The sequence below is a fragment of the Hydrocarboniphaga sp. FW305-C-57 genome, from assembly GCF_058783045.1.
In genome coordinates, this window is the sequence record NZ_JBYSYG010000005.1 from 1 (window position 1) to 226,726 (window position 226,726).

Here is a 226,726-nt window from a genome sequence, read left to right on the forward strand (position 1 = left end):
TTCCTTTTATTGAGAGCAGGCATCGTTTGTCCTGGCCCGTAGCGGCAGTGCGGTTTTTCTACAGACTCGTTGGGCCTAGGAGAAACATGAGCTTCATCAGAAAGCTATTTGGCTCATCTGAGGCCGGGCCGACACTCCTGATCAAAAGGAGCGGGGCAAGCGTAAGGCTGCCCGGTAATTGGCAGGAGTCCGCTCCCAGTTCCGAGTTCGTTGTTTACGAGGCAAGCGGCCAAGGCAGGCAGTGCATACTTTCAATGCACCCGCTGCGCGGCGGACTGTCTACCGAGCAAAGACAGGAAGGCTTCGTCCGGCTCTACGAAATTAGAGTTAAAGCTGAAGGTCAACTCGGTGGCGGCGGCACAATCATCGATCACACGTCGTCATTCGACGAGCCCCTGTGGTCGGTCAGATATATTCGGGTTCATCCCAATGCAGATCGCCATGCTCTCTGCCACATCATCGCCGATAGCTCGGCGATGGCCGTTCTGTATTACGAGGCGCTGAGCATGTCGCTGTCGTCGTTCCGTCAAGAGGCCGAGAAAATCAGTAGGAGTTTCATTCTTGGCAAGCCCAACTAGTGCTTCAAGACCGACGTCCCTGCCTCCGCTTGCTGCGGCACGGCCGCGGCTTAAGCTGGTGTTGGGCACTTGGAGAAGTGACTTGAAGTGTTCGCAATGTGGCAAAGAGCATGCTCCGGAGGACATCGAGCTGTTCTTTAAACGTCCCGATGAGATCGCGTGTATGGAACGCGAACTGAGAGACAGAGAGGTCAAAGAAAATGACGATCTCTGCATGATTTCAGAGTCTCGGTTCTTCATTCGGGGAGTTCTGCCGTTGCCAGTCAATGACTGGGGGCGTTCGTACAATATCGGTCTGTGGGTCGAAGTTGAGGAGCAGGCGTTTGGTCGTGTCTGCCGGCTCTGGTCTGATCCGAACCAGCAACAAGAACCTCCATTCCCCGTCTCAATTGCCAATTCGATCCGAGGGATGCCCAACTCACTTGGTCTGCCGGCTGAGTTAAGGCTTACTGGCCCAACCTCGCGGCCTAGCATTCACGTTGTAGAGAAGTCCCACCCGCTCTTCTCGCAGCAGGCTGAGGGTATTTCAGCCCATCAGGCCTATGACTACACGCGTCTCAAGTAAGGCGTGCCCAACTATCGCTTCAAGCCGACGCGCTGAAGCACGCGGCTTAAGCTAGGTGTTGGGCGGCATGATCAAATTTCCCTCAGCGACCAGCGCAGCACTTACCGGGCTCTTTGTCACCCCGTTGCTATTCATCGGGATGAACTACATCAAGCTGCATAAGCTGGGAAACGCTGCCTTTCTCGTATGGGCTGCGCTCACCTTCTTTTTCCTTGTGGCCGTATCGGTTACAGACTTCTCGTATTGGAAGCGGAGGGTCAAAGAGCAACGAAGTATCTTCCGCCCCATGGCGTCGCAAGAAGATTTCAAGCAGTTTTATGTGCCCGCATGGGGCCGCATGTTCGTTTGGTTTGTGGCTTCGATCATATCGGTTGGCGTTATGGCCTTATTGGGCTTGGTGTAGTCATGCCCAACCAGCGCTTCAAGCCGACGGCCACGCTTCTGGGCATATGTCTGTTCGGAAGCCCTCGCTGTGGCGTGGCCGCGCGTGAACCTCGGTGTTGGGCAGAAGGAAATTCATGCATATTCTCTCCGCGTTGAACATGTTGATCTGGTCCGGAATCGTCTGTTTGGGCTATAGCGTGCTCAGCGGCTCAGATCGGTTGAATGCAGACAAGCTTGGTTATTACGTACATACGCCCTTCTTCTTCCTGGCTGCTGTAGTGGGCATCTACGTTTTGTATCGTTTTCAGCGTTTCACTGGTCTGCTTGTGTTGGCGCAGACCGTGCTGCTGATATCAGTCGTTCCGTACATGTTTTTCTACACTGGCGGCATCTAGTGCAAGTCACGGCGTTCGCTTGGGCCCAACTAGTCGCTCCACGCGACGGCTTCGCCGCGCGTGAGCTAGGGTGTTGGACCCCATGATCGCAAAGAGCCACAAGGCCATTTTGCTCGCTGCTGCTCTGTGGTTCCTGGTCGCGTCCACCTTCATTGCACACATGTCTGGTTTGCTTCAACTAGCAACCATGCTGGCGTCTTTTCCTTATATAGCCGCCGTCATATACAGCGTGGTTGAAGCGGTTCGTGGCTGGCGCACTTACAAGGCTCGCGCACTTATTCCGGTCAGCGCATGCGTTCTAGCGTGGTTTGGCTCAGGCGCCGTCGGTAAGTTTGTTCAAGACCAGCTATTCATGCACAACCTGCCCCGGTATCAAGCTATTGTCAGTTCGGTGAATGTTGCATCGTTGCCGGTCGCGGCAAAAGCTGAACCGATAGAGCTGAGCTCCGAAAATCAAAAGCTAGTTTATTTCGCGCTTGCCGAGCGCACCCAAGATGGTGCACTGCTAGTTGAGCTTCTCACAGAGGGCGGTTTCCCCGTAAAGCATTGCGGCTATGTATTCTCGTCATCAGGTGCACTGCCATCCGACGCGTTCATAGGTAAACGTTGGCCATACGTTCGAAAGGTTCAGTCAAAATGGTTTCGAGTAGCAGACTGAGGCCCAACCAGGAGCTCAACGCGACGGCCCTTAAACGGGCCGCGCGTTAGCTCCGGTGTTGGGCGACAGGAGGCAATCATTAACAACACAGCCGCCTTCGCAGAGTTGGCCAGGGCGTTCTGCGCCTGGGCTGAAGGGCTGTCTGCGTCCCGCGAAGCGGAGGCGAAAACCGCACGGATGCATCTAGCACGCGTCTATGCGTCGGCAGTTGATCTTCCCCTCCCTGACAGACCATACAAGGCCGCGCACGCCACCACGGACGCCGAGTGGCGGGCAATGTTCAAGCGGTTCGGGGCTCTCCCCATTAACTACTACTCAGAGTGTGTAGACCCGTTAGTTATCCCACCGAACGAATCAGCAGGCATCGGTGATCTTGCGGACGATCTAGCGGATATATGGCAAGACCTGAGGGGCGGCCTAGCGCTATACGACGCAGGGCATATCGGTGCCGCCGCCTCCGAATGGCGAGCGGCCTTCGACCTACACTGGGGCAATCATGCTGCTCAAGCCATATATGTTCTGCAACGCTGGATCGGGAGCCAGTGACCATGTTGCCCAACAAGGCGTTCAACGCGACGACTACGCCTTCGGCGTAGCCGCGCGTTAACTTGGGTGTTCGGCATCTAAGGGGACTTCATGAAATTGGTTTGTATTGCAGTGTATGTCCTGGGCGTGCTCGCATGTGCATCGGCCACTGCTCAAGATCTGGATGAAGCCACACGGGCTGCGCTACAGCAGGCAGCAGATCAGTGCAGGGCCTCTCCACAGCAAACAATCTCCTTTCGCTTGGTTTATGTCCAAGGAAAGCCAGCGAGCGAGCCGGCAACTCCGGAGGAAGAAGAAAAGATGAGAGAGGTGCTGAAGGTGAGCGACCTCAAGAGCTATCGGCCAAATCATCAAGCAACGTACTTGGCTACTCTCGCCATGCTTAGAACAAGAAGCGCGCTCTCATTCTCGGTCACACCTCAAGGTGATGCGGCGTCACAATCGAGTGTGCGCGCATGTCTCTCAAAGCTTGCAACTGATGCGGGTGCAGGAGCCGGTGCGGTTTTTGAGCCACGATGAAGCAACATAACTTCGAAGCGGTGCCCAACAAGGGGTTCCACGCGACGCCCCGGCCTCCGCGGCTTCGCCACTCCACCCGGGGCGCGTGAACCGGGGCGTTGGGCAGCATGACCTACCAATTCTCAGGGTTTATAACAAACGAGGTTCTTCCCGAGCCAAGTGGTCTTCCACAGGGTGCAAGTTGGCGTCGCATTAATGCTCCGTTCAAGGGGGTGGCGTGCGGCTTCCTCAGTTCATCGGCGAGAGCCCAGAGGTAGCAGAAGTAAACCACTGGGCAATGCTGCTGGGTTTCAACAGCGCTTCGAGGTGGGGCTATCTCACTTACGGCTACTGGGGCGGCGAAATTGAGCACGTGTATGGCGTGGCTTCCGATATCGGTGCCATCAATGATTCGGAGACGCGAGATGAATGAATTGTTCGAAGTGGTTTTGGTCGCTGGGGAGGATGTAGAAAGCACCTGGACGAAATTGCGGAATAGACCCGGCGTTGTCCCCATACTTTTAGGGGATCGTTCCGCGGTGGACGCTGTTGTGCAGCTAGTGAGCAACAGTTCGGAATCGTTTGAAACCATAAAAGCGGCTGGACTTGGCCTTGATGTCACTCGTTGGATCCATGAACAGATCGAAGCTGATCCTGAGCGTTTTGAAGTTGAAGATGGGGAACTTGGCGAGGTCCAGCCAACTCCCTGTTTCACCCCGGCACTCGATATCCGCACAGGGCGACCTATTGAACAGGTTTGCTTTGGCTTGATACCAGTCGAAGCTCCGTGGCTCGTTCCAGCCTTCCTCAAATTCGGAGGCTGGAATGATTGCCCAGAGGCGTCGGTGCAACTCGCATTCTTCCGTCGATGGTTCGATCTATATGGCGCCGAAGTCGTGTCGGTTGCCGGAGATGTCATTGAGTTTCGAGTTTCCAGACCTCCTTCGACCGTAGAAGCTGCGCGGCGGTTAGCAATGGAGCAGTACGTGTACTGCACTGACATTGTGGATCAGGGTGTTGGGACACTCGGAAACCTGACGGCTTCTTTGATTGACAGCCCAAATTGGTTCTTCTGGTGGGACTAAGGCCCAACAAGTGCATCCAGCCGACGTATTTGCTTTCGCTTCGCTGCGGAAAGTCCGCGGCTGATGCTCGGCGTTGGGCACGACTATGAAATGGCTCTTCTTTTTTTTGCTGATGTTAGTGGTGATGGCTTTCGGCGCTAAATTTTGGCTTCGGCAAGCGTGGCTTGAACGAGAGCGGCCTGAGTACCTGCAAGTAGCCAAGGCGGTGCAAGACATTCGAATGCTTACAGTCGCTCTAGAGCGTTTTCATAGTGCCAATGGACGCGCTCTGGTAACACTTGATCAATTGGTGCCGAAGGTGATCTCAAAGTTACCGAAAGACCCTTGGGGGCACGATTACATCTATGACGTTTCAAGACCCAACGGCACGCAGGTGTATAGCTTGGGTGCAGATGGAACTATAGGCGGGGTTGGAGAGTGTACTGACTTCACTGCACAGACCAAGCTTGAAATGGTCAATAGGCGGATCAGGCTGCACACTTGCAGTGCCCAACCAAATGCTCCAGGCGACGTATCGGACGATGCTTCGCGTCGCCCGATATTTTCCTGAACTTAGGTGTTGGATCTCAAGCGATGACCCCGCTCAAACTTCCATTGCGATTGCCTCTCTGGGAACTCGGATCGTTTCGGTCGTCCCGAGAACAAATGCAAGATTTTCTTGGAGGGCCGCATTACACGGAAACTGATAGCGCGCGCACATTCGGTGGAGACGAAGACGTTTGGGGTTTTTCTCTTCCCTCAGGCCAGCGAGTGCTGATCACGTTTCAAGTGCCTTATGGCACTGCCGTTATAAGTGCAGATCCGCCTGCAATCGCCCCAATCTTGGCCGCGCTCGGCGTCTCGTCCAGCAAGCTCGATTTCGCCGAACTAAGCCAGCCGATTCCACTGTCATGATCGATAGGTCCAACCATCGCTTCCAGCTGACGTCCCGGCCTACGCGGCTGCGCCGCTGCGACCGAGCCGCGGCTGAAGCGCGGTGTTAGGCCTGAAAGACATGCCGCTTCTTGAGCTAGCGCTGCTTTCTTCCGTCGCCGTATTCGTGCATGTCTCCGCGTTGGCCCTCTTTGCGGCAGTAGCCGGAGTTCCAGTCCGAGAGATCAGATACGGCGTGGGCCCCGTGCTCGTAAGGTTCGGCCGGTATCGGGTGTCGCTCTTGCCGTTGGGTGGCTCGGTGAGAATGAAAGACTCACGGAGCGAAGCCACGACTGGAGAAGCAATACGAGATGCCTACGACCATCAACCACGATGGAAGCAAGCAGTAATTCCATTATGTGGCGCGTTAACTTTGCTTGCGCTCTCCTTGGCTTTACTAGGCTCGGAAGCAGTGGAAGCATTCAAGCGCGCTTTCGGTCAGGTCTTCGTTGGCGTGCTATCTCCACTGTCGGAGGCCCAAGCTCTGTTGGCGGGGTTCTTCTCATACTTGAATGAGAGGTCCGTCCTTGATTCCCTCGGCCTATTTTTTGCCAAAATGGCAGCCCTGAATTTATTGCCGGTTCCGATGCTTAACGGTGGCGATGCACTTCTCGCTCTCTTGGGCATGAATTCAGCATCGGAACGCGCAAACGCGATACTTCGTCAGATAGCAATTTGGCCAATGCTTTTGGTCTGGTGCAGTTGGCTCGTCGCAGGAGCGGTTTATGCATTTAGCTAGCCGGCCTAACAATTCCTTCAAGCGGACGTGATGGTTCCTACGCTTTAGTGGACACCCTGAACTAACCCTTCAGGAGTGCTCTAGATGGCATCACCAGGCCCAAGAACAACGTATCGGTACAGACGCGAATTCAAAGCAACCTCGAACATGTGAAAGATCCTCGTGGAATCGAGCCAATTACAAGTAGAGTTTTCACCGCAATGACGTCGATCCGTTTTTCGAGACGTTTAAAACTGGAGTTGGGTCACTTCTGACAAGTGCTGACCTTGGGTTGCGTACTCACTCGGGGTCAGCTTACCGAGCGCGCCGTGTGGCCGATGATGATTGTAGTCGTGCCGCCAGGCTTCGATGACTTGCCTGGCGTGATCAATCGTCACGAATTCGAAGACGTTCAGGCACTCGTCCCTCAGACGTCCGTTGAAACTTTCGATGAAAGCGTTCTCTGTGGGCTTTCCGGGCCGGATAAAGTCTAGTTGGGCGCTAGAAAAATGCTTTCACTAGAGCAGGCGCGCGAGATTGCAGCTAACACTGTATGCGGTCGCCCTGAGTGGCTTCCGCCAGAAGATGATTTGGTCATCTTCGATAGCAGCACAATTGAAAAGCCATGGGGTTGGGTGTTCTTTTGGGGTTCACGCATGTGGCAGGAGACCCAAGACATCAAATACGCACTCGCAGGTAACGCTCCACTGCTTGTGGAGAAGCAATCCGGCAGGGTTCTAGTCTTGGGCACCGCTCGGACTCCTGAGCATTACATCGAGCGGTACGAGAAAACCGGGAATCCTAATGGTTGAGCCAATCGCGCCCAACAAGGGGTTCCACGCGACGTCCCGGCCTCCGCGGCTTCGCCGCTCCGTCCGGGTCGCGCGTGAACCCGGGCGTTGGACCCCGCGTCGATACGACCATTCGTCCAGTGCTTTCGAGGTGAATTCCGTTCCGTGATCGACGGTGATCGCCTTAGGCAGCGGATGGTGCAAAGACAGGATTTCCAAGGCGTCAACGACACTTTGTCCGGTCAGTGAGAAATCGACCTCTAGTAAAACACTCTCGCGACTCCACTGATCGATCACCGTCAGTACCCGAAACTTACGTCCAGACGACAGCTGATCATGGACAAAGTCCATGCTCCAGTTCTGATTTCGATGCCGAGCGGGTGGAACTGCACCACGATGCAGGCTTAACCGCTTACGGCGGCGATTGCGCATTCTGAGTTGCAAGCCTTCCGGCAGTACAGCCGGTAGACGCGCTTCTTGCCATCCGACCATCCTTCCCGTCGCAACATGACCCAGATCCGGATGCAGCCGAATCGCGGCCTAGCTTGCGCCATCTCGCGAATTCTTTGGCGCAACGCTGATGCGTCGCGCGCATGAGGTGCGTAATACCAGGTCGAAGTCCGAATGCCAGCCAGTTCGCAAGATCGCCGGCAGCTCACCTGAAAGCGCTCATGAATCCAATGAGCCAGCTCCTTGCACCGAGCTGGCTTCAGACCTTTTTTCTGATCACCTCCTGCAGAATCTGCTTGTCCAAAGTCAGATCTGCGACCAGTCGTTTCAATCGAGCATTTTCATCCTGCATCTGGCGCAGTTGCCGCAACTCCGCCACGCCCAGGCTCGCGTACTTCTTTTTCCAGATGTAGTACGTCGCTTCTGCTATGCCCAGCTGTCGACAGACGTCCGACACCGGCGTTCCCGATTCGGCTCGCCGCAGCGCGTAAGTGATCTGCTCTTCCGTGAATCTCGACTTCTTCATCGCTTCTCCAGTGCCCTGCAAGGGCATAGAAGCGACCTTACCTCTAGTTTTCAACCACAACGAAATTTCGGGGTGACGTCAAATTGCACTGGCGCCGCGCGACCGACACGCGAGTGCGAGAATTTCGACAGTCACCTCAAGCTACCTATCTTTGTTCGGCAACCAGATTTCGGCAGTTGCCGTGCAGAGAACGACACCTTTCTGATTGGCCATCTTCTGCCGGACCTGGATCAAGTGGCGCCCATGTCCATCAACGAACTTGTCGACCACTTCGGCGGTCTGGATCGTGATGTCACCTGCGAGCGCCGGGCCCCGATAGTTCGCGGCTGAATGCACAACCATGCCGTGCTCCCCGGCCCAGCCAGCGAGATAGTCCGTCACCCAGGCGCCCATGGAAGCGCCGTATCCGTACGCTCTCGGCATGCCGATCTTGCGAGCCCATTTGGGAAACAGGTGGCCGCGTGAGGGGCCGTAATAGGCGCCATCGGTGAGCGTCGGGTTGATCAGCTGCATGTCCGGATCGTTTTCATATCCGGCCATCTCTGCGGTAAAGCCCATCGCCAGAAGATCCATTTTTCTGAAGTTCAGCGCACCCCAGGTGTTCATCAGATAAGCCCGCCATTCGGTGGTGAAGCTGGCCACCGAGTGAGGGCCGATGACGCGCTCCGGCAGCGAGTCGCCGATCTTGACGTCGTCCCACCAGCGCTCGCGATGTCCCAGCTCTCTCAGCATCTGAACCCAGGCGAGCTTTCGCACTTCCAATTCGGCGATTTCGTCTTCGGTCCACTCGGGCTCTTCGAAATCGGCTTCGCTGACGGACTCGCCGCCGGCATGAGCCGAGTAACGGATCGTGGTGGATCGATGTTGCGCGAGCAGTTCGCCATGCTGGTTTCGATAAAAGTTGTCGCCACGCTGGAAACAGGTCGGACCTGCGAACTTGGTTTCCTTGACCACGTAATCGAACGGGATGCGTTCGTTCGTGATGATGTCGCCCGCTCGTACGCGGCGATCGGTAAACCACCATTCATCGCCGCCGAACAACAGGTGCGAATCTGCAATGCGCCCGACGCATGCGGGCGCGGCACCATGTCCGTCATCCACGACGATGGGAAAGCTTTGCGGCGCAACCAACCCATTCCATCGGCTGGCCGCAGCGAACGCCGGATCGTAGTGCAGCAGGTTCGGATAGTGCATGGCATGCACCCATCGCCGAATATCGTTGTTCGCGATCGGTTCTCGGATCGGAGAAAACTCCAAGGGTTTTCCGAGATAGCGATCGAGGTCGGAGCAATCCAGTGTTGTGTTGGGCACAAGCTATCTCCAGCTCCGGCCATGCTCGGTCGGAGACAAATTTGAAAAAGGGAATCGGAACGCGGGTGCGGGTCGGCGATACGTTCCGGTGACGGACGACTACGCCAGGGCGTGCGGTGGGGCTTGAGCCTTCATTTCGAGTCCTCCTAGCGAATCACGATCGGATACTGGGTTCGCGGCTCGACCTGATGCGTATCCCGATATGACGTGGGCTGACGACCGCCGTGATCGCGAATGCCATAGCGCAGGCCCATCTCGGCGCCGATGACGGTCTGTCCGGTCAGGCTCATCAGTGCGGGATCTCGATGAAGTGCCCAGATCACGTGGCCGGTGAATTCGGGTGTTTCGGTCACGCCTTCGAGATAGCCGTATTTCGCGCGATCCGACTCGATCAATGCGCTCAAGCGTTCTGTCTTCAGCGCGCCCATCCAGATCGAAAGCGACGCGACACCCGAATCTTTGAGGTCCACGGCCATATCGGCTGCAAACTTGTCCATCCCCGCTTTGTGCGCCCCGTAAACCGGGCCGTAGACGTAGTGGACCGAGCCGGATGCCGACGTGAAGACGATGAGTCCTTTTCGCTGAGCCACCATCAGCGGCGCCGCGTAGTAGCTGGAGACATAGCTGCTCCTCAGGCCGACATCGAGCATCTGCACGATCTCCAGCGGCTTCTCCCAGAAGTTGCCGGGGTCGGTAAGCTGGTCATGTAGGGCGCAAGCGTTGTTGACCAAGATGTCGACACCACCGTGATCGCGCTGAACCTGTTGGAACAAGGTTTTCACCTGCTCGTCGTCCGCGTGGTCGACGCGAACAGCAATGCCGTGTCCACCTGCCCGTGTGACGGCCTCCGCCGTTTCATCGATCGTTCCGGGCAGCGAGGCATCGCCGGGTTGCTGGGAACGTCCGGTGACGTAGACCGTGCACCCGTGGCTGCCCAGGGCTTGGGCGATGCCTTTTCCCGCGCCGCGACTGGCCCCTGTCACCACTGCAATCGTGTCTTTCTGCACGTCTTCTCCTCCGGTGTAGGCGCGATCTGCTATCTGGTGCGGCGCGTGCTGCTGAGTACCGTGCTCATTGCGTCGAAGCTTCGAAACGCAGTGGCAGACTGCTCAGGCCCCACACGCCAGGGAAAGGCCGCCAGGCCACCGGTGCCGAGCGCTCGGGATTGATCAGGCGCGAGGCGATCATGTGAAGTCCTTCTGCGATCTGCAGGCGCGCGAGATACTGGCCCAGGCAGATATGCGCTCCACGACCAAACGCCAGGATGCGCTTCGAGGCTCCACGCTCTGGATCGAACACGTCTGGCTGCAAAAAGACCTCCGAGTATCGACACGCGATGCCCAGCGGGAAGATCAGCATGGTTCCCTGGGGGAAGCTGACATCCCGATACTCGAATGACTCTTTGACGTCGCGATAGCTCGTCGCGACTCCGGAATGTCGCAGCACTTCTTCCACGACGCGATCACAGTAGTCGCGCTGGTTTGCACAGCGCTGCCAGGCTTCCGGGCGATCGAGGAGCAGGTTGACGATATGCGTCAGCTGATTCTTCGACGTGTCATAGCCAGCCACGAACAGAAAGATCAGCAGATCACGCAACTCGGTGTCATTCATCTGGCCAGCGGAGCGGGCGTTGATGAGTGCATCGAGCAGATCATTGCTTTGATCGCCACGCTCCGAACGTTCAACCACCAATTGATCGACGAAACTCCAGAGATCGTCGAAGGCCTTGCTCAAACGGGGGAAAATGGAGCGATCAAGGCTGAAGCTTTGCCCGACCACTTCCAGCGTGTCTTTGATCTTCGGAATGAGATCGGGCGATGCGCCGACGAGCCCGAACATGACGGCGACAGGAAAGTTGGACGCGAATTCCGCGAAATCGAACTCGCCTTTCGGCGCCCACTCATCGAGCAGCTTCTTGATCACGATGCGAATGCGTTCGTGATAGCCGCTGACCGCTTTGGGTGTGAACGCGCCCGAGACGCTGGTGCGGATGCGGCGATGATCCGTGCTGCCGCGGGCGTTGATGTTGTCGATCTGGAACCGTCCCCACTCGGTGCCTTCGCCGCCCATGATCGCGACGATGTGCTGGGCCGGCGTGGTGAGAACAGCGTCCATCGACATGATGTCGCTGATGGCCTGGTACTCGGTGATCACATAGCCGAAATCACTTTTCGCAAGCCACGCGTGCTGGCGCTGGGCAGCGATCATGTAGGGGTCGGGATTGTTCGAGAACTGCGCATCGTTGAGCGGAAGTTCGCAAATCGACAGCTGGGTTACGGGCGTCATTTCAGATTTCCTGCGAGGGTGCTGACGGAGCTTCGAGCCACGCTAGACCGCAGCGCCTCCATTCACACCCAAGGTCTGACCGGTGATATAGCCGGCTTCATCCGATGCAAAGAAAGCACAGGCCGCAGCGACTTCTTCGGGCTGGCCGATGCGGGGGATCGGATACATCTGCAGGATCTGCTCATGCGGAACCGGAAACAGATTGCCGTCGATCGCGCGCTTGCTCATCGGCGTCAGAATGAATCCAGGGGACACCGAGTTGACGGTGATGCCTTTGCGGCCTAACTCGACTGCAAGCGAACGCGTCATGGCAATGACGCCGCCTTTGGTCGCGGTGTAGTTCGCCATGTTTGGCGCTCCTGTCTGAGCACCGATGGCAGAGAGATTGACGATCCGCCCCCACCCCGCTGCAACCATGTCGGGCAGGACGGTCTGCGTCACGATGTAGGTTCCCTTGAGATTGACATTCATCAAGCGGTCCCACGTCGAATCGTCGATCGCATCGAAGCTCGTGAAGTTTTCAACGGCCGCGTTGTTGATGAGAATCGTCACCGCTCCCAGCGATTCGCGAATCGAGATAACGGCGGCCTCGACCTGGCCTCGATTGGCGATGTCGGCGACCACCGCAAGCGCCCGTCCACCTGTTTCGTTGATACCCTCCGCCACCGCAGCGGCCGCTTCGGCATCGATATCCAGAACGCCGATAGCAACACCGTCGCGCGCCAAGCGTCGGCACGTTGCTGCGCCCATGCCGGCGCCGCCGCCCGTCACCAGTGCGACCTTCTTCACTTTGTCGTTCACGCTATTGCTCCTCAAAGTTCCGCAACTGTGGCGGGTGTTCTGCGCGCGCATTGAGCGTCATCCACTGAATTCGTCGGAGATTTTGCTCTGAAGATCGAGGTTTCGATCAAGAAATGCGTGGGTCATCACGCATCCTGATGCGTGTTTGTCACTATGTTAGCAACGCTAGCGAGCGACTATCAATAGACCCAACACAAGTGTTGGATATGAATCTCTTGCGAAGCGAATGGAAAGCAGATTTGTCGCGGGAAGGAGTTCGATCCAGCGGTCAAGTCAACGCGCGACGACGCACGCAGACAGACGTCTGGCTATCAGAGAAACTGAAAGCGAAGGTGCCGCCTTCGCTGTCGTTGAGGCGCTACGCGTCCGCCCAGATAAGGCCTGGCGGCAATAAATCGGCGATGCTGCCGCGCCAGATGCGCGGCGTGTTCTCTAGGCTTTTCGAGCCGCTTTTCGCGTGGAAGGCGAGGCTTTTTCTGCTGATTGTGCTGGCGCGGATTCCAGCTGTTGGATGACCTGAAGAATCAGCGCTTCTGTCTCGGCGTGCGCCAGTGAAATGCCGAGATCGGCTTCTCGGGTCAAGGCCAAGGCTGCGCTCGTCGCGATGAAGGCGAGTGCTTGCGAGGATGCGATGTTCGATGCAGAAGCGGATCGCTTCATAACACGCGACAACGTGTCGATCTGTAGCCGTCGAGATTCTTCGATGAATGCGATTACTTGCTTGCGAACTCCCTCGCTGCGATGCGCAAGGGCCATGAACTCGGAGATCAGCGGCGAATCTCCGGTGTGAATGCAAAGCTTCCAGGTCTCGTGTAATGGACGATCCGAGTTCAGTGCGGCGCTCAGGCGCTCGATCTCTCGGCCGGCCAGCCGCTGGAAGGTCTCGGTATACAAGTCTTCCATCGTCTTGAAGTAGTAGTAGACCAGCTGCTGCCGAATGCCGGCTCGCTCAGCGACCTTTCTTGACGTCAGGGCGGCGTAACCTTCGTCTCGCAGCAGCGCTTCTGCGCCGTCCAGAATGCTGTTCCAGATCGCAGAACCTGTAGGTCCCATTCGACGCGCAGGGGCGGATTTGACGGCTTTCTTGACGACCTTCTTGCTCATCGAGTTCTCGATCATCTCAAGACGAAGGCGAGCTGGTGCTCGGCTCTAATATGGTTCTCTCGTGTGGCCAGTTGCTCGCTTGCGCGGCCATGGCGTCCCCATTCTACATCCGTCTCAGGCTATCGCTTGCTCAGTTCGCTGCTTCAGCGTGCTGAGAGTCCTGGATTGCCGATGTCGAGTTTCAGGCGCAACGTGTTCTGCATGTAGGCGATGCTCGTGAACTGTCCAATCAGAATGGAGAGTTCGAAAAGCTGCCGATCGTCGAGTCGGGTGGCCAGCTGCGCCCAGGTTGCATCGGAGATCATCGCTGAGCGATGCAATTCCTCCGCGGCCGAGAGAATCGCGCGCTCATGGTCGGCCCATCCGTTCGCAGCAGAGCCAGCAATCACGCGATCGATCTCCTCTGATGTGATGCCTTCCCGTTTTGCCATACGAACGTGCTCGCCCCACTCGTACGGCGCGAGGCACAACCACGCGGTTCGCAGGATCGCCAACTCACGGTCCCTGGGTTTCAAGGCGCCATTTCGCAGCAGTTCCACGCTCAGCTCCGACACTCTGCGAAACAGTGAAGGATGCCGTAGCAAGGTCATCAGCATCTCCGGAATTTCGGAGGCTGCAATCTGCCGATTGGTTTTTGAGGCGGCATTGCGTAGCGCTGTCGCAACTTCCAGTGCTTCGGCGGAAACTTCGTCGAAAGGAAGCGGCGTCAATCGTGGCGGACTTCCTAGAATCAGGGCTTCGCGCTCCGTGATGACGCTGCTCACAGCATGGTGCTCCCACCATCTGCGCCAATCGTCTGGCCGGTGATGTATGCAGACTCATGTCCTGCAAGAAACAGGGCCAGTGGGGCGATGTCCTTGGCTTCCCCAAAGTATCCGAGGGCGACTTTGGCAAGCTCGAAGTCGTAGCTTCCCGTTGCTTCCAGATAGCTGATCGCCTTGGGGGACAGCGCGGACGGCAGAACCGTATTCACCCGAATCTTGTGTTGTCCCCACTCACGCGCGGCAGTTTTGGTGAGAGTGCGAATAGCTTCTTTGCTGGCGGCGTAGGCCAGATAGCCAGGCTCACATCGAAGTCCGAAGCTGGAGCCGAAATTGATGATGGAGCCACCGCCGGCATCCCGCATATGCGGAAATGCGCACTGCATGAGTTGCAGCGAACCGATGAATGCGGTGTCCATGTTGATGCGCACATGCTCTTCGAGCGTCGCATCTTCCATCGCCATCGAGTCGGTGAAACTGTGCGCGTTGTTCACGAGCACATCGATGCGTCCCCACTTAGCGATGGCAGCCGAGACCGTTTCTTCCGCGTCCTTGCGATTGCCGGCCAAGGCACCGAGCGCAATGGCGTCGCCGCCGTTCGAGCGGATGTCCGCCGCGACCGACTCGACTTTGCTTGCGGTGCGGCCCGTGATTACCAAGAACATGCCGGCGGAGGCATACGCCCTTGCGATGGCTTCGCCAATGCCCTGCCCCGCGCCCGTTACGATTGCGACTTTGCCTTTCAGAGTGTTCGTCATAGCGTTTTTATTCGATGGACTTGGGGGTTGTTAGAGAGTGAAGCGGGTCGGTGTCACAGGATGTCCAGGCACATCGGATCGGCCTCGATACAGAACGGAGGTTTTCTCGGTTGGGATGACGCCGTTCTTGAGTGCTTCACCGCCATCGGCCGGAACCGTGGCGATGTAGTAATCCCTCATCTCCTGCCCGAAGAAGCGGATTTGAGTGACGGCTCCACCCGGTGTTTGAACGTCAGGCAGGCGGCTGCCGTCGGGGCGCAGTCGCGTGAGATACGAACTGCCAAAGCCCGTGATCCAGATGTTGCCTTCGGCATCCACCGCCAGGCCATCGCTGTCGGTTTTGTCGATCAGAACTCGGCGATTCTTCAGCGTCAGATCGGATTCCACATCGAACACATACGTACAGACGAAAGAGTTGTTGCAATACAGCTGCTGCCCATCGGGGCTCATCATCAAGCCATTCGCAAAGGCGATTTCGTCCGCGACTTTCACGACGGATCGATCCCGTGCAAGACGATAGAGGGCGCTGGGACGTGGCGGTTTTCCGGCCTGGATCATCTCCAGATCGCAGGTGCCGAAATAAAGGCCACCCTGTCCATCGGGAGCCATCTCGTTCACTCCGACGATCGGCTGTCCATCGATCTGATCAATCAACCAACCCGATTCACCAGTCTCGGCGCGCGTCCACATGATTCCGCCAGCACCGGAAGAAAGCGCGGCACCGTCTTCGTTGATCAGTACGCCGCCCGTCCACATGCGCGTCGGGTTGAAGGTTTCGACATCGCCGCTGGGCGCCATACGGTACAGGCCGCCTCCAATGACATCACTGAACCAGGTCACTCCGCGCTGATGATCGATTGCCAAGCCTTCCAGCCAAAGCCCGGAAGCGACTTTCTCAAACTCTCCAACTGATAGTGCCTTCACTGCTTTTCCTCCTCGTTTGCCGACGCCAGGCGCTTTCCGCGGACGACTCCATTCGCGGTTTGCGACTTTGTTTGTCACGATGTTAGCATGTTTGTCAGTTTGATAGCGCCGAGTCAATAAGGCGCGGGAACCGCGCTGTGCAAAGCGGCGCGTGTGCGAGAAGAAGATGGCGAGCGGCTAAGCCCAAAACAGAACCACAACCCGGCATGTGTACGGTAATTCGCGGGAGGAGCGTATGAAAACGAAGTTCAATCTGGTGATGTTGATGTCGGCCGCGGTTGTCTCAGGACAAGCGCTTTCACAATCGGAATCAGGCGTATCGATCGATATTCCTTCGGCTTCACAGGCTGAGCAGGCCAATGCACCGACCGCTGACGCCTCTACTTCGGAGCCGGCCATTGAAGAGGTGATCATTACGGCTCAGCGACGAGCCGAGCGAGCGCAGGACGTTCCGATTTCGGTCACCTCGCTGAGCGCCGAGGCGATCGCCGAAGCCAATATTCAATCGCTGAGCGATGTGGCAGAAATCAGCCCAGGTGTGCGCTTCGATAACCAGGGAGCATTCGCGCAGCCAACCATCCGCGGAGTGGGGACTTCTGTCGTGACGTCCGGCGGCGGTTCAAACGTTGGCATCTATGTCGATGGCTTTTACTCACCCAATCCATTGGCGGCCGATTTCGATTTACTGAGTGTTCGTGGCATCCAGATTCTGAAGGGGCCACAGGGCACGCTCTTTGGTCGCAACACCACGGGCGGCGCAATCCTGGTGAATACCGCCAAGCCCAGCACGGAGACCAGCGCGGATGTGCAGGTTTCCTACGGCCGATTCAACACACAGCGCTACCAGGCATACGGCACCACGGGATTGACGGATTCGATTGCGGTCGATGTCGAAGGTCTCGTCAAGAAGAGTGATGGCTTCGTTCGTAACATCGTGACCGGCAGCGATGACGACGGGGGTTACGATAATTGGGCGATTCGCACGGGCCTCAATATCGACTTGTCGGAACGTGTGTCGGTTCTGCTGCGCTACCAGCACTCCGACAACGATGATTCCTCGAATTTGCTGTTGAATACCTACACGCAGGATGGCGTCGTCTACGCGGGCGCCTCGGTGCCACCCGAACTGATCGCAACGCGCTACAACCAGGTCGCGACCGGTACGCCAGGTTTCGTCAAAAGCAAAAGCGATATCGGCCAGATCACGGTCAGCGCAGAACTCGATTCCGCAACGCTGACTTCGTACACCCAGTATAGAAATGAAGAAACCCTGACGGTGCAGGACCTCGACAACACCGGCGCCGATGTCTGGCTGTTGAAGCTACCTGTCCTCGACAAAACCTTCAGTCAGGAATTGCTGCTGGCCTCCAACCCAGGCGGCAGACTGCAGTGGACCACGGGCCTGTTCTTCTTCGAGTACGACGATGAGTTTCGTCCGATCGAAGCTCAGGCTTTCGGCAATGCGTATGCGCAGATTGCGGGCTCGACTTCGACCACGCGCTCGTATGCGGCCTACGTGGATGCGACGTATGAAGTGATCGACGATCTATTTCTGACGACTGGCATTCGCTATAGCCACGATGAGGTCGTCGATGCCGAAATATTCAATGGCGCGGGCTACGATGATGTGCCGGAGGTGAAGTTCAACCGACTGACGCCGCGGCTTGTACTTCGGTATGCGCTGGATCCGAAGTCGAGCGTCTATGCATCATTCAATCGGGGCTACAAGGCAGGCTTGATCGATCTCGGCAACAACAATCCGACTCGTGTAGACCCTGAGTCCATCAATGCTTTCGAAGTTGGCTACAAGTATGCTACCGGCCCCTTCTCGCTTGACGCTTCCACGTTCTATTACGACTACAAGAACCTGCAGGTTTCCAGCTATCCCAATGGGCTGGCGCGGCTGACCAATGCCGCATCATCTCGAATCTGGGGCGTGGATACTCAGACCAGCCTCGACATCACTTCGGCGCTACAGGTTTCTGCTGGTGCGACGTTCTTGCACGCGGAGTACAAAGACTTCGAGTCATCGACGCGTTACCAACTCTGCACTGATCCCGATGCCTGCGGCGCGCTGACGGGCTTCTACGTCACGCCCGAGTTTGACGCCAGTGGGATGCAGATGCAGCGCTCGCCGAAGTTCACTGGGAATCTCGGCATTCGCCATACATCGGAGCTGGCGGGCGGCGTGTTGGTGCTATCTGGATCGCTTTACTACACCTCAAGCTTCTACTTCGACTTGTCCGAGCAGTTCAAACAGAAGTCTTATGGGCTGTTGGGTGCTCACGCCGCATGGACCGATCCGAGCGATCGCTACACCATCGCGGTTTACGGAGACAACCTGACGGACAAGCGATACAAAAGTCAGGTGTTTTACAACTCGTTCGGCATCGGGGCCATTTCCGGCATGCCGGTGACTGCAGGGGTGTCACTCGCTATCCACTTTTAGCCAAACTCGGATCGGATGATCATCTTATTACCCAGATGAGATGAGGGAGAACTTGGCCTCACTCATCTCATCTGGCTTGGTTCACTCGGCGGCTTCGGCTGAGGTGAAGCAGGCTGCTGGCTCTGGTTAGTCCGCTTTGTGCCAATTGCGGACATCAAAGTGCAAGGCAGATATTGTGCGGCTCTGCTGGAGAGACAACGCTGCGCATGTCGGTATTCAGGTACGAACCGAGCGGGCAATCCTTCCGGACTCACAGCAGACACCCCGCCCGGGCGGCGGCTAATTACAAATTCGGCGCGAATAGAGAGGCCAATGTTGCGTAGTTGCAAATGCCCTGCATACCACTGGTTTGAATCCCAATCACGACACCGCTCTTCATGTCGATGATGGGGGACCCAGAATTATTCCCGACCGTTGTGGCGTCGTGCCCAATCTGAGTCTTCGTCGAAATTGAGGGGCATCTATCAGGGTCGATGATTTCACCGGGCTGCCATCTTCTGATGTCAGGCTGCGGATTCTGACCGTTTGGTCCAGTGCTCAGCATGTATAGCAACAAGTCGCGAGGAACCCTCTTGTCCATGGAAGGATAGCCCACGACCACGACCGCATCGAGCAGTTGAGGTCTATATGCGGGACTCGCTACTGTGAACTGTTCGATGCCGGCAGGTTCATCAACCTCCAGAACCGCGATGTCTTGGGCGGCAATACTCTTCTCGTTAACGCGCCTCACCTTCACTAGTGGTGCCGCGGTGGTTGACGCGCACTTGTATTCCCCTCCGAAGTTAATTTGCATGGGGGCATCAACTCGAATAACGCCACTAGCTTCATCAAACCGCTTATCGACTACATGGAACGCGGTTATCGCCGTACTGCCTCCAACATAGAAGGCAGTGCCAATCGGCCGCGAAACTGGAACTTTCCTCCACCGCCCCCCAATCAGCTTGTCCTCTTGCGTCGTTACTTCTATTCGTCCAACAGAACTCAGCTTCTTGCTATGACTCGCCAAAAAGGAATTGAGTGATGATTGCCAATATCCGGCCTCCGAGTTACCTCTGAAGGGAACGTCGCCATTGCAGGTCGGCAACATTGGGTTGGTTGTCTGGACTACCTGCTCCAAAGCGAGATCGGGATTGGAAACAGTGGTCGCCATTCCGGTAGCAACGTCCGCCGCTTCTGTGGCAGCGCGGCCCGCTTCGCTTATCTCCGCGGACACAGTTCGGAGAAAGTTTGCGAGTTTTTCATTGCCCTTTGCCTGCTCCACACGTGCTTCTCGCTCTTTCGCCTCGGCACTCCCCTCGAGCACTGCTGCGCGCACTTGCAATGCTTCTGCCACCGCATCGCGCTGTGGCGCTGGCATGACCGCGAGTCGCCTGTTCAAACGATCACTAGCAGAATAGTCCATTCCGTCCGAGTGAGGCGGCAGCACCGGCCCCACAGGACCGGCTGCGCCAACTGCGTTGGACAGAAGCAATAGCGTGACCGCAATGAGGGCGCCCGCTTCGCGCCCTAATCCTGCGCTAGAAGGCGTCATCTGTTTAGATCTTGGCCTTGTCCTGGAGATCCTTCGCGGCGTCCTTTATGGTCGAGACTTCATCGCGAAGAGCCTCAAGCTCTAAAGCGAACGCTTTCAGCGCAGCAACCGAATCTCGGAACGTCGCCTCGTCGGTCGCGATGCTCTCGAGGTTCTTTTGAGCTTGAGCGACTGCTTGGAAGATTGCTTTCGGAGGCGGTTGTGTCCTTGCCTTGTCAAAGTCGGACAATGAACTGTCAATCTTCAAGGCCAGTTCAATAATCTCATCCCTCTGTGTAACGGTGTTCAGCGACACCATCTTGATAAAGAGCGCGTGCGGTAGCAGGAGACTAGCCTGACGCGCCTCCTCCCAAGACTCGTTTATCTCGCTACTGAGGGCGTTCGCCTCATCCAGCGCTTGCTTCACGTTCTCCGAGTTGCCTAGTACCACCTCTTGGAAGGCTTTTTGCCGCTCTAACTCATCAACCTTTTTGGCAATGTGTACGGCGGCAGCTTTGACTGAAGAGACTAGCGTTTTGAGGGCTTCTGCAAACGCTATCGCTCCGGCCAGCGATTCTTTTGCCCGCGGCCGAGCCGGCATTCCGGGGCTCCTCACCAGCTTCAGCACTAAGGCTTGACACTTCGCAGTTGGTCCGTCGTCGACAGTAACGGCGGGAACTTTTCCAGGTTCGACGACTACCGGGGCATCCTTTCCGTACGGGATTGGCTCGCGAAGGGCCCGAAGCCTCTCTATGTTCTCCCAAATCTTTCCAAGCTCATCGTCAGGCTCTTTTCCCACCGACTGAAGCGCTTGCCCATAGCGCCTGAGGTATTCCAGCCCTTCGGAGGTGACCAACTTCTTCTCTACACCAATGCACGCGAAAGTTGCGAAGGAAGCTTCGGCGTTCTGGTTGTCGAAGTTCGCTACTCCATCTAATGGAGATTTCAAGTAGTACTGGACCGCAGTTAGTCGCTTCGTCCTCGTTTGCTCTGCCACATCCGCATTGAGGACGGTTTGGGCAGCAGACATACCCGTCGCATACGCATCAATTGCCTCTTTGTACTGCGAATTTCTGACCGATGGAGATACGCAACCTTGTATTGCCAGAACGACGAGCACGAAGCCACTCAGCCACAGTTGGCGCGACATAAGATGATCCCCCTTCCCCGATTTTTAGGGTACGCCTTCCGAAGTCCTGGCTCAAGACCAGCACCGACCCCGTCGTTTGTCGTGGACAGCGGTTGGGATCGGGTATCCACCGCTTGCCGCGCCATGCAGAGCATCTTGCTGGAGCGTGCGCTTTGGCCTCTAGTGACGAACGATCTCGCCAAGGTATGCAGCATGTAGTTCGTTCGCCCGCCAAAGCCCGGGCCGAAAGCGTCGATAGAAGCGCTTGTGTGGGTGTCTTCGTTTTCTCTTGAGATCAGCGCCTCGTCCTATCCAAGAGCCGCTCTGTTGCGGAAAGCGGCAGCCGTGAGTTGACCGGAGCGGAACTCGCCCCGGAGGATCAGTCAAACGGGTGTAGCCGGAGGTTCGGACCTCTATTCGCCCTTAGGGTCTCCTTGTTGCCCCCTGTTCAGTACCATCGACACCAGAGGTTTCCAGGTGATTGATACGGAACTCGGTGGAGGTAAGGTTGCCGGAGCGACTCATGCGGGATTTCCCGGTTGTAGTCGGAGTGACGTGGTCCCAATAAATCGCGACAGGTCAAAACCGGAGTAAGGTCGCTTGGCGGGTCTCCTGGAAGGAGGGCGGAAGCGATGAAGAAGTCGAAGTACACGGAAGAGCAAGTCACCTACGCGTTGCGACAGCCCGTAAACGGGCCGCGCGTTAACCTCGATGTTAGGCTCTATTGAGAGGGGGGCGTCGTGCTGTTGGAGCAATATCTAATCGAGGTGAAACTGCGTCGGGACATCGTGCCGAGCTTCGAACAATACCCATTCAGTCTCGATGCCGTGCGCAACTTATCGTCCTTCAAGCTGCATCCTGCGGTGACGTTTCTGATTGGGGAGAATGGCTCAGGTAAGTCCACGCTTCTGGAGTCCATCGCGGTGGCCTGGGGTTTCAACCCAGAAGGAGGTAGCAAGAATTTCGCTTTCAGTACTCACTCTTCCCACTCCGACCTCTATAAATTCCTGAGACTGTCGCGTGGGTTCAAACGTCCACGGGATGGGTTCTTCCTTCGGGCAGAGAGCTTTTTCAACGTCGCCTCAGAGATTCAGCGGCTAGATGAGGAGCTCAGCACCAGTCCTCCGGTCATCAACTCGTATGGTGGGAGGTCATTGCATGGGCAGTCCCACGGCGAGTCGTTCTTCGCCTTGTTCAAAGAGCGATTCGGCGGACAGGGGTTGTACATCCTCGATGAGCCAGAGGCGGCCCTATCGCCATCCCGCCAAATGGCAATGCTCTCGCGGATGCATCAGTTGGTTAGGCAGTCATCGCAGTTCATCATCGCCACACACTCTCCGATCATCATGGCCTACCCAGAGGCGATCATTTATCAAATGACAGATAAAGGTCCGGTGGAGATCGAGTATCAGCGCACGGAGCACTTCCAGGTCATGAGAGACTTCCTCAAACGGCCAGAGTATTTCCTCAGCATGCTTCTGGATGAGGACGGCTCGGATGGAACCTGACCACGGATTCAACCCAACGGCCTCACCTTCGGCGAGCCCGCGGCCTAATTGAGGCGTTGAGCCAGAGAGAAGATCGTGATCAACAGCAAGGAAGATCCTGTGGTGTTCGGGCTTTGGCTGTATGAACTCGAAGATGCAAAAGAGCATCTTGAGCAGCTAATCAAGGAACTCACCACTGATTCGGAGTTTGGCGAGGCTGAACTCGCAATCAGCCTTGGCCATGTGTATGCCCATCTCAATCGGGCATGGAACTCACGCAATACAGAAAGCGAGTTGACGGAGGAGCAGTGGAACTCCTTCAGAGAATTTCCCAAAGACTTGAAGCCGCTGGTATGAGGCCCAATTACTCGATCCAGCCGACTCTTTTGCCCTGCACTCCTTCGTTCGTGTCGGCAAGTTTTGTGTGGGCAAGAACGCGGCTGAGCTAGGGCGTCGGACTGCACTGCGAAGGAGTTTGGCGTTGCCTAGATCTATTGCACTTGATGTGTACTCAGAAGAAGGGAGCCATTGGGTGGTGCGTACACCTGGTCGTCAGTTTCCTGCCTTAGTCATCCAGGGCGACACACTGCATAGCGTGTACTCGGACTTACTGGAGCTTTCGAAGAGGCTCAATGAGGTGTCTCTGCTCGATCAAGACATAAAAGACGAGGCTGCTGCTATTGCTTCGGTGCTGCACGCTAGGCTCAAGCACTACGAGAACGTTGTTGAGGCCGCGGGCTTTGGCTTGCCGTATACAAAATCTGTGTGATCGGATTCGTGGGCTCGGTCCAACAAGGCGTTCCACACAGCGGCTTCGCCGCGCGTGAGCTAGGGTGTTAGGTGCAATATGCCGCTCTATACATACATCGTGTCATTCAACAACTCGACTTATGTTGGTCAAGGCAGACACAGCAACTTTCGCGGCTTCGTTTCTTCGTGGACGGCGGAGATACCACCAAATGCGTTAAAAGGGTTGAATCAAGGGCTGATGAAGCAGCTTGCGGCCACAGCATACCGAGGGGAGTTTGTCGCAGTGCCAAACAGAGAGCGCGTTTGGACGAAAGTGATAGACCTAGACGGAAGTGAGTTTGTAATTTACGCCGTAGAGACTAAGAGGTAGGCATGTTGCTTAGCGCACCTAACAATTCGCTCCAGTGCGACAGCTCCGCCGCGCCTGAGCCAAGGTGTGAAAGGGTAAGACCGTGAGTCAGCATCGGGAGACGCGCGCAGTCCATAGCGAGAGCGGCACGAAACTCGGTGAGGCTGAGCATCTACAGGACAAGCCTGACGGCATTTGTCGTACTTGGTCACCGCTCGGAAGGCTGACTCTAGAAGCGCAGCTTATTCAAGGTGAGTATCACGGCCCCTACAAGTCATGGTGGGATAACGGCCAAAAGAAAGAAGAGGGCGCGTTTCATCGCGGCGAGCGAATTGGCACATACCGCTGGTACAAAGAGTCTGGTGAGCTTTGGCAGGAGCATGAGTATGGGCAGCCTGCAGACTAGCGGTCCTAGGTGTTGTGTTTTAAGGGCATGAGTGACTGGAAACACGTACTGGCGGCGCTTAGTTCTCGAGGTTCATTCGTTGCTGAATGGCAACTCCACAGCGGTGTCACCTTCTTCATGTACATTCCGTCCGTAACTGACCTGGGCGCAGACACCCTTCACCGAGGCAGCGCAACTCGGTACTGCGAGAGAGAGCGCATCACAATTCGCCATCAGCAAAAGCTCGGCCGCCAAACAGCTGATAACAATGTTCTTCTGTGCAGTCAGCTTCTCGCTGCCGTCCCAGGCATTGAGGTAAAAGAGAATGAAGATGGCATCACAGTCTCACTTTCTCAGAGTTCGGCCCAATAAGGCGCTCAACACGACGGGCCATAAGGCCGGCCTGCGCGTTAGCTGATGTGTTATGCCTATGAAAAGCACAGTCACCGCGCTTCTTGTCGCAGTTGTCGTGGCGTTAGGCCCAGCTGCCGCGGTCGCGGATAAGGCTGATCTGGTTCGGGTCAAGAAGTCAGAGGCCAAGCTCTATCTTCTAAAGGCCGGAGTGCCGTTTGCCGAGTTTCATGTGGTCTTTGGTGCGCAACCACAAGGCCACAAACAGCAGGAGGGTGATGAGCGCACACCGGAAGGACGGTATCTGCTGGACTACAAGAAGGTCGATAGTGCTTTCTTCAAAGCCATCCACATCTCTTATCCAAATGCACAAGACATTGCGCGAGCCAAGCAACAGGGAGTCAATCCGGGCGGAGCCATAATGATCCATGGGCAGAGGAACGGGCTCGGTTGGTTTTCGCCGGTCGCGCAGCTTGTGAACTGGACCAATGGGTGCATTGCGCTTACAAACAACGATATGCAGACAGTGTGGGAGGCAGTTGATGCAGGCACGCCAATTGAGGTCGAGCCCTAGACATAACCATCGGTTTCCAGCCGACGGTCTTCCCTCCGCTATGCTCCGGAAGGCCCGTGATAGAACCTCGGTGTTAGGGCTCTTATGGCTTCCGTGATTTCTGCGGCCGAGTGGGAAATCCTTGGGTTCTTCTCTGTTGAGCCAGAACCGCAAGACAAGGGCGTGCCGTGGCCGTATAACGACTTCTGTTACACGGTGTCGCAGGGCTTGTACGTGCTGAGTTGCGCCATTGCACCTGCATACAAGGATGTGCGCATTATTCTGAGTCACGCAGGCGTGCGCACTTATGAGCTAAATGCGGTCAACGTCTATGACGTTCGGGTTTCAAAGAGAAACACGGATGAGGTTTTGGAAATTGAAATTCGAGCAGGTGAGCTGGTCACATTGCGGATTTGGCCGACCATCGAGGTAACCCATTCTGCAAGCAACGAGCCCTAACCAGGGGCTCCAGCCGCGGTGTTGTACACGGTAGACGCGATGATATTTGGAGACCCAGCAGACTTCGCGGTAGAGGCGTTTCACGAGCCCTTGGAGAGTAGATTCCGCGGCTTCGGGCGTCTGTGCATTCATGTTCAAGGTCTGGCCCTCGGAGACATCGAAGAGGAGCACTGCTCTCTTTTCCATTCCGCTGATGATCTAGAGCGATTGGCAGCAGACGCAGCTGGACTTTGGGATGCGAGTTTTGAAGGACACTCGGATAAGAGTTTGTTTGAACTGCTGGCATACACCTTGTTTGATTACCACGGTCAGACGGATGCGGAAATCGATCAAGCTTACGTGCGATACGGTCGCTATTCCGTCCTGACCAATTCAGGAGAGCACTTCGACGGGTTCAACATCTTCGTCGTTTGCAGGGAGTTCAGTCGTGCACATTTCCTGTTTCGGAGGCCCGACAACTCAATTGGTTCTAGGGATTGCTCTCTCAAGATGCTATGCGACGCAATTCAGCAGTTCCAAAATTGGTTTCGCGCCGTGAGTGTCCAACTAAACGATCCACACGACGGCTCTGCCGCGCGTGAGCTTTAGGTTTTGGGCACAATGAAAGCGAGTACAGCTTCATGGCTATTGTTCTCGGCTTTTTGGCCTCTTGCGCTTACCGCCATTTACATCATTGGCTTGGCGGGCAGCCCGCAGCCAGATAACTGGTCATTTTTAATTCATGTCAGCACGTATGCCAGTTGGTCGGCTACGGCATGCTTGTTCACATGTATCGCTCTTGGTGTTTTCCTCAAGGCAAAGTCTCGGCCAGTTCCTTGGGCAAGCTACGCTGCAGCGGCGGTTCTACTCGCTGTTCTGGGTTACTCATGCGTCGTCATTTCTCGCATCTAGCAAGCTGTGCCCAACAAGGCGCTCCACGCGACGGCTTCTCCGCGCGTGAGCTTGGGTGTTGGGCATGAACCACATTGAAGCCGTCGCTGAGCTAACCCTTGCTCATGGCGCTGAGGCCGCTGTGTCACCACCGTCTTACTTCGGTTTCATAACTACCTTTGGCAAAGAGTCATTTTCTGCAGCCGTTCTTCCTAGTGGCTCTGGCGATCTCGAGCTTGGCAAAGCTCAGCAAGTTACGCTTCGTTTCTTGGTTCCAGCCGCTGCGGCGGTCGTCTTGCCTGGAGCGGTCTTCATTTTTGTAGAGCCGCCTCACCGCTCAGGAGCGGGGCGCATCCTCGGGCCGGCTCTTGCTCAACAAGGCTCTCCACATGACGGCTGCGTCGCGCATGAGCCTAGTCGTTGTGCGGCATGAACAGCAGTGAGCTAGAAATCGTAGAGCCAGCGATACCCCGATGGCTGGCTTTGCCCATAGGCATCGCGCTTGGGCTTTTCCTTATCCCCTGCCTCATTGGCTCTGCATCGCTAATTTTGGTCCCGTCCGAGCAAGCTCCCATTGCACGGCCTGTGGGCGGAATCGTGCTCTTGGTCATGTGCTGCTGGGCACTGGAGAAATGCTTTCGGTTGGTTTCCAATAAGAAAAACAAAGGCGGCTTACTCAGTCCGCAGTCTCTTCGAGCAGTGGGCTGGCTCCTGGTCCTCTTGCCAATTGGCGGACTATTCACAGGGTATTTCACGTCCAAGCCTCTCATGGCCACCGTGCAAATTGCTGCCTACATCAGCATGTTCTTTGGTGTCCGTAGGCTTGCTCGTGAAAGAGAGGCGAATGCCGTACAGCTAGTACTTCACCCCGATGTGCCGGCCTCGGGCCGGCCCGCGCGTTAGCCAGGGCATTAGGGCGAAATGAGCGTATACGATGTAGGCAGTTCGGGCTTTCGTTGGATTCACATCATCGTTGTAGCGTTTTATGCATATGTGTTCTTTGTAGGCCTCCTGTTTGCCTCGAATGAGAAGCGCAAATCTGGCCAGGCTTTCTCAGCGTATGTGCTTCTGCTTGCGTCCGCGTTAGTCGTCATCACGGGCGCACTCATGCTGGGCATGGGTATTCACAAGAGGCATGAATGTGTCGCTCAGCTTAAGTCCGGGCGAACATCTATCGTTGAGGGCGCAATATCTAAGGTTCGCTGGGAGTACAAGGGAGACGATGCACTGAAATACAAATCGTTTTTCATCGGTGAGAGGCAGCTCGTAGATCAGTGGTCATCACCAGAATGCGGTGTCGCAAAGCGCTTCACCGATGTCCGTGTTCCAGCAGAAGGCACTCTGGTCCGAGCACATGTCTCTGGAGAAACGGTACTACGCCTTGAAAGGCTTCTATCGGTTCAACCTTAAAAGCCCTAGCCAGAGCTTTAACTCGGCGGCTACGCCTCCGCTACCGCTCCTGCGTGGCCGCGAGTGAACTGGAGCGCTGGATCGCTAAGAAATGACACCTGATATCTACCGGATTAAAGGCATCGAGCCGCTTCAACTCGCCGTCATGCCACGCCCACGCGGCGGCGATTCGCTCGCGAACGAGATTCAAGGGCTATTTAGATCCGGTATATCGACCATCGTTTCAATGCTGGAGCAACAAGAGGCACGAGAGTTGGAGCTTGGGAATGAGGAAGCGTTGTGTCATGACTATGGAATTAGTTTTATTTCATTCCCTGTGAGGGATCGTGGTGTTCCGCTCACTTTCCAAAGTTTGGATGCACTGGTCGCCGTCATCATCGAGCAATTGAAAGCGAAGAGGCAGGTTGCAATCCATTGCCGCGCTGGCATCGGCCGGTCTGGGCTTCTGGCTGGCTGCGTTCTTACGAGCCTTGGCATATCGCCTGCGGAGGCTCTGCGGCTAGTTTCGTCCGCCCGCCGTGTTCGTGTTCCGGATACCGAAGAGCAGGAGCGTTGGGTGGCTGCGTATGCGAGGCAAAATGCGGTCCAACGATGCGCTTCACGCGATGGCTTCGCCGCTCGTGAGTAAGGGGTAGATATGCCAAGACGAGAGCGCAGTCCCGTCGAAAGAGCCGCCGGCAAACTCATCGTGGCGGTGCAGCGCGAGTGGACTGAAGACATGGGCGAGCCCGGAGCCGACGCTAGCGAGGACGCTATGCATAAGTGCCACACCATTCTCGATGCCGCGCGTTCTGGGAGCCTGGAGCAAGAACTCTGCGGTCGCACTATTGCCGACTATTTAGGTCGCGCCTGGGTACTTCGGCATCCAAACGTCTTGCCGGCCATTCGCGATGTCGAATCGTTGCTGGGGCATGTCTGACAACGCGCTCCAGGCCGACGTATCCACTGCGCTTCACAGGCGGGTGTTCCCTTCGTTTACTCGGCGCGGCTGAGCATGGGCGTTAGAAGCTATGGAGAGTGATTGGGTATGCTGCAGGGAGCTAGTCGCACATTCCGAAAGGCAAGGCGACTTCACAGTCAAGCTCTGCCTCGGAAGACCACGACCGACAAGCGACGTTGATTGGGCGTGCACGATAGAGTTAAAAGGTCTCAGCTCAAAGGTATTTACGGTGTAGATTCGCTTCAGGCAATGATTCTTGCGCCTAAGATCATGCGAGTAGAGGTGGAGTTGTTCATTGAGCAAGGCGGCACGTTGTCATGGCCAGGAGAAGACAATGCCCCAATCTCGGCAGCAGAGATATTCGATTGAGCTGCTTCTAACTATCGTTTCAAGACCGACGGACTGGTCCGCGGCTTAAGCTGGCGTCGGAGCACTCAAGTAATGACTGTCAGATTACCGGGAGAGATTGAGTTGATTTCCCACTTCAGCCGTCACCTCGGGCCACGGTTCGAGGAAGCCGGAGTGCGGGTCCAGTTTCACTATAACCAGACTCCCGGAGTGCACTTCAAAGCTAAGCTGTCCGGGGAGTATCAAGCTGCAGTTCTTCACGGCATAGCTGAAGGGATGGCCATCCACTTTCCGGATTTTCCGGAGAGCGGCAGCGTTTGGATTACGGAAGCTGTTGAGCACGAAGTTAATTCCTCGGTGCGCGCTTTTTATCTGGCTGCCCGCTTAGTAATTGAGCAAGCTCGTTCGCTCATTGATCTGAGTAAAGCCCAACAAGGTATTCAACGCGACGACCACGCCTCCGGTGGGTCCGCGCGTTAACCTGGGTGCTGGGCGCCAAAGATCCGCCCAGTTAAGCAGAGCGCTCAACATTGAACTATGCGGTGTTCCTGATGGGGTTAGAACTTCCAGAAATTTTTCATGGGCCTTAGGTGTCGCATTGGCCACAACAAGGCCACCTGCGCGTTCGCCAATAAACTGGCTCGTGTGGCAGGGCGACGTGGTATCACCAGCGAGACTTCGAGCCTGATCACGCAGCGTTAGCAGCTTAGTCGTCGAAGCGATTTAGCGAGGCATCTCTTTCAAAGCGGTTGAGCAGGAAAGACATTGATCATGGGGTGACGGTGGGATCGGCACGGGAACATGCCGATAACTAGGCCGAGCAAAAAACTCATTGTGAGCGTTTAGCTGTTGCCACTCGTCTCACGATGACCAGTTTGCTCGTCAAATGGCTGACCAGCTGCAAGCATCGGATCCCCTTCCACGCTGGGCATAAGCATGATCAGTTTATGTCGAGCAGGAAGCATCAGAAGTGGTCAATCCGGCGTAAGCGGCAACAGGTTGCGAGAGCTACCACAGATAGCCATGCCGATGCGCGCCTAAAACTCCCTCTTGTCGGGCAAAAGCCCACATCAGCCTGAGTAGTACACGTTAGTCCGCCACCGACTCCCCTTGAAGACAGCGAAATCACCGCACTACCACAGAGGAGCGCAGCAGCGCTCGCCCTAAAACTACCAACGTCTCCTACACGCCATAAAAACTCCGACGCCAGCCAAAAACTGCTCGCGCCAGATAGAAATTGTGCCAAGGAGTTTTTGTGCTGCAAAAAACGAATCATGCTGAATTTCTAGGATTCGCCGAAATTAGAGTCGAAACTGAAATGACCTCGCGACGCCTCCACTCCCGGTTCCGCACGCTGACCGAGGTCGATAAATGGCCCAGCATGCTGACAACCAAAAGTCCCCACTTCGAAAGCCGTTCACAGCTAGCCAAAGCAGAGCGATTACGTCGACTACAGCTCACACCGTTGTGCTTGCCGGCCCCGGCAGTGGAAAAACAACGGTTGCGTTGGAGAGGGTAATTTTCCTGCTAAAAAACGGACTAGCCCGTCGGGTGGGCATCGTGACTTATACCAGCGACTCGGCCAAGGACATCAGGCAACGCCTGCTGGCCGCCGGAATCGCTGACGTCCAGGTCATCGCAAGAACCTTCCACAGCTACGCAATCAGTCAACTGCAGAGCGCCGGCGAAGCCATCAATGTATGCGGCGATGTCATACATGAGCCAGTTCAGCACGCATATCTTAAAAAAGCTATCACCGAGTCAAAGTGGGAGGGGGATCCGAAGGAGGCGATGGAGCTTCTACACATCGCAGGCTCGCATTTCCACCTGGAACTCAAGGATCCGGAGCGCCGCCTAATTGAGGCGTATCGTGCCTCACTCAAGGAGCACGGCAAGTATGACTTCGCTGAAATGCTGCGCCGCGTCGTACAGGGCATGCAAGACAAATTCGTTCCCTGCCTGGACGTTGACCATCTGATCATCGATGAGGCTCAAGACATCGACGACCTCCAGTTTGCATGGATACGTTGTCACGTGGACAAAGGAATCCACACGACAATGGTCGGTGACGACGATCAGTGCATTTATAGATTCCGACATGCGCTCGGACTTCAAGGCTTGAAGGACCACTCTACTTATGTCGGCCTCACCGACAAAGACTGGCTTTATCTAGAGGAGAACTTCCGCAGCCACTCCGAGATCGTCACAGTCGGTCAGGTGCTTATGAAACACGATACCCATAGATTCGCGAAGGACATCAAAGCCCCGAAGGGCAAGGGTGGTCGCGTGAGTTGCGCCAGCTTTAAGAACACTGAGGAAGAACTGATGCGCGTTGCACTGAGCGCAAAACCCGAACCGATCAAATGGGCCGTACTCGCGATGCGGAACGTCGAACTCGATCGTGCGGAGCTAGCCCTCGAGCAGCGAGGCATTCCTTACTGGCGGAGAGAAGGCGAAAGCATATGGGAGACCGGAACGGGAATCTTGATGCTGGATTTTCTCTCCTCTCTGGCACCTAAGATGAGCGCGGCAGAAAAACTTACTGAAGGATTGATGCTGCTCGATGTGTTTATGCCCACTGACTCCAACGACGAGCCTCTTAGAAACAGGAGCGTCGATGATGTACTCCGTTACGTCGCGGACAGCTGCAAGGAAGAAAATAAGGAAGACAGCTCCGAAAGCGACAGCAAGAAAGACGCCCTTAGAAGCCTGGAAAGCTCATGGAAAAGATGGCACCACCAGATTAAACACGAAGCCGAAGGCAAAACCGACATCACAAAAAAAGTCATCCAAGAGGTGGGAGCATGGGTAAGTCTCTGCATCCCGGACAGCCAGAAGCCGTTGCTCAACGCCATTACCCGGTGCCTGCTCAAGAGGCGCGGCTATCTCCAAAACAGAATTATGGCGCCGACCTTCAAGATGAAGGAAGAAGCCGAAGGCGTGCATCTCTCAACCCTTCACGCCTCCAAGGGCCTTGAATTCGAGAATGTCTGGATTTTCGGACTCGATGCAAAGCGCGAAGCCGGCCTGCCTCCCGGCCTCATCGAAGACAAACGCCGTGTTGTCTATGTGGGATTTACTCGGGCAAAGACTTGCTTGGTCGCGTCGTACGTCGAGGCCAATGAACCGAGTAGATTCCTCGCGGAGGCTGGGCTGCAGGCGGAAAACAAGACGAGCAAACGCAATAGGCGAAAAATCTATGGCGCCTGAGCACGATCAAATCGCTCGTGAAGACGCTCGACCAGCAAGCAAACGAAATACACGAAAACGAATGGTGCATGCGCTTGCCCTGAAACGCTCCCTTGGTGAAAGGGTGCCGACATGGCTAGGTAAACACTTCCCTCGCGCTCAAGCTGTTGGGTGCGGAGTCCAAAAATAGATTCGAGAATCTTGCGAACTGTGGCGATCTGCTGTTTCCCAGGAATTCGCAGCCGACTTGATAGTTTTGTTTGTCGCTTCAGTACAGTCAGGAATACACGCCACTCGACTTCGTCTATGCAGCTAACGTCACATCGGGAGAGATATGACACCAAAGAATTTGAGCGTGGAGCACGAGACCGGTAGGTCAGCCCCGGATCAAAGAGGTGATAGCGATAGTTCTCCTGGAGGACAAGAACTTCCTCTTGAAGATCGACCCGACGACTTTCGTCAACGCCATGCTCCGCCAGCAGAGAAGCTGTCGTCGCCCCTTTCGCTATGTCCAGCAGCAACTTGCCAAGCTGTTCGTGCGTGGATTGCCGGCGCAGCTTTCCAGCGGGCAACTCCGATGGCTTGAATACGTCCGACTGCATGTTCGGAATAGCATTTGGCCGCAAGTTAAATCCAACAATCACATCGTCGATCGCCTTTAGATCACCGCCCTTATTCGCCCTCGACAAACGCGTTCGAAAAGCGCCGTACGACAGCAAAGCATGCGCTGCGCAGCCTCGACTATCCGGCTCGGGCCAGCCAACGCTTTCATCAGCACCGTAACCAATCAGGTGAACGTAGTGACTCAGCGTTGTGATAGGAGTCGCGTGTCCGAGTGTCCTCGCCAATGCCAACAGCTGAATAGCAGGCGGATGATTAGCGAAAGCATTTAACCATCGAGATTCTTTAAAACCACGATAAACGGAGCGCTTGTCGAAGATCGCGGCAAAGCCAGAACACGCCACTGCATGTCGGCAAGCTTGCAAACGTGCTGAATCTTCATGAGCAATCACTCGAAGTGCAGCAGAGGCAACACTGCTCGCATCAGAGCTGGGAAGCTTTGATGCAGGCTCTTTAATGGCGTCGATCGCACTCAGGATTGTATCGATACCCTTCTCAGAAAGATGCTCTTCAAGCACCAATGATCGAGGACTCGCCAGCGTCTTCAGCGGCGACCGTCGATGCGGCCGAACAAGCATGACAAGACCACCCGGCGTCCGCAGCAGGTCCGTTTTTTGGCGTGACTCACTTTCCCCGACACGCAGTCCCATTTCGGCACAGGCGAGCAGATACCTTGCCATCGAGATGTCGGATGACCGATAGGCTCTGTCGATCGCAGTTCCCAGACCACTGGCGGACACATCGCGCCAGTGGTCCAACTGCGCCATAGCGTGGTCCCGTTCTGTCACTGACAGACAATAGGGCTTTGCTTGATGTCCTTGCTCTAACGATGCCCACTCTGCCAAGGGATCTTCCTCTGGACGCGCTCCTCCAAGCTCCGCAATCACCTGCAGAAAATGATCCAGCACCATCCGCATTCTGTGGTGGTTACCTACCCGCTTCCCGAAGAAAGTCCGCTGTACGATTTCCTCGATTTCCTCAGCATCGAGTTGCAGCAGGTCACGTCCATCAAGCGCAGCAAAGGTTTGGGTCACCAGCAAGGTGAGATAGGTATAGACCGTACTCGATCGGCGGCGCCAGGCAAGCTCTTCTCCCCGTAACCACCGCACCACAAGCCTGACAAAAACAGCTGACGTTCCGCCGCACTCCGGCGAAGCTGCGAGCTTCGACTCAAAACGTGTCGCGACCTCGTCATGCGACAGCTTCTTCTTTCGACGCAACCATTGATGAAGGTTTTTCCGCATTTCAAGGACAAACTCTTCATCGTGGCCTGCTTTTCCAAGACCACCAATCGCATTGGGCGCACTCTCTGCACCTGCGGCGACCAGGGATGTAGGAGCCCGCCAAGTTCCATCACGAAGCAACCGCTCTCTGGCCGGATCAAATGTACGGGAGCTAAAGCGCCCTTCTTCGAATGCACTCCTCACGCCGGAGACGGTCAAGCGCCGCGCGAGCGCGGCCGTCGCCAACACACTTTCTAATGTGAGACGAAGCTCGGAGGCCTTTGCTGTGCGCTCGGCCATGAACAGGGTAGACACAGCCCTTCGGACTGAGTCCGCAGCAAGAGAACTCGTTAGATGCCCCAACCCTGCCCGCCACGACAGTGCAAGCAAGGCTGCGTTCCCGGTTAGCAAAAATCCTTCGGCATAGCCCTCTTTCGAATCAGGCAACCCGCGAGAATCAGCTTGGGCATCCGACTTTTGATTTACCAATCGAAGGACAACTCGATCCGCCCGATCGTCATAGGAATCGGCGCTCCCCAACGCCCGAATCCCTGCAAGGAGACGATCAGACTGCGTCAATCCGGCGCGCACACTGAGTTCCACAGCAGCGAAGGCAAGCTGGTTCTCCGTGATCGCTCCGGCGACGCTCCTGCCCTCCGACTTGGCAATCGAGGTGTCGAGCTTCTCGGCAACCCGGAGAAGTGCGCATGCAGAGTGATACGCGCGAGGGGTAGCAGGTGTAATAACTGGAACCTGATGATTCCGGTAGAACGCGACCCGAGGCACTTCAGCCCGGACGCTCCCAGATGCAATTTCCTGTCGCAACCAGATGCGAAAAGCCTGAGAAACAGCCGGCCACCGGCCTGTTTCCGCATGCTGCTTTTTAAGTCTCTTCTCGATCCTGGAGACATCACTTGCGGAAAGGGCGGCGTCCGCTGCTGTGGCGCTATCCGCTGCGAGTGCAGCTACTTCAGATTCAATCTCAGCGCGAAACTGCGGCTGTTCGCGAGCGATCACCTGACGGTAACGAACCCACCGATGATCGATACGCTTCGACAAAAGCGCATCCAGTCGCTGAACAGCACCAGCACTAAGAGGTTCTAGTTCAGGCGCTTTGTCAAAGGTCGAAACGCCGATCGATTGCCAGCCTTCACGTTTCAGTCCGACTTCGAGCAGCGGGGCAACTCGGCTGACGAACTTCAGCGGAGAATCCGGATCAGTCGCCCCGAAAGGCACGAAGTCCATTGAATGACCCATCTGGATTCGAATGTCGGAGGGGCTCATTCCGCACCGCCTCGCAACGGTCGTAAATCGATGTCGCAGGTGTTCGGCCGGCACTGGAATTTCTGGCCACAGCTCAGCGAAGTCCCTTCGCTTGTAACGCACGAGTCGATATCCAAGCTCCCCAGGAACGGAATCCACGCGCTTGAATTTTTGGAACAGCGCCCGATCGCCGGCTAGGATTCGCTGCAATCCACGTGAAGCTTCACGACCGCCCGAGAAATCCAGCAATCGCGCTGCAAGGTAGGCGACAAAATCAAGAAGCGCCAATATCTGCTGGACAGCCACAGGCGGTATCGCTGCCGCTCGAAAGCTCAAACCATGATCACTGTGCTTATCCGTGAAGACGACAAGCGCGTTGCCGTCGGCATAAGCACCCACCGGCCGCTCGCTCCTATCGGGGAGGATGAAGTCGCGGCGACCGAGAAGTCCCAGGTGATAGGTCAGCCGATTGGCAGTTGCCTCAGCAAATATAGAGGCCGCATAGGTGACGAACTCGTTGTAGGCCAAAATCAGGCTATGCAGATCGTTCTCGCGCTCGGCCAGCGTGTGATGGCATCGATCCGCCAAATTCTTGATTGCCGCCTTGACGGCGGAATCCGCGATAGCAGCTCGCGGTGCCCCAATCAGCGCACCTGCCCCCTCCAAGGTGGAATCTTCCTCTGCGAACCGCCAAGCAGAGGACACCCAAGGCGCAACAGATTCCCGATAGGTTGCCGTCAGCTCACCTAGCTCGAACGCGTAATAGTGCAAAGCCGCACTCGGGTGATCGAGTAACTGCCCGGTAAGAATCTGAGCTTTGATGATGTCGGCTGTCCGCATCCAGATTGCGACAGGCAACACATTGCGGAGCCGCACCTCTGAGAAACGAGCGGTACTTGGCTTGAGATACGACTTCAGCCGGTCGAAGTGGATGTCCCAGCCTTCTCTGGAGTAATGCCAAATTTTGGAATCGAACTTCCCCAAGGTAGCAAGCCGCTTGGCGAGCAGCGCCGGCAGTGGCAGCCAGAAGTCTTGGAGGCAAGGCAAGTACGGCGCCTCAACCTGCTTCGCAACCTTGCCGAAATCTTCAGAGCCAGGCACGCGCACACGAAAACGCCCAGGCTCTAACCATGCAGCTCTCGCGGAATCGGAACGCCCCATTGCAAGATGAGCCATCGCGCCTATAACGGACTGCCGAGGCTCCGATGTCACCATCGAAATCGAGTAAGCCAAGGCCGCGAGATACAAAAGGGCGTCGCCCTTCGAGGAAGCCATCACCTGCTCAAGGCGCTCTCCCAATGCCTGAGCTTCGATCCGCAGGAAGGCCCGGTCCGTCCCGGGGATAAGCGCTCCCGACAGGTGCAGGTCTGCGCAATGCTCGGCGATCCAGTTCTCGTAAATGAGGCTGCCGCCGAAGTCCTTTCCGGTCCAGCCAGACTCATCGTCACCGGAGCTGGGCACCTCGACAACCGAAGGCGCATCTCGCAGATCCGCCAGGGGCAAATCAGGAAGTTTCGATCGGCCGCCTAAAAAGCTCGCGGGAACCGCGCCAGATAAGGAGCCGCGCGTCGATCCACCAGACGCCTGACTACGAACCAGCGCAGGCTGCGACTTGGCCGTAGCGGGCGGCCTGTTCACCCGACCAAGCACGGACAGAGCGAATCGGATTCCGTCGCCCTCCCAAGCCTGGAACTTGGTCGCGTGCTTCGAGAAATCGATGTCCGCCGGAGATACCCCAGCGATTAACCGTCCGTCGATGAAGGCGATTGCAGCATCGACACCAGTGGGCGGGCGTCCTTTCGTCGCTAGGATCCGGCGCAGGCCCTGTCGGCCAAGCTTCCGGACAGCTGGACCAAGCGATGCCGAAACCCGCGGGAAGACCAAGAGCGCAATTCCCAGCCATCGCCAGTGGCGCGGTCGAGTAGCCAGACCAAGGACCTGATCCAGATCTGGGTAGTCTTCGTCGGACGGCGGGCCTTCGCGACTCAGCGCGACCCATCGCTCAATCTCATCTCCTGGGAGGTATGAGCCCGATGCCGGCCACGCCAGCAGTTCGCGCAGCCACGCCGACGTGGCAGCCCAGGACCCGCCGCCTGGCTCACCACCGTCGTTCTGCCCGGGATTGGGAGTCATTAATCGATGTTACATGATGGATCGAGCCACGATCACCCTGTAACATCAGGAACAGTAAATATTACATATAAAACAAATAATTGAATTATTTTATATGAATACAAACAAACTGAAACTCACTATTTACGCCGATTTATAGCTACGCCGAGATATAGCTTCGGGAGCAAGGTCGCAGGTTCAAATCCTGTCGCCCCGACCAAAAAATCAGTAGCTGCAATGAACAGGGCCGCTCATCGAAGCGGCTTTTTTGTTGCTTCGAAATCCAGCGTCGCGGACGCTCAGGGGCGTCCGAGCGACAGCGCTCGAACCACTTCGCACTTGAGCAGTTCGTGCAGCGCCTTGATCGATAGCTTGGGGTTGACGAGCCAGCGATAGATCAGGCCATCGGCGGAGGAACAGAAGAGCTCCGCGACCAAGGCGGCATCGAGATCGGCATGCACGCTGCCATCCTTCTTCCCGAGCTCGATCCAGCGCTGGACATCGCGGCGCTGCGCGGCGTGGGCCTTGGCGACGTTGGTGCGAAACTGCGCGCTCGGATCGATGCTCGCGAAGCGCAGCAGATACATCGCCCGGATCTCGTTCGGCACTTCGCGCACGAAGGCATGCAGCGCGTCGACGATGCGCGACAAAGCCTCGCCACCGCTGCGATCGCCCACCGCTTGCTGCACCCGGTCGATCCAGTCGGCGACGACCACGTCGTGCACGTGCGCGAGCAGGTTCGCCTTGTTTCCGTAGCGATGGGTGACGAGCCCGCGCGAATAGCCGGCGCGTTCGCCGATGGCGGCAAGCGTGGCGCCCGGAATTCCGCTCTCGACGATCAGGGCGATGGCGGCCTCGAACATCCGCTGATCGGACAAGGCCGTGCGTTCTTCTTGAGTGCGGCGGACTCGGACTGCTTCGGACATTTATTCACTTACTTGTCAATGACAAAAACCGTAACTATTTGACTGTCCGGCGTCAACAAGCCGAGTCCTTCGCTTCACCACCCTTGCGATCCGATTCAAGGCCGCTGCGAGAACCCGCGGTCCCAGATCAGCATTCCGGCCAGCATCGCCACGCAGAACCACAGCACGTCGCGCGATCCGGTCAGCAGCGAAACCACCGCGGGCCCCGGGCAATAACCCGCCAGTCCCCAACCGATTCCGAACAGTGCCGCGCCACCGATCAGCCTCGCGTCGAGATCGCGACGAACCGGCACGTCGAAGCGGTCTGCGAACAATGGCCGAGCGCGACGGCGCGTGAGCCAGTACGCCGGAATGTTGAACAACAGCGCTCCGCCCATGACGAAGGCGAGCGTCGGATCCCAATGGCCGAACAGATCGAGAAAACCCTGCACGCGTGACGGATCGGTCATGCCCGAAAGCACCAGACCGGCACCGAACAGGATGCCGGCGAGCGTTGCGGCGACACCGTTCAGGGGAGCGTTCATGACACCGCTCCGAGCAGGCGCAGCACGAGCACGGTCGCGATGCCCGCACCCATGAACGTCAGCGTGGCGACGATCGAGCGGCGCGAGAATCGCGCGATGCCGCAGACGCCGTGGCCCGAGGTACAGCCATTGCCCACGCGCGTGCCGAAGCCGACGAGCAGCCCGGCGATCAGCGTCACCGCGAGGCTGCCCGCGACCGGCGTGTGCTGGAAACCCGCCAGCTTCGCCATCATCAGGCCGCCGGCGATCAGGCCGAGCACGAACAGCAGGCGCCAGCGCCGGCCACCGCCCGGCTGAGCGCTCAGCAAGCCACCGATCACGCCACTGATGCCGGCGATGCGTCCGTTGGCCGCCAGCAGCAACGCAGCCGCCGCTCCGATCAGCAAGCCGCCCGCGAGCCCGCGCTGCCAGGCGGCGATATCCATCACGATCTGCATTGCAGTCCCCTATCCCCAAAATCCGAGCCGTGACTATAAGCCCGGCCGCTGGCCTGGTTCAGTTTGGCACCGCTATAGTCCCGGCGCTGCCGCGCCTGTTCGCGCAGTGATCCAGACCTTTCAAGTCCAGACAAAGGATGTACGCATGAAGAACCGATTCGCACCGGCCTGGGGCCTCGTTTTCATCGCCACCGCCGCGCTGGCGGGCTGCAACAAACCCAAGCTCGATCCGGCCACCGAAGCCGTCATGAAGGAGCGCCACGATGGTTTCGAGAAGATCGGCGACAACTTCAAGCTCGTGAACGACAAGCTCAAGGCCGGCGGCGGACTCGACGAGGAAACCGCCGCCGCGGCGCGCACGATCAGCGTCGAAGCCACCAAGATCGCGAACTGGTTCCCGCAGGGCTCGGGCCCCGAGACCGGCGCGAAAACCGAGGCCAAGGCCGATATCTGGGGCAACCCGGACGACTTCGGCAAGAAGCGCGAGGACCTGGTGACCGAATCCGCGCGCTGGGTGCAACTCGCCGACGCCGGCGACGCCGCCGGCTTCGCGGCGCAGACCAAGACCGTCGGCGGTACCTGCAAGGCCTGCCACGACAGCTACCGCCAGAAGAAGTAAGGACGATGCGATGATCGAGCCCGCCCTCACCACGCGCACGCGCATCTGGGATCTGCCGACACGCGTGTTCCACTGGTCGTTGGCGGGCTTGTTCTGCTTTTCGTGGTGGTCCGCCGAAAACGCGCGCATGGATTGGCATCGCATTTCGGGTTACGTGCTGCTCGCGCTGCTGCTGTTTCGCTGGTACTGGGGTTTCGCGGGCAGCACCCCATCGAGATTTTCCAGCTTCGTCAAAGGCCCGCGCGAGGTGCTCGACTACGCGGCGCATTTCTTCACGCGACCGGGCCCGGTCACGCCCGGACATAATCCGATGGGCGGCTGGAGCGTGCTCGCGCTGATCGCGCTGCTGAGCCTGCAAGTGTTCACGGGCCTGTTCGCGGTCGACACCGATGGCCTCGAATCCGGCCCGCTCGCCACGCTCGTGAGTTTTGCCACCGGGCGTTCGTACGCGAACGTGCACGGCCTCAACTTCGACCTGCTGCTGATCCTCGTCGGCCTGCACGTGGCCGTGGTGCTGTTCTACCTGCTCTACAAGCGCCAGAACCTGATCACGCCGATGTTCACGGGCGACAAGCGCCTGCCGCCGGAAGCCTCGCCGCCGCTGCAGTTCGCTTCGATGAGCAAGGCGCTCGCGGGTGCCGTCGTGGCGGTGGTGATCAGCGTGTTGATCGCTCGCGCATAAGTCGAGGCGCAAGCCATGAAAAAGCCGGCACTGGGCCGGCTTTTTCATGATTGCTCACCGCATCGCGGCGCTTACTTCACTTCGATGCTCAGCGCGCGTAGCGGGGTCGACGCACCGATCGGCGCGACCAGCGTCGCCTGCCCGGTCGCCAGGTTCACGCGATAGAGGCTCGACTGCGCGGCCCCGTCGGTGACCAGCGCGGCGAGTGCGAAGCCATTCGCTCCACCGGCGATGTCGAAGCCGATCGCGCTCGCGTCGGTGAGGTTCACACCGAGCGTGTTGACGCTCCGGAGCACGCCGTCGTTCGGCGGCGCCTGCAGGCTCAGGCCGGCGCTGTTGCCGTCGATCACGAACAGCTGCGTCGCCGTCGAGGCGCGGAAGCTGTTCGTGTACGCGGCAGCGACCGCCTGCGGCGGACGCGCGAGCGCACCGTCGGTGATGGTGATGCCGTTGCCGACGTTGATGCGCAGGTTCTGCCCTGCATCGCCGACCACGCGCAGGCGATCCGGCACCGGGTTGAAGTCGATGCCGAACGCGGCACCGGCCAGACCCGTGTACGGAGCACTGGCGTCGGTCGGATCGGCCGTCAGCGCAGGCGCGGCGGTGGCGACGCCGGTGGCGGTGTCGATCGTGTAGACCGTGCCGGTCGACGACAGGCCGTAGAGCGCGCCGGTCGCCGGGCGGAAGTCGATGTCGATCAGCGCGTCACCGGCGGCGAGGCCGGTGATGAGAACCGGAGCCGACACCATTGCCGGAGCGCTCGCCGCGAAGCTCACGAGCGCGTCGACGCCCGCCGCGCCGACGAGCGCGACGATGGTCGGATCGGCCGGTGCGACGGCGGCCGGGGCGATCGCCAGGCCCTTGACGCCGGCGATGCCGATCGCGCCGATGCTCGTCGCGCGCGCGGCCGAGAACGCCGAGCTCACGTCGATGCGATACAGCGAGGTCACCGCGTTGACCGTAAGCGCCGCGAAAGCGCTGTCCACGCCGACGATGTCGAAGCCGTTGACGCTGCTCGCGTCGACGCCGAGCGGACCGCGATCCTTGAGCACGCCGTCGTTCGGCGGCGCCTGCAGGAACAGCCGGTCGCTGGCCGGATCGATCACGAACAGGCTCGTCGTGGCGGTACCCGCGAAGCTGTTGGTGTAGGCCGCGCCACTCACGCCGAAGGCGCCGTACGAGAGCACGCCGTCGGTGAAGGTGTTGCCGGCATCCGGATTGGCCACGCGCAGATTGCGCCCGGCGTTGCCGACGATGCGCAGCGCGACCGGACCGGTCGGGTTGAAGTCGACGCCGTAGGCGCTGTCGGCACCGAGGCCGGCGTAGGCATCGCTCGTATCGGTCGCATCGGCCGCGAGCATCGAGGCCGCGGTCAGCGCCGCGGTGGCGGTATCGACCGTGTACAGACGACCCGCGCTCGTGAACGCGTAGAGCTTGCCGGTCGACGGACGGAAGTCCAGGCCGAGCACGCTTTCGCCACCCTGCAGGCCGCTGAGCGCTCCGACCGTGGTCACCGTGCCGGGCGTCGCGGGCGAGAACTTCACGAGTTCGTCGCCCGAAGTCAGGCCGTAGACCGTCGCCACCGCCGGAGCCGCGAACGCGGTGACGCCGAGCAGGCGCTCACCGCCACCGACCGTGCCGAGGCTGGCGCTCGCCGCGCCGGTCGCGAGGTCGATCGTGTGCAGCGTGGTCGCCGCCGTACCCTGCGCGTTGACCGCGATCGTCGCGGTGTTGTCGCTGCCGTTGATGTCGAAGCCGTTGAGGCCCGAGATATCGACACCGAGGCTGCCGACGACGCTGAGTTCGCCCGCGTTCGGATTGGTCGAGGTCAGCAACTGGTCGTTGGCGCTGTCGAGGTAGTACGTGGTCGTCGTCAGCGAGGCCGCGTTGCCGCCCGCGAGGCTGTTGGTGTAGCCGACCGCCGTCGCGCCGCGAGCGCTGCCGCCCACGTTGAGCGCACCGTCGACCGTGGTCGCGCCGGTGCTCACGTCGATGCGCAGGTTCTGGCCGGTGTCGGAGGTCACGCGCAAGCGATCCGGAACCGGGTTGAAGTCGACGCCGAACTCGCTGCCCGCGAGCGCCGTGGTCAGCGTGGACTTGAGCGTGGCCGCGCCGGTGGTCTTGTCGATCGTGTAGAGCTTGCTCGCGTTGCTGAGTGCGTAGAGCAGGCCATCGGCCGGACGCGTATCGAAGCCGACCAGCGACTCGCCCGCGGGCAGGCCGCCGATCGCGCTCGAGGTGCAGAGCTTGGCCGGAGCCGCGCGATTGAAGCTCACGAGCTTGTTGCTCTCGGTCAGGCCCAGCGTGTCGCCGACGGCCTGCGGGCGAGTGCCCGGCGCAATGGCGAGCGCGAGGCCCGAATACGCGCTCGTGGCGAGCGGCAGGGCGCCGATGCGCGTCGCCGCGCCGGTGCTCAGGTCGATCGAGTACAGCGCCGTGCTGCCGCTCACCGACAGCGCCGCGAGCGCGGTGTTGGCGCCCGCGGCGTCGGTGGCGATGTCAAAGGCGTTGACCGCATCGACGTCGACGCCGAGAGGGCCGACGACGACCGCCGTGCCGTCGTTCGGCGGGTTCTGCATGAGCAGCTGGTTGCTCTGCGCGTCGATCGCATAGAGCGTGGTGCGGCAGGCCGCGCCGAAGGAATTCGTGTAGGCGGCCGTCGAGTAGCCGGTCGCGGCGCCGTTGATCGCGCCGTCGGTGATGGTGGCGCCGGTATCGACGTTGATGCGCAGGTTCAGGCCGGTGTCGGACACCACGCGCAGGCGATCCGGAACCGGGTTGAAGTCGACGCCGAAGCGCGCGCCCGACAGGCTCGCGTACGGATTGCTGGTGTCGGAGACGTCGGCGATCAGCGTCGACTTGAGCGTCGCCGCGCCGGTGCCGGCGTCGATCGTGTAGAGCTTGCCGGCGCTCGACAGCGCGATCAGCGCGCCATCGGCCGGACGGCGATCGAGGCCGACCAGGGTTTCGCCGGCAGCCAGGCCGCTGATGGTGACGACGCTCGTCGCGCTGGCCGGGGCCGCTCGATTGAAAGTCACGAGCTGGTTGCCGACCAGGCCGACGGAATCACCGACCGCGTCGTTGTCGACGATGGTGACGGTGGCCGTCGCCGGCGAGCCGAGGTTGGCGAGAAACGGCTCGGACAGCGTCACCGTGAAGGTTTCGTTGCCCTCGATGATCGTGTCTTCGAGGATGGGCACGACGATGCTCTTGGGTTCGGCGTCGCCGACGCTCCAGCTCAACGTCCCGGAAGCCGTGGTGAAGTCGGCGCCTGCGGTCGCGGTAGCCGCGCTCACCGAGTAGTTCACGCGCGCCTCGGTCAGATTCGGGCCATTGCGGAACACCGTGATCGTCGCGGTGCCGGCGCCTTCTTCGACCGAATAGTTGGCGGCGCTCAACAGCACTTCGCCGGCCTGCGGGCCCTTGTTGCTGCAGGCATTGAGCAGGAATACGGCAGGCAGCACGGCGGCTATCGGGCTTTTCGCCCAGCGGCTATTCATTTGCATCTCCCTTGATGGTGCGCGCTGCCTTCATGGCGGCGCTTGGAAGACGAGCTCCAGTGCCCGTCGTTGGGAGTGCTACGGCAGCTCGCAGCGCCCGGATGCAGAAACCCGAACGATTCCTCAGATCGGCCTTTTCGGCCCGTCCGCACACCGAAGACGATGCCTGCTCCGCCGAAACGGGCGCGGACATCACCGCGGCAAGAGACTCAACGCCGCTTGTCGGGCTCGCGCCGGAAGCGCTTCTGCGCCTGATGGACCGGCTTGTCCTGCTGCTTGCGCTCGGCCATCTGCCGAGGCGAGCGCGCGAGCGCCGTCAGTTCGTCGCGCAGCTTGCGGTAGCTGGCCAGTCGTTCGGCCGGCAGGCCGGCGACGACGGCGCAGCCGGGCTCGCGCTCGTGCGCGCAATCGGAATAGCGGCACTGCGCCGCGAGCGCGGCGACGTCATCGAAGGCGTCCTTCTCCACCGATTCGCGGCCGGCCAGGCGCAGCTCGCGCAGGCCCGGGGTATCGATCAGGCAGGCACCGCCCGGCAGCTGGCGCAGGCTGCGCACCGTGGTGGTGTGCCTGCCGGTGTCGTCGCCCTCGCGCGTCGCCTGTGTCTTCTGCACCGACACGCCGAGCAGCGCATTCATGCAGGTCGATTTGCCGACGCCCGAGGAGCCCAGCAGCACCAGCGTGGTTCCGGGCGATCGATACGGCGCGAGCCGTTCAGGCACATCGTCGTGGCGCGGATCGAGCGCGTGTACCGGCGTCGCCGGTCCGGCCAGCCGCTGGATTTCTTCGATGCGCGCCTCGACGTTCTCGCAGCGATCGGGTTTGGTCAGCAGCACCACCGGCATCAGGCCGGCGGACCTCACCGTGAGCAGATAGCGTTCGAGCCGGTTCGGGCTGTAATCGCCGTCGAGCCCCATCACGAGCAGGGCGCAATCGGCATTGGCGACGATGCGCTGGCGCGAGCCATCGGCCATGCCGCGCACGAGCAGGCTGGAGCGCGGCAGGCAGTGCACGATGCGCTGCGGATCGCTGCCGCGATCGAGCACGACCCAGTCGCCGACCGACAAACCGTCGTCCTGCTGTCGCAGCGATTGCAGCAGCGTGGGATTCATCTCGACGCTGGCGGTTTCGAGGCCGTCGTGAACGACGAAATGATGGCGATGCTGTTCGACGACGCGCGCCGGGGCGAAGGCATCGCCATGCAGATCGAGCGCCGCGAGCTCGCGGCCGCAACGCTCGGTCCAGCCGAGCGCGGCTAGCGCGGGCGGCAGTTGATTCGAAGACATGGAAAACCCTGTGAAGCAGAGCGGCAGGGCGCCGCGCCGCAGTGGGCGCAGCGAAGGATTTCGAAGCACGCCGCACCGCCGGGCCGGCAGGGACCGGCATCGGCGAAAACGCGCTTCGAGCGCTCAGGCAAAGACAGTCACAGGCATCGAGGGGATCGGGCGACCAAGCGGGTCGCGGGGCGCATGATGGCGAGCGCCTTGCGCCCGGTCAACGCAAGACGGGTTTCAGCCCAGCGCCCCGATCAGCCGCACGCGCTTGCTCTCGGGCACTTCGTTGTATGCGAGCACGTGCAGGTCCGGCACGGTCTGGCGCGTGAAGCGCGACAGCAGCGGCCTCAGCGGCCCCGGAACCAGCAGCACGGCCGGCTGGCCGATCGCGGTCTGGCGCTGCACGCCGTCGGCGATCGACTGCTGCATGCGTTCGGCGAGGCCCGGCTCCAGCGCGAGACTGCCGGCGTTGAGCGTGTCCTGCAGCAGACGCTCGAGCTGCGGGGCCAGCGTATACGCCGGCAGCTCGGCCTCCATGCCATTGATGTCCTGCACGATCTGGCGTCCGAGCGTGATGCGGACGGCCGAAGCGAGCGCCACCGGATCGTGGCTCTTGGGCGCCACTTCGGCGAGCGCCTCGGCGATGCTGCGGAACGCGCGGATCGGCACGCGATCGGCCAGCAGGCTCTTGAGCACCTTGACGAACACCGCCATCGGCAGGGTCTTCGGCACGAGCTCTTCGGCAAGCTTGGGCGAAGCCTTGGCGAGATTGCTCAGCAGCGCCTGCGCCTCGTCGTGGCCGAACAGGTCCGAGGCGTGCTGGCCAATCAGATGCGACAGGTGGGTGGCGACGACCGTGGCCGGATCGACCACCGTGTAGCCCATCGACTGCGCGTGGTCGCGCGCCCCGCGTTCGATCCAGGTGGCGTCGAGTCCGAAGGTCGGGTCCTTGGCGGCGATGCCGGTGATGGTGCCGAGCGCGCGGCCCGAATCGAGCGCCATGAACTTGTCCGCGTGCACCGAGCCGCTCGCCAGCGGCACGCCGTTGAGCGTCACGCGATAGGCGTTCGGCGACAGCTCGAGGTTGTCGCGGATGTGCACGGGCGGAATCAGAAAGCCCAGGTCCTGCGTGAGCTTCTTGCGCACGCCCTTGATGCGCGCCATCAGTTCGCCGCCCTGCTTGGCGTCGACGAGCGGAATCAGCCGGTAGCCCACTTCGAGCCCGAGCGCGTCTTCGGGCGCGACGTCTTCCCAGCTCAGCTCGGGCAGCTTGCTCGGGGCCGGCAGCGCCTCCTGGGTCTTCCGGGCCTCGACCGCCTGGAGCTTGCGCCGGGACAGCCTGAACGCGAGGTAGCCGCAGCCCGCCGCGAGCGACAGGAACACCAGGTTCGGCATGCCCGGAATGACGCCGAGCAGCGCGAGCACCGCGGCCGCGATGCCGAGCGCCTTGGCCTGGCCGAAGATCTGCGCCGCGAGCTGCTGGCCCATGTCCTGGGCCTTGGACATGCGCGTCACCAGGATCGCCACCGCGGTCGACAGCAGCAGCGCCGGAATCTGCGCGACGAGGCCGTCGCCGATCGTCAGCAGCGTGTAGTTCCTGGCCGCCTCGGCGATCGGCAGATCGTGCTCCATCGTGCCGATCAGCAATCCGCCGATGATGTTGATGACCAGCACGAGCAGGCCGGCGATGGCGTCACCGCGCACGAACTTGCTCGCGCCGTCCATCGAGCCGTAGAAGTCGGCTTCCTCGCGCACGTCCTCGCGACGGGCTTTCGCCTCCTCGCGCGTCAACAAACCGGCGTTGAGGTCGGCGTCGATCGCCATCTGCTTGCCGGGCAGCGCGTCGAGCACGAAGCGCGCGGAGACTTCCGACACGCGCTCGGCGCCCTTGGTGACGACGACGAAATTGATGATCGTGAGGATGATGAACACGATGAAGCCCACCGTGTAATGCCCACCGATCACGAAGTTGCCGAAGGCCTCGATGACCTTGCCGGCCGCATGCGAGCCTTCGTGCCCGTGCAGCAGCACCACGCGCGTCGACGCCACGTTGAGCGCCAGCCGCAGCAACGTCACGCCGAGCAGCACCGTCGGGAACGCCGAGAACTCCAGCGGCCGCATCACGTAGATGACCGCGAGCAGGATCACGATCGACAGCGCGATGTTGAAGGTGAACAACAGGTCCAGCGCGAACGGCGCCAGCGGCACCACCATCATGCCGAGGATCGCGAGCAGGACCACTGGAGCGCCGAGGCCCTTGGAGGCTCCGCCGCGCAGGAGCGAGAGGAAGGAGTTCGGGTTGTTCACGCCGCTGCCGTACAAGCGGCGTGCCCGCGACATTCGCCGGGGCGGATTCTTAAACGAACGGTTGGCACTGAAGGGCGAGCGGCGGATACCGGGCATCACCTCGCAGATTCCGTTTTTTTCCTACATCGGGATGCGACGCACGTCCTTCTTTGCGCATGGCGAGCAGGCATCCTTTGGGCGCAGACTTTCAATGGCCCTTTCCGACGCGAGCCTTCCCGCCATGTCGACTCTCCAAGCGAATGTTCCGCCGGTGCAGCGCCGCCGCAGCGGGCTGCCGAGCTCAAGTGTCGTCGTCGCCTGAGCCTCGATGAAACGCCTGCTGCTCTCCACCCTGCTCTGCTTCGCCGCCGCCGAGATCTACTTCATCGTCAGCTCGATCACGGTCGGCCATGGCGACATCTCGCGCATCGCGCTCGTCCCGCTCGCCGGCGCGATGATGAGCGCGGGCTCGGTCGCCGCCTACCTGCTCGGAGCCTTGCTGCTGCGAAGCTCGCGCAGGCTGCGGGCGACGCCGGCCTTCATCGTTTCCGGTGCCGCGGTCGGACTGCTGATCTTCCTGCTGCGCGTCTGGTGGCATCTGAGCATCGAATCGACGGTGCCGATGTTCTCGCTGCTGCAGTACATCCTCGCCGGCGTCTGCTGGGGCACGCTCTACGCCGGCTGCGCGCTGCTGGCCCGGCACTGGGTTCCTCCGCTGCCGCAGCAGCCGGCCTCCGCCAAGCTCAAAGCGGCACTGCGCAGCTCCTGAGGGACTGCTACGGTAGCGGCCCGAACGCCGCCGGACCGCCACCGTGCCCCAAGCCCGCTACGACCTCCACATCGCCAACAAGAATTACTCGTCCTGGTCGCTGCGTCCGTGGTTGCTCATGCGTGAACTCGGCATCGGCTTCGACGAGCACCTCGCCGCGTTTTCGCCGGGCTCGAACTGGGACGAATTCCGCCGCTTCTCGCCGACCGGCAAGCTGCCCTGCCTCGTCGATGGCGGCACCGTGGTCTGGGATTCGCTCGGCATCACCGAGTATCTCGCCGAGCGCCACGCCGACGTCTGGCCGGCCGACGCCGCCGCCCGCGCCTGGGCCCGCTGCGCCGCGGCCGAGATGCACTCGGGCTTCGGCGAGTTGCGCAATCAATGCACGATGAACTGCGGCATCCGCGTGCGCCTGCATGCGATCTCGCCGGCGCTGCAGAAGGACATCAGCCGCATCGACGAACTCTGGAACGAAGGGCTGGGCCGATTCGGCGGCCCGTTCCTGGCCGGCGGCAAGTTCAGCGCCGTCGATGCCTTCTACGCCCCGGTGGCATTCCGCGTGCAGACCTACGGCCTGTCGCTGAGCCCGGCCGCGCAGGCCTACGCCGACCGCCTGCTCGCGCTGCCGACGATGCGCGACTGGTACGAGGCCGGCCTCGCCGAAACCTGGCGCGAAGCCGACCACGAAGCCGAAGCGCGCCAGGTCGGCACCTGGCTGCAGGATCTGCGGGCCGCTCCATAACGACGAACACGAGAACGAAACCATGAGCATCGACCGCCGCGTCATCTTCTATCACGCCCCTCAGAGCCGCTCGGCCGGCGTGCGTGCCCTGCTCGAAGAGCTCGGTGCCGACTACGAGTTGCGCGCACTGAACCTCAAGACCGGGCAGACGCGCGAGCCGGCTTATCTCGCGATCAACCCGATGGGCAAGGTGCCGGCGATCGTGCACCTCGGTTCGCTGATCACCGAGCAGCCGGCGATCTACCAGTACCTCGCCGACCTCTATCCCGAAGCCGGCCTCGCCCCGCAGATGGGCGATCCGTTGCGCGGCCCGTTCCTGCGCTGGCTCGCGTTCTACGGCTCCTCGTTCGAGCCCGCGGTGACCGACAAGGCGATGAAGCGCGATCCGGCGCCGCCGTCGATGTGTCCCTACGGCGACTTCGACACCATGATGGCGACCGTCGAAGCGCAGCTCGCGCGGGGCCCGTACATCCTCGGCGACCGCTTCACCTCGGCCGACGTGCTGTGGGGGCTCGCGCTACAGTGGATGCTCGGCTTCGGTCTCGTCGACGGCACGCCGGTGATCAAGGCCTATGTCGAGCGCATCGGCTCGCGGCCGAAGATCGTCGCGGCCGCCGAAGCGGACAAACAGCTGCTGGCCTCGCTGGGCGCCTGAGCGAGTCCGCTCGAAGCGTCGCAGCGGCGCTTCAGCTTTCCGTGGCAAGCTGCGCGGCTGTCGCCACACTTCGAACTCGTGAATCCGAACTCGTCTTCTCCGGTGCTGCAGGTCCAGGGCCTGCGCAAGCAGTACGCTGGCCGCGCGGCCGTCTCGGACGTGTCGTTCGACGTCGGACGCAACGAGATCGTCGGCCTGCTCGGCCCCAACGGCGCCGGCAAGACGACGACGATCAACATGGTGCTCGGCGTGCTCGAGCCGAGCGCGGGCCGCATCCTGATCGAAGGGCTCGACGTGCAGCGCCAGCGCCGCAAGGCGCTTGCGCGGACCAACTTCGCGGCCGTCTACGCGCCGCTGCCGGGCAACCTCACGGTCTATGAGAACCTGCGCTTCTTCGGCCTCGTCTACGCGGTGCGCCATCTCGCGACGCGCATCGAAACGCTGATCGAGCAGTTCGATCTCGTGCGCTTCCGCGACACGCGCTGCGGCGTGCTGTCGTCTGGCGAGCAGACGCGCGTCTGCCTGGCCAAGGCCATGCTCAACGAGCCGCAGTTGCTGCTGCTCGACGAGCCCACGGCTTCGCTGGACCCGGCCACCGCGCGCGACATCCGCGCGCAGATCAAGGCCATCGCCGCGCACGGCGACGGCGGCATCCTGTGGACCTCGCACAACATGCTCGAGGTGCAGGAAGTCTGCGATCGCGTGCTGTTCCTGTCGCGCGGACGCATCCTGCTGCAGGGCGATCCGCGCACGCTGCCGCAGCAGCACGGCGAGGCCACGCTCGACGATCTGTTCGTAAAGCTCGCGCATGAAAACGCCGAGGCGCCGGCATGAGACCCGGAGTACGTCCATCACGGCCAGACTGCGTGGTCTCATGCCCACGCCGACTCGCGACGCCAGAATCCCCATGCTTCGCACGGGGCCCCTCCACGCTGCTCGCGCCGTTATGAGCCTGAAAGGCACCTGGGGCATCGTGCTGCGGCAGTTCTACCTGATGCGCGGCAGCCCGACGCGCCTGCTGCCGATGTTCGCGTGGGTGGCAATCGACATCGTGCTGTGGGGCTACATCACGCGCTATCTCGATACGCTCACGCAGGCGGGCGGCGCGCTGCTGCCGTCCCTGCTCGGTGCGGTACTGCTGTGGGATCTGTTCTCGCGCGTGATGCAGGGCATCACCACCTCGTTCCTCGAGGATGTGTGGTCGCGCAACTTCCTCAACCTGTTCGCCTCGCCACTGTCGGTGACGGACTACGTCGCGGGGCTGGTCCTCACGAGCCTGATCGGCAGCGTCATCGGGCTGGTCGTCATGCTGCTGCTCGCCATGGGCATCTTCGGCTTGTCGTTCGCGAGCTATGGGCTACTGCTGATTCCGTTCCTGCTCGTGCTGTTCCTGTTCGGCATCGCGCTCGGCATCTTCGCGAGCGCGATGGTGCTGCGCCTCGGTCCGGCCTCCGAATGGCTGGTCTGGCCGATTCCGGCGCTGCTGTCTCCGTTCGCGGGCGTGTTCTATCCGCTGTCGACCCTGCCGGGCTGGATGCAGGCCGTCGGTCATGCCTTGCCGCCGTCGTACGTGTTCGAGGGCATGCGCGCGATCGTCGCAGGCCAGCCGTTCGAGGCCCACACGCTGCTCTGGGGCCTTTCGCTGGCGGTCGGCCAGATCGCGCTCGCGGGAGCCTGCTTTCAGTGGGTGTTCCGCTATTCGATCCGCAGCGGCCTGCTCGCGCGCTACAGCGCCGAAAGCGTCGCCTGACTCGATCCGTCCGGCAATGGCCGGACACGCTCGAGTCGGATGGCAAAGCGCTGACAGAAACCGCGTCGAGCCTGAGCCAGACTGCCCGCACCACGAGTCGGGGAGGTCGGAAATGCGCCTCAAACGATGGGCCGGCCTTTGCGCCGGCGGTCTGCTCTGTCTCAGTGCCGCGGTCCAGGCGCACGACGTGCAGCAATTCGAGCACGTGACGAGCCTCAGGCTCACGCTGCGATCGGATCTGCGCCAGCGCGAGGTGATCGTCCTCAAGCCCGATGCGCAGACCGCCGGGCGCGCCCCGGCGATCGTCATGCTGCACTACCTGCACGGCTCGCCGGCCGACATGGCCGACCTGACCGCCGCCGGCCGGCTCGCCCGCGACGCCGGCGCCTGGGTGATCCTGCCCGACGCGGTGCAGGGCAAATGGAATTACGGCAGCGCGAGCGTCAAGACGGTCGACGACGTGAAGTTCCTCGACACGGTGATCGACGCCGTGGCCGAGCGCTTTCCGATCGACACCAGGCGCCTGTACATGAGCGGCTATTCCAACGGCGGGCTCATGGCAGTGCGCTACGCCTGCGAGCGTCCCGAGCGCGTCGCCGCGGTCGGCGTGGTGGCGACCACGATCGAGCAGCTCGACGCCCTGCGTTGCGCCCCGGCCCAGGGCGTGGCGATGCTCTACATCAACGGCGTCGACGACCCGATCGTGCCGTTCGAAGGCAATCTGCTGAAGCGGTCGGCCGACAGCACCCTGGCGCTCTGGCGCGGCTTCAACGACTGCACCGACACCTCCACGAGCGAGCAGCTGCCCGATCGCGTCGACGACGCGACGCGCGTGACGCACAAGGCCTGGCGCGACTGCAGCAGCGGCCTGCCGGTCGAGCAGTACCGCATCGAGGGCGGCGGCCATACCTGGCCCGGAACCCAGCGCTACACCCTGGGCCTGGGCATCACGAGCCAGGATCTCGAAGCCACCGAGGCGATCTGGCAGTTCGTCAGCCGCTACAGCCGCCCGTGAAGGTGGGCACGATGATCACGATCAAATCCTCCTCGATGCTGCTGGCGGCCTCGCTCGCGTTCATCTCGAGCGCAGGGGCGCAAACCTTCACGAGCGCCGAATTCGCCGTCAACGCGACGGTCGCCGGCGACCAGATGCTGCCGGGCGTCGCCGCCCTTCCGGGCGGCGGCTTCGTGGTGGTCTGGGACGGGGAAGACCAGGACGGCAGCCTGTCCGGCATCGTCGCGCAGCGCTACGCGGCCGGCGGCGACAGGCTCGGCGGCGAGTTCGTCGTCAACGAACAAGGCAACGAGCGCCAGAGCAATCCGGCCATCGCGAGCGACGCCCAGGGCCGCTTCCTCGTCGCCTGGAACAGCGCGACGCACACGGCCGAGCACACCGGCGTGTTCGCGCGCCGCTATGCCGCCGACGGGACGCCGGCCGGCGCCTCGTTCCGCGTCAACAGCTCGGGGCGCGACATCTACGCCATCGTCGCGGTGGCGATGAACGCCTCGGGCCAGGCCGTGATCGTCTGGCCCGAGCGTTCGAGCACCGGACTGCCGGTGGCGACCAACAGCTCGTACAGCCACATCGTCGCGCAGCGCTACGCGACCGACGGTGCCGCGCTCGGCGCCCCGATCACGGTCGCGACGAGCCTGCTGACCAACCTGCGCACACCGAGCGTCGGCATCGACGCCGCCGGCGGCTTCGTCGTGAGCTGGAATTCCGACCTTCAGTCCGGCTTGTTGAGCGAGAACTCCAGCCTCGGCCTCGGGCTCGGCGTGTTCGCGCGGCGCTTCGGTGCCGACGGCAAGCCGCTCGCGGCGCAGTTCCGGGTCGATGCGGGCGCGGCGAACGTGATCGTCGACCGGCCCGTCGTCGCGGTGGCGCCGGATGGGCGCTTCGCGCTCGCCTGGCAGACCAATTCGGCGGAAGACCTGTCCGCGCTGGGCGTGCAGCTGCGCCGCTACGGGGCCGACGGCAAGGCCATCGAAGCACCGCTGCAGCCCGATGAGGTGGGAATGCGGCGGCGTCCCGCGCTGAGCTACGCAGCCGACGGGCGCCTGCTCGTCGCCGCGCATTCGGCCGGTATCTACGTGCGTGGCTACGCGGCGGGCGGCGCGCCGATCGGACCGAGCCAGCGCGCCGACGGGGGCGCCGCGAGCAACGCGGTACAGCTGCCCGTGCTCGCGCAGACGCAGGCGGGAGCGGCGATGGCCTGGCAGAGTTTCGGCCAGGACGGCGACGGGCGCGGCATCCGCGCGAGGCTCATCGCGCCCTGAGCGGAGCCGACTGCGAGCGCGATCTTTTCGCTAACGGTCCGATCAGGGCCCAGGCGTTAAAGTGTGCGCATGAACACTCCCACGAAAAGCGCCACGCTCGACTCCCTGGAGTTCACCAACCGTTTCGCACGGCTCGACGGTCCGTTCCACGCCCAGGTGGAGCCGCAGCCGCTGTCCGACGTTCGCCTGCTGCATCTCAACGCGCCGCTCGCCGAACGGCTCGAGCTCGATCCGAGTGCCGCCGCGCAAGACCCCGGCTTCATCGCCGCGATGGCCGGCAATCGCAAGCTCGCCGGCGGGGCCTATGTCGCGAGCGTCTATGCAGGCCATCAGTTCGGCACGCTGGTTCCGCAGCTCGGCGACGGCCGCGCCAACCTGATCGGCGAGGTCCGCACGCCGTCGGGCGAGCAGTTCGAACTGCAGCTCAAGGGCTCGGGCCAGACCCCGTTCTCGCGCTTCGCCGATGGCCGCGCGGTGCTGCGCTCCAGCATTCGCGAATACCTGTGCAGCGAGGCCATGCACGCGCTCGGCATTCCGACCACGCGCGCGCTGTCGCTGGTCGGCGCGAGCGATCCGGTGCAGCGCGAGCGCATCGAGCGCGCCGCCGTGGTCTGCCGCGTGGCCCCGAGCTTCGTGCGCTTCGGGCACTTCGAGTTCTTCTATTTCCGCAACCGGCACGAGGAAATCCGCCAGCTCGCCGATCACGTGATCGAGGCGCACTACCCGCACCTGGCCGGCTTCCCCGAGCGTTACGCGGCCTGGCTCAGCGAGATCGTGCAGCGCACCGCCAAACTGATGGCGCAATGGCAGTCCGTGGGCTTCTGCCACGGCGTCATGAACACCGACAACATGAGCGTGCTGGGCCTGACGATCGATTACGGCCCGTATGGCTTCCTCGATGGCTTCGACGCGCACCACATCTGCAATCACAGCGACGAAGGCGGCCGCTACGCCTACGATCGCCAGCCCGTGATCGGCCAGTGGAATTGCAGCAAGCTGCTGCAGGCCACGTTGCCGCTGCTGCACGAAGACCCGGATCAGTCCGTCGAGATCGCCAACGCGATCCTCACGCGCTATCCGGCCGACTACATGAACGAGATGATGAGCCTCTGGCGGCGCAAGCTCGGCATCGTCAGCGAGCAGGACGAAGACCGCGAACTGATCAATCGCTTCCTGAACCTGCTCGACAAGGGCAAGAGCGACTTCACGCGCAGCTTCCGCGCGTTGTCGAATTTGCGCGACGGCGACGACCGGCCGGCGATGCGCGACGAGCTGCTCGACCAGGCCGCGTTCGACGCCTGGCTGCCGGACTATCGCGCCCGGCTCGCCCAGGACGGCCAGCCCGAGGCCGAGCGCCACCATGCGATGCGCGCCGTCAACCCGAAATACGTGCTGCGCAATCACCTCGCACAGGCGGCGATCGCGCAAGCCGAGGCCGGCGACGCGAGCGAGATCGACCGGCTGTTCCGCGTGCTGCAGCGCCCCTACGACGAGCAGCCCGAGTCCGAAGCCTATGCAGCCGAGCCGCCGCCCGAAGCGCGCCACATCAGCGTGAGCTGCTCGTCCTGAACAGAATCGCGAGGAGAACGCCATGCGCAGACGCCAGCTGACCGACAACGCCGACTGCGACGACATCCTGCACTGGCTCGATGCGCACAGCGTCAGCGTCACGCAGGGCCTGCCCGCGCAGCTGCTCAACAAGCGCTGGGAGCAGGCCGGACGCTCGACCGCGCAACTCGGGCCGGCGCTCAAGCTGCTGTTCGATCAGGACTGGGTCGCGATCACACCAGACCTCGATCCGCCGCACCTGCGCTTTTCGAGCGACGGCTTTCGCAAGCTCATCGAAGCGCCGCTGATCGAGGAGCCCGAGACCGTCGCGGAAGCGATCGCCGAACCCGCGCCGGTCGTCGCACCAACGGCGGCGGAACGGCCTGTCACCGCGCCGGCAACCGCGGCGCCCTCGCCGGCTGCGGCCCCGTCCGCCGCCACGTTCCGTGGCCCGAGCGAACTGCGCCTGCGCAACGACATTCTCGGCGTCTATCGCGAACTCAAGCTCAAGGCCGGCGCGCGGCTGATCGGCATGACCCTGTCGCGCTACTGGCAGGAGCTCGGCAATCGCGCGGGCGATCTGCGCGACGGCATCGACGTGCTCGTTCGCGACGGCTTCCTGCAACCCCGCATGGTCGGCATCGACAGGCACTGGATGCTGACCACCGAAGGCGAGAGCTTCATGAACGGTCCCGCGGCTCCGCCCGCGCTGGCCCGGCTCGCGCCGGCGCTCGACAAGATTTCGCTGACACCGCCGGCCGACGAGCTGCGACTGCTGACCGCGCGCGTGATCGTCGCCGAGCTCGATCCGGGCCAGGGCCGGCTCGACTACGGCTCGCTGCGCCCGGCCTGGATGCAGCGCACGCGCCTCGATGACAACGCGCTGCTGCACGGCCTCGACATGCTCAACAAGCTGGCCTGCGTGCAATTGCACGACAGCACGCCGCTCGACATCGAGATCACCGCCGCAGGCCGCACGCTGGCCTCGCAGGAAACGCCCAAGCTCGCCAAGGTGCTGTCACTGCTCAACAAGGCGCTCGGCGGCTGAGGCCGCCGCCAAACGCTCTCCAACACCGGAATATCCAAGGAGACCCATGCCGTACACGATGCTGATCATCGAGCCGCGCGGCCAGCGCGCCGAACGCGGCCCCGAGCAGGGACGCGAGGTCTACGAGCAGATGCTGGCCTTCGGCGCCCAGCTCAAGGAACGCGGGCTGCTGATCGATGCGCAGTCGCTCAAGGCCGATTCGGCCGGCGTCCGGCTGCAGGTGCGCGGCGGCAAGCGCACGCTCGTCGACGGCCCGTTCTCCGAGGCCAAGGAAATGATCGGCGGTTTCTTCCTGCTCGCTTGCGAGACGCGCGAACAGGCCCTGGAGATCGCGGCCGCCTGTCCGGCCGCCGAATACGCAACCATCGAGATTCGAGAAACCGGCCCCTGCTTCACCTGAAGCGGCGCAGGCGGCGGACGGTCAGGCCGCCAGTATCGACTCGATGAGCTCGATCACCGCCTCGATGCGATAAGGCTTGGTGATGAAGCCTTGTGCGACTTTCGAGGGCTCGATGTCCGCCGGCAGCGCGGCGCTCGTGAGAATCACCGGAATCGCGGCGAGCGCCGGCTGCGCGCGCATGGCCCGGATCAGTTCGAGTCCATTGACGTGCGGCATCATGAAATCGGTCAGGACGATATCGGGCCGTTCGCGCGCGAGCTGCTGCAGGGCGCGCTCGCCATTGCTCGCCTGGCTCACGCGGTAGCCCGACATCTCCAGCAGCAGCGCGACCGTCGTGAGGGTGCCCGGCTCATCCTCGACGAGCAACACGTGGGGCGGCGCTTTGGCGCTCATTTTCAGCCCTGCTCGCTACGAGCTTGGCGATGAGCCTGACCTGAGAGCAGCCCTTTCATGGGCCCCGGTAGCGCCCGAAGCTGCAGCCCATCGGACGTGATCGAGATTTCGCGGATGGACGGGTCGAAGCCACTCTCGCGGACTTTGACCACCGAGAGGATGCGGCGCAGTTCGGAATCGAGCTCGATGTAGCGCATGAGCATGATGTTCTCAGCGACTGCTGAAACGGCGCCGAATGCAATCGACGTTTCGCCGCCGACGAGCTGAGGACTTTCCGACGTGAAGATCGAGGTCACGCCCATCTCGCGCAAGGCATTGGTCAGCGCGGCGAGAAACGGAGCGAGGCGGTCCGGATAGATCGCCGACTGCTCGATCGCATCGAAGCCATCGACGAACAGGCGTTTGACTCCGCGCCGGCGCACCGCCGCGAGCAGGCGGTAGCCGATGTCGTCGAGCAGGGTGTCGGTCAGCGACTGCCACTGGATCTCGACGATGCCGTCGTCGCAGAGCACGGGCAGCTCCAAGCCGTTGCCACCGGCCTTGCGGCGGATGCGCGCGGGGGTTTCGTAGAAGCTGTACACCAGCCCGGGCTCCTCGGCGGTGGACTGGCTGATGAACTGCAGGCCCAGCGTGGACTTGCCGATGCCGGTCGGACCGATCAACAGGGTGCTCGACCCTCGCGGCAGGCCGCCGCCGATCATCTGGTCGAGTTCGGGAGCTCCGGTGCTCAGGCGCTGCTCGTAATTTCCGTTCTCGGGCGCGAGCGCGGTGACGGTCTCCAGGCGCGGCAACACCTGCACGCCTTCGTTGGAGATCAGCATCATGTGCCGGCCCATGATGAAGCCGCTGCCGCGGAACTTGTGGACCTGGAAATAGCGATAGCTGCGGTAGTCGAGCGTCATGGTGCCGATCTCGAACCAGCCGTCCACCATCGTGAACTCGGGGCTCGTCGCTCCGCGTCGGCTGCTGGTCAGCAGCAGGATGGTGCTGCCGAGCAGGTTGGCGAGGATGGCGAGATCGTTGACGAACTTGCGGAAGTCACGCTCCGAGCCGACGTTCTCCTCGAGCGCGAACAGGCCATCGACGACGATGGTGCGCGCGCCCAGACGGCGGCTCTCGCCGTTGAGCAGACGCAGGATGCCGCGCAGGCCGTCGCTCTGCAGGTCGTCGAAGCCGCTGACGTAGTAGACCGAATCGGGCACCTGGGTGCCGTCGTAGAAGCTCATGCCTTCAAGATGCTGCATGAGCCGCGAATGCGACTCGGCGAGCAGCGTCACGTAGAGCGCTTTTTCGCCATGCCGCGCCCGATGGAAGCAGAGCTGGTTCGAGAAGATGGTTTTGCCAGCCCCCGGCGTGCCCTGGACGATATAGACCGAGCCAGCCACCAGGCCGCCGTGCAAGACACTGTCCAGACCGAAGATACCTGTGGAAATCCGGCCGGACCCGTTCTGGCTCCCGGCTACGCTTCCTGCGCCGCCCTGACTCACAAACTTCTCCCAACACCTCGCACGATGAGCGAAGGCTAACAGATGACGTAGGCGATGACGTGGAGCGTGAGGCCCACGGAGGTCCACAAGCCACGCAGCCGGCGACAAGTCAGCTGCGCATGCCTAAGCTTCCGCGCATTCATTCACTCACCGCGCATCGGAGACCGTCCATGTCCAGCCTGCTGTCGTTGCCCAACACCATCGAACAGCGCGTCGACGCGAGCGCCGAGACGAGCGCTCTGCGCATGGCAGCCGACATCGCGACCGAACTCGACGGCGCTGTTCAGCAGCGCGGCCAGGCGACACTGATCGTCTCCGGCGGCCGCAGTCCGATCGCCTTCTTCCAGGCCTTGTCGGGCGCGACGCTGGACTGGTCGAAAATCACCGTGAGCCTCGCCGACGAGCGCTGGGTTCCAGCCGACCACGCCGACAGCAACGCCAGGCTGGTGCGCGAACATTTGCTGCAAGGGCCAGCCGCGTCCGCGCGCTTCGTCCCGCTCGCCCATGCGGAAAACGCCCCGGAAGCCGCGCTGCCGCGAGTCGAGCGCGAGATCGCCGGCCTGCCCTCGCCGTTCGACGTCGTGGTGCTCGGCATGGGCGACGACGCACACACCGCCTCGCTGTTCCCGAATCTGCCCGAAACCGAGCGCGCACTCGATCCGGACGCAGCCGCCACGCTCGCGATCACGCGTCCGACCACGGCTCCGCACGCCCGCATCACGCTGACGCTCGCGGCGCTCAAGCGTAGCCGGCGCATCGTGCTGCAGATTCAGGGGAGCAGGAAGCGCGAGGTGCTCGAAGCCGCCGTCGGCCAGCCCGCGCTGCGCTGTCCGATCGCCGCGATCCTTGCGCTGCGCGAGGTGCCGGTGCGGCTGTATTACTCCGACTGAGCTTGCGGACCGATTCGCGGAAACCGACCTCAGAGTTCGCCGCTGTCGAGCCGGGCCGCCTCTTCGGCCGCAGCCAGTTTGGCGCGCATCACCTCGAGGCTGTTGTCGAGATGGTTGACCTGCTCCTGCAGGTGTTGGGCCAGGATCTCGAGTCCGGCCGATTGCTGGGCGTAGTGCAGTTCCTGAGCCACCGAATTGCGGACCTCCTGTACTGCCCGAATCCGCGCCGGCTCGGTCATCACCGTGGACAACTGCAGGCTCAGGTGCTCGGCCACCATGAGCCGTGAGTGCAACAGGGCGAACTGGCCATCGAGTTCGGCGAGACGATCCGTCAACGGCTTCAGGTAGGCTCGCAGCCACTGTTCCAGCGATGCCTGCTCCGCGATTTCCATTCCATTCCCCGCCACGCCCGCTGCCTGCAGGCTCAGCGGCCTCGATGGCTCCCCGCAGGCTGTCGTTGTCGATGAGTCTTTTCCGCTGAAACGAGCCTAACAAGAAGGACTTGCGCGCCCTATGGGGAATAGTCCTCAGCAAAGCGGTCGCAAATCTCTCTATCGGACCCGGCTTTTTCCGGCAGGCTTTCCAGCTTCGGGCCTGTCGAACACAGGTCAAGAAACTCGAGGAACTACCCACCCGAACGCGAGTCACACAGACGCAGGGTTCGCAGTCACCTTGCTTGCAGTCGGACCGCTTCTCTCCCGTTCCGGCTGCTCCACGCCCGCGGTGCCGGCCACTCCCTCCGGTTATCGCGGGCTTTTTATTTGCGCTCCCACCAAGGCCACCGCCACGAACAAGGTCGCCTGCGCCAGACACTCGCTATATATTATTTTATATAACGAAGCGTTCGTTACGGACGCGACCGGTCCGAAGCCTTTTCGGATCCAGACCAGGGAGTTGACATGCGGGGGATCGGGAGCGGCGTGTTCGCGCCAGCATTGATCACGGTATTTTCAGCGAGCGCGGCGCAGGCGCAGGCGCAGGATGTCGCGACCGCCGGGCCGAACAGAACCTTCACGCTCGGGACTGTCGAAGTGATCGGTACCGCCGAGCCCGACGCCACCGCGCTGACCACCGATGCGGTGGGCGTCGACGAACTGCTCGCCCTGCACCGCGACGATCTGGCCGAAGCGCTCGACCTCGTTCCGGGGGCCGCCTTGCAGAATCTCGGCCAGCGCCGCGAGCGCCTGATCGCCCTGCGCGGTTTTTCGAGCCGTCAGGTTCCGCTGTTCATCGACGGCGTGCCGGTCTACGTGCCGTACGACGGCAACGTCGACCTCGCCCGCTTCGGCATCGACTACGTCTCCGAGATCGTCGTCAGCAAGGGTCTGGGCTCCTTGCTTTATGGGCCGAACGCGCTCGGCGGCGCGGTCAACGTGATCAGCCGCAAGCCCACCGCCCCACTCGAAATCTTCGCCCGCGCGGGTGCCGAGTTCGACGACGAATTCGGCGGCATCGAACAGCGCGGATCGGTTTCGCTCGGCGGTGTGCGCGGCCAGTGGTACGGCAATTTCACCGTCTCGCATGTGGATTCGGATGGCTATCGCCTGCCGGGCGATTTCGAGGCCGTCGCGGCCGAAGACGGCGGCGCTCGCGAAAACGCCGACAGCCGCGACACCGTCATCAGCGCCAAGATCGGCTTCGTTCCGGACGATCGCAACGAATATGCGCTGAGCTACTACCGCCAGCAGGGCGACAAGAACGATCCGCCGTACGCGGGAACGTATCTGCGCAGCGCCGGATTCTCCGACGGCGTGCAGGTTCGTTACTGGCAATGGCCCAACTGGGACAAGGAAAGCTTCTACTTCGTCGCACGCAATGCGATCGGCGATCGCGGAACGCTGCGCTGGCGCCTGTTCCACGACACCTTCGAGAACTCGCTGGAATCGTACGACGACGCCACCTACACCACGCAGACGCGGCCCTACGCCTTCGCCGGCAGCCGTTATGACGACTACACCTGGGGAGGCAACATCGACTTTGAATGGCGCTGGATCGATTCGCAGACCACGCGCCTGGCCGCGCACTACCGCAAGGACGTGCATCGCGAGCAGCAGACACAGCCGTTCTCGCCCGAGGAGCGCCTCGAAATCCCGACCTACGATCTGGCCATCGAACACGAGTGGAAGATCACGCCGCAGATCACGCTGACGCCAGGCTATTCGTACCTCGTACAGCCGGGCCGCACCGTGCAGATCTACGACGACGCCTCGCAGACCTACAACCCGCAGAGCGTGGACGACGCCAAGGCGCACAACGCGCAGCTCGTCGGCACCTGGCGGCTCGACGAGAGCCAGTCCTTGCTCGCCGGTGTGAGCCGCAAGACGCGCTTCCCGACGCTCAAGGACCGCTTCTCGGGCGGCCTCGGCAGCGCGGTGCCGAACCCCGGGCTCAAACGCGAGAACGCCACGCACTACGAAGTGGGGTATGAACTGCGTCATCCGCGCTGGGGCGGCAAGTTCGCGGTCTTCCAGAGCGAACTCGACGAGGCCATCCAGAGCGTCACACTGCCTTCGTCGGCCTGCTCGAGCCCGCCCTGCTCGCAGCTGCAGAACATCGGCGAACAGCGTCATCGCGGAATCGAACTCTCGGCCACCGCGAAGCCGATCGATACGCTCGCGCTCGTCGCGCAGGTCAACCTGCTCGACATCGACAACCGCGGCGTCAACAGCGGCGTGAAGATCACCGGCACGCCGGATGAGATTTACCGCCTTCGCGCCGACTGGAATTTCCTGCCGCAATGGCATCTGCGTCTCGACGCGCAGCATGAATCCGATCGCTACAGCAACAGCACCGGCACGCGCGTCGCGGACTCGTTCACCGTGGCCAACGCATTCCTGCGGTTCTCACCGCTGGCCAGCGTCGGCATCGATCTCGGCGCTCGCAATCTGACCGACGAGCTCTACGCTTACGACGAAGGCTATTACGAAGCCGGTCGCACTTGGCTCGCGCAGGTCGACTATCGCTACTGAAGAGGGCGCCTCAGAATCCTTCGGCCCGAGTCGATCATCGCCTGCGTTGCGATGCATCGAGCTTCTCGAAGCGGCGGCGCGCAGCCGCCGCTTCGCCGTCGTGCCAGAGCTGCGCATCCGCGCTTCAACGAGCCCTTCACTGGGAGACGGCAGCCACCGGCGTCAGCGTGAAGCGCAGCTTGTCTTCGGTCAGCCCGCTGAACTGCAGCACGAAATCCAGGTTGGCCGGCAGTTCGTAGACGACCACCTTGCGCGGCTTGTCGCAGCCCGGGGAGCCGTTGAAATCGAGCGGAGACACGACCTTGCCCTCGGCGACGATGTCGATCCAGAACGGAACGTCGAGCGCGACGCGATACGGACCGGCCGTCGGCACGCGAAATCGGATCAGCCCGGCCGAGGCACCATCGGCGAGCATTTTCTTGCTCGGACTTGCGGCGAACCGCACCGTGTCCTGCGACAGTAGCGCGAGCTCGTAGAGCCGATCGAGCTGCAGCAGCGGCGCACGTTCGCCGGACGCGCCGGCCGAGACGCTCACGGGCTGGCCGACGAACAGCGCGCGTTCGTGCGAAACGTCCCATTTGAAGCCGTTGCAGGCATCGTTCGCCGACGCCTGCATTACGCACCACACCATCGTCGCACCGATGATCCGCGCCGGAGTCCGCATGAAATTTCCCGTATTGGTGGCGCGGAATCTTACACGTTATATAAATTCAAACATAACGATGAAGAGGCGGCCCGACCGTGACGAGAGAACGCGTTGCGGAATGCGACAGATGCCCTGCCCGGCGCAGAAAACAAAAAAGCCGCGCTTTTCGGCGCGGCTTCGAATCCTGTGATGGTGGAGCGGAGGAGGATCGAACTCCCGACCTTCGCATTGCGAACGCGACGCTCTCCCAGCTGAGCTACCGCCCCACACAAGGGCGCGCAGTATAGCGAGTCATTGCCCAGAAAACAGCCCCTCACCGAAGCGGTGGGACGAAGCGGCGGCCTTCCGGTCGGGCCGTGCATGCGCGCCGGAACGCACGCGGTCAGGCCGGGCCCAGGTGCTTCGGCGCCGCAGCGCTGTGCGCAAAAACGGCGGGCTCAATCATCGTCCGCGAGCGCTTTCCACCATCTGTTCGACCATTTCGCAGCACCCTCTTCACGCGGAAAAAAAACCCTGCTAAATAGGCGCCGCACTGGTCCACAACTCAGCAGCGATGGCCCGAAAGCCCAAACCCAAGCCACAGGCGGAACCCGCCAAGAACTTCGATGAGTTCGCGGAAGAAAGCGAAGGACTCGAAGAAGACGTGAACGTCGAGCCCGTCGAAACCGTCTCGGCAGGCAAGCTGCGCGACTGGCGAGATGTCGAGAAGTTGAAGGAGATGCGCGAGCTGCGCCGCCTCGTCGGCGACGACTTCGATCTCCTCGACGACTTCCGCCCGCGTCGCTGAGGCACGCCACGGACCTGCGCCGTCAGGCGCCGGTTTTGTGCATCCATCGGCATGCCCTGCGCGGGCAATATGCCGATGCCTGAAATGAAAAAGCCGGGCCGCTGTTGCGGCCCGGCTTTTGTTTTTGTCTCGTGATTCTCAGCCCAACAGCTTGGCCAGATCCTGGTCGATCTCCTCGGGCGTGGCCACCGATTCATAGCGCTTGACGACCTTGCCCTGCTGATCGACGAGGAACTTGGTGAAATTCCACTTGACCGCGTCGGTGCCGATCAACTCCGGGAAATTGGCTTTCAGATGCGAGACCAGACGCTGCGCTCCGGGCAGGTTCTCGTCGAAGTGACCCGGCTGCTCCTGGCGCAGGTAGCGATACAGCGGGTGCGCATCCGCCCCGTTGACTTCGATCTTCGAGAACAGCGGAAAGCTCACGCCGTAGTTGAGCGAGCAGAATTCCTCGATCTCGGCTTCGCTGCCCGGTTCCTGGTGGCCGAACTGGTCGCACGGAAAACCGAGGATCTCCAGGCCCTTGGCCTTGTACTTCTTGTACAGCGCCTCCAGGCCCGTGTACTGCGGCGTGAAACCACACTTGCTCGCCACATTGACGATCAGCAGCAACTTGCCCTTGAAAGCGCTCAGCGACTGATCCTGTCCCTTGATGGTTTTGGCGCTGTAATCGTAGACATTCATGTTGATTCTCCGTCGGCCTTGTCTTTGTTGAATCGCAGGTCTTGGATTCTAGCCTTCCCGGGTCAGCAGCATGGCGTCGCCGTAGCTGAAGAATCGGTAGCGCTGCTGCACCGCGTGCCGATAGGCGGCCATGATGCGTTCGTAGCCCGCGAAGGCGCTCACGAGCATGAGCAGCGTGCTTTCGGGCAGGTGGAAATTGGTCAGCAGGCGATCGACGACCTTGAAGCGGTAGCCCGGCGTAATGAACAGCCGTGTCTCGCCCGCACCGGACTGCAGCGTACCCGTCGCCGCGGCCGATTCGAGCGCACGCGTCACCGTGGTTCCGACGGCGACCACGCGACCACCCTGCGCCTTCGTCTCGGCGATCGCCTCGCAGAGTTCCGGCGAAATGTCGTAGCGCTCCGCATGCATGCGATGCTCGGAGACGTCGTCGACCCGCAGCGGCTGGAACGTGCCCGCGCCGACGTGCAACGTCAGTGTCGCTGTGCGCACGCCGCGCACATTCAAGTCCGCGAGCAGGCTGTCGTCGAAATGCAGCCCGGCCGTCGGCGCGGCAACGGCACCGGGCTTTGCCGCGAACACGGTCTGGTAGCGCTCGGCGTCGAAACCGCCCGGCGCATGTTCGATGTACGGCGGCAGCGGCAAGCGTCCGACGCGTTCCATCAGGGCCTCGAAGCTGCCGGCCGACCGCAGCTGCAGGCGGAACATGTCGTCCTGCCGATCGATCATCACGAGCACCGCAGGCTCTTCGCCTTCCGCCAGGTCGATCAGAATCTCACCGCCCGGCTTGGGCGTTTTCGACGCGCCCACCTGCGCCAGCGCCTCGCGCTCGCCGAGCAGCCGCTCGACCAGAATCTCCACCCGACCACCCGTCGGCTTGCGTCCGAACAGGCGGGCCGGAATGACGCGCGTGTCGTTGAAGATCAGCAGATCGCCCGGCTCGATCAGCGAGGCGAAATCACGCATCTGCCGATCGGCCACTGCACCGTCGGGAGCAAGTTCCAGCAGGCGGCTGGCACTGCGCCTCTCGGCCGGAAACTGGGCGATCAGTTCGGCAGGAAGTTCGTAGTTGAAATCGGAGCGGCGCATAAGAAGGCGCGCAGTTTACACAGCGCGCCCCGCCGGCTTCAGCCCGGATATCGCTCGATGGGCGGCGCCAGAGCGTCTGCACCGAAGCGGGCAAACCGGCTGTGACAGTCCTGAACGCGGCTCCGATCAATGACACGGAGCCTGCATTCAGTCCCGGACGCTGTCATTCGGCAGGCCGCGAAACGAAAACCGCGTCCGCTCAGACGAAGCCGCCGAACACCAGCACTGCCACGATGATGACCGCCGCGAGCACGCCGCCGGACGGACCGTAGCCCCAACTGCGGCTGTGCGGAAACACCGGCAGCACACCGAGCAGTGCGAGCAGCAGGATGATCAGCAGAATGGTTCCGAGTGTCATGGCAGGCCTCCTTGGTGGGTACTCCAGCGTGCACCGACGAGGCTGAACAATGGGCGCGTCTCGTGTGGACTTCGGCGATCGCCATCCCCGAGGCTATTTACCTTTCAGTAAGTTTCTATATACTGCACCGCAACATGACTCGTTGAGCTCCGCTCCGAGACATCACCGGTCTCCTCCAGAAGGGCCACGCGCCCTTCTCGCACCTTGGCCCCCTTCTTGGGGGCTTCTTTTTGCCCCTTTCGTTACATGAGCGCCCCACTCGCCTCCCGGCACGGCTGCCCGTGTTAGAGCACGATCCCGACTGGCCTGCGACGGCGTCCAACCGTTGATCCCGCGCAGATAGCCGCTAGTCGAATTCCCGCGGGCGGTCCGTCGTTACGGCTTGGCGCCTACATTCGCTATGGGCATGCTGTCGTATCGCGAATGGGAATCATCGCTGAGCTTGTGGCAACCGTAACGGCCTCACCGTGAAACGGCCGCGGCACTTCGGATTGCTCCTTGAAGCACGTGCCGTTTTGCCGCCTTGCACCATGGAAGTACAAGGCCGCGTTGTCTCAGGGAACAGACGATGAAGCCGCTGCAGATCCTATTGGTCGACGATAATCAGGCGTTTTTGGCCCTCTCGTTGCGCCTACTCTCATCCCTGGACGACGTCGAGGTGATCGGCTGGGGATACGACGGATTCAACGGCGTCCGCCTGGCCGAAGAGCTCTGCCCAGACCTCGTCATCATGGATCTCGACATGCCTGGAATGGGAGGGCTGCAGGCCACCCGCCTGATCAAGGCTCAGCATCAGCCCCCCATGATCGTCATCGCCAGCTACCACGACGACGTCGAGCGCCGCGAACACGCAGCCGCCGCGGGCGCCGACAGCTTCGTCAGCAAAGACGAGTTCGAAAGACAGATCGCAGCCTTCATCAAGAAAGCGCAACGGCAGGCTGGCTGAAACAGAGCAAAGGCGATCCGCCGGTCCTCCCCTACGGCAGGGAACGTCGAACTGGATGCGCAAAAAAAGCCCGCCAAGCTGGGGAACATGGCGGGCCGAGTTCTCTGTTGAGAATGCCCGCAATGACGAGCGGGCAGGCACATGATCAGGGAGGGTCGCTGTCGCGAGGCTGAGGCCGAGCTTTCAGAATTGTTCGTTCCAACCGCCAATTTCCGCCTGACGGGCGGAACGGGAGAATCAGCGGCCCTCAGCAGCAAAAATCGCTTTGTGCATGAAGGAAGTCCGCCGTCGGCGCGCGTGAATTCGAGCCAACAGTTTCTCGATGCGAATAGGCCTCGTCACACGATCGTCAGCGCCAATCTCTAGGCTTTCGACGCGAGCCTCCCGCGCTTCGACGTTTGAAGATCAACGATCGCAAAATCCGGGAAGCGGAGAGCGCGCCGCGTCGAGCCCAGCTGCGCGTCGACATGGACCACTCGACGCTCTTCAACGCGTATCGACTGCGAGCTTGCCCGAGATGACGCTAAAGGACCAGAAACGAAAAAGCCCCGTCGAAACGGGGCCTTATCTAGCTTCCATGAACGCCAGTGAACGTTCGTGAAAGCTTCAGCTGGTGCCTAGGGAGAGACTCGAACTCTCACGAGGGGCTACCTCGGCGGATTTTGAGTCCGCTGCGTCTACCGATTCCGCCACCCAGGCAAGGGGCGCGATAATACTCGCGGGGCACAGGCGCAGCAATGCATGCGGCCACTGGTGATCAGATGCGAAAGTCGTAGCGCAGGCCATAGTGCCAGGCCATCGTGCGGGCGTCGCGGTCCTGATAGAACACGGTGCCGCCGGCGGTCAGGCGCAGATTGGGCAGCGACTTCGAGATCACGCGAATCGGAAACAGCAACTCGGCGCCGTAGCTGACGCCGCTGAAGCTCTTCTCCGCTCCGTTCTCGGCTTCGGCCGAGGACCACGAGTAGCCGAAGCGAGCCGAGATCTCGAGCACGTCGAGCACGGTTCCGGTCGGCACGATGTAGGCGCCGTAGAACTTCTTCATCTCGAATTCGTCGACCGCCTTGGCCTTGTCCGGCGCAAATCCGACGACGCCTTCGATGGCGATGCCGGGAATCAAGCGCCAGCCGAGACGACCACGGTAGAAACCGCCGTCGAGTTCGTCGGTGCCGAAGCGCTCTTCGATGCCGTCATCCGACAAATCGATCTTGGCCTCTACGCGATCGATGCCGACGTAGAGGTTCGGGGGCTCTTCTTCGTCGATCGACTCCGAGGCCGGCTCGTCGCCCCCCGATCCTGCGGAGTCGTAGCTGTCGGCCGAGCTGCCCGCGTCGATCGTCTCGGTCGAGTCGGCGCTGGCTTCGCCGGACGAATCGGAAGCTTCCGAGCCCGTCGCCTCCATCGACGCATCGGGGCTGGAGGCCGAGTCGACACTGTCGGTCGCTGGCGCGGCCTCTTCGGCCGGCGCCTCGGTCGAGGGGGCCTCCTCGGCAGGCGTGACTTGAGCGTCTTGCGCCAGTGACGCCAGCGGTGTCGCGAGCAAGGCCAGCAAAGTCAGACCGGCAACGGTTTTCGGCATGTTCTCCTCCCTGTGTGGACTCTGGTGTCCTTGTGCTCCGCTCGAGGCGGATCGGGCGATTCTAATGTCAGCCCGGCGCGCACCGCACCATACGCGTGCAAGCCCGAAAGTGTGCTCGGCGGGCTCCGATGCGGTGCCTCATGCACAATAGACTGCCATGGCACCTCATCCCAGACGCTCAGCCCCATGATGACCGCTCATTTCTGCAACCTCTGCGGCCACAAGGTGGATTTTCGCGTGCCCGAAGGCGATCACCTGCCTCGGCATGTCTGCCCCAACTGCGACCACGTGCAGTACTTCAATCCGCGCGTGATCGTCGGCGTGATTCCCGAATGGGAGGACGGACGCATCCTGCTATGCCGGCGCAACATCGAGCCGCGACTCGGCCTGTGGACGTTTCCGTCCGGCTTCATGGAGCTCGGCGAAACCACCGCCGAAGGCGCCGGACGCGAGGCGCGCGAGGAGTCCGAAGCCGACGTCGATGTCGGTCCGCTCGTCGCCGTCATCAGCGTGCCTTACGTGTCGCAGGTCTTCATGATCCATCGCGGGCGCATGCGCAGCGCCCATCACGCGCCGACGCCCGAGAGTAGCGAAACCCATCTGTTCGCCGAGCATGAGATTCCATGGGACGAGCTCGCGTTTCCGAACATTCATCACGGCCTCAAGTTCTTCTTCGCCGACCGCGCCAAGGGGCACTTCGAAATTCACGCGCTCGATCTGGTGCACAAGCCGCGCAATCCGAAGGATCGCGAAGTGAGCACCGGCGACGATTTGTCTCCCTGACAAGGTGCGGACGCCGGGAGGCCATTGAGTGATCGCCAAAGCAGCGGCACATTCTTGCGAATGACCCAGCAGCTCATCCGGCTCCAGCATTTCTTCGCGCTGCCGCGCGCCCGCGTGTTCGCCTACTTCGCGAAGCACGACAATTTCGGCCGGCTCTGGTGGCCGGCGCAATGCCGCTGGATCAAAGCCGCTCCGGACGGCGACGCCGACGGCGTCGGCTCGGTTCGCGAAATCAAGGTCGGGCTCGTTCGCTTCGAGGAAACCATCACCGAGATCACGCCCGACAGCGCGATCGAATATCGGGTCACGCGCGGCGGACCGTTCAAGAACCATGTCGGTCGCATGCGCTTTTCCGAGGTGCCGGGCGGCACCCAGCTCGACTACGACATCGCCTTCGATTGTCACTGGCCGCTGTTCGGCAACTTCGTTTCGGGCGTCATGCACACCGCCTGGTTGCGCGGGGTGAACCGGGCGGTCGATCGGCTCATGAGCGGTCACGGCTGAACGCGATGCGCGTCTTCAGCCACACCTGTTCGAACACCGAGATCGTCTGCGCGCTCGGAGCCGGCGCTTGCCTGGTCGGCGTCGATGCCGATTCCGACCATCCGCCCGATGTCGTCGCCGCGCTGCCCAAGCCGGGGCGCGATCTCGATCTCGATACGAATATCGTCGCGGACCTGGCGCCCGATCTCGTGCTGACCTCGCTCACGGTGCCCGGGCACGAGCGCATCGTCTCCGAGTTGCAGGCGCTCGGATTGCGCACGATCACGATCGATCCGCTGAGCCTCGAAGACGTTTACGCGAGCATCGCCACGATCGCCTCGGCGCTCGGCATCGAGGCGCGCGGGGCCGATCTGATCGCGCGGATGCGCGAGCAGATGCCGCGCGTCGAAGCGGGTACGCGGCGTCCGCGCATTGCGGTCGAATGGTGGCCCAAGCCGGTCATCGTGCCCGCCCGGCAATCCTGGGTGACCGACATCATCGAACTCGCCGGAGGCTGCAATCCCTGGGCCGATCTCGAAGCCAAGAGCGTCACTGTCGATCACGCCGAAGAAGCGCGTCAGGCCGACGCGGTGGTGATGTCCTGGTGCGGCGTGCAGCTCGAAAAATATCGCGCCGACGTGGTGCTGCGTCGTGAAGAGGCGCGTCACTGGCCGGCTTTGGTGCATGGCCGCGTGCATGCGATCAGCGAGGCCTTCCTGGGCCGTCCGGGTCCGCGACTCGTGCAGGGCTACGCCGAATTGCGCAAGATCATTTCCGCATTCCGAGCGTAAGAAATTCGCGCTTTCCGCGGCTTTTTGCACAAGCCTGAACAACCCGCCAAATCCCTGAGTCCACACGCTTATCGAGGGTCTCGATGGGCCTGCCGATGGCACGAATGCTGCGGTAGGGAACCCGTTGCAACAGGACTTATAACGAAGTGGTTCGCCAGCAACTGGCGACCTCAGGGATCCACCTATGTTCTCAGGCAGATACCGCTCATGCGCGTGATGCTCGTCGACGATGATCCAGCGCGTCGCGCCGCTATCGAAGCGTCGCTGCGCTCGCTCGAACACGAAGTCGTCGGCGCCATTACCTCGGCCGCCGATTTGTCGGTGGCCGTGCGCCGTCACCAGCCCGACGTCATCCTGATCGACGTCGATTCACCGAGCCGCGACACGCTCGAATCGCTCGGACAGGTCACACGGGATCGCCCGCGGCCTATCGTGCTGTTCGCGCATACCGGTGCGCCCGACACCATCAAGAAGGCACTGCAGGCCGGCGTCACGTCGTATGTGGTCGATGGGCTCAACGCCTCACGGCTCAAGCCCATTCTCGACGTGGCCATCGCCCGTTTCGAAGAGTTTCAAGCACTGCGCAACGAGCTCGAAGAAACCAAGAGCAAGCTGGCCGACCGGCGTGATATCGAAAAAGCCAAGGGTCTGCTCATGAAGCGCCGCAATCTGGACGAAAACAGCGCCTATGAACTATTGCGGCGCATGGCGATGGACCGCAATCTCAAGCTTGGCGAAGCCGCACGCGCCCTGATCGCGGCAGCCGAGCTCCTCTAGTGAAACACGCCATGCCACTCGAAAAAACAGAACTGAAGATCGGGCTGGTGCCGCTGGTCGACGCAGCACCGCTGATCATCGCACGTGAAAAAGGCTTCTTCGACGCCCATGGGCTCCGGGTCGAGCTGTCGGTCGAGGCCTCGTGGGCCAACATCCGCGACAAGGTCGCCGCCGGCCTGCTCGACGCGGCGCACATGCTCGCACCGATGCCCATCGCCGCGACCGCCGGCATCGATGGCGTGCGCGTGCCGATGCTCACCGCGCTCTCGCTCAATCTCAACGGCAACGCGATCACCATTTCCGAATCGCTGTTCTGGCAGATGCAGCTCGACACGATCACGCCTCGCGAAGTCGGCAACCGACTCAAGAGCGTGCTCGAAACCGACCGCGCGGCTGGCGCCTCGCCGCGCGTATTCGCGCACGTGTTTCCGTTCTCCACCCACAACTACGAGTTGCGCTACTGGCTGGCCGGTTGCGGCATCGACCCCGATCGCGATCTGAACCTGTCGGTGGTGCCGCCTCCGCAAATGGTCAAGTCGCTGCGCGAAGGCAGCATCGACGGCTTCTGCGTCGGCGCTCCGTGGAGCGAGGTCGCGCAGGCCGACGGCATCGGCCGCGTCGTCGTGCGCAAGTATCAGATCTGGAACAACAGCCCTGAAAAGGTGCTCGGCGTGACCCATAGTTGGGCCCACCAGAATCCGAACACGCATCTGGCGCTGATCGCAGCGCTGATCGAAACCGCGCGCTGGCTCGATCGCACCGAGAATCGGGCCGAGGCGGCCCGCATCGTCGTCGAAAGCCATGCACTCGAGGCCCCGCCCGAAGTCGTGCACGAAGCGCTGCAGGCACGATCGAGTGGACATCCGCTCGGGCGCGGACTGGTATTCCATGAAGGCGCCGCGAACTTTCCGTGGACTTCGCACGCGCTCTGGTTCATCCAGCAGATGATCCGCTGGCAACAGGCCCCGAGCGACATCGATGCGGCCGCCGTCGCATCGGCCAGCTATCGACCGGATCTGTATCGCGCCGCAGCCGCACTGGTCGGCGAGCCCTGCCCGGCCCAGGATTTCAAGAGCGAAGGCGATCACGCACGCAGCTGGAAGCTCGGCAACGCGGACGGCGGCATCACGATGGGCCCGGATCGCTTTTTCGACGGTCAGCATTTCGAGGGTCGCTGAAACATGAATCGCCGATCGGTTTGATCGGCGATTCATGTCGAAAGGCCCGCGCTACTTCGCATCGCAGCAACCGCAATCATGCCGGCACGAGCCGGCTTTTTTTATTGCCCGAGCTTGCTGCGGACAACAAAAAGCCGCCGGTCTTATTCAGACCGGCGGAATCTCAGGATCGGCTGACTGATTTTTGTGAGCAGCAGGTCGTCGCTTACTGGACGACGACCGTGCCTTTCATTTGCGGATGCAGCTGGCAGGCATACTCGTAAACGCCCGGCGAGGTGAAGGTCTTGGTGTAAGTGGCGCCTTCCTTCAGGCGACCGCTCGATTCACCGGCAAAGTTCACGAAGTGGTTCGACCCATCCTCGTTCTTCCAGGTCACCGTGGCACCGACCGGCACCGTCAGCGAAGCCGGCGAATAGGCGTAATCCTTGAGGATCACCGTCGTGCCGCCGGCGACTGGCGCGGGCGCCGGGGCCGGAGCGGGCTCGGCAACCGGCGTGGTCGCCATCGGCTTGGCGAACTCGGCGGTAGCCTCGGTCGGAGCGACCGTCACGCCGCCACCGGTGGACTCGGTCACCTTGAGTTCGACTCGACGGTTCAGCTCGCGACCTTCATCGGAGTTGTTGTCCGCCACCGGCATGGACTCACCGTAGCCATGCGTGGTCATGCGATCGCCCGCGACGCCCTTGGAGACCAGATAGTCCTTGACCGACTTCGAGCGCTTGTCCGACAGGCTCAGGTTGTACGCATCCGAACCCTTGGAGTCGGTGTGGCCACCGATCTCGACCTTGATGTCGGGGCGCTTCTCGAGTGCGCCGGCGACGCCGTCGAGAATGATCTTGGCGTTCGGCGTGAGCCGCGCCTTGTCGAACTCGAAAGTCACGCCCTGCAGCACGATGGTGTCGCCGACCGCGCAGCCCTCGAGCGTCATCGGCTCGCCCGGTCCGGGCGCCTTGCAGATCGGGTTGTACTCGTCCATGTCGTTGGCGTCGGTGCATCCCTTGTCGGCCGGGAAGTCGATCGCGCCATCGCCATCGTTGTCGATGCCGTCACTGCAGACCGGCGGCGGCGGTGCGGGCACCACGGCGACCGGAGGCGGCGGAGGCGGCGGCGGTGCGACCGGCTTGGCGCCGAGCGGAATGCGGACGCCGAGGTTGAACAGCGGCTCGTGGAAATCAGAATTTCGCGTGTCGTTTTCTTCTGGTTTCTGAACGTGATAAAGGGCCTCCGCCCGAATGCTGAAGGTATCGAACAACGGAAAGTCCCAGCCCAGTCCCGCGTTGAACTGCACTTGATCACCGCCCATAACGTCTGCATGCAGATATGGCCCCAAGGTGGATCCAGCCAAGTACCAGTTCACGCCGCCACCCACACCCCACACATCGTCTTTTTTGTTTTCGCAGAGATTGCCCAACGCACCGCTGCAGAAGTCACGCTTACCGTAGTCGAGATATCCCCCTCGCAATTCAAGCGCAAAGGCCGGCGTCATCGGAAACCCAACCGCCAGCATCCCGCCGATGCCATCGTCGGAGTTCAGACGATCCTTATCCGCGATCGCATAAGAGCCCATGGGGGCGATGTAGATGCGATCGTCATCGACCGCATGCGCTGCGGTTCCATAAGTCGTGGCGACCACCAGCGGCAACAAGGCATAGCGAAACTTTTTCATGCGGCCCCTTCTATAGATCTATCGTTCTCGGTCTGCGGTCCAAGCACTCGCTCCACGGCGACCTCCGGACAAAAAAAATCCACCGGTCGACCTACCCTGAAGCAGTCGTTCGGTGGACGTCATCGTCTGAATCGGACCGTCGTTGGTCCGTGAGCAAGCTGCCTGACGGCAAACTCAGGTTATCGGATAGCAATATCTCTGCCAATCGTCGGCTCGAAGGAACTTTCCCGGAACGGCCCGCGCCGACCGTCCGGACCTCGCGCCGAAGGGACCCCTGTCACTGGCACGATGGTTGCTCAGCCAGAAACTGAGGGTCCGTTCTGGTCCTTCGAAGGAAGCAAGTCTGACGGCGCTGGCGCGGTTCCCGGCCTCGATCAGACGGACCAATGGCGGTCCCATACAACGAGCCGATGGCCTCACCGCCACCGCTCATGGACAGGTTCGCTGGCTCACGAAGCCAGCCCCGACTGCCACTCAGGACGATGAAAACCGTACGTCATACCACCACGATCCGTGCGTTTCGCCGCATCGGCGGGCTCATGGCGCTGACCACGCTGCTGCTGGCCGCCAAGGCCGGCGCCTCGGCCGAAGTCGCCAACGACTTGGTCATGGAGGCGCTCGATATCGAACGCCTGGCCGCGCGACTCGATCCCGCCTCCACCCAGGCCGCGCAGGCACTCACGCCGGTCTACATCGGCTCCCAGGTCGCCGAGCTGCAGGTGCTCGAAGTCACGTTCCAGATCGATGCGGTCAAGCCGGTCCGCTACGCGTACTCGCCGGCCGAATCCGCCGCGCTCAACGAGAACAGCCTGCACCCGCTCGCCCAGATCGAACTCGCGCCGGGCTCGCACCGGCTCTACGTCGACTATGCGGCGCGCGGCGGCGACGATCGCCCCGGCGTGCCGCGCCTGCGCTCCCGTCTGGTGCAGAACATCGTAGCGCCAGCCGCCGGGCGGCCGCTCGTCATCGTCGTCAAGCCGGGCAGCCTCGGCGGCGATCCCGCGCTCGAACTCGTCGACGCGGCGGGCGATGTCACGCTGCGCCAGATCGATTACCTGATCCATTCGGGACGCTATTTCACCGCGGCCTCGCAGATCATGCAGATGCGCGACGCGGCCGGCGGCAGCCTGCCGGCCGACTACGAACAGCGCCTGCAGGCCAGCATCGCCGGTCTGCGCCACAACATGCCGGCCGATGCGAGCGCCTCGCCGGTGCTCGCGAAGTACCGATCCGCCGCCGCCTCGCTCGATGCCGGCCGCAACGCCGACGCGATCCCGATGCTCGAGCAGATCGGCAGCGAAAAGGCCAACAGCGCCGAAGCCTGGGTGCTGCGCGACCAGGCCAACACCACGCTCGGCTACTACTTCCTCGGGATGAAGCAGCCCGATCTGGCCGCCACCACATTCAAGCGCGTGCGCAGCGCGAGCCCCTATGCCAACACCGCGCTGCTCGGCCTGGGCTGGGCGATGCTCGCGCCGAGCGGCAACGCGGCCGACGGCACCGCGCCGCTCACCGCGCAATCGGTCAAGACCACGCTCAGCGCACCCGAAAAGCTCAGCACCGCCCGCAAGGCGATGCCGTTCAACAATGCCTGGGGCGTCGCCACCGGCAAGCGCGCCGACGATCTGCGCCGCGCGCTGGTGCCGTGGACCGAACTCGTCGGCCGCGACCCGACCGACGCGGCCGTGCAGGAGGCGATGCTCGCCCTGCCCTACGCATTCGAGCATCTGGGCGCGCACGAGCAGGCGCGCGACTACGGCAAGCGCGCGGTCGAGCAACTCGAGAACACGCGCGGGCACCTGGAAAAAGCGCTCGAGCACATCGCCAGCGGCGAGATGGCGAGCAAGATCGTCGAGAGCGACAGCCCCGACGGCAGCGGCTGGTCGTGGTGGCTCAAGGATCTTCCGCCGCCACGCTGGTGGCTCAAGAACCGTCCGCATGCGCCGGCGAATTTCTATTTCGAGCGGCTCACCGAGGACGAGGAGTTCCGCGAACACCTGGAGGCCGCGCACCAGCTGCACGAACTCGGCCTGGCGATGTCGCGCCGCGAAGGCGTGGTGAGGAAATCGGGCGACGCCGCACTGCAACAGCGCATCGATGCGCTCGAAGATCGCCTGATCGCGGCCGAGCGCGATGAACGCGCAGTGCTCGAACGCGCGGCCACGCGCTACATCACGAGCATCAAGCAGCAGACCGAACGCTATCTCGTCGAAGCTCATTTCGCGATCGCGCGTCTCAACGATCGTCCGCTGCAGGTCAGCGCAAAATGAACCTCATTCTTCCCAAACCTCGCGGCGCCGGCTTTACCGTCACCGCGTTCGCGGCCGCGCTGCTCACGACCACCGCAACGTTGGCGGCCAACAACCCGTCCACCATCGGCGACGTCGCCAACGACAACGGCCGCGACTCCGACGGCTGGTTCGTCGTCAAGACGCCGAGCATCCTGCGGCTCGAGATGTCCGAGGCGATTCCGGCAGACGTCGGCGTCGCGCTCGAACATTACGATCGCATCCTCGATCTGCCGGCCGTCGACCCGATGGTGCGCGCCGAAGCGATGCGCCGCGCCGCCTACCTGCGCGTGCAGCGCTCCGATGCGGGCAACGGCAAGCCCGGCGACGTCAAGCGTGCGATCCAGATCTACGAGCAGCTGCTCGCGGAGACGCCGAACGATCCCGGCAACGATCGCGCGCTGTACCAGCTCGCGCGCGCCTACCAGCTCGACGGCAACAACGACGCCTCGATCCGCAGCCTGCAGCAGCTCGGCGAACGCTTCCCGCAATCGGCACTCGTCGGCGACGGCCTGTTCCGCGCGGCCGAGCAGCTGTTCATGCGCGGCCATTACGACCAGGCCGAATCGGCTTACGCCAAGGTGATCGCGCAGGGCAAGGACACGCGCTACTTCGACACCGCCGAATACAAGTACGGCTGGGCGCTCTATCAGCAGGCCAAGTACGAGCAATCGCTGCCGGTGTTCCTCGGCATTCTCGACCGCGACTTCGCGGCCGGCTCGCCGACCGAGCTAAAATCCGCGCTCGCGGGCGTGCCGAAGAATCGCGAGGCTTCGGTCAAGGAAACGCTGCATGCGGCGAGCCTGTCGGTGGTCGGACTCGGCGGCGCGGAAAATCTGAATCGCTACTTCGAGAAAGCCGGCGAGCCGCGCTACGCGCCCGTGCTGGTTCGCGACACCGGCGAATACCTGCTCAAGAAGCAGCGCTACACCGATGCGGCGGGCCTCTACGCCGCGTATCGCAAGCGTCATCCGCAGAGCGAGCTTTCGCCCGAGTTCCAGACGCTCGCGATCGAGGCCTACAAGGCCGGCGGGTTCAGCGACCAGGTGCTGCTCGCCAAGGAGGAGTACGCACGCGAGTTCGCACCGGACAGCCCGTACTGGGCCACGCGCAAGCCTTCCGCCGACATGCTCGCGACCACGCGCGGCCATTACGACGACATCGCGCGGCACTACCAGGCGCTCGCCCAGCGCACGCCCGAAGCCGAAGCGGCCACGCGACAGAAATCCTTCCTGACCGCGGCCGACTGGTATCAGCGCACGCTGAAGCTGTTTCCGGCCGACGAACGCACGCCGCAGATCAACGTGCTCTACGCCGATGCGCTGCTCGACGGCGGCAAGCCGCAGCAGGCAGCGGCCGAGTACACCAAGGCCGCCTACGAGTATCCGAACAATGCGCGCGCACCCGAAGCGGCGTTCGCGGCCGTGCAGGTGTATCAGCGCATGGCGCGCGACGCCGGCAGCGCCCAGCGCGACGCGGCGCTCAAGCAATCGGTCGAGGCTTCGCTGCAGCTCGCCGACAAGATGCCCGCGCACGCACAGCGCAACGCCGTGCTCACGCAGAGCGCCGAAGACCTGCTGACGATCGGAGACGATCAGAAAGCCATCGACATCGCCGCTCGCGTGCTCGCCGACGATGCCAGGCCGAGCAACGAGCAGCGCCGCCGCAGCCTGTCGGTGCTGGCCGATGCACGCTTTTCGCTCAAGCAGTTCGATCAGGCCGAAGTCGCCTACGGCTCGCTGCTCAATGCGATGCCCGCCAACGATGCGCAGCGCGGCGCCGTCACCGACCGGCTCGCCGCCTCGGTCTACAAGCAGGCCGAAGCGGCACGCACCGCGGGCGACCTGAAGCTCGCGGCCGCCACCTTCCTGCGCGTCGGCCAGGTGGCGCCGGCCTCCTCGATTCGCGTAAACGCCGACTACGACGCTGCCGTCGCCTTCGCCGAACTCAAGGACTGGCCGTCCGCCGAAAGCACGCTCGAAGCCTTCCGCAGCCGCTATCCGCAGCACGCGCTGATCGCCGATGTCGACAAGCGGCTCGCCTACGCCTACGAGCAGGATTCGAAGTGGAGCCCGGCCGCCGATGCCTACTCGCGCATCGCGCGCCGCGACAGCGAATCGCCGGCGCTGCGTCGCGACTCGGCCTGGCTCGCGGCGAGCCTCTACGACAAGAGCCGCCAGCCGGCGCTCACGAACCAGTCCTACGAGTTCTACCTGAGCAGCTTTCCGCAGCCGCTCGATCGGGCGATGCAGGCGCGTCGCCGCCTCGCCGATCTGGCGCGCGACGATCTGCACGATCGCGCGGGCTACCAGCGCTGGCTGCAGGAGATCGTCAACGCCGATGCGGCGGCCGGCGGCGCGCGCACGCAGCAGACGCAGAAAATGGCGGCGCAGGCGAGCCTCGAAATCGGCCGCGACCAGGCGCAGCAGGCGCGGCGCGTGGCGCTGAGCCTGCCGGTCGAAAAGAGCCTGCCCGAGCGCATGGCGGCCACCGAAACCGCCATCGCCACGCTCACGCGCGCGGCGCGCTTCGGCGACCCGGACATCACCACGGCCGCGACCTACGAACTCGGCAGCGTCTATCGCGAATTCGGCCAGGCCATCATCAAGTCGAGCCGTCCGTCGAATCTCAACGGCGACGCGCTCGAGCAGTACAACATCCTGCTCGAAGAGCAGGCCTTCCCGTTCGAGGAGAAGGCCATCAAGGCCTACGAGGCCAACCTGGCCCGGCTGCAGCAGGGTTTGTGGAACGACTGGATTCGCCAGAGCGCGAAAGCTCTGGTGGAGCTCGCACCCGCCAAGTACGGCAAGCAGGATCAGCGCGATACCGTTTATGACTCCCTTCTCTAACTCCCATGCCAACCGCGGCGCGGTCGCGCTGCTCGTCCTTGCGCTCGCCGCTTGCGGCACGGCCCCGCGACAACCGGCGCGCAACAGCGTCGGCGGCAAGAGCCCGACGCCGGTCGCGACGAGCAGCGCGTCGTCGTCGACCGCCGCGTCGTCGACCGACAGGGTCGAAGCCGATCGCCGCTTCAAGCAGGCCCTGCAGCTCATGCGCGAGCACAAGCAGGCCGAGGCCCAGACCGCGCTCGTCTCGCTGTCGAAGGACTTCCCCGCCTTCTCGGGCCCGCTGACCGCGCTCGGCATCCTCTACGCGCAAGGCAAGCAGCGTTCGCAGGCGCTCGACAGCTTCGCCAGGGCCAGCACGGCGAACCCGGACAACGCGGTCGCACTGAACTGGCTCGGCTCGCTCTATCGTGAAAACGGCGATTTCAGGCGCGCCGAAGAGGCCTACCAGAAAGCGATCAAGGCCAAGCCCGACTACGCGCCGGCCCAGCTCAACCTCGGCATCCTCTACGACGTGTCGCTGCGCCAGCCGCAGAACGCGCTCGCCGCGTATCGCGAATACCAGCGCATCGCCGGACCGAAGAACCAGAACCTGATGGTCAGCGTCTGGATCAAGGAGCTCGAAGACAGCGCGACGACGCGCACCGCGTCCGCTTCGACGGAGTCGGCGCGATGAGGCCCGCGATGCTCCTCGCCGCGGTCATCGGCCTGGGTTCCATGGCAGTCGTCCAGGCGGCGGACGACGCCATCGGCACGCGCATCATCGGCGACGAGGAAGCCGCGCTCGGCCTCACGATCACGCCCTGGCAGGAAGAAAGCCCGGTCGAAATGGACCGCCCGCCGCTGCTGCTCGAGCCGGGCGCCGAGAAGATCGACGCCGCCGAGCTCAAGAGCCGCGTGCGCACACAACAGACCATCTCCGCGTTCCGCCGGTCGGGCGTCGATCCACGCTGAGGCGCCAGCGGATCGGAGCGCGCATCGCGAATGCTCTTGCACATTCTTCAACCACAACCGAGGTCTCGCTAAACATGGAGTTGTTCAACCACGTCATCCGTTTTTTCCAGGCTGGCGGCGCATTCATGTATCCCATCGCGCTGGTGCTGGCGCTGGCGCTGGCCGTGGGCGTGGAGCGGGTGATCTTTCTGGGTCGCACCGAACGTGAGAATCGCAGCCTGTGGGCGAAGATCGCCCCGCTGCTCAAGGCCGGCGACCTCAACGAAGCCGAGCGCCTGGCCAGCACCTCCGACACCGCCGTCGGCAAGCTGCTGACCACCGGCTTCGCCCAGGCCCGCGTCGACAACCGGCGCTCGGAGGTCGAGATCGCCACCGAGGAAGGCCTCATGGAAGTGCTGCCCGCCATCGAGCGCCGCACGCACTATCTCGGCACCTTCTCGAACATGTCGACCCTGCTCGGCCTGCTCGGCACCGTGCTCGGCCTCATCGGCGCCTTCGCCGCGCTCGGCAACGCCGACCCGGCCGAGAAGGCCGATCTGCTCTCCGCCGGCATTTCCGAGGCCATGAACTGCACGGCCTTCGGCCTGATGGTCGCCATTCCGTCGCTGCTCGCCCACGCCTGGCTCAGCAGCCGCACCACCGAGCTCATCGACACGCTCGAGTCGGTCTGCTCGCGCTTCGTCTCCGCCGTCTGCAAGCGCCGCTGAGTTGGTCATGACGACTCCGGTCATTCTCGACAACGAAGAAGACCAGGCGCCCCGCAAGGCCCGGCGCACGCGCCGGCTCGAGCGGCATTTGAAGCGCGGCGGCAACGAGGAGCTCAACATCGTCTCGATGATCGACGTCTTCGCGGTGCTGGTGTTCTTCCTGCTCGTGAGTTCGTCGATCGCCGCGGCGCGCCTGAACGTGCTGTCGCTGAACCTGCCGTCGAACGATGCGGCCACGCCGCCCGAGAAGCTGCCGCTGCAGCTGACGGTGAGCCTGATTCCGGGCGCGATGGTGGTGTCGGACCGCAACGGTGCGATCCGTCGGCTCGACAACACGCCGGCCGGCTACAACATCCAGGCGCTCTCCGAAGTGCTCGTCGAAACCAAGAAGGCGGCACCGTCGGAGAACAGCCTGACGCTGCTGGTGGCGCCCGATGTGCCCTACGACGATGTCGTGAAGGTCATGGACGCGGCGCGCCTGACGCCGGCCGAGGCGCGCAACCTGGGCCTGCCGCGCGAGCTGTATCCGCTGATCTCGCTCGGCGATGCGCAGGGGACGACGCCGGTTTCGCCAGGGGCTGCACCATGAGTTCGCGTCGGAGAGATCGCCGCACCGAGCGCGCCGTTCGCCGCAAGGGCCAGACGGTGGTCATCAACATCGTCTCGCTGATCGACATCTTCGCGATGCTGGTCTTCTACCTGCTCGTCAACGCGCTGGTGGTGGAAGTGATTCCGAGCCCGCGCTCGCTCACGCTGCCCGAGTCGGTGATCAAGGATCAGCCGCGGCTGTCGGTCACCATCGTCGTCACGCCCGACAGCATCCTGGTCGACAACCAGCCGGTGATGTCGACCGCTCAGGCGCTGGCCGCCGACGTCAAGCTGCTCGCCCCGCTCAAGTCCGCCCTGCTGCTCGCCCCGCTCATGCAGGTCGAAGGCGATGCCCAGAACCGCCTCACCCGCGGAGAAGTCAACATCGTCGCCGACAAGTCCATCCCCTATCGCCTGCTCAAGAAAGTGATGGCCACCTGCACCGACACGCGCTTCGCTCGCATCTCGCTCGCTGTCGTCGAGAAGAAAGGCAGCAGCTTGTGAAGCCCGATCTCGCTTTGCCTCCCTCTCCCTGCGGGAGAGGGACCGAGGGTGAGGGAGCTGCCGACTTGAGCCAGCTTCGCCATCGCGGCTTGTCCCTCACGTCTGGATGACGCCAGCCAGCACAACCGTACCCATCCTATGACCGCCGCCACCTTCCATAACCAACCCCTCGGACTCGACTCCTGGGGCATCGCCCAGGAAAGCGATCGCAAATTCAGGCGCATCGTCGGCCGCGTGCTGGTGCCGGTGGCGGTCTGCGCGATCGTGATTCCGTGGCTGCACTTCGAGATCGCGGAGCAGGAAGTCATCACGCCGGTCGCCGAACTCATCGTGCTGCCCGAACCCGAACTGCCGAAGGTGCAGCCGCAGCCCGAAGAAAAACCCGAGCCCAAAGCCGAGCCGGCCAAGCAGGCGCGCGCCGAAACCAAGCCGCTTCCGACCACGCCGGCCGAAAAGCCCAAGCCAGCGGAACAGGCCTCGCAAGCCGCAGCCGCGCCGAATGCGGCCCGCGAACTCGCAAGCCGCTCCGGCATCATGCAGTTCAACGATCGCCTGTCGGCCATGCGCACCGATGATGCGCTGGAGGCCGCGAATCAGGCGCTGCTGACGAGCGATGCACCGAATCCGCGCTCGGCCGCCAGCACCTCGGCGCTGGGCGCTTCGATCGCCGGAGCGGCCGCTTCCCGCAGCGGCGGCGGGACGAACACCAACGGCATCGCCGGAAACGACGCCGGCACCCGTTTGGGCTCGCGTCGCACAGAAGCCGTGCAAAGCGGCATCGGATATGGTCGCGGCAACGGTGGGGGCAGCGCGGCCGGCGCGGGTTCGGGCGCTGGCCCGGCGGCTACGCGCACCCCGCAAGAAATCCAGCTCGTTTTCGATCGCAACAAGACCGCCTTCTTCGCGCTGTTCAATCGTGCGGCGCGCAGCAATCCAAACATGGGCGCCGGCACCATCGTGATGCGCCTGACGATCCAGGCGGATGGCTCGGTGTCCGATTGCGCACTGGTATCGAGCAGCTTCGGCGATCCGGAGCTCGAAGAGAAAATTCTCCAGCGCGTGCGCCTGATGAATTTCGGCGCGAAGAACGTTGGCGTCTTCGTCTACCCGAATTACCCCCTGGCGTATCTGCCGCCGTAAGCCAGGCGCGTCCGAGTCCAGCGAGACCTCATCGATGCAAGCGCGTTTCCGGCTTCTTCGCGATCTTCTGATCGCCAGTCTGGTGCTCGTCGCCATCGCGAGCGCTTGCGTCTATGCGTTCAGCAAGCTGGTTCCGATGCTGGTGACCCGCCCCGAGGCCGATTGCTGCGTTCAGAAACCGAGCAGCTGAACGCAAACTGAGTCAGCGGTCATGTATTGGCATGCTGATTGCTGTATGACAGGCACGCAACGATAACGCGTGTTGTTTTCGAGCAAAGACGCTCGATCTACCGGATACCGAAGTCCACGTTTTGGCCTCCCTCCTTGTCACGGGGCCAGCACGTGGACTTTTTTGCTTTTGGGATCCGAAAGATGTTCCGAGGCGACGAACGCAAGGCATCGCGTGGGGAGCCGAAGGAAAACGAGCAGAACGTCCTGTCGCTGTGCGGTACGAACGAGAAGTGCTCCGGAGGCGGAGGCTTTTCATCCAACAAGCAGTAACGCAACCAATAGAGGGAGTTGAGGCATGAAAGGGTCGAAGGCAAATGGATCTCGTTGGATCAAGTCGGCGGCGTTCGCGGCGTTGAGCTTGTTTTCCACGGGCTCCTGGGCGGGTCTTTACAACGACGGCAAGGTGTTCCTGACCGGCGGCGTGTTCACGGTCGATGGCGCGGGCGGTGGTGGTGCGGTTCCGTGGGCGACGATCACCGGTTATGAAAGCCGTGACGGAATCAATGGTGGCGCAGGCTTCACGTATGTGCGTCTGCCGAACTATGACATCAACTGGATTGGTGGTTCGATCGGCTTCTACGATCGTTTCGAACTCTCGTACGTTAATACCAAGCTGACGACCGACCTGTCGAACGTCAACACGGTTGCAATGGTGGCGGATGTCTTGGGTCTGGCCGGCAACCTGGGCCTAAGCCCGAACGGCAGCAAGCTGCAAATGGACACTTATGGCGCCAAGTTGCGCTTGTTCGGCGACGCGGTCTACACCTCAGACAGCTTCATTCCGCAAACCGCCATCGGCTTTCTCTACAAAAAGAACACTACACCTGAGTTCGTCCGCACTCTGAACGCCGACAAGTCCAAGGACTGGGAAGCCTACTTGGCGTTCACCAAGGTGTTCTTTCGCTATAGCACGCTGGCCAACCTAACCGTTCGCTACACCGCAGCAAACCAAATCGGCCTGACCGGCTTCGGCGGGTGCGATCAGGGCCACTCGAACTGCGATAGCGACAAAGAGTTCCGCGTCGAGTTCTCGACGGCTTATCTTCTGCAGAAAAATTTTGCGATCGGTGGCGAGTACCAGCAGCACGGCAACAAGCAGAAGGGCAAGATCGTCGACACGGGCGGCCTGCTGGCAACGGACCCGGATGGCAATCTAGTCAGTGACGTGGTTGCGAACCTGGTCGGTGGATTGGCAGGAGCAACTGGCCTGAAGAACACGCTCGCTCAGAATGAGTCGGACTGGTACGACTTCTTCTTCGCCTATGCACCGAACAAGAACTATTCGTTGACGTTTGCCTACCTGTTCCTCGGTGACATCGCGGTCGCATCCCAGCAAAACGGCCTTTACTTCTCCCTGCACGCCACGTTCTAACAAGTCTAAAAGTGCATCCAGCAGCTTCATTGCACCTTTAATCTGATGGAGATTGTCATGAAAGTTTTCACCAAGAAGTTGTTCGCTGGCGCTGCGCTGTCGATCGCCGCGCTGTCGTCCGCACCGTCGTTTGCGGGCGAGAATCCGACCAGCCCGATCATGGGCATTCCGGCTTCGTCGCTCGAGGAATTCGGTGGCCGCGAGGGCGTGCGCGCCTGGGTCGAGAGCCTGTTCTACTACATCATGCTCGACAACCGCATCGCGCCGATCTTCCGCGAATTCGGCAACCCCGAACGCCAGATCTTCCTCAACACGCAGCTCGAAACGATGGTGCTCGGTGGCCCGAACGAGTATCAGGGCGCCAGCATGAGCGCGGCTCACGCCGATCTCGGCATCACCATGACGCAGTTCAACGCGGTGGTGGAAGCGGCTTACAACGCCTGCGAACGCAACGTGATCAAGTACCACACCTGCAACCAGCTCATCAACGCGCTGGCGCCGTTCACGGCTGACATCGTCACCCGCTAAAGCCGCTCTCTTTACGATAGCCGTCTTGTCGAAGAAAGCGTCAGTCAGCCGTTAGCGTTCACGAATCGGGGGCCGGGGCAGCCTGGCCTCCGATTCGTCCTGTTCGTGTCTATGTCGTTCTGCTTGATCCCGCTCTTAAATGTGTTCCGTGCTTCACCGCTTCACCATTCGATGTCGCAATTCTTGCTGTAGCTCAGCACCACGATACCTCTCAGAGGAAATACAGAAATGAAATCGACCTTCAGGAACCTCTTCTCCATCGGCTCGCGCAAGTCCGCCACCGGACATTCCGCGGTGCGTCGTTCGATGGTCGTCGCCGGCCTCTCGTTTCCGGTCGTCAGCTTCGTGTCCATGAGTGCTCGTGCCGCCGAAGGCATCGAGAAGTTCTGGAAATACAACACCAAGCCCGAGGAATATCTCTCGGGTGTCTTCGGCGGGCAGGTCCCGCCTCCGCAAGTCGCCGATACCGCCGGCAAGAGCGGCGACATGCTCAAGCCGCTGCCGCAGCGCCTGCGCTACTGGCGCGCCAACGGCCGCACGGTCTGGATCTTCGATGAGATCGGCAAGGCCGGCTATCTCGACACCACCTGCGGCTTCGTCGTGAAGGGTGGCGCCATCGAATCGGCCAGCGTGCTGATCTATCGCGAATCGCGCGGGGACCAGATCGGCACCGCGGGCTTTCTTCAGCAGTTCGTGGGCGCCAAGCCCGCAGGCGCCGGCATCGACAAGAACGTCGACAACATTTCGGGTGCGACCTATTCGGTCAACCTGATGAAGCGCATGGCCCGTGTCGCGCTGGCGCTGGACGCGTCGGTTCCGGCCTGAGACTGAGTGCTGGTAAGACCTCATCGAACCGGTCCTACTGACATGTCCACCATGACTTCGCCCAAGCCCCCTACCCCGCAACCGTCCAAGCCCAGAGGCGTGGTCGGACGCCTGCGGCATTTCAGCGAGCGGGCTCTTTCTTCGCGCCGGCAGCACACGCAAGTCAGAGCCAAGCCCAACCTGAGCATGACGCTGCGCACCTGGCACAAGCGCATCGGATTGTTCGCCTTCGTGTTCATGGGCTGGCTCGGTTTCAGCGGCTTTCTGATCAACCAGAGCGCGGATTGGGGCTACGACACCAAGCCGATCACCGCGAGCTGGGTGATGTCGCTGTACGGCCTGCACCCCGAGCCTCCGACCAAGGGCTACAACGTCGGCGGACACTGGCTCGCGGAAGCGCAGGACGCGACGATGCTCGACGGCAAGCCGCTGACGACGCGCATCAGCCACCAGCTCGGCCTGGCGGTCGCCGGCACGGCCGACAAGCCGCTGCTGTTCGTCGCCGAGCCCGAACGCGTCGTCGTGCTGTCACCGAGCGGCGATCTGGTCGACGAGATGAGCGGCTACACGCTGCCGGCTCCACAGGTGCGCCGCATCGGCACCATCCCGGGCAATCCGTCCAAGGTCGTGATCCAGGACCTCGACGCCTACGTGACCAGCGATGGCCTCGGCTGGGAAAAGCTGCCCGTGAACTCGCCGGTCGAGTGGGCCGCGCCGGTCGATCTGCCCGAAGCCCAGCGCAACGCGGCGATGCCGTTCTCGCTGCCGTCGGTCACGCTCGAACACGTGCTCGTCGATGCGCACAGCGGCCGTATCTTTGGTATCGGTGGAGCCTGGCTGATCAACTTCGTCGGCCTGGCCTCGATGGCGCTGAGCATCACCGGCGTCTGGATCATCTGGCGCACCAACCAGCAGCGTAAAGCCGCTCGACGCTGATCACCCCCAACGACGGCCACCCGCAGGTAGCCCATGGTCGTCAAATTGTTCGGTCCTCCTCCTCTCGTCAGAAGAAACTTTCTGGCGATGGGCACGGAGATCACGGTCACACTGGCCCCGCAGCGGCGGGGCCAGTTCCGCAGCGTCAAGCGCGCGATGACCGAGCTCAAGATCCTGCTGCGCAACTTCGGCCACGACGGCTGGGCCTGGGGCTACGGAGCGCTCGCCGAATTCAATCGCGAGCTCGCGGCCGGCATGGTCCCCGCCATTCCGCCCTCGCTGCGCCCGCTGTTCGATCGCGCCTGGCAACTGCGCGAAGCCAGCGGCGGACTGTTCGAACCGCGCATCGCCTCGCTCGTGCACCTGTGGGGCTTCGACAGCGTCGAACGCATTCGCAGCGAACCACCGCCGGCCGACGAGGCCGCGGCCTTGCTGCAGGCGCTCGCTCGAGCGCCCGCGTATCAGCCGGGCGCCGAGCGCTACGGTCCGGCTCCGGGCGTCGGCTGGGATTTCGGCGGCATCGGCAAGGGCTACATCGTCGATCAGGCGCTCGATCTGCTTGCCTTCGAGGGCTTCGTCGATGCGACCATCGACGCGGGCGGCAACGTCGCCGTGCGCGGCCAGCGCCGCGAACGATCCTGGCGCATCGGCATTCGCCGCCCGCTGATGCCCGGCGACGATCCCGATGCACCAGAATTGATCGCCGTTCTCGATGCGCGCGACGAATCGATCAACACCCATGGAGACGATCAGCGCTACTTCATCCACGAGGGAAAGCGCTATGCGCACATCATCGATCCGCGCAACGGCCAGTGCACGAGCGAGCTGCGCTCGCTGACCGTCGTGCACCGTGATGGAACACTCGCGGAAGCCGGTGGGGCGGCCCTGTTCGTCGCCGGCCCGCAAGCCTGGCCCGAACTCGCAGCGAAGCTCGGCATCGATCAGGTGCTCGCGGTCGACGCGCATGGGGCGATCACGGTCACGCCGGCGCTGGCCGCGCGCCTGCAGCCCGAGCCCGGCGTGAGCTGGTCGATTCTCTAGCGGCGCGGGACGATTCGCTCGCGCAGCCGGCATTGGCCGGTGGCGTGAATATTGCTGAACCAAGGCTGCGCAGGTTTCGCAGAAACCGGTGGCGGCCAATGAAGGCAGCTGCCTTGGGCAACGAGGCACTAGCGCAGGTGGCACGGGCTTCACCGGATCGAGCCGGCAAGCGTGCACACACGAACATAGATCGTATTTGGACAAAGGCGTCCATCCCCGGCGGTTCATCCGCCGACGGGTGGACGCCTTTTTGTTTTTCTTGTTTCGCAGGAGATGACCGTGATCCACGTTTTCGAGCCTGCTTCGCAGGCATCTGGCAAGGGACTTCCCGATGGCGCTCCCACGCGCCTGGCGCAAAGACACGGTCGCGCCCTGCATCACGGTTCTTCACCGGCGGGTTGACTCCCCTTTCCTGCGCCCGCCGGTCTTTCTGTTCGCAACCCCGGTCCACTCCCAGCAGTAGCGACCGCCTCATCGATCCGACTTCCATGACGATTTCCAGCACCTCTTCCAAAGCGACATCGATCAAGCTGTTCAGCTTTTCCACGCCGCAGATGCGCGCCTTCCACATGAGCTGGGTGGCGTTCTTCGTCTGCTTCTTCGCGTGGTTCGCCTGCGCGCCGCTGATGCCGGTCATCAAGGGCGAGTTCGGTCTGAGCAAGGACCAGATCGCCAACATCAACATCGCCGCGGTCGCGGTGACGATCCTGATTCGCCTGATCGTCGGGCCGCTCTGCGATCGCTACGGCCCGCGCCGCACCTATGTCGGCCTGCTGATCCTCGGCGCGATTCCGGTGTTCGGCGTCGCCGCCGCGCAGAGCTACGGCAGCTTCCTGTTCTTCCGCCTGCTGATCGGCGCGATCGGCGCGAGCTTCGTGATCACGCAGTACCACACCTCGGTGATGTTCGCGCCGAACGTGGTCGGCACCGCCAACGCGGCGAGCGCCGGCTGGGGCAACTCGGGCGGTGGCGCGACGCAGGCGCTGATGCCGCTGATCCTCGCCGCGATCGTGCTGCTCGGCGTCGAGCAGGCGCTGGGCTGGCGCCTCGCGCTGCTGGTGCCGGGCGTGCTCATGCTGATCACGGCCTGGGCGTACTGGAAGTTCACGCAGGACAGCCCGGCCGGCGATTTCGCCACGCTGCGCGCGAGCGGCCTGATTCCCGACACCGGCAAGAAAGTGGCGCGCGACAGCTTCGTGCGCGCCTGCAAGAACTATCGCGTGTGGATGCTGTTCCTGACCTACGGCGCCTGCTTCGGCGTCGAGATTTTCATCCACAACATCGTCGCGAGCTACTACGTCGACAGCTTCGGCCTGACGCTGAAAACCGCGGGCCTGGCGGCCGGCAGCTTCGGCCTGCTGGCCCTGTTCGCTCGCGCGCTCGGCGGCATCGTCTCGGATCGCATTGCCCGCGCCAAGGGCCTCGACGGCCGCAGCCTCTGGCTGTTCGTGCTGATCGTCGGCGAAGGCCTGGGCCTTTTGTGGTTCTCGCATGCGCAGTCGGTGGCGCTCGCGGTGATCGCGATGCTGAGCTTCGGCCTGTGCACGCACATGGCCTGCGGCGCCACCTACGCGCTGACGCCCTTCATCGATCGTAAGGCGCTCGGCGGCGTGGCCGGCATCATCGGCGCGGGCGGCAACGTCGGCGCGGTGGCGGCGGGCTTCCTCATGAAAGCGAGCGCCAACACGCAGGACTGCCTGTTCATCCTCGGCATCGTCGTCACGCTGACCTCGCTCTGCGCGATCGCCGTGCGCTTCTCCCAGGAACACAAGACGCAGGAAGAAGAGCTGTACCAACAGGCCGTGCGCGAACGCAGCCTCGCCGTCGGTTGAGACGACGCGCGGCCAGGACATAACCCAGGTTCGAAAAAACCAAGGTCATTCAAAGAAACTCAGGAAATTCACCAGCCATGAAACTCGTCGTCATCGGCAACGGCATGGTCGGGCACAAGCTGCTCGAACTGCTGACCGCACAGCCCGGCCCCCACGACATCACCGTGATCTGCGAAGAGCCGCGTCCGGCTTACGATCGCGTGCACCTGTCGTCCTACTTCAGCGGCTCGACGGCCGATGATCTGTCGCTCGTGGCGCCGGGCTTCTTCGACCAGGAAGGCCTGCTGCTCAAGCTCAACGCCAAGGCCACGAGCATCGACCGCGAAGCCAAGGTCGTCATCACCTCGGGCGGCGAGCGCATCACCTACGACAAGCTCGTGCTCGCGACGGGTTCGTACGCGTTCGTGCCGCCGGTTCCGGGCCGCGATCGTCCGGGTTGTCTGGTCTATCGCACCATCGAAGACCTCGAGGCGATGACCGATTGGGGCTCGCGCTCGAAGATCGGCGTGGTCGTCGGCGGCGGCCTGCTCGGCCTCGAATGCGCCAAGGCGCTCAAGGACATGGGCCTGAAGACGCATGTCGTCGAGTTCGCCCCGCGCCTGATGGCCGTGCAGGTCGACGAAGGCGGCGGCCGCGTGCTGCGCAAGAAGATCGAAGAACTCGGCGTGGACGTGCACACGCAGCGCAACACGCTCGAGATCGTCGATGGCGCCGGCATGGGCATCGGCGGTCGCCACGCGATGAAGTTCGCCGACGGCAGCCAGCTCGAAACCGACATGATCGTGTTCTCGGCCGGCATCCGCCCGCGCGACGAACTCGCGCGCAAGAGCGGCCTCGCCACCGGCGAACGCGGTGGCATCGTGGTCGACAAGCATTGCCTGACGAGCGACCCGGACATCTACGCGATCGGCGAATGCGCGCTCTGGAACGGCCGCATCTTCGGCCTCGTCGCGCCCGGCTACGAAATGGCGCGCGTCGTCGCCCAGCATCTCAGCGGAACGGCCGCCGAGTTCAACGGCGCCGACATGAGCACCAAGCTCAAGCTCATGGGCGTCGACGTCGCGAGCATCGGCGATGCGCACAGCGCCATCCCGGGCGCACGCAACTACGTGTTCACCGACGAGCGCAAGCAGATCTACAAGAAGCTCGTGACCTCCGAGGACGGCAAGGCCGTGATCGGCGCGGTGCTGGTCGGCGATGCCACCGAATACGGCACGCTGCTGCAGATGATGCTCAACAACATGGCGCTGCCCGAGCACCCGGAATTCCTGATCCTGCCGAGCTCGGACGGCAAGGCGCCGGCCGGCATCGGCGTCGACGCGCTGCCCGACACCGCGCAGATCTGCTCGTGCAACAACGTCAGCAAGGGCGAGCTCTGCGCGGCCGTCGCCGACGGCCAGCACAGCATCGGCGCGCTCAAGAGCTGCACGAAAGCCGGTACGTCCTGCGGCGGCTGCGTGCCGCTGATGACGCAACTGCTCAAGGCCGAGCTCAAGAAGCAGGGCGTGGCCGTCAACAACCATCTCTGCGAGCACTTTGCGTATTCGCGCCAGGAGCTCTACCACCTGATCCGCGTGCAGAAGATCCAGAGCTTCGACGAGATGCTCGACAAGCACGGCAGCGGCCTGGGCTGCGACATCTGCAAGCCGACCATCGGCTCGATCCTCGCGTCATGCTGGAATGAGTTCGTGCTCAAGCAGCAGCACGCGATGGTGCAGGACTCCAACGACTACTACCTCGGCAACATCCAGAAGGACGGCACCTATTCGATCGTGCCGCGCGTCGCCGCCGGCGAGATCACGCCCGAGGGACTGATCGTGATCGGCCAGGTGGCGAAGAAGTACGGGCTCTACACCAAGATCACGGGTGGCCAGCGCATCGACATGTTCGGCGCGCAGGTGCACGAGCTGCCGCTGATCTGGAAGGAGCTCACCGATGCCGGCTTCGAATCGGGGCACGCCTACGGCAAGTCGCTGCGCACCGTGAAGAGCTGCGTGGGCAGCACCTGGTGCCGCTACGGCATGCTCGATTCGGTGAGCATGGCGCTGCTGATCGAGCATCGCTACAAGGGCCTGCGCTCTCCGCACAAGCTCAAGTCCGCGGTCTCGGGCTGCACGCGCGAATGCGCCGAGGCGCAGAGCAAGGACTTCGGCGTCATCGCCACCGAGAAGGGCTGGAACCTCTACGTCTGCGGCAACGGCGGCATGAAGCCGCGCCACGCCGAACTGCTCGCGGGCGACCTCGACGACAAGACGCTGATCCAGTACATCGACCGCTTCCTGATGTTCTACATCCGCACCGCGGATCGCCTGCAGCGCACGAGCACCTGGCGCGACAACATGGAAGGCGGGCTCGATTACCTCAAGAGCGTGATCATCGACGACAAGCTCGGCATCTGCGCCGAGCTCGAGGCCGAGATGCAGCACGTCGCCAACACTTATCAGGATGAGTGGAAGACCGCGATCGAAACACCGGAGACGCTCAAGCGCTTCCGCACCTTCGTCAACAGCAAGGCCACCGACAGCAATGTGAAGTTCGTGAAGGAGCGCGGCCAGATCCGTCCGGCGCGTCTCGAGGAGAAAGGCGAGCCGCGGACGTTCAAGGGCATCGCCCTGGCCGTCGAGTCCGCCGTGGAATCCGAGTGACCGAAACGGCCGTATGACCTCTCCAGCCTCAGAACGAAAACACATCATGGACGGCAGCGCTCCCGACTCCACTCTCTCTGCAACCACCTGGCACGCGATCTGCGCCCCCGGCGACATCGTGCCGAACCTCGGCGTCGCGGCCCTCGTCGACGACCGGCAGATCGCGGTATTCCGCGTGCGCCAGCGCGACGGCTCCGACCAGTTCTACGCGATCGACAACTTCGATCCGCAATCCGACGCCAACGTGCTGTCGCGCGGCCTTACCGGTTCGCTCGGCGGTCGCATCGTCGTCGCCTCGCCGATCTACAAGCACCATTACGACCTGGTCACCGGCGAATGCCTCGAAGAGCCGGCGACGCCGGTCCGCGCGTATGCGGTTCGCGTCGAAGATGGGCAAGTCTGGGTAGCCGTTTAGCGCCGTGAACGATATCCGACCCAAGCTGCACCTGGTCGTGATCGGCAACGGCATGGCGGGCATGCGGACGGTGGAGGAGCTGCTGAAGTTCGACCCGGAGCAGTACAGCATCACGGTCTTCGGGGCCGAGCCTCACGGCAACTACAACCGCATCCTGCTGTCGCCCGTGCTCGCCGGTGAGAAGACCATCGGCGACATCATGCTCAACGATCGCGCCTGGTACACCGACCGCGGCATCCAGCTCCATGCGGGCGATCCGGTCGTGAAGATCGATCGCCTGCGCCGCATCGTCACCTCGAAAAAGGGCATCGACGTTCCGTACGATCGCCTGCTGATCGCAACGGGCTCCAAGCCCTTCGTGATTCCGGTGCCCGGTCATCAGCTGCCCGGCGTGGTGGCGTTTCGCGACATTCACGACGTCGAGGCGATGCTCGAAACCTCGCGCAGCTACAGGCGCGCCGTGGTCATCGGCGGCGGCCTGCTCGGCCTCGAATGCGCAAACGGACTGGCGCGCAACGGCATGGACGTGACCGTCGTGCACGTCATGGACAGCCTCATGGAACGCCAGCTCGACAAGCCGGCTGCGAGCCTGCTGCGCGCGGCGCTCGAGGCGCGTGGCCTGAAGTTTCTGATGGAAGCCGGCACCACCGAGATCCTCGGCAGCCAGCGCGTCACCGGCATCCGCTTCAAGGACGGCCGCGAAGTCGAAACCGATCTCGTGGTGATGGCGGCCGGCATCCGTCCGAACATCGATCTGGCCAAGGCTTCGGGCTTGCACTGCGAACGCGCGATCGTCGTCGACGACACGCTGCAGACGCTGTCTGATCCGCGCATCTACGCGGTCGGCGAATGCGTGGAGCATCGCAAGGCCGTCTACGGTCTCGTCGCCCCGCTGTGGGAGCAGGCGCGCGTCTGCGCCGCGCATCTGGCCGGGCTCGGCCACAAGCGCTATCCGGGCTCGACGGTGTCGACCAAGCTCAAGGTCACCGGCATCGACCTGTTCTCGGCCGGCGATTTCATCGGCAACGCCGAGACCGAAGACCTCGTGCTGCGCGATCCGCGGCGCGGCGTCTACAAGCGCATCGTCGTCAAGGGCAACACCATCGTCGGCGCCGTGCTGTACGGCGACGTCAAGGACGGCCCCTGGTATCTCGACCTCATGAAGAACGCGGTCGACATCGCCCCGATGCGCCGCAAGCTGCTGTTCGGGCAACGCTACTGCGAGGCGGCCGCGGCGCCGCTGGCGGCGTGACCATGGCGGAAGGCGATTTGCCCATGCCGGCTTCCGCGCCGATCAAGACCACGTGCCCGTATTGCGGCACCGGCTGCGGCGTCGAGGCGACGCCGTCCGGCAAGCTCGTGCGCGTCGCGGGCGACCCGCAGCATCCGACCAACGCCGGGCGTCTGTGCGTGAAGGGCTCTGCGCTCGGCGACACGGTGGTTCCGCAGGGCCGCCTGCTGCATCCGCAGCTGCGCGACAAGCAGTCGCCCGGCCAGCCCTTGCAGCGCCTGAGCTGGGACGCGGCGCTCGACCACGCGGCCGGTGAGCTGCGGCGCATCATCGACACGCACGGCCCCGAATCGGTGGCCTGGTACGTCTCGGGCCAGTTGCTGACCGAGGACTACTACGTCGCCAACAAGCTCGTGAAAGGCTTCGTCGGCACCGCCAACATCGATACCAACTCGCGGCTCTGCATGTCCTCGGCGGTCGCCGGGCACAAGCGCGCCTTCGGCGAAGACATCGTGCCGGTGGCCTACGACGACCTCGATCGCTGCGATCTGGTCGTGCTCGTCGGCTCGAATACGGCCTGGTGCCATCCGATCCTGTTCCAGCGCATGCTGCGCGCGCGCGAGGCGCGGCCGCAGATGAAGATCGTGGTGCTCGATCCGCGCAAGACCGCGAGCACCGAAATGGCCGACCTGCACCTGGGCCTGCGCGCCGGCAGCGACGTGCGCCTGTTCAACGGCCTGCTCGCGCATCTGCACCGTCTCGGACTCACCGACACGGCCTTCGTCGAGCGCAGCACGCTGGGCCTCGACGAAACCCTCGCCGCGGCCGACTGCGACGCCTCGCTCGCCGACATCGCCGCCGATTGCGGCCTCGAGGTCGAGGCGCTCGAGCGCTTCTACGCGCTGTTCGCTTCCACCGAGCGCGTCATCACCTGTTTCTCGATGGGCGTGAACCAGTCCTCGGCCGGCACCGACAAGGTCAACAGCATCATCAACTGCCACCTGCTCACGGGCCGCATCGGCAAGCCCGGCGCCGGGCCGTTTTCGCTGACCGGCCAGCCCAATGCGATGGGCGGACGCGAGGTCGGCGGCCTGGCCAACATGCTCGCCTCGCACATGGACCTCGAGCGCGAAGAGCACCGCGAGCTGGTGCAGCGCTTCTGGCAAAGCCCGGCGATCGCGAGCCGCGCGGGGCTGAAGGCCGTCGAGCTGTTCAAGGCGATCGAGAGCGGCGAGATCAAGGCCGTCTGGATCATGGCGACCAATCCGGTCGTGAGCCTGCCCGACGCCGACCAGGTCAAGCGCGCGCTCGACAAATGCGAGCTCGTGATCGTCTCCGACGTGATGGCCGAAACCGACACCACCGCCTACGCGCACCTGCTGCTGCCCGCGCAGGGCTGGGGCGAGAAGGACGGCACCGTCACCAATTCCGAGCGCTGCATCTCGCGCCAGCGCGCCTTCGTGCCGCCGCTCGGCGAGGCACGGCCGGACTGGTGGATGCTCAGCGAAGTCGCGCGGCGCTGGGGCCATGCGGCGCAGTTCCCGTACCGGGCCGTGCACGAGATCTTCGACGAGCACGCGCGCCTGTCGGCCTTCGAGAACGAGGGTGCGCGCTACTTCGACATCGGCGGCCTCGCCGGACTCGACGCGCATGCCTACGACGCGCTCGCTCCGCTGCGCTGGCCGGTACCGCGCACGGCGGCCGATGCGCGGCATCTGCAGGCATTCGCCGACGGCCGCTTCTATCACGCCGACGGCCTCGCCCGCTTCGTCCCCACGCCCGCGCGCGCGCCGGCCAACGCCGTCGATGCCGACTACCCGCTGGTGCTCAACACCGGCCGCGTGCGCGACCACTGGCACACGATGACGCGCACCGGCCTGTCGGCGACGCTGTCGTCGCACATTCCGGAGCCCTTCGTCGAACTGAATCCGGCCGACGCCGAAGCCGCCGGCATCGCGCACGGCTCGCTGGCCCGCGTGTCGACGCGCTGGGGCAGCCTGGTCGGCCGTGCCGTGGTCGCCGACGAGCACGCGCGCGGCAGCCTGTTCGTGCCGATCCACTGGAACGCGCAGTTCGCCTCCGACGCGCGCGTCGGCGCGCTCGTGAACCCGGTCGTCGATCCGGTTTCGGGCGAGCCCGAGTTCAAGCACACGCCGGCCAGGGTCGAGGCTTTCGTGCCGGCCTGGCACGGCTTCATCCTGAGCCGCAAGCCGCTCGCGATCCGGCATCTGGCCTGGTGGACGCGCGTGACCGGGGCGAGCTTCACGCGCTATGAGCTCGCGGGCGATGCGGCGGGCCTGCCCTGGCCGGAGTTCGGCCGCATGCTGCTCGGCGCCTCGGGCGAGGCGGACTGGCTCGAATACATCGACGGAGCCTCGGGCCTCTACCGCGCCGCCCACGTGATCGACGGCCGCATCGAGGCCGTGCTGTTCGTCTCGCCGCAGCCCGACCTGCCCGCGCGCAACTGGCTCGCCAGCCTGTTCGCGGCCGAGCGGCTCGACGACGAAGCGCGCATCGGCCTGCTCGCGGGCGAGCCGCTTGCCGCCGGCCCCGACGAGGGCGCGACGATCTGCTCCTGCTTCGGCGTCGGCCAGAAGCGCATCGTCGCGGCGATCGAATCGGGACAGGCGGACAGCGTGGTCAGGCTCGGCGAGCTGCTCAAGTGCGGCACCAATTGCGGCTCCTGCGTGCCCGAGCTCAAGAAGATCCTGTCGAAGACCCAGGTCGGGGCGAAGGCTGCCGGCACCGCAAGCTGAATGGCCTGGAAAGCCGAATCGGCCTTTTCGAGCCGGTTTGGCCCCGTCCGATTTCATTAGAATGGGGCCATGAGTCCAGCCAACCTGCCCAACTTCAGCGGAGGCGTCCTCGCCGGTGGCGAGGGGCGTCGCTTCGGCGGGCTCGACAAGGGCTGGCTCGAACACGACGGCCGGGCGTTCATCGAGATCACGCTCGATCACCTGCGGCCACTGGCCAGCGAACTGCGCATCTCGGCGAACCGCCATCTCGATCGCTATGCGGCGCTTGGCGTGCCGGTGCTGAGCGATCGCCTCGGCGCCGGTCCGCTCGCCGGCCTGCTACGCCTGCTCGAAACCGCGACCACCGACTGGCTGCTGAGCCTGCCCTGCGATGCGCTGGCCCTCCCCGATGCGCTGCCCGAACGCCTGTTCGCGCAACAGCAGGCCACGCAGGCCGACATCGTCGTGCTCGAAGGCGACGACGGCGTGCACCCGACCGTCAGCCTCACGCGCTGCGCGCTGGCGCCCGATCTCGAACGCTTCCTGCTCGGCAGCGGGCGCCATTCGGTGAAGGACTGGCAGGCGCGCCATCGCACGGCCTACTTGCGCAGCGATGGCGTGCTCGCCAACGTCAACGATCCGCTCGCGCTGAATCGCTATGCGCAAAACCTGGCCTGCGGGAATCCGGCTCATGGCTGACGGTTTCCGCGAGCCTCAACAACTGGTCGACCAGCACGGCCGGCGCAAGCGCAAGCTGCGGCTCTCGCTGACCGACCGCTGCAACCTGCGCTGCGCCTACTGCATGCCCGAGCATCCGCAATGGCTGCCGCGCAAGGAGCTGCTGACGATCGAGGAGCTCGCACAGATGTCGCGCCTGTTCGTGCAGACGCTCGGCATCACCAACATCCGCCTGACCGGCGGCGAACCGACGCTGCGCCGCGGCGTCGACACGCTCGTCGGTGAGCTTCAGGCCCTGCGCGACAGCGGCCTCAAGCGCATCTCGATGACGAGCAACGCCACGCGCCTGGTCGAACTCGCGCAGCCGCTGCGCGACGCCGGACTCGACGATCTGAACATCAGCATCGACGCGCGCGATCCGGCACTGTTCGAAAAGCTCACGCGCGGTCCGCTGCAACCTGTGCTCGACGGCATCGCCGCGACGCGAGCGGCCGGCATTCCGTTCAAGCTCAATGCGGTGGTCATTCGCGGCTACAACGACGGCGAGATCGAAGCGCTCGCCGGCTGGGCTTTCGAGCAGGCGCTCGAGTTGCGCTTCATCGAATTCATGCCGCTCGACAACGCCCAGCAATGGAGCCGCGACCGCGTCGTCACCGAGGACGAGATCCTCGCGCGCATCGGCGCTCGTTTCGGGCGTGTCGAGAAGCTCGCGCGCGGCAGTGATCCGGCGACCGAATACGTGGTCGGCGGGCAGCATCGGCTCGGCATCATCACCACGGTTTCCAATCCGTTCTGCGGCAGCTGCGATCGCGTGCGGCTGACGGCGACCGGAGAATTGTTTCCGTGCCTGTTCTCGAGCCAGGGCACGAGCCTGCGCGAGTTGCTGCGCGAAGGCGCTGGCGATGCGGCGATCGCGGAGCGCATCCGGACGACGGTGTGGAAGAAGGAGTCCGGGTTCGCGGCACCGCGCGGGTATGTGGAGCGGCCGATCACGATGCATCGGCTGGGTGGGTAGGTGATTGCCGTCGCGGCTGCGGTTTCGCGATGAGCCTGCTGGGCTCTCACAGCTTCTTGACCTCGCCGGTCGGATCTTACTTTCTTTGCGTGCGCATCGAGCGAAAACTGCGATTGCTGTCGATTGTCCCCTCTCCCGCTTGCGGGAGAGGGTGGTCCGAAGGACCGGGAGAGGGGCGGCCCGGAAAAGGCGCGCATTTTTCAGACGAACCCTCTCTCCCCGCCTTCGGCGGGACTCTCTCCCGCAAGCGGGAGAGAGGACAAGCGGCGGGTGATTTCGCCGGCGACAACGCTGCGAATCCAACCTGGGTCCCTCACCCGGCGCTATCGCGCCACCCTCTCCCGCAAGCGGGAGAGGGCAAGGCAAGCCGCACTCCAGATCATCTCGAGTCAGCGGTGAAACGCAGCGAGCCGGCAGTAGCTGTTGACGTTCAACCCCTGGCAGCGCCGGCTGGGGCGGCGCGCGCAGTGGGTCTGGCGGCCACGACGGCCGCCAGAGCTTCGTCGCGACACGGATGTCGCGTCGAAGCGACCCCGAGCACGTCGCTCCAGCCGGCTACCCGTTCGTCGGCGCAGCCGTCGAACGGGCGCGGACTTCGGGGCGTGCTTTCTTTGCGTACTTTCTTTGCACGAGCAAAGAGAAGTAAGGCCCGACCAGCGAGGTCAAAAATCTCAGAGCACAACAAGCACTGAGCGACAGCCATAACAACGAAATGCAGATCACGATCCAGTTCTGGGGCATCACCGCCCGCCTCGCCGGAAGCGAACGCCGGCCGCTAACGCTCGCCGAAAATGCCACCGTCGCAAACGCAGTCGACGCCCTGAGCACCGACGCCGCACTCGCAGGCGAACTCCCACGCTGCGCCTACGCCATCGGCGCCGACCTCGTCCCCTTGCATCACCCGCTGCGCGAAGGCGACGAACTCTCCGTCCTGCCCCCGGTTTCGGGTGGCTGACCGGCGACTGATGAGGAACACAAAGCAATGAAATTCGAAACCCTGAGCCTGGCCCGCATCCAGACCGATGCCCTCGACCTCGCCCCGCTGCTCGCGACCACCGAACGCGAGGAATGCGGCGCGATGGCGCTGTTCGCCGGCACCGTGCGCAACCACCACGAAGGCCGCGCGGTCACGCACCTGATCTACACCGCGCATGCGCCGCTCTGCGAAAAGATCATCGAGCAGATCGAGCGCGAAACCATCGAGCAGTTCAAGGTGCCCGAGTGCCGCATCGTGCATCGCATCGGCAAACTCGGCATCGGCGAAGTGGCGATCTACGCGATCGTGCGTTCGCCGCATCGCGCCGAAGCCTTCGCCGCGCTGCGCTACGCGGTCGACTCGACCAAGCATCGCGCGCCGATCTGGAAGGAGGAGTTCTATCCCGACGGCACTTCGTCGTTCGTGCAGGGATGCTGCATCGCCGAAGGCCATGAGCCGCCGGAACACCTGAAGCAGCTCGCCGCCGCGGCAACCGCCAAAGAAGGACATCACTGATGCAGGACATCACGCTCAAGCCGACGACGCTGCGCAGCGCGATCGCCGAAGGCATGCTGTTCCTGCCGTCCGAAACGGTCGCGATGGTCCGCAACGGCGAAGTCAAGAAAGGCGACGTCGCCGAATGCTCGCGCATCGCCGGCCTGATGGGCCTCAAGAAGACCTGGGAGCTGCTGCCGCATTGCCATCCGCTCGCGGTGCTCGATGCGAGCATCGACGTCACCACGCGCGACGATGGCCTGCATGTGAAAGCGCTGGTGCGCACGATCGCCTCGACCGGCGTCGAGATGGAAGCGCTCACCGCAGTGAACATCGCCCTGCTGTGCGCCTACGACATGCTCAAGCCGCATGCGCCGGCCGAAGCGATGCGCATGGGTGACATCCGGCTCGCGCAGAAAAAAGGCGGCAAGACGCAGTACAACCGCAAGACGCGCGTCGGCCGCGCCACGATCATCGTGCTGTCGGACACCGTCGCGGCGGGCGACAAGCCGGACACCGCCGGCGCTTCGGTGCGCGATGGCCTCGAACGCGCGGGCTTCGACATCGCCAGCTACGAAGTGCTGCCCGACGAGCCGGCGCTGCTGCGCGAACGCGTGCAGCACTGGGTCGGCGAAAAGGTCGAGTGCATCATCACCGTCGGCGGCACCGGCCTGGGGCCGCGCGACAAGACCATCGAAGCCTTGCAGGGCCTCATCGACACCGACCTGCCCGGCTTCATGGAAACCGCTCGCGCGTTCGGCCAGGCTCGCACGCCCTACGCGATGCTCTCGCGCGGCATCGCGGGTGTTGCGGGCGCCAGCTTCGTCGCGACGTTTCCGGGCTCGCGCAAGGGCGCGGAAGAAACGCTCGCCGCGGTGCTGCCGGGACTCGTGCACCTGATCGAGGTTTATCGCGCGCAGCATTCGGTCGCGCACGAAGGCGGCTATCAATGAATTCATGCTCGAAAGAGCCTCGATCGTGGCCGGCATGAAGGCCGACATGCTCGGCGTCGACGAGGCGCTCGCACGCGTGCTCGATCCGCTGCAGACGCTCGAACCCGAAGCGCTGCCGCTGCAGGCCGCGCTCGGTCGCGTGCTCGCCGAGCCGATCCGCTCGACGCTCGACCTGCCGCCGTTCCGCCAGAGCGCGGTCGACGGCTACGCAGTGCGTCATGCGGACTTGCAGGCCATTCCGTGCGAGCTTCCGGTCGCGAGCGAAATTGCCGCGGCGGCCCGCGCCGCTGCACCCGTGCTCACGCCGGGGACCGCAGCGCGCATCTTCACGGGCGGCTGGCTGCCCGATGCGGCCGATACCGTCGTTCGCCAGGAACTCACGCAGCGCGAGGCTAACCGCGTGCGCGTGCTCGAAGCGCTCGCCATCGGCACCGACATTCGCCTGCAAGGCGAAGAACTCCGGATCGGCGACACCGTCGCCGAGCCCGGCGCCTTGATCACGCCGGGCTTGCTCGGTGCGATCGCGATGGCGGGCGTCAGCCGCGTGAACACCTGGCGCAAGCCGCGCATCGCTGTGCTCGTGACCGGCGACGAAGTCGCCGAACCCGGCGCCGCGCTCGCACCGGGGCAGATCGCCGACGCCAACGGCCCGCTGCTGCGCGCCTATCTCGCGCAATGGGGCTACGCCGACGTGCAGCTTCGCTACGTGCGCGACGACTTCGACACCGTTCACGAGGTGCTCGACGAATCGTTTGCGAACTTCGATGTCGTCATCACCACCGGCGGCGTTTCGGTGGGCGATCACGATCACGTGCCGAAAGCGGCCGTGCAGAGCGGAGCGAAGACCCTGTTCTGGAAAGTGGCGCAAAAGCCCGGCATGCCGCTCTACGTGGCGGCGCGCGGACGCTCGACGCTGTTCGGCCTGCCCGGCAATCCGGCTTCGGTGCTCGTCAACCTGCTGGTCTACGTGCGCCCGGCGCTCGCCCGGCTCGAAGGCCGCAACGCGGCGATCGCCTGGCATCGCGGCAAGCTCGCGAGCCCGGTACGTGCGGAGACCGCCAAGACCTTCTGGCTGCGCATGCAGCACCGGATCGACGACGCCGGCACCAGCCTGCTGCAACCGCTGCCCAAGCAGGCCTCGCACATGCTCAGCAACCTGGCTCAAGCGGCCGTGCTCGTGCGGATTCCGCCGCAGGCCGACGGTCATTGCGCGCTGGGACAAATGGTCGAATGGACGATGCTGTAGACCCGCGGAAGCGCGGCGTGTAAGCCGTTTCGCACATCGCAAAAGCTGCCGGCGGAAAAATCGAGGCCGCTTCGTAAGCAATCGTTCATTCGCATGGACGAGGTCGGCTGGCTCCCGTAAAGTCCGGCCGCTGCTGTTATAAAGAAAGCTCGCAACGTGGGTCGCGGCGAGTCTTGGAAAGCGCTTGTTCTCGGGGGAGCCGATAGTGGGTCTGCGCAAGCTCGCATGGGGCGTCAGCGTCGTGTTGTGCAACGCGCTGCTGTTGTCGACGAATTCCACCTTCGCCCAGGACGGCAACCTGGGCGATCTGCGCTTCGGCGCCGCTTATGCGCGGGCACGCGGCCTGTCGCCGGACATCAACGCGGCCAACGCGACCATCGATGCCGCCAAGCGCAGTTACGACACTGCGCGGGCCGCTCAATTTCCGCAGCTCGGCATCAAGGGCGATTACGACTACACGCATCAGTCGGTCGACGGCGATTACTTCGGCATCGCCGATCTCGACCGCTCGGACAAGTTCAATCGCTACGGCTATGGCGTCGGGCTCTCGCAGGGTGTGTATCGCCCCGACCTGCTCGGTGCGGTCGACCTGGCCCGCGTCGGCATCGACGGGGCCGAGCTCGCACTTTCCGAAACCGAGGCCGGCGTCGCCGTGCAGGTGGCGCAGGAGTACCTCAACGTCGCCGACAAGCTCGAAACCCTGCGCGCGCATTACGCCGAGTTCTTCGCCACCGACGAGCAGCTGCGCCAGATCGAGAACCGCCAGCGCTTCGGCCTCGTGAAGGATTCCGACGTCGCGCTCGTGCGTGCCGCTCGGGCCAGCGCCGAGGCCAACAAGATCGACGGCGAGAACGCGGTCGAAGCCGCGCGGCTCAAGCTCGCGCTGACCGTCGGCGGCGAGTTCAAGCGCATCGGCGTGCTGATGGGGCAAACGCCGCTGCCGCTGCTGAATCCGTCCGATCTCGATACCTGGATCAAGACCGCGCTCGACAAGCGCGCGGCGATCGCGGCGTCCAAGAAAGGCGTCGAGGCGGCGCAGCTCGGCGTCGATCTCGCCAAGGGTGCACGCTTGCCGAAAGTCGACATCGTCGGCAGCCGCGTGTGGTTCGATGCGGACGGCGGCGTCTCGGGCGCGCGCACCGATCTCGATGAACGCATCGGCGTGGAAGTGAAGCTGCCGATCTTCACGAGCGGCGCGCTGTCGGCCAACATCGCCAAGGCCGAATCGCAAGTCGAAATCGCCGAAGCCAAGGCGCGCAGCACCGAGCTCAAGATCAAATCCGGCGTGCAGCAGGCCTACATGGCGGCGGTGTCCTCGTACCGGCAGATCGATGCGCGCAAGCGCGCGATCGAAGCCGCGCTCGATGCCGAGCGCACCACGCGCGTCGGCCTCGACGTCGGCACCGCAACCACCGCCGACTGGCTCGAGAGCGTCCGCAAGCGCTACGGCGCCGAGCGCGACTACGCGCGCGAGCGCCTGAGTTACCTGCTCGCGCTCGTGCAGCTCAAGGCCGCGGCCGGCGTGCTCGGCCGCGAGGACATGTCGCGCGTCGAGCTGCTGCTCAAGTTCCCCGAGCCCGGCTGGCCCGCGCAGACCTCGTTCCAGCCGGTCGGCGACGAAGGCTACGACACCGGCGCGAGCGCGCCGGCGCCGGCGTCGGACTCCGCGCCGTAATTTCGCTGCGCGGCGCAATCCGATCATGGCGGCCGACGTGAACGGCGCGGGAACTCCGCCGCACGCCAACCCGGGCGAGCACCCGTACTGGCGTGCCGATGCCGCCGCCGCGCGCGACAGCGGCTCGCTGTCCGCGCTCACGCGCAAGCTCGCGGCGGTGTTCGACGGCACCACGCCGCCGAATCAGCGCCCGCTCGCGGCGAAAAGCAGACTGGGCATCGATGCCGATGCCGCCGCGCTGCGCGAAGCCGCGCTCGATCTCGCCATCGCCGGCCTGCTCGCTCCAGGCATCGAAGAGCCTCTGCCCTCGCCGGGCCAGCTCGAACGCGATCCCTGGGGACGCGATCTGCAGCGCCAGCGTCGCGCCGCCGTGCCGATGCCGAGCCTGCTGCCCGGAACGCTCGCGCGCCCGGGCCTGCCCGGCGCGCTCGCGGGCAACTTCCGCGGCCGGCATCGCGGCGCCGTCGACGAGGTCGAGCTCGAACTGCCGCCGAACTTCTTCGCCGCGCTCGGCCGGCCTTTCGCGCTCGGCACGATCAGGCCCGCCGTCGCCTGGACGCTGCTCGCGCTGGTGGTCTGCGGGCTGTTCGCGTTCTGGCACGTGCGCTTCGAGATCGCGCGCGATGCGGCGCGCCTGCTGGTCGACTGGCCCAAGCTGCTCGTCGTGGTGGCCGTCTCGGCGTTCACGATCAACCTGGTCTCGCAGAGCGCCCGACTGGTCAGCGTGCGGCGAACCACCGGCGAATGGCCTTCGTTCGGCTTCGTGTTCGGGCTCGGCTTCATTCCGCGCTTCTTCACGCATACCGGCGGCCCGGCCGAACTCGCCGATGCGCGCGGACGCACGCGCATCCTCATCGCGCCGCTGACCGCCCTGCTGCTGTTGGCGGTGCTCGCGCAGCTCGGCTGGTTCCTGACGCGGCAGGGTTCGAGCGTGCTGCCGCAGTTCTTCGTCGGGCTCACCACGGCGACCATCGCGGTGTTCCTGTTCGATGCGAACCCGCTCGCGCGTCGCGACGGCTATCACTGGCTTTCGGATCGCATCGGCGTGACCGACCTGCGCGAGCAGGCCTGGATGTCGCTGGTCGGCCTGGTCCGCCCGTGGAACGAGCAGCCGCTGCCCGACCAGCGCCTGCGCATCGGCTATGCGGCGCTGACGCTCGTGTATCTGGTCACGGTGATGACCCTGTACGTGTTGTTCCCGGCACACTGGCTCGAACATCGCTACGGCGGCGTCGGCGTGCTGCTGTTCGTTTCGGTGCTGTCGTTCTCGCTGTACCGCTATGCCCGGCGCGGCTTGTATCTGCGCACTTCCCTGGAGCCTTTCCGCGTGAAACTGCCCACTTTCTCCCGCACCACCTGGATCGTCGTCGGCGTGATCGCCGTGCTGATGCTGCTGCCCTACCCGTACGAGCCGAGCGGCAAGGCGGTGATCCTGCCGCGCGATCGCGCCGAGGTGCGCGCCCTGGTTCCGGGCGACGTGCGCGAAGTGCTCGTCGAGGAAGGCCAGATGGTGGCCGCCGGCCAGGATCTGCTGCGCATTTCCGACGTCGCCGCCAAGGCCAAGGTCGCGGCCTCGGAAGCCACGCTCAAGCGCGCCGAGGCGGAGCTGTCCATCGTCAAGAGCGGCGGCGCGAGCAACGAAGTGCAGCTCGCGCGCGAGAAGCTCGCCACCGCGCGCAAGCGCCTGGCGCTTGCGCAGACCGAGGCCGAGCGCATCGGCAATGCGTTCCGTCGTCGCGCGGTTTCGCCTCAGGATTACGACACCGCGCGCGGCACCGCCGAGGTTCGCCGGCAGGAAGTGGCCGAAGCCGAGCAGCAGGTGAAGGTGATCGGCAACCCGGCGCGCGACGAGCGCATCGCCGCCTTGCAGGCCGAAGTCGTCAAGGCCGAAACCGAGCTCGAATACGATCGCGAGCAGCTCGCCAACACCACGCTGAAGGCGCCGATCGCGGGCCGCGTGGTGTCCGACAAGCTGCTGTTCGCGCGCGGCGCCTACCTCGAAACCGGGGCGCCGGTCGCCTACATCGAGGACACCAGCCAGCTGCAGGCCGAACTCGAAATGCCCGAGTCGACGATCGCCGAGCTGGCCCCGAACGCACCCGCCTGGGTGCGCGTCTGGGCGTTTCCGGGCAACAGCTTCAAGGGCCACGTCGTCAGCATCGCGCCCGATGCCGAGCAAGGCGAATACGGCAAGATCGTGCGCGTGCGCATGGTCATCGACGAGCCGGCCGAGCAGCTCAAGCCCGAGATGACCGGACAAGGCAAGGTGCGCAGCCACTGGACGCTCGCCGGCATCGCGTTCACTCGGGCGCTCGTGCGCTTCGTGCTCGTCGAGGTCTGGTCCTGGCTGCCGTAATGAACGCGTCGACGCAAAGCGGTGGCGACGGGCTCGGTCTCGACGCCGCCGACTTTCGCTTGGTCAATCGCAGCGGCTTCGGCGATGGGCTCAATTCGTACGCGCACAGCATGGCCTGGTTCCAGGGCCGGCTCTACGTCGGCACCACGCGCGGCGTGTTGCAGATGAACAAGTGCAACCAGCCGACGCCGAACATGAAGCCCTGGCCGACGGACTGGAAGCCCGATGTCTACGACTACGATCGCCGCGCCGAGATCTGGCGCTTCGACCCCGCCGACAACCGCTGGACGCGCGTCTACCAGGCGATCTGGGTGACGAGCGCAAGCGGCCAGCAGGTGCCGCGCTACATCGGCTTTCGCGGCATGACGGTGTTCAAGGGCGCGAGCGATTCCAAGCCCTGCCTGTACGTGTCGACCTGGGCGCCCGCGCGCGCGCCGGAGCCGCCGGACATCCTGCGTTGCGAGGACGGCGAGACCTTCCACTCGGCGCCGCGTCCGCCGTTCGGACCGCAGGTGCGCTCGTTCCGAACCCTGCAGGTGTTCAACGGGCGCGTGCACACCTCGCCGACGAGCGCGGTCGCGATCGTCAACGGCGTGGCGCGCGCGCAGGATTCGGTCGGCAGCGAATCGACGATCTACTGCACCGAGGACATCGGCAGCGCCAAGTGGACCGCGGCGAACGTCGAGGGCTTCGGCGAGCGCGCCAACGTCACCGTGTTCGAGATGGTCGAGTACCACGGCCGGCTCTACGCCGGAACCGTGAATCCGCGCGGCCTGCAGCTCTGGCGCACCGAAGCCGCCGACAAGCCGCCGTACACCTGGAAAAAGGTGCTCGACAAGGGCGCCTATCGCGGGCCGCTCAACGAGGCGGTGGCGAGCCTCTGCGTGTTCAAGGGCGCGCTCTACGTCGGCACCGGCATCGCCAACGGCGGCTTCCACCGTCAGTTCCGCATCGGTCCGGGCGCCTCCGAGATGATCCGCGTCTGGCCCGATGATTCCTGGGATCTGCTCGCCGGGGTTCCGCGCCAGACGCCGCAAGGCCTGAAGGTGCCGCTGTCGGGCTACGGCGCCGGCTTCGACAACCTGTTCAACGGCTACATCTGGCGCATGGCCGAGCACGCGGGCTGGCTCTACGTGGGCACGTTCTCGTGGGCCAACGCGCTGCCCTACATCCCGATCAACACCTGGCCCGAGGACGTGCTCGTGCTCGTGCAGCGCTGGGGCCTGGACCGGCTCAATCGCGACATGGGCGGCTTCGATCTGTGGCGCACCGCCGACGGCATCCGCTGGGAATGCATCACGCGCTCGGGCTTCGACAACCAGTACAACTGGGGCGTGCGCAACTTCGCCTCGACGCCGCATGGCCTGTTCGTCGGCACCGCGAATCCGTACGGACCGCAGGTCGCGATCCAGCGCAACGGACGCTGGCAGCGGGTGAACAACCCGCGCGGTGGCTGCGAAGTGTTTCTCGGCCACAAGCGCATCGACGGTCCGCCCGCATGAGTGCCGTGACCGTCATTCTCGGCACGCCCGACAGCGGCCTGCGCGACTACGGCGAGCGCCTGGCCGACCGCGCCAGCGGCGTCTGCCTGAGCGACCTGAAGCTCTGCCTCGCCAAGAACGTCGCCGAGCTGCTGCAGATGATCGAGCTCGCGCAGGAACCGATCGAGCGTTCGCTGCTCGCCGCGCTTTCGGCGCACGTCCCGCAAGCGCGGCGCGATGCCCTGTCCTATCTCGCCGAGCGCAGCGACTGGAACATCGCCACGCTGCTGTGGGCGATCGTGCAGGGGATCGCGGGCAGGCCGCTCGTGATCGTCGACGAACTCGCCGGCTTTCGCATCGTCGATGCCGAACGCTGGTTCGCGATGCAGCCGCAGGCGCTGTTCGTGCACGCACTGACACCGCGCGACGACTTCGAGCGCGCGAGCCGGCGCCGCTACGACACGCGGCTGTTCGTGCCGCCGGACTATCGTGACCACAACATCGCCAACCCGTCGCCGGTGCTCAAGCCGGTGCTGGCCTGGTACCAGCTGCATTCGACGCTCGGCCGGGCGCTTGCGGATCGCGATTCGCTGCGCCGCTGCCGCGTCGAGATCGGCCCGCAGGCGCCGGGCACGATCGAAGCGCTCGAGGTCCTCGCACAACGGCAAAGCCAGGCCGAATTCTGGCGCTGGCCCTTTGGCGGCCGCGCCAGCGCCGAAACTCCGACGATCGACGAATTCGAAGCCTGGTTGCAGGCGTCTCGCTGAGGCGGGTCCGCACCGCGTCGGCAGCGGCCGGACTTCCCTCGGCCGTCGGCGTCATGCCATCATGTTTCGGTCATAACATAAATGTTTCGCACGTTACATGGACCGAGCCGAGTGGCTGTTGCTGGTGCTCACGCTGCCGACCGCGAACGCCTCCGCGCGCGTCCGGTTCTGGCGCGCGCTCAAGGCGCTCGGCTGCGGGGCCGTTCGCGATGGCGTCTACCTGCTGCCGTCGAACGAGCGCTCCCTGCAGGCGCTTTCGAGGCTGTCCGACGAAATCGGCGAGCTAGGCGGCACCGCGCACATTCTCGATGTCACTTCGCGCGATGAGTCGCAGCAGGCTTCGCTCGAAAGCCTGTTCGATCGCAGCGAGGACTTCGACGCCTTCGTCCGCCAGCTGCTGAAGTTGCGCAAAGGCCTGCACAAGCTCGCCTTGCCCGAGATCCAGCGCACTCAGCAGAAGCTGCGCCGCGAGTACGAATCGATCGTCGCGATCGATCACTTCCCGGGCGCCGCATCGACAAAAGCGGCCAGCGCCTGGCAGGACTTCGACACGCTCGCTGCCTCGTATCTGTCGCCCGACGAGCCGCAGACGACGCGCAAGTCGCTGCAGCGCCTCGATCGCGAGGACTACCAGAAACGGGTCTGGGCCACGCGCCAGAAGCTCTGGATCGACCGCGTCGCGAGCGCCTGGCTGATCCGGCGTTTCATCGACGAAAAGGCGCGCTTCGTCTGGCTGGTGAAACCGTCCGATTGCCCGCGCGATGCGCTCGGCTTCGATTTCGATGGCGCCACCTTCACGCACGTCGACGAGCGCGTCACTTTCGAAGTGCTCGCCGCGAGCTTCGGGCTCGATCGAGATCGCGGCATCGCGCGGCTCGGCGCGATGGTGCACAGCCTCGACGTCGGCGGCGAGCCGGTGGCCGAGGCGCCGGGCTTCGAAGCCCTGATGTCGGCCACGCGCGCACGCGGCCTCGACGACGATCGCCTGCTCGCCGAAATGTCGCCGGTGCTCGATGCCTTCTACGATTTCTACGCGGCACAGCAGTCGGGAGCCTCGACATGACGGCAACGGTTTCGCCCGAAGCGGCGCGCTACTCCTTGTGGCAGCTCGCGGCCTACTTCCTCAAGCTCGGCGCCATGGGCTTCGGAGGCCCGGCCGCTCTCGTCGGCTACATGTATCGCGACCTCGTCGAGCAGCGACGCTGGATTTCGGAGAGCGACTACAAGGAAGGCATGGCGCTCGCACAGCTGATGCCGGGCCCGCTCGCGGCGCAGCTCGCGATCTATCTGGGCTACGTGCACCACGGCGTGCGCGGCGCGACGGCGATCGGCCTGATCTTCGTGCTGCCTTCGTTTCTGATGGTGATCGCGCTCGGCTGGCTGTACCAGCGCTACGACGGCCTGGAATGGATGCAGGCGGTGTTCTACGGCGTCGGCGCCGCGGTGATCGGCATCATCGCCCTGAGCGCGCACAAGCTCACGACCAAGAATCTCGGCCGCGACAAGCTGCTCTGGGGCATCGCGATCGCAAGCGCCGCGCTCACGGTGGTCACGGCCGAGGAAATCGCCTGGGCGTTCGTGCTCGGCGGTGCGCTCGTGTACCTGCAACGCACGCCGCCGAAATGGCTCAGGCCCGGCGGCACCCTGCCATCCGCAGCCGTGCTGAGCCCGGCCCTGCTCGCAGCGGACCACTCGCAGCTGCTGCAGCTATTCCTGTTCTTCGCCAAGGCAGGCGCTTTCGTGTTCGGCAGCGGGCTGGCCATCATTCCGTTCCTGCACGGCGGCGTGGTGAATGATTTCCACTGGCTCAACGAGCGCCAGTTCATCGATGCGGTGGCCGTGGCGATGATCACGCCGGGGCCGGTCGTCATCACCGTGGGCTTCATCGGCTATCTCGTCGAAGGCCTGCCGGGTGCGACGGTCGCGGCGCTGGCGACCTTCCTGCCGTGTTATCTGCTGACGATCCTGCCCGCGCCCTACTTCAAGAAATACGGCAAGCAGCCGGGTGTCGTCGCCTTCGTCGACGGCGCGACCGCCGCCGCGGTCGGCACCATCGCCGGTGCGGTCGTCGTGCTCGGTCAGCGATCGGTCGTCGATCTTCCGACCATCGCACTGGCGCTCGGCGCCGCCGCGCTGCTGTGGCGCTACAAGAAGCTGCCCGAGCCCGTCGTGATCGCGATCGCCGCGGCCGTCGGGCTCGTCGCGCATCCCTTGATGTCCGCCTAGCCCTCAAACTCATTCAAGCGAACAACGGAGCCAATACGGTGGCACTGCTGCAGCGATGGTCCTTCTACGTCGGCTTCGTCGCCCTGCTCTTCGGCTTTCGCAGCCTCGATGCGAACGCTCAAGCGCAGGCCGATTCGCGGCCTTCTGCACCGGTCGAATCACGCGCCTACGGCACGCGCGCCGAAACCGAGCCGCCGCGCTACGTGCGCCGCGCAAGCGACACCGGCCATGAATCGCTGAGCGATCTCGACTGGCTACTGCTCGGCGCGGACTATCGCGTCCGCTACGAATCGCGTCACCACGACTACCGCTACAACACGCTGTCGGACGATCCGCTGCTGCTGCGCGCGCGCGTGTTCGTCGGCATCGAACGGCTGATCGATCCACTGCGCTTCGGCCTCGAGCTGCAGGACTCGCGCCTCGTGCACAGCGACGTGCCCGACAACACGCGCGATGTCGACAAGCACGACGTGCTGCAGGCCTATGCGGAACTCTACGGCCGCGATTTCTACGGACAGGGCGAGCCGGTTCGCCTGCAGTACGGACGCATCGCCTTCGAATATCTCGATCGCCGCTTGCTGAGCCGCAACCCCTGGCGCAACACCACCAACAGTTTCCAGGGCTTCCGGCTGCTCAACGGATCGAAGAACGGCGTCGCCTGGCTCGACCTGCTCGCGCTCAAGCCCGTCACCATCGAGCCCGACGAGCGCGATCAGGCCGATGACGATCGTCATCTCTATGGCGCGATCGGTTCTTACAGCGGATGGTCCCGCTTCGTTACGCTACAGCCTTATGCGCTGCGCCTCGTCAACGACCAGACCGAAACGCGCGTCGACAACTGGGGTTTGCGCGGCTATGCGACCTTCGCGTCGGGCTTCGACTACGACCTCGTCGTGAACCTGCAGACCGGCCATGACGCCAATGCGCAGAAGCACAGGGCCGAAGGCGCCACCTTCGAACTCGGCTACACCGCGGACTCGCTGCGCGGCAAGCCGCGCTTCAGCGGCTTCATCGGCTACGCGAGCGGAGACGACGATCCGAACGACGACACCAACGATCGCTTCAATCGCTACTTCGGCTTCAGCCGTCCGTGGTCGGCGAGCGATTACCAGATCTTCGAGAACGTGATCGCGCCGAAGCTGCGCGTCGAACTCAAGGCCAGCGGCGCACTGCAGCTCGAAGCGGGCTACGGCGGCTTCTGGCTCGCATCCGACAGCGATGGCTGGTCCAACATCGGCCGGCGCGACCGCAGCGGGGAAAGCGGCGATTTCGTCGGACAGGAGATCGATACGCGCGTACGCTGGAAGGCCGATCCTCATCTCGAAATCGTCAGCGGCTATTCCCACTTCTTCGCGGGTACGTTCGTGCGCAACACCGGCCCCGCACCGGACTCCGATTTCTTCTACGTCGAGTTCGATTTTCAGCTGTTCAAGTAACCCATGACGCTCTACAAAGCCTATGCGGACGAAGTGGCGGCGCTGATCGATTCGGGCGCGCTCAAGCCCGGCCAGCGCATGCCGTCGGTTCGCGAAGCGAGCCGGCATCGCGGGCTGTCGGTGGTGACGATGCTCAAGGCCTATCACCTGCTCGAAGCGCGCGGACGCATCGTCGCGCGCGAGCGCTCGGGCTACTTCGTCAGCAGCCAGCCCAAGCTCAACCCGCCGGCGCCTGCGATTTCGCAGCCGCAGGCCGCTTCGACCGCCGTCGAGAAGGCCGACCTGATCCACGAGGTCATCGAAGCGATCAAGCAGCGCAACGTGGTGCCACTGGGCTCGGCGTTTCCGAGCCCGCAGCTGTTTCCGTTTCCGCGCCTGTATCGCTCGCTGTGCCGTGGCGTGCGCGAACTCGACCCCTGGCAGACGGTCAGCGCGCTGTCGCCCGGCAATGCGGAACTGCGCAGGCAGATCGCGCTGCGCTATCACATCGACGGCCTCGACATCGGCGCCGACGATCTCGTCGTCACCGACGGCGCGATGGAAGCGCTGAACCTGTGCCTGCAGGCGGTCACGCGGCCCGGCGATACCGTGGTCATCGAATCGCCGACCTTCTACGTCGCCCTGCAGGCGCTCGAACGCCTGGGCCTGCGCGCGGTGGAAGTGGCGACGCACGCGGACGAAGGCATCGACCTCGATGCGCTCGTGCGAGTGCTGCAAACGCAAAAACCCGCGGCCTGCTGGCTCATGACGAGTTTCCAGAATCCGCTCGGCGCGCTGATGCCGGACGACAAGAAGCGCAGGCTCGTCGAGCTGCTCGAACAGCACGGCGTGCCGCTGATCGAGGACGACGTCTACGGCGAGCTGCACTACTCGGCCACGCGATCACCACCGGCCAAGATTTATGACCGCAGCGGCAACGTGCTGCACTGCGCCTCGTTCTCCAAATGCCTCGCGCCGGGCTATCGCGTCGGCTGGGCCGCGCCGGGACGGCATCTGGCGACCGTGCAGCGGCTCAAGCTCAGCACCACGCTGTCGACCGCCCTGCCCTCGCAGCTCGCGCTCGCCGACTACTTGAACGACGCCGGCTACGATCGCCACCTGCGCCAGCTGCGCAGCGCCCTGCACGCGCAGCGCGACGCGGTGATCGACGCCGTGCGCGAATTCTTCCCGGCCGGAACGCGCGTCACGCGTCCGCAAGGCGGCTACTTTTTATGGGTGGAGCTGCCGCGCGGAACCGATGCGCTGCGCCTGCACCAGCTCGCGCTCGCCCAGCGCATCAGCCTCGCACCCGGCGCGATCTTCTCGGCGCGCGACGACTTTTCGCATTGCATCCGCCTGAACTACGGGCATCCGGACGACCGCCGCATCAACAAGGCGCTGCGTACGCTGGGCAAGCTCGCGGCGCAGTGTTGAGCGCGCCGGGTTGCGCTACCCCACAACCGCGGTCGCGTGGCTGAGGCAAAGAGGTTTCCACCTCTAGCCAAGAGGTGCCGACCTCCTTCCGGGAAGCTTCTCGGCGTCTTCGGAGAAGGTGGCGAGGTCTAGCGTAGAGCTCGACAGCTTTTCGCGAACAGGTCCGGAACCGATCGCGTGCCCCAGCAAGGGGCATGGTCAGTGGTCCGGAGCTCTGCGAAACAGCCCGGCAGGTTCAACGGTGGAGGTCGCGCGGTCTACCGTAGAGCTGTCGGGCTTTTCGCTTAGCGCTTTGATGCGTAGCGATTGAGGCCCTGAGCTTTAACCTTAAAGCTCGCGGTGTTCTGTCGCGGGGGCGAGCTCTTCTAGGACGGAACAATCCCTTTGGGGGTACGGGAGAGTTTGGGTTTGTAGGTCATTGATCGATGTCCCGAATGAGCGTAGCCATGCTGGTTCTGGGCGACACCTTTGATAGCAGAATCAAGCCTGGGCCTTCACGGGAAGGCGGAACGGGGCACCAAGCCGATTGAACGCGTTCATTGCCGCAATCGCGATCGTGAGATCGACCAGATCCTTAGGCCCGAACGCCGCAGCCACAGCCGCATATGCTTCATCCGATGCGTGTGTTTCGCTTAGCAGGGTTATTTCCTCGGCCCATGCCAGTGCAGCGCGGTACGTATCAGGAAACAGCTGAGGGACTTCGTTCCACACGGGTACCAGCACGATCTTGTCGATGGGCATCGTCTTGAGCAGGTCTCGGGTGTGAAGATCAATGCAATGTGCACAGCCATTGATCTGCGACACGCGCAGGAACACGAGATGGATGAGTTCGTCCGGAAGGTCCGTTTTCGCGGTGACATAGTGATGCACTCCGAAGAGCGCTTTTGCCCCCTCCGGCGAGATTTCATGCCAAGAAAGGCGTTTGGTACTGGTCATTCTTAAGTCTCCGTCACAAGCGTCGATCGATGACGCCCAGGAATAGACGACATCCGGCGGCAGGGTGTGACATGACCCGAAGAAGAAAATATTCACCCTCCGATGTCACATTGGCGGGGCTTTGCTCGTCAGACAGAGTCCGGCCGGGGGGCTTTACACTCCGGAGTTCAGTTATGGAAATCGCATATGCCCACGAGTGACCAGAGGACCGCTGAATTTGAATCCCAACGCAAGCGCCTTGTCCGCCTTGGCTATCGCATGCTCGGATCGATCGGTGAGGCGGAAGACGTGGTTCAGGATGCGTGGCTCCGCTGGAGCGAGGTCACGGACTGCGTCGATTCCCCAGCCGCATACCTCACGCGTGTTGTCACTCGCTTGTGCCTAGACCAGCTGAAGTCTGCCCGTGTGCGCCGCGAGACATATCTCGGGACATGGCTTCCCGAGCCACTTATCCCTTCTGCCGATGAAATGGAGGCGACTTCCGACGATGTGACCTTCACGCTAATGCTCGCGATGGAAAGGCTGTCACCTTTGGAGCGCGCAGCTTTTCTTTTGCACGATATCTTCGACGTTGCGCTTGCCGAAATAGCGGTCGCCCTTGATCGGCAACCCGCCGCTGTGCGCCAGCTTGCATCACGCGCGCGCAAACATCTTCGAGAAGCAGGCCCTCGCTACCGTATTGAAGCAGCCGAGGCCGAAAGGATTGCAGACGCCTTCTTTTTCGCTGCTCGCGACGGTGACGTTACCAAGCTATCTGAGATGCTGGCTCATGATGTAGAGATCCAGGCAGATGGAGGCGGAAAAGTGATCGCTTTCCCCATAGTTATCCGGGGTCTTGACCGTGCGCTACGCATTTTCGCCAGCCAGAGTCGCAAGAATGGTGCACGCCCGACTCTTCTGAGGTCAGCGTTAATCGATGGGCTGCCCGGATGTATCAGTGTCGACGGAAGCGGCGTCCTGCAAACGATGATCCTCGGTATGCGAGGCGCGAAGATCGGCACTATTTACATCGTCCGCAATCCTGAAAAGCTGTCCCATGTCTCTTCGGCTAGCCTCAAAGGGCAATCGGCTAGTTAAGGTGCTTGTGCGCATTTAGCAGTGCAGTTAGTGGCCGCCCGCGGATGTCGAGTTTTGGCACAAAACAGCCCCAAGCTCGTTGACTAGAACCAGAACCGCACGCCGGCAAAAGCGCATGCCGCATCGCGGCACGCGCTCGCTTTCACGCTCAATCCGGAATATGCGGCTCCACCAGATTGGTGAGCTGCGCGATCGATTCGCGCCAGCCCAGATGGCAGGCGTCTGGCGGAATCACGTCCGGGATGCCTTCCTGCACGATCTCGACTTCGGTGCCGACCGAAACCGCCTTCAGTGTCACGGTCACCTTCATCTCGCCCGGCAGGTTCGGGTCGTCGAAGCGGTCGGTGTGGACGAGCTTTTGATCCGGCACGAGTTCGAGGTACTCACCGCCGAAGCTGTGCGAGTGACCGGTCGTGAAATTGGTGAACGACATGCGGTAGCGACCGCCGACGCGGGGGTCGATTTCGTGGACCTTGCCGGTGAAGCCGTAGGGCGGCAGCCAGCGGGCCATCGCGTCGGGGTCGAGGAAGGCCTTGTAGATCTTCGCGGGCGGGGCCTTGAGGACGAGGTGCAGGCGGATGGTGCTGGGCATCGGGCGTCTCCGTTTTTGCAGTTGGTATGGAGACGTCGAACGAGGCGCTGCGAATTCGACATTCCCATTCGAATTATTTTGCGCCCAACTGCCGGCCGGCGTTGCGCAGCTAGCCGACGCCGGCCAGATGCAGCGTGAGCTTGACCATGCCGAAGAAGAACAGCGCCACCACGCCGGTCAGCACGAACGCGACGACGACGAACTGCCAGGGATTGCCGTAGGTGAAATCGCGCTCGCGGTTGCGTGAGCTTTGAATGCCGAGGAAAGCCCAGATCACGCTGCCGATGACCTGCAGCAGATTGGGCCGCTGCTGCGGGACCGCGGGGACGTTCACGGATGAGGTGCTCATTGAGAACTCCGGTTTCGTGTTGATGGGCCCAGATTGCCAGCCCGGCCGCCCGCTGCAGAGCACCAGATCGCGCCGCGAAACGCATAACAGATGCGCTCGGGCGCCGGCCGCTGTTATAGGTTTTTTCGCTGCATCTGCAGATTCATCGTCGCGCGCCCGGGCCTGAGAATTCGTCGCCTCGATCGAGGCGACGAAGAGAACCACGATGGCGATCAACCCAATGATTCCCGCCCTGCTGCTGCTCGCAGCCGGCGCGGCGATAGCGGCAGATGAAAGCGGCATCGCCGAGCGCGTCAAGCCCTGCGCGGCCTGCCACGGCGAGGCCGGACATTCGAGCGCCGAAGCCGGCGCAAAAACCTACTACCCGTCGATCGCCGGCAAGCCCGCGGGCTATCTGCAGCAGCAACTGTTGAACTTCCGTGACGGCCGCCGCCACAACGCGATCATGCAGCCGATGCTCGCGACGCTGTCGGACACCTACCTGCGCGAGATGGCGGAGTACTACGCGGCGCAACCCTTGAGCGTCGCGACGCAGGCATCGAGCGCATCGGCCGAGCGGCTCGCGCTCGGACGCCAGCTCGTCGAACACGGCGATGCGGGGCGCGACGTTCCGGCGTGCGGCGCCTGCCACGGCGCCGAACTCAAGGGCGCGCAGCCTTCGATTCCGGGCCTGCGCGGCCTGGGCGCGGATTACCTGTCCGCCCAGCTCGGCGCCTGGCGCACCGGCGTGCGCAAGGCGGCCGCGCCCGATTGCATGGGGCAGATCGCGCAGCGCCTGAGCCTGGACGAAATCGCCGCCGCCACGGCCTGGATCGCGAGCCTGCCGCCGCTGCCCGATGCGCGGCCCGCGAATCAACCTGAAGCCGAATTGCCGATGCGCTGCGGAGGTGTGCAATGAAGATCGTCGCGAAAATTTTCACCTGGGCATTCGGGCTGGTGGCGATCGCGATTGCCGCGGTCGCCCTCGCGCTCGCGCTGCCAGCGCGGCTTATCGCCGTCGAAGACAGCGCCGCGCCGAACGGCGCCGAGCGCATCGCGAGTCAAATCGAGCAAGGCCGCTACCTCGCACGCGCCGGCAATTGCATCGCCTGCCACACGGCGACCGGCCAGGCCGAATACGCGGGCGGCCGGCGCATCGGCACGCCGTTCGGCGATGTCTTCAGCAGCAACCTGACACCCGATGAGGACACCGGCCTCGGCCGCTGGAGCCGCGCCGATTTCTGGCGCGCGATGCATCACGGCCAGTCGCGCGACGGACGCCTGCTCTATCCGGCGTTTCCGTACACGCACTACACGCGCGTGAGCCGCCAGGATTCCGATGCGATCTATGCGTATCTGCAATCGCTGCCGGCCGTGAAGCAGGCCGCGCGACCGCACGAGCTGCGCTTTCCGTACGACACCGCGTTCGCCCTGCGTGTCTGGCGCGCGATCTACTTCAAGGCCGGCGAATACGAAGCCGATGCCAGCCGCAGCGCGCAATGGAATCGCGGCGCGTATCTGGTCGAAGGCCTCGGCCACTGCGGCGCCTGCCACACCGTGCGCACGAGCCTCGGCGGATCACGCGAAGCCAGCGCCTACGCGGGCGGGCCGATTCCGACGCTCGGCTGGGACGCGCTGCCGCTCGTGAGCGACACGCTGATCGACGATGCCGAGGCCGCGCAGATGATCGAGCTGCTGCATACGGGCACTTCGGCGCGCGACGTCGCGAGCGGGCCGATGGCCGAAGTGGTGTTTCACAGCCTGCAATATCTGGATCGCGCCGACATCGAGGCGATGGTCGACTACATCCGCACGCTGCCCGCGCGCCCGGCGCCCGAACCCGCCGCAGTGCCGCGCGTGTCCGAGCGCTACCGCAAGGACTTGATGAGCAGCGGCGCGAAGCTCTACGGGCAGCACTGCGCCGAATGCCACGGCGACGACGGCCAGGGCCGCGATCACGCCTACCCCGCGCTCGCAGGCAACCGGCTCGTCACCGCGCCATCGGCCCGCAACGCGATCCGCAGCGTGCTCTACGGCGGCTACGCGCCGAGCACCACCACGGTGCCGCGGCCCTATGGCATGCCGCCGTACCAGCACCAGCTCACGCCCGACGAGATCGCCGCGGTGCTGAGCTACGTGCGCGGCAGCTGGGGCAATGCGGCGAGCGCGGTGTCGGCCGAGCAGGTGCGTCGGCAGCGGTGATGCTTGAACGAGCCTGTGGCGAGGGGAACGCCCCCTCGCCCTCGCTCTGCATCCAGGTCATGCTGGCGACATGAACAGCCAGCAGCCCAACAATCCCCTGCACGGGCTCACGCTCGAACACCTCGTCGTGAAGCTCGTCGAGCACTACGGCTGGGAAGGGCTTGCGCAGCGGATCAGCATCAACTGCTTCCGCAGCGATCCGTCCGTGAAATCCAGCCTGAAGTTCCTGCGCCGCACGCCCTGGGCGCGGGAGCAGGTGGAGCAGCTTTACCTGTCCACCTTCAGATCACCTGCCTCGTGGCCGGGACGCACGGCCAGCTAGCCCGGCTGCGAAGCCCCCTTTTTACGGCAGGCCTCCGAGCAGTATTTCACCTCGTCCCAGTTCCGCTCCCACTTCTTGCGCCAGCTCATCTCCCTGCCGCAGACGAGGCAAGGCTTGCTCGGCAGGAACTGCTTGTTGCCCTTGTAGGATCGGGTCGGTGAATTCATCGCCGATCGAGCATAGACCGGTTCGCCGCTGCGAGCTGCGTCGTGTGTGAATGCGAATTCAGGCAAGCAGCCACCGCCGACGGGCAAACTAGTGCGCTGACACGCCGATCCGAGAGCCATGTTTCGAACCTTCCGCGGGGCCCTTCTCCTGTGCGCGACGCTCTGCGTCGCCGTGATGCCGGCGCCTGCGCGCGCGTCAGCACCGGTCGACGAGGCGCACATCGACTCGCTGATCTCTCGCATGACGCTCGAAGAAAAAGCCGGCCAGCTCACGCTGGTCGCGGCCGTGCGCGAGGACGAGGAATCCGATCGCGATCGCAAGCCCGGCGAGCCGACCGCGATGCAGCGCCAGCTCGCGGAGATTCGCGAGGGCAAGATCAGCGCGGTGTTCAACGGCATCGGCGCCGATTGGGCGCGCAAGCTGCAGCGCGCGGCCATCGAGGAATCGCGGCTCGGCATTCCGGTGCTGATCTCGGTCGATGCGATTCACGGCTTTCATACGATCTTCCCGGTTCCGCTGGCCGAAGCCGCTAGCTGGGATCCCGATCTGGCCGAGCGCGTTGCGCGGGCGACGGCCATCGAGGCGAGCGCCGCCGGCGTGGCCTGGAACCTCGCGCCGAACGTCGACATCGCGCGCGACGCGCGCTGGGGACGCGGCGTCGAAGGCGCGGGCGAGGACGTGCTGCTCGGAAAACTGTTCGCCGCGGCGCGCGTGCGCGGTTACCAGAAAGGCGCCGACGCAGCGCATCTGAGCGATCGCGATGCGATGCTCGCCACGCCCAAGCATTTCGCGGGCTATGGCGCGGCCGAAGGCGGGCTCGACTACAACGTCGCCGAGCTCAGCGAACGCACGCTGCGCGAGGTCTACCTGCCGCCGTTCAAGGCCGCGTTCGATGCGGGCGCGCTCGCCGTGATGGCCGGTTTTCACGAGATCGGCGGCGTGCCGATGATGGCGAACCGCAAGCTGCTGACCGGTCTGCTGCGCGACGAATGGAAGTTCGACGGCATCGTCGTCTCCGACTACGCGGCCGATCACGAACTCGTCATTCATGGCGTCGCCAGGGACGATCGCGAAGCCGTGAAGATCGCCTTCATGGCCGGCGTCGACGTGAGCATGACGAGCCGGCTTTATCAGCAATACCTGCCCGAGCTCGTGCGCAGCGGCGAAGTGCCGATGTCCCGCATCGACGAGGCCGTGCGCCGCATGCTGCGCGTCAAGTACAAGCTCGGCCTGTTCGACAAGCCTTACGAGCGCATGGACGCCAGGCGCGAACGGCAGCTCAATCACACGAAGCAGACGCGTGCGCTCGCGCGTGAGGCCGCGCAGCGCAGCATCGTCATCCTGCGCAACGACCGCGAGCTGCTGCCGCTCAGGAAAAGTGCATCGCAGCGCATCGCCCTGATCGGCCCGTTCGCGAGCGGGCCGGATCATCTGAATGGTCCGTGGACGGTGTTCGACGACCGACGCGATGCGGTCAGCGTCGAAGCCGGCCTGCGCGCCGCGCTCGGCCCCGATGCGAAGCTCAGCGTCACGCAAGGCAGCGGCATCGATTCGGCATTGCCGGGCGGCATCGAAGCGGCCGTGAGCGCCGCGCAGAACGCCGACGTGGTGATTCTCGCGATCGGCGAAAGCGAGGCGATGACGGGCGAAGCGCAGTCGCGCACCGAAGTCGTGGTACCGCCCGCGCAGCAGGCGCTCGCCGAAGCGATCAGGGCCACCGGAAGGCCGACCATCGTGCTGCTGCGCACGGGCCGCGCGCTCGCGCTCGACGGCGCGGTGCGCGACGCCGATGCAATTCTCGTCACCTGGTTTCTTGCCGCCGAAACCGGCAACGCGATCGCCGATGTGCTGTTCGGCGACGTGAGCCCCTCGGGCCGTTTGCCCGTGAGCTTTCCGCAGCGTCCGGGCCAGGAACCGCTCTACTACGCGCGCAAGAACACCGGCCGGCCGCCGCCGCCCGGTCCGTTCCAGGAATACACGGCGCGCTACCGCGACATTTCGGTCGATCCGCTCTACGCCTTCGGCTTCGGCCTGGGCTATTCGACGGTCGAATACGGCAAGCCCGAACTGAGCACGCAAAAGCTCGGCGCGAACGACACGCTCACTGCGAGCGCCGTGCTGCGCAACATCGGCAAGCGCGCGATCGACGAAGTCGCCCAGCTCTACCTGCGCGATCGCGTCGCCAGCGTCACGCGGCCGCTGCGCGAGCTCAAGAATTTCGAACGCGTGAAGCTCGCACCCGGCGAGAGCAGGCGCGTGTCGTTCACGCTCAGGCGCGAGGATCTGATGTTTCTCGGACCCGAGCTCAAACCGGTCAGCGAGCCCGGCGAATACGAGCTATGGATCGCGCCGTCGAGCTCGGGCGGCATCGCCGCGAACTTCGAACTCGTCGGGCCAGCGCAGTGAACTGAGCAAGCTGCGAGGACGCTTCCCTTCTCCCTCTTGGAGGGAGAAGGGCCAAGCCGAATACGTCAGGCCGATCAAGCGCCGAGCAGAATCCGCAGCATGCGGCGCAGCGGCTCGGCCGCGCCCCACAGCAGCTGATCGCCGATCACGAAGGCCGAGACGTATTCCGGGCCGAGGTTGAGCTTGCGTACGCGGCCGACGCCGACCTGCAGCTCACCCGTGATCGACGCCGGCGTCAGTTCCTTGACCGTGATCGCGCGATCGTTCGGAACCCACTTCACCCAGTCGTTGCCGCTCTTGATGATGGATTCGATCTCGGCCAGCGGCAGGTCGCGCTTGAGCTTGAGCGTCAGCGCGAGGCTGTGGCAGCGCATCGCGCCAATGCGCACGCAGAGGCCGTCGACCGGAATGGGCTTCTCGTTGCCGAGAATCTTGTTGACCTCGGCCTGACCCTTCCATTCTTCCTTCGACTGGCCGTTGTCGAGCTGCGCGTCGATCCACGGAATCAGGCCGCCCGCGAGCGGAGCGCCGAAGAATTCGGTCGGCACGTCGTTGCGGATCGCCTGCGCGACCTTGCGGTCGATGTCGAGAATCGCCGACGACGGCGTGGCGAGTTCATCGGCCACCGCACCGTTGACCACGCCCATGCCCTTGAGCAGCTCGCGCATGTGGTTCGCGCCGCCGCCCGAAGCCGCCTGATAGGTCATGGAGCTCACCCATTCGACGAGGTTCTCGCGGAACAGGCCGCCGACGCCCATGAGCAGGATCGAGTTCGTGCAGTTGCCGCCGATGAAGTTCTTGATGCCCTTGTCTAGCGCGCGATCGATCACGTTGCGATTGACCGGATCGAGCACGATCACCGCGTCGTCCTTCATGCGCAAGGTCGAAGCCGCGTCGATCCAGTAGCCGTTCCAGCCGGCGGCGCGCAGCTTCGGATAGATCTCGGTCGTGTAGTCGCCGCCCTGGCAGCTGATGATGATGTCCATCGACGACAGCGCTTCGATGCTGTTCGCATCGAGCAGCGTTCCAGCGCTTTTGGCGAACGACGGCGCCGCTCCACCCACGTTCGACGTGGTGAAGAACTGCGGCGAAATCAGCTCGAAATCTTTCTCCGCCTGCATGCGATCCATCAGCACCGAACCGACCATGCCGCGCCAACCGACCAGACCGACCTTCTTCATGACGACTTTCTCTCTCACCAATGGGGACTGCTAAAAATGAATCAAAGCGACTTGTTGAAATGAAACGAGCTGATCTCGAAACGCTCGCGTAAATAAAACCGATGCGCCGACTTGCGCTGCGTGCCCGAATCCAGATGCAGCATCGCGCAAGCAGCTTCGCGTGCGCGATGCTCCAGCCAGCCGATCAGCGCCTGCCCGACACCCGTGGAGCGCCGCGCCTCGTCGGTGACCAGATCGTCGACGTACAGGTTCCGGCCGAAGGCCGTGTTCTCGCTGATGCGATAGATCGCCACGCCGAGCACCGAATCACCATCCACCGCAATCAGCATGCGTCCACCGCTCGCGAACACGCGGCCCAGACTCGCCGCGTAGTCGACCAACTGCGGACGCAGCTGACGATGCACGCGCTCGCTGCGCGCGAGCCACTCGGGCTCGCACACGGCGCCGGATTCGTCGGTGACTTCGATCAGCTGCATTGATGCCTTCAGCGCTTGAGCGCCGCGACCACGGCATCGCCCATTTCGCGCGTGCCGATGATCTTCTCGCCCGGCTGCGCAATGTCACCCGTGCGCAGGCCGTCCTTGAGCACCTGCTTCACGGCCGCGTCGATGCGCTCGGCGATGTCCGCACGGTTGAAGCTGTACTTGAACATCATGCCGACCGACAGGATCGTCGCGAGCGGATTGGCCTTGTTCTGGCCTGCGATGTCCGGCGCGCTGCCGTGGATCGGCTCGTACATGCCCTTGTTGTTCGCATCGAGCGAAGCCGAGGGCAGCATGCCGATCGAGCCCGCGAGCATTGAGGCCTCATCCGACAGGATGTCGCCGAAGATGTTGCCGGTGACGATCACGTCGAACTGCTTGGGCTTCTTGACGAGCTGCATCGCCGCGTTGTCGACATACATGTGGCTCAGTTCGACATCCGGGTAATCCTTGGACACGCGGATCACCACTTCACGCCAGAGGCGCGAGGTGTCGAGCACGTTTTCCTTGTCGACCGAGCAGAGCTTCCTGTTGCGCTTGCGCGCCGCATCGAACGCCACGCGCGCGATGCGCTCGATCTCGGACACCGCGTAATGCATGGTGTCGTAGCCTTCCTCCTCGCCCGCCGCGTTGGTGCGGCGGCCGCGCGGCTGGCCGAAGTAGATGTCACCCGTGAGCTCGCGCAGGATCAGGATGTCGAGGCCCGAAATCACTTCGGGCTTGAACGACGACGCCGCGATGAGCTCGTCGAACGCGAGTGCCGGACGCAGGTTGGCGAACAGGTTCAGGTCCTTGCGGATCGCGAGCAGGCCGCGCTCGGGGCGCAGTTCGCGCGGCAGCTCGTCGTACTTCGGACCGCCAACGGCACCGAGCAGAATCGCATCGGCCGCACGCGCGAGCTTCTGCGTCGATTCCGGATACGGATGGCCTTCGGCATCGACGGCCGCGCCGCCGAGCAGACCGAATTCGATCTGCAGTTCTTCGCCTTCTGCGCGCAGCACGTCGAGCACCTTGACCGCTTCGGCCATCACTTCGATGCCGATGTAGTCGCCCGGCAGTACCGCGATTTTCTTGATCGTCATGTTGTTTGAGCGTTGTCGTTATTTTAGGAAGCGAACAGCCACGGCGCCTGTTCGCGGCGCCTGGCTTCGTAGGCGCGGATCGCGTCGCCGTGCTGCAGGGTCAGGCCGATTTCATCGAGACCGCGCACGAGGCAATCCTTGCGGAATTCGTCGATCTCGAAGCGGTGACGCGCACCACTCGGCGTGATCACGACCTGCTCGGGCAGATCGATGGTCAGCGAATAGCCCGGGTTGGCGGCGAGCTCCTGAAACAGCGACTCGATGACTTCGGCCGGCAGCGCGATCGGCAGAAAGCCCGATTTGAAACTGTTGTTGAAGAAGATGTCGGCGAAGCTCGTCGCGATCACGCTGCGGAAGCCGTAATCGTCGAGCGCCCAGACCGCGTGCTCACGCGAAGAACCGCAGCCGAAGTTCTCGCGCGACAGCAGGATCTGGGCGTCGCGGAACTCGGGCTTGTTGAGCACGAAATCGGGATTCGGGCGACGCGTGGCGACCGGCGTATCGAGATCACCCGCATCGAGATAGCGCCAGTCGTCGAACAGGAACTGGCCGAAACCCGTGCGCTTGATCGATTTCAAATATTGCTTCGGAATGATCGCGTCGGTATCGACATTCGGCCGATCCAGCGGCGCGACCTTGGCGGTGACGGTGGTAAAGGCGCGCATTTAGAAGCTCCTCACATCGACGAAATGACCGGCGATGCCGGCGGCCGCGGCCATCGCGGGCGAAACCAGATGCGTGCGACCGCCCTGGCCCTGGCGGCCTTCGAAATTGCGATTGCTCGTGGAGGCGCAGCGCTCGCCCGGTTCGAGGCGATCGGCGTTCATCGCCAAGCACATCGAGCAGCCTGGTTCGCGCCATTCGAAGCCGGCGTCGGTGAAGATCGTGTGCAGGCCTTCGGCTTCGGCCTGCTGCTTGACGAGGCCCGAGCCCGGCACCACCAGCGCGAGCTTGACGTTCGCGGCCTTGCTCTTGCCGCGCACGACTGCGGCGGCGGCGCGCAAATCCTCGATGCGCGAATTCGTGCAGCTGCCGATGAAGACCTTGTCGATGGCGATCTGCTCGATCGGCTGGTTCGCCGTCAGGCCCATGTAGGCCAGCGCCTTTTCCATGCCGTTGCGCTTGACCGCATCGCTCTCGCGTGACGGGTCGGGCACGTTCGCGGAGACCGGCAGCACCATCTCGGGTGAGGTGCCCCAGGTGACCTGCGGCAGGATCTCGGAAGCTTCGAGCACCACTTCCTTGTCGAACACCGCACCCTCGTCGGAGTGCAGCGTCTTCCAGTGCGCGACAGCCTTGTCCCAGTTCTCGCCCTTGGGCGAGAACGGACGGCCCTGCACGTAATCGATCGTGGTCTGGTCCACGGCGACGAGGCCGGCACGCGCACCGCCTTCGATCGCCATGTTGCAGAGCGTCATGCGGCCTTCCATCGACAGCGCGGCGATCGCTTCGCCGGCGAATTCGATCGAATGCCCGTTGCCGCCGGCAGTGCCGATGCGACCGATGATCGCGAGCACGATGTCCTTGGCGGTCACGCCGGGGCCGACGTGGCCGCGCACGGTGATGCGCAAGGTCTTGGTCTTCTTGGCGACCAGCGTCTGCGTGGCAAGCACGTGCTCGACTTCGCTCGTGCCGATGCCGAAGGCCAGCGCGCCGAAAGCTCCATGCGTGGATGTGTGCGAGTCGCCGCAGACCACGGTCATGCCCGGCAGGGTCGCGCCCTGCTCCGGGCCGATCACGTGGACGATGCCCTGGCGCAGGTCGTTCATCTTGAATTCGACGATACCGAACTCGTCGCAATTGGAATCGAGCGCATCGACCTGCGTGCGCGAGATCGGATCCTCGATGCCCTTGCTGCGGTCGGTGGTCGGCACGTTGTGGTCGGCCACCGCGAGGTTGGCCGACAGCCGCCAGGGCTTGCGCTGGTTCAGGCGCAGGCCGTCGAAGGCCTGCGGGCTCGTCACTTCGTGGACCAGATGGCGATCGATGTAGATCAGGCAGGAGCCGTCGCCGTTGTCACGGACCAGATGCTCGTCCCAGATCTTTTCGTACAAGGTACGAGGTTTGACGCGGTTGTCGTTCGGGGTGGCCAAGGTGCTGCCTCCGGTAGAGATTGCGCAAGAATTGCCCAAAGTTTCGGCGCGCAGTCTAGGGCCGGCCTTGCTATAACTCCAATGAATGGTTTGAATGCATGGAATTCCAATCGGGAATTCAATTCTCATGGACAGCCAGGAACTCAGCGCCTTTCTCGAAGTGGCCGACAGCGGCTCGTTCTCGGTCGCGGCCGAGCGCCTGCACCTGACCCAGCCGTCGATCAGCAAGCGCATCGCCGCGCTCGAAGCCCGTCTCAAGCACCCGCTGTTCGACCGCGTCGGCCGGCGCATCAGTCTGACCGACGCCGGCCGTACCCTGCTGCCCTACGCGCGCCGGGTGCTGCAGGAGATCGAGGACGGCCGGCGCGCCCTGTCGAAGCTCTCGGTCGAGGTGGCCGGGCGGCTGTCGATCGGCACGAGCCATCACATCGGCCTGCACCGGCTGCCGCCGACGCTCAAGTCGTATACGCAGCGCTATCCCGAAGTCGATCTCGACATCCATTTCATGGACTCCGAGGACGCCTGCGAGGCCGTGCTGGCCGGCAAGCTCGAACTCGGCATCGTCACGCTGCCGCTGGCCCCGCTCGACAATCTCGAGCAGCGCGTGGTCTGGCCGGACCCGCTGTCGGTGGTGATCTCGCCCGAGCACGCGCTCGCCCGGCACGAGTCGATCGCCTTGCGCGCGCTATCCGAATACCCGGCCGTGCTGCCCGACGAGGCCACCTACACGCACCGCATCATCCGCGAGGCCCTGCAGGGCCACGGCGTCGCCCCGCGCGTGCGGCTGGCGACCAACTACATGGAGACGCTCAAGATGCTCGTCGCGATCGGCCTCGGCTGGAGCGTGCTACCGAGCTCGATGATCGACGACAGCATCCGCGCCCTGCGCGTCGACGACCTGCAGTTGCACCGCGAGCTCGGCCTGGTCTGGCACCAGCGGCGCACGCAGTCCGGGCCGGCGCTCGCGCTGATCGAGGAGTTGTTGGGCACGGGAGACGAGGAACGAGAGACTGGAAAAGCCCGAAGCGGCCCAATCCGAAAGATTGAGAGCCCGAGTCACGGTGAGCTTTGAGCTTTTCGTCTCCCGTTCCCCGTCTCCCGGCTGTTAAGCCTCCCCCGCTAAGCTTTTGCGCATGTCCATCGACCTTCACAGCACCCGGGCGAGTTTCGACGGCATCGGCACCCGGCTGCTCGAACGGCCGCATGCGGGGCCGACGACGCTGCTGTTCCTGCACGGCTGGGGCGACAGCGCCGATGCGTTCAAGCCGCTCATGCAGGAGCTCGCGGACCTGCCTGCGCGGCTCGTCGCGATCGACCTGCCGCACTTCGGCGAGGCCGACGATCTGCCGGAATCGCTGATGGGAAGGCCGATGATTCCGCGCTATCTGCGCTTCGTGCGCGCGGCCTTGAGCGCACTCGGCGAAGGCGGCGATCTGCTGCCGGTCGGCCAGTCCTTCGGTGCGCGCATGCTGCTCGGCGCGCTCGATGCGCAGCCCGCCTTGCCCGTGCGCAACGCAGTCGCGATCGCGCCGGTTCCTTCCACGCTGTCGCCGTGGCAGCAGATGCTGCTGCGCAAGGGCTGGATCGCCGCGGTCTCCGAGCCTCGCGGCCTGCTCGACAACGTGCGGCGCACCTGCTTCAGCGTCTCCGAGCGGGTGCCGCAATCGGTCTGGGACGATTTCCTGCGCCACTGCACGCCGGCACGCATGAACGACTATCTGGAGCGCATGCGCGCGATCACGATGGAGATTCGCGAGCCGGTGCCGATGCGCGACATCGGCTGCTGCGTGGACCTGATCTGGGGCGATCGCGATCGCATGACGCCCGTCGATGCGGCGAGCCATTTCACGCGAGGCCTGCGCGACAGCCGGCTCACGGTGTTCGCCAACTGCGGGCATCACGCGCACCTGGAACGCGTGGTCGAGACCGCGGCACTGATTCGCTCGCTGCTGTCGCCGCTGCGTTGAGCATCCGCGCGCCGCACATTCGCAGGCTGGATCAGCGGCGCGGTCGCCCAGGCCACCGTCGGCTAGATCGATGTCGGTGAGTTACGCGCTACGCGCCAACTCACGCCCCACCAGATCATCGATCTCGTGCGTCACGCCCCAGGCTTCGCACCAGCCGCCATATGGCTCGGCGAGTTCCGATAGTTCGGCCTTCATCGTCGTCACCAATTCGTAGCTGAGCTGGGCTTGCAGCACGATCATGATGTAGCCCGGAAACCCGTCCTGAGGTTCGCTGAGTTCGACCTCTTCGTAGCGCTGCCGCACAAGCTCAACGAACTCGGCCGGCGGTGGCCAATCGTCGAAGTCGATCGAGAAATCGATCGGATATTCGGCGGAGAAGTCGAAGCCCTCGATGGAAAGCTTGTGCAGCACTTCGCCGTCTTCGTCGTCGGGCCAGAAAATCATCATGGTCAAGATCAGGGCTACGCAAGCGTCATCGAGCCCCGAGTTTACCTGCGCGGCTTCGATGGCGCTCCCGATACGCCCCGATGACCGGTATCAGCGCGTCCGCGAACGACGCTTCAACGTACCGGGATCGAAGTAGTTGTCATCGTAGCTCGCTCGGAAGTCGGTGATCTTTTCTTCGTTGCTCATCGCGGTGAGGAAGTAGCGCTTGGACTGCAGGTCGTAGATGATTTCCGGCACGCCGGTGACGGTCGGAACGAACGGGGCCGTGAGCAGGTGCGCCTCCTGTACCTTCCAGAGCTGGCCGCGACCGTCGTAGCAATCCACCGCCGCGATGCTCCAGCTGTCCTCGTCGATGTAGAACACGCGCTTGGCGAAGTTGTGGCGCAGGCCCTGCTTCACCGTGGCTTCGACGACCCAGACGCGATGCAGCTCGTAGCGCGCGAGGTCCTGGTTGATGTGCAGCGGACGGATGATGTCCTTGTACTTCACCTTCGGGCTGTTGATCAGATACGAGTTGTACGGAATGTAGATTTCGCGCTTGCCGACGAGCTTCCAGTTGTAGCGATCGAGCGCGCCGTTGAAGACGTCGATCTGGTCGTTGTACTGCTCGTTGTCGGTGCCGATGGCCGGATTGTCGTAGCCCACGTCCGGAGCGCGCGTGACGCGTCCCATGCCGGGGCTGAACAGCCAGGCCGCACGGCCACCGCTCGACTGGTCCGCGGTCTCGTGCACGAGCGTGATCTGCCCGGCCACGCGTGGCGGCGACAGCACTTCGGACTGGTAATACGCGATCAGCCGGCCATCGCCCGGATGGCCGACGTTGGCGTAGAGGAACTTCACTTCCTCGATGAGCTTGGTGACCAGATACGTTCCGTCAGGCTTGACGATCGCCTGGTTGTTGTAGCGCTTGACCGCCTCGCCCTTGTACTTGAGCTTGTGGTTCCAGAGCACTTCGGCGCCGCTGCCTGGAATCGGGAACGGAAAGCCCAGCTTGGCGTTCTTGACCGAATCGGTGCCTTCGAGCGTCGCCGTCGTGGCGTTCGCAATGGTGGCCTTCTCGATCGCGTCGGAGAAGAAACCCGAGCGGATGCTCGGATAGACCTTCATCGTGTAATCGGGATACGCGGCGAACAGCGCCTTGTGCCCATCGCTGAGCTTATTCGCGTACTGCGCGAGATTGGCCTTGGTGATTTCGACGATCGGCCTGGCGACGCCGGAGATGCCGGCCTGCTCCAGCGTCTTCTCGATCTTGTCGGGTTCGTCCTTGCGCAGTCTTTCGAGATCGGCCGGCGAATAGCCTCTCTGCTCGGCCTTGAAGTTCTTGCCGCCGGTCCATTCGGGAATCGAGCCGTCCTTGTTGCCCGCGCGTTCAGCCCCGACGGCGGTCAGGTCCTTGCCGAGCCTGGCGGCCTGCTCGGGGCTGACTTTGGCTTGCGCCGCGGCCACGAATGCGAATGAAAGGGCCAGCGCGAACGGCAAGGCGCGCGAGCGGCGCGACGGTATTGCGATCATGCGTTCTCCTCCATCGGCACTCGTCGCGGCTGTTGCGATTTGCCCGCCGTCGATCGGTGCTCGCTGATTTCATTCTTTGCGCAGGAAGCAGGCAGGCGCCTTCGCCGTTGCGCATACCCAGCTGTCGCCATAGTCAAACCGACGCTGGCGCAAGGCTGCTAGCGTCCATCCCGGAAGCGAGCGCGACAGACGCTCCGGAGGAGAAAGCCATCATGGATCGCAAGACGAGCTCGAGACTCGGGGCGCCGGCTGCGCTGCTGTTGCTGCTCGCGACAAAGGTCTCCGCGTTCGAAACCGAATGGGGCGAAACCAAGGTCACGCTCAACAACGTCGCCACCATCGGCGCCGCGATGCGCATGCAGGACCGCAGCAGCGATCTGCTCGGCAAGCTCAACGTGCCGGGCCAGCAGGACCTGTGCACGCCCGACGATTGCATGTCATTCGGCAACGATCCCGAGCCGAACGCGCGGCTCGTTGCCGCGCGCGGCGCCTATTCGGGCATCAACGGCGACGACGGCAACATGAACTACGACCAGTATGATCTGGTCTCCGCGACCTCGCGCCTGACTTCCGATCTGAAGCTGCAGCACGGCGATTTCATCGGCCGCGTGCGCGGCATCGCTTTCTTCGACGCGCTCAACGACGGCTTCGAGGAAACCCACTTCAACACGCGCTGGCAATCACGCCACAGTGAGCGCAGCAGCGCGGTCGAGCGCCGCTACGCCAAGGACATCGAGCTGCTCGACGCCTATGTTCAGTATGGTTTCGACTGGGGCGAGCGCTCGGGCACGCTTTCGGTGGGCCGCCAGCTCGTGCGCTGGGGCGAATCGAATCTGATCGCGGTCAACAGCGTCTCCGAGATCAATCCGCCGAACCAGGCTTATCTGCGCTTCCCGGGCATCGAGATCGGCCGCCTGTTCACGCCGGTACCGCTCGCGCTGCTGTCGATGGACGTGTTCCAGAATGCGAGCATCGAAGTCATGTACCAGTTCGGCTGGGAACCCGTGCAGGTCGACCCGCAGGGCAGCTTCTTCTCGGACCAGGACATCATCGGCGGCGGCGAATACCTGATGGTCACGCTCGGCCAGCATTCCGAAGATCCGAACAGTCTGTTCTCATCCAACGGCGAAATCGGCCTGCTGTCCGACACCACCTTCACCGTCCCCGTCGATGACAAGAGCGGACGGCCGCGCAACAGCCGGCAATACGGCGCCAAATTCAGCTACTACGCGGAGTGGCTCAACAACGGCACCGAACTGAGCGCCTACTTCCTGAACTATCACAGCCGCCTGCCCTACGTGAGCTTCTACGCGGCCGACGACAGCTGCATTCCAGCCGGCAACACCAACATCCTCGCCGCGCTGACGGCCTGCCGCGGATTCAACGGCTCGCTCAACCCCACCGGGCTCGGGCTCGATCCGTTGCCGGTCGATTCGATGCGCGCCTTCCTCGATTATCCCGAGGACATCCAGATGTTCGGCCTGAGCTTCAACACCAACATCGGCTCGTACTCGCTGTCGGCGGAATACTCGTTTCGACCCAACCTGCCCTTGCAGGTTCACGTCACCGACCTGGTCTACGCGTCGCTGCAGCCTGCGTTTCCGGACGTGGATGTTCCGATCAACCCGCTCGGCGGCGTCGTCTCGCTGCCCTTGCCCGTGCTCGGCTCGACGATCCCCGGACGTCGTCACGTGGTGCCCGATTTCGTCAGCGGCTATCGCGGCGTGGAGGTTGGAGCCAACGACCTCGTGCGCGGCTACGAGCGCATGAAGGTCGGCCAGCTCGATGCGACGCTGATCCGCTCGTTCTCGAGCGGAAACTGGTTCCGCGCGGACCAGATCATCGCCCTGTTCGAGGTCGGCTTCACCCAGGTCTACGACATGCCCTCGCGCAAGGAACTGCAGTTCGACGGCGGCACGCTCAACCGCACGCACGCCAGCCCGGGCGCCGACGGAACCGGCACCGCGGACGGCCAACCCGATCCGCTGCGCTTCACGCCGACGCAGCAGACCTCGGGCTTCGCCGACGATTTCGCCTGGGGCATCCGCACGCTCACGCGCTTCGAATACAACGACGTCTTCAGTGGCATTCACTTTCGCCCGGTACTCGGATTCTTCTGGGACGTGCACGGCATCGCCGCGCTGCCGACGCAGAATTTCGTCGAGGGCCGCAAGGAGATACTGCTGGGGACCGAGATACAGCTGAGCCAGTCACTGACGACGCAGGTCGCGTATCAGTGGTTTACCGGTGGCGGCATGAACAATACGCGCAAGGATCGGGATAATCTGGCATTGAGCCTGAGTTACAGTTTTTGAGTACGCCGACCGCGTCGGAATCCAACGCGGCAGCTCATCCGGCACCGTCGCGCCGGGCGGGCGGCGAGGAGCTCTCCATCGGCAAGCCGATGAGCCTCAAAGCTCCAGTTTGTACCCCACCCCGTAAATCGAGCGGATCAACTCCTGATCCGGACTCACCGCATCGAGCTTGCGGCGCAGGTTCTTGATGTGGCTGTCGACCGTGCGATCGGTGACGACGCGATGGTCGGTATACAGATTGTCGAGCAGCTGGTCGCGCGAGAACACGCGGCCCGGCGCCGCGGCGAGCGTCTTGAGCAGGCGGAATTCCACCGGCGTCAGGTCGAGCGCATCGCCCTTGAAGCTCGCGGTGTAGGTGCTCTCGTCGATGCGCAGGCCTTCTTCCTCGGGCGCGACCGCCGCACCGCCGCCGTTGCCACCACCGCGCTGCGTGCGGCGCAGGATCGCCTTCACGCGCGCGACCACTTCGCGCGGGGAGAACGGCTTGCAGATGTAATCGTCGGCCCCGAGTTCGAGTCCGACCAGGCGATCGATCTCCTCGACGCGCGCGGTCATCATCACGATCGGCACGTCGCTGAAGGTGCGCAGCTCGCGGCAGACGTCGAAGCCGTCGCGGCCCGGCAGCATCAGGTCGAGCAGGATCAGGTCGGGCACCTGCGCCTTGACGGCCGGCACCACTTCGCGGCCGTCGGCGAGGATCGCGGTCGTGAAGCTCGCGGCCTTCAGGTAATCGGAAACCAGCTGCGCGAGCTTGGGCTCGTCCTCGACGATCAACACGCGGCGAATGTCATTGCTCATCGGCTGGACTCAGTCGCGCGCCAGGGGAAGCCGGATGCTCATGTGCAAACCTCCGAGAGATGAGGCGGTGGCGGTGAGCTGACCGCCGTGCGCCTCGGCGATGTTGCGGCAAATGGCAAGCCCCAGGCCAGCGCCGCCGCTCGCGCGGTTGCGCGAAGCCTCGACGCGATAGAAGCGCTCGAACAGCTTCGGCAGCAGCTCGGGCGAGACACCGGGCGCGGAATCTTCGAAATCGATGCGCACCTGCGAGCCTTCGATGCGCGCGCCGACCTGCACGCGCCCACCCTTGTCGGTGTAGCGCAGGCTGTTCTCGATCAGGTTGCCGAACAGCTGGCGCAGGCGGCCCTCGTCGGCGAGCACCGGCAGCTCGCAGAGCGCGAGCCGCTCGACGAGCTGCAGGCCGTGCTGGTGGAGCCGTTCGCGCGAGCTGTCGAGCGCGGTCTTGAGCACCGAGCCCGCATCGACGAGCACCTTGCGATACGTCAGCGCGCCCGCATCGGACAGCGACAGATCGTAGAGATCGCTGACGAGCTTGCTGAGCAGGCTGATCTCGGCCTGCAGCGAATGGATCGACGCCGGCGTCAGCGGACGCACGCCGTCTTCGAGCGCTTCGAGCTCGCCGCGCAGCACCGCGAGCGGCGTGCGCAGCTCGTGCGAGACGTCGGCCATGAAGGCCCGGCGCATGTGCTCGTTCTTCTCGAGCGCCACCGCGAGGTGATTGAAGTCTTCGGCCAGGGCGCCGATCTCGTCGGTGGCCGACACGCGCACGCGCGTCGAGTAGTCGCCGGCCGCGAGCCGCGCCGCGCCGCGGGCCATGCGCCGCACCGGCGCCAGGAACACGCGCGCCATGCCGTAGGCCACCAGCGCGGCCACCAGCGCGGCGAGTCCGCCGACGATCCAGGTGGCGCGGAACTGCTGCTGCTGAAAGCGCACGTCGGCCGCGAGCGTGGCCTCGCGGAACGGCAGCAGGGCGAGCCAGCCGACGGTGACGCCGTCGACCACGATCGGGCGCAGGATCGCGTTCGGACCCATGTGCGGATTGCCGATCACGAGCTTGCGATCCCGGTCGAGCACCGAGACGCGCAGGTTCAGGCCGATCAGCTCGACGTCGGCCGGCTCGGGGCTCGCGGGATTCGGAGCCGGATCGGGCGGCGTGCCGCCCGCCGGAATCCCGGGCGCGGCCTTGAGCGCGTCGTCACGCGTCTGCGGGCGGATCAGCCGGAACCAGGTGCGCGGGTTGTCGCGCAGGAACTCCCAGCTGCCATGCTCCTTGTAGGCCGCGACCACGTCGGGCATGAAGTCGTCGAGCCGCGCTTCGCTCTGCTCGTTCAGATAGCCGACGAAACCCCTCGTGAAGCTGATGCGCGAGGCCACGCCCATCGCCACCGCGACCAGCAGGCTGGTGGCGAAGATGGCGATGAAGAGCTTGGCGGTGACGCTGTGTCTCATGCGGCCCGGAAGACTGGGGGAAAGCGGAACCCGGGCTTTGTATGTCGCGGGGCCGGCGAGCACAAGCGCCGCGCGGCAATCTTCAATAACTCTCCACAGTTGGCGCGCTCCAGCAGGCTTTCGCCGGCGAGCCGCTAGGCGATGTCGAAGCGCTTGTGCGTGCGCACCCACTCGTCGATGACCATCGCCGGCCGCGCACGCGAGAACAGATAGCCCTGCCCCGCGTGGCAGCCGTAGCGGCGCAGCAGGCCGATGGTGTGCAAGTCCTCGACGCCTTCGGCGACCACTTCGATATGCAGCCGGCGGCCGAGTTCGACCGTGGCCTGGACGATGTCGCGGCCACGACGCTCGCTGGTCAGGCTGCTGATGAAGCTGCGATCGATCTTGATCGAATCCACCGGCAGCTGATGCAGGTAGCTCAGCGACGAATAGCCGGTGCCGAAGTCGTCGAGCGCGATGCCGATGCCTTCGGCGCGCATGCTGCGCAGGCGTTGCGCCACGCCCTTGAAATCGCGCACGAGCACGCCTTCGGTGATCTCGAGCTTGATCTGGTTGCGCGCCATCGGATGGCGGCGGAACAGATCGAGCATCTGCTCGATGAAGGCCGGCTTGCCGACATCGTCGGGCGAGACGTTGATCGAGACCCACGGCACCGGCTGGCCCGAGGCCGAGGCGCTGGCGCCCCAGAGCTCGACCAGTTCGATCGCCTCGCGCAGCGCATCGAGCGTGAGCACGTGGATCAGTTCGGCGCGCTCGGCCCAGTCGATGATCTGCGGCGCCGTGAACACTTCGGGCGCCTCGGGCCAGCGCAGCAGCGATTCGAAGCCGATGATGCGCCCGGTGGCCAGGTGCACCACCGGCTCGTAGTGCTGCTTGAACGCGCCGCTGCGAAAGGCGTCGTCGAGCAGGCCGTCGCGCCGGGTCAGCTCGATGTCGAGCGTGATCGCGGAAACGGTCGGCCGCGCCGGCAGCAACTCCGATGAGTCACTCGGGTCGTCGCGATCGGCCTCGCGGTCGAATTCCTGGAAGCGCCGGCTCAGCACCGAGATCTGCGCCTCCATCTCGCGCATCGCCATGCGGCGCTCGAACGCGATCATGAGTGTCAGCGCGAGCCCGAGCGCGAGCAGCTGCACGAGCGTCTGGTTGAGCCACCAGCTGCTCGAGAACGCAAACGCCGAATTGGTCGGCTGCAGGATCTCGAGACGCCAGTCGCGATCGACGATCCTCATCATGAAATCGCGGTGCAACGTGCCGTTGGGCGTCTCCCGGTAGACCTGCTCGGCCGACAGCAGGTGACCGCCCGAATCGCCGTAGTAGATCGGCCGCGGCGGCTTGGCGCTGACGTCGGACAGCGCCATGCCGCCGCCCTCGGGCAGGCCACCGATCTGCTCGACCGCCGCCTGCACGATGCGCTCCGGCCGCTGCACGAGCACGATCAGGCTCGGCTCTCTCGCGCGCGCGAGATAGATCGGCACCGCCCAGGCCAGCCGGTTGCCATGGCGCGGCAGCACCAGGGGGCCGCTGCTGCCGCCCGATCCGCCGAGTTGCTCGCCGCGCGTCAACAGCTCCGCCGCCTCGGGCTCCGCGCTCAGGGCGAGCCCTTCCCAAAGCGAGGAGACGCCCGCCGGCGCGGCATGCTCGACGACCATCTCGGTCCGCCTCAGCGCGAATGCCTGCGTGCCCTGGCCGTCGCTGCGCAGCCTGATGCGCCGCGGCGCCCCGCCCTGCGACAGCCCGGCCTCGAACTCGGCCTGCCGCGCCGGCTCCACCGCGCGCAGCAGCAGCACCGCCTCGATCGTCGAAATGCGTCCCATGAGGTCCTGGGTCAGGCGCTCGAGCGTCTCGGACGCCAGGCCCGAAGTGCCCAGTCCGGCCTGCAGGCCGGCCGCGACCATGCCGACGTCTTCGGCCTGGCTCTGCAGCTCGCTCGCGAGCAGCGAGACGCGATCCTGGAAATGACGCTGTTCCACCCCGATCGACGCCTCCTGCACCACCCAGGTCGCGAACCAGCCGGCGATCAGGATCATGCTCAGCGCGGCGGTGAGTGGCGCCTGATCGCGCCAGTTGGTGAGCAGGCGAACCTGGCGATCGAGGGTCCAGGCCAGCGGAAACGCCATCACCAGCCCGAGCACGCTGCCCGCGTAGGCGACGATCCAGAAGCGGCTCGCCGGCAGATGCAGGATTGCGTCTTCCGAGACCAGTACGAGCGTCGAGATGGTCGGCGAGATCACCGAACCGATCGGCGCGACGATCAGCACCGCCCAGCAGCGATGCAGGCGTGTCGGCGCGAACTGGTCGAACCATCGATAGAGCCTGCTCTGGAACCAGGCCTGGATCGACATGCCGGCGAAGACCAGCGTGATCGAGCCGAGCGCCATGGGCTTGGCGATGGTGAGCGGAAAGGTCGTCAGCACCGCCAGCGCGTAGCCGACGGCGATGCCGAGCAGCGAGGCGATCAGCCCGCGGCTGCCCAGGCACAGCCCGATGATGAAGAACAGCGCAGGCGCCGGACGCAGCAGGCTCGACAGCCCGGTTTCGCGCATGACCAGCAGTTCGAAACTCGAGCTCGCCGTCGCCAGCACGGCCGCGAGCACGAGCCACCAGAGCTGACGCAAGCCGCTCATGAAGGCAGCTGCCGGACGCGGCGACGCGCAGGCTCTCCGATGCCGCTCACGCGAGTGCCGAAACCATGTTGCTGCCGGTGCCCCCCCAAGGGCGGGCCGCATGCGCGGCCCGAGTGGCGGAATTCTATCGCCACGCGCTGTGAGAAAGTTCCGGACACGAAATCAGATGCAGTCGACGCAGGCTGTCATCGCCGCGCTCAGCGGGCGGGCAGACGGCATGCCGCCAGCCAGCCGCCGAGCGCGGCGAGCGACGCCAGCGAGAACAGTACCGGAGCGGAAACCACGTCCCACAGGTAGCCCGCCGACAAGGCGCCGAGCGAGCCGCCGACGCCGTACGAGGCCGAGTTGTAGATCGCCTGCGCGCGGCCGTGCAGCGAAGGCGGAAACAGGCGCTGGACGTAATGCATGGCCACCAGGTGATAGCAGGCGAAGCTCGTCGCGTGCAGCAATTGGGCCAGGACCAGCAGCGGCAGGGCCTGGGCGCCGAAACCGATCAGCAGCCAGCGCAGCGTTGCCGACGCCATCGCCACGAGCATGAGCCGCCGCGCCCCGAGGCGGGCGGTCCAGCGCCCGCCGAAGACGAACATGAGGATTTCGGCGACCACCGCGAGCGCCCACAATTGCCCGGCGAAGCCGCGCGAATAACCACTGCGTTCGAGAAACACCGTGAAGTAGCCGTAGTACGGCGCGAAGCTCAGCTGCGAGAAGAAGCAGACCAGCAGCAGCCACTGCACCGGCCGGCTCCTGAGCACCTGGCCGATGGTCTGCTCGCCCGTCGCCGCGGCCGCCTGCGCGCTGCGCGCGACGCTGCGCGTATCGGGCACCGTCCAGGCCACACCCGCCATCGCCGCGAACAGCACGGCCACCAGCCAGGGCTCCCAGCGCACGCCCATGACATCGAGCGCCGGCCCGACCGTGAGCACCGCGAAGACGAAACCGACCGAGCCCCACAGCCGCACGCGCGAATAGTCGCCGCCGCCGAGGCGCAGGTGATTGAGCGCCACCACCTCGAACTGCGGCAGCAGGGCGTTCCAGAACATCGTGTAGGCCAGCATCAGCAGCATCACCGGCAGTACGCCTTCGGCGAGCGGAATGGCGGCGAAGATCAGCAGCGAGGCCAGCGCGGCGTAGCGGATCATCTGCATGCGCTCGCCGCTGCGGTCCGCCCACCAGCCCCAGGCCAGCGGAACGGTGGCGCGCGACAACCCGGTCAATGCATAGGCGATGCCCATGTCGGTGGCGCTGAAGCCGCGCGACAGCAGGTACGGCGGCCAGTAGGCCATGAAGGCGCCGACGGTGCCGTAGTAGCTAAAATAGAAAGCCGCGAGACGGACGTTGAGCGTCATTCAAGGTGCCGCGAGGGCGGCAGAGCAGGCAGCAGGGGCGCGCACTGTACCCGTCCCGCCGGCTGGATTCATCCATCACTCAGCCGCGTCTCAATAAGAATTTTTTCAAGCAATCCATCATCTTGCCGAGAACGATTCCATGACCCGACAGACCGCGATCAGCCGGACCGCGCTTCGCCAGGCCGGCTGGACCCTCGCGCTGGGCCTGTGCGCCGTTTTCGGCGGCGCCCACGCCGACGACGACTATCCCGCGGCGCCCGGGCGCTATTACGACAACGGCCGCTACGGAGACAGCGGCAGCGGTGGCCGCTATGTCGACCGCTACAGCTACGGCGGCCGCTCCGACGATCACCCGAGCGACCCGACCTACGACCGCTCCTACGATCGCTACGAAAGCGTGGACGATCGCCGCTATCGCGAAGAATCGCGGCGCGACGCCGTCGACCAGATACGCGACGAGATCGACGACGCGCGCGAATCGCTCGAAGCCGATCGCCGGCGCACCGAGCGCCTGCGCGCCCAGGCTGGCTCCGAGCGCGAGGCCGAAGACCTGCGACTAGATTTCGAAGATCGCCGCGAAGCCTTCGAACGCTGGCGCGAGCGCATGGAACGCGAGCGCGAGCGCATCGAATCGGGACGCTGAGACTGGCCGCCCGGCGCGGCGCTCATCGGGGCTTCACGGCAAGCCGCCGAGATAACGCGACCACAGCAATGGCGTTTCGGTAGCGCCCGGAGCGAGAACCGGCACAGGGACGCCGCTGCCGTCGAATTCGCCCATGGCGCTCCACCCAGATTCAGCACGAAGGCCTTCGCCGCCGAACAACACGAAAGCGGCGCGCCCCTGAAGCCCACGGACCATAGCGGCTCTCGAAACTCGCCCTCATTCCGTTCTCCCTTCGGGTCCCATGCGCCCGCGTTCTGCTGGGTGCTCGCGAACGGCGCGCCGGCACGGCATCATCGATGCGACATCGAAACGAGGGAGCAGCGAGATGAGCAGCATCTATGATTTTTCGGCGCGCGATATCGCCGGACGCGAGGTGTCGATCGCCGATTACAAGAACAAGGTCTTGCTCATCGTCAACACCGCGAGCAAATGCGGATTCACGCCGCAGTACGAAGGCCTGGAAAAGCTGTATCGCGATCTCGCCGATCGCGGGCTCGTCATCCTGGGTTTTCCGTGCAACCAGTTCGGCAAGCAGGAACCCGGCGACGCCAAGGAGATCGCCGAGTTCTGCAAGCTCACCTACGACGTCGGCTTTCCGATGTTCTCGAAGATCGAGGTCAACGGCCCCGGCACGACGCCGCTGTATCAGTGGCTCAAGGACCAGGCGCCCGGCCTGCTCGGCAGCAAGGCGATCAAATGGAACTTCACCAAGTTTCTGGTCGATCGCAATGGCCAGGTCAAGGCGCGCTACGCGCCGACGACGCCCCCCGAAAAGCTGCGCGGCGAGATCGAAGCCCTGCTCTAGCGCGCCCGCCGCCAGAGCCGCACCGGCGGGGCCGCGAAGCCGCGCCGGCCACCCCAGTCGCGTTGAACCGCATCCCGGCCGCTCAGGCGCTCAAGCGCAGGCCGTTCTGCATCTCCGGACGCCGGCGTGGGCGGCTCTCGGCGTAGACATGCGGGGTCATGCCGTTCCAGCGCTTGAACGCGCGGATCAAGGCGCTGGCCTCCGAGAAGCCGCAGCGGAACGCCACTTCCTCGATCGAAAGCGAGCGCTGGCGCAGGTAATACTCGGCCGCGCCACGGCGCACCTGATCCTTGATTTCCTTGTACGTGATGCCTTCGTCGGCGAGACGCCGGCGCAAGGTCTGCGGATGGATCTCGAGTTGAGCCGCGATGTCCTCGAACTCGGGCATTTGCGGCAAATGGCCGGCGAGCCGTTCGCGCAAGCGTGTGGTCCAGTCGGCCGTCGCCTGCTGCAATTTGAACAATTGCAGCGGACTGCCGACCAGCAAGGCATCGAGGCTGCGATCGTCGCGGCCTATCGGCTGGTCGAGCAGCCTGCGATCGAAGCGCATCGCGGTCTGCGGCTGGCCGAAGCACAGCGTTCCGGTGGCGAACAGCCAGCGATAGTCCTCGCTGCCCGTCGGCTCCGCATGCTCGAACTCGACGGTCCTGAGCGGCAGCGTTTCTTCGAGCAGCCAGCAGATGAAGCGATAGAGCGTCGACAGGGCGCGCTCGTAACCGAAGGACTCGTAGGTCATCGAATGATCGTGCGGCAACATGCGGATCACCGCCTCGTCGCCTTCGACGAACAGTCGCATCTCCATGCCTAGATCGTAGAGCGCGTAGCAGCGCAGCCAGCGATTGAGGGCCTGCTCGAGCGAGCCCGCGTGCACGGCGGCGCAGCAGGCCGTCGACCAGGTTCCGGGCTTGTGCGCCCGCGGCGCATAGCCGAGCGCTTCATCGCGCATGGCCTGCATCGTCAGGCGCTCGAGCACCGCGTAATTCGCCAGCGGCACGCGCACGTCGGCGTTCTCGAGCGAGAGCGGATCGATCTCGCTATGTTCGAGCAGCGTCCGCACGTCGATGCCGCGCTCGGCCGCCCTGGCGATCACGCACCGCACGAATCGGATCGGAACCCGGGACGATTGTCCTCCGCGGCCGCTCAGCTGCCACATCTCGATTTCCTCTTCTCGTCATGCCCTCGGGATCGACGGGCCGATATCCGCGGACGCGCCCTGCGCGTCGCGCAACCGATCCGGGTCACAGTAACCCATTAACTTGTCGTCGACAAATAACAGCCATGATGCCTGCCGCCCACGGCATCACCGATGCCGCTGCGCGACGACTGGATTACTGCTGACGCCCGAGTGGCTTGGGCGCGGACAGCGACTGGTCGAAGTTCTTCGGCGCGGTGAACGCGGGCGGTGGCGGCTGCGCCGGAGCGGTGGCCGGCGACGACGGCTGCGGAGCGTCGGAGGTATCCAGGTAGGCCTCGATCAGCAGCTTGCCCTTGGGCGTCGCCAGCTCGGTGCTGTTCTGGGTGCCGAGGAAGGACGGAATCGTCACCGAGGCGAGCTGCTTCTGGTTGTTGCCGCCGGCCGGCTCGTAGACCTGCAGGTCGAGCATGGCCTGGCCAGCGACGCCCTGCAGCGGGATCACGCGCGCGTAGGCGCGCAGTCCGGACGGGGTGACCGGCACTTCGACGCGATCGCCGAGCCGCAAGGGGCTCAGCGGCACCTCGTACTTCTGGCCTTCGAGGTCGAGCGCGACCTGCAGCTGGTAGCCAGCCTGCGCCCGGGCCGCGCCTGCGACGGCCATCAGCGCCACGGCGAGGCCGACTCGGCGAAGGAAAGCTGGGATAATGCGCGGCGCGTTCGCTTCAATCCTCATGTCGACTCCGATCGACTGGCGATGCGGCGCGGTTTAGCATTCCGGCCCCGCGCCAGCAAGCGGCGGCCCCATCGAAACACAGGCGACAGGATTCTTCCCTTGGGCATCAAATGCGGCATCGTCGGGCTTCCGAACGTCGGCAAGTCCACCCTCTTCAACGCGCTCACCAACGCTCAGAACGCGGCGGCCGAGAACTATCCGTTCTGCACCATCGACCCGAACGTCGGCGTCGTGCCGGTGCCGGACAAGCGCCTCGACGCGCTCGCCGAGATCGTCAAGCCGAACAAGATCATCGGCGCGCAGGTGGAGTTCGTCGACATCGCCGGTCTGGTCGCCGGCGCCTCCAAGGGTGAAGGCCTGGGCAACCAGTTCCTCTCGCATATCCGCGAGACCGACGCCATCGCCCACGTCACGCGCTGCTTCGCCAACGACGACATCATCCACGTCGCCGGCAGCGTCGACCCGATTCGCGACATCGGCATCATCAACACCGAGCTCGCGCTGGCCGATCTTGACAGCGTCACGCGCGCGATCGACCGCGCGGCCAAGGTCGCCAAGACCGGCGACAAGGTGGCCCAGGCGCGTCTCGAAGTGCTGAAGCTCTGCCAGGCTCAGCTCGACCAGGCGCTGCCGGTTCGCGCTTTGGGACTCGATGCCGACCAGAAGGCGACGATCCGCGACCTCATGCTGATCACCGCCAAGCCGCTGCTTTACATCGCCAACGTCGACGAAGCCGGCCTGTCGGTCGAGAACGAGCACCTGAAGGCCGTGCGCGCCCTCGCCGCCCAGGAACACGCCGAGGTGGTGCCGGTCTGCGCGGCCATCGAAGCCGAAATCGGCCAGCTCGACGAGGCCGACAAGGCCGAGTTTCTCAAGGACCTGGGCCTCGAAGAGCCCGGCCTGAACCGCGTGATCCGCGCGGCCTACAGCCTGCTCGGCCTGCAGACCTATTTCACGGCCGGCGTGCAGGAAGTACGCGCCTGGACCGTCAAGGTCGGCGCCACCGCCCCGCAGGCGGCCGGCGTGATCCACACCGATTTCGAGAAGGGCTTCATCCGCGCCGAGACCATCGGCTACAACGACTTCATCCAGTACAAGGGTGAGGCCGGGGCCAAGGAAGCCGGCAAGTGGCGCCTGGAAGGCAAGGACTACATCGTCAAGGAAGGCGACGTGCTGCATTTCCGCTTCAACGTGTGATCAACGTCTGATGCGGGGGTCTTTACGCGGCTTGCCGCGTACACACATAGGATGTACATTCGGCCCAAGCTCGTTTCGGACCGAATGTACATGGGCACCATCACCAAGATTTTCCGCAACGGCAATTCCCAAGCCGTACGGATTCCGGCTCAACTCGCCTTCGAGAGCACCGACGAAGTTGAGATCGAACGTGTCGGCGATGAACTGCGCATTCGGCCGCTGCGACAGAGCCTGAAAGACGCCGCCGACCGTTTCGCCGGCTTTTCGCCGGGCTTCATGTCGGAAGGGCGCGGCGATCAGGAGCAGTCGGAACGCGAGGCCTTCTGATGGCGCTCTACATGCTCGATACCAATATCTGCATCTACCTGATGAAGCGCCAGCCGATCGAGGTCGCGCAACGCTTCGAGCGCTTGCGCGTTGGCGATGTGGTGATATCGGCGATCACCTATGCCGAGCTCGAATACGGCGTCACGCTGAGCAGCGATCAGGCACGTGACCGCAAGGCTCTACAGCGTTTGATCGAGCTCATCGCAGTAGCGCCGTTCGACGCCGCCGCCGGAGCGGCCTACGGCCCGATCCGCCTGGCGACTCGCGAGCGCAAGCGCGATGCGCTCGACAAGCTGATCGCCGCGCAGGCGATCGCGATGGACGTTACGCTCGTGACCAACAACGAACGTGATTTCGCGCCCTACCCGGGACTGAAAATCGAGAACTGGATCGCCGCCGGCAGCGCGTAAAACCGGGCGAGCCGCAAAATTTCAGCGATGCAGATGCATCGGCTAGCCGATGCCGAGCTGCTCGCGCTCGTAGGCCGCGCCCTGCACGGCGTCGTACTGGCCTTCCCACTTGGCGATCACGAGCGCGGCGAGCGCGTTGCCGACCACGTTGAGCGCGGTGCGGGCCATGTCGAGGATGCGGTCGACGCCGGCGATGAAGGCCAGGCCTTCGAGCGGAATGCCGACGCTGCCAAGCGTGGCGAGCAGCACCACGAGCGAGGCGCCCGGCACGCCGGCGATGCCCTTGCTCGTCACCATCAGCGTGAGGATCAGCACGAGCTGCTGGGTCAGGCTCAGGTCGATACCGTAGAGCTGCGCGAGGAAGATCGCGGCGATGCTCTGGTACAGCGTGGAGCCGTCGAGGTTGAACGAATAGCCCGTCGGAATCACGAAGCTCGAAAGCCCCTTCGGCACGCCATAGGCTTCCATCTTCTCCATCAGCCGCGGCAGCACCGCCTCGGAACTCGCCGTCGAATACGCGAGCACGAGTTCGTCCTTGAGCAGGCGCATGATCCTGAGGATGCTGAAACCGCACCAGCGCGCGATCAGGCCAAGCACGCCGAATGCGAAGAACAGCACCGCGACGTAGATCAGCACCACGAGCTTGGCGAGCGGCAGCAGCGAAGCAAAGCCGAAGTTGGCGACGGTCACCGTGATCAGCGCGAATACGCCGATCGGCGCGTAGCGCATGACCATGTTGGTGACCACGAACATGGTCTCGGCCACGCTCTTGAACATCTGCACGAGCGGGTCGCGGTGATGCGCCGGCAGCGACGACAGCCCGAGGCCGAACAGCACCGAGAAGAAGATGATCGGCAGGATTTCGCCGGCCGCGAGTGCGGCGAACACGTTCGACGGAATCACTTCGAGGATCGTCGCCATGAGTCCGTGCGGCTTCTTCTGCACGGCCTCGGTGGTCGCCTCGTACGAGGAGATGTCGGTGGTACTGAGCTGATTCATGTCGATGCCCGCGCCGGGCTGCGCGAGATTGGCGAACAGCACGCCGACGACGATGGCGACCGTGGTCACGACCTCGAAGTAGATCAGCGTCTTGGCGCCGATCTTGCCGAGCTTCTTGGCGTCGCCGACGCCGGCGATGCCGACCACCAGCGAGGACAGCACGATCGGCAGCACGATCATCTTGATCAGCTTAATGAAGATCTGCCCGGCCGGCGCGAGCACGTTGCCGATCGCCCAGCTGCGCGTCTCGCCGCCGAAGTTGTGCAGCAGGGCGCCGACCACGATGCCGAGTGCGAGCGCGATGAGGATTTGCCAGGCCAGGCCGATACGACGCATAGAAATAGTCAGCTCTTATGGGCCGCGCCGAAGCCGTCTGGCGCAAAACTGGCCACAATTTGTATGAAGGTCGAAGCCTAGGCAGCGCCTGCTGCCAGGGCCAATGAATAGACGCCCCGCGGGTATAACCCCGGGTTATGCGCGGAATCCTTGCAGGCTTATGCCATTGATTTCAATGCCGAGTCCATCCTTGGACCAGGCAAGCGCGCGCGAGCACTCGCGGCGCGGAGTCGGCACCGCCTGCCGTCTACGATGCGCCGTGCACGGATTCGGGCTCGGGGTCTGGCTCTCCGCCCGGCACCGGCGCATCGAAATCGGGCTTGCTGCGCAGCGTTCCGCTGCGCAGCTGGTACAGATACGTCAGCACCGTCGCCACCGCCTGGTACAGATCGCCCGGAATCTCGCGATCGAGTTCCACGCTGCGATACAGGGCGCGCGCGAGCGGCGGCGCCGACACCAGCGGCACCTTGCTCTGCATCGCGAGCTCGCGAATCGCGGCCGCGATCACGCCGCTGCCCTTCGCCACCACGATCGGCGCGCGCATCTTGCCCGCGGCGTAGCGGATCGCGACCGCGTAGTGCGTCGGATTGGTGATGACCACGTCGGCGCTCGGCACCTTGTCCATCATGCGCCGGCTCGCGAGCTGATGCTGCAGCTGGCGGATGCGCGCCTTCACCTCGGGCTTGCCGTCCGACTCCTTCATTTCCTCGCGCACCTCCTGCTTGGTCATGCGCAATTCCTTCTGGTGCTTCCACCACTGGTAAGGCGCATCGACGAAGGCCACGAGCAACAAGCCCGCGCTCATCCAGACCAGCGCCCACAGCGCCAGGCCCAGCGCCTCGCGGATGCTCGTCGCAAGATCGAGCGTGGAGAGCGCCATCAGCGGCTCGTGATGCGTCCAGACGTAGAGCGCCCCGATCGCCCCGAGCACGCAGAACTTGAGCAGGCTCTTGCCGAGTTCGACGAGCGCGTTCGACGAGAACATGCGCGCGAGGCCGGATAGCGGATTGATGCGCGAGAACTGCGGCGAGAACGCCTGGCTGCTGAAGTTCCAGCCGCCGAGCAAGGCAGGCCCGGCGATCGCCGCGACGAGTCCGGCGATCATGATCGGCGCGACCGCTACGAGCGCTTCGAACAGGCGATGGAACATCAGCGCGATCTGCGCGTCCGAATCGCCGATCAGGCCCGGTTCGAGCACGAGACTCTGGCGCATCATCGCCAGGCCCTTGCCCGCGAGGCTGTGGCCGCTCGCCATCACGCCGATCAGCGACGCACCGACGACCAGGCCCGTCGACAGCTCGCGCGAGCGCGCGACCTGGCCTTTCTTGCGTGCATCGCGCTTGCGCTTGGGTGTGGCTTGTTCGGTTTTCTGTTGTGAACTCTCGGACATCTCAGCCGCCCTGCCCGCTGATCAGCGCGATCGTCGTCCAGGCCTGCTGCAACTGCTGCGTGAAGACCTGCCGCAGGCTCGGCAGATCGACGTGCAGCAGGACCAGCCCCACCGCGAGCGCGAGCGGAAAACCGACCGACATGCCGTTGAGCGTCGGCGCCGAGCGGCTCATCACGCCGAAAGCCAGGTTCACGAGCAGCAAGGCCGCGAGCATCGGCAGCGCGAGCCGCATCGCGCCCGAAAACATCGTGATGCCGAGCTCGGCCATCGACTTGAACTGTGAGGCCTGTAGCACCGCGCCCGCATCGGGCACCGCCTTGAAGCTGCCGACGAGCAGTTCGATGAGCTGCAAATGCCCGCCGAGCGCGATGAACAGCAAGGCGGCCATCAGATGCAGGAACTGCCCGACGACCGGAACGTCGGTGCCGCGCAGCGGATCGGCCATGCGCGCGAAACCCAGGCCCATGCTGTTGCCGATCAGCTCGCCGCCGAGCACCACCGCTTCGAACACGAGCTTGAGCACGAAGCCCATCATGACGCCAAGCAGGACCTCGGTGAGCATGCGCAGCCACCAGTCGGCCGAGAACGCTCGCAACGGCGGCTGTTCGGGCATCAGCGGCATCACGATCAAGGTCAGCGCGAGCGCAAGCATGAGCCGTACGCGCGCCGGCGCCGAGCGATCGCCGAGCACCGGTGCGCTCGTGAGCACGCCACCGATGCGCGCGAGCGGAAACAGTCCGGCCTGCAACCAGACCTGCAGCTGTGCGTCGCTGATCTCCATCGCAATCGGGGTCTAGTGGATGACCGACGGAATCGATTCGATTAGCCGCCGAGTGAACTCGACGACCATGCGCAGCATCCATGGGCCCGTGAACATGAGTACCGCGGACATCGCGACGACTTTCGGAATGAAGCTCAGCGTGGCTTCGTTGATCTGCGTCGCGGCCTGGAAAATGCCGACGAGCAGACCGACCGCGAGCGCCGTCAGCAACAGCGGAGCGCCGATCATGAAGGCCAGCTGCAGCGCCTGCTGGCCTTGCGTCATCACGTCTTCGGGCGTCATCGCACGAAACTCTGCGCGAGCGAACCCATGACCAGGCTCCAGCCGTCGACGAGCACGAACAGCATGAGCTTGAACGGCAGCGAGATGAGCATCGGCGAGAGCATCATCATGCCCATGCTCATGAGCACGCTCGAGACGACCAGGTCGATGATCACGAACGGAATGAACAGCATGAAACCGATCTGGAACGCGGTCGACAGCTCGCTGGTCATGAAGGCCGGTGCGAGCACGCGAAACGGGACGTCCTCGGGCTTCTCGTAATTTTCGAGGCCGGCGATGCGCGTGAAAGTCAGCAGATCGTTCTCGCGCGTCTGCGAGAGCATGAAGCCGCGCAGCGGCGTCACACCGGTCTGCAGCGCGGTTTCGAACGACATCTGGCCGTCGAGATACGGCTTGGCGGCCTGCGAGTAGATGGCGTCGAGCGTCGGGCTCATGACGAACAGCGTCAGGAACAGGGAGAGGCCGATCAGCACCGGATTCGACGGCGTGTTGCCCGTGCCCATCGCCTGACGCAACAGGCCGAGCACGACGATGATGCGCGTGAACGCGCTCATCATGAGCAGCGCGGCCGGCAGCAGCGTGATGCCGGTCAGCAGGATCAGCGTCTGAATGCTCAGACTGTATTCGGAACCGCCGCCGGAGGAGGGCGTGACGGTGACGGCGGGGAGGCCGGCGGCCTGACCTGCGAGGGGGAGCAGTGCAACCGATCCGACCGCAAGCGTCACAACAGCACGCATGATCCTGCTGTTCCCCTCTCCCGCTTGCGGGAGAGGGTGGTCCGAAGAACCGGGAGAGGGGAAGTCCGAAGAATGAGCGCCCTCGTTCGCGCTGACCCTCTCTCCCCTCGCTATCGCGAGGGACTCTCTCCCGCCAGCGGGAGAGAGGACAAACAACGACTCACTTTTCTTCACTGTCCTTCCCTGCCCAAAGCCTTCTTGAGCAGCTCGCCGAAATTCGGCGCCTGCATGCTCTGCTGCGTCGTCGACGATTCGAGCACCGGCGCCTCGTCGAACACATGCAGCGCGTTGACACGGCCCTGTGCGACACCGATCAGCAGATGCTTGCCGCCCGCCTCGATCCACAGCACGCGCTCGCGCGCACCGACCGACAGCCCCGCATGCACCTGAAGTCCGGCGGCCGACTTCGGCCGCAAGCCCTGCACTCGCCGCAGCCCCCAGGCCAGCGCGAAGATCGCGCCGACCACCACGAGCAGGCCGAGCATCGATTGCAGCATTCCGCCGATCGCCACGCTGCTCGCTCGCTCAGCGCAGCTTGCGAATGCGTTCGGTCGGGCTCACCACGTCGGTGAGCCGCACGCCGAAGCGATCGTTGATAACCACGACTTCGCCGTGCGCGATCAGCGTGCCGTTGACGTAGATGTCGAGCGGCTCGCCGGCTGCGCGCTCGAGTTCGATCACCGAACCCGGGTTGAGCTGCAGCAGATTGCGGATCGGCACGCGGGCACGGCCCACTTCCATCGACAAGGTCACCGAGACATCGAGAATGACGTCGAGATTCTGCTCGCCCGAAGCGGCCATGCCGTCGGACTGCAGGTTCTGGAAGCTGGCGCGCGGCAAATCCTGTGCGGTGCCGGCACTGGAGTTCGGTACGGAATTCACGGGCGGGTTCCTGTGGGGGCAAGCGGAGTGGGTGTTGGCGTTGCGGTGAGCGGTGCCGGGCGGCGAATGACGTCGGTGATGCGAACGGCGTTGCGGCCATGCGAGATGCCGAACTCGCCGCGAAACACCGGCATGTCCTCGACGTAGAGATCGACGGTCTTCGGCATCTGGATCGGCAGCACGTCGCCGGCCTTCAGGTTCATGAGCTGACGCAGGCTGATCGTGGTGCTCGCAAGCTGGCTTTCGATGCCGACTTCGGTGTCCTTGATCTGCGCCTCGAGCGCCTGCGTCCAGCGCTCGTCGCGCTCGGCGCGGTCGGATTGCAGGCCGGCGTCGAGCTGATCGCGGATCGGCTCGATCATCGAGTACGGAATCGTCACGTGCAGGTGGCCCGAGCCGCCTTCGAGATCGATCTTGAAGCGTGACACCACGACGATGTCCGACGGGCTCACGATGTTGGCGAAGTGCGGATTGACTTCGGATTGCAGGAATTCGAAATCGAGATCGAGCACCGGCGCCCAGGCTTCGCGCAAGTCGGTGAAGACCTGACGCAGCAGCATCTGGATCACGCGGTTCTCGCTCGGAGTGAACTCGCGGCCTTCGATCTTGATCGCGCTGCGTCCGTCGCCGCCGAAGAAGTTGTCGACCACGGTGAAGACGAGTTTGGGCTCGAAGATGAACAGCGCGGTGCCGCGCAGCGGCTTCACGCGCACGACGTTGAGGCTGGTCGGCACGTAGAGGCTGTGCGTGTACTCCGCGAACTTCGCCATCTCGAGACCGACGACGGTCAGCTCGGGCGTGCGGCGCAGCAGGTTGAACAGCGAAATGCGGAACAGCCGCGCGAAGCGCTCGTTGATCATCTCGAGCGTCGGCAGGCGACCGCGCACGATGCGATCCTGCGTGGTGAAGTCGTAGCTGCGCGCTTCACCGGGTGCGGCCGGTGGCGGCGTGGTGTCGACCGCGCCGGAGTCGACGCCGTGCAGCAGCGCGTCGATTTCGTCTTGCGAGAGCAGTTCGCGGGAGCTCATGACAGCGTCACTGCATCACGAAGTTGGTGAAGTACAGCGCCTCGATGCGAGGCTTGCCGGTTTCTTCCTTGAGCACGGCCTGCACGGCGGCGAGTGCATCTTTCTGCAGCCTCTCCTTGCCCTCGCGCGTGACGATGTCTTCGAACTGCTGCTGCGTGAACAGCAGCATCAGCGTGTTGCGAATGCGCGGCATGTGCAGCGTCGCCGCTTCGATCGCAGCGCCGCTGCGCGCCATCAGCTCGATGTCGACCTGCAGATAGCGCATCGTGACGTTGTCGTTCAGATTGACGACGATCGCGGGCGTAAGCGGCAGGTATTGGGCGGCGCCTTCGGCCGGGCCGCTCTTGCCGTGCTCATCGTCGTGGCCGGACGATTCATGTTCTTCGGCGGCGGCATGCTCGCCCTCGCCTTCTTCCGCATGCGTGGCCGGCTTGGACTTGGACTGCGTCATGAACCAGACGCCACCGCCCGCAGCACCCGCGGCGATCACCGCGCAGAGCAACATCGGCAGTAAGCCGCCTTTCTTGGCGGGAGCTGCCGGGGTGGCAGGAGTTGTTGCGGCGCTGGCCATGCGCGAGTCCTCGGGGCGGATGATGAGACGGGCCATCGAGGCAAGCGCTGTGCCCGCCGTTTCACGCAAGGCTTACGCGAGAGATCGGCGCTTCAGTCGGCAAATTGACGGTGCGGACCGCAATATCGGGCGTCGGAAATGCGTCACCGCAAAGCGTCGTCAAACGCGCGTCAGCGAAGCGACGCGGTGGCGGCGGAAAGTGGATTTACGCAAACTGATCGAGCAAGCCGAGCGGACGCCGCGCGATCGACAATCTTTCAAGGGGCTCGCCCTCATCGGGCGTGGCTATGGTCGGCGTCGCCGGCTTCCATTGACCGGACTGCTGATGGCCGAAGCCACCGCTGAGTTCGAAGCGCGGAGCCGCGCCGCTCACCACCGTGGTCGACAGCAGTTCGCGCAGCTGCGTCAGGGACGCCTCGATCGCCTGGCGCGCCTGCGGCGTCTCGCAATCGAACTTCACGGTCGCGCGGCCGTCCTGCGTGAGATCGACGCGAATCTGCAGGCTGCCCCACTCGGCTGGATGCAGCGAAATCGTGGCCTGTTGCGGCCCGTCCTTGCGCGCAGCGTCGGCGAGCCAGGTGATCCGTTCGTCGAGCGATTCGGCGAAGCGCTCGGCATGTGCCGCATCGAGCGGCGTCGGCATGCTCGCAGCGGTGCTGGCATTGGAGGCCGGTGGCGGCATCGTCTGCTGGATTTGGGGGGCTTGGGTCAATGCCGCGATGTCGAGCGTGCTCGTGGTGGAAGCGTCGTTCGCGTCCGTGACTGCGGCAAGTTGTTCTGCCAGATCCTGTTCGAGCAGCTCCGTGAGGACGCCCGCTCCGCCGCTGGCGACGGCGATCGGTGCACTCGCGGCGTTCGGCGCTTCGGCGCTCGTCTCGAGCGCAGCGTCGGCATTCGCCAGGGTTTGGATCAGCAGCGACAGGCCGGGCAATAAAGGCATCGGAGACTCATCGTCGTCGGACACAGCTTCGCTCGATTCCTCTAGGTGCTTGGGCGACTCGCCGCTGTCTGCGCCCACGAGCGGTGCGTCACCGGCCATCAACAGCTGCAGCAACTGCTCGCCGAAATTGCCGCCGGCCATGCCCGCATCGCCGGGCTTGATCGCCTGCGCAATCGCAGCCGGCGCGACCGCGGCCGTCATAGCGGCGGACAGGTTCACGTCGCCGAGCCGGTGGCCGGGCCGCGCAAGGCCAGCTCGTCGAGATCGCGCTGCGTGCGCTGCTCGTCGCGGTGGCGTTCGTGCTCGCGCGAACGCTCGGCCAGATGATCGTAGACCTGGGTCTGGCGATGACTCGCGAGCCAGCGCTGGCGCTGCTGCTCGACGAGTCGCCTCGATTGCTCGATCGCCCGGCGCTGCTGGGCGATCGCCTCGTTGAGCTTGAGCCGGAAGGCCTCGCGGTTCAGCAGCAGCTCGACGCTCGTGATGCCGCCGGCCGGCTCGCGATAGTTCTCGAGCTCGCGCAGCTGATTCTCGCGCTGGGCGAGCTGGCGCCGCGCTTCGGCCAGGGCTTCGGCAGCCGCGTCTTCGCGTTGTTCGCTGAGCTGCTGGATCGGTTGCAGACGCTTGGCGCTGAGCATGCGGAGTTCCCTGATGAATGCATTCAACCGTTGAACAGAGCGGCGAGCGCGCTGCGGCTCGCCTCGAAATTCGAGCCTTCGCTGACATCCTGGCGCAGGAAGGCTTCGATCTTCGGCCAGAGGGCGAGCGCCTCGTCGACGCGCGGATCGGCTCCACGCTGGTACGCGCCGATCGCGATCAGATCGCGATTGCGCTGATACGTCGACACCAGCGCGCGAAAGCGGCGTGCGAGCTGCTGGTGCTCGACCGGAACGATCGAATGCATCACGCGCGAGATCGACGCTTCGACGTCGATCGCCGGAAAGATGCCGGATTCGGCGATCTGCCGCGACAGCAGGATGTGACCGTCGAGCACACCGCGCGCGGTGTCTGCGATCGGATCGTTCGGATCGTCGCCCTCGGTCAGCACCGTGTAGATCGCGGTGATCGAACCGCCGCCCTGCATGCCGTTGCCGGCGCGCTCGACGATGCGCGGAATCAGCGCGAACACGCTCGGCGGATAGCCGCGCGTGGTCGGTGGCTCGCCAATGGCAAGGCCGATCTCGCGCTGCGCCTGCGCGACGCGCGTGAGCGAATCCATCAGCAGCAGCACGTTCTGTCCGCGGTCGCGAAAGCTTTCGGCGATCGAGGTGGCGAGCCAGGCGCCGCGCAGGCGTTGCATCGGAGAGCGATCGGCCGGCGTGGCGATGACGATCGCGCGCTTGCGGCCCTCTTCGCCGAGACTGTGATCGATGAAGTCACGCACTTCGCGGCCACGCTCGCCGACCAGGCCGACGACGATGACGTCCGCATTGGTGAAGCGCGTCATCATGCCGAGCAAGGTCGACTTGCCGACGCCAGTGCCCGCGAACAGGCCGAGACGCTGGCCGCGGCCGACCGTGAGCAGCGAATTGATCGCGCGTACGCCGGTGTCGAGCGGCTCGGCGATCGGCTCGCGCGCGAGCGGATTGATCGGCGCCGCCGAGATGCTCGCGCGGTCGCAGTTCAGACGGCCGAGATCGTCGAGCGGACGACCTTCGCCGTCGAGCACGCGGCCGAGCAAGCCCGGACCGACCGGCACCGTCGGCGCCCTGGCCTGCGGCACTACACGCGCATTCGCTTGCACGCCGCGCAGATCGCCGATCGGCATGAGGTAGGTGCGCTCGCCCGAAAAGCCGACGACCTCGGCTTCGACCGCGCCGCCGTCCGCGTTGAGCACATTGACGCGCGAACCGAGCCGCGCCTGGCAACCGACGGCTTCGAGCGTCAAGCCGGTGACGCGCTTGAGCTGGCCTTCGATGACGACGGTCTGCGCCTCGCCGACACGCGCACGCGCACCGCGCAAGGCCGAGAGCAGATGACGGTCCCGCGAGGTTCTGAACGCATTCGCAGCAAAGCCCGGCGTGTTCATTCGCCGTCACCGAGCAAGGCGCGCGCCACGCCCGACTGGCGCGTGTCGAGCAAGGCATCGACCTGCGCGCTGTCGGTGAGCAGGCGGCAGTCGCCGCGCTGCAACTGCTTGTCCGGCACGATGCGCCAGATCGAAACGTCCGCGGGCGCCGGCAAGTGCTCCGCGAGCAAGGCCGCATCGGCCGGATGCAGGTGCACACGCGCCTCGCGCGGAGGCTGCGCGAGCGAGGCGATGGCCTGATGCACGGTGTTCGCCGTCAGCGTGGGGTCGAGCTGCAACTGCTCGTCTACGAGACGCCGCGCCACTTCGATCGTCAGCGCCACGAGCGTGCGTTCGACTTCGGCATCGAGATCGGCGAGCGGACGCGATAGGTGTTCGATCAGGTCGCGCAGGCGCTGCGCTTCCTCGCGCACGGCGGCGATGCCGCTCGCGCGACCGGCCTGCAAGCCTTCGGCATGTCCCTGCTGAAAGCCTTCCTCATGCGCGGCGCGCTCGATCGCTTCGAGCTCCTCGGCCGTCGGCATCGCGATGACCGGCTCGACGATTTCCTCGGAGCGCGTCAGCAGCGGCATTTCCCAGCGGCGGAGCTGGGCGCTGTCTTCGATGGTCAGGGTCATTTCGAAGCCTCGTGCGCCGCGCCTTTCCTCTCTCCCGATTGCGGGAGAGAGTCCCTCGCGTCAGCGAGGGGAGAGAGGGTAGGTGCGAAAAAGTGTGTGCACTTTCCGAACGCACCCTCTCCCGGCGCTACGCGCCACCCTCTCCCACAAGTGGGAGAGGGAACCGGCACGGCTGCACAAAAACTCACGGATCCGGCGGCGAGCTCAAACAAAATCATCCCCCTTCCCTCCCATCGCGAGTTCACCGGCTTCCGACAGGCGCCGCGCGATGCCGAGAATCTCCTTCTGCGCCGCTTCCACGTCGGCGAGCCGCACGGGCCCGCGCGCCGCCATGTCCTCGACGAGCATGTCCGCCGCGCGCTTGGACATGTTCTTGAGGATCTTGTCCTTGACGCGGCTGTCCGCGCCCTTGAGTGCGGTGCACAGCAGATCGCCGCCGACTTCGCGCAGCAGCGACTGAACGCCGCGATCGTCGACGTCGCCGAGGTCGTCGAATACGAACATGAGGTCCTGGATGCGCTGCGACAGGTCGTTGTCGGATTCGCCGATGCGCGAAATGATCGCGCCTTCGGTGGTCGAGTCCATGAGGTTCAGGATGTTCGCCGCCACCTTCACGCCGCCGACGCTCGACGACTTGAGGTTGTTGCCGCCCGAAAACTGCTTCTCCATGATCTCGTCGAGCTCGCGCAGCGCGGCAGGCTGGATGCCGTCGAGCCGCGCGATGCGCATGAGCACGTCGCTCTGCATGCGCTCGGGCAGCAGCGCGAGCACTTCGGCGGCCTGGTCGGAATCGAGATACGCGAGCACGATCGCGACGATCTGCGGATGCTCGTTGCGCACCACGTCGGCGACCGCGCGCGTCTCCATCCACTTGAGCGCTTCGAGCCCCTTGCTGTTGCGGCCGAGCAGGATGCGATCGATCAGGCTGCTGGCCTTGTCTTCACCGAGCGCGCCGACGAGCACGCGGCGCACGTAGTCGTCCGCACCGACACCGAGCGAGGTCTGCGAATCGAGTTCGGTGACGAAGCGCGTGACCACGTTCTCGACGCGATCACGCGTGACGTTCGACAGCGAGGCCATCGCCTGGCCGACGCGCTGCACGTCCTTGGCGCCCATGTGCTTGAGCACTTGCGCGGCCTCGGCTTCACCGAGCGACATCAGCAGGATCGCAGCGCGTTCGGGGCCGGCGATCTTCTCGGGAATGACGGCGAGCTCTGACATTTAGTTCTCTTCGTTGAGCCAGGTCTTGACGACCTGGGCGACGCGCTTGGGATCCTGATTCGCCGCGTTGCGGGCAGCCGCGATGCGGGTTTCATAATGCGGATGCGAATTCGCGATCGCCGGCATCGCGTCGACGGCCGTCGGGTGCTGGCCTGGCGTGGACGACAGTGAAAGCTGATCGGTCTGCAGCGATTCGTGCGTGAGCGCCTCGGGACCGGATGCGTCGGCGATCGCGTGCGCGGCTTCGGGCTCCTGGCCGCGCGCCGGCCCCATGACGAGCTGGCGCAGCAGCGGACGCACGATGAAGACGATGAGTCCGAGCAGGACCAGCGCGCCGATGCCCTGGCGCACGTAGTCGCGCACGTCGCTGCGCTGCCAGAGCGGCATTTCCTGCGGGGCTTCGACGGCCTGCGCGACGAACGGAGCGTTCTGCACCGTCACGCTGTCGCCGCGCGCCGCATCGAAGCCGACCGCCTGCTTGACGAGCGCTTCGACCTTGGCGAGTTCTTCGGCGCTCAATGCGGCATTGCCGATCTTGCCGTCCACGCCGACACGCGGAAGATTGTCGACGAGCACCGCCACCGAGATGCGGCGCAGGCGCCCGAGCGCCTGGCGCGTATGGCTCAGCGTGCGGTCGAGCTCGTAGTTGCGCGTTTCCGAGCGCGTGCTCTGGGTCGGCGGCGTGGCCGTCGTGCTGCCCGCTGAGCTCGCGTTCTGTGCGGCATTCGGTGCGGCCGGCGCAGGCGGCGGCTGATTGCTCGTCGCGCCCGGAATGCCTTGCGCCTCGCTGCTCGAACCGTCGCGACGCATCTCTTCGTTGAGCTGCTCGCTGCGCACGACCTGGCCGTCCGGTCGGTAGCTTTCGCGCGCTTCTTCGGTGACCGAGAAATCGAAATCGGCCGCCACCTGCGCGCTCAGGCGATCGGCGCCGACCATCGGTGCGAGCAGCGATTCGATGCGCCGCACGTAGTCGGCTTCGGCACGGCGCGCGAACTGATACTGCTCGCTGCTCTCGGCGAACTCGCTCTTCTCTTCGGCGCTGCCGAGCAGGCGGCCGTACTGATCGATCACCGTCACGCTAGCCGGCGCCATGCCGTTCACGCTCGAGGCGACGATGTGCTGGATCGAATCGACCTGGTTCGCCTCGAGCTTGCGGCCCGGATGCAGCTCGACGACCACCGACGCCGATGCGCCGCCCCTGCCCTGCTGGGTGAATGCGCTCGGCTTCGGCACCGCCAGATGCACGCGCGCGCTCTTGACCGGCTGCAGGCTCGAGACCGTGCGCGCGAGTTCGGTTTCGAGCGCGAGCTGATAGCGCGCATTCTCGATGAACTGCGAAACGCCGAAGCCCTGATCCTGCTGGATCATTTCGAAGCCCGGCGCGCTGCCACCTTTCGGAAGTCCGAGCGCAGCCGTCTTCAGGCGCGCGGCATGCACCTGATCCGGCGCCACGGTGACCGCGCCCGTCGAAGCATCGAGCCGATAGTCGATCGCGGCGGCGCGCAAGGCATCGGCCAATTCGGACGAATCCTGGGCCGAAAGGCCCGGATACAGCGGCACGTACACGGGCTTCTGCGACCAATTGTAAAGCGACAGGCCGACCGCGACGGCGATCGCCACGGCCGCGAACATCGCGAGCTGACGCAGCAGCGGAACATCCTTGAGGCCCTGCATCTGCCTCAAGGTGTCCATTGCGCTTTGGGTGGTGAGTTCGGCCATGTGTGTCTCAGTTCATCGAATCGTTTCGCTGCGCTGCCGGTTCACGGCTTCGCTAGAGCGGCATGTTCATGACTTCCTGGTAAGCGCTGACGACGCGGTTGCGCACTTCGACCATCGCGCGAAACGACACCTGCGCCTTTGCCGAGGCCACCATCACGGTCGCCAGATCGGTATTCGGATCGCCGAGCTCGAAAGCACGCTGCTGCGCGCTCGCGCTGTTCTGCGCATCGGCGACGTTCTGGATGCCAGCACGCACGAGTTCCGAGAAACCATTGCCCGCATGCGTCACCTGCGCGCCCTGCGTGGCGATGTCGCCGCGCAGCGGAGGCAGGCCGGCAGGCTTCGCGCCGGCCTGCTGGCTCAGCGTTCTGATCTGCGACAACACACTGTTGATGTCGACGCTGCTCATCGCGGCAATCTCGGCGAAAACGAAAGGGCGCGGCATCAAGGCAAGCGCTGTGCCCGGCGTTTTGGCTGCGCCGCGCTCGGGCGATTCGCGCGGTGACGAATTCCCGGCGACACCGCGGCGCCGGAATGCCGGCGCGCAACGAAAAAGCCCAGGTCGGACCTGGGCTTTTTCGCATCTTCGGCCCGCGCTGCTTCCGCGTCAGGATTGCCGTGCGCGACCGACGTTTTCGTTCTGCGAGCCGTCGAGCGGATCGTCGTCCTGCAGATCGCGCGAAAGGCCGTACTTGCGCAGCTTCTCGACGAGCGTGGTGCGACGCGTGTTGAGCAGCTTGGCCGCATGCGCGACGACGCCGTCGGACTTGTCGAGCGCCTGCTTGATCAGGTCGATCTCGATCGCTTCGATGTGATCTTTCAGGTTCACGCCTTCGGGCGGCAGCTGCGAACCCGGACGCTGCATCGCAGGCGCTTCGACCGATTGCGGCAGCACCACGAAATCGTTGGAAACCGGCGCAGGCTTCGGGACCGTCGGCGGAGCCTGCACCGTCGCGGTCGCGATGCCGGCGGCCGAGCCCCGATACTGGCGCGGCAGTTCCGCGGCGCTGACCTGGCGCCCCGGATGCAGCACCGCGAGGCGTTCGAACAGGTTCGACAGCTCGCGCACGTTGCCGGGCCAGTGATAAGCGCGTAGCGCATGCACCGCGTCAGCCGTCAGCGCGGCCTGGCCGTGGCCGTTGCGCTCCATCGCCTTGGCGAGATCGTCCATCAGCATCGGCAGGTCTTCGAGACGCTCGCGCAGCGGCGGCATTTCGATCGGGAACACGTTGAGGCGGTAGTACAGGTCTTCGCGGAAGCTGCCCTTGATGATGGCGTCTTCGAGATTGCGATGCGTGGCCGCGATGATGCGCACGTTGCAGCGCTGGCTGCGCGTTCCGCCGACACGCTCGAAGGTGCGCTCCTGCAGCACGCGCAGGATCTTCACCTGCATCGGCAACGCCATGTCGCCGATCTCGTCGAGGAACAGGGTGCCGCCGTCGGCCATTTCGAAGCGGCCCTTGCGCGTGGTGATCGCGCCCGTGAACGCGCCCTTCTCGTGGCCGAACAATTCGGATTCGAGCAGCTCGGACGGAATCGCCCCGCAATTGACGGCGACGAAGGGCTGATCGCGCCGCGCGGACTGGTCGTGTACCGCCCGTGCCGCCACTTCCTTGCCGGTGCCCGACTCGCCCGTGATCATCACGGTGGAGTCGAACGGTGCCACCTGGGCGATCATCTGCCGGACGCGGCGGATCGCGGTGGAATTTCCGGTCGGCCCTGGGCGACGCGTCGCCGCCGCCTGGCGGTCCATGCGCAGCAGGCCGGCGCGGCGCAGCAGCTCGTTGAGCTGGCTGTACTTGACCGGGGTTTCGAGCGTCAGCAAGGCTGATTCGTCGAGGCCCAGGCGCTCGCGCGCCATCTCCAGATACGGCTGCAGCACCAGCACCGGCGGGTGATAGCGATCACGCCGGAGCCAGTCGACGAACTGCTCGAGCTGCTCCCATTGCGTCTCGTGGCCGAGCAGGACCGCGAGCCAGTCCTGCGGACGGTGCTCGGCCAGCGGAATCTCGGCCGCGCTGTCGACGTGGACCGCGCGGTAATCGATGAACTGCAGAATCGCCGCGTGCGCCTGGGCGCGCTCCGCGTCATGGTCGATGATGAGAACCCGGGATTCGGACATGTAGGCTCAGACGCGCTAGCCGACCACGGAACTGCGGCTGGCGAGGAACAGCGCGATCTGCTGCTCGTAGGCGTTCTTGCCGACGAAGCCGTCGGCCCCGGCCGCGGCGGCGTGCTCGCGGTGTTCGGCGTCATCGTAGTAGCTGGCGATGACGATCTGCGGCGGCTGGTGCTGGGCCTTGATGAGCCGGGTGGCCTGCAATCCGCCCATGCCGGGCATGACGAGGTCCATGATGATGAGGTCGGGGTGCAACTCCTCGGCCAGGCGGACGGCGTCGAATCCGTCATACCCGAAACCGATCACTTCCACGCCTTCCATCGGCGTCAGCAGATGCTTCGACAGTGCCAGAAAGGCCTGGTTGTCGTCGACCAACAAAGTCCTCAACCGCTTCATCGTGTGTTTCCTTGTTAGCCGCAGCAGGCCAGTACTCCCTGTACATGGCAACTTGCTCCGGACGGCTTACGCCGTTGCTCTGTGCAAAGGCAGCATACGCTCGGGGGCCGGGGGAATGCGCATTCCCTCCCGATACTTCGCCACCGTGCGACGCGCCACGTTTACGCCACGGCGCGCCAGCAGCGCCGCGACCTCCCCATCAGACAACGGACGTGAACGGTTTTCGGCATCGATGATCTTGCGAATCATCGCGCGGACCGCTGTACCTGAGGTCTCCGCCTCGCGCCCTGCTATTTGCACGGGGAAGAATGCCTTGAGTGGGTACACACCCCAAGGAGTAAGGGCGTACTTGTTGGCAACGACACGACTAACGGTTGATTCGTGCACGCCGATGGCGTTCGCGACGTCCATCAGGTTGAGCGGGGCCATGGCCTCTTCGCCGCGAACCAGGAACTCGCGCTGGCGCTCGAACACCGTGCGGGCGGTCTTGATCAGCGTCTCCTGGCGCATTTCCAGGCCGCGTACGAGCCAGCGGGCCTCGTTGAGCTGGTCGCGCAGGGCCTTGAACCGGGTGGCCGCGCCGGCCCCGCCGATCGCCTTTTCGTAGCCGCGATTGATGCGCACGCGCGGCAGCGTCTCCGGGTTCAGTTCGATGCGCCAGGCGCCCGGACGACCCGTGACGATGACCTCGGGGACCACGGCCTGGGCCGCGGCGGCTCCGCTCGCGCCGGGCTTGGGATCGAGGCTCTTGATCAGCAGCAAAGCCTGGTGGATCTGCCCGATGCGGTAGTCGAGCAGCGCGGCCAGCGCGCCCTCGGTCAGGCTGGCCAGGGCCTCCATGTGCCCGCCGACGATTTCGAGCGCGATGACCCGGCCCGGTGTCGCGACCGGCAGGGCTTCGAGCTGCAGGCGCAGGCATTCGGACAGGCTGCGTGCCGCGAAGCCGGTCGGCTCCACCGACTGCACGAGACGCAGGGCGGCCTCGGCTTCCGCGAGCGTGTAGCCCTGCGCCTGTGGCAGCCGGGCGACGATGTCTTCGAGCGATTCGCCCAGGTAGCCGCTGTCGTCGACCGCATCGATGATCGCGGCGACGAGTTCGGCCTCGCGCGCATCGGTGACCATGAGTTGCAGCTGGGCCAGCGCCTGCAGGCGCGGATCGCTCGGCGGCGCTTCGGCGACGCGGGCCGAGGCCGGTTCGCCGTCTTCCTCGGGCGGCTCCCCGCCGCTCCAGCTTTCGCTGCTCGACCAGTCGAAGTCGGCCTCGACTTCGCTGTGGGCGCCGGCGTCGGCTCCGCTGACCTCTCGCACGGGCTCGGCTTCGGCGCCGTCCACGCCGGCCGATTCTGGGGCCTCGGCGCTGGTGCCGGACGGCGACTCGAAGTCGTCGTCGAGGCTGTCGTCGACCTCCAGCAGCAGATTGGATTCGAGCGCCTGGGCGACTTCGATCTCGAGTTCCTGGGAAGTCAGCTGCAACAAGCGGATCGACTGCAGCAATTGCTGCGTCATGACCTGGCTCTGTCCTGCCTGCATCCGCAGTTGTGGCTTGGCGCTCATGGGGTCTCCTCTTTGGTTTTTTTGAAGCCGCACTGCAGCTCCTGAACCATGGTCGCCACGCAGCCCGATTCGAAGAATCGGAGTATTTCTTACGCTTTGTAAGGTATAGCCTTACATCTGAAACCTGTTGTCACAAAGCCCGGAAACGCCGTCAGTCGAGCGTTCCGGCTTCCATCTGCAGGCGGGTCGCGAAGTGGATCAAGGCATTGATATTGCTCAGATCCAGCGCCTGCATGAGGCGTAGCCGATGGGTCTCGACGGTCTTCGCCGACACCCCCAGGAGCAGCGCGATTTCCTTGGTCGACTTCCCTCGCCCGACGAGTTGCAGCACTTCGCGCTGACGCGACGAAAGAATGACGCTGTCGTGGGGGCGTCGCGACCGACGGCGTTCCAAAGCATGACGAGCGACATGTGGGCTCAGGTACGGGTTGCCGTCGACCATCGCGCGCAGGGCGATCTGCAGCTCCGCGGGCTCGGCGGACTTGCTCACGTAGCCGGCGATTCCGGCGCGCAGCGCGGCCTTCACCTGCACCGCATGCAGCTCCGCGCTGACGACCAGGATGCGCAGCTGCGGCATGTGCCGCATGAGCCGGCGCGCAGCGTCGACGCCGCTCATGCCACTCAGGGCCAGCTCGGTCACCACGACCTCGGGCTTCTGCTCGACCACTACGGCGAGCAGCTCGTCGCCGGTTGCGACCTCGGCGCAAACCCGCAGGCCCGGCCGGGCCTCGATCAGGCAGCGCAGCCCGGCGCGCACGAGCGGCTGCGGATCGGCGAGGACGATTCTCGTCGGGCTCATGGTGGAAACGGGATTCCTGATCGAACCGGATTCCGGATGATAGCGGCCGCTCGGCGCGACCGGCGCGCTCGGCGCGCTCGGCGAATGCCGGACATCCGCTACGATTCGGGTCGTTTTCGCTTCATCACAACTCGGGCATCATCCGCCAATCCTTCCGCGACGACGCCCTTTAAGCATGGACGCCGCCTCCCCTTCTGCCTGGCCCAGCGGCGACAGCGAAGCCGCCGCCCTGATTCGAGCCTTCGACTGGTCCCGGACCTCACTCGGGCCGATCGCGCTCTGGCCGCAAAGCCTGCGCACGACAGTCGAGATCGTGCTCGCCTCGCCGATCGCCATGGTGCTCATGTGCGGCCGCGATCACGTGATGATCTACAACGACGGCTACGCGCTGATCGCCGGCAAGCGCCATCCGCGCGCGCTCGGCGGCACCGTGCCGGGCATCTGGCCGGAGATCTGGGAGAGCTGGAACCGGCGCATCCTCGAAGCCGGCTTTCGCGGCGAAACGCTCACGCATACCGACCAGCATCTGCAGGTCCTGCGCAACGGCGAGCCCGAGGACGTCTGGTTCGATCTGTACTACACACCGACGCGCGATGAATCCGGCGAGGTTTTCGCGGTGCTCTGCACGGTGATCGAAACCACGGCGAAAGTGCTCGCAATCCAGCGCCAGCAGCAGAACGAGCAGCAGCTCGTGCGGCTCAACGAGGAGCTGCGTGCACAACGCGAGGCCGTCGAAGCGGCCCATCGCAAGCTCGAAGCCGAGACCGATTTCCTGCGTGACATGTTCCAGCACGCGCCGAGCTTCATCGCCGTACTGCGCGGGCCCGACCACGTGTTCGAACTCGTCAACGAGCCGTACCAGCGCCTGATCGGCGATCGCGAGGTGCTGGGCAGACCGATTCGCGAGGTGATGCCCGAAGTCGCCGAGCAGGGCTTCGTCGACCTGCTCGATCGCGTCTATCGAACCGGCGAGCCTTTCGTCGGCACCCACGTGAGCGTGCTGCTGCGCAGCCGCGACGACGAAGAATTGCGCGAGCACATTCTCGACTTCGTCTACCAGCCGATCCGCGCCAAGGACGGCCGCGTCGCCGCCATCTTCGTCGAAGGCACCGACGCCACCGAACGCGCGAGCGCGGAAGAACGCCTGCGCATCGCGCAGAAAGCCGGCGGCATCGGCGCCTTCGAATGGTTTCCGGAGACCGGCGAGGTCGTCATCTCCGACGAGTTCCGCCGCATCTGGAACCTGCCGCCCGACGCCGAAGTCAACGCCGAGTCGCTGGTCTCGCTGGTGCTGCCGGAAGATCGCGAACGCACCGGTCCCGCGCTGCTCGAAAACAAGCCGAACCCGCTCGACTACACCGAGTACCGGATTCGCGATCCGCAGACCGGCGCCATCCGCTGGCTCGCGCGTCGCGGCGAAGTGGTGCAAGGCAACGCCCGCCTGCCGCGCCGCTACGTCGGCGTCTGCTTCGACATCACCGCGCGCAAGTGCACCGAGGACGAACTGCGCGTGCTCAACGACACGCTCGAGCATCGCGTCGCCACCGAAGTGGCAGAGCGTTCCGCCGCCGAAGACGCCTTGCGCCAGGCGCAGAAGATGGAGGCCGTCGGCCAGCTCACGGGCGGCATCGCGCACGATTTCAACAATCTGCTGCAAGGCATCGTCGGCTCGCTCGACCTCGTGCAGACCTACATCACGCGCGGTCGCCTGGTCGAGGCGGATCGCTTCGTCGGCAGCGCGATGACATCGGCCAATCGTGCCGCCGCGCTCACGCATCGGCTGCTCGCCTTCGCACGGCGCCAGCCGCTCGATCCCAAGCCGGTGCACGCCAACCAGCTGATCGCCTCGATGGAAGATCTGCTGCGCCGCTCGCTCGGGGTTTCGATCGACATCGAGCTCGTGCTCGCCGGCGGCCTGTGGATGACGCGCTGCGACACCAACCAGCTCGAAAACGCGATCCTCAATCTCGCGATCAACGCACGCGACGCCATGCCGCAAGGCGGCAAGCTCACGATCGAAACCTGCAACGCGCATCTCGACAACGCTTACGCGGCGCGGCAACGAGAGGTCACGCCGGGCCAGTACGTCTGCATCTGCGTCACCGACACCGGTGAAGGCATGACGCCCGAGGTGATCTCGCGCGCCTTCGACCCGTTCTTCACGACCAAGCCGGTCGGCCAGGGCACCGGGCTGGGTTTGTCGATGATCTACGGCTTCGCGCGTCAATCCGAGGGCTACGCGAAGATCTACAGCGAAGTCGGGCAAGGCACGACGGTCAAACTCTACCTGCCGCGCTTTCACGGCGGCGGCGACGACCAGGCCGTCGGCCTCGAAGACGATCACAGCGCCGCCCACAACACGGACGAGACCATCCTGCTCGTCGAGGACGAGCGGGTCGTGCGAGCGCTCGTCGCCGAAGTGCTGCAGGAGCTCGGCTATTCGGTGCTCGAAGCCGCGGACGGAAACGCTGCGGTGAAGATTCTCGAGTCGGATCGCCGCATCGATCTGCTCGTCACCGATATCGGCCTACCCGGACTCAACGGCCGCCAGGTCGCCGACGCGGCCCGCAAGCTGCGTCCCGAACTCAAGGTCTTGTTCATGACCGGCTATGCGGAAAACGCCGCAGTGGCCTCCGGCTTTCTCGAACCCGGCATGCAGATGATCACCAAGCCGTTTCCGATCAAGACGCTGTCGTCGCGCGTCAGCGATCTGCTCGGCCGCGCGCGCAACGGGCCCGCAAAGGCCTCTCCTTAGCCGTCGCGCAGCGCGCGCGCTCAGAGCAGCAGCTTGCCGACCAGAAGCCCCAATGCGAAACCCGCGAACGCCCAAACGTAGCGTCGCTTCAACCTGCGATCGCCGCTGACCGGATCGAGATAGAACACGTTTCCCCGTTCGAAGCCCAATCCCCATCGGTGCTTCGTCCGAAGAAGTATAGGCTGCGTCCCAGCTGAATTCATGCCCCATTCAGGACTGAAAGCCGGGCTATCGAAGCTCGTGAGAAATGAAGTTGGTCGGGGCGACAGGATTTGAACCTGCGACCCCCTGCCCCCCAGGCAGATGCGCTACCAGGCTGCGCTACGCCCCGACCGATGAAAACGTGTGACGGCTCACGCGAGTGGGAACCGTCGAACAAGGCCGCGCATGTTAACGGAAAGCGCGGCCGCTAGGAACCCGGCTGTTATTCCGGCAACAGGCGCAGCAGATCTTCGAGTTCGTTGCGCAAAGCCTTGATCTTGGTGCTGCGGCTCGCCGGCTCCTTGGCCGCGCGCGGGCTCACATCGACCGCGGGGACCGGCCGTCGCACCGCTTCGACAGCCGCGGCCTTGCTCACTTCCTTGAGACGCAGGCGAGCACCGCCGATCGTGAAGCCCTGTTCGTAGAGCAGGCTGCGGATGCGCCGGACCATCATGACGTCGTCATGCTGGTAGTAGCGGCGGTTGCCACGGCGCTTCACGGGCTTGAGCTGCGGGAACTCCTGCTCCCAGTAGCGCAGCACGTGCGGTTTCACATCGCAGAGGTCGCTGACCTCGCCGATGGCGAAATAGCGCTTGCGTGGAATCTCCGGAAGCTCGGCCTCGGCTTTGACTTCAGCTGGACGCATCGAGCTCGACTCTCAGGCGCAGCTTCTGCCCCGGACGGAACGTGACGACGCGGCGCGCCGAGATCGGAATCTCTTCGCCGGTCTTGGGGTTGCGTCCTGGACGCTGGTTCTTGTTGCGCAACTCGAAATTCCCGAAACCGGACAGTTTGACTTCCTTGCCTTCTTCCAGTCGGCCACGAATCTCTTCGAAGAAGAGATCGACGAACTCTTTGGCTTCCCGCTTGTTGAGACCCAACTCGTCGAACAGCGCTTCAGCGAGTTCTGCTTTGGTCAACGCCACGATCCACTCCCTGCCCGCACGACATTGCCCATTCACACCCTGATGGCGGCACCCAATTTTTGTTGCAGCTGCCGGGAAATTTCCGCCACGAAAGAGTCGACCTCTTCCACGGTAAGGGTGCGTGACGCGTCCTGAAAAATCAACTCCAGCGAAACGCTCTTGTCATGCTCGCCAAGTTCGGTTCCCCGATACACATCAAAGACATTGACGCGCTGGAGCTCGGTGCCGGCGCTGTCTTTGACGGCATCGCAGAGCGCCTGCGCCGACACCGCGACAGGCACCTTCAACGACAGGTCGCGACGCGAGGACGGGAACTCGCTGAGCGTCTGCAGGCGCGGCATCGGCGCCTTGCCGAGCAGGCTCCAGTCGAGGTCGAAGACGATCGGCTGTTCGGGCAGATCGAGCGTCTTGGCGACGCGCGGATGCAGCCGGCCGATCCAGCCGGCCACGGCGCCGTCGAGCAGGACTTGGGCCGTCTGCCCCGGATGCAGGGCCGGGTGCGTCGCCGCCTCGAAGCGCAATTCACCGGCGCTGGCCGACAACAGCGCCTCGACGTCGGCCTTGATGTCGAAGAAATCGACCGCCCGGGCCGGCTGGCCCCATTGGCGCGAGGCGACCGCACCGGCGGCGAGACCCGCCAGACGCGAGCGCTCGACGACCTGGCCGCTCTCTTCGCTGAAAACCACGCCCGATTCGAACAAGCGCACGCGCGGAATCTGGCGCGCACGGTTGTGCAGCCAGGCGCCCACGAGCCCGCTCCAGAGCGTGCCGCGCATGTAGGCATGGGTGTCGGCGAGCGGGTTGTCGAGCGGGATCGGCTGTACCTCGGGTACGAGCGCCTGCTGCAGCTTCTGCTCGGCGAACGCGAGCGTGACGATCTCCTGCCAGCCGCGGCCGACGAGCACGTCTTTCACGCGCGTGACGCTGCGTCGGGTTTCGGACGGACGCGAAACCGGCAGGCGGGCCGCATAGGCCTTGGCCGGAATGCGGTCGTAGCCGTACAGGCGGGCCACTTCTTCGATCAGGTCGGGCTCGATGCGCAGGTCCGGGCGCCAGCTCGGCACCTTGGCGCGCCAGGCGCCGACTTCGGCCTGCACGACGCCGATGCCGAGCCGCGCGAGCAGCGCTTCGACTTCGCGCGCCGGAATGTCGTGGCCGAGCAGCTGGTTCAGGCGCGCCTGGCGCAGCCCGACCTGGATCAGCTCGGGCTGGGTGCGGCCGGAATGCGTGATCGGCCCGGCTTCGCCGCCGCAGATCTGGGTCGCGAGTTCGCTCGCGCGCTCGAGCGCGGCACGCTGCAGTTCCGGGTCGACGCCGCGCTCGAAGCGATACAGCGCGTCCGAACTGAGCTTGTGGCGACGGCCGACACCGGCGACCGCGAGCGCATTGAAACAGGCCGACTCGAAGAACACGCGCGTGGTCGCGGCGGAAACGGCCGAAGCCGCGCCGCCCATCGCACCCGCCAGGCCCAGCGGACCGTTGTCGTCGGCGATGACGAGGTCGGTCGGCGTGAGTTCGATTTCGGCATCGTTGAGCAGGGTCACGCGCTCACCGGCCTTGGCCTTGCGCGCCCGCACCGTGCCCTTGAGCTTGTCGGCGTCGTAGGCGTGCATCGGCTGGCCGAGCTCGATCATCACGTAGTTGGTGATGTCGACGAGCGGATGAATCGCGCGGATGCCGCTGCGACGCAGGCGCTCGCGCATCCAGTCCGGCGTGCGCGCCTTGGGGTTCAGGCCCTCGATCACGCGGCCCGCGAAGTTCGCGGTATCGCCGAGGTTTTCGATCTCGACCGCGAAACGGCTCTCGCGCACGACCACTGCGGGCTTGATGCGCGGACGTGTGAGCTGCAGGCCGTAGAGCGCCGCGATCTCGCGCGCGAGGCCTTGCACGGACAGGCAGTCGCCGCGGTTCGGCGTCAACTCGAGATGCAGAATCTGGTCCTTCAGATCGAGATACTGCTCGATCGGCGTGCCCGGACGCGCCTCGTTGTCGAGCTCCATGAGGCCTTCGGATTTCTCGGCCAGGCCGAGCTCCTTGGCCGAACACAGCATGCCCTGCGATTCGACGCCGCGCAGCTCGCCGACCTTGATCTCGATGCCGCCCGGCAGCTTCGCGCCCGGCAGCGCGACCGGAGCGAGCAGGCCCGCACGCGCATTGGCCGCGCCGCAAACGATGGTCGGCATGCCGGCAGGGCCCGCGTCGACCTGGCAGACGCGCAGCTTGTCGGCGTTCGGATGCGGCGCGATCGAGACGATGCGGCCGACGACGACCTTGCTCGCGAGTTCGGCGACGGCCGGCTCAACTTCGAGTTCGAGGCCGCCCATCACGAGGCGCTCGGCGATCTGCTGCGTGCTGGCCTGCGGGTTCACCCACTCGCGCAGCCAGTTTTCGGAAATTTTCATGGTCTCGCGATCCCTTATTTGAAGGCTTCGAGGAAGCGCAGATCGTTTTCGAAGAACTGGCGCAGGTCGGTCACGCCATAGCGCAGCATCGCCAGGCGCTCGACGCCCATGCCGAAGGCATAACCGGTGTAGCGCTCCGGATCGAGGCCGACGGCTTCGAACACCTTCGGGTGCACCATGCCGCAGCCGAGCAACTCGAGCCAGCGGCCTTCGAGCTTCATGTGCACGTCGGCGCCGGGCTCGACGAACGGGAAATAGCTCGGGCGGAACAGCACTTCGGCGTCGCGCTCGAAGAAGCGCGACAGAAAGGTCATGAGGTCGTACTTGAGGTCGGAGAACGCGACGTTCTCGGCCACGTAGAGGCCTTCGACCTGATGGAACATCGGGCTGTGCGTGCGATCGGAATCCTTCCGGTAGACGCGGCCCGGGCAGATGATGCGGATCGGCGGCTTGATGCCGGCGCGCACGTAGCGCTCCATCGTGCGGATCTGCACCGGGCTCGTATGCGTGCGCAGCACCTGCGCGCCATCGCGCACGTAGAAGGTGTCCTGCATGGCGCGAGCCGGATGCGCTTCGGGAATGTTCAGCGCCCCGAAGTTGTGGAAATCGTCTTCGATCTCGGGGCCTTCGACGGTCTCGAAACCGAGTTCGTTGAACAGGCTCTCGATGCGCGCGATCGTGCGCGTGAGCGGGTGGATGCCGCCGGCGATCTCGCCGCGACCCGGGAGCGTGACATCGAGCGTTTCGCTCGCGAGCTGCGCTTCGAGCGCCACTTCGGCCAGATGCGCCGAACGCGCCTCGACCGCCTGCCAGATCGCGTCCTTGGCCTTGTTGACGCGGTCGCCGAAGGCCTTGCGCTCCTCGGGCGCCATCTTGCCGAGCTGCTTGAGCAGTTCGGTCACCTGGCCCTTCTTGCCGAGATAGTCGATGCGCAGCTGTTCGAGCACGCGCGATTCGGTGGTGGCGGCGATGTCTGCGAGCGCCTGCTGTTGCAGCAGCTCTAGCGAATCACTCATTGAAACTCCCTGGATCATCCGACTGCCGTGCACGCGCTTCGCGACGGGCGTCATCGAATCTTCCGAACAAAATGAAAAAGGGGAGCCACCTTGCGGCGCTCCCCTTCGGCGTTACGTCAGGCGATCGATGCTCAAGCCAAGCTTGAAACCGACAGCCCGCGCCTTCGGCGAATCAGGCCAGCTGCGCCTTGGCCTGAGCCACGAGCGCCGCAAAACCCGGCTTGTCGTTGACGGCGAGATCGGCCAGGACCTTGCGGTCGAGTTCGATGCCGGCCTTCGACAGGCCATTGATGAACAGGCTGTACGACAGGCCCAGCTCCTTGGTCGCAGCGCCGATACGCTGGATCCACAGCGCGCGGAACTCGCGCTTCTTCACGCGACGATCGCGGTAGGCGTACTGGCCGGACTTGATGACCTGCTGCTTGGCCGCACGGAACACGCGCGAGCGCGCGCCGTAGTAACCCTTGGCCTTCTTGAGGAGCTTCTTGTGCTTGGCGTGAGCCGTCACGCCGCGTTTGACACGTGCCATCGTTCGTCTCCTTTATGCGTAGGGAAGCAGCTGCTTCACTTCTTTGACGTCGGAGGCGTGCACCTGAGCCTCGCCGCGAAGCTGGCGAACCGTCTTGCCATTCTTCTTGGTCAGGATGTGGCGCTTGAACGCGTGGCTGCGCTTGAAGCCGCCTTTTCCAGTCTTGGAAAAGCGCTTCGCCGCGCCCTTGTTGGTTTTCATCTTGGGCATCGAACAACTCCAGTTTGTGTTGCCGGCTTCACATCGGCATGCCTGCCGAGCTGACCGGGCCCACCTAACCGCAGGTGGGACTTCTTATGGGCGGGCGCTCGCGAAGGCAGGCGACCGCAGCGTCCGAGAGATCTCAGCGCTTCTTGGCTGCCAGAACCATGACGGCCTGGCGGCCTTCCATCTTGGGGTACTGCTCCACCACCGCAATCGCATCGAGGTCAGCCTTGACGCGATCCATCAACTGCATGCCGATTTCCTGGTGAGCCATTTCACGACCACGATAGCGGACCGTGACCTTCACCTTGTCGCCTTCCTCGATGAAGCGCTGAGCCGCGCGCATCTTGGTCTCGTAGTCGGCGCTTTCCGTGGTGGGACGGAACTTGATTTCCTTGACCTGAATCTGCTTCTGCTTCTTCTTGGCAGCGTGCTGGGCCTTGTCCTTCTGATAGATGTACTTGCCGTAGTCCATGATCTTGCAGACCGGCGGATCGGCATTGGGAGAGACTTCTACCAAGTCCATGCCCAATTCCTCGGCCCTGGCGATGGCGTCACGCGTGAGCATGATGCCGGCCTGGGAACCGTCGTCCCCGATGACTCGCACACGCGGCGCCGTGATCTGCTCGTTGCGCCGGTCTTCACGTTCTAAGGCGATGCTGCTATCTCCAGTTGACCCGGACCACTTCCGGGCGGACAAGTCGGGCTCTGCGTTCATGTCGAGAGCCCATCCCCGCGAACGGCCGGCACATCGACAACCAGGCCCAGGCCATTCTCAGAGCCGCGTATCTTAGGCAGCGCTCATTCAAAGCTCAAGCGTTTCCGACGAATCCGGCCGGGCCGGCGCGCGCCGTCGTCGATTCAGTCATCGGCCGGCGTTTTCGGGTTACCCTGAAAATATGGATGACGTACCCGACAGGACGCTCAATCCGCCCCCATCGGACCCAAATCCGACCTTGCAGGGAGTCGCTCCGGACTTGCTGACCGCCCGAGACGGCCTTCTGGCCGACTTCGATGGAACGCTCGTGGAGCTTGCGGAAAGTCCGGAACAACTGAAACCGGCCGACGATCTCGTCGGCCTTCTGCAGTCTCTCAGGCATCGGTTGGGCGGCGCGCTCGGCGTGGTTTCCGGCCGCAGGCTCGAGTCGGTCGACCGCTGGCTGGCGCCGCTACAGCTTCCCGGCGCGGGCCTGCACGGCAACCAGATGCGCTTGAATCCCGGTCCAGCACCCGCCGCGCGCGCTGCTCCTGAGCTGGCCGCGCAAGTCGCCGACCTCGAGGCGCGCTACGCGAACGTGCCGGGCATTCTGGTCGAGAACAAGGGCGCCGCGATCGCCCTGCACTACCGGCTCGCGCCCGACAGACGCGAGGATTGCCGACGCGCGATGAGCGAAGTCGCGCAGCGGCTCGGATTCGACTTGTTGAGCGGACACTGCGTCTACGAAGCCCGTCCCGCCGGCGTCGACAAGGGCTCCGCGGTTCGTGAACTTGCGGAGACCGGGCCGTTTGCCGGACGCAGGCTGTTTTTCATCGGCGACGACACCACCGACGAAGATGCGATCCGTGCCGTGCAGGCCCTGGGCGGCATCGGCATCCGCGTGGGTGCGGCCGACACCGCGGCGCGTTGCCGGCTCGCGGACGTTTCCGCCGTTCTGGGCTGGCTACGCGCCAGTCTCCACCGACTCGAGGGGGCGGCTCCATGAAACGACGGCTGGTCGCGGTTTCGAATCGCGTGAGCTCATTGCGCACGGCGCCACTCGCGGGCGGTCTGGCCGTGGCTCTGGCCGACGCGCTGCGCGAAAACCGCGGGCTCTGGTTCGGCTGGAGTGGCAAGACGGTCGATGCCGCGAGCGACGAGCCGCACGTGTCCCGCGAAGGCGAAGTCACCTCGGCGACGGTCGATCTGACGCAGGATGATCACGACGCCTACTACTCGGGCTTTGCGAACCGCTGCCTGTGGCCGCTGTTCCACTTCCGTCTCGACCTGACCGGCTACGACCGCGCGCATTACGAGGCCTACAGGCGCGTCAACCAGCGCTTCGCGCAATCACTGCTCCCGCTGCTGGAACCAAACGATCTGGTCTGGGTGCACGACTACCACCTGTTCCCGATCGGGCGCGAGCTGCGCAAGCTCGGCGCCAAGCAGCGGCTCGGCTTCTTCCTGCACATTCCGTTTCCGCCGCGCGAGTTGCTGACGACGTTGCCGCAGCATCTCTCGCTCGTCAAAGCCCTGTTCGAATACGACCTCGTGGGCTTCCAGATCGACGACGACGTGAAGCGGCTGGCCTCGTACGTCGAGCAGGACCTGGGCGGCAAGGTCGGCAATGGTTGGATGGAAGCTTTCGGCAAGCGCCTGCGCATCCAGGCGTTTCCGGTCGGCATCGACACGGCGCGCTTCCACGACTTCGGCTTCTCGACCCACGGCGAACGCGAATACCAGCGCATGCGCGAGTTCCTGCGCGATCGCGACCAGATCATCGGCGTCGACCGGCTCGACTACAGCAAGGGCCTGGTTAGGCGCATGAATGCCTATGAACTGCTGCTCGAGCAGCATCCGGAGGCGCACGGACGCGTGACCTACCTGCAGGTGGCGCCGATCAGTCGTGGCGAGGTCACCGCGTACCGCGACTTCCGCCGCGAACTCGAGCAGCACGCGGCCTCGATGAACGGGCGCTTCGGCAAGGTCGACTGGGTGCCGGTGCGCTACGTGAACGAGGCGATTCCACGACGCCGACTTGCCGGGCTTTATCGCGCGAGTCGCATCGGCCTGGTCACGCCGATGCGCGACGGCATGAACCTGGTCGCCAAGGAATACGTCGCGGCCCAGGACGAGGCCGATCCGGGCGTGCTGATCCTGTCCCGCTTCGCCGGCGCCGCGCAGGAGATGCGCGACGCCCTGCTGGTCAATCCCTACGACACGGAAGAAGTCGCCACCGCCCTCGAGACCGCGCGGACCATGACGATCGATGAACGTCGGCGCCGCCATCAGGGTCTCATGCGCGGCCTGCTGGAAAACGACGTGGCCCAATGGTCCCGCCGCTTCCTAGAAGCACTCACGACGGAATGAGAGAGGGGAATCAATTTTGGCTTTGGATTCGACTCGGGTAGCACTCGTCGCCGATGTCGGCGGCACCGAACTCCACGCTGCGCTCGCCCACATGAACGGCGATGCGAGACCTCATCTGCAAGCACTGCGACCCCTGCCCACGCCGAACGGTCGCCTGCAACCCGCTTTGTCCGAACAGCTGCAGAACGCCGGCCTGCAATCGGTGAACGCCTGCGCGGTCGCGGCGGCCGGGCGTGTCGTGCGCCTGCCCGAGCGCAGCGTCGTGCGCATGGGCAGCGCCCAGCTCACGATCGAACTCAACGACTTGAGCGTGGCGACCGGCGCTTCGCGCGTGATGCTCGTCAACGATCTGGCCGCCGTCGCCGCCGCCCTGCCCCTGCTGCGGCCCGAAGAGCGCGTGGCCTTCGGCATCGCGCGGCCCGAGCGCACCGGTGTGCGGCTCGTCATCGGCGTCGGGGCCAGCTTCGGTGCCGCGGTGCTGACCACCGAAGGCTCGCTGCTCGAAACCGAAGCCGGCCAGCTCGACCTGGCCGCGGTCAGCGCGGACGAGCGGCAATGGCTCAACCGGCTCGCGCCACTCGGACGCCTGTCGATCGACGGCCTGCTGTCCGCCAGCGGCCTCGCGAGGCTCTACGAAATCTGCAGCGGCCTGCCCGATGAAAGCGCGCGTACGATCGGCCAGCGCGCACTCGCCGGCGAACCGGCGGCGCGCAAGGCGATGATCGTGTTCTCGACCTGGCTCGGCCGTGCGGTCGGCAACCTCGCGCTCGCCTATGGGGCCTGGAACGGCGTCTATCTGGTCGGCACCGTGCTCGACGAGCTCGAGGATGCGCTCGACGAACCGGCGTTCCGCAAGGGCATGGAGGACAAATCACCGATCGCCGCGGATATCGGCGCGGTGCCGGTGTTCCGCATCCATCATCCGAATCCGTCGCTGCTCGGGCTCGCCCAGCTCGCGCTGAATCCGGAATCGCACCTGTCGGCCTGAAAGCGCCCCGAACGAAAAGGCCCGCGGAGTTCGCGGGCCTTTTTATCTTCAGGGCTTGACCGGCTGCGGCGCCGGCAGCAGCTGGATCGTCGGCGTGCTCGACGACATCTCGATCGAGCGCTCGCCGAACAGCGTGCGCAACTTGCGCAGCAAGGCGCGCGCGACGTCGGCCTGCTGGCCTGGCCGGCTCTTGATGCGCCCCTGGATCGTGAAGCCGCCGCCGTCGAGCTTGTCGACGCCCCAGAGTTCGACGTCGGCGATGATCTTGGGACCGATCACTTCGTCCTGGCGCAGCTCGGCGACCGCATCGCGAATCGCCTGCATGACTTCTTCGGGATCTTCCTTGAGCTGGATCGCGAAATTGAAGATGTAGGCCGACCAGTCGCGCGTCGCATTGCTCAGCGTGCTGATGTTGCCGTGCGTGAACACATGCACGACGCCGTTGCCGTCGCGCAGCACCACGGTGCGGATCGTCAGCGCCTCGACGAGGCCACCGGTGCCGTTGATCGTCACCACGTCGCCAACGCGGATCTGGTTCTCGAGCACGATGAAGAAGCCGGTGATGACGTCGCGCACGAGGTATTGAGCGCCGAAGCCCACCGCCACGCCGACGATGCCGGCGCCCGCGATCAACGGACCAACCTGCACGCCGAGCTGCATCAGCACGATGAGCCCGAGGATCACGAACATCACGATGTTGACAACCTGGCGCAGCAAGCCGACCAGCGTGCCGATGCGCTTGCGCGCATCGAACTGCGTTTCGACATTGTGATCGGCCGCGGCGAGCAGCCGCTTTTCGAAGCGGCTGATCACGAGCCTGAGCAAGCGCAGCAGCGCCCATCCGACGATCAGGACCAGCAACAGGCGGATCGCCGGCTCGAGCCAGGCCTGCCAGAACTCCGGAACATCGAGCTGGCGCAGGATGCGTCCGAGCTCGGTGACTTCGCGGGTGGCGTTGGTCGGAGCGGGGGCGGTCGTGGCCATTCAGCGGTCCTTGCTAGTGCAGTGCGAGTTGTCCGCTGAGCTCGAACAGCGGTTGCGGGTAAACGCCCATCCAGAGCATTGCGATCATCGCGAGCAGCAGCATGATGCCGCCTGCGCTCTGCGCCCAGCCGAGCGACTCACTGACCCGTTCGGAGCCTTTGTCGACTGCACTGAACAGGCCGCTCAGCACGCGCAGGTAGTAGTAGATGCTGATCGCGCTCGAGACGATCAGGCTGCCGACGAGCAGCCACTGTGCCGAGTTTGTGCCGACCGCGATGACCGAAAACTTACCGATGAAGCCGGCCGTGAGCGGAATGCCGGCGAGCGACAGCAGCATCGCGGTCAGGATCGACGTCAGGTATGGACGACGCCAGAACAGGCCGCGGTAGTCGGCGATGTCCTCCTGGTCGCGATCCGACATCGGGCTCGACACCAGCGCCATCACGCCGAACACGCCGAGCGAGGTGACCAGATAGGTCGCCAGATACACGCCGGCCGCGCGCAGCGAGGCCTCGCCGGGCACCACGAGCACGATCGCCAGATAACCGAAGTGGGCGATCGACGAATACGCGAGCAGGCGCTTGAGGTTGTTCTGTCGCAGCGCGAGCACGCTGCCGACGAGCATCGACGCCACCGCGATCACCACCACCGCGCTCAGGATGAACGGAGACGCGGCGCTATCGGTGCCCGCATGAAACAGGCGCAGCATGACGATGAACACACCGAGCTTGGAGACCGTGGCCATGTAGGCCGCGACCGGCGTCGGCGCGGCTTCGTAGACGTCGGGCGTCCACTGGTGGAACGGCACCAGCGAGAGCTTGAACGCGAGGCCCGAGAGCAGCATCGCGGTACCCGCGAGCACCAGCGGCTGGTCGGCGCTCGCGATCGCGATCGCGTTGGCCATCGCACCGATGTCGAGCGAACCGATCTGCGCGTAGACCAGCGCGATGCCGAACAGCAGCGCCGCCGAGGCGCCGCCCGACAGGATCAGGTACTTGAGGCCGCCTTCGATCGAGCGACGATCGTCGAACGCATACGCGACGCCGGCCACCATCGGCAGGCTCAGCAGTTCCACCCCGAGCAGCAGGGTCGAGGCATGCGAGGCGCAGGCCAGCGTCAGCGCACCGAGCGTGCCGAGGCTAATCAGCAGGTAGATTTCTTCGCGGTTTTTCTTGAAGCCTTCGAAATAGGCATGGCACAGCGTGAGCACGCCGAGCGTGGTCGCGAGCACCAGCGCCATGCCGAAGCGCGCGGCGCTGTCGATCTGCATGAGCCCGGTCACCGCGATGGCTTCGGTATTGCCGCCGAACACGGCCGGCAGCACCGAGAACAGCGCGAGGTTGGTGCCGATCACGGCGACGAGCGCGCACAGGCGGTGATGGCGCTTGATCGCGATCGTCAGCATCACCGCGACGACGGTCGCGGTGGCGAGCAACAATGGGGTCAGCGCCCCAAGCTGGCTGCTGTTCATTCGGCGACTCCGGTGCTGGCTGCGACTTGGCCGGCGACGGGTTTCCCGGCAGCGCTATAGATGGCGTGAACGGCCTGCACCGGCGCCTTGGCGGCGTTGATGACGGGCTGCGGATACAGGCCCAGGCCGAGCAGCAGGATCATCAGCGAGAACATCATCACGAGTTCGCGACGCGACAGATCCTTGAGCTTGCCGTTGTGCAGATGCGCGCCGGGGGGCAGTTCCTGCGGAGCGCCGTGCAGCGCTCGCTGCACGATGATCAGCGAGTAGACCGCCGCGAGGATCAGGCCCGAGGCCGCGATGATCGTGATCACCGGAGCGACCGGGAAGCTGCCGACCAGGATCAGGAATTCGCCGACGAAGTTGCCGAGGCCCGGCAGGCCCAGCGAGGCCGCGCAGAAGAACAGCATGATCGGCGGCAGGTTCGGGAATCGCGCCCACAGGCCGCCCATCTTGCTCAGATCACGCGTGTGCAGGCGCTCGTAGATTTCGCCGCACAGGATGAACAGGCCAGCGGCCGACAGGCCGTGCGCGATCATCTGCACGACCACGCCCTGCAGCGCCTGCTCGGTGCCCGCGTAGATGCCGATCACGACGAAGCCCATGTGGCTCACGCTGCTGTAGGCGACCAGGCGCTTGATGTCGGTCTGCGAGAACGCCACCACCGCGCCGTAGACGATGCCGAGCACCGACAGCCACATCGCCACCGGCGCGAATTCGGCCGAGGCGTTCGGGAAGAACGGAATGCCGAAGCGCAGCAGGCCATAGGCCGCGGTCTTGAGCAGGATGCCCGCGAGGTCGACCGAGCCGGCGGTCGGCGCCTGGCTGTGCGCATCGGGCAGCCAGCTGTGCAGCGGCACCAGCGGCATCTTGACTGCGAAGGCCAGGAAGAAGCCGAGCATGAGCCACCACTCGGCGTTGGCCGACAGCTGGGTGGCGAGCAGATCGTGATAGTCGAAGCTCCAGACGCCGGTGGCCTGGTGATTCAGGTAGACCAGGCCGAGGATGCTGATCAGCATCAAAAAGCCCGAAGCCTGGGTGTAGATGAAGAACTTGATCGCGGTGTGGACCCTGCCCTTGCCTCCGGGCATGTTGTGCCCCCAGAGCGCGATCAGGAAGAACATCGGCACCAGCATCATTTCCCAGAAGAAGAAGAACAAGAACATGTCCAGCGCGAGGAAGATGCCGACCACGCCACCGAGGTTCCACAGCAGGTTCAGATGGAAGAAGCCGACGTTGCGCTCGATCTCCTTCCACGAGCAGGCGATCGCGAGCACGCCGATCAGGTTGGTCAGCACCACGAGCAGCAGCGACAGGCCGTCGAGACCCAGGTGGATGCTCACGCCGATCGCCGGAATCCACTGCGCCTTGAACTCGACGGTCCACTGCGGAGCCTGACCGGCGGCAGCCGCGAAGCCGGTGCCGGTCATCGAGTAGTCGCCGGTCGCCCACAGCCACAGCGAAATGGCTAGCGTGGACAGCATGGTGATCAGGGCGATCCAGCGCGGGGTGCCGCGCGAAGAGCGCTCGCTCTGCCAGCTCAGCAGGCCGCCGATGAAGGGAATGAGGATGAGCCAGGCCAGAATCATCGTGTCGTTCTCTAGTTTCCTGGGGCTTTGATCAGTGCAGCGCCACGACGGCGATCAGCACGCAGATGCCGGCGCCGGCCACCGCCGCGTACCAGCGCAGGCCGCCGGTCTGCGTGGTCGTGGCGATCGTGCTCGCACCGCGCAGGGTCGCCGGAATCAGGCCGATCAGCTGGTCGATGAAGTCGTTGCGGTTGACGCGCGAAATCCACACGAACGGGCGCTCGAACAGCATGTCGTAGAGCCAGTCGAAGCCCCAGGCGTTCTTCCAGAGCTTGCCGAGCCAGGCCGTCGCGGCGCCGTTCTTGAGCGCGGCCGGAATCTGCGGGGCCTGCACGAACAGCAGCCAGGACACCAGGATGCCCGCGAGCGACACCGGAATCGGCAGGTAGACGATCCAGGCCGGACCGTGATCCGCATGCTCCGCGGCCGGCAGCACGGTATCGAGCGGCAGGTGTATGAAGCCACCGACGATCGAGAAGATCAGCAGCACCGCGAGCGGCAGGTGGTGATCGAGTGTCTTGGCGCCGTGCGGCGCATCCTTCGGACCGAGGCCGTGGTGCGCGTGGGTGTCCGCATGATCGTCATGCCCATGCGCATGGTGCGCGGCCTGGCGCCAGCGCTCGGGACCGAAGAAGACGATGAAGATCAGGCGGAAGCTGTAGACACCGGTCAAAAAGGCGCCGAACAGGCCTGCGAGCCAGAGGTCGTAATGACCGGCCAGATAGGCCTCGTGCAGGATCTCGTCCTTCGAATAGAAGCCCGAAGTGAACGGGAACGCGCAGAGCGCGAGCGTGCCGATCAACATGCACCAGAACACGAACGGAATGTGCTTGCGCAGGTTGCCCATGCGGAAGATGTCCTGCTCGTGATGCATCGCCAGGATCACCGAGCCCGACGACAGGAACAGCAGCGCCTTGAAGAAGGCGTGCGTCATCAGGTGGAACACGGCCGGCTGATACGCACCCGCGCCTTCGGCCAGGAACATGTAGCCGATCTGGCTCATGGTCGAGTACGCGAGGATCTTCTTGATGTCGGTCTGCATGAGCGCCGTGAAACCGGCGAGCAGCAGCGTGATCGCGCCGATGACGCCGACGCACTCGAGCGCGAACGGAGACAGCTCGAACAGCACGTGCGTGCGCGCGATCAGGTACACGCCCGCGGTCACCATGGTCGCCGCGTGGATCAGCGCGGAAACCGGCGTCGGACCAGCCATGGCGTCAGGCAGCCAGGTCTGCAGCGGAAGCTGCGCCGACTTGCCGACCGCGCCACCGAGCAGCAGCAGCGCCGTCGCGGTCGCCACCGTGCTGCCGACCGCCCAGGCTTCGGGCGCCAGGCGCGCGAGTTCATCGATGTTGAGCGTGCCGAATTCGCGATACAGGATGAACAGCGCGATCGCCATGAAGGTGTCGCCGACGCGCGTGATCACGAAGGCCTTGCGCGCCGCGGCGCCGTTGGCCGGGTCCTTGTACCAGAAGCCGATCAGCAGGTAGGAGCACAGGCCCACGCCTTCCCAGCCGAAGTACAGGAACAGCAGGTTGTCGCCGAGCACGAGGAACAGCATGCTCGCGACGAACAGGTTCATGTAGCTCAGAAAGCGCGCATAACCGTCGTCGCCGCGCATGTACCACGAGGCGAACAGATGGATGAAGAAGCCCACGCCGGTGATGACGCCGAGCATGGTCAGCGACAGCGCGTCGAGCTTCAGCGCGAAGGTCGGCGCGAAGTTGCCGACCGACATCCAGGTCCACAGCAGATGCGTGTAGGCGTGGCCTTCCGGCGGATGCGCGAGGAAGTCGTAGCCGACCACGAGCGCGGTCAGCGCCGACAGGCCCATCGCGCCGACGCCGATGCTCGCGGCGGCATTCTCGGACAGGCGGCCGCGCGAGAACGCGAGCAGCAGGAAGCCGACGAGCGGGAAGACGAAAACCAGCGGTAGCAGATTCAGCATGCCGTCTTACCCCTTCATCGTGCTGGCCGCGTCCACGTCCAGCGTGCGGAAGCGACGGTAGAGCTGGATCACCAGCGCGAGCGCCACGCAGGCTTCGGCGGCGGCCAGCGAGAGCACGAACGCGAACATCACCTGCCCGTCCGCGTTGCCCCAGCGCGCGCCGGCGGTGACGAAGGCCAGCGCGGTCGCGTTCATCATGATTTCGACCGACATCAGCATGAACAGCACGTTGCGGCGAACCACCAGGCCGGCGAAGCCCAGCGTGAAGAGCGCTGCGGCGAGCAGCAGCCCATGCTCCATGGGAATGGTGGTCATGAGTCTTGGCTACGTCCCAGGTGGTAGGCGGCCACGAGGCCGGCGAGCAGCAGCGTCGAGGCGAGTTCGACCGCGAGCAGGTAAGGCCCGAACATGGCGATGCCGACTTCCTTGGCGCCGACGACCTTGCCGCTGATCGGCGTCAGGCCGGCCTGCGGCCACAGGATCAGCACGAGTTCGGCGAGCAGCACGCCGGCGAGCACCACCGGACCGATCCAGCCCGAGCCCTTGAGCCACTTCTTTTCCTGTTCGACGGTCTGCTTGCCGAGGTTGAGCATCATCACCACGAACACGAACAGCACCAGGATGGCGCCTGCGTAGACGATGACCTCGAGCACGCCCGCGAACGGAGCGCCGAGCGTGAAGAACACCATCGCGATCGACAGCAGCGAGAGCACCAGGTACAGCAGCGCGTGCACCGGATGCGTGTTGACGACCACCATCACCGTCGAGAACAGCGCGACGAATCCGGCGATGTAGAAAGCAGCGGAAACGAGTGGTTCGATCATGCGTCCCGAGTCCTTTACGGCAGCAGCGACTTGATGTCGACCGGAGCCGATTCGTTGAGCGCCTCGCCCTTGCCCTTGCCCGTGATGGCCATGCCGGACACCCGGTAGAAGTTGTAGTCGTGGTACTTGCCGACGCCCGAGATGAGCAGATGCTCCTTCTCGTAGACGAGGTTCTGGCGGTCGTACTCGCAGAGCTCGTAGTCGGGCGTCAGCTGGATCGCGTTGGTCGGGCAGGCTTCTTCGCAAAGGCCGCAGAAGATGCAGCGCGAGAAGTTGATGCGGAAGAACTCCGGATACCAGCGGCCGTCCTCGGGACGCTCGGCCTTCTGCAGCGAGATGCAGCCCACCGGGCAGGCCACCGCGCAGAGGTTGCAGGCCACGCAGCGCTCGTCGCCGTCGGGGTCGCGCGTGAGCACGATGCGACCGCGATAGCGCGGCGGCACCGGCGGCTTGACCTCCGGATAGAGGATCACGTCGCGCGGACGGAACGAGTGCATGAAGATCATGCCGATGGACCGCAGCTGGGTCCAGATGCCGTGCAGCACGGCGAAGAAGGTTTTCATCGGATCAGGCTCCCGTCCACAGCACGACGGCCGCGGTGCCGATCAGATTCAGCAGCGACATCGGCAAACAGACCTTCCAGGCGGCGGACATCATGTGGTCGTAACGTGGACGCGGCAGGGCCGCGCGCAGCAGGATGAACGACGACATGAAGAACAAGGACTTCAGCGCGAACCAGACGAACGGCACCGCGTTGAGGAACGGCAGGTAGTCACCGAACGGCGCTTCCCAGCCGCCGAAGAACAGCGCGGTGGTCAGGCCCGAGACGAGCACGATGCCGACGTATTCGCCGACGAAGAACATGCCGAACTTCATGCCCGAATACTCGGTGTGGTAGCCGGCGGCGAGTTCGGACTCGGCTTCGGGCAGGTCGAACGGCGTGCGGTGCGTGACCGCGACGCCGGCCAGCGCCCAGGTCAGGAACGCGAAGAACTGCGGAAAGATCAGCCAGACGTGTTCCTGCTGCCAGCGCACGATCTCGTGCAGGTTGAAGCTGCCGACCTGCACGACGATGCCCATCAGCGAAATGCCCATGAACACTTCGTAGCTGATCGTCTGCGCGGTCGAGCGCAGGCCGCCGAGCAGCGAGTACTTGCTGTTGGACGACCAGCCGCCGAGCATCACCGCGTAAACGGCCAGGCCCGCGGTGGCGAAGAAGAACAGCAGGCCGAGGCTGGCATGCGAGACGCCCCAGTTCGGCGTGACCGGAATCAGGCAGAACGGCAGCAGCATCATGCTCATCGCGATCGCCGGGGCGAGCGTGAACGTGAACTTGTCCACGAACGGCGGCGTCCAGTCTTCCTTGAAGAAGATCTTGAGCATGTCCGCGATGACCTGGCCGAGGCCCCAGAGGCCGACGCGGTTCGGGCCGTAACGGTCCTGCCAGAGGCCGAGCAGACGGCGCTCGAGCCAGATCATCCAGGCGGCCGAGATCACCACGCCGAGCAGGATGATCACGGCCTTGACGACCGCCCAGAGAATGTCCCAGACGAAGGCCGGCAGCAGCGAGTAGATCTGCTCGATCATCAGGCCCCCTTCACGACGTCGACTGCGGCGCCCGAGGCGATCGTCGGCACGCCCGGCAAGCCGACCGGCAGACCGACCAGGCCGACCGGGAAGTCCACGCGAACCTTGGCTGGCAAGGTCACGCTGACATCGCCGGCCTTCACGGTGGCCTTGGCTTCGTGCTCGATGCCGAGGCGCTGCGCATCGGCCAGCGAAAGCTCGACGAACGGCGCGTTGCTGCGCTCACGGATCGGCTTGGCCTTGCCCGAGAGCTCTTCGGAACCGAAGGTCTGGTAAAGCGGAAACGCGACCAGTCCGTTGCCGATGCTCGCCGGAGCGGCCGGCGAATAAGCCAGTCCCGAAGCGGCCGGCTTGAACAGCTTCACGCCGGCGTCGCCACCCTTGAGCGCACCGCCGACTTCGTCCTGGAACTTGTTCCAGGACTGCGGGCTGTTCCAGCCCGGAGCCCAGGCGTACGGCACGACGGCGGCCGGGCGATCCTGGCTGCCGATGCCGTTGTAGCCCTCCATCGAAAACGCGAGACCCGAATCCTTGTCCTGTGTCGCGCGCGGCTCGTGCACGAACACGTTGGCGCGCGCGGCCGTGCGGCCGGACTGGCGCGGCGGAGCGCGATTGATCTTCATGCCCTGCACGCGGAAGCTCGCGTCCGGCGCGGCGGCGGCGATGCCCTTCAGCTGCGGCAGCGCGGCCTCGATCTCGGCGAGCACGTCGTCGAGGATCACGTCGTTGCCGTCCTTGAGGCGAGACAGCCAGCGCCAGGATTCGAGCGTATCGACGGTGCGATCGTAGTAAGCCGGATCGAAGACCTGGAAATAGCGTTGGGCGCGGCCTTCGAAGTTCACCGCGGTGCCATCGCCTTCGGCGAAGCTCGCGGCCGGCAGGATCACGTCGGCGGCCTGCGCGGTCGCGGTCATCTGGTGATCGACGACGACCAGCGTGGCGCCGTCGAGCTTCTTGAGCGCGGCGGCCGGCAGGCGGCGCGTGAGGTCGTTTTCGAGCACCACGACCACCGCGCCCGAAGCCGGCAGCTTGGCCAGCGAGGCTTCGAGGTCGTTCGCCTCGAACAGCGCCATGCCCATGCTGTTGGAATCCGGAATCGCGAGGCTGATGAGCGTCTCCGCGTTCTGCTTGTGCAGCGCGGTCGCGAGATTCGAGGCGGCCTGCATGACTTCGAGCGAACCGCAGCCGGTGCCCGAGACGATCAGCGGGCGCTTCGCCTTGGTCAGCGTCTCGGCGATCTTGGCAACCTGCGCCGCATCGGCATCCGACAGGCCCGTCGCGGCCGGCGCGGAGCCGTCGATCGCGTTGGCGACCGCGAAGCCGAGCGCGGCAATCGCACCCGGCGCCAGACGCAGCACGGTGCTGCCGATCTCGTCGAAGCGCGTCGCCGCCGGCGTGGCGATGATGATCGGATAGCGCTCATGCTGGCCGATGTCGGCGGCCGAGTAGGCCTGCCAATCGGGCACGCGCTTCTCGCGCGTCATTTCGAGCGTCTTGCCCTTGGCCGCCTGGCGCAGCGCGAGCGACACGCGCGAAGCGGTCGCGAGCACGTCTTCACCGAGCACGAGCACGGCGTCGGCCTGCTCGATCTGGCGAATCGTCGCGGCCGGCACCGCGCCTTCGCGCAGCACCTTGAGCGCGAAGGCCGTCAGCGCCGCGTTCTGCGCGGACAGGCCATTGCTGAAGTTGTCGGCGCCGACCAGCGCGCGCAGCGCGAAGTTCGATTCGAGGCTCGCACGCGTGGAGCCGATGCCGAGCACCGAACTCGCCGAGGCGAGCAGGCTGCGCACGTGGGCGATGGCTTCGTTCGCTTCGATTTCGGCGAACACGCCGGCCCGCTTGATCTGCGCCTTGCGCGGACGGTCCTTGAGGTTCACGTGGCCGTAGCCGAAGCGGCCACGATCGCACAGGAAGTAGCCGTTGACCTCACCGTTGTAGCGGTTCTCGATGCGGCGGATTTCGCCGTAGCGCTCGCCGGGCGAGATGTTGCAACCAACCGCACAACCCGTGCAGATGCTCGGCGCGAACTGCATGTCCCACTTGCGCACGTAGCGCTCGGAGTGGGTCTTGTCGGTGAACACGCCGGTCGGGCAGACCTCGGACAGGTTGCCCGAGAACTCGCTCTGCAAGGTGCCGGGCTTTTCGCGGCCGAAGTAGACATTGGCCGCCGATCCGAACACGCCGAGGTCGGTGCCGCCCGCGTAGTCGCGGTAGTAGCGCACGCAGCGATAGCAGGCGATGCAGCGGTTCATCTCGTGGGCGATGAACGGGCCAAGTTCCTGGTTGAGGTGCGTGCGCTTGGTGAAGTGGTACTGCCGGCTGTGATGGCCCGTCATGACCGTCATGTCCTGCAGATGGCAGTGGCCGCCTTCTTCGCAGACCGGGCAATCGTGCGGGTGATTCGTCATCAAGAAGCTGACGATGGTCTCGCGGAACTCCTTGGCCTCTTCGTCTTCGATCGAAATGTAGGCGTTGTTGGAGGCCGGGGTCATGCACGACATCACCAGGCGGCCACGCTTGTCGTTCTCGTCGGCGAACTGCTTGACCGCGCACTGGCGACAGGCGCCGACACTGCCGAGCGCCGGGTGCCAGCAGAAGTAAGGAATATCGAGGCCCAGCGAGAGGCAGGCCTGGAGCAGATTGTCCGAGCCGTCGACCTCGTACTGCTTGCCGTCTACGTGAATGGTTGCCATGTGTTCCTCAGGCTGCCTGTGCCGGCTTCGCCAAACCCGCCTCGAACTCGTGGCGGAAGTACTTCAGTGCCGACTGCAGCGGTTCCATCGCGCCCGGCGCATGCGCGCAGAAGGTCTTGCCGGGGCCCAGCCAGCGCGTGAGCTTGGCGAGCACTTCGAGATCTTCGGGCGTGCCCTGCCCGGCTTCGAAGGCGCGCAGGATCTTCACGCTCCACGGCAGACCGTCACGGCACGGCGTGCACCAGCCGCAGGATTCGCGCGCGAAGAATTCTTCGAGATTGCGCACGGCCGAGACCATGCTCTGGTCTTCGTTGACCACGGTGATCAGGCCCGTGCCCATGCGCGAGCCGGCCTTGGCGATGGTGTCGAAATCCATCGCCAGATCGAGATGATCGGGCGTCAGGAAGTCGGTCGAGGCGCCGCCCGGCAGCCAGGCCTTGAGCTTCTTGCCGTTGCGCATGCCGCCGGCATGCACTTCGAGCAGTTCGCGTGCCGTGGTGCCGATCGGCAGCTCCCAGATGCCGTTCTTGTTCGCAGGCCCGGAGCAGCCGTACAGCTTGGTGCCGGCGTCCTTGCTCTTGCCCTGGTTGAGCGCCTTGTACCAGTCGCCACCGTTCAGCACGATGTGCGGAATGTTGCTGAGCGTCTCGACGTTGTTGACGATGGTCGGGCGGCCCCAGAGCCCCGCGATCTGCGGGAACGGCGGCTTGGCGCGCGGATTCGCGCGACGACCTTCGAGCGAGTTGATCAGCGCGGTTTCTTCGCCGCAGATGTAGCGGCCCGCGCCGGTGTGCACGAACAGCTCAAAGCTCCAGGCGCTGCCGAGGATGTTCTTGCCGATGTAATTCTTCGCACGCGCCTCGGCGAGCGCCCTGTTCAGACGCTCGGCCGCGACCACGTATTCACCGCGCAGGAAGACGTAGCCGCGCGTCGCCTGGATCGCGTACGCCGCGGTCGCCATCGCCTCGATGAGCTGGTGCGGCGCCTGCTCCATGAGCAGGCGATCCTTGAACGTGCCGGGCTCCATCTCGTCGGCGTTGCAGACGAGATACTTCTCGCCGGCGTCCGGGCCCATCGGAATCAGGCTCCACTTCACACCGGTCGGAAAGCCCGCGCCGCCGCGACCGCGCAGGCCCGAATCCTTGACCACGGCCTGCACGGCCGCGGGTTCGAGTTCCTTGACCGCCTTCTTGAGCGCGGCGTAACCGCCCTCGGCTTCGTAGCCGTCGATATCGAGCGGACCGGCCGCGCGATCGATCAGGCGCGTGAGCGGCTTCTGGTACTGCGGGTCGGCTGCACTGCGCAGACTCATACGTACGCCTCCAACAGTTTTGCGACATCACCCGGTTCGACCGGACCATGCAGGTCGTCGTTGATCATCACGGTGGCACCGCGATCGCAGGCCCCGAGGCAGCAGATCGGCAGCAGCGTGAAACGGTTGTCGGCCGTGGTCTGGCCGAAACGAATGCCGAGTTCCTTGATGAAGGCGTCGCGCAGTTCCTCGTAGCCGGTCAGATGGCAGGAGATGCTGTCGCAGACCTTGATCACGTTGCGTCCGACCGGACGGCGGAAGATCAGGCTGTAGAAGGTCGCGACGCCTTCGAGGTCGGCCGCGCTGATGCCGATGGCTTCGGCGATCACCGGAATGGCTTCGTCGCAAACCCAGCCGCGATGCTTCTGCACGATCTTGAGCGCTTCGATGCTCGCGGCGCGTGAATCGGGATAGTGATGCAGCTCGTGCTCGATCTCGTGGCGTTCTTCCTCGCTGAGCACGAAGGGCTCGGCGGGCTTGACGAGGTCAGCAAGCTTGATGACCGTTTGATTCGAAGTCTCGGACATATCAGCGATCCACGTCGGCCATCACGAAATCGATGGAGGCGATGTAAGCGATGAGGTCGGGCATCATCTGGCCGCGGATCGCGCTCGGAATCTGCTGCAGATGCGCGAAGCTCGGGGTACGGATGCGCGTGCGATAGCTCATGGTGTTGGCATCGCTGGTCAGGTAGTAGCTGTTGAGGCCTTTGGTCGCCTCGATCATCTGCGAGGTTTCGCCGGCCGGCATCACCGGGCCCCAGGACACGCCGAGGAAGTGCGGGATCAAGGTGTCGATGTCCTTGAGCGTGCGTTCCTTCGGCGGCGGCGTCGTCAGCGCATGGTCGGCCTTGTACGGACCCGACGGCATGTTCTTCATGCACTGCTCGATGATGCGCAGCGACTGGCGAATTTCCTCTTCACGCAGCAGCGCGCGATCGTAGACGTCGCCGAGATGGCCGACGGGTACTTCGAAGTCGAAGTTCTCGTAGCCCGAATACGGACGCGCCTTGCGCAGGTCGAAGTTGCAGCCGGTCGCGCGCAGGCCCGGGCCCGACACGCCCCACTCGAGCGCATCGGCCGTGGTGTAGGCGGCGACGTCGCGCGAACGCGAAATCAGGATCGCATTTTCGAGGCAGGCCTTGCGGTATTCGTCGAGGCGCTTGGGCATCCAGTCGAGGAATTCCTGGACCTTCTTCTCCCAGCCGATCGGCAGATCGTGCGCGAGGCCGCCGATGCGGAACCACGCCGGATGCATGCGAAAACCGGTGATGCCTTCGATGACGTCGTAGGCCTTCTGGCGATCGACGAACATGAAGAACACCGGCGACATCGCGCCGACGTCCTGCGCGAAGGTGCCGTAGAACAGCAGGTGCGAGGTAATGCGGAAGAACTCGCAGAGCATCACGCGGATCGTCTTGACGCGATCGGGCACGGTGATGCCGGCGAGCTTCTCGATCGCCATCACGTACGGCAGGTTGTTCATCACCCCGCCGAGATAGTCGATGCGATCGGTGTACGGAATGTAGCTGTGCCAGCTCTGGCGCTCGCCCATCTTCTCGGCGCCACGATGGTGGTAGCCGATGTCGGGCACGCAATCGACGACCTCTTCGCCATCGAGCTGCACGACGATGCGGAAGGCACCGTGCGCGGCCGGGTGGTTGGGGCCGAAGTTCAGCAGCATGAAGTCGTGATCGCCGGCGCTACGCGCCATGCCCCAGTCCTCGGGCACGAAGCGCAGCGCTTCCTGCTCCTGGTCCTGGCGCAGCGCGTCGAGCTGGAACGGATCGAATTCGGTCGCGCGCGCGTTGTACTCCTTGCGCAGCGGATGACCTTCCCAGGTCGGCGGCAGCAGGATGCGCCGCAGGTGCGGATGCCCTTCGAAGACGATGCCGAACATGTCCCAGACTTCGCGCTCGTACCAGTTGGCGTTCGCGTAGATCGGGACGATGGTCTTGAGCTTGGGGTATTCGCCGGTCAGCGCGACCTTCAGGCGGATATCGGCGTTGCGGCCGATCGACAGCAGCTGGTAGACGACCGTGAAATCGGCCTTCGGCAGCCCCGCGCGATGCTTGCGCAGGCGCTCGTCGACGGCCGTGAGGTCGTACAGCATCTTGTAGGGGCGGCTGATCTCGTTCTTGAGATAGCGCAGCACCTCGTGCAGGCGATCGGCCGGCACCCACAGCGTGGGCATGCCGTCGACTGTCTTCTGCACGGTGAAGAGGTTGTCACCGAAGCGCGTGATCAGCTCACGCACGATCTCCGGCAGGATCTCGGGAGTTCCGTCGGCCATGTCTTGAGCCTTAGAGCGAGTCGGGCGAACGCAGAATGGTCTGCGCCTGGCGCTCGGCGAGCTTGCGGTCGCGCTCGACCGGCATCTGCGCCTTGTAGACGCCCTGGTCGCCGACCACCCACGACAGCGGGCGCCGCTCCTTGCCGATCGAGTCCTGCAGCATCAGCAGACCCTGCAGGAAGGCCTCCGGACGCGGCGGGCAGCCCGGCACGTAGAGATCGACGGGCAGGAACTTGTCGACGCCCTGCACCACCGAGTAGATGTCGTACATGCCGCCCGAATTGGCGCAGGAGCCCATCGAGATGACCCAGCGCGGCTCGAGCAACTGCTCGTAGAGGCGCTGCACGACCGGCGCCATCTTGATGAAGCAGGTGCCCGCGATGACCATCAGGTCGGCCTGCCGCGGGGTGGCGCGGATGACTTCGGAGCCGAAGCGCGCCATGTCGTGCACGGACGTGAAGGCCGTCGCCATCTCGACATAGCAGCACGACAGCCCGAAGTTGAACGGCCAGATCGAATTCTTGCGCCCCCAGTTGACCATGTCCGAGAGCTTGGCCGTCAGCACGTTGCGGCTGATCTGCTCTTCGGTGAAGGTGTCGCCGAGCTGCGGCTTGTCTTCCTTGACCATGTCGCGATTCAACGGCGAGACGCCGGTCGGACGGTACGGGTCGAGACGGGTGAGTTTGTATTCCATGCTGGCCTCAGGCTGGCGACGGCGTGATCAGCGACCGTCAGGCGCAACAGTCTGGTTGAGAAGACGATTCGGATTCAGCTGGCGGCGATAGGCCGGAGCCCAGCTGAGCGCCCCGATGCGGGCCAGATACACCAGGCTCGCGACGAGGATGAAGATGAAGATGAAGGCTTCGACGAAGCCGATCCAGCCGGCCTCGCGCACGCTGACGGCCCAGGCGTACAGGAACAGCGCCTCGACGTCGAAGATCACGAAGAACACGGCCACCAGATAGAACTTGGCCGGAAAGCGCAGGCGTTCGGGAGAGGCGGAGACGACGCCCGATTCGAAGGGCTCGTTGCGCGCCCGGGCGGAGCTACGGCCGCCGAGCAGGACGGAGAGTCCCAGCATCACGGCGCAGAGGCCGAACACGGCGACGACGTAAACGACGGTTGACCAGAATTCTGGCGAAGTGATCATCGGCAAACGCCTCTCTGCTCCTGGCGGAAGCAGCGTCTTTGCTGCTTACGAGCTCGGCCCTTCGGGGTGTTGTGGAGCCCGATAAGCACCGGCTTATAGCGTGACGACACCGGCGACGAATCGCACGGGTCTGCCAGCCAGGTACACGGACGGGCGCCGCGAATCCACCGGAGTATATAGCTTCGGCAGACAAGTGGGCGCTCCGGTTTTTGGATGGCCCCCCACATGTTTACTGATCGACACGCGATCTGAAGTCATCGTCGGCCAACCCATGCCAGAAGCCACCAGCAAGTCAATACCACTTTCCGCCAACCAGACGCTTCATGCGGAATCGGAATGACCTGCTTCTGTCGCCTGCATCGGCGTGCAACACTGGGCCGATGACCGACACCAACGTCCCGGGAGCCGAGCCCTACGAACGCAGCGTGCGCCGGATTCTGTGGCTCACGCTGGCGCTCAACCTGCTGGTCTGCGCGATCAAGGCGGCGGTCGGGATGGCCAGCGGATCGCTGGCGATCATCGCCGACGCGGTGCACAGCCTCACCGACAGCCTCAACAACGTCATGGGGCTGCTGATCATGCGCTGGGCCACGCCCAAGCCCGATCACGAGCATCCCTACGGACACCTGAAATTCGAGGCGATCGGCGCGCTCGGCATTGCGGCCATGCTCGGCATCGCCTGCTTCGAGGTGTTCCAGTCCGCGGTCGGACGCCTGCTCGACCCGTCGGCCGCAGCGATCGAGATCACGCCGATCTCGCTTGCCCTGCTCGTGCTGGTGCTCGCGGTCAACGTGTTTGTCGCCGTCTACGAGCGACGCGCCGCGACCCGGCTCAGGAGCAACCTGCTGCTCGCCGACGCCCAGCAGACCTTTGGCGACATCTGGGTCACGCTCGGCGTCATCGCCGGCGCGGCCGGTGTCTGGCTGACCGGCGCCTGGTGGATCGACGTGGTGCTGTCGGTGCCGGTGGCGATCGCGGTGCTCTGGAGCGGCTGGGCGGTGGTGCGCAGCAACGTGCCCTGGCTCGTCGACGCCACCGCCATCCAGCCCGCCGAAATCGAGGCCATCGCCACCTCGATCGCGGGCGTGATCGATTGCCACGCGATCCACTCGCGCGGCCTGGTCGGGCGCCAGGTCTTCGTCGAAATGCATTTGACGGTCTCGACGCGGGATCTCGACACCGCGCACCGGATCACCGAGCAGATCGAGCAGAAGCTCGCCGAGCGCTACGGGCCGATCGAAGCCACCATCCATGTCGAGCCCGCGCACTACGCCGAGAGGCAAGTTGACGGACCAGTCGCTTGAAAGAGAGAGGGCGACAAGATAAGAAGGTAATCCAGGCTACGGATGGCCGACGTCCTTGAGGGCTGATGGGCTATTTGTAGTGGGGGTTAACAGGGATGAATTCGTTTCGGTCTGCAATCCGCGGCTGGCTGGCCGCCGCGCTGCTGGGAATGCTCGCCGCCTGCGGTGGCGGAAACAGTGACGAAAGCTCCGGCGGCACGGAACTGCCGCCGCCGACGACGCCCACGCCTGCTCGCGTCGAGATCGAACAGACCGGCCTGTTGTTCACGGCCTCAGGCCAGACCCGGCAGCTCTCGGCCAGGGTCTTCGACGACAGCGGTGCCGAAATCGACGTCCCGGTCACCTGGACTTCTAGCGACACCAGCGACGTCGCCTTGGATGCGAACGGCCTGGCCCGGGCTGCGAGCGCGACAGGTTCCAGTCAGATCGTGGCATCGGCAGACGATGTCCAGTCCTTACCGCTGCTCGCCGTCGTGGCGGCGCCCGCCGCAGGCACGGTAGTCGTGGACGACACACAGATCGTCAGCGGCCCCGTCGAAACCGATCCCGGGGCCGAGCCGGACCTTGCCAATACCTACACGGTGGTCCTCGCCGGTAGCGAAGTACCGACTGTGGATACGCTGCTGATCGGCTCAGGCTCGATACCGGTCGCCGGGCGTGTCGTGGCGGCCGAAGCCGGAAGCGGCGGTGTGCTTGTCACGCTGAAACTCGTTCCTATCAACGAGTTGCTCCCGGAAGTCGATATCGACCAGACGCTCGATCTCGCGCACGTGCCTACCGAAATTGCGGCGGACGTTGCAGAGGAGTTCGCGGTCGCGAGCGATGGCGGCGGGATGCTGGTATTCACTGCGCGCGCCGCGACAGCTGCACCCATCGCGAAGGCCAGCTATCGCGTACCCAAGTTCCTGCAGAACTGCAAGGTGGATAGTGCGGGCTTCGATGACGACAACCCGCCGATGTCGTTTGACACGGCACCGAAGATCACAGTCGCGTTCAATCCCCGGTTCGAGATCACATTCAACTCTCGCGAACAGCGCCTGCTGCTCAAGGCCAGCCCTACCGTCGCTGCCGAGTTCGCGCCGACGATCACCGTCGCCTTCGAAGGCAACCTCACTTGCAAGGCCGAGCTGTTCTCGAAACGGATTCCGGTCGGCGGCTGGCTTTCGTTCTACGTCGGCGGCGTGATCCCGTTCGGCGTCGGCCTAGAGCTGGACGGCAAGCTCACGGTGGCCGAAGCCCAAATCGGCGTGAAAAGCCAAGTCGGCAACACACTCGAAACCGGACTGGCCTGCACGTTCTTCGACTGTGAATTCCGCCGCGAAATGAGCGAGTTCACGGTGACCCACGAACCCGTGCTCGACCTGCCGGGACTCGAAGACCTGCGCTTCGAACCCACCTTGCAGGTCTTCGGCTACGCCGAGGCGGCGATCGGCAACAGCAGCTTCAGGTCGCTGCGCTTCAGCCTGCTCGAAGCGCGCGCCGGCCCCGAACTCGCCGCCAGCTTCGCGCCGGCGATCACGCAGGCCCTCGACTACGGCTACCGGTCGGGCTACGAGCTGACGCTCGCCGCCAGTGCAAGACCCGGCGACGACATCGCCGATGTGCTCGAACTGCTGAGCCTGAATTCGCTGGCCCAGAGCCAGACCGAGATCGCCACCGACGCGCTCGCGTCTTCGCCGTCCGGCACGATGAGCGCCACGACCACCCGCTTCGTCGCCGGCGACACCGTCGGCTTCACCGTGACGCTGGACCAGACCAGCACGAAGTTCCTGGGGCTCTACAACATTTCCGAAGTGCTGCTCGTGCGCAAGCGTTCCGACACGAGTACCGAAATCGTCGCGCGCCGCAGCGCGGCCGAGAACGACCTCGTCTTCGACTTCAGCATCACCGCGAACAGCAGCGGTACAGCCGATGAGTTCTTCTCCTTCGCCGTCACCAAGCTGTTTGCAACCGACCTGCTTGCGCTGGAAATCGCGCAGGGGCCAGTACCCGCAGCCGCCGTGGTCCTGCAAAGACAAAGTGTGGGCTCCAGCTCGGGACTGACTTGCACGATCACGGAGGGGTGCGACCCCGCCATAAGCGAGACAAGAAACAGCCCGCCCGACGAATTCGCTCAAGAAGTGGTGGCGTCGTCTGCAAACTCTTATGGAGGGGCGGAGTCGTCAGGGCGCTCCGAGCTTTTGCTAGACCGCAATGACGGGACATTTGCCCGTGCCACATTGGCATGTAGCAGCGCTGGACAGAGAGGGTCCAAGGACGACTTCGGAGCAAGCAACGACTCTTACTCGATCATGGATTTCCGCGTTGAAACCAACACGCCTTACCGCATCGAGATCACGCAGGCGGAGGCCAATGTCAGCGGCGACGCAACGACGGAACAGGATCAAGCGTTGGCGTCTTTCAGACTCGGAAGCCCCACCGGGGCCGGTGGCGAAATCTATCAAAGCACAAAAGGCAACGTCGTCCTCGACGGTCCCTGGACGGAGGAATCTGGGCTCAGTAGCGGAGTTCTCCCACAGGGCAGCTACCAAATCCGGTTCGATTGCAATTTAACGGTGTGGGAAAACATTTGGCGTGAAGGGAACGCATCAGCAGGAGCGCGGGGCCAAGCTACATTGTTCCTGGGCGCGCCGTAGGCCGTTTGGCTTAGACGATACATTCGTGAACCATGGAGAACCCGGTATGAACATGAAATGGATGAAGGTTCTGATTGCCGTCGCCACCCTGGCATCGTGCGCCTGGGCGCTGCCCGGATACGCCGCGCCAGGCTGGGACATCGTCGGCCTCAAGCTCGGCATGACCGAGGCTGAAGTCAAAGCAGCGTTCCAGGCCTACGATCCCAAGGGCAAGATCATCGCCAGCAATGCATCCATTCCGTATAGCGACGAGGTCAATCAGTTCAAGACGCCGGCGTTCCTCAGCAGCATGGAGCTGCGCGTCACGCGCAAGTCCATCCAGACGCCGCTGAAAGTGTGGTTCTCGGGTCCCGCCGGAGAGACGCGCGCGATTGCCATCCTGCGGACGGAACACAACATACCCGACGCGCCGCCGGGAGCACAGTTCCTGCAATCCCTGACGGCAAAGTACGGCCAGCCCTCGACAACAGACGGCTCGAACACGCCGATCTGGGAAGAGCAGGGCAAACCTTCCTGCATCTGGGTGAAGTACGGCGAGGGCTCCCCCAAGACCGTCAACCACAATCCGTTTTCATCAAACCTCGAGAACAAGGGCAATTTCGCCCAGGCCGTGGCCGAACTCGAAAAATGGCAACAAGGAGCAGGCTCCACCAAAGCCGTGTTTTCTGGCGACCTGACGAGCTGCGGCGCATTCCTTTATTACCACGGGACCAACAACAACCCCGCTACCTGGTTCAAGGCTGCGATGTTCGACGTGGGGGCCATCGTGGCCGCGCAGCATGCAAGAAACGCTTGGGTAGACAAACTGGAAACCGAGGCCATCCGCAAGCGCGAAGGCCAAGCCCAGACGCCCAGACTCTAATAGCAACTTGTCAGGCCCAACGCAGCGCACTCTGCTCTTCGACACACAACAAGCAGAACATTTATGAAATGGCGAACGTCGATGCTTGCGCTGTCCCTCTGCACGCCGGCCCTCGCGCAGCAGCAACAGGACACGTCCTGGCTGCGCGACATGCCCACGGTCACGGATGTCACCAAGGGAATCCAGGGCGCCGGTCCCGCGCAGACTCTGGGCCGGCAGTGCGCAGCACTGGAACGGCTCTGGCGCGGACGCGACTTTCCCGCCGCCTACATGTTCAATCCGACGCCGGCGATGAAGGCCCTGCAGGCCGACTACCAGAAGGGCATCGGCGAACTCCGGCAGCGCTACGAGAGTAGCGTCAAGGCACTGGACACCGAGGACAACAAGCGGGAATGGAACCGCATGTGCAGCAACGCCAGGAGCGGCATCCACCCCGTGACAGGCAAGCGGGACAAGGCATTTCCTGCGCTCGACGAACCGGTCAGCGACGCGGAATGGCTGGCGCTCCTGAAGCCAGCGGCACGTGCCGCCGTCGATCGAGAGCGCGCATCGCGGGGACAGGCCACTCGACGGCAGCAGGCAGCCCTGGGGGCGGCGAATCTCAGAGCCGAAGAACGGCTTCAGCAGGATCGCCAGCAGGCGATGCGACTCGCGGGCCTTGCCGCCGGCCTGCTGCTGTTCGCCTTGGCCGGCTTCGCCTGGATGACAGGCGCGCTCGCGCGAACGACATGGAAGCCATCACCGGATGGCCGGCAGTTGCGTGTGCGCAGCAAACTCTGGGACGTGAAAACTACCGGCGGTGTCGTGCTCAGTGCACGCAAGGATCTCGAAACCATCGTCTCCGGCAGCGGCGGTGGCGGACCGAACAATGCTCCGGTCACCGTCTCGATCTCTTCACGCACGGTCGTCCACTGGGACATCCGGCTCGATTGCGGCGATGGCCAGCAGCAAAGTGTGCGCCTGCGCAACTGGAACATCAGCGTCGAGCCCGGCGACCGGCTGCATCTTTTCCGGGCGTCGCGCAAACGCATCCAGACCCCCTACCTGCTGATCTGCAATCGCAGCACCGGCGAGTACTGGTACAACGGCGATTCCCTGCATCCGCATCTGGTGCCAGCTCGCGCAGGCCGTGCCCTGCTGCTGGTCCTCGCAACAGCCGCGGCGCTCGGGTTCGTCGCCTTCGCAGTCTTCTCGGTCATGGGCTTTCTCACCGCGCCATCCGGCATGGGGAGCTACGAGGACGACTACATGAGGCTCACCGTCGTAGCGACAGCGGGAACCGCCATCGCGACCTGCGTAGTCGGCTTCCTCTGGATGCGGCGCTGCGGCAAGAAAGCCCAGCGATGCATTGATGAAATCATCGCGTGGCTCAGAAACCTGCCGCAGCCCGCCATCAACACGAACTGACGACCGCCACCCACCCCAGAAGCCTGTCGCGGCAGGCTCGCCGTGGACGATTCCAGGCGATGCTCTTGCGCATACCAGACTGATTCGTCACGCCAGCGACATCGGCCTTGCCTATCATCGGCGGCTGATCCGCTTTTCTTTTCCGAGCCAGGCCTCATGCCCAAGCCATCGAACTTCCGGCGCAGCCAGCGCCGCGGTCTCACGCGCCGCGAAATATTGCAGTCCAGCTTCATGGGTTTAGGGCTCATGAGCATTGGCGGCGGTCTGGTCGGCTGCGGCAGTAGCGGCACACGGGACGGCGAAGGCGGCGGCAGCGTCACTCCGATCAAGGGCCGGCTCGATTTTCCCGAACTCGACCCCACGCCCGACGAGAACGGCCTGCTGATTCCGAAGGGCTTCAAGAGCCGCGTGATCGCGCGGGCCAATGAGGTCGTCGGCAGCACCGGCTTTCGCTGGCATACCGACCCGGACGGCGCGGCCGTGTTCGCGGCCCCGGACGGCGGCTGGGTCTACGCGAGCAATCGCGAGTTCCTGCCCGGCGGGGTCGATGCGATCCGCTTCGATGCCCGCGGCGAGATCGTCTCGGCCTACAACATCCTGCCGGGCCTGCTCACGCGCCTGAACTGCGGTGGCGGCGTGACGCCCTGGGGCACCTGGCTGTCGGGCGAGGAATACGATCTCGGTGTGGTCTGGGAGTGCGATCCGTTCGACACCACCGGCCGCAACGTCACGCGCTGGAGCGGACTCGGCACCTTCTATCACGAGGCGGTGGCGGTCGATGACAGCACCAACGTCTTCTACGAAACCGAGGATCGTCCCGACGGCCGCTTCTACCGCTTCGTCCCGGACACCGCCAACGTCGGCGGCCGGCCGAGCGAAACCGGCAAGCTGCAGGCCCTGCGCGTGATCACCACGGACGACATCAACCTCGAGAGCGCGCGCGGCCCCTGGCCGGTGGACTGGCACGACATCCCGAACCCGAATCCGGGCCTGCTCGGCAGCGTGCTGCAGCAGCAGACGCGCTACCAGGTCGAGCAGACCACCGCGTTCAACGGCGGCGAAGGCATCTGGTACCAGGCCGGCATGGTCTATTTCACGACCAAGGGCGACCGCCGCGTCTGGGCGCTCGACATCGCCGCCCAGACCATCGAAGTGCTCTACGACGACGCCTGGCACCAGCCCAATCCGATCCTCGATTCGGTCGACAACGTCGTGATGACGCCGGGCGGGGACATCATCGTGGTCGAGGACAAGGGCGATCCGAACCAGCAGGCCGTCGCGATCAAGGCCGACGGCAGCATCGCGGCGATGATCCAGCTCGTCGGCCACATGGGCTCGGAAGTCACCGGCCCGGCGTTCTCGCCGGACGGCCGCTTCTTCTATTTCAGCTCGCAGCGCGGCCCGGGCGACGGCAATGGCGTCGGCACCGCCGGCATCACCTACGCGGTCGAAGGGCCCTGGTTCACGGTCTGATCGCCACCCCGCGTGGGCGTCCGATCAGGGCGCCGGCGCAGGAGACCCGGCGATCGCCTCGGTCGGCGCGCTCGCGGCGACGAGCCGCGAACGGCCGCTCGCGACCGAAAACGCACGATCGAGCGACTGCTCGTCGCTGCGCGTCGTCACCCTCGGCACCATCCAGAACTCGGCCTGCAGGCGCGCGGGCGTCAGGTCGAGCAGCAGGTAGCCGTTGTGGATGTTCTCGTAGTACTTCAGGTGCGGATTGCTGAGCCGCAGCAGCTGCTCGGCATTGGTCGCCAGGCCGTCGAGCACCGACGTCAGCCCGCCGCCGCTGTCCGGATCGCCACGCGAGGTGATCGAGGTGGCGACGAATTCCACCGCCACGGCGCCCGCGCCGGTCAGCGCGGCGTAGCCGGGCCCGTTCGGGTCGGCGGTGACCTCGAACGCATAGGCTTCGTGCGCATCGCCGGTCAGGAAAACGAGGTTCTGCCGGCCGGCCAGCTGCGCGAGCAGCCGATCGCGCGCCGGGGCGTAGCCGTCCCACTTGTCGTTCGACAGGTACAGGCCGCCACCCGCCGCACGCGGAACCCCGAGCAGCTTGAGCGGCGAGAAATACACCTGGTTGCCGATCAGCTGCCAGGTCGCGGTGCGCGCCGGCTCGTTCGCCGCGAACCAGGCCTCCTGTGCCTCGCCGAGCAGCTGGCGCCCCGGCTCGACGAACTCGCCGCTCTGCGTGAACACCGGCACCGCATCCTGGAACAGCGTGTTCGGCGGCAGCTGGCGGTCGCGGCCGATGTGGCGCGTGTCGAGCATCGTCAGGTCGGCCAGATCGCCGAACTTGAAGGCACGGTAGACGCGCATCGGATCGGCGGCATCGGGCGCCCGGATCGGCAGCCATTCGAAAGCGGCTTGCGCTGCGGCGAGCCGGCGCGCCGCGTAATCGCCGAGCGCCGGATCGTGGCTTTCGGCACCGCCTTTCCAGGCGTTGTTGCAGATTTCGTGATCGTCCCAGACCCAGATCATCGGGTGCTGGCGGTGCAGTTCCTGCAAATCCTCGTCGGCGCGGTATTGCGCGTAGCGCTGGCGATAGTCGGCGAGCGTGAGGATTTCGCGCGGCGGCTCGTGCGGGCGCACACGATCGGTCGCCCCGTTCTCGTAGATGTAGTCGCCCAGGTGCACGACGGCCTGCAGATCGTGGCGCTCGGCCACGCGGCGGTAGGCGTGGAAATAGCCAGCGACGTAGTTCGAGCAGGTGACGAAGGCCAGCCGCAGCCGCTCGACCGTCGCGCCGGCCTCCGGAGCCGTGCGCGTACGCCCGATCGGCGAGGTCTGGCTCGCCGAAACGAAGCGGTAGTAGTACGCGGTGCCCGGGCGCAGGCCGACGAGGTCGAGCTTGATCGTGTAATCGGACACGGCGTCGGCCAGCGCCGTGCCTTGCGCGGCGAGGCTCGCGAACGACGGATCGGTCGAGACCTCGTAGCGAATCCAGGCTCGCGTCGCTGCGCCCGAAACCGGCAGCGCGCGCGTCCACAAAATGACCGCATCGGGCAGCGGATCGCCGCTCGCGACGCCGTGTGTGAACTGCGCTGCATCGAGGGTCGCGGTGGAGTCTGCGTCATCGCTGGCGCCGCAGGCGCTCAGCATCGGAAGCGAAACGGCGGCGAGCAGCAGCTCGCGTCGGGAGAAAGGCGGCATGGACGGCGCGAAGAAAAGGTCTTCGCGCAGTCTCGGAATCGCAGATCACCGGCTCGTGACAGCCCAGCTCATCAGCCCAGGTAAAAACAGCCTAGCTATCGGCAGGCTTCAAGTGCGGACGGCGGCGCTCGACACCATCCCAGGGCTGCTTGTTCGACAGGCGGGCGCGCTGCAGGCGCAGCGCACGGTCGGCCGCCTTCTCGCGCAGGCGCTGGGCCATGCTGGTGCCCTGGTCGGCCGGAATATCGGTCGACAGCAGCACCACGGCCGGACCGCCCGCCCCGTCGGCGAGCGAAACCAGCTGCCATTCGAGCGAATCGTCGAGCGCGGTTTCGAGATCGCCGCGGCGGAAATTGGTGATCGGCCATTCACGGACCAGATCGCTGTAGAGCAGCTGGCCGCCGACATAAACACCGAAGCGCTCGTAGACATCGAGCAAGGCGTGGACGAAAGCACGCCGCGGATGATCCGCATGCTTCTGCTGGCCCTTGCCGAGCAGACGCCAGGAAATGGAATCGAGCATCCCGAACCCCCTCATGACAATCGCCGGGCGGCGCCCTGTCGGCTCGCCACAGCGCCTGGAACTTTGGCAGATCGGTCCTGAACCGATCCTCACGCGTCCCAGGCCTCGCATTCTGGCCTGCCCCTTCAACGGACGCATGTCGGAAAACTTTACCTTCGGGCCGGCCGACACCCGGCCATTCTGCCGGAGCCGGCGGCTCGGCGCGCGAGCGCGACGCCGAACGGTGCGAGCGCGCTCGACCGCACGACACGAATGACCGGCCAGGAGAAGTGATGGATTGCGTCGATCTACCAACCCGCGAGTCGTCGACTCATCGAATTGGTAGGCGCGAGAGGACTCGAACCTCCGACCCCTACCATGTCAAGGTAGTGCTCTAACCAGCTGAGCTACGCGCCTGCTGAAACTACTGGAGAACCTGCTGCGAAACTGCAGGGGCGCGAAAGATACAAGGCCGCGCCGGCAGACGCAAGCACTGTGGAATAATCAATCGCCCCTCATTCACGCCAAGGCCGAGACTGATGAACCCCAGCCTCCCCGAGATCGTCGGCACCGCTTTGTTCGCCGTCGCCATCCTGCACACTTTCATGGCTTCCAGATTCGAGAAGCTCGCGGAGCGCAATCCGGCCAATGCGGGGATCTGGCATCTGCTCGGCGAGGTGGAGGCGGTGTTCGGTTTCTGGGCCCTCGTCTTCACGCTGTTCCTGGTTCTGTACACGGGTGCCGAATCGGCCACGCACTATCTCGAAGGCCTCAATTACACCGAGGCGATGTTCGTCTTCGTGATCATGGTGATCGCGGCGAGCCGTCCGATTCTGGTGGCGGCCGGAGCGCTCGTGCGCATGCTGTCGTTCGTGCTGCCGATGCCCACGAACGTGGCGACCTATTTCATGCTGTTGTCCGTGGTGCCCTTGCTCGGCTCCTTCATCACCGAGCCCGCGGCGATGACGCTGGCGGCCCTGATGCTGCGTGACCAGATCTATTCGCAGCCGGTTTCGGCGCGACTGAAATACGCCACGCTCGGCGTGCTGTTCGTCAACGTCTCGATCGGCGGAACGCTGACGCCCTACGCGGCGCCGCCGGTCCTCATGGTGGCGGGCACCTGGGGATGGGACATCACGCACATGATGAGCACCTTCGGCTGGAAGGCGGCGATCGCCGTCATCGTCAACGCCTCCGTCGCCACGCTGCTGTTCCGCAGCGAGCTGCGGGGCCTGCCATTGGCCGGCAGGCCCGGAGCGCGGGTACCGGTGCTGCTGATCATCGTGCATCTGGCATTCCTGGCCGGCGTCGTGGTGTTCGCCCATCACCCGACGGTGTTCATCGCCATGTTCCTGTTCTTTCTCGGCGTGGCGGACGCCTACGAACGCCACAACGACCGGCTGATGCTGCGCGAAGGTCTGCTCGTCGCGTTCTTCCTCGCCGGCCTGGTCACGCTCGGAGCCCAGCAGCGCTGGTGGCTGCAGGATATGTTGACCGGCCTGGATCCGACCGTGCTGTTCTTCGGCGCGACCGCGCTGACCGCGATCACCGACAACGCCGCGCTGACCTACCTGGGCTCGCTCGTGCAAGGCATCGACGATGCCTTCAAGTACGCGCTGGTCGCCGGCGCGGTGACCGGCGGCGGCCTCACGGTGATCGCCAACGCGCCGAATCCGGCGGGCTTCTCGATCCTCAAGGATCACTTCGATGGCGGCGCGATCAGCGCGGGCGGGCTGTTCGTCGCCGCGCTCGGCCCCACCCTCGTTACGATCGTTGCGTTTCTGCTGCTCTAGCCCGCATTTCTCGCAGGTCGCCGGATAAATGCGGGCCAGCTACAGCAGATCGCGGTAGCGCTGGATCACCACGAGCACGAGCTGGCTGCGCGAGCGCACGTCGAGCTTGTTGAACAGCTGCTGGAAGATCGCCTTCACCGCGCTCTCGGAGCTGCCGAGCTGCCGCGCGATGAGCTTGTTCGACAGCCCCTGCAGCAGGCCGCGCAGCACCGCGCGCTCGCGCTCGGTGAAGCTCACGCGGTCCGGCTGCGAACTCGTCGCCACGATCGCCTGCAGATAACGCTGCTCGATCAGCACGCGTCCTAGCGCGACCGCGTGGATGCTGTTCTTGAGTTCGTCCGGCGAGACCTCCTTGCGGCAGATGCCCGAGACGCCGAGGCGGATCAGCTCGAGCGCGTCGCGCTCGGGCAGGCCCGCGGTGACCACGAGCACCGCGCTGTTGCGCGCGGCCGGGCGCTGGCGCATGAAATCGAGCGCAGAGTGCTCGCCGAGTTCGTGATCCAGGATCACCACGTCGGGCTTGAGGGTCTCGATCTCGCTGAGCGCCTGCGCGAGCGTGCCGGACTGGCCGACGACGACGAAGCGCGCGTCCGCAGTGAGCAGGCGCAGCAGGCCCTCGCGGAACAACGTGTGATCGTCGAGCAGGTAGAGCCGGATCGGGTCGAAGATCGAATCACCCATTCGCGGCCCCGATTTCGATCGCCGGCTCCTGCGCGAGCGGCAGATGCAGCTCGAAGCAACCTCCCGGACCACCCGCGACATAGCGCAGCTGGCCATCCTGGTTGTGCATGAGCGCACGCGAGATGTAGAGGCCCAGGCCCGAACCGTCGGCGCCGGTGCGGAACGGCTGGAACAGATGCTCGGGCTCGGCGACGCCGGGGCCGGAATCACGCACGCTCAGTACGGCGCGACCGCTTTCGAGCCGTGCGCTGAGCTCGAGCTGGCGCCGCGGCTGCGCGGAAACCGCGCGCAAGGCGTTCTGCGCCAGATTCAGCAGCACCTGCAGCAGGGCGTGGCGATCACAGCGCACAGGCGGGAAATCGTGCGGAACCCGGCTGATCACTTCGCCGTCGATATCCGCCCAGTCGGGACCGACGATGACGTCGAGCTCGGTGCAGAGCGTCTGTAGCGAAGTGGCGCTGATGCTCGGCTTGGACTGCTTGCGCAGATCGAACGAGGCGAGCTCGAGCAGCGCGGCGACGAGGCTGCGCAAGGCGGCCAGGTCCGGATCGTGCTGCATGGCCTGATGACGCGCGAGATTCGAGCTCACCACGCTCGCGGCCGAGCACAGGTTGCGAATCTCGTGCGAAACCGCGCCCGCGAGCAAGCGGTTGTACTTGAGCAGATCCTGGAAATGCGCGTGCTCGCGCTCGCGCACTTCTTCCGACGTATCGACGACGATCGCCGCGAGATTGCGCCCGCTGCGATCCGCGTAGACCGAGAACCAGGTGGTCGCCGGAAACGGGCTGCCGTCGACGCGCCGGCCCCAGGTCGAGGTCGAGGTGCGCATGTCGTCGAGGTTCGCGCTCATCGACAGGGCATCGTCGAGCACGGGCAGGAACTCGCGCACCGGCAGGCCGATCAGGGTCGCGTTCTCGGGCAAGTCGAGCATCTCCTGGGTCGCGCGGTTGGCGGCCAGGATACGGCCATCGTTGCCGACGGTCAGGATCGCCGCCGGGCTGCTGTCGGCGAGCAGGCGCAGCTGGCGTTCGGCGCGCCGGCGCAGCCATTGCTCGGCGCGCAGGCGCGCGTAATGGCCGAGCACCACGCGCCGCGTGCGGCTGATCTCGGCCACCAGCAGGCCGCACCCGGAGTAGGCCACCGTCGCCATCGAAAAACGCAGCGCCTGCTCGAGCATCAGTTCATGCGTGACGAACAGGCCGCGCAGACCGGCGCAGGCGATCGCCGCGAGCAAAATCTGCGAGCGCGACAGCACGGTCGCGGCGAACACCACGGGCAGGATGTAGAGCAGGCCCAGCGAAACGCTCAGTTGCGATTGCCATTCGGCGAACACCAGGCCGGCCAGCATCGCGGCCGAAATCCACAGCGTCGTGCGCTTGCTGAGCTTGACCACCTGCCCGCTGACCCTGAAGGGCAGTCTCAATCGTTCCATGCGCGTCGCTAGTTGGCTTCGGTTATTCGGGTAATGACCTGCGGTTCGGCGGCCAAGTTTCCAGGCTATCGAAAGATAGATTCCCCTTAACCGTTCGGACATGAACGAGCCGACGACGGATGGCGGATCGATAGGCAGACAGGGCGCTGCCGCATCGCTGTAATGAATCCAGGTTTCACCGTCCGATCTGGAGTGCTTTCCACATGATTCTGCGTGACAGCTTCCCGCTGAAGCGTCTATGGCCACGCACCTACAAGCGCCTGCTGGTGCTGCTCGCCTTCGATTGCGCGGTCGCCGGACTCTACGTGTTCTGGGACTGGCACTGGCTGTCGCTCGATGCCTTGCCGATCGGCACGCTCGGCTCTGCGCTGGCGATCTTCCTGGCGTTTCGTGCCAACGCGGCCTACGGCCGCTGGTGGGAGGCGCGCCAGCTCTGGGGCTCGCTCGTGAACACCTCGCGCGCCCTCGCCCGCCAGGCGCTCACGGCGCTCGATGTCGACCCGCACGATGGCGCGCAGAAGAAACTGCGCGACGACATCGTGATCCACCAGGTGGCCTTCGTGCATGCGCTGCGCTGCCATCTGCGCAAGCAGAATCCGCTGCCCGAACTGTACGGCCTGCTCGGCCCCGAGCGCGCCGACACGCTGCGGCTCTACAAGAACATTCCGAACGTGCTGACCTTGCGCATCGGCGAGCTGCTGCAGGAAGCCCGCCAGCGCGGAATGATCGACAGCATGCGCTGGACCGCGCTCGACGGCAGCCTGACCACGCTCGCGAACATCCAGGGCGCCTGCGAGCGCATCAAGAACACGCCGCTGCCGCGCCAGTTCAGCTTCCTGCCGAGCGTACTCGTCGACGCGTTCTGCTGGCTGGTTCCGCTCGGCCTGGTCGCCGGCCTCGGGCTCGTCACGCCAGTGGCTTCGACCTTGATCAGCTTCATCCTGATCGCGCTCGATGCCTCGAGCAGCGCGATCGAGGACCCATTCGAAAACACCGTCAACGACACGCCGATGACCGCCCTCTCGCGCGGCATCGAGCTCACGTTGCGCGAAATGATCAACCAGCGCCAGGCGCTGCCCGAAGTCACCGCCATCGACGGCTTCGTTTACTGATTTGCCAGCCAAGGAGAACGCCATGACCGCACTCAACGCGACCACCCAGCATCCATTTCCGCGACAGCTCGTCTTCGCGACCAATTTCTCCGAAGCCTGCCACGCCGCGATTCCGCTCGTCGCGCAGTGGGTCGATTCGCTGCAGGCCAGGCTCACGCTGCTGCACGTGCACGCCGCCGGAGCGCATCTGCAGGCGCGTCGCTCGCTCGATTCGTTCTTCGCCGAGGCCGCGCACTATCCGAACAGCGAACGCGTGCTGCGCAGCGGCAAGCCGGCCGAAGCGATCGCCGAATACTGCCGCAGCCAGCCCAATTCGCTGCTCGTGATGCCGCCGAGCACGCGGTCGAGCCTGCCGCGCCCGCTGCATTCCTCGCTGCGCGCGAAGGTGCTGCACGATGTGATCACGCCGATGCTCACGCTGCCGCACACCGACCGGATTCCGGAGCCGCCGAGCACCGGCGGCCACGTCGCCTGCTGGATCTCGGGCCAGGAAACGCGGCTCGATCACGTGCGCGAAGCCGCCGCGCTCGCGCGCCGGCGTGGCGCCGAACTGCATCTGCTGCACGCGCTGCCCGAGGTCAACGAAGGCATCCTGATCGACGCGCTGTACTCGGATCGCCCCCTGTCCGAAGCAGTGGCGAGCCAGCGCCTCGCCGACATCGCATCGCAGCTCGGGGACGACTTGCCGGTGCGTCTGCATGTCGGTACCGGCGAAGCCGAAAGCGTGCTCAGGAAACTGCTCAAGCGCACGCAGTCGAGCATTCTGGTCGTCGATCGCGCGGCAGTCATGCGCAAGCGCCTACTGCAGGCCTCGTTCAACAGCAAGCTCACCGACTCGCCCTGCCTGCTGATCTGCGTGCCTCCGCGCGAAAGCGAAGGCCGCGACCCGATGCTGCCGGCGCCGCAATCCTCGGTGTTCGGTTCCCGTCCACTGCCGGCGCGCAGGCTGCCGGGCATCACCCAGCAGAGTGCGCGCACACATTGAGCGCGCGCATCTCCCTCAGCGGCCCTCGCGCTCCTGCTCGAGCAGTTTCACGAGCCGATGCAGGGTGGCGTTGACGGGTGTGGCGATGCCGAAGGTTTCGCCGAGCCGCACGACGTAGCCGTTCAGGTGATCGATCTCGCTGCGCTTGTCGCGCGCGAGATCCTGGGCGGTCGACGAACGCTGGCCCGCCATGCTCACGCCGATGTCGAGCACGGCACCCCAGAGTGTCTCGTAAAGCACGATGCCGGCGGCGCCCGCGACCGCGAGGCACTCGTCGAATACCTGGCGCATCAGGCGCGTGACGCCTTCGCTTTCGAGCAGCTTGCCGTAGGGCTGGTTCGAGATCGCGGACAGTGCGTTCCAGGCGCAGTTGATGACGAGCTTGTTCCAGAGCGCTTCGACGACCTGCTCGGACACCTGTGTCGGAATCGCGGCCTGCGCGAGCAGCGCGGCGATTTCCTCGCTCACCGGCGAAGGACCGATCAGCAGTTCTCCGCGCCCGTGATGCACGACGTGCGCGGCGCCGGCCATCGCGGTCGCGACGTAGACGACCGCGGGCACGGCTTGGCGGCCGATCGCGGCAGACAGGCGCTGCGCATTGTCGACACCGTTCTGCAGACTCAGCACGAACGCATCGGGCGACAGATGCGGGGCGATCGCCTCGCCCGCGCCTTGCGTGTCACCGGACTTCACGCAGAACAGCACGAGCTGCGCCCCGTCGATGGCCGAAGCTTCGGTATCGGCCTGCAGGGACACCGCGCCGGTATACGCCGCCGATTCCAGCCACAGGCCCTTGCGTCGCACCTGCTCGACCAGCGCCGGCCGCCCGATCAGCACGACCTCGTGCCCGGCACGCGCAAGCAAGGCACCGAAGTAGCAGCCGACCGCACCGGCACCCATCACGGCGATCTTCATCGGCGAATCCGCCGCTTCAGATCGGGCTGACCAGCGCGGCCTCGCGCAGCCTGCGGATTTCGTCGCGCAGCTTGGCGGCCTTCTCGAATTCGAGATTGGTCGCCGCGGCCTTCATCTCCTTTTCGAGCTTGGCGATCCGCTTGCCGACGAGTTCCGGCGAGGCCAGCGATTCGTAGGCCTTCTTGGTCTCGGCGGCCTTGAGCGCCTTGATGTCGGCGACGCCATCCTCGTAGCCGAGGCGCATGACGTCGGCGATGCGCTTCTGCACGCCCTTGGGCGTGATGCCGTGCGCCTTGTTGTATTCCTGCTGCTTGGTGCGGCGGCGATCGGTTTCGTCGAGCGCCTTGCGCATCGAGCCGGTGATCGAATCGGCGTACAGGATCGCGCGGCCGTTGAGGTTGCGCGCGGCGCGGCCGATGGTCTGGATCAGCGAGCGCTCGCTGCGCAGGAAGCCTTCCTTGTCGGCATCGAGCACGGCGACCAGCGAGACTTCGGGCAGGTCGAGGCCTTCACGCAGCAGGTTGATGCCGACGAGCACGTCGAACACGCCCAGGCGCAGATCGCGAATGATCTCGGCGCGCTCGACGGTGTCGACGTCGCTATGCATGTAGCGCACCTTCACGCCGTTCTCGTGCAGATAATCGGTGAGGTCCTCGGCCATGCGTTTGGTCAGCACGGTGACGAGCACGCGCTCCTTGAGATCGGCGCGAATGCGGATCTCGCCGAGCACGTCGTCGACCTGGCTGCGCGCCGGGCGAATCTCGACGGGTGGATCGACCAGGCCCGTCGGCCGCACCACCTGCTCGACGATCGCCGAGCCCGAATGCTGCAACTCGTACGGTCCCGGCGTCGCGGAGACGTAGATCACCTGCGAAACCAGGTGCTCCCATTCCTCGAACCTGAGCGGACGGTTGTCCATCGCGCTCGGCAGGCGGAAGCCGTATTCGACGAGCGTTTCCTTGCGCGCCCGGTCGCCCTTGTACATCGCGCCGATCTGCGGAACCGTCACGTGCGATTCGTCGAGCACCACGACCGCATCGGGCGGCAGGTAGTCGAACAGGCAGGGCGGCGGCTCGCCGGGCCCGCGGCCCGACAGGTAGCGCGAATAGTTCTCGATGCCGTTGCAGTAACCGAGCTCCTGGATCATTTCGAGGTCGAACTGCGTGCGCTGCTCGAGGCGCTGCGCTTCGAGCAATTTGCCGTTGGCGCGGAAGTACTCGAGCCGCTGGCGCAACTCTTCCTTGATGTCGTCGAACATCGCGACCACGCGCTCGCGCGGCGTCACGTAATGGCTCTTCGGATAGATGGTGTAGCGCGGCACGCGCTGGCGGACTTCGCCGGTCAGCGGATCGAACAGGCTGATACTTTCGATCTCGTCGTCGAACAGCTCCACGCGCACGGCCTCGGCGTCGGATTCGGCCGGATGGATGTCGATGACGTCGCCGCGCACGCGATAGGTCGAGCGGTCGAGCGCCATTTCGTTGCGCGTGTACTGCATCGTCGTCAGCGTGCGGATCAGGTCGCGCTGGCTGACGCGGTCACCCTTGACGAGGTGCAGCACCATCTTGAAATAGCTCTCGGGGTCGCCGAGGCCGTAGATGGCCGATACCGAGCAGACGATGATCGCGTCGCGGCGCTCCATGAGCGCCTTGGTCGCCGACAGCCGCATCTGCTCGATGTGGTCGTTCACCGAGCTGTCCTTCTCGATGAAGGTGTCGGTGCTCGGCACGTAGGCTTCGGGCTGGTAGTAGTCGTAGTAGCTGACGAAGTACTCGACCGAGTTGTTCGGGAAGAATTCCTTGAACTCGCCGTAGAGCTGGGCCGCGAGCGTCTTGTTGGGCGCCATGACCAGGCACGGACGCTGCACCTTCGAGATCACGTTGGCGATGCTGAAGGTCTTGCCCGAGCCGGTCACGCCGAGCAGGGTCTGGTGGGCGACGCCGGCCTCGAGGTTGTCGACCATCGAGGTGATGGCGGTGGGCTGGTCGCCCGCGGGTGCCCAGTCCGCCGCGAGCTTGAACATCTCCTCGCGACGATGCTTGAGCCGGCGGTCCTTGAGTTCGTCTCTGGGGGCTTCTTTCATCCCCTCACGATGCGCCCGGACCGCCGGTTTTTCAATGCGCGACGGCGCGCGATCTCTCGTCCAGCGCGTTCAGCTTCAGGCCGAGGTCTGCGCCTCGTTCAGGGTTTCGACGGTCGACGCCGGGCCGGCCGCGAGTTCACGGTGCAGCGCGCCCTTGTCGAGCTCCTTTTCCCAGTTGGCGACGACGATGGTCGCCACGCCGTTGCCGATGATGTTGGTGATCGCGCGCGCCTCGCTCATGAAGCGGTCGACGCCGAGGATCAGCGCAAGGCCCGCGACCGGCACCGAAGGCACCACGGCCAGCGTCGCCGCGAGCGTGATGAAACCCGCGCCGGTCACGCCCGAGGCGCCCTTCGAGGTCAGCATCGCCACCGCGAGCAGGGTGATCTCCTGCGTCAGCGTGAGTTCCACGTTGAGCGCCTGGGCGACGAAGATCGCGGCCATCGTCAGGTAGATGTTGGTGCCGTCGAGGTTGAACGAATAACCGCTCGGCACGACGAGGCCGACCACGCCCTTGGAGCAGCCCAGGCGTTCGAGCTTCTGCATCAGCGGAACCAGCGCCGATTCCGACGACGAGGTGCCGAGCACCAGCAGCAGCTCCTCGCGGATGTAGGCCAGGAACTTGAGGATCGAAAAACCGGTGAACTTGGCGATCGCGCCGAGCACGATCAGCACGAACAGCGCGCAAGTCAGGTAGAAGCTGCCCATGAGCTTCATGAGCGGGCCGAGGCTGTCGATGCCGTACTTGCCGATCGTGAAGGCCATCGCGCCGCCCGCGCCGATCGGGGCGAGCTTCATGACCATGCCGATCATGCGGAAGAAGATCTGCGAGGCCGCTTCGAAGAACGTCATGACCGGCTTGGCCTTGTCGCCGATCGCCATCATCGCGAAGCCGAACATGACCGCGAGCAGCAACACCTGCAGCAGGTCACCATTGCCCGTGAACGCGTCGGTGAAGGTCTTGGGAATGATGTGCAGCAGGAACTGCACGGTGCCCTGCTCGTGCGCGGCCTGCGCGTACTTGGCGACCGCGCCCGCATCGAGCGTCGCCGGGTCGGCGTTGAAGCCGGCGCCGGGTTTGAGCAGGTTGACGACGATCAGGCCAATGGCCAGCGCGAAGGTCGACACCACTTCGAAATAAAGGATCGCCTTGGCGCCGACGCGGCCCACTTTCTTGACGTCCGACACGCCGGCGATGCCGAGCACCACGGTCAGGAAGATCACCGGCGCGATCAGCATCTTCACGAGCGCGATGAAGGCGTCGCCGAGCGGCTTGAGCGCCACGCCGACGTCCGGGGCGAAATGGCCGATGCAGGCGCCAAGGACGATCGCCGCCAGCACCAGCAGGTAGAACCGCGACCCTGAACCCTTCTTCGAATGCTCTTGCATGATCTCGACTCGAACTCTTCCGATGAAGCGACTTTGTCAGCCCATCCGCGCGATGCCCATAACCAATTGGAGCTACGCGCGGCCCGGCTCGTGAGAAACTCCGGCCACCGCCCAAGACCCGAGGCAGCCCGTGCCCGACGCGCTCCAGATCATCGTCGCCGACGATCACCCGCTGTTCCGCGATGCGATCGTACTGGCTCTGCAGGCTTCGCTGCCGGGCTGCCGTACGCTCGAAGCCTCGAGCTTCAGCACGCTCGAAGCGATGGTGCGCGAACAGGACCTGCTCGACCTCGTGCTGCTCGACCTCAGCATGCCCGGGGCCAACGGCTTCTCCTCGCTCGTGTTCCTGCGCGGCGAACGGCCCGAAGTGCCGGTCATCGTGATCTCGTCCAACGATCACCCGCGCACGATCCGGCGCGCGCAGCAGTTCGGTGCGGCAGGCTTCGTGCCCAAGTCGTCGCCAGTGGCGGTGATCCGCGAGGCCGTGCAGGCGGTCATGGACGGCGGCGCCTGGTTCCCCGCGCAGAAGGCCGAGCGCAGCGAGGAAGACGCCCAGCTCGCCGCGCGCCTCGCGCAGCTCACACCCCAGCAATTCCGCGTCCTCATGTGCATGGCCGACGGCCTGCTCAACAAGCAGATCGCGCATGAGCTCGGACTCGCCGAGAACACCGTCAAGGTCCACGTCACCGCGATCCTGCGCAAGCTCGAGTGCCATAGCCGCACCCAGGCCGCAGTGCTCGTCAAAGCGCTGCAGGCCGAGGGACAGGACGACGGCGCGGCCCTGCCCGAGTGAGCATCACGGCACCGTGCCGCGAACGGTGATGCTGGCCACTAACACCATCGGATTATTGGTGTACTGAAGCGCCTGCGGTACAAGTGCACCTGCGATCGACCCGCCATCGCACGACGAAAGCCACGCTTTCGAATCGCGCAGGACGGGCAACCGGTGAGAAGCCTCACCAGCGATCGCGACGACACACCGCGGAGGAGAAGCACCGATGACCATTAGAGGGATAGCGCTGTGCGCGCTGTCGTGGCTGTTGTTCGCGACACCGGCGCTGGCGCAGCAGGCGAGTGCCGGCAATGCAGGACCGACCGTGGTCGATCTGTGGCCGCAAGGCGCCTTGACGGACAACCCGGTTCGCGGGCCCGAGCGCGTCGGCCAGGACGGCAACGGCATCGGCGCGGTGTCGAACATCAGCCGGCCGCGCATGGAAATCTACAAGCCCGCGCAGCCCAACGGCACCGCGGTCCTGATCCTCGGCGGTGGCGGCTACTTCCGCATCCAGATCGCCAACGAAAGCCGTCCGGTGGCCGAGTGGCTCGCGGCGATGGGCTTCACGCCGGTGATTCTCTACTACCGCCTGCCGGTCGATGGCTGGAAGGCCGAAGCGCCGTTCCAGGACGCCCAGCGCGCCCTGCGCCTGCTGCGCAGCCACGCGGGCGATTACGGCATCGATCCGCAGCGCATCGGCGTGCTCGGACTCTCCGCAGGCGGCCATCTCGCGGCGATCGCCCAAACGCGCTTCGACACCGATTTCTACAAGGCCGTCGACGAGGCCGACAAAGTCTCGTCTCGCCCGGATTTCTCGGCGCTGATCTATCCGGTGGTCTCGCTGCAGCCTCCGTACGACACCACGCGCACGCGCCGCGAACTCGGCACGCAGAAGGACGCCGTCGAAGCCTATTCGGCCGAGAAGCACGTCACCAAGGCCACGCCGCCGACCTTCATCGTGCATGCGGCCGACGACCCGATCGCCAAGGTCGGACACAGCCTGCTGATGTTCTCCGCACTGCGTGAGCACGGTGTCGCCGCCGAACTGCATGTGTTCGAAAGCGGCGGCCACGGCTGGACGCTCGGCCGGCCCGGCACGCTCGCCGCGTCGTGGCCGCGACTGTTCGCACTGTGGGCACGCCAGCATCGCCTGCTCGACCAGCGGCCCATCCTGCCGCCATCGATGATCCAGCACGCCCCGCGAGCGCCTGCCGCCAACCGTGCGGACGACCGCGCCGACGACCCGGACGATCACGCCGAAGACAGCGACGTCTGAGCGGCCGCGCGATCGCGCTCACCTTCTTTTTTTCGAGAAACGCCATGAATCGTCTACGCATGGCCGTGCTAGCCACGGCCGTCGGCAGCCCGCTGCTGCTCAACGCCGGCATCGCCGCCGCACAGGATGCGGCGAGCAACGCCGAACTGCTGCAACTGCTCAAGCAGCAGGCCGAGCTGATCAAGAAGCTCGAGCAACGCCTGGCCACGCTCGAAGGCAAACAGCCGGCGGCGCCGGCCACCGCCGCGGCAGCGGTCGATGAGGCCGCCGGCGACGCGCAGCCGCAGCAGGCCGCCGGCCCGGTTCCGGACAAGTCGGCGGAAGTGCGCGCCGCCATCAGCGACACGCAGCAAGGCCTGCTCGAAGCCCAGCTCGCGCAACTGTCCGCGCTCGGCAACACCGGCGCAGGAAACGGCGGCGGAGGCTCCGGCAACCTGCGCTGGCGCGGTGCTCCGGTGTTCCGCAGCGCCGACGGCTACTTCACGTTCAAGCCGCGCGGACGCCTGAGTCTCGACTGGTCCGGCACCGAGGGCTCGAGCTTCGATGCGCGCAACATCTACGGCACCGAGGCCACCGATCTGCGCCTCGGCGCCGAAGGCACCATCGGCAAGCTCGGCTACAAGCTCGACGTCACCTTCACCGACGATGCCGCCGGCGTGCGCGAAGCCTACCTGTCGTACGACACCACGCTGTTCGGCCTGCCGACCGAGTACTACCTCGGCAACCGCCTGCGCGATCGCAGCATCGAAGGCTCGGGCATGCTCGCCCGCGAGCCGTTCATGGAGCGCAACGCGGTGGCCGCCGTCGGCGCCGCGTACAACGGCTACTTCGGACTCGGCGGCTACGTGCGCACCTTCGGCAACAACTGGCACCTCGGCGCGAGCATCACCGGCGACGGGGTCGACAACGAAGGCACGGCCAGCGATTCGATCACCTACTCGATTCGCGGCCACGTCAATCCGATCAAGGCGCGCCAGGGCTTCGTGCATCTGGGCAGCTGGTACTACTACGAGACGCTCGGCGACGACGTCACGACGATCAACAACGCGCCGCGCATTGGCCAGAGCTTCAACGACAACCTGCGCGTGTCGTCCGGCGCGATCGCCGATCCGACACGTGACGAAGCCTGGGGCTACGAAGTCGGCGGCGTGTTCCGCAATTTCTGGAGCTTCGGCGAATACACCAAGCGGCGCATCGATTCCGACAGCATCGACGTGGTCGAGCGCACCGCCACCTCGATCTCGGCCGGTTGGCTGATCACCGGCGAGAAGCCTGGATTCTCGACCCGCTCGGGCATCTGGGGTTCGACGCGCGTGCTGAGCCCGGTGACCTCGGGCGGCTGGGGCGCCTGGGAGATCGCGTTGCGCTTCGATCGCTACGACTTCCGCGATGCGCCCAACGGCGGCGACGGCCGCAGCGATACGGTCGGCCTCAACTGGTACATCAACGACTGGTCGCGCCTGATGTTCAACTACGTCAACTGGACCACCAACAACCGCGTCGGCAGCTATCGGGGCTTCGATGCCGGCAACTCATTCGGCTTCCGTGCCCAGGTCGTGTTCTGAACCGGCACGCCATGACGACGAGGATGAATCCCATGCAAATGACTTCCATGCAAGCGCAGCTTCGCCGCGCCTTCGTGCGACCGTTCGCGTTCACCGTGATGGCCGCGCTCGCCCTGCCCGGCTGCATCGACGGCAACCAGCCCGCCGACAATGGCGGAGGCGACAATGGCGGAGGCGGCACGCCGGGCGTCTGCAGCCGTCTGCCTTCGCAAAGCACGACCTACAAGGGTGGCGATACGCTCGGCGAAGAACTGAGCCTCACGCTGAACCCTTCCACGCTGGCCTACACGCTGCGTATCGATGCGAGCCTGCAACGCAGCACAGGCACCGAACTCGCCGGCACGCTCGTCGCGCTCGACGGCTGCACGTATACGAGCGAGGAAGCCGGCGCGGTCTTCACGATCGGCGCCAACGGCGTCGTGCAAGGCGGCGTGCGCAATGCCGCGGGCGGCGGCTTCGTGCCGATGATCGCGTTCGCGAATCAATTCGAGAACAGCGCCGATCCGACGCGCTTCAACGACATCGCCGCCATCTTCGACACCATCGGCGCACAGACCGCCGGCAGCGTCGAATCGAGCTATGGCGGCTCCGGCCGCATCCGCAACGCCGGAACCTTCCAGCTCTGCCAGGACGGCGCCAACGGCGGCTTCATGGTCTACGACGCCGCCTGCACGCAGACCGCGAAAGGCTATCTGAGCTACAACGGCGCGCACTCGGCCTTCGACGTCTACTCCACGCCGGCCAGCGGCGGCGCGGTGACCACCGGCGGCACGCTGAGCGGCTCGATGGTCATCGGCATGGTCGGCGGCACCGCGGTTCCGCTGCAGCTGATCCGCGAATCGGCGACCCGCTACGGGCTGCTGCTGTACACCGCGCAGAGCGCACTCGTCGCGGGCGATGCGGACGGCAATTACACGAGCGTCGACAGCGACGGCGTCAACGGCACCGCGACGTGGTCGGGCACCGGCCTGAGCCGCAACGGGGCGGCCGCCACGCTCACCTACGACAGCCCGGTGCCGGGCGTCGCCCAGGCCGCCGGCGCGTTCACCGGTTATCTGCTGCAGGGCGCTGGAATATACGGATGGGTTCCGGCGACGACGGCGGCCGCTCAGCCGAGCTTCGAACTGGGCCTGCGGCAGTAGGCGGACGCTTTCGGGCGGCCCGGGCCGGCAAGGCTCGCGCCGCCCGGACTCAAAAGCGGTAGTTGACCAGCGCCGCCGCGAAATCCGAACTGCGATAACCGTTGTCGCGCAGCCCGCCATCGGCCGACAGGTGCTCCAGCCGCACGGTCACCGAAAACCTCGGCGTGATCGTCCAGACCGCCTGCAGGCGCGCGACGTCGCCGGTCTTGCCGCCGCCGGAGCCCGGCGTGCCCACGTAGGCGGTGCCGTTCGATCGGTAGATGGCATCGTCGGTGTCCTCGCGCCAGGTCATCTGGTATTCGAGCGTCAGGCGCAGGTCGCGCAGCGGCGCGAAGCTGAAATTCGGCGCGAACGCGATCAGGTTCGTCGGCGTCAGGAACAAGCCGTAGGCGTAGTAGATGTTGTTGCCGTAAGGCGTGCTCGCGTTGCCGAGCGTGCCGCCTTCGTAGGCGCCCCCACCGCTCGCATAATCGAAGTGCGCGCCGATGCGCGGAGCGCCCGCGTCGCTGCCCAGGCGCCAGCTCTGCGCGAACAGAAGCTGCCAGGCGTCGATCTCGCGATCGCCGTAATCGCCCCATTGATGATCGACGGTCCAGTCGATCGCGAGCGCACCGACATCGCCCCAGAGCCGCGCGCCGCCGTAGTAGCGCTCCTCGCGCTGCCGGCTGTCGCCCCAGGTCACCGCGCGCTGGCGCTGACGCCACAGGAACGGCTCGAGATAGAGCTTCGATGAGCCGAACCAAGTCGTCGGCAGGCAGGTGCCCGTCGTCACACCCGAGAAACGGCGATCGCGATCGATCTCGTCGTCGTGCGTGCCTTCGTTGCCGAGCTTGTTGAAATCGAAGTCGAAGAAATCGGCGCGCAGGCGGCCGCTGCTGATCCAGGTTCGCGTTCCGTTGACGGTGAACAGCAGGGTGTTGTTGTCCCGCGAGGCGATCAGCAGGTTCGGGCCGTCGATGAAGATCTGGCGTCCGTAGCGCAGGCCGAAATCCAGGCCCGCGAAGCGGTCGTTGATGTCGATGAAACGCTGCTGCACGAACAGGTCGTTGCGGAACGAACCCGACGGCGTGCCGATGTTCTTGCCCTCGATCACGCCGCGCCCGAGCTCGCCATAGAGCCGCAGGTGCTTGCCCAGATGCAGGTCGGCACCGCCGAAGATTCGATAGATGTCCTGGCGCTGCTCATCGCCGCTGAGCTGCAGATGCTCGGTGTAGTTGACGCGCCCGCGCAGTTCGCCCGACAGCGTCAGGTACACCTCGTCGCTGCCGAGCGGCAGGTACTTGAGCCGATCGAGAAAATCGCGCCGCTGCGAAGGATCGCGCATGCGGCTCCAGTCCTCGACCCAGCGCGCCGGGTTGTAGCCGTTGGCGGTCGCGCCGTAGCCCGCGGCCGCGGCCGGATAGCTGGTCTTGGCCGGAGCGGCCGGCGTGTACGGCTGCTTCTCGACGCGAGCGACGGTGGAATCGGCCGGGCTGGTCTGCGCCATCGCACCGGACGCGCTCACGCAGGCCACGGCGGCGACACCGCGCAAGGCGCTTTTCATCGACGGCATCATGCGGCTCTCCTCGCAATGTTTTGCTGCGATTTGCTCCGGCAAGGCTTCGCCCTGCCCCGCGAAACGGAGCCTTGCGAATCGAGCTGGAATCGTCTTCTTTGCAGTCGGTGCGAGCGTCTGGCGCCGCACCGTTTTCAGGTTGGCGCATCATCGCCGTGCGTCGCCGCAGGCGAAATAACCCGATGGAGTTAGTAGTTCTACGTAGGCCCGTCGAGGGTCGCGGACCCGCGGTCAGGGCTCAGCGATCGAAGCCGCGCAAGCTCAGCAAACGCGTCATCAAGGCACGCAAGGCGGGCGCCTTGACCGGCTTCGCCAGAAAGCCCCAGCCCGCCTCGCGCGCCGCCTTGCGCAAGGCCGGATCGGCATCGGCGGTGACGAGGATCACCGGCGGCTGCGACTGCCAGCGCTCGACCAGCGCGGGCAGCAGATCGGGCCCCCGCGTTTCGCCGAGCCGGTTGTCGAGCAGCAGCAGCTCGGGCACGTCTTGCGCATTGGCCTGCGCGAGCGCCTGGGCCGGGCCGTCGAACAGCTGCACGCGGCAGCCCCAGGCCTGCAGCAGGCTGCGATTGGCCTCGCGTACGTGCGCATCGTCATCGATGCACCAGACCAGCCGATCGCGCAGCGAGGCGCTGTCGTCGTCGTGCTTCACGAGCGGCGCATCGGTAGGCTCGGTCTCGACGCGGCTCGCGTCGCCGAGCGGCACGGTCACCGCGAACACGCTGCCGCGGCCGGGCTGCGAGCGCAGCGTGATCGGATGTTCGAGCCGCTTGGCGATGCGATCGACGATCGCAAGCCCGAGCCCCGATCCGCGCTCGTGCACGTCCGGGCCCGGATCGAGACGGCGGAACTCTTCGAAGATCAGCTGCTGCTGGTGCTCCGGAATGCCCGGTCCGGTGTCCCAGATTTCGATGCGCAAGGCGCCCGGCAGGCGCCGGCAGCCGAACACGATGCGACCGCGCGAGGTGTAGCGCAGCGCGTTCGACAGGAAGTTCTGCAGGATGCGGCGCAGCAGGATCGGATCGCTGCGCACGATCGCGTTCGAACTGCGCGCCCGCAGCGTCAGGCCGCGCGCCTGCGCGAGCACGCCGAATTCGCGCGCGAGCGCATCGAGCAGCGGCGCGATCGCGAAATCGCGCAGTTGCACTTCGAGCGTCCCCGATTCGAGCCGCGAAATGTCGAGCAGGCTCGAGAGAATCTGATCCTGCGCGGCGAGCGCGCCGTCGATGCTGCGGGCGAGTTGCTGCGCCTGCGCATCGTGCAGCTGCGCGAGCAGGGCGGAGGCAAACATGCGCGCCGCGTTGAGCGGCTGCAGCAGGTCGTGCACGGCCGAGCTCACGAAGCGCGTCTTGTAGCGATTGGCGCGCTCGGCCGCCGCGGTCGCGCTCGCCAGGTCGCGCGTGCGCTCGTCGACGCGGCGCTCGAGCGTCGCGGTCAGCGCGCGCAGTTCGGCTTCGGTCTGCTTGTACGCGGTGACATCGGAGAACGAGGTGACGTAGCCGATGCCCGGCAGCGCGCTGCCGCGAATCTCGAGCACGGTGCCGTCGGGCAGCTCGCGCTCGTTGACGTGCTGATTGCCGCTCTGCAGATGCTGCAGGCGCCGCTGTACCTGCCACTCCGCGTCGCCGCGGCCCATGAGCCCACGCCCGGCGTTGACGCGCATGAGCGATTCGATCGGCGTGCCGACCGCGAGCAGCTCGGGCGGATAGTCGAAGATCTCGGCGTAGCGCCGGTTCCAGGCGATCAGGCGCAGATCGAGATCGACCACGCTGACGCCTTGCGGCAGGTGTTCGAGCGCGGCGCGCAGCAGGCCGCGATTGAGCTCGAGCTGCGCGATCAGGTGCGCGAGCGATTCCACCGTCACGCGCGTATCGCGCTGCAGCTGCGCGAAGGTGCCCTCGAACTCGCCCTCCACCGCCACGTCGAGTTCGCCACGCGCGACCGCCGCGAGCACGCGCGCGAATTCGGAGAGGCCGCGATCGGCGGTTTCGGTCATCTGGTTGAGCTGCCGCACCATGTCGGCGTAGACGCGCGTGAACGTCGATTCGTCGGCGCGCTGCGAGAAATCCCCGCGTGCGACCGCGCTCGCGACGCGCGCCTGGCTGTCGATGAAGCGACGCAGGGTGTCGCGCACGCCGAGCATGGCGCGCTGCAGTTCGCCGATCTGGTCGCGCCGCGCACTGGCTTCGACTTCGACGTCGAGATCGCCGCGGCTGATCTGCTCGGCCACGCGCGTGACGCGCTCGATCGGCGCCGCGAAGCCGCGCGCCACCGCAAGCGACAGCAGGCTCACGAGGGCAGCCGTGAGCCCGAGCAGCGCGAGCGCGTTGCGGTTGGCGCGGTCGACCACGGCGCGGCTCTCGGCCTCGTTCTGCTCGGCCACCGCGATCCAGCCGAGCTGGGTGTGGCGGATGTCGGCGATACGCGACACGCCGTCGACGCTGTAGTGCTGCAGGCCGTCGCCGTGATCGCGCGCCGCCAGGAACGCCGGATGTCCGCTGTAATCCTTGAGCTCGCGGTTCAGCGGCTCGTCGGCGTGGGCGATCAGCCGGCCTTCGGCAGTCATCAGGAAGCCATGCCCGGTGCGCCCGAGCGCAGCCGAACTGACCGCGCGCGTGACCTCGTCGAGCTGCGCGGCCTGGATCAGCATGCCGCCGAGACTGCCGTCGGCTTTCCTGATCGGCACCGCAACGAGGAACGCGGGCCGGTTCGAGGTGCGCCCGAGCCCGATCTCGACCGACTGCGAGGCTCCGGCGAGGATTTCGCCGTAGTAGCGCCGGTCGCTGTAGTTCGACGGCGGACCGTCGTCGCTGCGCGCGAGATTGCCGCCGTCGAGCCCAGCGGTGTGGATCAGGTAGGCCCAGGGCAGCCGGGGCTCCACCGAGGCGATCACGCGGCGCTGGGCGGCCGGGTCGAACGAGCGCATGCCGGGCTGGTCGGCCGCGAGCTTCATGACCGACAGGTTCAGCGCGGTCCAGTCGTCCACCTGCTGGACCACGCGCTGCGAGAACAGGCTCAGCTGGCTTTCGGCGGCCGACTGCCCGCTCTCGGTGATACGCAGGCGCTCGAACTGCCAGAACAGGGCCAGCGGCAGCAGGGCCACGAGCAGAAACGCCAGCAGCAGCTGGCCGAAGATGCGCAGCCGCGGCTGGGGCGATAGCAGGCTGCGCAGGCTCATCGGCGTGTCGGCGGTGCGGTTGGCGTCCTGGAAGGCCGGCAGGCTAGCAGGTCGGGGCCGGCCGGAGCCCGGGCCGCCCGCTCGTCTGGGTAATTTCCCTAAGGTGCCGTATCATCGCGCGCCCGAATTTCCGAGATTCGGTCTTCACCCCCTGACGCAACCGAGAAACGCCGTGGAACTGTCGCTCGCCCAACGCGTGGGCCGCATCAAGCCCTCTCCTACCCTGGCCGTCACCGCCAAGGCCAATGAACTCAAGGCCGCCGGCAAGGACGTGCTGTCGCTCGGCGCCGGTGAACCGGACTTCGATACGCCGGAGCACATCAAGGAAGCCGCTCGTGGCGCCATCGCCAGGGGCTTCACCAAGTACACCGCCGTCGGCGGCACGCCGAGCCTGAAGGCCGCGATCATCGCCAAGATGAAGCGCGACAACGGCCTCGACTACAAGCCGAACCAGGTCGTGGTCTCCGTGGGCGGCAAGCAGGCCTGCTACAACCTCTGCCAGGCCCTGCTCAACGCCACCGACGAAGTGATCGTGCCGGCCCCGTACTGGGTGTCGTACCCGGACATGGTGCTGCTGGCCGACGCCACCCCGGTGTTCATCAACACCACGCAGGAAACCCGCTTCAAGATCACGCCGGAGCAGCTCGAGCGCGCGATCAGCCCGCGCACCAAGATGATCTGGCTCAACTCGCCGAGCAACCCGTCCGGCATGGCCTATTCGAAGGCCGAGCTGCAGGCGCTCGGCGAGGTGCTGCGCAAGCACCCGCAGATCGTGATCGCCTCGGACGACATGTACGAGAAGATCCTCTGGACCGGCGAGCCCTACGCCAACATCGTCAACGCCTGCCCGGACCTCTACGACCGCACGGTGATCATCCACGCGGTGTCGAAGACCTACTCGATGACCGGCTGGCGCATCGGCTGGGCCTGCGGCCCGGCCAAGCTGATCGGCGCGATGGCCGACATCCAGTCGCAGTCGACCTCCAACCCGACCTCGATCGCCCAGGTCGCCGCCGAAGCGGCGCTCAACGGCGATCAGGCCTGCGTGACCGAGATGGTCAAGGCGTTCAAGCAGCGCCACGACAACCTCGTCGCCGACCTCAACACGATTCCGGGCGTCTCCTGCGCCCCGGGCGACGGCACCTTCTACGTGTTCCCAAACGTCGACGGCCTGATTGCCAGGCTCGGCGTGAAGGACGACCTGGAGCTGTCCGACCTGCTGCTGCAAAAGGCCCTCGTCGCCCTGGTTCCGGGCTCGGCCTTCGGCACGCCGGGCCACGTGCGCCTGTCCTTCGCCACCAGCGACAAGGTGCTCAAGGGCTCGGTCGAGCGCATTCGCGCGCTGGTCTGAAGTTCGTCGTTCCGAGCTCGGAACAAGTGATGCATCCCGGGCCCGCACCCGGGATGCATCGCTAGACTCATCGCATCATCGGCACCCAGCCGTCGCCAGGTATCACATCACCGGATCATCGTCGACGCGTTGATCCCACATCGGAAGGCGCAGCAGTCATGGCAGCCATCGGCAAAGAAAAAATCCTCAGCGTTCGTCACTGGAACGACACGCTCTTCAGCTTCACCGCGACGCGCGATCCGGCGCTGCGCTTCGAGAACGGTCACTTCGTCATGATCGGCCTCGAAGTCAACGGCAAGCCGCTCATGCGCGCCTACTCGATCGCGAGCGCCAACTACGAAGAGAACCTCGAGTTCTTCAGCATCAAGGTTCAGGACGGACCGCTGACCTCGCGCCTTCAGCACCTCAAAGTCGGCGACGAGCTGCTGGTCTCGCGCAAGCCCACCGGCACGCTGGTGCTGCACGATCTCAAGCCCGGCAAGCATCTGTACATGCTGTCGACCGGCACCGGCCTCGCGCCGTTCCTGAGCCTCGTGAAGGATCCGGAAACCTACGAGCGCTTCGAGAAGATCGTGCTGATCCACGGCGTGCGCTACGTCAACGAACTCGCCTACCAGCAGTTCTTCCAGCAGGAACTGCGCGAGCACGAATTCCTCGGCGAGCAGGTGCGCGAAAAGCTCATCTACTACCCGACCGTCACGCGTGAGGAATACCAGAACACCGGCCGCCTGACCGACCTCATCAACAGCGGCAAGCTGTTCAGCGACATCGGCCTGCCGCGCTTCGACCCGGCGGTGGATCGCGCGATGATCTGCGGCAGCCCGAGCATGCTCAAGGACACCAGCGCCCTGCTCGACGCCCACGGCCTGCGCATTTCGCCGCACATCGGCCAGCCCGGCGATTACGTGATCGAACGCGCGTTCGTCGAAAAGTAAAAGCAGGCACTCGACAATGCGGCGCCGGCAGCGCGAAGCTCCGCCGAAACTCTGGCCGCGCTTCGTACTGCTCGGCGTGCTCGCGCTGATCTGCGCGCTCGTCGCACTGTGGCCCGGCGCCCCCACGGCTCCCAGCAAGGATCACGACATGTCAGGCGATTTCGGCGGCAAGCGGGTCTACATCGTCCACGGCTACATGGCCTCGCCGAGCGATCACTGGTTCGGCTGGCTGAAGTCGCAGCTCGAAGCACGTGGTGCGCAGGTGACGATCCTCGCGATGCCCGATTCGAGCGATCCCGACCCGGCCGCCTGGCAGCGTCATCTGCAGCAAAGCGTCGAACGCCACGACGGCAATAGCTACTTCGTCGCGCACAGCCTCGGTTGCATCGCCCTGCTGCACTACCTGCAATCGCTGCCGGCCGGCACGCACATTGGCGGACTGCTGCTGGTCGCGGGCTTTTCCGCCTCGCTGCCCGCCATTCCGCAGCTCGACAAATTCACGAGCTCGCCGACGCTCGATGCGGATCGCATCATCGCGATGTCGAGCCAGCGCGCGGTGATCGCTTCGCGCAACGACGCCGCCGTGCCGTACGCGCTGACGGTGGACCTGAGTCGACAGCTGCAGACGCAGCTGTCGACGGTCGAAGCAGGCGGTCACTTCCTCGGCAGCGAAGGTTTCACCACGCTGCCGGTCGCCTACGACTTGCTCGCGGCGATGATGAGCGCTAGGAGGGACTGACAGCAGCCGTCAAGCCGGCTGCTGTATTTCCAATACCGGCAGAGCATTGACGATCTTCATCGTCTCCAGGCTCACCGTGATCACGCGCAACAGGAGTTCGAGCGGATAGCGCGGGTTGTTCATGGTTTCGACCGCCCAGTCGTTGGCATCACTGACGATGCCGCTGTCCTTGTCTGTTTTCACGCACTGCCGCTCGATCACCCAATCGATCGCCGGCTTGCCGTTGACCACGTAGTCGTAGGCTTCGGATGGAATGCCGTTGACGGTGATTCGGCTGTTGTAGATCACCGTCGATAAATCCTTATCCTTGCCCCTCCTCGGATGACGCATCTTTTCGACGCGGTAATCCGCATCGGTCAGCGGCTTGGCCCCATGCTCGATCTTGGCGCCTGAGTACATCGGCACCGTTTCATAGTTCAGATGCAGGTCCGCGAGTGCACGACCCGACTTGCTGAAACACCAGAAATCCGCCGCCGATTTCACGCAGGGAATGCGCGGAAGTTCCTTGCCCAGATTGTCCGCATAGCGCTCGCGATAATCCGGCGAATGCAGCAAGCCATAGACGTAATAGAACACGTCTTCCTTGTTGATCCTTTCACCTGGATATGCAGCGTGGAAATGCGCGAGCCCTTCGTCGGTCAACGCGTCGCGACGCTTGCGAACGGCCGCGCGATGTGTTGGGGGGGGGGGGGGGGGGGGGTAAATAAGCTCGACTGAATAGGCTCAGCTTCCACTTCGTTTGCAACTTCATCGTAGAGATAAAGAGGGAAATATTGTGAACCCACCATATCTACCGCATGCAGGCTCGGGACGACATTGGTGATGAACACCGAATAGGCACTACGTGAATCTGATGCAGATACGCCAATGGCGATGTTCTCGGTTGCTGCATCAGGAAAGATTCGAGGCATCTGATAGACCCTCTCATTTAAACGCCGACTGTAGTACAGCCACTGCCTATTGAAGGGTCTGTAATGGCTCACTGTAAGGCAAGCTGCCTCCAGTGAAAGGAGCCGGTTTTTAACTAATTCATCCTTAAGATTGTGCGTCCAACTGATCTTGGTAGGATCGGAATCAACGAATCCACTGACCTTCTCGTCACGCTCTTTCTTTTCTGACGCTCCGTATATGTTCAAGAAGCGCCCAGCCTCTGCGTTATAGAAGGCGATCATCCGCACCATGTTCGCCTCGACACCGATCTTGGACGGGTTGTAGCACCAAGCATCTCGCTGAGTTTTGATGCCGTTCGAATAACTTTCGAAAAGCCGCCGCTCGCCGCGCACCTTATTACCAAGTGCAATAAATTCATTGAAACTGCTGTCGCGTTGATTGAGCCAATCTCCGTGCTCGTCTGGCTCAATACGACTCCAACCGTCGTCGGCATCTATGCCCGCAACACTTCCATACGTACTAATTTTTTCCAACTTCTCATCACGATTGAGATAGTCCCCAATATCGCGAAAGTGAATTCGGCCCTGCTCGGTAGCTTTTGGATTCTTGATCAGCAGCGAAATAGCGATTGGCGCTCGGCTACCGCCGCCAAATATTTTGCCGCCTTCTTTTCGCGACAACTCGCCTGCTGTGCGCTGATTTCCGCGTAGGTGAAACACGTAGATACTGCTGAATTCTTCAGCCAGACACTGCCGCATTCCAGCCGTTGTATTAGCATCAATAAAACCAGCATTTGTGACGAAACCAATGACGCCACTCTCCCCTATACGATCACTAGCCCAGCGAATTGCTCTGATATAGCTGTCATATAGCGCGTTCTTGTTGTTTGCATTTGAACGCTCCGCATAGGTGCTACGAATGCGAGCATCCAGATGCGGATATCCGACATTCTGGTTGTTCGCATTCGCATCCCCCTGCCCCACCGAATATGGCGGATTCCCCAAAATCACCCGTATATCTAGCTTCTTCTGTCGCTTGCGCCGATTGCTGTTATCCACCAAAAGCGCATCGACCAAGTCTTCCTTCTCATACATCTGGAAAGTATCCGTCAGGCAGATGCCCTCGAACGGCTGATACTCGCCACCGACGATGCCGTGGTACACCGCCTCGATGTTGATCGCCGCGATGTAGTAGGCCAACAGCACGATCTCGTTGGCGTGAATCTCGTGCTTGTACTTGTGCGGCAACTCTTCCTTCTTGATCAGGCCGCTTTGCAGCAGACGCGTGATGAAAGTTCCAGTGCCTGTAAACGGATCGATGATATGCACGCCCTTGCTGCCGAGCGTCTGCCCGAACTCGGTTTTCAGGATATGCGCAACGCTGTGGATGATGAAATCCACCACTTCCACCGGGGTGTAAACGATGCCGAGCCGGTCGCGCATGCGTGGGAAAGCGTTGCTGAAGAACTTGTCGTATAGCTCGACGACGATCTTCTGCTTGCCGGCGGCAGTATCGATTCCTTCTGCACGCATTTTCACACTGGCGTAGAAGGCCTGCAGCGTGACCGCCTCCTTCGCCAAACGGTGCTCCTGCAAGACACCGAGCACGCCTTGCATGGCCTGGCTCATCGGGTTGTGACTAGCGAAGCTGTAATTCTCGAACAGCGCATCGAACACAGGCTTGGTGATCAGATGCTGGGCCAGCATTTCAACGATATCCGCATCGCTAACACTATCATTGAGATCGTCGCGGAGCTCTGCGGCGAAGGTTTCGAAAGCCTTTCGCTCCCGTTTGTTCTCATTATTCTCGATCAATGCCTGGATGCGATCGATGTGCGTGCGAGCAATCTTGGCGATGTCGTTCGCCCACTCTTCCCAGTGGTTGCGATTGCCGACCTTTTGCACCACCTTGGCGTAGATCGCACGCTCGATCTCGCCAATTTCGAATTCGAGTTCCAGGTTATCGGCCTTGGTGTAGTGCTTGCGCTGCTCGCCGATGGTGAACTGATTTCGCCCGGCATCTGCACCCTTGGCTCCACTGGTTCTTTCTTGTTTCTTGTAAATCTTGTCAGTGACCGCGATGACTTCCATCTTGTTGACGTCAGGGCCGACCAGTTCCATTTTATTGACCATCGCGTCGAAGCGATCGTCGTGCGAACGCAGAGCCTGCAGAACCTGCCAGACCACCTTGTAGGTGTGGTTATCGTTG

Annotated in this window: 210 protein-coding genes, 4 tRNA genes and 2 pseudogenes (1 of these 216 cut by a window edge); 112 read left to right on the forward strand and 104 right to left on the reverse strand. The window is 64.3% G+C overall.

Translation table 11 applies throughout. The features are described from left to right. The first annotated feature begins 86 nt into the window (after window positions 1-86). The 12 genes from AC3WUM_RS11420 (at window position 87) to AC3WUM_RS11475 (ending at window position 6,360) form a co-directional block, all read left to right on the forward strand. A complete protein-coding gene (locus AC3WUM_RS11420) occupies window positions 87-578 on the forward strand; it encodes a hypothetical protein (RefSeq protein WP_492410435.1) in 492 nt (163 codons plus the stop codon). An 82-nt stretch (window positions 579-660) separates the two neighbouring features. After that, window positions 661-1,143, forward strand: coding sequence for a DUF2199 domain-containing protein (locus tag AC3WUM_RS11425; RefSeq protein ID WP_492410436.1), 483 nt, complete (start codon window positions 661-663; stop codon window positions 1,141-1,143). A gap of 67 nt (window positions 1,144-1,210) precedes the next feature. Then, window positions 1,211-1,546, forward strand: a complete 336-nt coding sequence (locus tag AC3WUM_RS11430) for a hypothetical protein (protein WP_492410437.1) — start codon at window positions 1,211-1,213, stop codon at window positions 1,544-1,546. A 115-nt stretch (window positions 1,547-1,661) separates the two neighbouring features. After that, window positions 1,662-1,922 (forward strand): hypothetical protein, encoded by a 261-nt coding sequence (locus AC3WUM_RS11435; protein WP_492410438.1) that lies wholly within the window; start codon window positions 1,662-1,664, stop codon window positions 1,920-1,922. Between the two features lie 82 nt (window positions 1,923-2,004). Continuing rightward, window positions 2,005-2,580: a hypothetical protein gene (locus AC3WUM_RS11440; RefSeq protein ID WP_492410439.1), complete on the forward strand. Its 576-nt coding sequence runs from the start codon at window positions 2,005-2,007 to the stop codon at window positions 2,578-2,580. A 78-nt stretch (window positions 2,581-2,658) separates the two neighbouring features. After that, the gene (locus AC3WUM_RS11445; protein WP_492410787.1) at window positions 2,659-3,126 is read left to right on the forward strand and encodes a DUF5063 domain-containing protein; all 468 of its coding nucleotides are present in this window, start codon (window positions 2,659-2,661) and stop codon (window positions 3,124-3,126) included. Between the two features lie 90 nt (window positions 3,127-3,216). Beyond that, the gene (locus AC3WUM_RS11450; RefSeq protein ID WP_492410440.1) at window positions 3,217-3,645 is read left to right on the forward strand and encodes a hypothetical protein; all 429 of its coding nucleotides are present in this window, start codon (window positions 3,217-3,219) and stop codon (window positions 3,643-3,645) included. Window positions 3,646-3,862: 217 nt separating this feature from the next. Beyond that, window positions 3,863-4,057: a hypothetical protein gene (locus AC3WUM_RS11455; RefSeq protein WP_492410441.1), complete on the forward strand. Its 195-nt coding sequence runs from the start codon at window positions 3,863-3,865 to the stop codon at window positions 4,055-4,057. Then, entirely contained in the window at window positions 4,050-4,709 is a 660-nt protein-coding gene (locus AC3WUM_RS11460) for a DUF4253 domain-containing protein (RefSeq protein ID WP_492410442.1), read from the forward strand. Before AC3WUM_RS11455 ends, AC3WUM_RS11460 begins: the two co-directional genes overlap by 8 nt. A gap of 85 nt (window positions 4,710-4,794) precedes the next feature. Then, complete coding sequence (locus tag AC3WUM_RS11465) at window positions 4,795-5,259, forward strand: type II secretion system protein GspG (RefSeq protein ID WP_492410444.1); 465 nt, start codon at window positions 4,795-4,797, stop codon at window positions 5,257-5,259. A gap of 95 nt (window positions 5,260-5,354) precedes the next feature. Continuing rightward, window positions 5,355-5,603: a hypothetical protein gene (locus AC3WUM_RS11470; protein ID WP_492410446.1), complete on the forward strand. Its 249-nt coding sequence runs from the start codon at window positions 5,355-5,357 to the stop codon at window positions 5,601-5,603. Window positions 5,604-5,703: 100 nt separating this feature from the next. Beyond that, window positions 5,704-6,360, forward strand: coding sequence for a site-2 protease family protein (locus AC3WUM_RS11475; protein WP_492410447.1), 657 nt, complete (start codon window positions 5,704-5,706; stop codon window positions 6,358-6,360). 227 nt (window positions 6,361-6,587) lie between these two features. Here AC3WUM_RS11475 and AC3WUM_RS11480 read toward each other — a convergent pair. Beyond that, window positions 6,588-6,833, reverse strand: a pseudogene (locus AC3WUM_RS11480) (integrase core domain-containing protein); the annotation flags it as partial. A gap of 15 nt (window positions 6,834-6,848) precedes the next feature. On the opposite strand from AC3WUM_RS11480, the gene AC3WUM_RS11485 reads away from it, so the two are divergent. Then, a complete protein-coding gene (locus AC3WUM_RS11485) occupies window positions 6,849-7,151 on the forward strand; it encodes a YrhB domain-containing protein (protein ID WP_492410788.1) in 303 nt (100 codons plus the stop codon). Here the strand turns inward: AC3WUM_RS11485 and AC3WUM_RS11490 are convergent. The 11 genes from AC3WUM_RS11490 to AC3WUM_RS11540 all read right to left on the reverse strand — a co-directional run bounded on the left by AC3WUM_RS11490 (window position 7,077) and on the right by AC3WUM_RS11540 (window position 16,051). Continuing rightward, entirely contained in the window at window positions 7,077-7,622 is a 546-nt protein-coding gene (locus AC3WUM_RS11490) for a DDE-type integrase/transposase/recombinase (protein ID WP_492410449.1), read from the reverse strand. The two genes, AC3WUM_RS11485 and AC3WUM_RS11490, sit on opposite strands and share 75 nt — an antisense overlap. Beyond that, on the reverse strand, window positions 7,535-7,789 hold the full coding sequence (locus tag AC3WUM_RS11495) for an IS3 family transposase (protein ID WP_492410451.1): 255 nt from the start codon (window positions 7,787-7,789) through the stop codon (window positions 7,535-7,537). The genes AC3WUM_RS11490 and AC3WUM_RS11495 overlap by 88 nt, the downstream gene beginning before the upstream one ends. Before the next feature lie 50 nt (window positions 7,790-7,839). Continuing rightward, window positions 7,840-8,106, reverse strand: coding sequence for a transposase (locus AC3WUM_RS11500; RefSeq protein WP_492410452.1), 267 nt, complete (start codon window positions 8,104-8,106; stop codon window positions 7,840-7,842). A gap of 141 nt (window positions 8,107-8,247) precedes the next feature. Continuing rightward, window positions 8,248-9,417 (reverse strand): FAS1-like dehydratase domain-containing protein, encoded by a 1,170-nt coding sequence (locus AC3WUM_RS11505; protein ID WP_492410454.1) that lies wholly within the window; start codon window positions 9,415-9,417, stop codon window positions 8,248-8,250. A 146-nt stretch (window positions 9,418-9,563) separates the two neighbouring features. Next, the gene (locus AC3WUM_RS11510) at window positions 9,564-10,424 is read right to left on the reverse strand and encodes an SDR family NAD(P)-dependent oxidoreductase (protein WP_492410455.1); all 861 of its coding nucleotides are present in this window, start codon (window positions 10,422-10,424) and stop codon (window positions 9,564-9,566) included. 64 nt (window positions 10,425-10,488) lie between these two features. Continuing rightward, complete coding sequence (locus AC3WUM_RS11515) at window positions 10,489-11,703, reverse strand: cytochrome P450 (RefSeq protein WP_492410456.1); 1,215 nt, start codon at window positions 11,701-11,703, stop codon at window positions 10,489-10,491. Window positions 11,704-11,745: 42 nt separating this feature from the next. Beyond that, window positions 11,746-12,504, reverse strand: coding sequence for an SDR family NAD(P)-dependent oxidoreductase (locus tag AC3WUM_RS11520; RefSeq protein WP_492410457.1), 759 nt, complete (start codon window positions 12,502-12,504; stop codon window positions 11,746-11,748). A 432-nt stretch (window positions 12,505-12,936) separates the two neighbouring features. Beyond that, on the reverse strand, window positions 12,937-13,608 hold the full coding sequence (locus AC3WUM_RS11525) for a TetR family transcriptional regulator (RefSeq protein WP_492410458.1): 672 nt from the start codon (window positions 13,606-13,608) through the stop codon (window positions 12,937-12,939). A 143-nt stretch (window positions 13,609-13,751) separates the two neighbouring features. Beyond that, window positions 13,752-14,372, reverse strand: coding sequence for a carboxymuconolactone decarboxylase family protein (locus AC3WUM_RS11530; RefSeq protein ID WP_492410459.1), 621 nt, complete (start codon window positions 14,370-14,372; stop codon window positions 13,752-13,754). Beyond that, window positions 14,369-15,127 carry an SDR family NAD(P)-dependent oxidoreductase gene (locus tag AC3WUM_RS11535; protein ID WP_492410461.1) on the reverse strand — a complete coding sequence of 253 codons (759 nt, stop codon included), beginning with the start codon at window positions 15,125-15,127 and terminating at the stop codon, window positions 14,369-14,371. Before AC3WUM_RS11535 ends, AC3WUM_RS11530 begins: the two co-directional genes overlap by 4 nt. Before the next feature lie 30 nt (window positions 15,128-15,157). After that, window positions 15,158-16,051, reverse strand: coding sequence for an SMP-30/gluconolactonase/LRE family protein (locus AC3WUM_RS11540; protein ID WP_492410462.1), 894 nt, complete (start codon window positions 16,049-16,051; stop codon window positions 15,158-15,160). A gap of 235 nt (window positions 16,052-16,286) precedes the next feature. On the opposite strand from AC3WUM_RS11540, the gene AC3WUM_RS11545 reads away from it, so the two are divergent. Further along, window positions 16,287-18,500 (forward strand): TonB-dependent receptor, encoded by a 2,214-nt coding sequence (locus tag AC3WUM_RS11545; RefSeq protein ID WP_492410463.1) that lies wholly within the window; start codon window positions 16,287-16,289, stop codon window positions 18,498-18,500. A 283-nt stretch (window positions 18,501-18,783) separates the two neighbouring features. Here AC3WUM_RS11545 and AC3WUM_RS11550 read toward each other — a convergent pair whose 3' ends face one another. Both AC3WUM_RS11550 and AC3WUM_RS11555 read right to left on the reverse strand, forming a co-directional pair. Beyond that, complete coding sequence (locus AC3WUM_RS11550) at window positions 18,784-19,902, reverse strand: trypsin-like serine peptidase (protein WP_492410464.1); 1,119 nt, start codon at window positions 19,900-19,902, stop codon at window positions 18,784-18,786. A 133-nt stretch (window positions 19,903-20,035) separates the two neighbouring features. Beyond that, window positions 20,036-21,130 carry a hypothetical protein gene (locus AC3WUM_RS11555; protein WP_492410465.1) on the reverse strand — a complete coding sequence of 365 codons (1,095 nt, stop codon included), beginning with the start codon at window positions 21,128-21,130 and terminating at the stop codon, window positions 20,036-20,038. Between the two features lie 749 nt (window positions 21,131-21,879). On the opposite strand from AC3WUM_RS11555, the gene AC3WUM_RS11560 reads away from it, so the two are divergent. The 11 genes from AC3WUM_RS11560 (at window position 21,880) to AC3WUM_RS11610 (ending at window position 32,251) form a co-directional block, all read left to right on the forward strand. After that, window positions 21,880-22,647 carry an AAA family ATPase gene (locus AC3WUM_RS11560; protein WP_492410466.1) on the forward strand — a complete coding sequence of 256 codons (768 nt, stop codon included), beginning with the start codon at window positions 21,880-21,882 and terminating at the stop codon, window positions 22,645-22,647. A gap of 75 nt (window positions 22,648-22,722) precedes the next feature. After that, on the forward strand, window positions 22,723-22,983 hold the full coding sequence (locus tag AC3WUM_RS11565; protein WP_492410467.1) for a hypothetical protein: 261 nt from the start codon (window positions 22,723-22,725) through the stop codon (window positions 22,981-22,983). A 124-nt stretch (window positions 22,984-23,107) separates the two neighbouring features. Continuing rightward, window positions 23,108-23,395, forward strand: coding sequence for a DUF6959 family protein (locus tag AC3WUM_RS11570; RefSeq protein ID WP_492410468.1), 288 nt, complete (start codon window positions 23,108-23,110; stop codon window positions 23,393-23,395). A 433-nt stretch (window positions 23,396-23,828) separates the two neighbouring features. Then, on the forward strand, window positions 23,829-24,131 hold the full coding sequence (locus tag AC3WUM_RS11575) for a toxin-antitoxin system YwqK family antitoxin (RefSeq protein WP_492410469.1): 303 nt from the start codon (window positions 23,829-23,831) through the stop codon (window positions 24,129-24,131). A 409-nt stretch (window positions 24,132-24,540) separates the two neighbouring features. Beyond that, window positions 24,541-25,035 (forward strand): L,D-transpeptidase family protein, encoded by a 495-nt coding sequence (locus AC3WUM_RS11580; protein WP_492410470.1) that lies wholly within the window; start codon window positions 24,541-24,543, stop codon window positions 25,033-25,035. An 84-nt stretch (window positions 25,036-25,119) separates the two neighbouring features. After that, a complete protein-coding gene (locus AC3WUM_RS11585) occupies window positions 25,120-25,473 on the forward strand; it encodes a hypothetical protein (RefSeq protein ID WP_492410471.1) in 354 nt (117 codons plus the stop codon). A 21-nt stretch (window positions 25,474-25,494) separates the two neighbouring features. Then, window positions 25,495-26,061 carry an Imm42 family immunity protein gene (locus AC3WUM_RS11590; protein ID WP_492410472.1) on the forward strand — a complete coding sequence of 189 codons (567 nt, stop codon included), beginning with the start codon at window positions 25,495-25,497 and terminating at the stop codon, window positions 26,059-26,061. 1,203 nt (window positions 26,062-27,264) lie between these two features. After that, window positions 27,265-27,753 carry a hypothetical protein gene (locus tag AC3WUM_RS11595; protein ID WP_492410473.1) on the forward strand — a complete coding sequence of 163 codons (489 nt, stop codon included), beginning with the start codon at window positions 27,265-27,267 and terminating at the stop codon, window positions 27,751-27,753. A 91-nt stretch (window positions 27,754-27,844) separates the two neighbouring features. Beyond that, the gene (locus AC3WUM_RS11600) at window positions 27,845-28,381 is read left to right on the forward strand and encodes a protein-tyrosine phosphatase family protein (RefSeq protein WP_492410474.1); all 537 of its coding nucleotides are present in this window, start codon (window positions 27,845-27,847) and stop codon (window positions 28,379-28,381) included. A gap of 753 nt (window positions 28,382-29,134) precedes the next feature. Next, on the forward strand, window positions 29,135-29,521 hold the full coding sequence (locus tag AC3WUM_RS11605; RefSeq protein ID WP_492410475.1) for a hypothetical protein: 387 nt from the start codon (window positions 29,135-29,137) through the stop codon (window positions 29,519-29,521). An 891-nt stretch (window positions 29,522-30,412) separates the two neighbouring features. Then, window positions 30,413-32,251, forward strand: a complete 1,839-nt coding sequence (locus AC3WUM_RS11610; RefSeq protein ID WP_492410476.1) for a UvrD-helicase domain-containing protein — start codon at window positions 30,413-30,415, stop codon at window positions 32,249-32,251. Here the strand turns inward: AC3WUM_RS11610 and AC3WUM_RS11615 are convergent. The 4 genes from AC3WUM_RS11615 to AC3WUM_RS11630 form a co-directional block, all read right to left on the reverse strand. Further along, complete coding sequence (locus AC3WUM_RS11615) at window positions 32,239-37,221, reverse strand: hypothetical protein (RefSeq protein WP_492410477.1); 4,983 nt, start codon at window positions 37,219-37,221, stop codon at window positions 32,239-32,241. The genes AC3WUM_RS11610 and AC3WUM_RS11615 overlap by 13 nt on opposite strands. 527 nt (window positions 37,222-37,748) lie before the next feature. Beyond that, a complete protein-coding gene (locus tag AC3WUM_RS11620) occupies window positions 37,749-38,327 on the reverse strand; it encodes a TetR/AcrR family transcriptional regulator (protein ID WP_492410478.1) in 579 nt (192 codons plus the stop codon). A gap of 143 nt (window positions 38,328-38,470) precedes the next feature. Beyond that, window positions 38,471-38,899, reverse strand: a complete 429-nt coding sequence (locus AC3WUM_RS11625; RefSeq protein WP_492410480.1) for a DUF6691 family protein — start codon at window positions 38,897-38,899, stop codon at window positions 38,471-38,473. Continuing rightward, a complete protein-coding gene (locus AC3WUM_RS11630) occupies window positions 38,896-39,336 on the reverse strand; it encodes a YeeE/YedE family protein (RefSeq protein WP_492410481.1) in 441 nt (146 codons plus the stop codon). The genes AC3WUM_RS11625 and AC3WUM_RS11630 overlap by 4 nt, the downstream gene beginning before the upstream one ends. 145 nt (window positions 39,337-39,481) lie before the next feature. On the opposite strand from AC3WUM_RS11630, the gene AC3WUM_RS11635 reads away from it, so the two are divergent. Then, window positions 39,482-39,955: a c-type cytochrome gene (locus AC3WUM_RS11635; RefSeq protein WP_492410482.1), complete on the forward strand. Its 474-nt coding sequence runs from the start codon at window positions 39,482-39,484 to the stop codon at window positions 39,953-39,955. A 10-nt stretch (window positions 39,956-39,965) separates the two neighbouring features. Continuing rightward, window positions 39,966-40,637: a cytochrome b/b6 domain-containing protein gene (locus tag AC3WUM_RS11640; RefSeq protein ID WP_492410483.1), complete on the forward strand. Its 672-nt coding sequence runs from the start codon at window positions 39,966-39,968 to the stop codon at window positions 40,635-40,637. Window positions 40,638-40,708: 71 nt separating this feature from the next. Here AC3WUM_RS11640 and AC3WUM_RS11645 read toward each other — a convergent pair whose 3' ends face one another. The 3 genes from AC3WUM_RS11645 to flhA all read right to left on the reverse strand — a co-directional run bounded on the left by AC3WUM_RS11645 (window position 40,709) and on the right by flhA (window position 47,748). After that, window positions 40,709-44,137, reverse strand: coding sequence for a DUF4394 domain-containing protein (locus AC3WUM_RS11645; RefSeq protein WP_492410484.1), 3,429 nt, complete (start codon window positions 44,135-44,137; stop codon window positions 40,709-40,711). 209 nt (window positions 44,138-44,346) lie between these two features. After that, window positions 44,347-45,420 carry a ribosome small subunit-dependent GTPase A gene (gene rsgA, locus AC3WUM_RS11650; protein WP_492410485.1) on the reverse strand — a complete coding sequence of 358 codons (1,074 nt, stop codon included), beginning with the start codon at window positions 45,418-45,420 and terminating at the stop codon, window positions 44,347-44,349. Between the two features lie 225 nt (window positions 45,421-45,645). Further along, complete coding sequence (flhA, locus tag AC3WUM_RS11655; protein WP_492410486.1) at window positions 45,646-47,748, reverse strand: flagellar biosynthesis protein FlhA; 2,103 nt, start codon at window positions 47,746-47,748, stop codon at window positions 45,646-45,648. On the opposite strand from flhA, the gene AC3WUM_RS11660 reads away from it, so the two are divergent. From AC3WUM_RS11660 to AC3WUM_RS11710, 11 genes are all read left to right on the forward strand, one after another. Next, window positions 47,708-48,016, forward strand: coding sequence for a hypothetical protein (locus AC3WUM_RS11660; protein ID WP_492410487.1), 309 nt, complete (start codon window positions 47,708-47,710; stop codon window positions 48,014-48,016). The genes flhA and AC3WUM_RS11660 overlap by 41 nt on opposite strands. Window positions 48,017-48,022: 6 nt before the next feature. Further along, window positions 48,023-48,463, forward strand: a complete 441-nt coding sequence (locus AC3WUM_RS11665; RefSeq protein WP_492410488.1) for a hypothetical protein — start codon at window positions 48,023-48,025, stop codon at window positions 48,461-48,463. A 43-nt stretch (window positions 48,464-48,506) separates the two neighbouring features. Further along, complete coding sequence (locus tag AC3WUM_RS11670; protein ID WP_492410489.1) at window positions 48,507-49,205, forward strand: glutathione S-transferase family protein; 699 nt, start codon at window positions 48,507-48,509, stop codon at window positions 49,203-49,205. Between the two features lie 22 nt (window positions 49,206-49,227). Continuing rightward, window positions 49,228-49,860 carry a glutathione S-transferase family protein gene (locus AC3WUM_RS11675; RefSeq protein WP_492410490.1) on the forward strand — a complete coding sequence of 211 codons (633 nt, stop codon included), beginning with the start codon at window positions 49,228-49,230 and terminating at the stop codon, window positions 49,858-49,860. Window positions 49,861-49,938: 78 nt separating this feature from the next. Further along, entirely contained in the window at window positions 49,939-50,694 is a 756-nt protein-coding gene (locus AC3WUM_RS11680; protein WP_492410491.1) for an ABC transporter ATP-binding protein, read from the forward strand. Window positions 50,695-50,806: 112 nt separating this feature from the next. After that, window positions 50,807-51,610 (forward strand): ABC transporter permease, encoded by an 804-nt coding sequence (locus AC3WUM_RS11685; RefSeq protein ID WP_492410492.1) that lies wholly within the window; start codon window positions 50,807-50,809, stop codon window positions 51,608-51,610. A 112-nt stretch (window positions 51,611-51,722) separates the two neighbouring features. Further along, on the forward strand, window positions 51,723-52,625 hold the full coding sequence (locus tag AC3WUM_RS11690) for a CE1 family esterase (RefSeq protein WP_492410493.1): 903 nt from the start codon (window positions 51,723-51,725) through the stop codon (window positions 52,623-52,625). Between the two features lie 11 nt (window positions 52,626-52,636). After that, a complete protein-coding gene (locus AC3WUM_RS11695; RefSeq protein ID WP_492410494.1) occupies window positions 52,637-53,887 on the forward strand; it encodes a hypothetical protein in 1,251 nt (416 codons plus the stop codon). 69 nt (window positions 53,888-53,956) lie between these two features. Next, a complete protein-coding gene (locus tag AC3WUM_RS11700; protein ID WP_492410495.1) occupies window positions 53,957-55,456 on the forward strand; it encodes a protein adenylyltransferase SelO in 1,500 nt (499 codons plus the stop codon). Window positions 55,457-55,478: 22 nt separating this feature from the next. Beyond that, the gene (locus tag AC3WUM_RS11705) at window positions 55,479-56,483 is read left to right on the forward strand and encodes a hypothetical protein (protein ID WP_492410496.1); all 1,005 of its coding nucleotides are present in this window, start codon (window positions 55,479-55,481) and stop codon (window positions 56,481-56,483) included. A gap of 46 nt (window positions 56,484-56,529) precedes the next feature. Then, window positions 56,530-56,883: a YciI family protein gene (locus AC3WUM_RS11710; protein WP_492410497.1), complete on the forward strand. Its 354-nt coding sequence runs from the start codon at window positions 56,530-56,532 to the stop codon at window positions 56,881-56,883. A 21-nt stretch (window positions 56,884-56,904) separates the two neighbouring features. Here AC3WUM_RS11710 and AC3WUM_RS11715 read toward each other — a convergent pair whose 3' ends face one another. Further along, window positions 56,905-57,276, reverse strand: coding sequence for a response regulator (locus AC3WUM_RS11715; RefSeq protein WP_492410498.1), 372 nt, complete (start codon window positions 57,274-57,276; stop codon window positions 56,905-56,907). Between the two features lie 2 nt (window positions 57,277-57,278). Next, a complete protein-coding gene (locus tag AC3WUM_RS11720; protein ID WP_492410499.1) occupies window positions 57,279-58,763 on the reverse strand; it encodes a DUF7125 family protein in 1,485 nt (494 codons plus the stop codon). A 170-nt stretch (window positions 58,764-58,933) separates the two neighbouring features. Here AC3WUM_RS11720 and pgl point away from each other — a divergent pair, with 170 nt between their 5' ends. Beyond that, a complete protein-coding gene (gene pgl / locus AC3WUM_RS11725) occupies window positions 58,934-59,653 on the forward strand; it encodes a 6-phosphogluconolactonase (RefSeq protein WP_492410500.1) in 720 nt (239 codons plus the stop codon). Between the two features lie 29 nt (window positions 59,654-59,682). Here pgl and AC3WUM_RS11730 read toward each other — a convergent pair whose 3' ends face one another. Continuing rightward, window positions 59,683-60,045 (reverse strand): hypothetical protein, encoded by a 363-nt coding sequence (locus AC3WUM_RS11730; RefSeq protein ID WP_492410501.1) that lies wholly within the window; start codon window positions 60,043-60,045, stop codon window positions 59,683-59,685. Between the two features lie 507 nt (window positions 60,046-60,552). On the opposite strand from AC3WUM_RS11730, the gene AC3WUM_RS11735 reads away from it, so the two are divergent. Then, window positions 60,553-62,622 (forward strand): TonB-dependent receptor plug domain-containing protein, encoded by a 2,070-nt coding sequence (locus tag AC3WUM_RS11735; protein WP_492410502.1) that lies wholly within the window; start codon window positions 60,553-60,555, stop codon window positions 62,620-62,622. A 136-nt stretch (window positions 62,623-62,758) separates the two neighbouring features. Here AC3WUM_RS11735 and AC3WUM_RS11740 read toward each other — a convergent pair whose 3' ends face one another. Next, entirely contained in the window at window positions 62,759-63,286 is a 528-nt protein-coding gene (locus AC3WUM_RS11740) for a hypothetical protein (RefSeq protein ID WP_492410503.1), read from the reverse strand. Between the two features lie 172 nt (window positions 63,287-63,458). Next, a tRNA-Ala gene (locus AC3WUM_RS11745) sits at window positions 63,459-63,534 on the reverse strand. 287 nt (window positions 63,535-63,821) lie between these two features. Here AC3WUM_RS11745 and AC3WUM_RS11750 point away from each other — a divergent pair. Continuing rightward, on the forward strand, window positions 63,822-64,055 hold the full coding sequence (locus AC3WUM_RS11750) for a hypothetical protein (RefSeq protein ID WP_492410504.1): 234 nt from the start codon (window positions 63,822-63,824) through the stop codon (window positions 64,053-64,055). 138 nt (window positions 64,056-64,193) lie between these two features. On the opposite strand, the gene AC3WUM_RS11755 is transcribed toward AC3WUM_RS11750, so the two are convergent. The 3 genes from AC3WUM_RS11755 to AC3WUM_RS11765 form a co-directional block, all read right to left on the reverse strand. After that, window positions 64,194-64,739 (reverse strand): glutathione peroxidase, encoded by a 546-nt coding sequence (locus tag AC3WUM_RS11755; RefSeq protein WP_492410505.1) that lies wholly within the window; start codon window positions 64,737-64,739, stop codon window positions 64,194-64,196. A 48-nt stretch (window positions 64,740-64,787) separates the two neighbouring features. Further along, a complete protein-coding gene (queA, locus tag AC3WUM_RS11760; protein ID WP_492410506.1) occupies window positions 64,788-65,828 on the reverse strand; it encodes a tRNA preQ1(34) S-adenosylmethionine ribosyltransferase-isomerase QueA in 1,041 nt (346 codons plus the stop codon). A gap of 199 nt (window positions 65,829-66,027) precedes the next feature. Then, window positions 66,028-66,186 carry a DUF3309 family protein gene (locus AC3WUM_RS11765; RefSeq protein WP_492410507.1) on the reverse strand — a complete coding sequence of 53 codons (159 nt, stop codon included), beginning with the start codon at window positions 66,184-66,186 and terminating at the stop codon, window positions 66,028-66,030. Window positions 66,187-66,754: 568 nt separating this feature from the next. Here AC3WUM_RS11765 and AC3WUM_RS11770 point away from each other — a divergent pair. Next, window positions 66,755-67,132 (forward strand): response regulator, encoded by a 378-nt coding sequence (locus AC3WUM_RS11770; protein ID WP_492410508.1) that lies wholly within the window; start codon window positions 66,755-66,757, stop codon window positions 67,130-67,132. A gap of 611 nt (window positions 67,133-67,743) precedes the next feature. Here AC3WUM_RS11770 and AC3WUM_RS11775 read toward each other — a convergent pair. Continuing rightward, window positions 67,744-67,831, reverse strand: a tRNA-Leu gene (locus tag AC3WUM_RS11775). Between the two features lie 58 nt (window positions 67,832-67,889). Next, window positions 67,890-68,711, reverse strand: coding sequence for a hypothetical protein (locus AC3WUM_RS11780; RefSeq protein ID WP_492410509.1), 822 nt, complete (start codon window positions 68,709-68,711; stop codon window positions 67,890-67,892). 186 nt (window positions 68,712-68,897) lie between these two features. On the opposite strand from AC3WUM_RS11780, the gene AC3WUM_RS11785 reads away from it, so the two are divergent. From AC3WUM_RS11785 to AC3WUM_RS11805, 5 genes are all read left to right on the forward strand, one after another. Then, entirely contained in the window at window positions 68,898-69,494 is a 597-nt protein-coding gene (locus tag AC3WUM_RS11785) for an NUDIX hydrolase (protein ID WP_492410510.1), read from the forward strand. Between the two features lie 60 nt (window positions 69,495-69,554). Further along, window positions 69,555-69,998, forward strand: coding sequence for an SRPBCC family protein (locus AC3WUM_RS11790; RefSeq protein ID WP_492410511.1), 444 nt, complete (start codon window positions 69,555-69,557; stop codon window positions 69,996-69,998). Between the two features lie 5 nt (window positions 69,999-70,003). Beyond that, a complete protein-coding gene (locus AC3WUM_RS11795) occupies window positions 70,004-70,768 on the forward strand; it encodes an ABC transporter substrate-binding protein (protein ID WP_492410512.1) in 765 nt (254 codons plus the stop codon). A 207-nt stretch (window positions 70,769-70,975) separates the two neighbouring features. Then, complete coding sequence (locus tag AC3WUM_RS11800; protein ID WP_492410513.1) at window positions 70,976-71,545, forward strand: ANTAR domain-containing response regulator; 570 nt, start codon at window positions 70,976-70,978, stop codon at window positions 71,543-71,545. Window positions 71,546-71,556: 11 nt separating this feature from the next. Next, window positions 71,557-72,723, forward strand: a complete 1,167-nt coding sequence (locus AC3WUM_RS11805; protein WP_492410514.1) for a CmpA/NrtA family ABC transporter substrate-binding protein — start codon at window positions 71,557-71,559, stop codon at window positions 72,721-72,723. A 205-nt stretch (window positions 72,724-72,928) separates the two neighbouring features. Here AC3WUM_RS11805 and AC3WUM_RS11810 read toward each other — a convergent pair whose 3' ends face one another. Next, a complete protein-coding gene (locus tag AC3WUM_RS11810; RefSeq protein ID WP_492410515.1) occupies window positions 72,929-74,389 on the reverse strand; it encodes an OmpA family protein in 1,461 nt (486 codons plus the stop codon). A gap of 482 nt (window positions 74,390-74,871) precedes the next feature. Between AC3WUM_RS11810 and AC3WUM_RS11815 the strand changes: the two genes are divergently transcribed. From AC3WUM_RS11815 to AC3WUM_RS11865, 11 genes are all read left to right on the forward strand, one after another. Then, window positions 74,872-76,659 (forward strand): tetratricopeptide repeat protein, encoded by a 1,788-nt coding sequence (locus AC3WUM_RS11815; RefSeq protein ID WP_492410516.1) that lies wholly within the window; start codon window positions 74,872-74,874, stop codon window positions 76,657-76,659. Then, window positions 76,656-79,526, forward strand: coding sequence for a tetratricopeptide repeat protein (locus AC3WUM_RS11820; RefSeq protein WP_492410517.1), 2,871 nt, complete (start codon window positions 76,656-76,658; stop codon window positions 79,524-79,526). The genes AC3WUM_RS11815 and AC3WUM_RS11820 overlap by 4 nt, the downstream gene beginning before the upstream one ends. Continuing rightward, complete coding sequence (locus AC3WUM_RS11825; RefSeq protein WP_492410518.1) at window positions 79,510-80,199, forward strand: tetratricopeptide repeat protein; 690 nt, start codon at window positions 79,510-79,512, stop codon at window positions 80,197-80,199. Before AC3WUM_RS11820 ends, AC3WUM_RS11825 begins: the two co-directional genes overlap by 17 nt. Window positions 80,200-80,207: 8 nt before the next feature. Beyond that, window positions 80,208-80,477, forward strand: a complete 270-nt coding sequence (locus AC3WUM_RS11830) for a hypothetical protein (protein WP_492410519.1) — start codon at window positions 80,208-80,210, stop codon at window positions 80,475-80,477. A gap of 74 nt (window positions 80,478-80,551) precedes the next feature. Next, the gene (locus AC3WUM_RS11835) at window positions 80,552-81,184 is read left to right on the forward strand and encodes a MotA/TolQ/ExbB proton channel family protein (RefSeq protein ID WP_492410520.1); all 633 of its coding nucleotides are present in this window, start codon (window positions 80,552-80,554) and stop codon (window positions 81,182-81,184) included. A 7-nt stretch (window positions 81,185-81,191) separates the two neighbouring features. Continuing rightward, window positions 81,192-81,773 carry an ExbD/TolR family protein gene (locus AC3WUM_RS11840; RefSeq protein WP_492410521.1) on the forward strand — a complete coding sequence of 194 codons (582 nt, stop codon included), beginning with the start codon at window positions 81,192-81,194 and terminating at the stop codon, window positions 81,771-81,773. Further along, window positions 81,770-82,276, forward strand: a complete 507-nt coding sequence (locus AC3WUM_RS11845) for an ExbD/TolR family protein (protein ID WP_492410522.1) — start codon at window positions 81,770-81,772, stop codon at window positions 82,274-82,276. Before AC3WUM_RS11840 ends, AC3WUM_RS11845 begins: the two co-directional genes overlap by 4 nt. Before the next feature lie 138 nt (window positions 82,277-82,414). Further along, window positions 82,415-83,416, forward strand: coding sequence for an AgmX/PglI C-terminal domain-containing protein (locus AC3WUM_RS11850; RefSeq protein WP_007183309.1), 1,002 nt, complete (start codon window positions 82,415-82,417; stop codon window positions 83,414-83,416). A 34-nt stretch (window positions 83,417-83,450) separates the two neighbouring features. Beyond that, complete coding sequence (locus AC3WUM_RS11855) at window positions 83,451-83,606, forward strand: hypothetical protein (RefSeq protein ID WP_492410523.1); 156 nt, start codon at window positions 83,451-83,453, stop codon at window positions 83,604-83,606. Window positions 83,607-83,942: 336 nt separating this feature from the next. After that, the gene (locus AC3WUM_RS11860; protein WP_492410524.1) at window positions 83,943-85,019 is read left to right on the forward strand and encodes a DUF3034 family protein; all 1,077 of its coding nucleotides are present in this window, start codon (window positions 83,943-83,945) and stop codon (window positions 85,017-85,019) included. 57 nt (window positions 85,020-85,076) lie between these two features. Beyond that, entirely contained in the window at window positions 85,077-85,547 is a 471-nt protein-coding gene (locus tag AC3WUM_RS11865; protein ID WP_492410525.1) for a group I truncated hemoglobin, read from the forward strand. Between the two features lie 161 nt (window positions 85,548-85,708). Here AC3WUM_RS11865 and AC3WUM_RS11870 read toward each other — a convergent pair whose 3' ends face one another. Beyond that, window positions 85,709-85,900 (reverse strand): hypothetical protein, encoded by a 192-nt coding sequence (locus tag AC3WUM_RS11870; protein ID WP_341919348.1) that lies wholly within the window; start codon window positions 85,898-85,900, stop codon window positions 85,709-85,711. Here AC3WUM_RS11870 and AC3WUM_RS11875 point away from each other — a divergent pair. The 22 genes from AC3WUM_RS11875 to AC3WUM_RS11980 all read left to right on the forward strand — a co-directional run bounded on the left by AC3WUM_RS11875 (window position 85,899) and on the right by AC3WUM_RS11980 (window position 113,924). Continuing rightward, window positions 85,899-86,372 (forward strand): FMN-binding protein, encoded by a 474-nt coding sequence (locus AC3WUM_RS11875; protein WP_341919346.1) that lies wholly within the window; start codon window positions 85,899-85,901, stop codon window positions 86,370-86,372. The two genes, AC3WUM_RS11870 and AC3WUM_RS11875, sit on opposite strands and share 2 nt — an antisense overlap. 42 nt (window positions 86,373-86,414) lie before the next feature. Continuing rightward, complete coding sequence (locus tag AC3WUM_RS11880; protein ID WP_341919344.1) at window positions 86,415-87,308, forward strand: PepSY domain-containing protein; 894 nt, start codon at window positions 86,415-86,417, stop codon at window positions 87,306-87,308. Window positions 87,309-87,395: 87 nt separating this feature from the next. Further along, a complete protein-coding gene (locus AC3WUM_RS11885; RefSeq protein ID WP_341919342.1) occupies window positions 87,396-88,349 on the forward strand; it encodes an FAD:protein FMN transferase in 954 nt (317 codons plus the stop codon). A 488-nt stretch (window positions 88,350-88,837) separates the two neighbouring features. After that, a complete protein-coding gene (locus AC3WUM_RS11890; RefSeq protein WP_492410526.1) occupies window positions 88,838-90,181 on the forward strand; it encodes an MFS transporter in 1,344 nt (447 codons plus the stop codon). 77 nt (window positions 90,182-90,258) lie between these two features. Next, window positions 90,259-92,826 carry a nitrite reductase large subunit NirB gene (nirB, locus tag AC3WUM_RS11895; RefSeq protein WP_374679591.1) on the forward strand — a complete coding sequence of 856 codons (2,568 nt, stop codon included), beginning with the start codon at window positions 90,259-90,261 and terminating at the stop codon, window positions 92,824-92,826. A 46-nt stretch (window positions 92,827-92,872) separates the two neighbouring features. Then, entirely contained in the window at window positions 92,873-93,241 is a 369-nt protein-coding gene (gene nirD, locus AC3WUM_RS11900) for a nitrite reductase small subunit NirD (protein WP_007183329.1), read from the forward strand. Between the two features lie 4 nt (window positions 93,242-93,245). Further along, window positions 93,246-94,493, forward strand: coding sequence for an NAD(P)/FAD-dependent oxidoreductase (locus AC3WUM_RS11905; RefSeq protein WP_492410527.1), 1,248 nt, complete (start codon window positions 93,246-93,248; stop codon window positions 94,491-94,493). 2 nt (window positions 94,494-94,495) lie between these two features. Then, window positions 94,496-97,228, forward strand: coding sequence for a molybdopterin-dependent oxidoreductase (locus AC3WUM_RS11910; protein ID WP_492410528.1), 2,733 nt, complete (start codon window positions 94,496-94,498; stop codon window positions 97,226-97,228). Window positions 97,229-97,297: 69 nt separating this feature from the next. Continuing rightward, on the forward strand, window positions 97,298-97,906 hold the full coding sequence (mobA, locus tag AC3WUM_RS11915; RefSeq protein ID WP_492410529.1) for a molybdenum cofactor guanylyltransferase: 609 nt from the start codon (window positions 97,298-97,300) through the stop codon (window positions 97,904-97,906). Continuing rightward, the gene (gene moaA / locus AC3WUM_RS11920; RefSeq protein ID WP_492410530.1) at window positions 97,899-98,900 is read left to right on the forward strand and encodes a GTP 3',8-cyclase MoaA; all 1,002 of its coding nucleotides are present in this window, start codon (window positions 97,899-97,901) and stop codon (window positions 98,898-98,900) included. The genes mobA and moaA overlap by 8 nt, the downstream gene beginning before the upstream one ends. A gap of 712 nt (window positions 98,901-99,612) precedes the next feature. Then, complete coding sequence (locus AC3WUM_RS11925) at window positions 99,613-99,855, forward strand: MoaD/ThiS family protein (RefSeq protein ID WP_492410531.1); 243 nt, start codon at window positions 99,613-99,615, stop codon at window positions 99,853-99,855. A gap of 27 nt (window positions 99,856-99,882) precedes the next feature. Continuing rightward, window positions 99,883-100,392: a molybdenum cofactor biosynthesis protein MoaE gene (locus tag AC3WUM_RS11930; protein WP_492410532.1), complete on the forward strand. Its 510-nt coding sequence runs from the start codon at window positions 99,883-99,885 to the stop codon at window positions 100,390-100,392. Further along, entirely contained in the window at window positions 100,392-101,324 is a 933-nt protein-coding gene (moaCB, locus tag AC3WUM_RS11935; protein WP_492410533.1) for a bifunctional molybdenum cofactor biosynthesis protein MoaC/MoaB, read from the forward strand. Before AC3WUM_RS11930 ends, moaCB begins: the two co-directional genes overlap by 1 nt. A 4-nt stretch (window positions 101,325-101,328) precedes the next feature. After that, window positions 101,329-102,570 carry a molybdopterin molybdotransferase MoeA gene (locus AC3WUM_RS11940; RefSeq protein ID WP_492410534.1) on the forward strand — a complete coding sequence of 414 codons (1,242 nt, stop codon included), beginning with the start codon at window positions 101,329-101,331 and terminating at the stop codon, window positions 102,568-102,570. A 205-nt stretch (window positions 102,571-102,775) separates the two neighbouring features. Next, window positions 102,776-104,245 carry a TolC family protein gene (locus AC3WUM_RS11945; protein WP_492410535.1) on the forward strand — a complete coding sequence of 490 codons (1,470 nt, stop codon included), beginning with the start codon at window positions 102,776-102,778 and terminating at the stop codon, window positions 104,243-104,245. Between the two features lie 25 nt (window positions 104,246-104,270). Continuing rightward, the gene (locus tag AC3WUM_RS11950) at window positions 104,271-106,601 is read left to right on the forward strand and encodes an HlyD family secretion protein (RefSeq protein WP_492410536.1); all 2,331 of its coding nucleotides are present in this window, start codon (window positions 104,271-104,273) and stop codon (window positions 106,599-106,601) included. Next, window positions 106,601-108,103, forward strand: a complete 1,503-nt coding sequence (locus tag AC3WUM_RS11955; RefSeq protein ID WP_492410537.1) for a hypothetical protein — start codon at window positions 106,601-106,603, stop codon at window positions 108,101-108,103. Before AC3WUM_RS11950 ends, AC3WUM_RS11955 begins: the two co-directional genes overlap by 1 nt. Continuing rightward, entirely contained in the window at window positions 108,100-108,849 is a 750-nt protein-coding gene (locus AC3WUM_RS11960; RefSeq protein WP_492410538.1) for a hypothetical protein, read from the forward strand. Before AC3WUM_RS11955 ends, AC3WUM_RS11960 begins: the two co-directional genes overlap by 4 nt. A gap of 97 nt (window positions 108,850-108,946) precedes the next feature. Further along, window positions 108,947-109,912, forward strand: coding sequence for a chromate resistance protein ChrB domain-containing protein (locus AC3WUM_RS11965; protein ID WP_492410539.1), 966 nt, complete (start codon window positions 108,947-108,949; stop codon window positions 109,910-109,912). Next, entirely contained in the window at window positions 109,909-111,075 is a 1,167-nt protein-coding gene (locus AC3WUM_RS11970) for a chromate transporter (protein ID WP_492410540.1), read from the forward strand. The genes AC3WUM_RS11965 and AC3WUM_RS11970 overlap by 4 nt, the downstream gene beginning before the upstream one ends. Before the next feature lie 38 nt (window positions 111,076-111,113). Continuing rightward, window positions 111,114-112,511: an alginate export family protein gene (locus AC3WUM_RS11975; RefSeq protein ID WP_492410541.1), complete on the forward strand. Its 1,398-nt coding sequence runs from the start codon at window positions 111,114-111,116 to the stop codon at window positions 112,509-112,511. 3 nt (window positions 112,512-112,514) lie between these two features. Further along, the gene (locus AC3WUM_RS11980) at window positions 112,515-113,924 is read left to right on the forward strand and encodes an aminotransferase-like domain-containing protein (protein ID WP_492410542.1); all 1,410 of its coding nucleotides are present in this window, start codon (window positions 112,515-112,517) and stop codon (window positions 113,922-113,924) included. A gap of 480 nt (window positions 113,925-114,404) precedes the next feature. Here AC3WUM_RS11980 and AC3WUM_RS11985 read toward each other — a convergent pair whose 3' ends face one another. Beyond that, the gene (locus tag AC3WUM_RS11985) at window positions 114,405-114,860 is read right to left on the reverse strand and encodes a carboxymuconolactone decarboxylase family protein (protein ID WP_492410543.1); all 456 of its coding nucleotides are present in this window, start codon (window positions 114,858-114,860) and stop codon (window positions 114,405-114,407) included. A gap of 186 nt (window positions 114,861-115,046) precedes the next feature. Between AC3WUM_RS11985 and AC3WUM_RS11990 the strand changes: the two genes are divergently transcribed. Beyond that, window positions 115,047-115,937: a sigma-70 family RNA polymerase sigma factor gene (locus AC3WUM_RS11990; RefSeq protein ID WP_492410544.1), complete on the forward strand. Its 891-nt coding sequence runs from the start codon at window positions 115,047-115,049 to the stop codon at window positions 115,935-115,937. A gap of 148 nt (window positions 115,938-116,085) precedes the next feature. Here the strand turns inward: AC3WUM_RS11990 and AC3WUM_RS11995 are convergent, their stop codons facing one another. Further along, complete coding sequence (locus AC3WUM_RS11995) at window positions 116,086-116,529, reverse strand: SRPBCC family protein (RefSeq protein WP_492410545.1); 444 nt, start codon at window positions 116,527-116,529, stop codon at window positions 116,086-116,088. A 109-nt stretch (window positions 116,530-116,638) separates the two neighbouring features. After that, window positions 116,639-116,878 (reverse strand): DUF2970 domain-containing protein, encoded by a 240-nt coding sequence (locus AC3WUM_RS12000; protein ID WP_492410546.1) that lies wholly within the window; start codon window positions 116,876-116,878, stop codon window positions 116,639-116,641. A 205-nt stretch (window positions 116,879-117,083) separates the two neighbouring features. Between AC3WUM_RS12000 and AC3WUM_RS12005 the strand changes: the two genes are divergently transcribed. From AC3WUM_RS12005 to AC3WUM_RS12015, 3 genes are all read left to right on the forward strand, one after another. After that, window positions 117,084-117,776: a c-type cytochrome gene (locus tag AC3WUM_RS12005; RefSeq protein WP_492410547.1), complete on the forward strand. Its 693-nt coding sequence runs from the start codon at window positions 117,084-117,086 to the stop codon at window positions 117,774-117,776. Next, window positions 117,773-119,059, forward strand: coding sequence for a c-type cytochrome (locus AC3WUM_RS12010; RefSeq protein ID WP_492410548.1), 1,287 nt, complete (start codon window positions 117,773-117,775; stop codon window positions 119,057-119,059). The genes AC3WUM_RS12005 and AC3WUM_RS12010 overlap by 4 nt, the downstream gene beginning before the upstream one ends. Before the next feature lie 70 nt (window positions 119,060-119,129). Continuing rightward, the gene (locus tag AC3WUM_RS12015) at window positions 119,130-119,381 is read left to right on the forward strand and encodes a VF530 family protein (protein WP_492410549.1); all 252 of its coding nucleotides are present in this window, start codon (window positions 119,130-119,132) and stop codon (window positions 119,379-119,381) included. Here AC3WUM_RS12015 and AC3WUM_RS12020 read toward each other — a convergent pair. Next, window positions 119,378-119,548 (reverse strand): DUF2256 domain-containing protein, encoded by a 171-nt coding sequence (locus AC3WUM_RS12020; protein WP_492410550.1) that lies wholly within the window; start codon window positions 119,546-119,548, stop codon window positions 119,378-119,380. The genes AC3WUM_RS12015 and AC3WUM_RS12020 overlap by 4 nt on opposite strands. A 118-nt stretch (window positions 119,549-119,666) precedes the next feature. On the opposite strand from AC3WUM_RS12020, the gene bglX reads away from it, so the two are divergent. Continuing rightward, complete coding sequence (bglX, locus tag AC3WUM_RS12025; RefSeq protein ID WP_492410551.1) at window positions 119,667-121,955, forward strand: beta-glucosidase BglX; 2,289 nt, start codon at window positions 119,667-119,669, stop codon at window positions 121,953-121,955. 74 nt (window positions 121,956-122,029) lie between these two features. Here bglX and asd read toward each other — a convergent pair whose 3' ends face one another. From asd to leuC, 5 genes are read right to left on the reverse strand one after another with little or no spacing between them, the layout of a single operon-like run. Beyond that, the gene (gene asd / locus AC3WUM_RS12030) at window positions 122,030-123,136 is read right to left on the reverse strand and encodes an aspartate-semialdehyde dehydrogenase (protein ID WP_492410552.1); all 1,107 of its coding nucleotides are present in this window, start codon (window positions 123,134-123,136) and stop codon (window positions 122,030-122,032) included. Window positions 123,137-123,177: 41 nt separating this feature from the next. Next, entirely contained in the window at window positions 123,178-123,612 is a 435-nt protein-coding gene (locus AC3WUM_RS12035) for a GNAT family N-acetyltransferase (RefSeq protein ID WP_492410553.1), read from the reverse strand. An 8-nt stretch (window positions 123,613-123,620) separates the two neighbouring features. Then, window positions 123,621-124,700 carry a 3-isopropylmalate dehydrogenase gene (gene leuB / locus AC3WUM_RS12040; protein ID WP_492410554.1) on the reverse strand — a complete coding sequence of 360 codons (1,080 nt, stop codon included), beginning with the start codon at window positions 124,698-124,700 and terminating at the stop codon, window positions 123,621-123,623. Between the two features lie 23 nt (window positions 124,701-124,723). Beyond that, on the reverse strand, window positions 124,724-125,365 hold the full coding sequence (gene leuD, locus AC3WUM_RS12045; protein WP_492410555.1) for a 3-isopropylmalate dehydratase small subunit: 642 nt from the start codon (window positions 125,363-125,365) through the stop codon (window positions 124,724-124,726). Continuing rightward, window positions 125,366-126,793: a 3-isopropylmalate dehydratase large subunit gene (gene leuC / locus AC3WUM_RS12050; RefSeq protein ID WP_492410556.1), complete on the reverse strand. Its 1,428-nt coding sequence runs from the start codon at window positions 126,791-126,793 to the stop codon at window positions 125,366-125,368. It abuts the gene before it with no gap. Between the two features lie 127 nt (window positions 126,794-126,920). On the opposite strand from leuC, the gene AC3WUM_RS12055 reads away from it, so the two are divergent. Both AC3WUM_RS12055 and AC3WUM_RS12060 read left to right on the forward strand, forming a co-directional pair. Then, the gene (locus tag AC3WUM_RS12055; RefSeq protein ID WP_492410557.1) at window positions 126,921-127,865 is read left to right on the forward strand and encodes a LysR family transcriptional regulator; all 945 of its coding nucleotides are present in this window, start codon (window positions 126,921-126,923) and stop codon (window positions 127,863-127,865) included. A 61-nt stretch (window positions 127,866-127,926) separates the two neighbouring features. Further along, window positions 127,927-128,760: an alpha/beta fold hydrolase gene (locus tag AC3WUM_RS12060; RefSeq protein ID WP_492410558.1), complete on the forward strand. Its 834-nt coding sequence runs from the start codon at window positions 127,927-127,929 to the stop codon at window positions 128,758-128,760. A gap of 81 nt (window positions 128,761-128,841) precedes the next feature. On the opposite strand, the gene AC3WUM_RS12065 is transcribed toward AC3WUM_RS12060, so the two are convergent. Then, window positions 128,842-129,207: a ribonuclease E inhibitor RraB gene (locus AC3WUM_RS12065; protein WP_492410559.1), complete on the reverse strand. Its 366-nt coding sequence runs from the start codon at window positions 129,205-129,207 to the stop codon at window positions 128,842-128,844. A 90-nt stretch (window positions 129,208-129,297) separates the two neighbouring features. Next, entirely contained in the window at window positions 129,298-130,719 is a 1,422-nt protein-coding gene (locus AC3WUM_RS12070; protein WP_492410560.1) for a DUF1329 domain-containing protein, read from the reverse strand. A 212-nt stretch (window positions 130,720-130,931) separates the two neighbouring features. Between AC3WUM_RS12070 and AC3WUM_RS12075 the strand changes: the two genes are divergently transcribed. Beyond that, on the forward strand, window positions 130,932-133,034 hold the full coding sequence (locus AC3WUM_RS12075) for a DUF1302 domain-containing protein (RefSeq protein ID WP_492410562.1): 2,103 nt from the start codon (window positions 130,932-130,934) through the stop codon (window positions 133,032-133,034). 96 nt (window positions 133,035-133,130) lie between these two features. On the opposite strand, the gene AC3WUM_RS12080 is transcribed toward AC3WUM_RS12075, so the two are convergent. The 4 genes from AC3WUM_RS12080 to AC3WUM_RS12095 all read right to left on the reverse strand — a co-directional run bounded on the left by AC3WUM_RS12080 (window position 133,131) and on the right by AC3WUM_RS12095 (window position 139,251). Beyond that, window positions 133,131-133,832, reverse strand: a complete 702-nt coding sequence (locus tag AC3WUM_RS12080; protein WP_492410563.1) for a response regulator — start codon at window positions 133,830-133,832, stop codon at window positions 133,131-133,133. 9 nt (window positions 133,833-133,841) lie between these two features. Then, the gene (gene baeS, locus AC3WUM_RS12085; RefSeq protein ID WP_492410564.1) at window positions 133,842-135,281 is read right to left on the reverse strand and encodes a sensor histidine kinase efflux regulator BaeS; all 1,440 of its coding nucleotides are present in this window, start codon (window positions 135,279-135,281) and stop codon (window positions 133,842-133,844) included. Between the two features lie 134 nt (window positions 135,282-135,415). After that, a complete protein-coding gene (locus AC3WUM_RS12090) occupies window positions 135,416-137,905 on the reverse strand; it encodes an EAL domain-containing protein (RefSeq protein ID WP_492410565.1) in 2,490 nt (829 codons plus the stop codon). Window positions 137,906-138,102: 197 nt separating this feature from the next. Further along, a complete protein-coding gene (locus tag AC3WUM_RS12095; RefSeq protein WP_492410567.1) occupies window positions 138,103-139,251 on the reverse strand; it encodes an MFS transporter in 1,149 nt (382 codons plus the stop codon). A gap of 139 nt (window positions 139,252-139,390) precedes the next feature. Here AC3WUM_RS12095 and AC3WUM_RS12100 point away from each other — a divergent pair, with 139 nt between their 5' ends. Next, window positions 139,391-139,894 carry a hypothetical protein gene (locus AC3WUM_RS12100; protein ID WP_492410569.1) on the forward strand — a complete coding sequence of 168 codons (504 nt, stop codon included), beginning with the start codon at window positions 139,391-139,393 and terminating at the stop codon, window positions 139,892-139,894. 346 nt (window positions 139,895-140,240) lie between these two features. Then, window positions 140,241-140,720, forward strand: a complete 480-nt coding sequence (locus AC3WUM_RS12105) for a glutathione peroxidase (RefSeq protein ID WP_492410570.1) — start codon at window positions 140,241-140,243, stop codon at window positions 140,718-140,720. Window positions 140,721-140,802: 82 nt separating this feature from the next. On the opposite strand, the gene AC3WUM_RS12110 is transcribed toward AC3WUM_RS12105, so the two are convergent. Further along, window positions 140,803-141,873, reverse strand: a complete 1,071-nt coding sequence (locus AC3WUM_RS12110) for an AraC family transcriptional regulator (RefSeq protein WP_492410571.1) — start codon at window positions 141,871-141,873, stop codon at window positions 140,803-140,805. Window positions 141,874-142,048: 175 nt separating this feature from the next. Next, window positions 142,049-142,525: a hypothetical protein gene (locus tag AC3WUM_RS12115; RefSeq protein WP_492410572.1), complete on the reverse strand. Its 477-nt coding sequence runs from the start codon at window positions 142,523-142,525 to the stop codon at window positions 142,049-142,051. Between the two features lie 162 nt (window positions 142,526-142,687). Between AC3WUM_RS12115 and ychF the strand changes: the two genes are divergently transcribed. The 3 genes from ychF to AC3WUM_RS12130 all read left to right on the forward strand — a co-directional run bounded on the left by ychF (window position 142,688) and on the right by AC3WUM_RS12130 (window position 144,522). Continuing rightward, entirely contained in the window at window positions 142,688-143,785 is a 1,098-nt protein-coding gene (ychF, locus tag AC3WUM_RS12120; RefSeq protein ID WP_492410573.1) for a redox-regulated ATPase YchF, read from the forward strand. A 90-nt stretch (window positions 143,786-143,875) separates the two neighbouring features. After that, the gene (locus tag AC3WUM_RS12125) at window positions 143,876-144,112 is read left to right on the forward strand and encodes an antitoxin (RefSeq protein ID WP_492410574.1); all 237 of its coding nucleotides are present in this window, start codon (window positions 143,876-143,878) and stop codon (window positions 144,110-144,112) included. Further along, window positions 144,112-144,522 carry a type II toxin-antitoxin system VapC family toxin gene (locus tag AC3WUM_RS12130; RefSeq protein ID WP_492410575.1) on the forward strand — a complete coding sequence of 137 codons (411 nt, stop codon included), beginning with the start codon at window positions 144,112-144,114 and terminating at the stop codon, window positions 144,520-144,522. Before AC3WUM_RS12125 ends, AC3WUM_RS12130 begins: the two co-directional genes overlap by 1 nt. Before the next feature lie 42 nt (window positions 144,523-144,564). Here AC3WUM_RS12130 and gltP read toward each other — a convergent pair whose 3' ends face one another. From gltP to AC3WUM_RS12230, 20 genes are all read right to left on the reverse strand, one after another. Further along, window positions 144,565-145,857, reverse strand: coding sequence for a glutamate/aspartate:proton symporter GltP (gene gltP, locus AC3WUM_RS12135; protein ID WP_492410576.1), 1,293 nt, complete (start codon window positions 145,855-145,857; stop codon window positions 144,565-144,567). Between the two features lie 247 nt (window positions 145,858-146,104). After that, window positions 146,105-147,247: a flagellar biosynthesis protein FlhB gene (gene flhB / locus AC3WUM_RS12140; RefSeq protein ID WP_492410577.1), complete on the reverse strand. Its 1,143-nt coding sequence runs from the start codon at window positions 147,245-147,247 to the stop codon at window positions 146,105-146,107. A gap of 1 nt (window position 147,248) precedes the next feature. After that, window positions 147,249-148,028: a flagellar biosynthetic protein FliR gene (fliR, locus tag AC3WUM_RS12145; protein ID WP_492410578.1), complete on the reverse strand. Its 780-nt coding sequence runs from the start codon at window positions 148,026-148,028 to the stop codon at window positions 147,249-147,251. A gap of 12 nt (window positions 148,029-148,040) precedes the next feature. Next, window positions 148,041-148,310, reverse strand: coding sequence for a flagellar biosynthesis protein FliQ (gene fliQ, locus AC3WUM_RS12150; RefSeq protein WP_492410579.1), 270 nt, complete (start codon window positions 148,308-148,310; stop codon window positions 148,041-148,043). Further along, entirely contained in the window at window positions 148,307-149,047 is a 741-nt protein-coding gene (gene fliP, locus AC3WUM_RS12155; RefSeq protein ID WP_492410580.1) for a flagellar type III secretion system pore protein FliP, read from the reverse strand. The genes fliQ and fliP overlap by 4 nt, the downstream gene beginning before the upstream one ends. A gap of 170 nt (window positions 149,048-149,217) precedes the next feature. Further along, window positions 149,218-149,559: a flagellar biosynthetic protein FliO gene (gene fliO, locus AC3WUM_RS12160; protein ID WP_492410581.1), complete on the reverse strand. Its 342-nt coding sequence runs from the start codon at window positions 149,557-149,559 to the stop codon at window positions 149,218-149,220. Between the two features lie 13 nt (window positions 149,560-149,572). Continuing rightward, window positions 149,573-149,848 carry a flagellar motor switch protein FliN gene (gene fliN / locus AC3WUM_RS12165; protein ID WP_492410789.1) on the reverse strand — a complete coding sequence of 92 codons (276 nt, stop codon included), beginning with the start codon at window positions 149,846-149,848 and terminating at the stop codon, window positions 149,573-149,575. Window positions 149,849-149,925: 77 nt separating this feature from the next. Continuing rightward, the gene (gene fliM, locus AC3WUM_RS12170; protein ID WP_492410582.1) at window positions 149,926-150,957 is read right to left on the reverse strand and encodes a flagellar motor switch protein FliM; all 1,032 of its coding nucleotides are present in this window, start codon (window positions 150,955-150,957) and stop codon (window positions 149,926-149,928) included. Window positions 150,958-150,964: 7 nt separating this feature from the next. Beyond that, the gene (locus AC3WUM_RS12175) at window positions 150,965-151,564 is read right to left on the reverse strand and encodes a flagellar basal body-associated FliL family protein (protein ID WP_492410584.1); all 600 of its coding nucleotides are present in this window, start codon (window positions 151,562-151,564) and stop codon (window positions 150,965-150,967) included. Between the two features lie 169 nt (window positions 151,565-151,733). Beyond that, a complete protein-coding gene (locus AC3WUM_RS12180; RefSeq protein ID WP_492410585.1) occupies window positions 151,734-152,687 on the reverse strand; it encodes a flagellar hook-length control protein FliK in 954 nt (317 codons plus the stop codon). Next, window positions 152,684-153,106 carry a flagellar export protein FliJ gene (gene fliJ, locus AC3WUM_RS12185; RefSeq protein WP_492410586.1) on the reverse strand — a complete coding sequence of 141 codons (423 nt, stop codon included), beginning with the start codon at window positions 153,104-153,106 and terminating at the stop codon, window positions 152,684-152,686. Before fliJ ends, AC3WUM_RS12180 begins: the two co-directional genes overlap by 4 nt. Window positions 153,107-153,129: 23 nt before the next feature. Next, window positions 153,130-154,497: a flagellar protein export ATPase FliI gene (fliI, locus tag AC3WUM_RS12190; RefSeq protein WP_492410587.1), complete on the reverse strand. Its 1,368-nt coding sequence runs from the start codon at window positions 154,495-154,497 to the stop codon at window positions 153,130-153,132. Then, complete coding sequence (locus tag AC3WUM_RS12195; RefSeq protein WP_492410588.1) at window positions 154,494-155,114, reverse strand: FliH/SctL family protein; 621 nt, start codon at window positions 155,112-155,114, stop codon at window positions 154,494-154,496. Before AC3WUM_RS12195 ends, fliI begins: the two co-directional genes overlap by 4 nt. Before the next feature lie 204 nt (window positions 155,115-155,318). Then, entirely contained in the window at window positions 155,319-156,305 is a 987-nt protein-coding gene (gene fliG / locus AC3WUM_RS12200) for a flagellar motor switch protein FliG (RefSeq protein ID WP_492410790.1), read from the reverse strand. Between the two features lie 30 nt (window positions 156,306-156,335). Beyond that, window positions 156,336-158,054 (reverse strand): flagellar basal-body MS-ring/collar protein FliF, encoded by a 1,719-nt coding sequence (fliF, locus tag AC3WUM_RS12205; RefSeq protein WP_492410590.1) that lies wholly within the window; start codon window positions 158,052-158,054, stop codon window positions 156,336-156,338. A 52-nt stretch (window positions 158,055-158,106) separates the two neighbouring features. Beyond that, window positions 158,107-158,463 carry a flagellar hook-basal body complex protein FliE gene (gene fliE / locus AC3WUM_RS12210; protein ID WP_492410591.1) on the reverse strand — a complete coding sequence of 119 codons (357 nt, stop codon included), beginning with the start codon at window positions 158,461-158,463 and terminating at the stop codon, window positions 158,107-158,109. A 198-nt stretch (window positions 158,464-158,661) separates the two neighbouring features. Then, entirely contained in the window at window positions 158,662-160,176 is a 1,515-nt protein-coding gene (locus tag AC3WUM_RS12215) for a sigma-54 dependent transcriptional regulator (protein WP_492410592.1), read from the reverse strand. Between the two features lie 15 nt (window positions 160,177-160,191). Next, entirely contained in the window at window positions 160,192-160,569 is a 378-nt protein-coding gene (locus AC3WUM_RS12220; RefSeq protein ID WP_492410593.1) for a response regulator transcription factor, read from the reverse strand. A gap of 66 nt (window positions 160,570-160,635) precedes the next feature. After that, entirely contained in the window at window positions 160,636-162,123 is a 1,488-nt protein-coding gene (rpoN, locus tag AC3WUM_RS12225; RefSeq protein WP_492410594.1) for an RNA polymerase factor sigma-54, read from the reverse strand. 151 nt (window positions 162,124-162,274) lie between these two features. After that, a complete protein-coding gene (locus AC3WUM_RS12230; protein ID WP_492410595.1) occupies window positions 162,275-162,922 on the reverse strand; it encodes a response regulator in 648 nt (215 codons plus the stop codon). 175 nt (window positions 162,923-163,097) lie between these two features. On the opposite strand from AC3WUM_RS12230, the gene AC3WUM_RS12235 reads away from it, so the two are divergent. After that, window positions 163,098-165,677, forward strand: a complete 2,580-nt coding sequence (locus AC3WUM_RS12235; RefSeq protein WP_492410596.1) for a response regulator — start codon at window positions 163,098-163,100, stop codon at window positions 165,675-165,677. A gap of 20 nt (window positions 165,678-165,697) precedes the next feature. Here AC3WUM_RS12235 and AC3WUM_RS12240 read toward each other — a convergent pair whose 3' ends face one another. From AC3WUM_RS12240 to infC, 9 genes are all read right to left on the reverse strand, one after another. Beyond that, window positions 165,698-165,826: a hypothetical protein gene (locus tag AC3WUM_RS12240; RefSeq protein WP_492410597.1), complete on the reverse strand. Its 129-nt coding sequence runs from the start codon at window positions 165,824-165,826 to the stop codon at window positions 165,698-165,700. A gap of 105 nt (window positions 165,827-165,931) precedes the next feature. Then, window positions 165,932-166,008: transfer RNA gene (locus AC3WUM_RS12245), tRNA-Pro, on the reverse strand. A gap of 93 nt (window positions 166,009-166,101) precedes the next feature. Then, window positions 166,102-166,524 (reverse strand): MerR family transcriptional regulator, encoded by a 423-nt coding sequence (locus tag AC3WUM_RS12250; protein ID WP_492410598.1) that lies wholly within the window; start codon window positions 166,522-166,524, stop codon window positions 166,102-166,104. Next, entirely contained in the window at window positions 166,511-166,804 is a 294-nt protein-coding gene (locus AC3WUM_RS12255; protein WP_007186488.1) for an integration host factor subunit alpha, read from the reverse strand. The genes AC3WUM_RS12250 and AC3WUM_RS12255 overlap by 14 nt, the downstream gene beginning before the upstream one ends. A gap of 32 nt (window positions 166,805-166,836) precedes the next feature. Next, window positions 166,837-169,206: a phenylalanine--tRNA ligase subunit beta gene (gene pheT, locus AC3WUM_RS12260; protein WP_492410599.1), complete on the reverse strand. Its 2,370-nt coding sequence runs from the start codon at window positions 169,204-169,206 to the stop codon at window positions 166,837-166,839. A gap of 14 nt (window positions 169,207-169,220) precedes the next feature. Then, window positions 169,221-170,222: a phenylalanine--tRNA ligase subunit alpha gene (gene pheS, locus AC3WUM_RS12265; protein ID WP_492410600.1), complete on the reverse strand. Its 1,002-nt coding sequence runs from the start codon at window positions 170,220-170,222 to the stop codon at window positions 169,221-169,223. 172 nt (window positions 170,223-170,394) lie between these two features. Then, window positions 170,395-170,751, reverse strand: a complete 357-nt coding sequence (gene rplT, locus AC3WUM_RS12270; RefSeq protein ID WP_007186485.1) for a 50S ribosomal protein L20 — start codon at window positions 170,749-170,751, stop codon at window positions 170,395-170,397. A gap of 12 nt (window positions 170,752-170,763) precedes the next feature. Continuing rightward, window positions 170,764-170,961, reverse strand: coding sequence for a 50S ribosomal protein L35 (gene rpmI / locus AC3WUM_RS12275; protein WP_007186484.1), 198 nt, complete (start codon window positions 170,959-170,961; stop codon window positions 170,764-170,766). Window positions 170,962-171,094: 133 nt separating this feature from the next. After that, window positions 171,095-171,673, reverse strand: coding sequence for a translation initiation factor IF-3 (gene infC, locus AC3WUM_RS12280; protein ID WP_492410602.1), 579 nt, complete (start codon window positions 171,671-171,673; stop codon window positions 171,095-171,097). Window positions 171,674-171,932: 259 nt separating this feature from the next. Between infC and otsB the strand changes: the two genes are divergently transcribed. From otsB to AC3WUM_RS12295, 3 genes are read left to right on the forward strand one after another with little or no spacing between them, the layout of a single operon-like run. Continuing rightward, a complete protein-coding gene (gene otsB / locus AC3WUM_RS12285) occupies window positions 171,933-172,658 on the forward strand; it encodes a trehalose-phosphatase (protein ID WP_492410603.1) in 726 nt (241 codons plus the stop codon). Beyond that, complete coding sequence (locus AC3WUM_RS12290) at window positions 172,655-174,022, forward strand: alpha,alpha-trehalose-phosphate synthase (UDP-forming) (protein WP_492410604.1); 1,368 nt, start codon at window positions 172,655-172,657, stop codon at window positions 174,020-174,022. Before otsB ends, AC3WUM_RS12290 begins: the two co-directional genes overlap by 4 nt. 16 nt (window positions 174,023-174,038) lie before the next feature. After that, on the forward strand, window positions 174,039-175,010 hold the full coding sequence (locus AC3WUM_RS12295; protein ID WP_492410605.1) for a glucokinase: 972 nt from the start codon (window positions 174,039-174,041) through the stop codon (window positions 175,008-175,010). 48 nt (window positions 175,011-175,058) lie between these two features. Here the strand turns inward: AC3WUM_RS12295 and AC3WUM_RS12300 are convergent, their stop codons facing one another. The 14 genes from AC3WUM_RS12300 to ndhC form a co-directional block, all read right to left on the reverse strand. Next, on the reverse strand, window positions 175,059-175,994 hold the full coding sequence (locus AC3WUM_RS12300; RefSeq protein WP_492410606.1) for a mechanosensitive ion channel family protein: 936 nt from the start codon (window positions 175,992-175,994) through the stop codon (window positions 175,059-175,061). A gap of 13 nt (window positions 175,995-176,007) precedes the next feature. Further along, window positions 176,008-177,465 carry an NADH-quinone oxidoreductase subunit NuoN gene (gene nuoN / locus AC3WUM_RS12305; protein ID WP_492410607.1) on the reverse strand — a complete coding sequence of 486 codons (1,458 nt, stop codon included), beginning with the start codon at window positions 177,463-177,465 and terminating at the stop codon, window positions 176,008-176,010. After that, entirely contained in the window at window positions 177,462-179,054 is a 1,593-nt protein-coding gene (gene nuoM, locus AC3WUM_RS12310) for an NADH-quinone oxidoreductase subunit M (protein WP_492410608.1), read from the reverse strand. Before nuoM ends, nuoN begins: the two co-directional genes overlap by 4 nt. 31 nt (window positions 179,055-179,085) lie before the next feature. After that, on the reverse strand, window positions 179,086-180,999 hold the full coding sequence (gene nuoL, locus AC3WUM_RS12315) for an NADH-quinone oxidoreductase subunit L (RefSeq protein WP_492410791.1): 1,914 nt from the start codon (window positions 180,997-180,999) through the stop codon (window positions 179,086-179,088). Between the two features lie 9 nt (window positions 181,000-181,008). Continuing rightward, entirely contained in the window at window positions 181,009-181,317 is a 309-nt protein-coding gene (gene nuoK, locus AC3WUM_RS12320; protein ID WP_040454767.1) for an NADH-quinone oxidoreductase subunit NuoK, read from the reverse strand. Further along, on the reverse strand, window positions 181,314-181,826 hold the full coding sequence (gene nuoJ / locus AC3WUM_RS12325) for an NADH-quinone oxidoreductase subunit J (RefSeq protein ID WP_492410609.1): 513 nt from the start codon (window positions 181,824-181,826) through the stop codon (window positions 181,314-181,316). The genes nuoK and nuoJ overlap by 4 nt, the downstream gene beginning before the upstream one ends. A gap of 14 nt (window positions 181,827-181,840) precedes the next feature. Further along, window positions 181,841-182,389 carry an NADH-quinone oxidoreductase subunit NuoI gene (gene nuoI / locus AC3WUM_RS12330; protein WP_492410610.1) on the reverse strand — a complete coding sequence of 183 codons (549 nt, stop codon included), beginning with the start codon at window positions 182,387-182,389 and terminating at the stop codon, window positions 181,841-181,843. 4 nt (window positions 182,390-182,393) lie between these two features. Continuing rightward, window positions 182,394-183,413, reverse strand: coding sequence for an NADH-quinone oxidoreductase subunit NuoH (gene nuoH, locus AC3WUM_RS12335; protein WP_492410612.1), 1,020 nt, complete (start codon window positions 183,411-183,413; stop codon window positions 182,394-182,396). Continuing rightward, complete coding sequence (gene nuoG, locus AC3WUM_RS12340) at window positions 183,413-186,106, reverse strand: NADH-quinone oxidoreductase subunit NuoG (protein ID WP_492410613.1); 2,694 nt, start codon at window positions 186,104-186,106, stop codon at window positions 183,413-183,415. Before nuoG ends, nuoH begins: the two co-directional genes overlap by 1 nt. Before the next feature lie 7 nt (window positions 186,107-186,113). Beyond that, window positions 186,114-187,418, reverse strand: coding sequence for an NADH-quinone oxidoreductase subunit NuoF (gene nuoF, locus AC3WUM_RS12345; RefSeq protein WP_492410614.1), 1,305 nt, complete (start codon window positions 187,416-187,418; stop codon window positions 186,114-186,116). Further along, window positions 187,415-187,945 carry an NADH-quinone oxidoreductase subunit NuoE gene (gene nuoE, locus AC3WUM_RS12350; RefSeq protein WP_492410615.1) on the reverse strand — a complete coding sequence of 177 codons (531 nt, stop codon included), beginning with the start codon at window positions 187,943-187,945 and terminating at the stop codon, window positions 187,415-187,417. The genes nuoF and nuoE overlap by 4 nt, the downstream gene beginning before the upstream one ends. 1 nt (window position 187,946) lies before the next feature. Beyond that, window positions 187,947-189,710 carry an NADH-quinone oxidoreductase subunit C/D gene (gene nuoC, locus AC3WUM_RS12355; protein ID WP_492410616.1) on the reverse strand — a complete coding sequence of 588 codons (1,764 nt, stop codon included), beginning with the start codon at window positions 189,708-189,710 and terminating at the stop codon, window positions 187,947-187,949. A gap of 10 nt (window positions 189,711-189,720) precedes the next feature. After that, the gene (locus AC3WUM_RS12360; RefSeq protein WP_492410792.1) at window positions 189,721-190,338 is read right to left on the reverse strand and encodes a NuoB/complex I 20 kDa subunit family protein; all 618 of its coding nucleotides are present in this window, start codon (window positions 190,336-190,338) and stop codon (window positions 189,721-189,723) included. Between the two features lie 93 nt (window positions 190,339-190,431). Continuing rightward, window positions 190,432-190,860: an NADH-quinone oxidoreductase subunit A gene (gene ndhC, locus AC3WUM_RS12365; protein WP_492410617.1), complete on the reverse strand. Its 429-nt coding sequence runs from the start codon at window positions 190,858-190,860 to the stop codon at window positions 190,432-190,434. Window positions 190,861-191,240: 380 nt separating this feature from the next. On the opposite strand from ndhC, the gene AC3WUM_RS12370 reads away from it, so the two are divergent. The 5 genes from AC3WUM_RS12370 (at window position 191,241) to AC3WUM_RS12390 (ending at window position 198,542) form a co-directional block, all read left to right on the forward strand. Beyond that, entirely contained in the window at window positions 191,241-192,164 is a 924-nt protein-coding gene (locus AC3WUM_RS12370) for a cation diffusion facilitator family transporter (RefSeq protein WP_492410618.1), read from the forward strand. A 95-nt stretch (window positions 192,165-192,259) separates the two neighbouring features. Next, on the forward strand, window positions 192,260-194,800 hold the full coding sequence (locus tag AC3WUM_RS12375; protein WP_492410619.1) for an Ig-like domain-containing protein: 2,541 nt from the start codon (window positions 192,260-192,262) through the stop codon (window positions 194,798-194,800). A gap of 46 nt (window positions 194,801-194,846) precedes the next feature. After that, on the forward strand, window positions 194,847-195,662 hold the full coding sequence (locus AC3WUM_RS12380) for a hypothetical protein (protein ID WP_492410620.1): 816 nt from the start codon (window positions 194,847-194,849) through the stop codon (window positions 195,660-195,662). A 63-nt stretch (window positions 195,663-195,725) separates the two neighbouring features. Next, window positions 195,726-197,069 carry a hypothetical protein gene (locus AC3WUM_RS12385; RefSeq protein ID WP_492410621.1) on the forward strand — a complete coding sequence of 448 codons (1,344 nt, stop codon included), beginning with the start codon at window positions 195,726-195,728 and terminating at the stop codon, window positions 197,067-197,069. Between the two features lie 156 nt (window positions 197,070-197,225). Further along, window positions 197,226-198,542 carry an alkaline phosphatase PhoX gene (locus AC3WUM_RS12390; RefSeq protein WP_492410622.1) on the forward strand — a complete coding sequence of 439 codons (1,317 nt, stop codon included), beginning with the start codon at window positions 197,226-197,228 and terminating at the stop codon, window positions 198,540-198,542. Between the two features lie 24 nt (window positions 198,543-198,566). On the opposite strand, the gene AC3WUM_RS12395 is transcribed toward AC3WUM_RS12390, so the two are convergent. From AC3WUM_RS12395 to AC3WUM_RS12405, 3 genes are all read right to left on the reverse strand, one after another. Then, window positions 198,567-200,222, reverse strand: a complete 1,656-nt coding sequence (locus tag AC3WUM_RS12395) for an alkaline phosphatase D family protein (RefSeq protein WP_492410623.1) — start codon at window positions 200,220-200,222, stop codon at window positions 198,567-198,569. A gap of 91 nt (window positions 200,223-200,313) precedes the next feature. Further along, window positions 200,314-200,745, reverse strand: coding sequence for a hypothetical protein (locus tag AC3WUM_RS12400; RefSeq protein ID WP_492410624.1), 432 nt, complete (start codon window positions 200,743-200,745; stop codon window positions 200,314-200,316). 319 nt (window positions 200,746-201,064) lie between these two features. Further along, window positions 201,065-201,141 (reverse strand) — tRNA-Val (locus AC3WUM_RS12405). A gap of 122 nt (window positions 201,142-201,263) precedes the next feature. Here AC3WUM_RS12405 and AC3WUM_RS12410 point away from each other — a divergent pair. Next, complete coding sequence (locus AC3WUM_RS12410) at window positions 201,264-202,517, forward strand: putative Na+/H+ antiporter (protein WP_492410625.1); 1,254 nt, start codon at window positions 201,264-201,266, stop codon at window positions 202,515-202,517. A gap of 39 nt (window positions 202,518-202,556) precedes the next feature. On the opposite strand, the gene AC3WUM_RS12415 is transcribed toward AC3WUM_RS12410, so the two are convergent. Next, the gene (locus tag AC3WUM_RS12415; RefSeq protein ID WP_492410626.1) at window positions 202,557-203,198 is read right to left on the reverse strand and encodes a LuxR C-terminal-related transcriptional regulator; all 642 of its coding nucleotides are present in this window, start codon (window positions 203,196-203,198) and stop codon (window positions 202,557-202,559) included. Continuing rightward, entirely contained in the window at window positions 203,191-204,630 is a 1,440-nt protein-coding gene (locus AC3WUM_RS12420; protein ID WP_492410627.1) for an ATP-binding protein, read from the reverse strand. The genes AC3WUM_RS12415 and AC3WUM_RS12420 overlap by 8 nt, the downstream gene beginning before the upstream one ends. A 203-nt stretch (window positions 204,631-204,833) precedes the next feature. Here AC3WUM_RS12420 and AC3WUM_RS12425 point away from each other — a divergent pair, with 203 nt between their 5' ends. Next, on the forward strand, window positions 204,834-205,742 hold the full coding sequence (locus tag AC3WUM_RS12425) for a bestrophin family protein (RefSeq protein ID WP_492410628.1): 909 nt from the start codon (window positions 204,834-204,836) through the stop codon (window positions 205,740-205,742). A 22-nt stretch (window positions 205,743-205,764) separates the two neighbouring features. Continuing rightward, on the forward strand, window positions 205,765-206,727 hold the full coding sequence (locus tag AC3WUM_RS12430) for a universal stress protein (RefSeq protein ID WP_492410629.1): 963 nt from the start codon (window positions 205,765-205,767) through the stop codon (window positions 206,725-206,727). 15 nt (window positions 206,728-206,742) lie between these two features. Here AC3WUM_RS12430 and AC3WUM_RS12435 read toward each other — a convergent pair whose 3' ends face one another. The 3 genes from AC3WUM_RS12435 to AC3WUM_RS12445 all read right to left on the reverse strand — a co-directional run bounded on the left by AC3WUM_RS12435 (window position 206,743) and on the right by AC3WUM_RS12445 (window position 211,114). Then, a complete protein-coding gene (locus AC3WUM_RS12435) occupies window positions 206,743-207,642 on the reverse strand; it encodes a ketopantoate reductase family protein (RefSeq protein ID WP_492410630.1) in 900 nt (299 codons plus the stop codon). Between the two features lie 16 nt (window positions 207,643-207,658). Then, window positions 207,659-209,665, reverse strand: a complete 2,007-nt coding sequence (uvrB, locus tag AC3WUM_RS12440) for an excinuclease ABC subunit UvrB (RefSeq protein ID WP_492410793.1) — start codon at window positions 209,663-209,665, stop codon at window positions 207,659-207,661. Window positions 209,666-209,800: 135 nt separating this feature from the next. Continuing rightward, a complete protein-coding gene (locus tag AC3WUM_RS12445; RefSeq protein WP_492410631.1) occupies window positions 209,801-211,114 on the reverse strand; it encodes a dicarboxylate/amino acid:cation symporter in 1,314 nt (437 codons plus the stop codon). Window positions 211,115-211,244: 130 nt separating this feature from the next. Here AC3WUM_RS12445 and AC3WUM_RS12450 point away from each other — a divergent pair, with 130 nt between their 5' ends. The 4 genes from AC3WUM_RS12450 to AC3WUM_RS12465 all read left to right on the forward strand — a co-directional run bounded on the left by AC3WUM_RS12450 (window position 211,245) and on the right by AC3WUM_RS12465 (window position 215,872). After that, complete coding sequence (locus AC3WUM_RS12450) at window positions 211,245-211,907, forward strand: response regulator (protein WP_492410632.1); 663 nt, start codon at window positions 211,245-211,247, stop codon at window positions 211,905-211,907. A 205-nt stretch (window positions 211,908-212,112) separates the two neighbouring features. Further along, on the forward strand, window positions 212,113-213,165 hold the full coding sequence (locus AC3WUM_RS12455) for an alpha/beta hydrolase (RefSeq protein ID WP_492410633.1): 1,053 nt from the start codon (window positions 212,113-212,115) through the stop codon (window positions 213,163-213,165). A gap of 44 nt (window positions 213,166-213,209) precedes the next feature. Next, window positions 213,210-214,730, forward strand: coding sequence for an OprO/OprP family phosphate-selective porin (locus AC3WUM_RS12460; protein ID WP_492410634.1), 1,521 nt, complete (start codon window positions 213,210-213,212; stop codon window positions 214,728-214,730). Between the two features lie 32 nt (window positions 214,731-214,762). Further along, complete coding sequence (locus AC3WUM_RS12465) at window positions 214,763-215,872, forward strand: hypothetical protein (protein ID WP_492410635.1); 1,110 nt, start codon at window positions 214,763-214,765, stop codon at window positions 215,870-215,872. Window positions 215,873-215,921: 49 nt separating this feature from the next. Here AC3WUM_RS12465 and AC3WUM_RS12470 read toward each other — a convergent pair whose 3' ends face one another. Beyond that, complete coding sequence (locus AC3WUM_RS12470) at window positions 215,922-217,427, reverse strand: alginate export family protein (RefSeq protein ID WP_492410636.1); 1,506 nt, start codon at window positions 217,425-217,427, stop codon at window positions 215,922-215,924. A 238-nt stretch (window positions 217,428-217,665) separates the two neighbouring features. Beyond that, window positions 217,666-220,602 carry a PAS-domain containing protein gene (locus AC3WUM_RS12475; RefSeq protein WP_492410637.1) on the reverse strand — a complete coding sequence of 979 codons (2,937 nt, stop codon included), beginning with the start codon at window positions 220,600-220,602 and terminating at the stop codon, window positions 217,666-217,668. Between the two features lie 172 nt (window positions 220,603-220,774). Here AC3WUM_RS12475 and AC3WUM_RS12480 point away from each other — a divergent pair, with 172 nt between their 5' ends. The 3 genes from AC3WUM_RS12480 (at window position 220,775) to AC3WUM_RS12490 (ending at window position 223,627) form a co-directional block, all read left to right on the forward strand. Next, window positions 220,775-221,953 carry a pyridoxal phosphate-dependent aminotransferase gene (locus tag AC3WUM_RS12480; protein ID WP_492410638.1) on the forward strand — a complete coding sequence of 393 codons (1,179 nt, stop codon included), beginning with the start codon at window positions 220,775-220,777 and terminating at the stop codon, window positions 221,951-221,953. Between the two features lie 158 nt (window positions 221,954-222,111). Next, window positions 222,112-222,888 (forward strand): ferredoxin--NADP reductase, encoded by a 777-nt coding sequence (locus AC3WUM_RS12485; RefSeq protein WP_492410639.1) that lies wholly within the window; start codon window positions 222,112-222,114, stop codon window positions 222,886-222,888. A 16-nt stretch (window positions 222,889-222,904) separates the two neighbouring features. Further along, window positions 222,905-223,627: an RBBP9/YdeN family alpha/beta hydrolase gene (locus AC3WUM_RS12490; RefSeq protein ID WP_492410640.1), complete on the forward strand. Its 723-nt coding sequence runs from the start codon at window positions 222,905-222,907 to the stop codon at window positions 223,625-223,627. Between the two features lie 9 nt (window positions 223,628-223,636). Here the strand turns inward: AC3WUM_RS12490 and AC3WUM_RS12495 are convergent. Continuing rightward, a pseudogene (locus tag AC3WUM_RS12495) lies at window positions 223,637-226,726 on the reverse strand (DEAD/DEAH box helicase); it runs 1,868 nt beyond the window's last position.

Excerpts from the sequence above, each read along its gene's own strand:
- AC3WUM_RS11420 (WP_492410435.1), top strand. The coding sequence starts at position 87 with ATGAGCTTCATCAGAAAGCTATTTGGCTCATCTGAGGCCGGGCCGACA.
- AC3WUM_RS11430 (WP_492410437.1), top strand. The coding sequence starts at position 1,211 with ATGATCAAATTTCCCTCAGCGACCAGCGCAGCACTTACCGGGCTCTTT.
- AC3WUM_RS11435 (WP_492410438.1), top strand. The coding sequence starts at position 1,662 with ATGCATATTCTCTCCGCGTTGAACATGTTGATCTGGTCCGGAATCGTC.
- AC3WUM_RS11440 (WP_492410439.1), top strand. The coding sequence starts at position 2,005 with ATGATCGCAAAGAGCCACAAGGCCATTTTGCTCGCTGCTGCTCTGTGG.
- AC3WUM_RS11450 (WP_492410440.1), top strand. The coding sequence starts at position 3,217 with ATGAAATTGGTTTGTATTGCAGTGTATGTCCTGGGCGTGCTCGCATGT.
- AC3WUM_RS11460 (WP_492410442.1), top strand. The coding sequence starts at position 4,050 with ATGAATGAATTGTTCGAAGTGGTTTTGGTCGCTGGGGAGGATGTAGAA.
- AC3WUM_RS11465 (WP_492410444.1), top strand. The coding sequence starts at position 4,795 with ATGAAATGGCTCTTCTTTTTTTTGCTGATGTTAGTGGTGATGGCTTTC.
- AC3WUM_RS11470 (WP_492410446.1), top strand. The coding sequence starts at position 5,355 with ATGCAAGATTTTCTTGGAGGGCCGCATTACACGGAAACTGATAGCGCG.
- AC3WUM_RS11475 (WP_492410447.1), top strand. The coding sequence starts at position 5,704 with ATGCCGCTTCTTGAGCTAGCGCTGCTTTCTTCCGTCGCCGTATTCGTG.
- AC3WUM_RS11485 (WP_492410788.1), top strand. The coding sequence starts at position 6,849 with ATGCTTTCACTAGAGCAGGCGCGCGAGATTGCAGCTAACACTGTATGC.
- AC3WUM_RS11490 (WP_492410449.1), bottom strand. The coding sequence starts at position 7,622 with ATGGTCGGATGGCAAGAAGCGCGTCTACCGGCTGTACTGCCGGAAGGC.
- AC3WUM_RS11500 (WP_492410452.1), bottom strand. The coding sequence starts at position 8,106 with ATGAAGAAGTCGAGATTCACGGAAGAGCAGATCACTTACGCGCTGCGG.
- AC3WUM_RS11515 (WP_492410456.1), bottom strand. The coding sequence starts at position 11,703 with ATGACGCCCGTAACCCAGCTGTCGATTTGCGAACTTCCGCTCAACGAT.
- AC3WUM_RS11525 (WP_492410458.1), bottom strand. The coding sequence starts at position 13,608 with ATGAGCAAGAAGGTCGTCAAGAAAGCCGTCAAATCCGCCCCTGCGCGT.
- AC3WUM_RS11535 (WP_492410461.1), bottom strand. The coding sequence starts at position 15,127 with ATGACGAACACTCTGAAAGGCAAAGTCGCAATCGTAACGGGCGCGGGG.
- AC3WUM_RS11545 (WP_492410463.1), top strand. The coding sequence starts at position 16,287 with ATGAAAACGAAGTTCAATCTGGTGATGTTGATGTCGGCCGCGGTTGTC.
- AC3WUM_RS11550 (WP_492410464.1), bottom strand. The coding sequence starts at position 19,902 with ATGGACTATTCTGCTAGTGATCGTTTGAACAGGCGACTCGCGGTCATG.
- AC3WUM_RS11580 (WP_492410470.1), top strand. The coding sequence starts at position 24,541 with ATGAAAAGCACAGTCACCGCGCTTCTTGTCGCAGTTGTCGTGGCGTTA.
- AC3WUM_RS11585 (WP_492410471.1), top strand. The coding sequence starts at position 25,120 with ATGGCTTCCGTGATTTCTGCGGCCGAGTGGGAAATCCTTGGGTTCTTC.
- AC3WUM_RS11595 (WP_492410473.1), top strand. The coding sequence starts at position 27,265 with ATGAGCGTATACGATGTAGGCAGTTCGGGCTTTCGTTGGATTCACATC.
- AC3WUM_RS11600 (WP_492410474.1), top strand. The coding sequence starts at position 27,845 with ATGACACCTGATATCTACCGGATTAAAGGCATCGAGCCGCTTCAACTC.
- AC3WUM_RS11605 (WP_492410475.1), top strand. The coding sequence starts at position 29,135 with ATGACTGTCAGATTACCGGGAGAGATTGAGTTGATTTCCCACTTCAGC.
- AC3WUM_RS11610 (WP_492410476.1), top strand. The coding sequence starts at position 30,413 with ATGGCCCAGCATGCTGACAACCAAAAGTCCCCACTTCGAAAGCCGTTC.
- AC3WUM_RS11625 (WP_492410480.1), bottom strand. The coding sequence starts at position 38,899 with ATGAACGCTCCCCTGAACGGTGTCGCCGCAACGCTCGCCGGCATCCTG.
- AC3WUM_RS11630 (WP_492410481.1), bottom strand. The coding sequence starts at position 39,336 with ATGCAGATCGTGATGGATATCGCCGCCTGGCAGCGCGGGCTCGCGGGC.
- AC3WUM_RS11635 (WP_492410482.1), top strand. The coding sequence starts at position 39,482 with ATGAAGAACCGATTCGCACCGGCCTGGGGCCTCGTTTTCATCGCCACC.
- AC3WUM_RS11640 (WP_492410483.1), top strand. The coding sequence starts at position 39,966 with ATGATCGAGCCCGCCCTCACCACGCGCACGCGCATCTGGGATCTGCCG.
- AC3WUM_RS11645 (WP_492410484.1), bottom strand. The coding sequence starts at position 44,137 with ATGAATAGCCGCTGGGCGAAAAGCCCGATAGCCGCCGTGCTGCCTGCC.
- rsgA (WP_492410485.1), bottom strand. The coding sequence starts at position 45,420 with ATGTCTTCGAATCAACTGCCGCCCGCGCTAGCCGCGCTCGGCTGGACC.
- flhA (WP_492410486.1), bottom strand. The coding sequence starts at position 47,748 with ATGTCGCGGGCACGCCGCTTGTACGGCAGCGGCGTGAACAACCCGAAC.
- AC3WUM_RS11665 (WP_492410488.1), top strand. The coding sequence starts at position 48,023 with ATGAAACGCCTGCTGCTCTCCACCCTGCTCTGCTTCGCCGCCGCCGAG.
- AC3WUM_RS11675 (WP_492410490.1), top strand. The coding sequence starts at position 49,228 with ATGAGCATCGACCGCCGCGTCATCTTCTATCACGCCCCTCAGAGCCGC.
- AC3WUM_RS11685 (WP_492410492.1), top strand. The coding sequence starts at position 50,807 with ATGAGCCTGAAAGGCACCTGGGGCATCGTGCTGCGGCAGTTCTACCTG.
- AC3WUM_RS11690 (WP_492410493.1), top strand. The coding sequence starts at position 51,723 with ATGCGCCTCAAACGATGGGCCGGCCTTTGCGCCGGCGGTCTGCTCTGT.
- AC3WUM_RS11695 (WP_492410494.1), top strand. The coding sequence starts at position 52,637 with ATGATCACGATCAAATCCTCCTCGATGCTGCTGGCGGCCTCGCTCGCG.
- AC3WUM_RS11700 (WP_492410495.1), top strand. The coding sequence starts at position 53,957 with ATGAACACTCCCACGAAAAGCGCCACGCTCGACTCCCTGGAGTTCACC.
- AC3WUM_RS11705 (WP_492410496.1), top strand. The coding sequence starts at position 55,479 with ATGCGCAGACGCCAGCTGACCGACAACGCCGACTGCGACGACATCCTG.
- AC3WUM_RS11710 (WP_492410497.1), top strand. The coding sequence starts at position 56,530 with ATGCCGTACACGATGCTGATCATCGAGCCGCGCGGCCAGCGCGCCGAA.
- AC3WUM_RS11715 (WP_492410498.1), bottom strand. The coding sequence starts at position 57,276 with ATGAGCGCCAAAGCGCCGCCCCACGTGTTGCTCGTCGAGGATGAGCCG.
- pgl (WP_492410500.1), top strand. The coding sequence starts at position 58,934 with ATGTCCAGCCTGCTGTCGTTGCCCAACACCATCGAACAGCGCGTCGAC.
- AC3WUM_RS11730 (WP_492410501.1), bottom strand. The coding sequence starts at position 60,045 with ATGGAAATCGCGGAGCAGGCATCGCTGGAACAGTGGCTGCGAGCCTAC.
- AC3WUM_RS11735 (WP_492410502.1), top strand. The coding sequence starts at position 60,553 with ATGCGGGGGATCGGGAGCGGCGTGTTCGCGCCAGCATTGATCACGGTA.
- AC3WUM_RS11740 (WP_492410503.1), bottom strand. The coding sequence starts at position 63,286 with ATGCGGACTCCGGCGCGGATCATCGGTGCGACGATGGTGTGGTGCGTA.
- AC3WUM_RS11750 (WP_492410504.1), top strand. The coding sequence starts at position 63,822 with ATGGCCCGAAAGCCCAAACCCAAGCCACAGGCGGAACCCGCCAAGAAC.
- AC3WUM_RS11755 (WP_492410505.1), bottom strand. The coding sequence starts at position 64,739 with ATGAATGTCTACGATTACAGCGCCAAAACCATCAAGGGACAGGATCAG.
- queA (WP_492410506.1), bottom strand. The coding sequence starts at position 65,828 with ATGCGCCGCTCCGATTTCAACTACGAACTTCCTGCCGAACTGATCGCC.
- AC3WUM_RS11765 (WP_492410507.1), bottom strand. The coding sequence starts at position 66,186 with ATGACACTCGGAACCATTCTGCTGATCATCCTGCTGCTCGCACTGCTC.
- AC3WUM_RS11770 (WP_492410508.1), top strand. The coding sequence starts at position 66,755 with ATGAAGCCGCTGCAGATCCTATTGGTCGACGATAATCAGGCGTTTTTG.
- AC3WUM_RS11780 (WP_492410509.1), bottom strand. The coding sequence starts at position 68,711 with ATGCCGAAAACCGTTGCCGGTCTGACTTTGCTGGCCTTGCTCGCGACA.
- AC3WUM_RS11785 (WP_492410510.1), top strand. The coding sequence starts at position 68,898 with ATGATGACCGCTCATTTCTGCAACCTCTGCGGCCACAAGGTGGATTTT.
- AC3WUM_RS11790 (WP_492410511.1), top strand. The coding sequence starts at position 69,555 with ATGACCCAGCAGCTCATCCGGCTCCAGCATTTCTTCGCGCTGCCGCGC.
- AC3WUM_RS11795 (WP_492410512.1), top strand. The coding sequence starts at position 70,004 with ATGCGCGTCTTCAGCCACACCTGTTCGAACACCGAGATCGTCTGCGCG.
- AC3WUM_RS11800 (WP_492410513.1), top strand. The coding sequence starts at position 70,976 with ATGCGCGTGATGCTCGTCGACGATGATCCAGCGCGTCGCGCCGCTATC.
- AC3WUM_RS11805 (WP_492410514.1), top strand. The coding sequence starts at position 71,557 with ATGCCACTCGAAAAAACAGAACTGAAGATCGGGCTGGTGCCGCTGGTC.
- AC3WUM_RS11810 (WP_492410515.1), bottom strand. The coding sequence starts at position 74,389 with ATGAAAAAGTTTCGCTATGCCTTGTTGCCGCTGGTGGTCGCCACGACT.
- AC3WUM_RS11815 (WP_492410516.1), top strand. The coding sequence starts at position 74,872 with ATGAAAACCGTACGTCATACCACCACGATCCGTGCGTTTCGCCGCATC.
- AC3WUM_RS11820 (WP_492410517.1), top strand. The coding sequence starts at position 76,656 with ATGAACCTCATTCTTCCCAAACCTCGCGGCGCCGGCTTTACCGTCACC.
- AC3WUM_RS11825 (WP_492410518.1), top strand. The coding sequence starts at position 79,510 with ATGACTCCCTTCTCTAACTCCCATGCCAACCGCGGCGCGGTCGCGCTG.
- AC3WUM_RS11830 (WP_492410519.1), top strand. The coding sequence starts at position 80,208 with ATGCTCCTCGCCGCGGTCATCGGCCTGGGTTCCATGGCAGTCGTCCAG.
- AC3WUM_RS11835 (WP_492410520.1), top strand. The coding sequence starts at position 80,552 with ATGGAGTTGTTCAACCACGTCATCCGTTTTTTCCAGGCTGGCGGCGCA.
- AC3WUM_RS11840 (WP_492410521.1), top strand. The coding sequence starts at position 81,192 with ATGACGACTCCGGTCATTCTCGACAACGAAGAAGACCAGGCGCCCCGC.
- AC3WUM_RS11845 (WP_492410522.1), top strand. The coding sequence starts at position 81,770 with ATGAGTTCGCGTCGGAGAGATCGCCGCACCGAGCGCGCCGTTCGCCGC.
- AC3WUM_RS11850 (WP_007183309.1), top strand. The coding sequence starts at position 82,415 with ATGACCGCCGCCACCTTCCATAACCAACCCCTCGGACTCGACTCCTGG.
- AC3WUM_RS11855 (WP_492410523.1), top strand. The coding sequence starts at position 83,451 with ATGCAAGCGCGTTTCCGGCTTCTTCGCGATCTTCTGATCGCCAGTCTG.
- AC3WUM_RS11860 (WP_492410524.1), top strand. The coding sequence starts at position 83,943 with ATGAAAGGGTCGAAGGCAAATGGATCTCGTTGGATCAAGTCGGCGGCG.
- AC3WUM_RS11865 (WP_492410525.1), top strand. The coding sequence starts at position 85,077 with ATGAAAGTTTTCACCAAGAAGTTGTTCGCTGGCGCTGCGCTGTCGATC.
- AC3WUM_RS11875 (WP_341919346.1), top strand. The coding sequence starts at position 85,899 with ATGAGTGCTCGTGCCGCCGAAGGCATCGAGAAGTTCTGGAAATACAAC.
- AC3WUM_RS11870 (WP_341919348.1), bottom strand. The coding sequence starts at position 85,900 with ATGGACACGAAGCTGACGACCGGAAACGAGAGGCCGGCGACGACCATC.
- AC3WUM_RS11880 (WP_341919344.1), top strand. The coding sequence starts at position 86,415 with ATGTCCACCATGACTTCGCCCAAGCCCCCTACCCCGCAACCGTCCAAG.
- AC3WUM_RS11885 (WP_341919342.1), top strand. The coding sequence starts at position 87,396 with ATGGGCACGGAGATCACGGTCACACTGGCCCCGCAGCGGCGGGGCCAG.
- AC3WUM_RS11890 (WP_492410526.1), top strand. The coding sequence starts at position 88,838 with ATGACGATTTCCAGCACCTCTTCCAAAGCGACATCGATCAAGCTGTTC.
- nirB (WP_374679591.1), top strand. The coding sequence starts at position 90,259 with ATGAAACTCGTCGTCATCGGCAACGGCATGGTCGGGCACAAGCTGCTC.
- nirD (WP_007183329.1), top strand. The coding sequence starts at position 92,873 with ATGGACGGCAGCGCTCCCGACTCCACTCTCTCTGCAACCACCTGGCAC.
- AC3WUM_RS11910 (WP_492410528.1), top strand. The coding sequence starts at position 94,496 with ATGGCGGAAGGCGATTTGCCCATGCCGGCTTCCGCGCCGATCAAGACC.
- mobA (WP_492410529.1), top strand. The coding sequence starts at position 97,298 with ATGAGTCCAGCCAACCTGCCCAACTTCAGCGGAGGCGTCCTCGCCGGT.
- moaA (WP_492410530.1), top strand. The coding sequence starts at position 97,899 with ATGGCTGACGGTTTCCGCGAGCCTCAACAACTGGTCGACCAGCACGGC.
- AC3WUM_RS11925 (WP_492410531.1), top strand. The coding sequence starts at position 99,613 with ATGCAGATCACGATCCAGTTCTGGGGCATCACCGCCCGCCTCGCCGGA.
- AC3WUM_RS11930 (WP_492410532.1), top strand. The coding sequence starts at position 99,883 with ATGAAATTCGAAACCCTGAGCCTGGCCCGCATCCAGACCGATGCCCTC.
- moaCB (WP_492410533.1), top strand. The coding sequence starts at position 100,392 with ATGCAGGACATCACGCTCAAGCCGACGACGCTGCGCAGCGCGATCGCC.
- AC3WUM_RS11940 (WP_492410534.1), top strand. The coding sequence starts at position 101,329 with ATGCTCGAAAGAGCCTCGATCGTGGCCGGCATGAAGGCCGACATGCTC.
- AC3WUM_RS11950 (WP_492410536.1), top strand. The coding sequence starts at position 104,271 with ATGGCGGCCGACGTGAACGGCGCGGGAACTCCGCCGCACGCCAACCCG.
- AC3WUM_RS11955 (WP_492410537.1), top strand. The coding sequence starts at position 106,601 with ATGAACGCGTCGACGCAAAGCGGTGGCGACGGGCTCGGTCTCGACGCC.
- AC3WUM_RS11960 (WP_492410538.1), top strand. The coding sequence starts at position 108,100 with ATGAGTGCCGTGACCGTCATTCTCGGCACGCCCGACAGCGGCCTGCGC.
- AC3WUM_RS11965 (WP_492410539.1), top strand. The coding sequence starts at position 108,947 with ATGGACCGAGCCGAGTGGCTGTTGCTGGTGCTCACGCTGCCGACCGCG.
- AC3WUM_RS11970 (WP_492410540.1), top strand. The coding sequence starts at position 109,909 with ATGACGGCAACGGTTTCGCCCGAAGCGGCGCGCTACTCCTTGTGGCAG.
- AC3WUM_RS11980 (WP_492410542.1), top strand. The coding sequence starts at position 112,515 with ATGACGCTCTACAAAGCCTATGCGGACGAAGTGGCGGCGCTGATCGAT.
- AC3WUM_RS11985 (WP_492410543.1), bottom strand. The coding sequence starts at position 114,860 with ATGACCAGTACCAAACGCCTTTCTTGGCATGAAATCTCGCCGGAGGGG.
- AC3WUM_RS11990 (WP_492410544.1), top strand. The coding sequence starts at position 115,047 with ATGCCCACGAGTGACCAGAGGACCGCTGAATTTGAATCCCAACGCAAG.
- AC3WUM_RS11995 (WP_492410545.1), bottom strand. The coding sequence starts at position 116,529 with ATGCCCAGCACCATCCGCCTGCACCTCGTCCTCAAGGCCCCGCCCGCG.
- AC3WUM_RS12000 (WP_492410546.1), bottom strand. The coding sequence starts at position 116,878 with ATGAGCACCTCATCCGTGAACGTCCCCGCGGTCCCGCAGCAGCGGCCC.
- AC3WUM_RS12005 (WP_492410547.1), top strand. The coding sequence starts at position 117,084 with ATGGCGATCAACCCAATGATTCCCGCCCTGCTGCTGCTCGCAGCCGGC.
- AC3WUM_RS12010 (WP_492410548.1), top strand. The coding sequence starts at position 117,773 with ATGAAGATCGTCGCGAAAATTTTCACCTGGGCATTCGGGCTGGTGGCG.
- AC3WUM_RS12015 (WP_492410549.1), top strand. The coding sequence starts at position 119,130 with ATGAACAGCCAGCAGCCCAACAATCCCCTGCACGGGCTCACGCTCGAA.
- AC3WUM_RS12020 (WP_492410550.1), bottom strand. The coding sequence starts at position 119,548 with ATGAATTCACCGACCCGATCCTACAAGGGCAACAAGCAGTTCCTGCCG.
- bglX (WP_492410551.1), top strand. The coding sequence starts at position 119,667 with ATGTTTCGAACCTTCCGCGGGGCCCTTCTCCTGTGCGCGACGCTCTGC.
- asd (WP_492410552.1), bottom strand. The coding sequence starts at position 123,136 with ATGAAGAAGGTCGGTCTGGTCGGTTGGCGCGGCATGGTCGGTTCGGTG.
- AC3WUM_RS12035 (WP_492410553.1), bottom strand. The coding sequence starts at position 123,612 with ATGCAGCTGATCGAAGTCACCGACGAATCCGGCGCCGTGTGCGAGCCC.
- leuB (WP_492410554.1), bottom strand. The coding sequence starts at position 124,700 with ATGACGATCAAGAAAATCGCGGTACTGCCGGGCGACTACATCGGCATC.
- leuD (WP_492410555.1), bottom strand. The coding sequence starts at position 125,365 with ATGCGCGCCTTTACCACCGTCACCGCCAAGGTCGCGCCGCTGGATCGG.
- AC3WUM_RS12055 (WP_492410557.1), top strand. The coding sequence starts at position 126,921 with ATGGACAGCCAGGAACTCAGCGCCTTTCTCGAAGTGGCCGACAGCGGC.
- AC3WUM_RS12060 (WP_492410558.1), top strand. The coding sequence starts at position 127,927 with ATGTCCATCGACCTTCACAGCACCCGGGCGAGTTTCGACGGCATCGGC.
- AC3WUM_RS12065 (WP_492410559.1), bottom strand. The coding sequence starts at position 129,207 with ATGATGATTTTCTGGCCCGACGACGAAGACGGCGAAGTGCTGCACAAG.
- AC3WUM_RS12070 (WP_492410560.1), bottom strand. The coding sequence starts at position 130,719 with ATGATCGCAATACCGTCGCGCCGCTCGCGCGCCTTGCCGTTCGCGCTG.
- AC3WUM_RS12075 (WP_492410562.1), top strand. The coding sequence starts at position 130,932 with ATGGATCGCAAGACGAGCTCGAGACTCGGGGCGCCGGCTGCGCTGCTG.
- AC3WUM_RS12080 (WP_492410563.1), bottom strand. The coding sequence starts at position 133,832 with ATGAGCAATGACATTCGCCGCGTGTTGATCGTCGAGGACGAGCCCAAG.
- baeS (WP_492410564.1), bottom strand. The coding sequence starts at position 135,281 with ATGAGACACAGCGTCACCGCCAAGCTCTTCATCGCCATCTTCGCCACC.
- AC3WUM_RS12090 (WP_492410565.1), bottom strand. The coding sequence starts at position 137,905 with ATGAGCGGCTTGCGTCAGCTCTGGTGGCTCGTGCTCGCGGCCGTGCTG.
- AC3WUM_RS12095 (WP_492410567.1), bottom strand. The coding sequence starts at position 139,251 with ATGACGCTCAACGTCCGTCTCGCGGCTTTCTATTTTAGCTACTACGGC.
- AC3WUM_RS12100 (WP_492410569.1), top strand. The coding sequence starts at position 139,391 with ATGACCCGACAGACCGCGATCAGCCGGACCGCGCTTCGCCAGGCCGGC.
- AC3WUM_RS12105 (WP_492410570.1), top strand. The coding sequence starts at position 140,241 with ATGAGCAGCATCTATGATTTTTCGGCGCGCGATATCGCCGGACGCGAG.
- AC3WUM_RS12110 (WP_492410571.1), bottom strand. The coding sequence starts at position 141,873 with ATGTGGCAGCTGAGCGGCCGCGGAGGACAATCGTCCCGGGTTCCGATC.
- AC3WUM_RS12125 (WP_492410574.1), top strand. The coding sequence starts at position 143,876 with ATGGGCACCATCACCAAGATTTTCCGCAACGGCAATTCCCAAGCCGTA.
- AC3WUM_RS12130 (WP_492410575.1), top strand. The coding sequence starts at position 144,112 with ATGGCGCTCTACATGCTCGATACCAATATCTGCATCTACCTGATGAAG.
- gltP (WP_492410576.1), bottom strand. The coding sequence starts at position 145,857 with ATGCGTCGTATCGGCCTGGCCTGGCAAATCCTCATCGCGCTCGCACTC.
- flhB (WP_492410577.1), bottom strand. The coding sequence starts at position 147,247 with ATGTCCGAGAGTTCACAACAGAAAACCGAACAAGCCACACCCAAGCGC.
- fliR (WP_492410578.1), bottom strand. The coding sequence starts at position 148,028 with ATGGAGATCAGCGACGCACAGCTGCAGGTCTGGTTGCAGGCCGGACTG.
- fliQ (WP_492410579.1), bottom strand. The coding sequence starts at position 148,310 with ATGACGCCCGAAGACGTGATGACGCAAGGCCAGCAGGCGCTGCAGCTG.
- fliP (WP_492410580.1), bottom strand. The coding sequence starts at position 149,047 with ATGCGTGCTGTTGTGACGCTTGCGGTCGGATCGGTTGCACTGCTCCCC.
- fliN (WP_492410789.1), bottom strand. The coding sequence starts at position 149,848 with ATGGCCGCTTCGGGCGAGCAGAATCTCGACGTCATTCTCGATGTCTCG.
- fliM (WP_492410582.1), bottom strand. The coding sequence starts at position 150,957 with ATGAGCTCCCGCGAACTGCTCTCGCAAGACGAAATCGACGCGCTGCTG.
- AC3WUM_RS12175 (WP_492410584.1), bottom strand. The coding sequence starts at position 151,564 with ATGGCCCGTCTCATCATCCGCCCCGAGGACTCGCGCATGGCCAGCGCC.
- fliJ (WP_492410586.1), bottom strand. The coding sequence starts at position 153,106 with ATGCTCAGCGCCAAGCGTCTGCAACCGATCCAGCAGCTCAGCGAACAA.
- fliI (WP_492410587.1), bottom strand. The coding sequence starts at position 154,497 with ATGAACACGCCGGGCTTTGCTGCGAATGCGTTCAGAACCTCGCGGGAC.
- AC3WUM_RS12195 (WP_492410588.1), bottom strand. The coding sequence starts at position 155,114 with ATGACCCTGACCATCGAAGACAGCGCCCAGCTCCGCCGCTGGGAAATG.
- fliF (WP_492410590.1), bottom strand. The coding sequence starts at position 158,054 with ATGGCCGAACTCACCACCCAAAGCGCAATGGACACCTTGAGGCAGATG.
- fliE (WP_492410591.1), bottom strand. The coding sequence starts at position 158,463 with ATGAGCAGCGTCGACATCAACAGTGTGTTGTCGCAGATCAGAACGCTG.
- AC3WUM_RS12215 (WP_492410592.1), bottom strand. The coding sequence starts at position 160,176 with ATGTCCGAATCCCGGGTTCTCATCATCGACCATGACGCGGAGCGCGCC.
- AC3WUM_RS12220 (WP_492410593.1), bottom strand. The coding sequence starts at position 160,569 with ATGAAGCGGTTGAGGACTTTGTTGGTCGACGACAACCAGGCCTTTCTG.
- rpoN (WP_492410594.1), bottom strand. The coding sequence starts at position 162,123 with ATGAGCGCCAAGCCACAACTGCGGATGCAGGCAGGACAGAGCCAGGTC.
- AC3WUM_RS12230 (WP_492410595.1), bottom strand. The coding sequence starts at position 162,922 with ATGAGCCCGACGAGAATCGTCCTCGCCGATCCGCAGCCGCTCGTGCGC.
- AC3WUM_RS12235 (WP_492410596.1), top strand. The coding sequence starts at position 163,098 with ATGGACGCCGCCTCCCCTTCTGCCTGGCCCAGCGGCGACAGCGAAGCC.
- AC3WUM_RS12250 (WP_492410598.1), bottom strand. The coding sequence starts at position 166,524 with ATGCGTCCAGCTGAAGTCAAAGCCGAGGCCGAGCTTCCGGAGATTCCA.
- pheT (WP_492410599.1), bottom strand. The coding sequence starts at position 169,206 with ATGAAAATTTCCGAAAACTGGCTGCGCGAGTGGGTGAACCCGCAGGCC.
- pheS (WP_492410600.1), bottom strand. The coding sequence starts at position 170,222 with ATGAGTGATTCGCTAGAGCTGCTGCAACAGCAGGCGCTCGCAGACATC.
- rplT (WP_007186485.1), bottom strand. The coding sequence starts at position 170,751 with ATGGCACGTGTCAAACGCGGCGTGACGGCTCACGCCAAGCACAAGAAG.
- rpmI (WP_007186484.1), bottom strand. The coding sequence starts at position 170,961 with ATGCCCAAGATGAAAACCAACAAGGGCGCGGCGAAGCGCTTTTCCAAG.
- infC (WP_492410602.1), bottom strand. The coding sequence starts at position 171,673 with ATGAACGCAGAGCCCGACTTGTCCGCCCGGAAGTGGTCCGGGTCAACT.
- AC3WUM_RS12290 (WP_492410604.1), top strand. The coding sequence starts at position 172,655 with ATGAAACGACGGCTGGTCGCGGTTTCGAATCGCGTGAGCTCATTGCGC.
- AC3WUM_RS12300 (WP_492410606.1), bottom strand. The coding sequence starts at position 175,994 with ATGGCCACGACCGCCCCCGCTCCGACCAACGCCACCCGCGAAGTCACC.
- nuoN (WP_492410607.1), bottom strand. The coding sequence starts at position 177,465 with ATGAACAGCAGCCAGCTTGGGGCGCTGACCCCATTGTTGCTCGCCACC.
- nuoM (WP_492410608.1), bottom strand. The coding sequence starts at position 179,054 with ATGATTCTGGCCTGGCTCATCCTCATTCCCTTCATCGGCGGCCTGCTG.
- nuoK (WP_040454767.1), bottom strand. The coding sequence starts at position 181,317 with ATGACCACCATTCCCATGGAGCATGGGCTGCTGCTCGCCGCAGCGCTC.
- nuoJ (WP_492410609.1), bottom strand. The coding sequence starts at position 181,826 with ATGATCGAACCACTCGTTTCCGCTGCTTTCTACATCGCCGGATTCGTC.
- nuoI (WP_492410610.1), bottom strand. The coding sequence starts at position 182,389 with ATGAAAACCTTCTTCGCCGTGCTGCACGGCATCTGGACCCAGCTGCGG.
- nuoH (WP_492410612.1), bottom strand. The coding sequence starts at position 183,413 with ATGATCGAGCAGATCTACTCGCTGCTGCCGGCCTTCGTCTGGGACATT.
- nuoG (WP_492410613.1), bottom strand. The coding sequence starts at position 186,106 with ATGGCAACCATTCACGTAGACGGCAAGCAGTACGAGGTCGACGGCTCG.
- nuoF (WP_492410614.1), bottom strand. The coding sequence starts at position 187,418 with ATGAGTCTGCGCAGTGCAGCCGACCCGCAGTACCAGAAGCCGCTCACG.
- nuoE (WP_492410615.1), bottom strand. The coding sequence starts at position 187,945 with ATGTCCGAGACTTCGAATCAAACGGTCATCAAGCTTGCTGACCTCGTC.
- nuoC (WP_492410616.1), bottom strand. The coding sequence starts at position 189,710 with ATGGCCGACGGAACTCCCGAGATCCTGCCGGAGATCGTGCGTGAGCTG.
- AC3WUM_RS12360 (WP_492410792.1), bottom strand. The coding sequence starts at position 190,338 with ATGGTCAAGGAAGACAAGCCGCAGCTCGGCGACACCTTCACCGAAGAG.
- ndhC (WP_492410617.1), bottom strand. The coding sequence starts at position 190,860 with ATGATCACTTCGCCAGAATTCTGGTCAACCGTCGTTTACGTCGTCGCC.
- AC3WUM_RS12370 (WP_492410618.1), top strand. The coding sequence starts at position 191,241 with ATGACCGACACCAACGTCCCGGGAGCCGAGCCCTACGAACGCAGCGTG.
- AC3WUM_RS12375 (WP_492410619.1), top strand. The coding sequence starts at position 192,260 with ATGAATTCGTTTCGGTCTGCAATCCGCGGCTGGCTGGCCGCCGCGCTG.
- AC3WUM_RS12380 (WP_492410620.1), top strand. The coding sequence starts at position 194,847 with ATGAACATGAAATGGATGAAGGTTCTGATTGCCGTCGCCACCCTGGCA.
- AC3WUM_RS12385 (WP_492410621.1), top strand. The coding sequence starts at position 195,726 with ATGAAATGGCGAACGTCGATGCTTGCGCTGTCCCTCTGCACGCCGGCC.
- AC3WUM_RS12390 (WP_492410622.1), top strand. The coding sequence starts at position 197,226 with ATGCCCAAGCCATCGAACTTCCGGCGCAGCCAGCGCCGCGGTCTCACG.
- AC3WUM_RS12395 (WP_492410623.1), bottom strand. The coding sequence starts at position 200,222 with ATGCCGCCTTTCTCCCGACGCGAGCTGCTGCTCGCCGCCGTTTCGCTT.
- AC3WUM_RS12400 (WP_492410624.1), bottom strand. The coding sequence starts at position 200,745 with ATGCTCGATTCCATTTCCTGGCGTCTGCTCGGCAAGGGCCAGCAGAAG.
- AC3WUM_RS12410 (WP_492410625.1), top strand. The coding sequence starts at position 201,264 with ATGAACCCCAGCCTCCCCGAGATCGTCGGCACCGCTTTGTTCGCCGTC.
- AC3WUM_RS12415 (WP_492410626.1), bottom strand. The coding sequence starts at position 203,198 with ATGGGTGATTCGATCTTCGACCCGATCCGGCTCTACCTGCTCGACGAT.
- AC3WUM_RS12420 (WP_492410627.1), bottom strand. The coding sequence starts at position 204,630 with ATGGAACGATTGAGACTGCCCTTCAGGGTCAGCGGGCAGGTGGTCAAG.
- AC3WUM_RS12425 (WP_492410628.1), top strand. The coding sequence starts at position 204,834 with ATGATTCTGCGTGACAGCTTCCCGCTGAAGCGTCTATGGCCACGCACC.
- AC3WUM_RS12430 (WP_492410629.1), top strand. The coding sequence starts at position 205,765 with ATGACCGCACTCAACGCGACCACCCAGCATCCATTTCCGCGACAGCTC.
- AC3WUM_RS12435 (WP_492410630.1), bottom strand. The coding sequence starts at position 207,642 with ATGAAGATCGCCGTGATGGGTGCCGGTGCGGTCGGCTGCTACTTCGGT.
- uvrB (WP_492410793.1), bottom strand. The coding sequence starts at position 209,665 with ATGTTCAAGCTCGCGGCGGACTGGGCACCCGCGGGCGACCAGCCCACC.
- AC3WUM_RS12445 (WP_492410631.1), bottom strand. The coding sequence starts at position 211,114 with ATGCAAGAGCATTCGAAGAAGGGTTCAGGGTCGCGGTTCTACCTGCTG.
- AC3WUM_RS12455 (WP_492410633.1), top strand. The coding sequence starts at position 212,113 with ATGACCATTAGAGGGATAGCGCTGTGCGCGCTGTCGTGGCTGTTGTTC.
- AC3WUM_RS12460 (WP_492410634.1), top strand. The coding sequence starts at position 213,210 with ATGAATCGTCTACGCATGGCCGTGCTAGCCACGGCCGTCGGCAGCCCG.
- AC3WUM_RS12465 (WP_492410635.1), top strand. The coding sequence starts at position 214,763 with ATGCAAATGACTTCCATGCAAGCGCAGCTTCGCCGCGCCTTCGTGCGA.
- AC3WUM_RS12470 (WP_492410636.1), bottom strand. The coding sequence starts at position 217,427 with ATGATGCCGTCGATGAAAAGCGCCTTGCGCGGTGTCGCCGCCGTGGCC.
- AC3WUM_RS12475 (WP_492410637.1), bottom strand. The coding sequence starts at position 220,602 with ATGAGCCTGCGCAGCCTGCTATCGCCCCAGCCGCGGCTGCGCATCTTC.
- AC3WUM_RS12485 (WP_492410639.1), top strand. The coding sequence starts at position 222,112 with ATGGCAGCCATCGGCAAAGAAAAAATCCTCAGCGTTCGTCACTGGAAC.
- AC3WUM_RS12490 (WP_492410640.1), top strand. The coding sequence starts at position 222,905 with ATGCGGCGCCGGCAGCGCGAAGCTCCGCCGAAACTCTGGCCGCGCTTC.